The organism is Variovorax sp. UC122_21 (assembly GCF_044056785.1).
Classification (GTDB): Bacteria; Pseudomonadota; Gammaproteobacteria; order Burkholderiales; family Burkholderiaceae_C; genus Variovorax.
Genome location: NZ_CP172003.1, coordinates 1,863,449 through 2,087,377 on the forward strand (window position 1 = coordinate 1,863,449; position 223,929 = coordinate 2,087,377).

At 70.4% G+C, this 223,929-nt stretch carries 209 protein-coding genes and 11 pseudogenes (2 of these 220 only partly in view); 142 read left to right on the top strand and 78 right to left on the bottom strand.

Annotation, left to right across the window (positions count from 1 at the left end):
• From mdeB to ACHMXE_RS09605, 6 genes and pseudogenes are all read left to right on the top strand, one after another.
• Window positions 1–308: the end of an alpha-ketoglutarate dehydrogenase gene (gene mdeB / locus ACHMXE_RS09580; protein ID WP_395345831.1), read on the top strand. The gene continues 2,389 nt to the left of window position 1, outside the view; only the last 308 of its 2,697 coding nucleotides appear in the window; its start codon lies beyond the left edge, outside the window; it ends in the stop codon at window positions 306–308.
• Window positions 305–1,657: a dihydrolipoyllysine-residue acetyltransferase gene (gene aceF, locus ACHMXE_RS09585; protein ID WP_395345832.1), complete on the top strand. Its 1,353-nt coding sequence runs from the start codon at window positions 305–307 to the stop codon at window positions 1,655–1,657. The genes mdeB and aceF overlap by 4 nt, the downstream gene beginning before the upstream one ends.
• Entirely contained in the window at window positions 1,654–3,159 is a 1,506-nt protein-coding gene (gene lpdA / locus ACHMXE_RS09590; protein WP_395345833.1) for a dihydrolipoyl dehydrogenase, read from the top strand. Before aceF ends, lpdA begins: the two co-directional genes overlap by 4 nt.
• Before the next feature lie 156 nt (window positions 3,160–3,315).
• The gene (locus ACHMXE_RS09595; protein ID WP_203207716.1) at window positions 3,316–3,834 is read left to right on the top strand and encodes a (2Fe-2S)-binding protein; all 519 of its coding nucleotides are present in this window, start codon (window positions 3,316–3,318) and stop codon (window positions 3,832–3,834) included.
• A pseudogene (locus ACHMXE_RS09600) lies at window positions 3,831–4,313 on the top strand (FAD binding domain-containing protein); the annotation flags it as partial. The gene ACHMXE_RS09595 and the pseudogene ACHMXE_RS09600, both read left to right, overlap by 4 nt.
• A gap of 40 nt (window positions 4,314–4,353) precedes the next feature.
• A complete protein-coding gene (locus ACHMXE_RS09605; protein WP_395345834.1) occupies window positions 4,354–7,149 on the top strand; it encodes a molybdopterin cofactor-binding domain-containing protein in 2,796 nt (931 codons plus the stop codon).
• Between the two features lie 42 nt (window positions 7,150–7,191).
• Here the strand turns inward: ACHMXE_RS09605 and ACHMXE_RS09610 are convergent, their stop codons facing one another.
• Complete coding sequence (locus ACHMXE_RS09610) at window positions 7,192–7,722, bottom strand: cytochrome P460 family protein (protein WP_395345835.1); 531 nt, start codon at window positions 7,720–7,722, stop codon at window positions 7,192–7,194.
• 123 nt (window positions 7,723–7,845) lie between these two features.
• Window positions 7,846–8,031 carry a hypothetical protein gene (locus ACHMXE_RS09615; protein WP_395345836.1) on the bottom strand — a complete coding sequence of 62 codons (186 nt, stop codon included), beginning with the start codon at window positions 8,029–8,031 and terminating at the stop codon, window positions 7,846–7,848.
• Here ACHMXE_RS09615 and ACHMXE_RS09620 point away from each other — a divergent pair.
• Both ACHMXE_RS09620 and ACHMXE_RS09625 read left to right on the top strand, forming a co-directional pair.
• A pseudogene (locus ACHMXE_RS09620) lies at window positions 7,951–8,139 on the top strand (acyl-CoA dehydrogenase family protein); the annotation flags it as partial. The gene ACHMXE_RS09615 and the pseudogene ACHMXE_RS09620 sit on opposite strands and share 81 nt — an antisense overlap.
• Window positions 8,140–8,242: 103 nt before the next feature.
• A complete protein-coding gene (locus ACHMXE_RS09625; protein ID WP_395345837.1) occupies window positions 8,243–9,112 on the top strand; it encodes an acyl-CoA dehydrogenase family protein in 870 nt (289 codons plus the stop codon).
• Window positions 9,113–9,145: 33 nt separating this feature from the next.
• Here ACHMXE_RS09625 and ACHMXE_RS09630 read toward each other — a convergent pair whose 3' ends face one another.
• Window positions 9,146–10,141 carry an NADPH:quinone oxidoreductase family protein gene (locus tag ACHMXE_RS09630; protein WP_395345838.1) on the bottom strand — a complete coding sequence of 332 codons (996 nt, stop codon included), beginning with the start codon at window positions 10,139–10,141 and terminating at the stop codon, window positions 9,146–9,148.
• Between the two features lie 255 nt (window positions 10,142–10,396).
• On the opposite strand from ACHMXE_RS09630, the gene ACHMXE_RS09635 reads away from it, so the two are divergent.
• Window positions 10,397–11,416, top strand: a complete 1,020-nt coding sequence (locus ACHMXE_RS09635; protein ID WP_395345839.1) for a CaiB/BaiF CoA transferase family protein — start codon at window positions 10,397–10,399, stop codon at window positions 11,414–11,416.
• 1 nt (window position 11,417) lies between these two features.
• Here the strand turns inward: ACHMXE_RS09635 and ACHMXE_RS09640 are convergent, their stop codons facing one another.
• From ACHMXE_RS09640 to ACHMXE_RS09655, 4 genes are all read right to left on the bottom strand, one after another.
• Window positions 11,418–12,461 carry an AraC family transcriptional regulator gene (locus ACHMXE_RS09640; protein ID WP_203207709.1) on the bottom strand — a complete coding sequence of 348 codons (1,044 nt, stop codon included), beginning with the start codon at window positions 12,459–12,461 and terminating at the stop codon, window positions 11,418–11,420.
• Between the two features lie 71 nt (window positions 12,462–12,532).
• Complete coding sequence (locus tag ACHMXE_RS09645; protein ID WP_203207708.1) at window positions 12,533–13,513, bottom strand: tripartite tricarboxylate transporter substrate binding protein; 981 nt, start codon at window positions 13,511–13,513, stop codon at window positions 12,533–12,535.
• Between the two features lie 13 nt (window positions 13,514–13,526).
• Window positions 13,527–15,092, bottom strand: coding sequence for an AMP-binding protein (locus tag ACHMXE_RS09650; protein ID WP_395345840.1), 1,566 nt, complete (start codon window positions 15,090–15,092; stop codon window positions 13,527–13,529).
• A gap of 145 nt (window positions 15,093–15,237) precedes the next feature.
• The gene (locus ACHMXE_RS09655) at window positions 15,238–15,903 is read right to left on the bottom strand and encodes a TetR/AcrR family transcriptional regulator (RefSeq protein ID WP_203207707.1); all 666 of its coding nucleotides are present in this window, start codon (window positions 15,901–15,903) and stop codon (window positions 15,238–15,240) included.
• Between the two features lie 116 nt (window positions 15,904–16,019).
• Between ACHMXE_RS09655 and ACHMXE_RS09660 the strand changes: the two genes are divergently transcribed.
• The 12 genes from ACHMXE_RS09660 to ACHMXE_RS09715 all read left to right on the top strand — a co-directional run bounded on the left by ACHMXE_RS09660 (window position 16,020) and on the right by ACHMXE_RS09715 (window position 28,000).
• Window positions 16,020–16,598, top strand: a complete 579-nt coding sequence (locus ACHMXE_RS09660; RefSeq protein ID WP_203207706.1) for an SCO family protein — start codon at window positions 16,020–16,022, stop codon at window positions 16,596–16,598.
• Window positions 16,595–17,269: a TetR/AcrR family transcriptional regulator gene (locus ACHMXE_RS09665; protein WP_203207705.1), complete on the top strand. Its 675-nt coding sequence runs from the start codon at window positions 16,595–16,597 to the stop codon at window positions 17,267–17,269. The genes ACHMXE_RS09660 and ACHMXE_RS09665 overlap by 4 nt, the downstream gene beginning before the upstream one ends.
• Before the next feature lie 88 nt (window positions 17,270–17,357).
• Window positions 17,358–19,085, top strand: coding sequence for a thiamine pyrophosphate-binding protein (locus ACHMXE_RS09670; RefSeq protein WP_203207704.1), 1,728 nt, complete (start codon window positions 17,358–17,360; stop codon window positions 19,083–19,085).
• A 1-nt stretch (window position 19,086) separates the two neighbouring features.
• Complete coding sequence (locus ACHMXE_RS09675) at window positions 19,087–19,890, top strand: SDR family NAD(P)-dependent oxidoreductase (protein ID WP_203207703.1); 804 nt, start codon at window positions 19,087–19,089, stop codon at window positions 19,888–19,890.
• Between the two features lie 20 nt (window positions 19,891–19,910).
• Window positions 19,911–20,864 carry a zinc-binding dehydrogenase gene (locus tag ACHMXE_RS09680; RefSeq protein ID WP_395345841.1) on the top strand — a complete coding sequence of 318 codons (954 nt, stop codon included), beginning with the start codon at window positions 19,911–19,913 and terminating at the stop codon, window positions 20,862–20,864.
• A gap of 43 nt (window positions 20,865–20,907) precedes the next feature.
• Window positions 20,908–22,041, top strand: a complete 1,134-nt coding sequence (locus ACHMXE_RS09685) for an ABC transporter substrate-binding protein (protein ID WP_395345842.1) — start codon at window positions 20,908–20,910, stop codon at window positions 22,039–22,041.
• A 30-nt stretch (window positions 22,042–22,071) separates the two neighbouring features.
• On the top strand, window positions 22,072–22,947 hold the full coding sequence (locus ACHMXE_RS09690; protein ID WP_203207700.1) for a branched-chain amino acid ABC transporter permease: 876 nt from the start codon (window positions 22,072–22,074) through the stop codon (window positions 22,945–22,947).
• Window positions 22,944–23,882 (top strand): branched-chain amino acid ABC transporter permease, encoded by a 939-nt coding sequence (locus ACHMXE_RS09695; RefSeq protein WP_203207699.1) that lies wholly within the window; start codon window positions 22,944–22,946, stop codon window positions 23,880–23,882. The genes ACHMXE_RS09690 and ACHMXE_RS09695 overlap by 4 nt, the downstream gene beginning before the upstream one ends.
• Window positions 23,879–24,664, top strand: coding sequence for an ABC transporter ATP-binding protein (locus tag ACHMXE_RS09700; protein WP_203207698.1), 786 nt, complete (start codon window positions 23,879–23,881; stop codon window positions 24,662–24,664). Before ACHMXE_RS09695 ends, ACHMXE_RS09700 begins: the two co-directional genes overlap by 4 nt.
• A gap of 41 nt (window positions 24,665–24,705) precedes the next feature.
• A complete protein-coding gene (locus ACHMXE_RS09705) occupies window positions 24,706–25,410 on the top strand; it encodes an ABC transporter ATP-binding protein (RefSeq protein WP_395347337.1) in 705 nt (234 codons plus the stop codon).
• An 11-nt stretch (window positions 25,411–25,421) separates the two neighbouring features.
• Window positions 25,422–26,453 carry an alpha/beta hydrolase gene (locus ACHMXE_RS09710; RefSeq protein WP_395345843.1) on the top strand — a complete coding sequence of 344 codons (1,032 nt, stop codon included), beginning with the start codon at window positions 25,422–25,424 and terminating at the stop codon, window positions 26,451–26,453.
• A complete protein-coding gene (locus ACHMXE_RS09715) occupies window positions 26,450–28,000 on the top strand; it encodes a hypothetical protein (RefSeq protein ID WP_203207696.1) in 1,551 nt (516 codons plus the stop codon). The genes ACHMXE_RS09710 and ACHMXE_RS09715 overlap by 4 nt, the downstream gene beginning before the upstream one ends.
• Here ACHMXE_RS09715 and ACHMXE_RS09720 read toward each other — a convergent pair.
• From ACHMXE_RS09720 to ACHMXE_RS09730, 3 genes are read right to left on the bottom strand one after another with little or no spacing between them, the layout of a single operon-like run.
• Complete coding sequence (locus ACHMXE_RS09720; protein WP_203207695.1) at window positions 27,994–28,416, bottom strand: ester cyclase; 423 nt, start codon at window positions 28,414–28,416, stop codon at window positions 27,994–27,996. The two genes, ACHMXE_RS09715 and ACHMXE_RS09720, sit on opposite strands and share 7 nt — an antisense overlap.
• Window positions 28,413–29,279, bottom strand: a complete 867-nt coding sequence (locus ACHMXE_RS09725; protein ID WP_203207694.1) for a ChbG/HpnK family deacetylase — start codon at window positions 29,277–29,279, stop codon at window positions 28,413–28,415. Before ACHMXE_RS09725 ends, ACHMXE_RS09720 begins: the two co-directional genes overlap by 4 nt.
• Entirely contained in the window at window positions 29,276–30,274 is a 999-nt protein-coding gene (locus tag ACHMXE_RS09730) for a glycosyltransferase family 2 protein (RefSeq protein ID WP_203207693.1), read from the bottom strand. Before ACHMXE_RS09730 ends, ACHMXE_RS09725 begins: the two co-directional genes overlap by 4 nt.
• Window positions 30,275–30,491: 217 nt before the next feature.
• On the opposite strand from ACHMXE_RS09730, the gene ACHMXE_RS09735 reads away from it, so the two are divergent.
• The 12 genes and pseudogenes from ACHMXE_RS09735 (at window position 30,492) to ACHMXE_RS09790 (ending at window position 44,708) form a co-directional block, all read left to right on the top strand.
• Entirely contained in the window at window positions 30,492–32,117 is a 1,626-nt protein-coding gene (locus ACHMXE_RS09735; protein ID WP_281081693.1) for a glycosyltransferase family 39 protein, read from the top strand.
• A gap of 394 nt (window positions 32,118–32,511) precedes the next feature.
• Window positions 32,512–33,249, top strand: coding sequence for a sulfite exporter TauE/SafE family protein (locus ACHMXE_RS09740; RefSeq protein WP_395345844.1), 738 nt, complete (start codon window positions 32,512–32,514; stop codon window positions 33,247–33,249).
• 253 nt (window positions 33,250–33,502) lie between these two features.
• On the top strand, window positions 33,503–34,993 hold the full coding sequence (locus tag ACHMXE_RS09745) for an ATPase domain-containing protein (protein WP_395345845.1): 1,491 nt from the start codon (window positions 33,503–33,505) through the stop codon (window positions 34,991–34,993).
• A 10-nt stretch (window positions 34,994–35,003) separates the two neighbouring features.
• Complete coding sequence (locus ACHMXE_RS09750; protein ID WP_203207690.1) at window positions 35,004–36,719, top strand: response regulator; 1,716 nt, start codon at window positions 35,004–35,006, stop codon at window positions 36,717–36,719.
• Between the two features lie 57 nt (window positions 36,720–36,776).
• The gene (locus tag ACHMXE_RS09755) at window positions 36,777–37,805 is read left to right on the top strand and encodes an AraC family transcriptional regulator (RefSeq protein ID WP_203207689.1); all 1,029 of its coding nucleotides are present in this window, start codon (window positions 36,777–36,779) and stop codon (window positions 37,803–37,805) included.
• Window positions 37,806–37,866: 61 nt separating this feature from the next.
• Window positions 37,867–38,451, top strand: a complete 585-nt coding sequence (locus ACHMXE_RS09760) for a carboxymuconolactone decarboxylase family protein (protein ID WP_093345342.1) — start codon at window positions 37,867–37,869, stop codon at window positions 38,449–38,451.
• A pseudogene (locus ACHMXE_RS09765) lies at window positions 38,441–39,518 on the top strand (acyl-CoA dehydrogenase family protein). Before ACHMXE_RS09760 ends, ACHMXE_RS09765 begins: the two are co-directional and overlap by 11 nt.
• On the top strand, window positions 39,515–40,378 hold the full coding sequence (locus tag ACHMXE_RS09770; protein ID WP_281081691.1) for an ABC transporter ATP-binding protein: 864 nt from the start codon (window positions 39,515–39,517) through the stop codon (window positions 40,376–40,378). Before ACHMXE_RS09765 ends, ACHMXE_RS09770 begins: the two are co-directional and overlap by 4 nt.
• Window positions 40,375–41,637, top strand: a complete 1,263-nt coding sequence (locus tag ACHMXE_RS09775; RefSeq protein WP_203207687.1) for an ABC transporter substrate-binding protein — start codon at window positions 40,375–40,377, stop codon at window positions 41,635–41,637. The genes ACHMXE_RS09770 and ACHMXE_RS09775 overlap by 4 nt, the downstream gene beginning before the upstream one ends.
• A 1-nt stretch (window position 41,638) precedes the next feature.
• A complete protein-coding gene (locus tag ACHMXE_RS09780) occupies window positions 41,639–42,385 on the top strand; it encodes an ABC transporter permease (RefSeq protein WP_281081689.1) in 747 nt (248 codons plus the stop codon).
• A 190-nt stretch (window positions 42,386–42,575) separates the two neighbouring features.
• Window positions 42,576–43,076 carry a hypothetical protein gene (locus ACHMXE_RS09785; protein ID WP_395345846.1) on the top strand — a complete coding sequence of 167 codons (501 nt, stop codon included), beginning with the start codon at window positions 42,576–42,578 and terminating at the stop codon, window positions 43,074–43,076.
• Between the two features lie 189 nt (window positions 43,077–43,265).
• Window positions 43,266–44,708, top strand: coding sequence for a tripartite tricarboxylate transporter substrate-binding protein (locus tag ACHMXE_RS09790; protein WP_395345847.1), 1,443 nt, complete (start codon window positions 43,266–43,268; stop codon window positions 44,706–44,708).
• A gap of 44 nt (window positions 44,709–44,752) precedes the next feature.
• On the opposite strand, the gene ACHMXE_RS09795 is transcribed toward ACHMXE_RS09790, so the two are convergent.
• Window positions 44,753–45,952, bottom strand: coding sequence for an MFS transporter (locus ACHMXE_RS09795; RefSeq protein ID WP_203207684.1), 1,200 nt, complete (start codon window positions 45,950–45,952; stop codon window positions 44,753–44,755).
• A 76-nt stretch (window positions 45,953–46,028) separates the two neighbouring features.
• A complete protein-coding gene (locus ACHMXE_RS09800; protein ID WP_281081687.1) occupies window positions 46,029–46,652 on the bottom strand; it encodes a TetR/AcrR family transcriptional regulator in 624 nt (207 codons plus the stop codon).
• Window positions 46,653–46,954: 302 nt separating this feature from the next.
• On the opposite strand from ACHMXE_RS09800, the gene ACHMXE_RS09805 reads away from it, so the two are divergent.
• The 6 genes from ACHMXE_RS09805 to ACHMXE_RS09830 are packed head-to-tail and all read left to right on the top strand — an operon-like array spanning window position 46,955 to window position 53,217.
• The gene (locus ACHMXE_RS09805; RefSeq protein ID WP_203207683.1) at window positions 46,955–48,511 is read left to right on the top strand and encodes an AMP-binding protein; all 1,557 of its coding nucleotides are present in this window, start codon (window positions 46,955–46,957) and stop codon (window positions 48,509–48,511) included.
• 40 nt (window positions 48,512–48,551) lie between these two features.
• Window positions 48,552–49,547, top strand: a complete 996-nt coding sequence (locus ACHMXE_RS09810; protein ID WP_203207682.1) for a tripartite tricarboxylate transporter substrate binding protein — start codon at window positions 48,552–48,554, stop codon at window positions 49,545–49,547.
• Entirely contained in the window at window positions 49,544–50,770 is a 1,227-nt protein-coding gene (locus tag ACHMXE_RS09815; protein WP_203207681.1) for an FAD-dependent monooxygenase, read from the top strand. The genes ACHMXE_RS09810 and ACHMXE_RS09815 overlap by 4 nt, the downstream gene beginning before the upstream one ends.
• Entirely contained in the window at window positions 50,767–51,906 is a 1,140-nt protein-coding gene (locus tag ACHMXE_RS09820) for a CaiB/BaiF CoA-transferase family protein (protein WP_203207680.1), read from the top strand. The genes ACHMXE_RS09815 and ACHMXE_RS09820 overlap by 4 nt, the downstream gene beginning before the upstream one ends.
• A 34-nt stretch (window positions 51,907–51,940) precedes the next feature.
• Window positions 51,941–52,630, top strand: a complete 690-nt coding sequence (locus ACHMXE_RS09825; RefSeq protein ID WP_203207679.1) for a nitroreductase — start codon at window positions 51,941–51,943, stop codon at window positions 52,628–52,630.
• A gap of 14 nt (window positions 52,631–52,644) precedes the next feature.
• Window positions 52,645–53,217 (top strand): DUF2889 domain-containing protein, encoded by a 573-nt coding sequence (locus ACHMXE_RS09830; RefSeq protein WP_395345848.1) that lies wholly within the window; start codon window positions 52,645–52,647, stop codon window positions 53,215–53,217.
• Here ACHMXE_RS09830 and ACHMXE_RS09835 read toward each other — a convergent pair.
• From ACHMXE_RS09835 to ACHMXE_RS09860, 6 genes are read right to left on the bottom strand one after another with little or no spacing between them, the layout of a single operon-like run.
• Entirely contained in the window at window positions 53,214–55,610 is a 2,397-nt protein-coding gene (locus ACHMXE_RS09835; RefSeq protein ID WP_395345849.1) for a CoA transferase, read from the bottom strand. The two genes, ACHMXE_RS09830 and ACHMXE_RS09835, sit on opposite strands and share 4 nt — an antisense overlap.
• Window positions 55,607–56,023 (bottom strand): PaaI family thioesterase, encoded by a 417-nt coding sequence (locus tag ACHMXE_RS09840; RefSeq protein ID WP_203207675.1) that lies wholly within the window; start codon window positions 56,021–56,023, stop codon window positions 55,607–55,609. The genes ACHMXE_RS09835 and ACHMXE_RS09840 overlap by 4 nt, the downstream gene beginning before the upstream one ends.
• 9 nt (window positions 56,024–56,032) lie before the next feature.
• Window positions 56,033–58,156 carry a 3-hydroxyacyl-CoA dehydrogenase NAD-binding domain-containing protein gene (locus ACHMXE_RS09845; RefSeq protein ID WP_203207674.1) on the bottom strand — a complete coding sequence of 708 codons (2,124 nt, stop codon included), beginning with the start codon at window positions 58,154–58,156 and terminating at the stop codon, window positions 56,033–56,035.
• A 13-nt stretch (window positions 58,157–58,169) separates the two neighbouring features.
• A complete protein-coding gene (locus ACHMXE_RS09850) occupies window positions 58,170–59,378 on the bottom strand; it encodes an acetyl-CoA C-acetyltransferase (protein WP_203207673.1) in 1,209 nt (402 codons plus the stop codon).
• 13 nt (window positions 59,379–59,391) lie between these two features.
• A complete protein-coding gene (locus ACHMXE_RS09855) occupies window positions 59,392–62,088 on the bottom strand; it encodes an AMP-binding protein (RefSeq protein ID WP_395345850.1) in 2,697 nt (898 codons plus the stop codon).
• On the bottom strand, window positions 62,085–63,071 hold the full coding sequence (locus ACHMXE_RS09860; protein ID WP_203207670.1) for a tripartite tricarboxylate transporter substrate binding protein: 987 nt from the start codon (window positions 63,069–63,071) through the stop codon (window positions 62,085–62,087). The genes ACHMXE_RS09855 and ACHMXE_RS09860 overlap by 4 nt, the downstream gene beginning before the upstream one ends.
• A 209-nt stretch (window positions 63,072–63,280) precedes the next feature.
• Between ACHMXE_RS09860 and ACHMXE_RS09865 the strand changes: the two genes are divergently transcribed.
• Window positions 63,281–63,940: a TetR/AcrR family transcriptional regulator gene (locus ACHMXE_RS09865; RefSeq protein WP_203207669.1), complete on the top strand. Its 660-nt coding sequence runs from the start codon at window positions 63,281–63,283 to the stop codon at window positions 63,938–63,940.
• 30 nt (window positions 63,941–63,970) lie between these two features.
• Here the strand turns inward: ACHMXE_RS09865 and ACHMXE_RS09870 are convergent, their stop codons facing one another.
• Window positions 63,971–65,062: an NADH:flavin oxidoreductase/NADH oxidase gene (locus ACHMXE_RS09870; protein WP_203207668.1), complete on the bottom strand. Its 1,092-nt coding sequence runs from the start codon at window positions 65,060–65,062 to the stop codon at window positions 63,971–63,973.
• 100 nt (window positions 65,063–65,162) lie between these two features.
• Between ACHMXE_RS09870 and ACHMXE_RS09875 the strand changes: the two genes are divergently transcribed.
• Window positions 65,163–65,483: a helix-turn-helix transcriptional regulator gene (locus ACHMXE_RS09875; protein WP_203207667.1), complete on the top strand. Its 321-nt coding sequence runs from the start codon at window positions 65,163–65,165 to the stop codon at window positions 65,481–65,483.
• Window positions 65,484–65,493: 10 nt separating this feature from the next.
• Here the strand turns inward: ACHMXE_RS09875 and ACHMXE_RS09880 are convergent, their stop codons facing one another.
• The 12 genes and pseudogenes from ACHMXE_RS09880 to ACHMXE_RS09935 form a co-directional block, all read right to left on the bottom strand.
• Window positions 65,494–65,778, bottom strand: a complete 285-nt coding sequence (locus tag ACHMXE_RS09880; protein WP_395345851.1) for a putative quinol monooxygenase — start codon at window positions 65,776–65,778, stop codon at window positions 65,494–65,496.
• Window positions 65,779–65,829: 51 nt separating this feature from the next.
• Window positions 65,830–66,501: a DUF2894 domain-containing protein gene (locus ACHMXE_RS09885; protein ID WP_395345852.1), complete on the bottom strand. Its 672-nt coding sequence runs from the start codon at window positions 66,499–66,501 to the stop codon at window positions 65,830–65,832.
• Window positions 66,494–67,168 carry an OmpA family protein gene (locus ACHMXE_RS09890; RefSeq protein ID WP_395345853.1) on the bottom strand — a complete coding sequence of 225 codons (675 nt, stop codon included), beginning with the start codon at window positions 67,166–67,168 and terminating at the stop codon, window positions 66,494–66,496. Before ACHMXE_RS09890 ends, ACHMXE_RS09885 begins: the two co-directional genes overlap by 8 nt.
• On the bottom strand, window positions 67,168–69,825 hold the full coding sequence (locus tag ACHMXE_RS09895) for a DUF802 domain-containing protein (RefSeq protein WP_395345854.1): 2,658 nt from the start codon (window positions 69,823–69,825) through the stop codon (window positions 67,168–67,170). The genes ACHMXE_RS09890 and ACHMXE_RS09895 overlap by 1 nt, the downstream gene beginning before the upstream one ends.
• A 14-nt stretch (window positions 69,826–69,839) precedes the next feature.
• Window positions 69,840–70,587 (bottom strand): annotated as a pseudogene (locus tag ACHMXE_RS09900) (DUF3348 domain-containing protein).
• A gap of 167 nt (window positions 70,588–70,754) precedes the next feature.
• On the bottom strand, window positions 70,755–71,408 hold the full coding sequence (locus ACHMXE_RS09905) for an aspartate/glutamate racemase family protein (protein WP_395345855.1): 654 nt from the start codon (window positions 71,406–71,408) through the stop codon (window positions 70,755–70,757).
• Window positions 71,405–72,115, bottom strand: coding sequence for a GntR family transcriptional regulator (locus ACHMXE_RS09910; RefSeq protein WP_203207660.1), 711 nt, complete (start codon window positions 72,113–72,115; stop codon window positions 71,405–71,407). The genes ACHMXE_RS09905 and ACHMXE_RS09910 overlap by 4 nt, the downstream gene beginning before the upstream one ends.
• Window positions 72,112–73,038, bottom strand: coding sequence for a polysaccharide deacetylase family protein (locus tag ACHMXE_RS09915; protein WP_395345856.1), 927 nt, complete (start codon window positions 73,036–73,038; stop codon window positions 72,112–72,114). The genes ACHMXE_RS09910 and ACHMXE_RS09915 overlap by 4 nt, the downstream gene beginning before the upstream one ends.
• Window positions 73,039–73,040: 2 nt before the next feature.
• Window positions 73,041–74,699, bottom strand: a complete 1,659-nt coding sequence (locus ACHMXE_RS09920) for an ABC transporter permease subunit (protein ID WP_395345857.1) — start codon at window positions 74,697–74,699, stop codon at window positions 73,041–73,043.
• On the bottom strand, window positions 74,696–75,787 hold the full coding sequence (locus tag ACHMXE_RS09925; protein ID WP_209544433.1) for an ABC transporter ATP-binding protein: 1,092 nt from the start codon (window positions 75,785–75,787) through the stop codon (window positions 74,696–74,698). Before ACHMXE_RS09925 ends, ACHMXE_RS09920 begins: the two co-directional genes overlap by 4 nt.
• Window positions 75,784–76,839 carry an ABC transporter substrate-binding protein gene (locus ACHMXE_RS09930; protein ID WP_395345858.1) on the bottom strand — a complete coding sequence of 352 codons (1,056 nt, stop codon included), beginning with the start codon at window positions 76,837–76,839 and terminating at the stop codon, window positions 75,784–75,786. Before ACHMXE_RS09930 ends, ACHMXE_RS09925 begins: the two co-directional genes overlap by 4 nt.
• 170 nt (window positions 76,840–77,009) lie before the next feature.
• On the bottom strand, window positions 77,010–77,519 hold the full coding sequence (locus ACHMXE_RS09935) for a DinB family protein (RefSeq protein ID WP_209544431.1): 510 nt from the start codon (window positions 77,517–77,519) through the stop codon (window positions 77,010–77,012).
• Window positions 77,520–77,747: 228 nt separating this feature from the next.
• Between ACHMXE_RS09935 and ACHMXE_RS09940 the strand changes: the two genes are divergently transcribed.
• From ACHMXE_RS09940 to ACHMXE_RS10010, 15 genes are all read left to right on the top strand, one after another.
• Complete coding sequence (locus tag ACHMXE_RS09940; RefSeq protein WP_209544430.1) at window positions 77,748–78,788, top strand: VWA domain-containing protein; 1,041 nt, start codon at window positions 77,748–77,750, stop codon at window positions 78,786–78,788.
• A 94-nt stretch (window positions 78,789–78,882) separates the two neighbouring features.
• The gene (locus ACHMXE_RS09945; protein WP_209544429.1) at window positions 78,883–79,878 is read left to right on the top strand and encodes a LysR substrate-binding domain-containing protein; all 996 of its coding nucleotides are present in this window, start codon (window positions 78,883–78,885) and stop codon (window positions 79,876–79,878) included.
• A gap of 19 nt (window positions 79,879–79,897) precedes the next feature.
• Entirely contained in the window at window positions 79,898–80,596 is a 699-nt protein-coding gene (locus tag ACHMXE_RS09950; RefSeq protein WP_395345859.1) for a helix-turn-helix transcriptional regulator, read from the top strand.
• Between the two features lie 16 nt (window positions 80,597–80,612).
• Window positions 80,613–81,065 carry a PaaI family thioesterase gene (locus ACHMXE_RS09955; RefSeq protein ID WP_209544425.1) on the top strand — a complete coding sequence of 151 codons (453 nt, stop codon included), beginning with the start codon at window positions 80,613–80,615 and terminating at the stop codon, window positions 81,063–81,065.
• A 200-nt stretch (window positions 81,066–81,265) separates the two neighbouring features.
• Window positions 81,266–81,751: a hotdog domain-containing protein gene (locus ACHMXE_RS09960; protein ID WP_209544424.1), complete on the top strand. Its 486-nt coding sequence runs from the start codon at window positions 81,266–81,268 to the stop codon at window positions 81,749–81,751.
• Complete coding sequence (locus ACHMXE_RS09965) at window positions 81,748–83,070, top strand: AMP-binding protein (protein ID WP_209544422.1); 1,323 nt, start codon at window positions 81,748–81,750, stop codon at window positions 83,068–83,070. The genes ACHMXE_RS09960 and ACHMXE_RS09965 overlap by 4 nt, the downstream gene beginning before the upstream one ends.
• A 46-nt stretch (window positions 83,071–83,116) precedes the next feature.
• On the top strand, window positions 83,117–83,875 hold the full coding sequence (locus ACHMXE_RS09970) for an enoyl-CoA hydratase/isomerase family protein (protein WP_209544420.1): 759 nt from the start codon (window positions 83,117–83,119) through the stop codon (window positions 83,873–83,875).
• Window positions 83,876–83,889: 14 nt separating this feature from the next.
• Complete coding sequence (locus ACHMXE_RS09975; RefSeq protein WP_203207648.1) at window positions 83,890–84,576, top strand: HAD family hydrolase; 687 nt, start codon at window positions 83,890–83,892, stop codon at window positions 84,574–84,576.
• A 35-nt stretch (window positions 84,577–84,611) separates the two neighbouring features.
• Window positions 84,612–85,742: a branched-chain amino acid ABC transporter substrate-binding protein gene (locus tag ACHMXE_RS09980; protein WP_209544416.1), complete on the top strand. Its 1,131-nt coding sequence runs from the start codon at window positions 84,612–84,614 to the stop codon at window positions 85,740–85,742.
• 124 nt (window positions 85,743–85,866) lie between these two features.
• Entirely contained in the window at window positions 85,867–87,624 is a 1,758-nt protein-coding gene (locus ACHMXE_RS09985) for a sigma-54 interaction domain-containing protein (protein WP_395345860.1), read from the top strand.
• A 121-nt stretch (window positions 87,625–87,745) separates the two neighbouring features.
• On the top strand, window positions 87,746–88,600 hold the full coding sequence (locus ACHMXE_RS09990; protein WP_395345861.1) for a MaoC family dehydratase N-terminal domain-containing protein: 855 nt from the start codon (window positions 87,746–87,748) through the stop codon (window positions 88,598–88,600).
• Between the two features lie 22 nt (window positions 88,601–88,622).
• Window positions 88,623–89,786: an acyl-CoA dehydrogenase family protein gene (locus ACHMXE_RS09995; protein WP_203207644.1), complete on the top strand. Its 1,164-nt coding sequence runs from the start codon at window positions 88,623–88,625 to the stop codon at window positions 89,784–89,786.
• 5 nt (window positions 89,787–89,791) lie between these two features.
• Window positions 89,792–90,988, top strand: a complete 1,197-nt coding sequence (locus ACHMXE_RS10000) for a CaiB/BaiF CoA-transferase family protein (RefSeq protein WP_203207643.1) — start codon at window positions 89,792–89,794, stop codon at window positions 90,986–90,988.
• A gap of 13 nt (window positions 90,989–91,001) precedes the next feature.
• On the top strand, window positions 91,002–92,378 hold the full coding sequence (locus ACHMXE_RS10005; protein ID WP_395345862.1) for an MmgE/PrpD family protein: 1,377 nt from the start codon (window positions 91,002–91,004) through the stop codon (window positions 92,376–92,378).
• 46 nt (window positions 92,379–92,424) lie between these two features.
• Window positions 92,425–93,342: a LysR family transcriptional regulator gene (locus tag ACHMXE_RS10010; RefSeq protein ID WP_395345863.1), complete on the top strand. Its 918-nt coding sequence runs from the start codon at window positions 92,425–92,427 to the stop codon at window positions 93,340–93,342.
• Here ACHMXE_RS10010 and ACHMXE_RS10015 read toward each other — a convergent pair.
• Genes ACHMXE_RS10015 through ACHMXE_RS10025 form a run of 3 tightly spaced genes read right to left on the bottom strand, consistent with a single transcriptional unit; the run spans window position 93,339 to window position 95,874 of the window.
• Window positions 93,339–94,271 carry an electron transfer flavoprotein subunit alpha/FixB family protein gene (locus ACHMXE_RS10015; protein WP_395345864.1) on the bottom strand — a complete coding sequence of 311 codons (933 nt, stop codon included), beginning with the start codon at window positions 94,269–94,271 and terminating at the stop codon, window positions 93,339–93,341. The two genes, ACHMXE_RS10010 and ACHMXE_RS10015, sit on opposite strands and share 4 nt — an antisense overlap.
• 14 nt (window positions 94,272–94,285) lie before the next feature.
• Window positions 94,286–95,035, bottom strand: a complete 750-nt coding sequence (locus ACHMXE_RS10020; RefSeq protein ID WP_203207639.1) for an electron transfer flavoprotein subunit beta/FixA family protein — start codon at window positions 95,033–95,035, stop codon at window positions 94,286–94,288.
• Window positions 95,032–95,874: a CoA ester lyase gene (locus ACHMXE_RS10025; protein WP_203207638.1), complete on the bottom strand. Its 843-nt coding sequence runs from the start codon at window positions 95,872–95,874 to the stop codon at window positions 95,032–95,034. The genes ACHMXE_RS10020 and ACHMXE_RS10025 overlap by 4 nt, the downstream gene beginning before the upstream one ends.
• Window positions 95,875–96,059: 185 nt before the next feature.
• Between ACHMXE_RS10025 and ACHMXE_RS10030 the strand changes: the two genes are divergently transcribed.
• From ACHMXE_RS10030 to ACHMXE_RS10055, 6 genes are all read left to right on the top strand, one after another.
• Window positions 96,060–97,538, top strand: a complete 1,479-nt coding sequence (locus ACHMXE_RS10030) for an aldehyde dehydrogenase (RefSeq protein WP_395345865.1) — start codon at window positions 96,060–96,062, stop codon at window positions 97,536–97,538.
• 44 nt (window positions 97,539–97,582) lie between these two features.
• Window positions 97,583–98,101, top strand: coding sequence for a thiamine pyrophosphate-binding protein (locus tag ACHMXE_RS10035; protein WP_203207636.1), 519 nt, complete (start codon window positions 97,583–97,585; stop codon window positions 98,099–98,101).
• Window positions 98,102–98,109: 8 nt separating this feature from the next.
• The gene (locus ACHMXE_RS10040) at window positions 98,110–98,715 is read left to right on the top strand and encodes a thiamine pyrophosphate-dependent enzyme (protein WP_395345866.1); all 606 of its coding nucleotides are present in this window, start codon (window positions 98,110–98,112) and stop codon (window positions 98,713–98,715) included.
• Between the two features lie 22 nt (window positions 98,716–98,737).
• Window positions 98,738–99,430: a carbonate dehydratase gene (gene can, locus ACHMXE_RS10045; protein ID WP_203207634.1), complete on the top strand. Its 693-nt coding sequence runs from the start codon at window positions 98,738–98,740 to the stop codon at window positions 99,428–99,430.
• 89 nt (window positions 99,431–99,519) lie between these two features.
• Window positions 99,520–100,524 carry a tripartite tricarboxylate transporter substrate-binding protein gene (locus ACHMXE_RS10050; RefSeq protein ID WP_209544408.1) on the top strand — a complete coding sequence of 335 codons (1,005 nt, stop codon included), beginning with the start codon at window positions 99,520–99,522 and terminating at the stop codon, window positions 100,522–100,524.
• A gap of 19 nt (window positions 100,525–100,543) precedes the next feature.
• Complete coding sequence (locus ACHMXE_RS10055; protein WP_395345867.1) at window positions 100,544–101,956, top strand: FAD-binding oxidoreductase; 1,413 nt, start codon at window positions 100,544–100,546, stop codon at window positions 101,954–101,956.
• A 19-nt stretch (window positions 101,957–101,975) separates the two neighbouring features.
• Here the strand turns inward: ACHMXE_RS10055 and ACHMXE_RS10060 are convergent, their stop codons facing one another.
• The 5 genes and pseudogenes from ACHMXE_RS10060 to ACHMXE_RS10080 all read right to left on the bottom strand — a co-directional run.
• Window positions 101,976–102,608: an NAD(P)H-binding protein gene (locus ACHMXE_RS10060; protein ID WP_203207631.1), complete on the bottom strand. Its 633-nt coding sequence runs from the start codon at window positions 102,606–102,608 to the stop codon at window positions 101,976–101,978.
• A 45-nt stretch (window positions 102,609–102,653) separates the two neighbouring features.
• The gene (locus ACHMXE_RS10065) at window positions 102,654–105,674 is read right to left on the bottom strand and encodes an EAL domain-containing protein (RefSeq protein WP_395347338.1); all 3,021 of its coding nucleotides are present in this window, start codon (window positions 105,672–105,674) and stop codon (window positions 102,654–102,656) included.
• Complete coding sequence (locus ACHMXE_RS10070; RefSeq protein WP_395347339.1) at window positions 105,671–106,216, bottom strand: hypothetical protein; 546 nt, start codon at window positions 106,214–106,216, stop codon at window positions 105,671–105,673. The genes ACHMXE_RS10065 and ACHMXE_RS10070 overlap by 4 nt, the downstream gene beginning before the upstream one ends.
• A 676-nt stretch (window positions 106,217–106,892) precedes the next feature.
• Window positions 106,893–107,963 (bottom strand): annotated as a pseudogene (locus ACHMXE_RS10075) (diguanylate cyclase domain-containing protein); the annotation flags it as partial.
• A 166-nt stretch (window positions 107,964–108,129) separates the two neighbouring features.
• Window positions 108,130–108,633 (bottom strand): annotated as a pseudogene (locus tag ACHMXE_RS10080) (7TM-DISM domain-containing protein); the annotation flags it as partial.
• A 254-nt stretch (window positions 108,634–108,887) separates the two neighbouring features.
• Here ACHMXE_RS10080 and ACHMXE_RS10085 point away from each other — a divergent pair.
• Window positions 108,888–110,007: pseudogene (locus ACHMXE_RS10085) on the top strand (Fic family protein).
• 3 nt (window positions 110,008–110,010) lie between these two features.
• Here the strand turns inward: ACHMXE_RS10085 and ACHMXE_RS10090 are convergent.
• Window positions 110,011–110,955 carry a LysR family transcriptional regulator gene (locus tag ACHMXE_RS10090; protein WP_208508543.1) on the bottom strand — a complete coding sequence of 315 codons (945 nt, stop codon included), beginning with the start codon at window positions 110,953–110,955 and terminating at the stop codon, window positions 110,011–110,013.
• Between the two features lie 176 nt (window positions 110,956–111,131).
• Here ACHMXE_RS10090 and ACHMXE_RS10095 point away from each other — a divergent pair, with 176 nt between their 5' ends.
• From ACHMXE_RS10095 to ACHMXE_RS10115, 5 genes are all read left to right on the top strand, one after another.
• Window positions 111,132–112,091: an alpha/beta fold hydrolase gene (locus tag ACHMXE_RS10095; protein WP_395345868.1), complete on the top strand. Its 960-nt coding sequence runs from the start codon at window positions 111,132–111,134 to the stop codon at window positions 112,089–112,091.
• Window positions 112,092–112,554: 463 nt separating this feature from the next.
• Window positions 112,555–112,914: a VOC family protein gene (locus tag ACHMXE_RS10100; protein WP_395345869.1), complete on the top strand. Its 360-nt coding sequence runs from the start codon at window positions 112,555–112,557 to the stop codon at window positions 112,912–112,914.
• Window positions 112,915–112,919: 5 nt separating this feature from the next.
• Entirely contained in the window at window positions 112,920–114,551 is a 1,632-nt protein-coding gene (locus tag ACHMXE_RS10105; protein WP_209544395.1) for a bifunctional 3-(3-hydroxy-phenyl)propionate/3-hydroxycinnamic acid hydroxylase, read from the top strand.
• The gene (locus ACHMXE_RS10110; RefSeq protein WP_395345870.1) at window positions 114,548–115,399 is read left to right on the top strand and encodes a fumarylacetoacetate hydrolase family protein; all 852 of its coding nucleotides are present in this window, start codon (window positions 114,548–114,550) and stop codon (window positions 115,397–115,399) included. The genes ACHMXE_RS10105 and ACHMXE_RS10110 overlap by 4 nt, the downstream gene beginning before the upstream one ends.
• Entirely contained in the window at window positions 115,396–116,688 is a 1,293-nt protein-coding gene (locus ACHMXE_RS10115) for an FAD-dependent oxidoreductase (protein ID WP_209544391.1), read from the top strand. Before ACHMXE_RS10110 ends, ACHMXE_RS10115 begins: the two co-directional genes overlap by 4 nt.
• 27 nt (window positions 116,689–116,715) lie before the next feature.
• On the opposite strand, the gene ACHMXE_RS10120 is transcribed toward ACHMXE_RS10115, so the two are convergent.
• The 5 genes from ACHMXE_RS10120 to ACHMXE_RS10140 are packed head-to-tail and all read right to left on the bottom strand — an operon-like array spanning window position 116,716 to window position 121,430.
• Window positions 116,716–117,669, bottom strand: coding sequence for an ABC transporter substrate-binding protein (locus tag ACHMXE_RS10120; protein ID WP_395345871.1), 954 nt, complete (start codon window positions 117,667–117,669; stop codon window positions 116,716–116,718).
• 36 nt (window positions 117,670–117,705) lie between these two features.
• Window positions 117,706–118,500 (bottom strand): ABC transporter permease, encoded by a 795-nt coding sequence (locus ACHMXE_RS10125; protein ID WP_209544389.1) that lies wholly within the window; start codon window positions 118,498–118,500, stop codon window positions 117,706–117,708.
• A 7-nt stretch (window positions 118,501–118,507) separates the two neighbouring features.
• Window positions 118,508–119,278, bottom strand: a complete 771-nt coding sequence (locus ACHMXE_RS10130) for an ABC transporter permease (RefSeq protein ID WP_395345872.1) — start codon at window positions 119,276–119,278, stop codon at window positions 118,508–118,510.
• Entirely contained in the window at window positions 119,275–120,135 is an 861-nt protein-coding gene (locus ACHMXE_RS10135; protein WP_395345873.1) for an ABC transporter ATP-binding protein, read from the bottom strand. The genes ACHMXE_RS10130 and ACHMXE_RS10135 overlap by 4 nt, the downstream gene beginning before the upstream one ends.
• Window positions 120,132–121,430, bottom strand: a complete 1,299-nt coding sequence (locus ACHMXE_RS10140) for an amidase family protein (RefSeq protein ID WP_395347340.1) — start codon at window positions 121,428–121,430, stop codon at window positions 120,132–120,134. Before ACHMXE_RS10140 ends, ACHMXE_RS10135 begins: the two co-directional genes overlap by 4 nt.
• On the opposite strand from ACHMXE_RS10140, the gene ACHMXE_RS10145 reads away from it, so the two are divergent.
• Complete coding sequence (locus tag ACHMXE_RS10145; RefSeq protein ID WP_395345874.1) at window positions 121,416–121,559, top strand: hypothetical protein; 144 nt, start codon at window positions 121,416–121,418, stop codon at window positions 121,557–121,559. The two genes, ACHMXE_RS10140 and ACHMXE_RS10145, sit on opposite strands and share 15 nt — an antisense overlap.
• A gap of 114 nt (window positions 121,560–121,673) precedes the next feature.
• Here the strand turns inward: ACHMXE_RS10145 and ACHMXE_RS10150 are convergent, their stop codons facing one another.
• On the bottom strand, window positions 121,674–122,057 hold the full coding sequence (locus ACHMXE_RS10150; protein ID WP_208512796.1) for a DUF1330 domain-containing protein: 384 nt from the start codon (window positions 122,055–122,057) through the stop codon (window positions 121,674–121,676).
• 228 nt (window positions 122,058–122,285) lie between these two features.
• Here ACHMXE_RS10150 and ACHMXE_RS10155 point away from each other — a divergent pair, with 228 nt between their 5' ends.
• Window positions 122,286–123,101: a hypothetical protein gene (locus ACHMXE_RS10155; protein ID WP_395345875.1), complete on the top strand. Its 816-nt coding sequence runs from the start codon at window positions 122,286–122,288 to the stop codon at window positions 123,099–123,101.
• Window positions 123,102–123,127: 26 nt separating this feature from the next.
• Here the strand turns inward: ACHMXE_RS10155 and ACHMXE_RS10160 are convergent, their stop codons facing one another.
• From ACHMXE_RS10160 to ACHMXE_RS10190, 7 genes are read right to left on the bottom strand one after another with little or no spacing between them, the layout of a single operon-like run.
• Window positions 123,128–123,901, bottom strand: coding sequence for an SDR family NAD(P)-dependent oxidoreductase (locus tag ACHMXE_RS10160; protein WP_395345876.1), 774 nt, complete (start codon window positions 123,899–123,901; stop codon window positions 123,128–123,130).
• Complete coding sequence (locus ACHMXE_RS10165; protein WP_395345877.1) at window positions 123,898–124,692, bottom strand: SDR family oxidoreductase; 795 nt, start codon at window positions 124,690–124,692, stop codon at window positions 123,898–123,900. Before ACHMXE_RS10165 ends, ACHMXE_RS10160 begins: the two co-directional genes overlap by 4 nt.
• The gene (locus ACHMXE_RS10170) at window positions 124,689–126,080 is read right to left on the bottom strand and encodes a transaminase (protein WP_395345878.1); all 1,392 of its coding nucleotides are present in this window, start codon (window positions 126,078–126,080) and stop codon (window positions 124,689–124,691) included. The genes ACHMXE_RS10165 and ACHMXE_RS10170 overlap by 4 nt, the downstream gene beginning before the upstream one ends.
• Complete coding sequence (locus tag ACHMXE_RS10175) at window positions 126,077–126,751, bottom strand: HAD-IA family hydrolase (RefSeq protein WP_395345879.1); 675 nt, start codon at window positions 126,749–126,751, stop codon at window positions 126,077–126,079. Before ACHMXE_RS10175 ends, ACHMXE_RS10170 begins: the two co-directional genes overlap by 4 nt.
• Window positions 126,748–127,992, bottom strand: coding sequence for a Tm-1-like ATP-binding domain-containing protein (locus ACHMXE_RS10180; RefSeq protein ID WP_395345880.1), 1,245 nt, complete (start codon window positions 127,990–127,992; stop codon window positions 126,748–126,750). Before ACHMXE_RS10180 ends, ACHMXE_RS10175 begins: the two co-directional genes overlap by 4 nt.
• Window positions 127,989–129,359 carry an aminotransferase class III-fold pyridoxal phosphate-dependent enzyme gene (locus ACHMXE_RS10185; protein WP_395345881.1) on the bottom strand — a complete coding sequence of 457 codons (1,371 nt, stop codon included), beginning with the start codon at window positions 129,357–129,359 and terminating at the stop codon, window positions 127,989–127,991. Before ACHMXE_RS10185 ends, ACHMXE_RS10180 begins: the two co-directional genes overlap by 4 nt.
• Window positions 129,356–130,798 carry an NAD-dependent succinate-semialdehyde dehydrogenase gene (locus ACHMXE_RS10190; RefSeq protein ID WP_395345882.1) on the bottom strand — a complete coding sequence of 481 codons (1,443 nt, stop codon included), beginning with the start codon at window positions 130,796–130,798 and terminating at the stop codon, window positions 129,356–129,358. Before ACHMXE_RS10190 ends, ACHMXE_RS10185 begins: the two co-directional genes overlap by 4 nt.
• 125 nt (window positions 130,799–130,923) lie before the next feature.
• Between ACHMXE_RS10190 and ACHMXE_RS10195 the strand changes: the two genes are divergently transcribed.
• The 10 genes from ACHMXE_RS10195 to ACHMXE_RS10240 all read left to right on the top strand — a co-directional run bounded on the left by ACHMXE_RS10195 (window position 130,924) and on the right by ACHMXE_RS10240 (window position 141,016).
• Window positions 130,924–131,421 carry a MarR family winged helix-turn-helix transcriptional regulator gene (locus ACHMXE_RS10195; RefSeq protein ID WP_395345883.1) on the top strand — a complete coding sequence of 166 codons (498 nt, stop codon included), beginning with the start codon at window positions 130,924–130,926 and terminating at the stop codon, window positions 131,419–131,421.
• 121 nt (window positions 131,422–131,542) lie between these two features.
• The gene (locus ACHMXE_RS10200; protein WP_209544364.1) at window positions 131,543–132,526 is read left to right on the top strand and encodes a helix-turn-helix domain-containing protein; all 984 of its coding nucleotides are present in this window, start codon (window positions 131,543–131,545) and stop codon (window positions 132,524–132,526) included.
• 106 nt (window positions 132,527–132,632) lie between these two features.
• Window positions 132,633–134,090 (top strand): amidase, encoded by a 1,458-nt coding sequence (locus ACHMXE_RS10205; protein ID WP_209544362.1) that lies wholly within the window; start codon window positions 132,633–132,635, stop codon window positions 134,088–134,090.
• 40 nt (window positions 134,091–134,130) lie between these two features.
• Complete coding sequence (locus tag ACHMXE_RS10210; protein ID WP_209544360.1) at window positions 134,131–135,114, top strand: tripartite tricarboxylate transporter substrate binding protein; 984 nt, start codon at window positions 134,131–134,133, stop codon at window positions 135,112–135,114.
• A gap of 104 nt (window positions 135,115–135,218) precedes the next feature.
• Window positions 135,219–136,526, top strand: a complete 1,308-nt coding sequence (locus tag ACHMXE_RS10215) for an ABC transporter substrate-binding protein (RefSeq protein ID WP_209544359.1) — start codon at window positions 135,219–135,221, stop codon at window positions 136,524–136,526.
• 11 nt (window positions 136,527–136,537) lie between these two features.
• Window positions 136,538–137,299: an ABC transporter ATP-binding protein gene (locus tag ACHMXE_RS10220; RefSeq protein WP_395345884.1), complete on the top strand. Its 762-nt coding sequence runs from the start codon at window positions 136,538–136,540 to the stop codon at window positions 137,297–137,299.
• Window positions 137,286–137,984 (top strand): ABC transporter ATP-binding protein, encoded by a 699-nt coding sequence (locus ACHMXE_RS10225; RefSeq protein WP_209544357.1) that lies wholly within the window; start codon window positions 137,286–137,288, stop codon window positions 137,982–137,984. The genes ACHMXE_RS10220 and ACHMXE_RS10225 overlap by 14 nt, the downstream gene beginning before the upstream one ends.
• 10 nt (window positions 137,985–137,994) lie before the next feature.
• Window positions 137,995–138,861: a branched-chain amino acid ABC transporter permease gene (locus ACHMXE_RS10230; protein ID WP_395345885.1), complete on the top strand. Its 867-nt coding sequence runs from the start codon at window positions 137,995–137,997 to the stop codon at window positions 138,859–138,861.
• Window positions 138,862–138,867: 6 nt separating this feature from the next.
• Window positions 138,868–139,932, top strand: coding sequence for a branched-chain amino acid ABC transporter permease (locus ACHMXE_RS10235; RefSeq protein WP_395345886.1), 1,065 nt, complete (start codon window positions 138,868–138,870; stop codon window positions 139,930–139,932).
• Window positions 139,904–141,016 carry a class II histone deacetylase gene (locus ACHMXE_RS10240; protein WP_395345887.1) on the top strand — a complete coding sequence of 371 codons (1,113 nt, stop codon included), beginning with the start codon at window positions 139,904–139,906 and terminating at the stop codon, window positions 141,014–141,016. The genes ACHMXE_RS10235 and ACHMXE_RS10240 overlap by 29 nt, the downstream gene beginning before the upstream one ends.
• A 20-nt stretch (window positions 141,017–141,036) precedes the next feature.
• Here ACHMXE_RS10240 and ACHMXE_RS10245 read toward each other — a convergent pair whose 3' ends face one another.
• Genes ACHMXE_RS10245 through ACHMXE_RS10260 form a run of 4 tightly spaced genes read right to left on the bottom strand, consistent with a single transcriptional unit; the run spans window position 141,037 to window position 145,281 of the window.
• Window positions 141,037–142,017, bottom strand: coding sequence for a LysR family transcriptional regulator (locus ACHMXE_RS10245; protein ID WP_395345888.1), 981 nt, complete (start codon window positions 142,015–142,017; stop codon window positions 141,037–141,039).
• A gap of 16 nt (window positions 142,018–142,033) precedes the next feature.
• Window positions 142,034–142,531: a winged helix-turn-helix transcriptional regulator gene (locus ACHMXE_RS10250; protein WP_395345889.1), complete on the bottom strand. Its 498-nt coding sequence runs from the start codon at window positions 142,529–142,531 to the stop codon at window positions 142,034–142,036.
• A 48-nt stretch (window positions 142,532–142,579) separates the two neighbouring features.
• On the bottom strand, window positions 142,580–144,160 hold the full coding sequence (locus tag ACHMXE_RS10255) for a DHA2 family efflux MFS transporter permease subunit (RefSeq protein WP_395345890.1): 1,581 nt from the start codon (window positions 144,158–144,160) through the stop codon (window positions 142,580–142,582).
• A complete protein-coding gene (locus ACHMXE_RS10260) occupies window positions 144,157–145,281 on the bottom strand; it encodes an HlyD family secretion protein (RefSeq protein WP_395345891.1) in 1,125 nt (374 codons plus the stop codon). The genes ACHMXE_RS10255 and ACHMXE_RS10260 overlap by 4 nt, the downstream gene beginning before the upstream one ends.
• 141 nt (window positions 145,282–145,422) lie before the next feature.
• Between ACHMXE_RS10260 and ACHMXE_RS10265 the strand changes: the two are divergent.
• Both ACHMXE_RS10265 and ACHMXE_RS10270 read left to right on the top strand, forming a co-directional pair.
• Window positions 145,423–145,977: pseudogene (locus ACHMXE_RS10265) on the top strand (TolC family protein); the annotation flags it as partial.
• Between the two features lie 136 nt (window positions 145,978–146,113).
• Window positions 146,114–146,890, top strand: a complete 777-nt coding sequence (locus ACHMXE_RS10270) for a TolC family protein (protein ID WP_395345892.1) — start codon at window positions 146,114–146,116, stop codon at window positions 146,888–146,890.
• 19 nt (window positions 146,891–146,909) lie between these two features.
• Here the strand turns inward: ACHMXE_RS10270 and ACHMXE_RS10275 are convergent, their stop codons facing one another.
• Entirely contained in the window at window positions 146,910–147,875 is a 966-nt protein-coding gene (locus tag ACHMXE_RS10275) for a GlxA family transcriptional regulator (protein WP_395345893.1), read from the bottom strand.
• A 498-nt stretch (window positions 147,876–148,373) separates the two neighbouring features.
• Complete coding sequence (locus ACHMXE_RS10280) at window positions 148,374–149,378, bottom strand: zinc-dependent alcohol dehydrogenase family protein (protein ID WP_395345894.1); 1,005 nt, start codon at window positions 149,376–149,378, stop codon at window positions 148,374–148,376.
• Window positions 149,379–149,487: 109 nt separating this feature from the next.
• On the opposite strand from ACHMXE_RS10280, the gene ACHMXE_RS10285 reads away from it, so the two are divergent.
• Window positions 149,488–150,342: a LysR family transcriptional regulator gene (locus ACHMXE_RS10285; protein ID WP_395345895.1), complete on the top strand. Its 855-nt coding sequence runs from the start codon at window positions 149,488–149,490 to the stop codon at window positions 150,340–150,342.
• Here the strand turns inward: ACHMXE_RS10285 and ACHMXE_RS10290 are convergent.
• A complete protein-coding gene (locus ACHMXE_RS10290) occupies window positions 150,339–151,079 on the bottom strand; it encodes an SDR family NAD(P)-dependent oxidoreductase (protein WP_395345896.1) in 741 nt (246 codons plus the stop codon). The two genes, ACHMXE_RS10285 and ACHMXE_RS10290, sit on opposite strands and share 4 nt — an antisense overlap.
• Before the next feature lie 110 nt (window positions 151,080–151,189).
• On the opposite strand from ACHMXE_RS10290, the gene ACHMXE_RS10295 reads away from it, so the two are divergent.
• Window positions 151,190–152,092, top strand: a complete 903-nt coding sequence (locus tag ACHMXE_RS10295; RefSeq protein WP_203207588.1) for a LysR family transcriptional regulator — start codon at window positions 151,190–151,192, stop codon at window positions 152,090–152,092.
• 132 nt (window positions 152,093–152,224) lie between these two features.
• On the opposite strand, the gene ACHMXE_RS10300 is transcribed toward ACHMXE_RS10295, so the two are convergent.
• A complete protein-coding gene (locus ACHMXE_RS10300; RefSeq protein WP_395345897.1) occupies window positions 152,225–152,401 on the bottom strand; it encodes a hypothetical protein in 177 nt (58 codons plus the stop codon).
• A gap of 321 nt (window positions 152,402–152,722) precedes the next feature.
• Between ACHMXE_RS10300 and ACHMXE_RS10305 the strand changes: the two are divergent.
• The 9 genes and pseudogenes from ACHMXE_RS10305 to ACHMXE_RS10345 all read left to right on the top strand — a co-directional run bounded on the left by ACHMXE_RS10305 (window position 152,723) and on the right by ACHMXE_RS10345 (window position 161,468).
• Window positions 152,723–153,782 (top strand): annotated as a pseudogene (locus tag ACHMXE_RS10305) (porin).
• Between the two features lie 312 nt (window positions 153,783–154,094).
• Entirely contained in the window at window positions 154,095–155,237 is a 1,143-nt protein-coding gene (locus ACHMXE_RS10310) for an MFS transporter (protein WP_395347341.1), read from the top strand.
• Window positions 155,237–156,145, top strand: coding sequence for a dihydroorotate dehydrogenase electron transfer subunit (locus ACHMXE_RS10315; RefSeq protein WP_395345898.1), 909 nt, complete (start codon window positions 155,237–155,239; stop codon window positions 156,143–156,145). Before ACHMXE_RS10310 ends, ACHMXE_RS10315 begins: the two co-directional genes overlap by 1 nt.
• Window positions 156,138–157,088, top strand: a complete 951-nt coding sequence (locus ACHMXE_RS10320; RefSeq protein ID WP_203207584.1) for a dihydroorotate dehydrogenase — start codon at window positions 156,138–156,140, stop codon at window positions 157,086–157,088. The genes ACHMXE_RS10315 and ACHMXE_RS10320 overlap by 8 nt, the downstream gene beginning before the upstream one ends.
• A 16-nt stretch (window positions 157,089–157,104) precedes the next feature.
• Window positions 157,105–158,361: a hydantoinase/carbamoylase family amidase gene (locus ACHMXE_RS10325; RefSeq protein ID WP_395347343.1), complete on the top strand. Its 1,257-nt coding sequence runs from the start codon at window positions 157,105–157,107 to the stop codon at window positions 158,359–158,361.
• Window positions 158,362–158,369: 8 nt separating this feature from the next.
• Window positions 158,370–159,440, top strand: coding sequence for a dihydroorotase (gene pyrC, locus ACHMXE_RS10330; RefSeq protein ID WP_395345899.1), 1,071 nt, complete (start codon window positions 158,370–158,372; stop codon window positions 159,438–159,440).
• An 89-nt stretch (window positions 159,441–159,529) separates the two neighbouring features.
• Window positions 159,530–160,435, top strand: a complete 906-nt coding sequence (locus ACHMXE_RS10335; protein WP_395345900.1) for a helix-turn-helix domain-containing protein — start codon at window positions 159,530–159,532, stop codon at window positions 160,433–160,435.
• Between the two features lie 17 nt (window positions 160,436–160,452).
• Window positions 160,453–161,145: an orotate phosphoribosyltransferase gene (locus ACHMXE_RS10340; protein WP_395345901.1), complete on the top strand. Its 693-nt coding sequence runs from the start codon at window positions 160,453–160,455 to the stop codon at window positions 161,143–161,145.
• Window positions 161,142–161,468 (top strand): hypothetical protein, encoded by a 327-nt coding sequence (locus ACHMXE_RS10345; RefSeq protein WP_395345902.1) that lies wholly within the window; start codon window positions 161,142–161,144, stop codon window positions 161,466–161,468. Before ACHMXE_RS10340 ends, ACHMXE_RS10345 begins: the two co-directional genes overlap by 4 nt.
• Before the next feature lie 47 nt (window positions 161,469–161,515).
• Here ACHMXE_RS10345 and ACHMXE_RS10350 read toward each other — a convergent pair whose 3' ends face one another.
• Window positions 161,516–162,466: a PDR/VanB family oxidoreductase gene (locus tag ACHMXE_RS10350; RefSeq protein ID WP_395345903.1), complete on the bottom strand. Its 951-nt coding sequence runs from the start codon at window positions 162,464–162,466 to the stop codon at window positions 161,516–161,518.
• 37 nt (window positions 162,467–162,503) lie between these two features.
• A complete protein-coding gene (locus ACHMXE_RS10355; protein WP_395345904.1) occupies window positions 162,504–164,804 on the bottom strand; it encodes a molybdopterin-dependent oxidoreductase in 2,301 nt (766 codons plus the stop codon).
• A gap of 156 nt (window positions 164,805–164,960) precedes the next feature.
• Here ACHMXE_RS10355 and ACHMXE_RS10360 point away from each other — a divergent pair, with 156 nt between their 5' ends.
• The 9 genes and pseudogenes from ACHMXE_RS10360 to ACHMXE_RS10400 all read left to right on the top strand — a co-directional run bounded on the left by ACHMXE_RS10360 (window position 164,961) and on the right by ACHMXE_RS10400 (window position 174,263).
• Window positions 164,961–165,626 carry a GntR family transcriptional regulator gene (locus ACHMXE_RS10360; protein ID WP_395345905.1) on the top strand — a complete coding sequence of 222 codons (666 nt, stop codon included), beginning with the start codon at window positions 164,961–164,963 and terminating at the stop codon, window positions 165,624–165,626.
• Window positions 165,627–165,686: 60 nt separating this feature from the next.
• Window positions 165,687–166,049, top strand: a complete 363-nt coding sequence (locus tag ACHMXE_RS10365) for a DUF2946 family protein (RefSeq protein WP_281081672.1) — start codon at window positions 165,687–165,689, stop codon at window positions 166,047–166,049.
• 155 nt (window positions 166,050–166,204) lie between these two features.
• Window positions 166,205–168,391 carry a TonB-dependent receptor gene (locus tag ACHMXE_RS10370; RefSeq protein ID WP_395347344.1) on the top strand — a complete coding sequence of 729 codons (2,187 nt, stop codon included), beginning with the start codon at window positions 166,205–166,207 and terminating at the stop codon, window positions 168,389–168,391.
• Between the two features lie 13 nt (window positions 168,392–168,404).
• A pseudogene (locus tag ACHMXE_RS10375) lies at window positions 168,405–169,944 on the top strand (PepSY domain-containing protein).
• Window positions 169,941–170,555, top strand: a complete 615-nt coding sequence (locus tag ACHMXE_RS10380; RefSeq protein ID WP_395345906.1) for an SCO family protein — start codon at window positions 169,941–169,943, stop codon at window positions 170,553–170,555. Before ACHMXE_RS10375 ends, ACHMXE_RS10380 begins: the two are co-directional and overlap by 4 nt.
• Before the next feature lie 92 nt (window positions 170,556–170,647).
• Window positions 170,648–171,049: a RidA family protein gene (locus tag ACHMXE_RS10385; RefSeq protein WP_395345907.1), complete on the top strand. Its 402-nt coding sequence runs from the start codon at window positions 170,648–170,650 to the stop codon at window positions 171,047–171,049.
• A 4-nt stretch (window positions 171,050–171,053) separates the two neighbouring features.
• Window positions 171,054–172,073, top strand: a complete 1,020-nt coding sequence (locus ACHMXE_RS10390) for a pyridoxal-phosphate dependent enzyme (protein ID WP_395345908.1) — start codon at window positions 171,054–171,056, stop codon at window positions 172,071–172,073.
• A 109-nt stretch (window positions 172,074–172,182) separates the two neighbouring features.
• Window positions 172,183–173,166 (top strand): tripartite tricarboxylate transporter substrate-binding protein, encoded by a 984-nt coding sequence (locus tag ACHMXE_RS10395; protein WP_395345909.1) that lies wholly within the window; start codon window positions 172,183–172,185, stop codon window positions 173,164–173,166.
• Complete coding sequence (locus ACHMXE_RS10400; RefSeq protein WP_395345910.1) at window positions 173,166–174,263, top strand: DUF2817 domain-containing protein; 1,098 nt, start codon at window positions 173,166–173,168, stop codon at window positions 174,261–174,263. The genes ACHMXE_RS10395 and ACHMXE_RS10400 overlap by 1 nt, the downstream gene beginning before the upstream one ends.
• A 12-nt stretch (window positions 174,264–174,275) precedes the next feature.
• Here ACHMXE_RS10400 and ACHMXE_RS10405 read toward each other — a convergent pair whose 3' ends face one another.
• On the bottom strand, window positions 174,276–175,181 hold the full coding sequence (locus ACHMXE_RS10405; RefSeq protein WP_395345911.1) for a LysR family transcriptional regulator: 906 nt from the start codon (window positions 175,179–175,181) through the stop codon (window positions 174,276–174,278).
• 155 nt (window positions 175,182–175,336) lie between these two features.
• Here ACHMXE_RS10405 and ACHMXE_RS10410 point away from each other — a divergent pair, with 155 nt between their 5' ends.
• The 8 genes from ACHMXE_RS10410 to ACHMXE_RS10445 all read left to right on the top strand — a co-directional run bounded on the left by ACHMXE_RS10410 (window position 175,337) and on the right by ACHMXE_RS10445 (window position 180,466).
• Entirely contained in the window at window positions 175,337–176,125 is a 789-nt protein-coding gene (locus ACHMXE_RS10410) for an aldolase (protein ID WP_203207567.1), read from the top strand.
• Window positions 176,126–176,145: 20 nt separating this feature from the next.
• Window positions 176,146–177,051: an amino acid ABC transporter substrate-binding protein gene (locus tag ACHMXE_RS10415; RefSeq protein WP_395345912.1), complete on the top strand. Its 906-nt coding sequence runs from the start codon at window positions 176,146–176,148 to the stop codon at window positions 177,049–177,051.
• 14 nt (window positions 177,052–177,065) lie between these two features.
• Window positions 177,066–177,788, top strand: a complete 723-nt coding sequence (locus tag ACHMXE_RS10420; RefSeq protein ID WP_395345913.1) for an aspartate/glutamate racemase family protein — start codon at window positions 177,066–177,068, stop codon at window positions 177,786–177,788.
• Between the two features lie 368 nt (window positions 177,789–178,156).
• Window positions 178,157–178,555 (top strand): hypothetical protein, encoded by a 399-nt coding sequence (locus ACHMXE_RS10425; RefSeq protein WP_395345914.1) that lies wholly within the window; start codon window positions 178,157–178,159, stop codon window positions 178,553–178,555.
• Between the two features lie 46 nt (window positions 178,556–178,601).
• Window positions 178,602–178,910, top strand: a complete 309-nt coding sequence (locus ACHMXE_RS10430) for a hypothetical protein (protein ID WP_395345915.1) — start codon at window positions 178,602–178,604, stop codon at window positions 178,908–178,910.
• Between the two features lie 333 nt (window positions 178,911–179,243).
• Entirely contained in the window at window positions 179,244–179,549 is a 306-nt protein-coding gene (locus ACHMXE_RS10435; RefSeq protein ID WP_395345916.1) for a SecDF P1 head subdomain-containing protein, read from the top strand.
• A gap of 75 nt (window positions 179,550–179,624) precedes the next feature.
• Window positions 179,625–180,080 carry a hypothetical protein gene (locus ACHMXE_RS10440; RefSeq protein WP_395345917.1) on the top strand — a complete coding sequence of 152 codons (456 nt, stop codon included), beginning with the start codon at window positions 179,625–179,627 and terminating at the stop codon, window positions 180,078–180,080.
• A gap of 98 nt (window positions 180,081–180,178) precedes the next feature.
• The gene (locus tag ACHMXE_RS10445) at window positions 180,179–180,466 is read left to right on the top strand and encodes a hypothetical protein (protein WP_395345918.1); all 288 of its coding nucleotides are present in this window, start codon (window positions 180,179–180,181) and stop codon (window positions 180,464–180,466) included.
• Between the two features lie 75 nt (window positions 180,467–180,541).
• Here the strand turns inward: ACHMXE_RS10445 and ACHMXE_RS10450 are convergent, their stop codons facing one another.
• The 6 genes from ACHMXE_RS10450 to ACHMXE_RS10475 form a co-directional block, all read right to left on the bottom strand.
• Window positions 180,542–180,946: a hypothetical protein gene (locus ACHMXE_RS10450; RefSeq protein WP_395345919.1), complete on the bottom strand. Its 405-nt coding sequence runs from the start codon at window positions 180,944–180,946 to the stop codon at window positions 180,542–180,544.
• Between the two features lie 184 nt (window positions 180,947–181,130).
• Window positions 181,131–181,352 (bottom strand): hypothetical protein, encoded by a 222-nt coding sequence (locus tag ACHMXE_RS10455; protein WP_395345920.1) that lies wholly within the window; start codon window positions 181,350–181,352, stop codon window positions 181,131–181,133.
• A gap of 105 nt (window positions 181,353–181,457) precedes the next feature.
• Window positions 181,458–181,841: an XRE family transcriptional regulator gene (locus ACHMXE_RS10460; protein WP_395345921.1), complete on the bottom strand. Its 384-nt coding sequence runs from the start codon at window positions 181,839–181,841 to the stop codon at window positions 181,458–181,460.
• Between the two features lie 174 nt (window positions 181,842–182,015).
• Complete coding sequence (locus ACHMXE_RS10465) at window positions 182,016–183,473, bottom strand: catalase (RefSeq protein WP_395345922.1); 1,458 nt, start codon at window positions 183,471–183,473, stop codon at window positions 182,016–182,018.
• 163 nt (window positions 183,474–183,636) lie between these two features.
• The gene (locus ACHMXE_RS10470) at window positions 183,637–184,203 is read right to left on the bottom strand and encodes an NADPH-dependent FMN reductase (RefSeq protein ID WP_395345923.1); all 567 of its coding nucleotides are present in this window, start codon (window positions 184,201–184,203) and stop codon (window positions 183,637–183,639) included.
• 43 nt (window positions 184,204–184,246) lie between these two features.
• The gene (locus tag ACHMXE_RS10475) at window positions 184,247–185,224 is read right to left on the bottom strand and encodes a Bug family tripartite tricarboxylate transporter substrate binding protein (protein ID WP_395345924.1); all 978 of its coding nucleotides are present in this window, start codon (window positions 185,222–185,224) and stop codon (window positions 184,247–184,249) included.
• Window positions 185,225–185,414: 190 nt separating this feature from the next.
• Between ACHMXE_RS10475 and ACHMXE_RS10480 the strand changes: the two genes are divergently transcribed.
• On the top strand, window positions 185,415–186,398 hold the full coding sequence (locus tag ACHMXE_RS10480) for a helix-turn-helix domain-containing protein (protein WP_395345925.1): 984 nt from the start codon (window positions 185,415–185,417) through the stop codon (window positions 186,396–186,398).
• Between the two features lie 19 nt (window positions 186,399–186,417).
• Here the strand turns inward: ACHMXE_RS10480 and ACHMXE_RS10485 are convergent, their stop codons facing one another.
• Entirely contained in the window at window positions 186,418–187,440 is a 1,023-nt protein-coding gene (locus ACHMXE_RS10485) for a tyrosine-type recombinase/integrase (protein ID WP_395345926.1), read from the bottom strand.
• 297 nt (window positions 187,441–187,737) lie between these two features.
• Here ACHMXE_RS10485 and ACHMXE_RS10490 point away from each other — a divergent pair, with 297 nt between their 5' ends.
• From ACHMXE_RS10490 to ACHMXE_RS10510, 5 genes are all read left to right on the top strand, one after another.
• On the top strand, window positions 187,738–188,364 hold the full coding sequence (locus ACHMXE_RS10490; RefSeq protein WP_203207555.1) for a hypothetical protein: 627 nt from the start codon (window positions 187,738–187,740) through the stop codon (window positions 188,362–188,364).
• A gap of 187 nt (window positions 188,365–188,551) precedes the next feature.
• Window positions 188,552–188,884 (top strand): hypothetical protein, encoded by a 333-nt coding sequence (locus tag ACHMXE_RS10495; RefSeq protein ID WP_057590070.1) that lies wholly within the window; start codon window positions 188,552–188,554, stop codon window positions 188,882–188,884.
• Window positions 188,885–188,889: 5 nt separating this feature from the next.
• Window positions 188,890–189,135 carry a hypothetical protein gene (locus ACHMXE_RS10500; RefSeq protein WP_395345927.1) on the top strand — a complete coding sequence of 82 codons (246 nt, stop codon included), beginning with the start codon at window positions 188,890–188,892 and terminating at the stop codon, window positions 189,133–189,135.
• A gap of 89 nt (window positions 189,136–189,224) precedes the next feature.
• Complete coding sequence (locus ACHMXE_RS10505; RefSeq protein ID WP_395345928.1) at window positions 189,225–189,572, top strand: type II toxin-antitoxin system prevent-host-death family antitoxin; 348 nt, start codon at window positions 189,225–189,227, stop codon at window positions 189,570–189,572.
• Window positions 189,572–190,243: an AAA family ATPase gene (locus ACHMXE_RS10510; RefSeq protein ID WP_209544303.1), complete on the top strand. Its 672-nt coding sequence runs from the start codon at window positions 189,572–189,574 to the stop codon at window positions 190,241–190,243. Before ACHMXE_RS10505 ends, ACHMXE_RS10510 begins: the two co-directional genes overlap by 1 nt.
• 7 nt (window positions 190,244–190,250) lie before the next feature.
• On the opposite strand, the gene ACHMXE_RS10515 is transcribed toward ACHMXE_RS10510, so the two are convergent.
• Together ACHMXE_RS10515 and ACHMXE_RS10520 are read right to left on the bottom strand one after the other, a co-directional pair.
• Window positions 190,251–191,261 (bottom strand): transketolase family protein, encoded by a 1,011-nt coding sequence (locus tag ACHMXE_RS10515; RefSeq protein ID WP_395345929.1) that lies wholly within the window; start codon window positions 191,259–191,261, stop codon window positions 190,251–190,253.
• A 16-nt stretch (window positions 191,262–191,277) separates the two neighbouring features.
• Complete coding sequence (locus ACHMXE_RS10520) at window positions 191,278–192,153, bottom strand: transketolase (protein WP_395345930.1); 876 nt, start codon at window positions 192,151–192,153, stop codon at window positions 191,278–191,280.
• 233 nt (window positions 192,154–192,386) lie between these two features.
• Between ACHMXE_RS10520 and ACHMXE_RS10525 the strand changes: the two genes are divergently transcribed.
• The 8 genes from ACHMXE_RS10525 to ACHMXE_RS10560 are packed head-to-tail and all read left to right on the top strand — an operon-like array spanning window position 192,387 to window position 200,506.
• Complete coding sequence (locus ACHMXE_RS10525) at window positions 192,387–193,457, top strand: ABC transporter substrate-binding protein (protein ID WP_395345931.1); 1,071 nt, start codon at window positions 192,387–192,389, stop codon at window positions 193,455–193,457.
• Window positions 193,458–193,468: 11 nt separating this feature from the next.
• The gene (locus tag ACHMXE_RS10530) at window positions 193,469–194,761 is read left to right on the top strand and encodes an ABC transporter permease (RefSeq protein ID WP_395345932.1); all 1,293 of its coding nucleotides are present in this window, start codon (window positions 193,469–193,471) and stop codon (window positions 194,759–194,761) included.
• A 19-nt stretch (window positions 194,762–194,780) separates the two neighbouring features.
• The gene (locus ACHMXE_RS10535; protein WP_395345933.1) at window positions 194,781–195,611 is read left to right on the top strand and encodes an ABC transporter permease; all 831 of its coding nucleotides are present in this window, start codon (window positions 194,781–194,783) and stop codon (window positions 195,609–195,611) included.
• Window positions 195,608–196,543 carry an aminotransferase class IV gene (locus tag ACHMXE_RS10540; RefSeq protein ID WP_203207545.1) on the top strand — a complete coding sequence of 312 codons (936 nt, stop codon included), beginning with the start codon at window positions 195,608–195,610 and terminating at the stop codon, window positions 196,541–196,543. The genes ACHMXE_RS10535 and ACHMXE_RS10540 overlap by 4 nt, the downstream gene beginning before the upstream one ends.
• Complete coding sequence (locus ACHMXE_RS10545) at window positions 196,540–197,292, top strand: SDR family NAD(P)-dependent oxidoreductase (RefSeq protein WP_395345934.1); 753 nt, start codon at window positions 196,540–196,542, stop codon at window positions 197,290–197,292. The genes ACHMXE_RS10540 and ACHMXE_RS10545 overlap by 4 nt, the downstream gene beginning before the upstream one ends.
• Before the next feature lie 32 nt (window positions 197,293–197,324).
• Window positions 197,325–198,362: a histone deacetylase family protein gene (locus tag ACHMXE_RS10550; RefSeq protein WP_093345640.1), complete on the top strand. Its 1,038-nt coding sequence runs from the start codon at window positions 197,325–197,327 to the stop codon at window positions 198,360–198,362.
• A gap of 45 nt (window positions 198,363–198,407) precedes the next feature.
• Window positions 198,408–199,451, top strand: a complete 1,044-nt coding sequence (locus ACHMXE_RS10555) for an ABC transporter substrate-binding protein (protein ID WP_208508359.1) — start codon at window positions 198,408–198,410, stop codon at window positions 199,449–199,451.
• A gap of 11 nt (window positions 199,452–199,462) precedes the next feature.
• Window positions 199,463–200,506, top strand: a complete 1,044-nt coding sequence (locus ACHMXE_RS10560; protein WP_395345935.1) for a histone deacetylase family protein — start codon at window positions 199,463–199,465, stop codon at window positions 200,504–200,506.
• Window positions 200,507–200,519: 13 nt separating this feature from the next.
• Here the strand turns inward: ACHMXE_RS10560 and ACHMXE_RS10565 are convergent, their stop codons facing one another.
• The 5 genes from ACHMXE_RS10565 to ACHMXE_RS10585 form a co-directional block, all read right to left on the bottom strand.
• Window positions 200,520–201,215 (bottom strand): GntR family transcriptional regulator, encoded by a 696-nt coding sequence (locus tag ACHMXE_RS10565; RefSeq protein ID WP_203207542.1) that lies wholly within the window; start codon window positions 201,213–201,215, stop codon window positions 200,520–200,522.
• 9 nt (window positions 201,216–201,224) lie between these two features.
• A complete protein-coding gene (locus ACHMXE_RS10570) occupies window positions 201,225–202,313 on the bottom strand; it encodes an ABC transporter ATP-binding protein (protein ID WP_395345936.1) in 1,089 nt (362 codons plus the stop codon).
• Window positions 202,310–203,740, bottom strand: coding sequence for an aminotransferase (locus tag ACHMXE_RS10575; protein ID WP_395345937.1), 1,431 nt, complete (start codon window positions 203,738–203,740; stop codon window positions 202,310–202,312). The genes ACHMXE_RS10570 and ACHMXE_RS10575 overlap by 4 nt, the downstream gene beginning before the upstream one ends.
• 313 nt (window positions 203,741–204,053) lie before the next feature.
• On the bottom strand, window positions 204,054–204,410 hold the full coding sequence (locus ACHMXE_RS10580) for a hypothetical protein (protein WP_395345938.1): 357 nt from the start codon (window positions 204,408–204,410) through the stop codon (window positions 204,054–204,056).
• 601 nt (window positions 204,411–205,011) lie between these two features.
• Window positions 205,012–205,695 carry a GntR family transcriptional regulator gene (locus tag ACHMXE_RS10585; protein WP_395345939.1) on the bottom strand — a complete coding sequence of 228 codons (684 nt, stop codon included), beginning with the start codon at window positions 205,693–205,695 and terminating at the stop codon, window positions 205,012–205,014.
• Between the two features lie 92 nt (window positions 205,696–205,787).
• Between ACHMXE_RS10585 and ACHMXE_RS10590 the strand changes: the two genes are divergently transcribed.
• From ACHMXE_RS10590 to ACHMXE_RS10675, 18 genes and pseudogenes are all read left to right on the top strand, one after another.
• On the top strand, window positions 205,788–206,861 hold the full coding sequence (locus ACHMXE_RS10590) for a BMP family ABC transporter substrate-binding protein (RefSeq protein WP_209544284.1): 1,074 nt from the start codon (window positions 205,788–205,790) through the stop codon (window positions 206,859–206,861).
• Window positions 206,862–206,870: 9 nt separating this feature from the next.
• On the top strand, window positions 206,871–207,557 hold the full coding sequence (locus ACHMXE_RS10595) for a Rieske 2Fe-2S domain-containing protein (protein WP_395345940.1): 687 nt from the start codon (window positions 206,871–206,873) through the stop codon (window positions 207,555–207,557).
• Window positions 207,550–209,364 carry a 2Fe-2S iron-sulfur cluster-binding protein gene (locus tag ACHMXE_RS10600; RefSeq protein WP_395345941.1) on the top strand — a complete coding sequence of 605 codons (1,815 nt, stop codon included), beginning with the start codon at window positions 207,550–207,552 and terminating at the stop codon, window positions 209,362–209,364. Before ACHMXE_RS10595 ends, ACHMXE_RS10600 begins: the two co-directional genes overlap by 8 nt.
• A gap of 9 nt (window positions 209,365–209,373) precedes the next feature.
• Complete coding sequence (locus tag ACHMXE_RS10605) at window positions 209,374–210,018, top strand: glutathione S-transferase family protein (protein ID WP_395345942.1); 645 nt, start codon at window positions 209,374–209,376, stop codon at window positions 210,016–210,018.
• A 137-nt stretch (window positions 210,019–210,155) separates the two neighbouring features.
• On the top strand, window positions 210,156–211,283 hold the full coding sequence (locus ACHMXE_RS10610) for a Gfo/Idh/MocA family protein (protein WP_395345943.1): 1,128 nt from the start codon (window positions 210,156–210,158) through the stop codon (window positions 211,281–211,283).
• Between the two features lie 48 nt (window positions 211,284–211,331).
• Window positions 211,332–212,243 carry a sugar phosphate isomerase/epimerase gene (locus ACHMXE_RS10615; RefSeq protein WP_093345684.1) on the top strand — a complete coding sequence of 304 codons (912 nt, stop codon included), beginning with the start codon at window positions 211,332–211,334 and terminating at the stop codon, window positions 212,241–212,243.
• 158 nt (window positions 212,244–212,401) lie between these two features.
• Window positions 212,402–212,602 (top strand): annotated as a pseudogene (locus tag ACHMXE_RS10620) (DUF4432 family protein); the annotation flags it as partial.
• A 115-nt stretch (window positions 212,603–212,717) separates the two neighbouring features.
• A complete protein-coding gene (locus ACHMXE_RS10625) occupies window positions 212,718–213,413 on the top strand; it encodes a DUF4432 family protein (protein WP_395347345.1) in 696 nt (231 codons plus the stop codon).
• 72 nt (window positions 213,414–213,485) lie between these two features.
• On the top strand, window positions 213,486–214,547 hold the full coding sequence (locus ACHMXE_RS10630) for a LacI family DNA-binding transcriptional regulator (RefSeq protein ID WP_093345689.1): 1,062 nt from the start codon (window positions 213,486–213,488) through the stop codon (window positions 214,545–214,547).
• Between the two features lie 42 nt (window positions 214,548–214,589).
• The gene (locus ACHMXE_RS10635; protein ID WP_395345944.1) at window positions 214,590–215,351 is read left to right on the top strand and encodes an SDR family NAD(P)-dependent oxidoreductase; all 762 of its coding nucleotides are present in this window, start codon (window positions 214,590–214,592) and stop codon (window positions 215,349–215,351) included.
• 204 nt (window positions 215,352–215,555) lie between these two features.
• Window positions 215,556–216,812, top strand: a complete 1,257-nt coding sequence (locus ACHMXE_RS10640; protein ID WP_203207530.1) for a sugar ABC transporter substrate-binding protein — start codon at window positions 215,556–215,558, stop codon at window positions 216,810–216,812.
• A gap of 22 nt (window positions 216,813–216,834) precedes the next feature.
• Window positions 216,835–217,785: a carbohydrate ABC transporter permease gene (locus tag ACHMXE_RS10645; protein ID WP_093345691.1), complete on the top strand. Its 951-nt coding sequence runs from the start codon at window positions 216,835–216,837 to the stop codon at window positions 217,783–217,785.
• A complete protein-coding gene (locus ACHMXE_RS10650) occupies window positions 217,785–218,615 on the top strand; it encodes a carbohydrate ABC transporter permease (RefSeq protein ID WP_256222662.1) in 831 nt (276 codons plus the stop codon). Before ACHMXE_RS10645 ends, ACHMXE_RS10650 begins: the two co-directional genes overlap by 1 nt.
• Window positions 218,616–218,644: 29 nt before the next feature.
• The gene (locus ACHMXE_RS10655; protein ID WP_395345945.1) at window positions 218,645–219,826 is read left to right on the top strand and encodes an ABC transporter ATP-binding protein; all 1,182 of its coding nucleotides are present in this window, start codon (window positions 218,645–218,647) and stop codon (window positions 219,824–219,826) included.
• 32 nt (window positions 219,827–219,858) lie between these two features.
• Window positions 219,859–221,064 (top strand): CaiB/BaiF CoA transferase family protein, encoded by a 1,206-nt coding sequence (locus ACHMXE_RS10660; RefSeq protein ID WP_395345946.1) that lies wholly within the window; start codon window positions 219,859–219,861, stop codon window positions 221,062–221,064.
• Window positions 221,061–222,203: an extracellular solute-binding protein gene (locus tag ACHMXE_RS10665; protein ID WP_395345947.1), complete on the top strand. Its 1,143-nt coding sequence runs from the start codon at window positions 221,061–221,063 to the stop codon at window positions 222,201–222,203. Before ACHMXE_RS10660 ends, ACHMXE_RS10665 begins: the two co-directional genes overlap by 4 nt.
• Window positions 222,204–222,235: 32 nt before the next feature.
• On the top strand, window positions 222,236–223,003 hold the full coding sequence (locus tag ACHMXE_RS10670; protein ID WP_209544269.1) for an enoyl-CoA hydratase/isomerase family protein: 768 nt from the start codon (window positions 222,236–222,238) through the stop codon (window positions 223,001–223,003).
• Between the two features lies 1 nt (window position 223,004).
• A protein-coding gene (locus ACHMXE_RS10675; RefSeq protein ID WP_395345948.1) for a fumarylacetoacetate hydrolase family protein crosses the window boundary here: on the top strand, window positions 223,005–223,929 show its 5' portion. The gene runs 272 nt beyond the window's last position; the window shows 925 of its 1,197 coding nt (coding positions 1–925); it begins with the start codon at window positions 223,005–223,007; its stop codon lies beyond the right edge, outside the window.

The window sequence follows — 223,929 nt, forward strand, 5'->3', positions numbered from 1 at the left end:
AGCAGCGCGCCATCGCGGGCGAGGAAACGGGCGAGGACGCGGGCGAAGCCTTCGTCGCACGCCAGCTCGGCCAGGGCAAGGCGCCGATCGTCGCCGCCACCGACTACGTGCGCGCCGTGCCCGAGAGCATCCGCGCCTTCCTGCCCGCGGGCCGGCGCTACCTCACGCTGGGCACCGACGGCTTCGGGCGCAGCGACACGCGCGCCGCGCTGCGCGGCTTCTTCGGCGTCGACGCGCGGAGCATCGCCCACGCCGCCAGGGCTTCCTTGGCGGGAACAACCCTCCAACATCCGAAGGTGGACGCATGAGCGCAGGAACGATCGACATCCAGGTGCCCGACATCGGCGACTTCAAGGACGTCGCGGTGATAGAGGTGCTGGTCAAGCCCGGCGACGCCATCGAGGTCGAGCAGTCGCTGATCGCGGTCGAATCGGACAAGGCCTCGATGGAGATCCCGTCGTCGGCCGCCGGCACGCTCAAGGAACTCAAGGTCAAGGTCGGCGACGTCGTCAACATCGGCGATCTGATCGCGGTGATGGAAGGCGCCGCCCCCGCTGCAGGCGCCGCGCCCGCACCGGCGCCGGCTCCCGCGGCTGCGGCCGCCGCCGCGCCCGCCACGGCTTCGGCCTCCGCGCCCGCTCCGGCTGCGGCCGCTCCCGCGCCGGCCGCCGCCGCGCCGCACGATCCCACCAAGAGCCCGTCGGCCGGCCTGCCGCATGCCTCGCCCTCGGTGCGCAAGTTCGCGCGCGAGCTCGGCGTGCCGCTCGAGGAGGTCAAGGGTTCCGGTCCCAAGGGCCGGATCACGCAGGAAGACGTCCAGGGCTTCACCCAGGCCGTGATGAGTGGCCAGGCCACCACCAAGGCTTCCGCCGCGGCCAAGCCCGCGGGCGGTGGCGGTGCCGACGGCGCCGCGCTGGGTCTCTTGCCCTGGCCGAAGGTCGACTTCACGAAGTTCGGCACGGTCGAGCGCAAGGACTTGTCGCGCATCAAGAAGATCAGCGGCGCGAACTTGCACCGCAACTGGGTGATGATCCCGCACGTCACGAACAACGACGATGCCGACATCACCGAGCTCGAAGCTTTCCGCGTCGCCACCAACAAGGAGAACGAGAAGTCGGGCGTGAAGGTCACGATGCTGGCCTTCGTGATCAAGGCGGTGGTCTCGGCGCTCAAGAAGTTTCCCGAGTTCAACACCAGCCTCGACGGCCAGGGTGACCAGGCCGTGCTGGTCTACAAGCAGTACTTCCACATCGGCTTCGCGGCCGACACGCCCAACGGCCTCGTGGTGCCGGTGCTGCGCGATGCCGACAAGAAGGGCATCCTGCAGATCAGCCAGGAGATGGGCGAGCTCGCCAAGAAGGCGCGCGACGGCAAGCTCGGCGCGGCCGACATGCAGGGCGGCTGCTTCTCGATCAGCTCGCTCGGCGGCATCGGCGGCACGCACTTCACGCCGATCATCAACGCTCCCGAAGTGGCCATCCTCGGCCTCTCGAAGAGCGCGATGAAGCCGGTGTGGGACGGAAAGCAGTTCGTGCCGCGCCTGATCCTGCCCATGAGTCTGAGCTGGGATCACCGGGTGATCGACGGGGCGGCGGCAGGGCGCTTCAATGCGTACCTGTCGCAGCTGCTGGCCGACTACCGGAGGATCCTGCTGTGAGCGCACAACAGGGCAAGGCGCCCGGCTCCAGCCATGCCGGCAAGGTCGACGTCGAATGCGACGTCATCGTGCTCGGCGCCGGCCCCGGCGGCTACTCGGCCGCCTTCCGCGCCGCCGACCTCGGCCTGAAGGTCGTGCTGATCGAGCGCTACGCCACCCTCGGCGGCGTCTGTCTCAACGTCGGCTGCATCCCCTCGAAGGCGCTGCTGCACGTGGCCTCGGTGATGGACGAGGTCAGGCACTTCGCCGACCTCGGCGTGAGCTTCGCCGCGCCCACGGTCGACCGCGCCAAGCTGCTGGGCCACAAGAACAAGGTGGTGGGCAAGCTCACGAGCGGCCTCACCGCCATGGCCAAGATGCGCAAGGTCACGGTGCTGCGCGGCGTGGGCAACTTCGTCGACCCGCATCACATCGAGGTCGAGGAGACCTCGGGCACCGGCTGGGACACCACCGGCAGCACGCAGACCGTGAAGTTCCGCAGCGCCATCATCGCCGCCGGCTCACAGGCCGTGAGCCTGCCCTTCATGCCGAAGGACCCGCGCGTGGTCGACTCCACCGGCGCGCTCGAGCTCGGCACCGATCCCAAGCGCATGCTGATCCTGGGCGGCGGCATCATCGGCCTCGAGATGGGCACGGTGTATTCCTCGCTGGGCGCGCGCCTCGACGTGGTCGAGATGCTCGACGGCCTGATGCAGGGCGCCGACCGCGACCTGGTGAAGGTCTGGCAGAAGATGAACGCGCCGCGCTTCGACAACCTCATGCTCAAGACCAAGACGGTCGGCGCCGAGGCCACGAAGGAGGGCATCAAGGTCACCTTCGAGGGCGAGAACGCGCCCAAGGAACCGCAGGTCTACGACCTGGTGCTGCAGGCCGTGGGCCGCAGCCCCAACGGCAAGAAGATCGGCGCCGAGAAGGCCGGCGTGGCCGTTGGCGATCGCGGCTTCATCCCGGTCGACATCCAGATGCGCACCAACGTGCCGCACATCTTCGCGATCGGCGACATCGTCGGCCAGCCGATGCTGGCCCACAAGGCGGTGCACGAGGCGCACGTGGCGGCCGAGGTGATCGCGGGCGAGCTCAAGGGCGACAAGGAACTGGCGAGCGCGGCCTTCAATGCCCGCGTGATCCCGAGCGTGGCCTACACCGACCCCGAGGTGGCGTGGGTGGGCCTGACCGAGGACCAGGCGAAGGCCGAGGGCATCAAGGTCAAGAAGGGCCACTTCCCGTGGACCGCCTCGGGCCGCGCGATCGCCAACGGCCGCGACGAGGGCTTCACCAAGCTGCTGTTCGACGCCGAGACGCACCGCATCCTCGGCGGCGGCATCGTGGGCACCCATGCGGGCGACATGATCGGCGAGATCGCGCTGGCCATCGAGATGGGCGCCGACGAGATCGACATCGGCAAGACCATCCATCCGCACCCGACGCTGGGCGAGAGCATCGGCATGGCGGCGGAAGTGGCGCACGGGACCTGCACCGACCTGCCGCCGCAGAAGCGCTGAACGAGCGGGGCCTGTCAAGGACAGATCGACAGCCCACGTGTTGCCGGGCTCATGTCCGACGAGCTGGTACCTCCCGCTTCCATAGCTTGGCAGCCTCCCACTGCGGTTGTGCAAGGTTGTGCAAGTGAGCCGGAGTACCTCCAGCCAAGGACCACGATGACCGATTCCATGAACGAAGCCGCCTGCGCGCGGCGGGCGCCTTCGCGCCATCTGCTGTGCTTGCGGATCAACGGCACGCCGCATGCGCTCGAGGTCGAGGCCTGGGTCAGCCTGCTCGACCTGCTGCGCGACCGGCTCGGCCTGACCGGCACCAAGAAGGGCTGCGACCATGGTCAGTGCGGCGCCTGCACGGTGCTGGTCGACGGCCGCCGGATCAATGCCTGCCTGCGCCTGGCCGCGATGTGCGAGGACGCCGAGGTCACCACCATCGAAGGCCTGGCGCGGGGCGACGAACTGCATCCGCTGCAGCGCGCCTTCGTGGCGCACGATGCGCTGCAGTGCGGCTACTGCACGCCGGGCCAGATCTGTTCCGCGCTCGGGCTGCAGAACGAAGGCCAGGCCACCACGCTGGACGAAGTGCGCGAGCTGATGAGCGGCAACCTGTGCCGCTGCGGGGCCTATCCGCAGATCGCCGCCGCGGTGTCCGAGGTCGTGTTGCAGGCGCGCGAGCGATGAACCCGTTCACCCTCGTCGCATCCGCCAGCCTCGAGCAGGCGTTGAACGACTTCACGCCCGGCAGCCAGTGGATCGCCGGCGGCACCAACGTGCTCGACCTGATGAAGGAAGGCGTGGCGCGACCGGCCCGGCTGATCGACATCACCCGGCTCGGCCTCGACCGCATCGAAGCGAACGAGGGTGGTGGCTTGCACCTCGGTGCGCTGGCGCACAACGCCGACACGGCCTGGCATCCGCTGGTGCGCGAGGGCTACCCGCTGCTCGCGGCGGCGATCCTCGCGGGCGCCTCGCCGCAGTTGCGCAACATGGCGACCAACGGCGGCAACCTGCTGCAGCGCACGCGCTGCGTCTACTTCTACGACATCGGCGTGCCCTGCAACAAGCGCGCGCCCGGCAGCGGCTGCCCCGCCATCGGTGGCCTGAGCCGGCAGCATGCGGTGCTGGGCGCGAGCGATCACTGCATCGCGACCCACCCGTCGGACATGTGCGTGGCACTGGCGGCGCTCGGTGCGGTGGTGCATGTGCGCTCCGCGCGCGGGGGCGCGCGCGATCGCCTTCGCCGACTTCCACCGCCTGCCCGGCGACGAGCCGCAGCGCGACTCGACGCTCGGGGAGGGCGAACTGATCACGCACATCGAGCTGCCGCCCGCGCGCGAGTTCGCCGCGCACAGCGCCTACCTCAAGGTACGCGACCGGGCCTCCTATGCCTTTGCGCTGGTGTCGGTCGCGGCCGCGCTGGCATTCGACGAGGCCGGCGGCATTCGAGCCGCGCGCGTGGCCCTGGGCGGCGTGGCCCACAAGCCGTGGCGAAGCACCGAGGCCGAGGCCCTGCTGACGGGGCGCCAGCCATCGCACGAGAACTTCGCGCTGGTGGCCGACCAGCTGCTGCGCGGCGCCACATCGCAGGGGTCGGAACGACTTCAAGATTCCGATGGCGCATCGCGCGATCGTCCGCGCGCTCGCGACCGCCGCGGCCGGCACCGCGCTCGCCGCCCCGAACGACGGCCCGGGCCGTCCCGATCTCAAGGACATCGCATGACCCACGCCCGACCCGCCATGGCCGTCCCGGTGGCCGATCCCGGCACCGGCCCCGTTCGCATCGGCGATCCGGTCTCGCGCATCGACGGCCGGGCCAAGGTCACGGGCGCGGCGCGCTACGCGGCCGAGCATCCGGCCGAGGGACTGGCTTACGGCGTGGTGGTCAACAGCACCATCGCCAAGGGCCGGATCGCGCGCATGGACCTCGAGCGGGCGCTGGCCGTTCCCGGCGTGCTCGACGTGATCACGCACGAGCGGCGTCCCAGCTCGCGCTCGCTCGGCATCTTCTACAAGGACATGACGGCGCCGGGCGGTTCGCCGTTCAAGCCGCTGCACGATGCGCAGGTGCGCTACAGCGGCCAGCCGGTGGCGCTGGTGATCGCCGAGAGCTTCGAGGCCGCGCGGCATGCGGCGCGGCTGGTGGAGGTGTCGTACCTGCGCGAGCCGCACGAGACCGACCTGCTCGAGCACACGCACCGCGCGAAGACACCGAGCCGGCTGAAGGCCGGCTACTCGCCGCCGCCCAAGGAGAAGGGCAATGCGCAGGCGGCCTTCGATGCCGCGCCGGTGAAGATCAGTGCCGACTACTACAGCGGCGTCGAGCACCACAACCCGATGGAGATGTTCGCGACCACCGTGATCCGCGAGGAGGACGGCGGCTACCTGGTCTACGACAAGACGCAGAGCTCGCAGAACAGCCGCTGGTACGTGTCGCACGTGTTCGGCCTGCCGAAGAAGAAGGTCACGGTGCGCAATCCCTACGTCGGCGGCGCCTTCGGCGCGGGCCTGCGGCCGCAGTACCAGCTCGTGCTGGCGATGATGGGCGCGATCCATCTGAAGCGCTCGGTGCGCGTGGTGCTCACGCGTCAGCAGATGTTCAGCTTCGGCCACCGGCCCCAGACGGTGCAGCGCGTGCAGCTCGCGGCGGACGGCGACGGCCGCTTGCGCTCGATCGCGCACACCGCGATCGCCGAGACCTCGCGCTTCGAGGACTATGTCGAGGTGGTCGTGAACTGGTCGGGCCAGCTCTATGCCTGCGACAACATCAAGCTCGATTACAAGCTGGTCGCGCTCGACCAGTACAGCCCGCTCGACATGCGCGCGCCCGGCGCCGCGCATGGCGTGCATGCGCTCGAGGTGGCGATGGACGAACTGGCGAACGCGCTGCGCATGGACCCGCTCGCACTGCGCTTGCGCAACTATGCCGAGTGCAACCCGATCGACGACATGCCGTACTCCACGAAGGAGCTGCGCGCCTGCTACGAGCAGGGCGCGGCGCGCTTCGGCTGGTCGCGGCGCGCCCCCATGCCGCGCGCCACGCGCGAGGGCCACGAATGGGTCGGCTGGGGCATGGCGACCGGCACCTGGGACGCGCTGCAGATGTTCGCGCGCGCGAAGGCGGTGCTCGGTGCCGACGGCCATCTGCGCGTGAGCAGTGCCGCCACCGACATCGGCACCGGCACCTACACCGTCATGTCGATGATCGCCGCGGCGGCGATGGGCCTGCCGCTCGAGCAGGTGCGCTTCGAGCTCGGCGATTCGACGCTGCCGGTGGCGCCGATCGAAGGCGGCTCCTCGCACGTGTCGACCGTGGGCTCGGCGGTGCAGGGTGCGTGCGACAAGCTCAAGCGCCGCCTGTTCCGGCTGGCGCGCGGCATCGCGGGCTCGCCGTTCGCGAAGGCGAGGTTCTCCGAGGTGGAGTTCGCCGACGGCGCGATCAGGCTGCGCGACGCGGCGAACGTGTCGCTGCCTCTGACCGCGGTGGTTGCCGCCAACGGCGGGCGCGCGGTCGAGGAGAAATACCTGCTGCTGCCCAGCGTGCTCAAGCAGCGCAAATACGTGCGCGCCACGCATTCGGCCGTGTTCTGCGAGGTCAAGGTGGACGAGGAGCTCGGCACCGTGCGCGTGACCCGCGTGGTGAGCGCCATTGCGGCGGGCCGCATCATGAGCGCGAAGACCGCTCGCAGCCAGGTCACCGGCGCGGTGGTCTGGGGCATCAGCCAGGCGCTGCACGAGGAGACGCATTCGGACCACCGCCTGGGCCGCTTCATGAACCACAGCTTCGCCGAATACCACGTGGCGGTGAACGCGGACATCCACGACATCGACGTGATCTTCGTGCAGGAGGATGACCGGGTGGTGAGCGAGCTCGGTGCCAAGGGCGTGGGCGAGATCGGCATCGTGGGCGTGGCGGCCGCGGTGAGCAACGCGATCTTCCACGCCACCGGCAAGCGCATACGCAGCACGCCGATGACGCCTGAGAAGGTCATGCGCTAGGGCTGCAAGGCGATCACGGGCAGCGGGAGGGGTACAGGGGGCTCACGGCGCCAGCCGCGTGAACACATAGTCCCTGTCCTTCACCCGCGCCGCATGGCAGGCAAAGCAGGTCTGGTGCTGCGCGATGTCCACCGGCTTCCCGTCGACGAAGCGGCCGAAGCCCCAGCCGCCGGTGGCGGCGTACTTCGCTGAATCCTTGACCATCACCTGCACGGTGGTCGCCATGCCCGGCACCAGCGCGGGTTCGAAGTCCGGCGACTGCACGTGCTTCCACGCGAGCTTGGTCAGCACGGTGCCATCGGGGAAGGGGAGCGCTCCCTTCTTGTAAGCGTCGACGGCCGTCTTGTTGCCGAGCACCACGCGCAGTTCGTTGAGCGGCTCGGACTCCAGCGCAGGCGCGATCAGCTGCCATTCGCGATAGCCCTTGGGGATCGTCACGCCATAGATCGGCGACGCGGCGGAGGTGGACGTCGAAGCGGCGGGCTTGCCGTCCGCGGCGATCGAGACGGCGGCGAAGACGCAGGCACCGAGCGCGAGCGCCACGGCGGCGATTTCCATGCGGATGTTTTTCATCGAAAGCTTTCTTGAAGTGGGGGCGCCGCGATTCTTCGGTGTACCCAAGCGCGAAAGTGCGTCCTTCGTATGCCCGTGTATCCGCGTCGCGTACTCGACATACTGCGATTCGCCGCGGCGATGTCATGCAGTTTGAACGACGGTGCCATGGAAGCCACGCGCCCGCGCCGATCCAATCGATTGCGTTGACATGCCATCGGGCGCATGTCCGAACACAAGAGGCACACCATGGATTTCGAACTCGACCCCGCGCAACGCGATCTTCAACAGCGCGCGCGCAGCTTCATCAAGACGGTCGTCCTGCCGCATTACCGCGAATGGCCGGTCGCCAACTGCGACTACAGCCCGGAACTCAACGCCCACCTCAAGGGCAAGCTGGCCGAGTACGGCCTGGCCAAGCTGATCGTGCCCAAGGAATTCGGCGGCCAGGGCCTGGGGCCGATGGAGGACGTGATCGTGCTGGCCGAGTTCTCGAAGTCGCCGCGCCGCATGCCGGGCGGGCCGTTCGGCGCCCTGGCCGGTGCTCTACCAGGCGCCCGAGAAGATCCGCGAGAAGTACCTCTATCCGGTGCTCGAGGGCAAGACGGGCTGGTCGATGTGCTTCACCGAACCCGAGGCCGGATCCGATCTCGCGGGGATCCGCACGACTGCCGTGCGGAAGAGCGACCACTGGGTGCTCAACGGCACGAAGATGTGGCGCACCGGCCATCACTTCGCGTCGTACACGGCGGTCGCGGCGGTCACCGATCCGAGCAAGGGGCCCAAGGGCATCAGCGTGTTCCTGGTCGACAACGACACGCCGGGCTTCACGAAGTCGCGCGACATCCCGGTGATCGCGCGGCAATGGGGCACGGAGCAGGAAGTGCGGCTCGAGAACGTGATCGTGCCGGCCGAGAACCTGCTGGGCGCGGAGGGCGAGGGCTTCTCCATCGCGCAGCACCAGTTCAACCGCTTCCGCCTGCGCCTGGGCGGCACCGCGCTCGGGATGGCCGAGCGCAGCCAGGAGCTGGCGGTCGAATACGCGCGCGAGCGCAAGGTATTCGGCAAGGCGCTCGGCGACAACCAGGCGATCCAGTGGATGCTGACCGACAACCAGTACGACATCGAGTCGATCCGCCTCAACACCTACTACGCGGCCTGGATGGTGGCGCGCGGCGGCTACTCGGCCTCGCGGATGCAGGCGGCCATGGTGAAGGCCTACTGCGTGGATGCGGGGCTGCGCGTGATCGACCGCTCGATGCAGGTGCTGGGCGGGCGCGGCCTCGCGATCGAGGACTATCCCTTCTTCGACTTCCACAACCTGCTGCGCATGTGCAAGCAGATGGAAGGCTCGACCGAGATCATGAAGATCGTGATGGCGCGCGAGATCCTGTCGGGCGAGTTGAACTGAGGAAGAGAACGGCGGCCCGGGCGGCCGCCGCCTTCACGCGACCACGACGATCTTGCCGAGCGCGCCGCGTGCATCGAGCCGCGCGATGGCCGAGGGCGCATCGGCCAGGGCGAAGGTCTCGGTCACTTCCGGCTGCAGCAGGCCCTCGCGCCACATCGCGAGCAGCGAGTGCACGTTGCGGTCGTTGAGCTTCGGGTCTTCCTGCACGAAGCTGCGCCAGTCCACGCCGACGATGTGGCGGCTCTTGAGCAGCGCCAGGTTGAGCGGCACGCTCGGGATGCCGGCGGTGAAGCCCACCACCAGGTGACGGCCGCCGCGGCGCAGGCTGCGCAAGGCGGGTTCGGTGTAGCCGCCGCCGACCGGATCGAACACCACGTCGCAGCCGTCGCCGCCCACCGCCTCCTTGATGCGCCGCGCGAGCGCCTGCTGCGCCTCCCTGCCTTCGACCTGCTGGTCGTAGACCAGGCCGCCCGACGCGCCGCGCGCCATCGCGAAGGCCAGCTTGGAAGGCGAGGACACGGCGGCCACCACGCGCGCGCCCAGCGCATGCGCTACCTCGACCGCGGCCGAACCCACGCCGCCCGCGGCGCCGAGCACCAGCACCGTCTGTTGCGCGCGCAGCTGGGCGGCGTCGCACAGCGCGTGGTAGGCGGTGGCATAGGCGAACATGAAGGCGGCCGCCTGCGTGCGCGGCGTGTCGGCCGGCACGCGCACGCAGCGCTGTTCGGCCACCGCGATGCGATCGGCCATGGCGCCCCAGCCGCAGCGGCCGATGACGAGATCGCCCTCGCGCAGGCTCGACACGCCCGGGCCCGCCTGCTCCACGACGCCGCAGAACTCGCTGCCCGGAACGAAGGGCCGCTCGGGCCTGACCTGGTAGAGGTCGCGGATCAGCAACCCATCGGGATAGTTGACGCCCACCGCGGCGATCCTCACGAGCACCTCGCCGTCGGCGGGCACCGGATCGGGCAGCTCCTGCCACACCAGCGTCTCCGGTCCCCCGGGGCGATGACTCACCCATGCTTTCATGTTCGGCTCCTTTGGTTGGCGCCATGATGAAAGGCCGGCCCGGCCCACGCCATGACCGCCGCGCGCAACCCGCATGGCATGGCGTGCGCGGGTCATGGGGAACGAGCGCGACGGTCATCGCGACGCAGCAAGCCTGGCGGCACCATGCGGCGATGAACGACACGTCGAAGAACGCGCCCCCATCGCCCGCCGGCCCGCTGCGCGGCCTGCGGGTCGTCGAGTTCGCGGGCCTGGGGGCCGGTTTCCTTCACCGCGATGCTGCTCGCCGACATGGGCGCGCGGGTGGTGCGCATCGAGCGGCCCGGCGCGGTGCAGATGGAGCGCGGCGCGACGATGCGCGGGCGCGAACGTCTCGCGCTCGACCTGCGCTCGGCGGAAGGCCTCGCGACGGCGCGCGAACTGCTGCGCCATGCCGACGTGGCGATAGAAGGCTTCCGGCCCGGCGTGATGGAGCGGCTGGGGCTCGGCCCTGCCGAGCTGTTCGCGTTGCGGCCCGCGCTGGTGTTCGGCCGCATGACGGGCTGGGGGCAGGAGGGGCCGCGCAGCCAGCAGGCGGGCCATGACATCGACTACCTCGCGGTGGCGGGCGCGCTGCATCCCATCGGTCCGGCCGAGGGCCCGAGCGTGCCGCTCAACCTCGTCGGCGACTATGGCGGCGGCGCGCTCTACCTGGCCGTGGGCGTGCTCGCGGCGCTGCACGATGCGGCGCGCAGCGGGCGCGGCCAGGTGGTCGATGCCGCGATCTGCGATGGCACGGTGTCACTGCTGTCGCTGATCCATGGCCTGCGCGCCGCATCGCGCTGGCGCGACGAGCGGCAGGCCAACGTGCTCGATGGCGCGGCGCCTTACTACCGCAGCTACCGCTGCGCGGACGGCCTGCATCTGGCGGTGGGCGCGATCGAGCCGCAGTTCCATGCCGAGTTCCTCGCGCGCCTCGGCCTGGACGGCCAGGAGTTCGCGCAACACGATCGCGACCGCTGGCCCGCACAGGCGCGCGCGCTCGAGGCGCTGTTCGCGCGCGAGCCGCGCGCGCACTGGGAGGCGTTGTTCGAAGGCAGCGATGCCTGCGTGGCGCCCGTCAACGGTCTCGGTGCCAGCATGCGCGACCCGCACCTCGTTGCACGACAGGCCTTCGTCGAACTCGAAGGCGAACTGCAGCCCGCACCGGCGCCGCGCTTCAGTCATTCGCCTTCGCTGCCGCGTCCCACGACGGCGGTGGTGGCCGATGCGCACTGGCTGGCGGACTGGGCGCGCCGCGCGAACCCCGGACCCTGAATCAGGACGCCGGCGGGTTCGCCCGGTACTCGGTCGGCCCCGTGCCGGTCCAGCGCCGGAAGGCCCGGTGGAAGGTGCTGTACTCGGCGAACCCCAGCCGCAGCGCGATGGTCTCGAGCTTCACATGGCCCTGGCGCACCATGTCGAGCGCCGCGCGGCGGCGCACGTCGTCGCGCAGCTCCGAGAAGCCGCAGCCCTCGTCGGCCAGGTGCCGCCGCAAGGTCACCGGTGTCATGTGGAGGCGGGCCGCCACGTCATCCAGGCTCATCGGCGTGCCCACCTGCGCGCGCAGGATGGACTTCACGCGGTCGCTGACGCGGCTGTGGTCGTAGTAGCGCGTGATGAGCGTGCGCGGCGCTTCCGAGAGGAAGCGGCTCAGGCGCTCCTCGCCGCCGATGATCGGCAGCGAGGCCAGGTGGCTCTCGAGCCGCAGCGCGGTGAACGGCTGCTCGAAGCGGATCTCGCGCGTGTCGTAGGTGCGCAGCGTCTCGGCGCTGGTGGGCCGGCGCGGGTACGAGAACTCGACCGCGGTCAGCGGAATGCGGCGGTCGACCAGCCAGCACATGAACTGGTAGAGCAGGAAGACGGTCGCGCCATGCAGGCTCACGTGCCGCTCGGGCGAGAGCGTGCGCAGCGGCTTGAGCCAGACGATGGCCTCGCCGCCCTCGCGGCGGATCTTGATCGAGAAGTCGTCGACCACCAGTGCATAGAAGCGGCCGATGACGACCAGCGCCTCGCCGAGCGTGCGGCAATTGACGATCAGCCGGCACAGGGTGTGGAAGGTGCCCGGCGGGATCGGCCGCGAGGCGATGCCCCAGGCCTCGTCGCGCGCGCGCCGCGCCAGCAGGACCAGGAAGCGCGTGAAGGCCTGCTCGGTGACGCGCAGCCCGCGCGCGTCCAGTTGCAGCGGATCGATGCCCGAACGGCGCAGCACCGCCTGGGCCTGCGCCGGCGGCAGGTCCGCGCTGCGGAGGAACAGCTGCACGAACCAGCCGGCGATCGGCGGCGGCGTGGCGCTCGGCGAGGGGCCGGGGACGGCGGTCATGAAGCGGGCGGGTGCAGGGAAAGCGCGGGCATGCGCTGCGCATTGTCGCGCCGCCCGCACGAGCGACAGCGTCAATCGGCCGTGATGTTGAAGCGCCGGCTCAGCGCCTCCCAGTGGCGGTACTCGTTCTGCATCGCGGCCGTGATCTGCTCGGGCGTCTCGCTGCTGGGCTCCAGGCCGGCCAGCTGCAGCCGGCCGACCATGTCGGGCTCCTGCAGGATGGCGCGGATCGCGTTGCGCAGGCGCTCGGCCACCGGCGCCGGCGTGCCCGCGCGCAGGAACAGCCCCCACCAGCCGGTGTAGTCGAAGCCCGCGTAGCCGAGCTCGTGCAGTGTGGGCACCTGCGGCAGCGCGGTCAGCCGCTTGCTGTGCGCCACCGCGATCGAGCGCAGTCCCTTGTCGCCCTGGCGCTCGATCGCGGTGGCGGCCGAGACGAAGGCCATCGGCACCCGTCCGCCCAGCATGTCCTGCAGCAGCGGGCTGGTGCCGCGGAAGGCCACGTGCGGCATCTCGATGTTCCAGGCCGCGCGCAGCTGCTCGCCGTAGATGTGCGAGGTCGAGCCCGCGCCATAGGAGCCGAAGGAGAAGTTGCCCGGGTTGGCCTTGGCCGCGCGCGCGAGGTCGGCCAGGTTCTGGTAGGGGCTCGACGCGGGCACCACCAGCACCACCGCCTGCCGGCCCAGCAGCACCAGCGGCTCGATGTCCTTCGCGAAGTCGTAGGGCGGCTTGCCGCGCGACAGCGCGATGTTCTGGATCAGGCTGGTGATGTGGAACAGCACCGTCAGGCCGTCGGGCGGCTGGCGCAGCAGGTATTGCGTGCCGATGAGCCCGTTGGCGCCGGCCTTGTTGTCGACCAGCACGGTGCGCGCGAGCACCTCCTGCAGGCGCTGCGCGAGCGGGCGCACCACCGGGTCGGCCGCGCCGCCGGCGGCATAGGGCACGAGCAAGGTCAGCGGCCGGGTGTCCTGCTGCGCACTGGCCAGCTCGGGCAGGCCGGCCAGCGATGCCAGCAGGGCCATCGTCCAGTGCCTGCGTCCGATGTCGATCGTCATGGTCGGGTCTCCGTCACGGTTGGGAAGCGGGCGCGGCGAGCGCGCGGTAGCGGTCGCGCACGACGCGCTTGAGCAGCTTGCCGGTCTCGGTGCGCGGCAGGTCGGTCGCGAAGTCCACGCTGCGCGGGCACTTGATGGCCGAGAGATGGGCGCGGCAGTGGTCGATGAGCTGCTGCGCGGTCGAGGCACCGGCGAGCGCGGGATCCTTGAGCTGGACCACGGCCTTCACCTCCTCGCCGAACTCCGCATGCGGCACGCCGATGACGGCCACCTCGTGCACCAGCGGATGGTCCTGCAGCAGGTTCTCCGCCTCCTGCGGATAGATGTTCACGCCGCCCGAGATGATCATGTTGGCGCGCCGGTCCGTGAGGTAGAGGTAGCCCTCCGCATCCACGTGCCCGATGTCGCCGAAGGTGCCCCAGCCCTGCGGCGTGTGGGTCTCGGCGGTCTTCACCGGATCGTTGTGGTACGCGAAGCTCGGGCCGCCCTCGAAGCAGACCAGGCCGTCGACCATCGGCGCGCATTCACCGCCGTCGTCGCCGACGATGTGCAGCACGCCCTGCTTCGCGCGGCCCACCGAGCCCGGGTGCGCGAGCCATTCGGGTGCCGAGATCGCGGTGGCGCCGGCGCGCTCCGAGCCGGTGTAGTACTCCCAGACGATCGGGCCCCACCAGTCGATCATGCGGCGCTTGACCTCGAGAGGGCAGGGCGCCGCCGCATGCAGCGCCAGCCGGTGGCTCGAGAGATCGTGGGCCGCGCGTCGTTCGGCCGGCAGCGCGAGCAGGCGGATGAACATCGTCGGCACCCATTGCGAATGGGTGACGCGCCAGCGCGCGATCGCCGCGAGCGCGCCTTCGGCATCGAAGCGGCGCATCAGGACCACCGTGCCGCCGAAGGCCACGCAACGCACGCTGAAGCGCAGCGGCGCCGCGTGATAGAGCGGCGCGGGCGAGAGATAGACGCTCGCGGGATCGAAGGCGAAGAACGAGAGCCAGTCGCCCGCGAGCGCCTTGCGCAGCTGCTGGTCCTCGAGCTTGTGCTTGATGCCCTTGGGCCGGCCGGTGGTGCCCGAGGAGTAGGCGAAGTCCAGGCCCAGGGGCCGGTCCGGCAGCGGCGGTACCGGGCCGTCGGCCTCGACGAGCGCGCGGTAGCTCGCGGCGCCTTCGACCGGGTCTTCGGCGTCGATGCAGAGCACCTCCTCGAGCGGCGCCGGCCAGGCCGAGCGCTCGGCCCAGGGCCGCAGCGCCGTCTCGGTCAGCAGGATGCGCGCGCCCGAGTCCCGCAGGATGTAGTCGATCTCGCCGGGCGTGAGGTGCGTGCTGATCGGCACGTAGTAGAGGCCGGCGCGGCGTGCCGCGAAGGTGAGCTCGAAGTATTCGAGCCGGTTGCCCAGCAGGATCGCCACCACTTCGCCGGCCTCGAGGCGGGCCGCGAGGAAGCGCGCGAGCCGCGCCGAGCGTTCGTGCAGGCGCCGGTAGTCCAGCGTTTCGCCGGTCTCGGCCAGGATGGCCGCCGGTCGCGCGGGGGCCTCGGCGGCGAATCGCGCCAGGCCGTCAAGGACGGGTTCGTTCGATGGCAAGTCGGTCTCCGTGTGGCCCTCGCCACCTGCGGCGGCGCGGACCTTGTCTCTCGTTCAATGGTCCGAGGATACGAAGCCGGGTCGGCGCGCGGCATGACCGGGCCGATCAAACTGCATGACGCGCGGCGGCGCGTCAGGCGGCGTATCAGGCGGCAGGGCCGCTCTTGCCCCAGTCGTCCACCATGCTCGTGACCAGGTGCTTGACCATCAGGCGCGTGTCGGACCAGTCCATGGTCCGCGTCATGCATGGAAACACGATCGTGCCGTGCACCGCCGCGATCAGGATGTCGGTGGCCAGGCGCGCGTTCATGGGCGGGCGCGCCAGGGTGCGGAAGAACTCGTCCACCGTGTCGTAGTAGAGCTTGAGGCTGTCCTGCACCACGGGCGACCGGCCGAAGGGCACGCCGGCGCTGCCGACCGCCGGCGCCCGGTCCACGCTGGGCGCGGGAAAGATCACCAGGAATTCCTCCATGTGCTCGAGCCAGTAGTCGGCCGTGCCGATGAAGAGCTTGAGCACGCGCCGCTGCGGACTGCGCACGCGCGCGATCAGCTCGCGCAGCTGCTCGGTCGAGGCCTGCATGTCGTGCGCGCGGATGTGGAAGAACAGGTCCTGCTGGTCGTGGAAGTACTGATAGATGGAGCCCGGCGCATAGCCGGCGGCCGCGGCGATGCGCCGCAGCGAGACGGTCGACGGCTCCTCGTCGGCGAACAGCTTGCGACCCGCGGCGATGAAGGCCTCCCGGACCTTGGCCTTGTCCTCGGGAGTTCGCGCGCGGCTGAGGACTTCGGGTTTGGACGGGCGGAATGACATGGGGTGGCTTGGCTCTGGGGCTGGGGTTCTTCCGCGCGGGGCGGTGGAGCAAAAGTATAGGCCCGGGCACGGGAAAACCCGGTTCATAAATGAACATGTGCAATTAATATCCGCCCATGACGAACGAGACCTCCACGGCGCCGGTGCGCGCCTGCTGCTGCGGCGGCGCAACGGCTGCCGAACCCGTCCAGGCGCCGACGGCGCGCCCGGCGCCCATCGATGGCCGCTTCGAGCTGGTCGACCACCATGGCCGCGCCGTCACCGAGCGCAGCTTCGGCGATCGCCATCTGCTGGTCTTCTTCGGCTTCACGCATTGCGCCGTGGTCTGTCCGCGCGAGCTCGGCAAGCTGGGCGCCGCGCTCGAGCGCCTCGGGCCGCTGGCCGATCGCATCCAGCCGCTCTACGTCACGGTCGATCCGCGGCGCGACGACCCGAAGACCATGCAGGCCTATGTCGCGCGCCAGCCCGGCGGCTTCACCGGGCTCACCGGGACGCCCGCGCAGGTCGAGGCCGCCAAGAAGGCCTTCCGCGTGTTCGCGGAACCGGTGCCGGACGCCGGCGCACCGGGCGGCTACGTGGTGCCGCACACGGCCTTCGCCTACCTGATGGCGCCCGGCGGCCGCTACCAGGCCCACCTGCCCGACGCGCTCGACATCGACGCCGTGGTCGAACGCCTGCGCCGGCACATCGTGTGACCGGGCGCAAGGCGTACTCCGCGGTCGACAGGCAGCGGGTGCGCCAGGCCTTCATCGACGCGGGCCGCCGCATCCTGGTCGAGCAGGGCGCGGGTGCGATGTCGATGCGCCACATCGCGGCCCGGGCCGGCTACTCGCCGGGCGCGATCTACCAGTACTTTCCCGACCAGCGCGCGCTGCTGGTGGCGATCCGCGAGTTCGACATGAACGCGGCCACCGACGCCATGGAGGCCTGCGCGCGGGCCACGGCCGACCCGGCGCGACGCGTGCGCGCGGTGTTCCTCGCCGCGGCGCACTACTGGCTCGCGCACCCCGACCACTTCGACGTGCTGTTCGCCGGCTCGCGCGAGCGCGTGGCGCTGCACACGCCCGAGGGGCTGCCCTTCGGGCGCTCGGCCAGCGTCGTGCGTTCGCTCGCGCTCTACCGGCAGGTCGTCGACGGCTTTCTGGCCTCGCTGCCATGCCGGCCCGTCGACACCACGCTGGCCATGGACGCGCTGATCGCGGCCACGCACGGCGTGATCGCGTTCCCGCGTGTCACGCCGAGCATGCCCTGGTCGGCGACCGAAGCGATGGTCGAGGCCGTGGTGAACGCATTGATCGGGCAGTGGATTCGCGAGGCCCAAACGGCGGCCAAGGGAAAACACCGATCTTTAAATGAACGTGTTTAATTAAAGTCCGCCACCAACGAGACGCGGCTTTCGAAACGCACGCGTCTCCTTTCGGTAACGCGCTCGAAGCGCACTCTGGAGAGCATCCGTGGCGAAACTCAATGGCGGTCAGATCCTGATCGACGTCCTCCGGCGCTTTGGCGCCGACACCGCATTCACCCTTCATGGCGGCCACCTCGATTCGGCCTACCAGGCCGCGCGCGACGCCGGCCTGCGCGTGGTCGACACGCGCCACGAGCAGGCGGCGGGCTTTGCCGCCTCGGCCTATGCGCGCAGCACCGGCCGCCTCGGCGTGGCGCTGGTGACGGCCGGCGGCGGCATCACCAACGTGGTCTCGCCGGTGGCCAATGCGCTCGCCGACTGCGTGCCGATGCTGGTCATCGGCGGCGCGGCGCCGCTGCAGGACCTCGATGCGCTGCCGGTCAACGGCGGCGTCGACCAGATGGCGGTGATGCGCTCGGTCACCAAGTGGGCCGTGCAGGTGCCACACATCAACCGCCTGGCCGATCTGGTGGGCCAGGCGATCCGCAAGGCGACCACGGGCCGCCCCGGACCGGTCTACGTCGAGATCCCGATCGATGTGATGTTCGGCCTGATCGCGCCCGAGGAGGTTCGGCACCTCGACCCGGCCGGCGCGCCGACGCGCCCCGCGCCCACGGCCGACGCGGTGGCGCGCATCGTCGCGCTGCTGCGCGGCGCGCAGCGCCCGGTGATCCTCGCCGGTGGCGGCACGCTCTATGCGGGCTGCGCCGCCGAGCTGCGCGCCTTCGCCGAGCGCTCCGGTATTCCCGTGCTCACCAATGCCAAGTCGCGCGGCGTGCTGCCCACCGACCATGCGCTGTGGGGCCGCGGCTATGCCACGCTGGCACCGGCGCGCGGCCAGGGCCTGGTGCCCGACCTGCTGCTGGTGCTGGGCGCGCGCTTCGGCATCTATACCGGCGGCCGCCGCAAGTCCTTCCTGCCGGCCGAGGCGAAGATCGTCCAGGTCGACATCGAGCCCGGCGAGATGGGGCGCATCCGCGAACCCGACCTCTCGGTGACGGCCGACTGCGGCGAAACCCTGCGTGCGCTGCTGAGCGCCACCGAGTCCGAGCCGCTGCCCGACACCAGCGCATGGGCGCATCGCCTGTGCGCCGTCGGTGCCGCGTCGAAGCAGAACTTCGCGCAGGTGGCGGCGGCCGAGAGCGGCCCCGTGCATCCCTATCGCCTCGCGGTGGCGGTGGCGGCGGCACTGCCGCGCGATGCGGTGGTCTGCCTCGACGGCGGCGAATCGCATTCGTGGATCGACATGACGGCGCACAGCGACGCGCCCGGCCGCTGGCTCGGCCACGGCTACGTGGGCTGCATGGGCGAGGGCCTGCCGCTGGCGGTCGGCGCGCAGGTGGCCAACCCCGGGCGGCGCGTCGTGCTGTTCACCGGCGACGGCTCGATCGGCTTCAACTTCGCCGAGTTCGACACCCTGGTGCGGCACGGGCTGCCGGTAGTCGTGGTGGTCAACAACGACCAGATGTGGGGCATGTCGGCGCACGGGCAGGACCTGATGTACGGCGAGGGCCGGCGCATGGTCAGCGACCTGGGCCGCACGCGCTACGAGCAGGCCGCGGCCGGCTTCGGCTGCCACGCGGAGTTCGTCGAGGACGTGGCGCAGCTCGACGCGGCGCTCGCGCGCGCGCTGGCATCGAACCGGCCGGCCTGCGTCAACGTGATGACCGACCCCGCCGTGATGCACCCGATCACGCAGCGCTTCGTCGGCCGCATGGCCGAGCGCGATGCCGAGCGCAACTTCGTTCCCTATGCCGACGACCTGGAGGCCTGAGATGACCTTGCCAGGCAAGAGACTCGAGGGCCGCGTGGCCCTGGTCACCGGCGCGGGCTCCGGCATCGGGCGCGCCATCTGCGTGCGCCTGGCCGAGGAGGGCGCGCGCCTCGCCTGCCTCGACCGCGATGCCGCCGCCGCGCGTGCCACCGCCGATGCGATCGGCGGCGGCGCGCTGGCGATCGCCGCGGACGTGGCGAACGCCGCCGACATGCATCGCGCCGTCGAGGCCACGGCCGCCGCCTTCGAGCGGCTCGACATCGCCGTCAACGCGGCCGGCGTGGGTGCCAGCGCGCGCCTGGTCGACACCACGCTCGAGACCTGGCAGCGCGTGCTCGACGTGTGCCTCACGGGCGTCTTCGTCTCGCTGCAGGCGCAGGCGCGGCAGATGCTCGCGCAGGGCGGCCCGGCGGTGATCGTCAACATCGCCTCGACGAATGCGCGGCAGCCCGGCGAGGGGCTCGCGGCCTATTGCGCGGCCAAGGCCGGCATGGAGATGCTCGGGCGCGTCGCGGCGCTCGAGCTTGCGGCGCAGGGCATCCGCGTCGCGTCGGTGGGGCCGGGCCTCACCGACACGCCGATGGTGGCGCGCCTGCTTGCCGACCCGGTCGCGCGCGAGGCCTTCTTGGACAACATCCCGCTGCAGCGCCCGGCCCGGCCCGAGGACATCGCGGCGGCGGTCGCCTACCTCGCGAGCGACGACGCGGCCTACGTGACGGGCCAGACCCTCTACGTGGACGGCGGTGCCTCGATGCAGCGCTACCCGAGCCTCGCCGCGCGCAAGCCGTCGGCGCCGGCCGCCTGAGCCCGCCCCTGGAGAAACGCATGAAAGCACTGGTCTACGTGGGCGACGCGACGGTCCGCCAACTGGAGGTTCCCGCGCCGCGTCCCGGAAGCGGGGAAGTCATGGTCCGCGTGCTGCAGGCGGGCGTCTGCGGCACCGACATGTGCGTGGTGCGCGACGAGCGGCCCAAGGCCGAGGCGCCGATGACGCTCGGCCACGAGTTCGTCGGCCTGCGCGAGGACACCGGCGAGCGCGTCATCGTCAATCCGCTGCTGGCCTGCGGCTGCTGCCGCGCCTGCGGCGAAGGCCGCGCCCACCTGTGCGAGCGCCGCCAGGTGATCGGCGTGCACCGCGACGGCGGTTTCGCCGAGGCGGTCGCGGTGCCCGAGGGCAATCTCGTGCCGGCGGGCCACGCGACGATCACGCAGGCCGCGATGGCCGACCCGATCGCCACCGCGCTGCATGCCTACCGACTCGGCGCCGCCGCGATCGGCAGCGGGCCGGTCGCGATCCTCGGCGCGGGCTCGATCGGGCTGTCGCTGCTGTTCGTGCTCAAGCGCTTCGGCGTGAAGGACGTGACGGTGACCGACCTGTCGGCCGAGCGCCGCGCCTTCGCCGACGCGGGCGGTGCCGACCGCACGGCCGAGGCCATCGAGGGCAGCTTCGACGTGGTCTTCGATTCGGTGGGCGCGGTCGCCACGCGGCGCGACGCCGCGCTCAAGGTGCGCCCGGGCGGCGTGGCGGTGCTGGTCGGCCTGCACAGCGCCGACCTGGCGTTCCCGGCCGGGCCGCTGATCGGCGGCGAGCGCACCGTGAATGGATCGTTCGGCTACACGCCCTACGAGTTCCGCGAGGCCGTCGCGATGCTCCCCGACCTCGACACGCGCTGGGTGCATGCCGTGCCCTTCGCGCAGGCCGAGCAGATGTTCACGCGGCTGCTCGAAGGCAGCCTGCCACCCGGCCAGATCAAGCTGCAGATGCGCATGAGCGCCTGACCCACAACTAGACGGAGAAAACCATGAGAGCTTTTCATTCGCCATGCCCTTCTCGCCTTCGCGGGGCTCGCCGTCGGCGCCGCCGCGCAGGCCCAGGGCGAGCCGATCCCGCATCGGCGCCATCCTGTCGGTGACGGGCCCGGTAGGGTTCGTCGGCGACCCGCAGCAGAAGACGCTGGAGCTGCACGTCAAGCGGCTGAACGAGCAGGGCGGCGTGCTGGGCCGCAAGATCGCGCTCACGATCTACGACGACCAGTCCGACCCGAACAACGCCAATACCTTCGCCAAGCGCTTGGTCGACACCGACAAGGTCGACGTGCTGCTGGGCGGCACCGTCACGCCGACCGCGATGGCGATCGTGCCCTATGCCGAGCGCGCCGGCGTGCCCTTCGTCTCCACGGGCGGCGGGCTCGCGCTGGTCGATCCGGTGAAGAAGTGGGTCTTCAAGACGCCGCACTCCGACCGCATGGTGGCCGAGCGCATCCTGCAGGACATGCAGGAGCGCGGCATCAAGCGCATCGCGCTGCTGTCGGAGACCAGCGGCTTCGGCCAGTCGGGCCGCAAGGAGGTCACGGCGGCGGCGGCCCGCTTCGGCATCACGGTCGTGGGCGAGGAGAGCTACGGCCCGAAGGACACCGACATCACGCCGCAGTTCACCCGCCTGCGCAACCTGCAGGACCTGCAGGCGATGCTGGTCTTCTGCGGCGCGGGCACCAGCCCGGCCGTCGCGATCAAGAACTACGCGCAGATGGGCTTCAAGCTGCCGGTCTACATGCCGCATGCCGCGGTCAACCAGGAGTTCATCAAGCTCGGCGGCGCGCCCACCGAAGGCGTGCGCATGCCGACCACGGGCTTCGTGGTGCCCGACGCGCTGAAGGACGGCGATCCGCAGAAGGCGCCTTCGCTCGACTACTACCGCAGCTTCAAGGAGGCCTACAAGGTCGACGCCTCGCCCTTCGGCGGCAACGTGGCGGATGCGCTGGCCATCGCGGTCGACGGCATCAAGCGCGCCAACGGCACCGACAAGGCGAAGCTGCGCGACGCGATCGAATCGACCAGGGGGCTCGTGGGACTGAACGGCACCTTCACCATGACGCCGGCCAACCACAACGGCCTGACGACCGACTCGCTGCGCATCATCGAGGTGCGCAACGGCCGCTTCGAGCTCGTCAAGTGAGCACGCTACCGCGCCGGCATGGGGGCCACCATGTTCTCTGAACTGCTGCAGTTCCTCTTCTCCGGCCTGACGGTCGGCGCGATGTACGCGCTCGCGGCGCTCGGCTATGCGCTGATCTACAACGCGAGCCACATCGTGAACTTCGCGCAGGGCGAGTTCATCATGCTCGGCGCCATGACGGCGGCGGCCATGGTCGAGGCCGGCAGCGGCCTGCCGCTGGCGATCGCCGTGGCCATCGTCGCGTCGGTGCTCACCGGCGCCTGCATGGAGCGGCTCGCGGTGCGGCCCGCGCGCGGCGCGCCGCTGATCACGCTGCTGATCATCACGCTGGGCGTCGCGCTCGTGATCCGCGGCGTGGTGCAGGTCGTGCTCGGCAAGGGCAACCATGCGCTGCCCGCGTTCTCGGGCGATGCGCCGCTGCGCGTCGCGGGCGCCACGCTGGTGCCGCAGAGCCTGTGGGTGCTGGGCGTGACCTTGGCGGTGGTGGTGCTGCTGGCCTGGTACTTCGGCCGCACGCTCTCGGGCAAGGGCATGCTCGCGACCTCGCACAACCCGCTGGCCGCCGCGCTGGTGGGCATCGGCACCGACCGCGTGATGCTGGTGTCGTTCGCGATGTCGGGCGCGCTGGGCGCCATCGGCGGCGTCATCACCGCGCCGATCACCTTCACGAGCTACGACGCGGGTGTGGTGCTCGGCCTCAAGGGCTTCGCGGCCGCCGCGCTCGGCGGCATCGGCAGCGGGCCGGGCGCGATCGTCGGCGGCCTGGTGCTGGGCGTGATGGAGGCGCTGGCCGCAGGCTACGTCTCCGCCGCCTACAAGGATGCGGTGGCCTTCGTGCTGATCCTGCTGGTGTTGATGTTCTTGCCACGCGGCCTGTTCGGCGTGCGGGTGACGGAGCGCGTATGAGATTTCCCACCCGCCATGCCGGCCTTGCGCTGCTCGCGGCCTTGCTGCTGCTGTTCCCGGTGCTCGGGCCGAGCGGCTTCGCCTACGACATCGCGATCCGCATCGCCATCAACGCGGTGGTCGTGATCGGCCTCAACCTGCTGTTCGGCTACGCGGGGCAGATCAGCCTGGGGCACGCGGCCTTCTTCGGCTTCGGTGCCTACGCCTCGGCGATCCTGACCACGCATTTCGGCTGGCCGCCGCTGGCCGCGCTGGCCGCCGGCGCGGCGGCGACGGGCGTGCTGGCCTTCGTGGTCGCGCGGCCGATCCTGCGGCTGGCCGGTCATCACCTGGCGATGGCCACGCTGTCGCTCGGGTTGATCGCGACCATCGTCTTCAACAACGAGACCCGCTGGACCGGCGGCTCGGACGGCATGACGGTGCCGGCGCTGTCGGTGTTCGGGTGGTCGCTGTCGGGCGAGCCAGCCTGGTATGCGTTCACCGCGGCGCTGCTGCTGCTCGCGACCTGGGCCGCGTCGAACCTGGTCGACTCGCCGGCCGGCCGCGCGCTGCAGGCCATCCGCGGCTCGGAAGTCGCGGCGCGCACCGTGGGCATCGAGGCCGGCCGCTTCAAGACGCGCGTGTTCGTGCTGTCGGCCGTGATGGCCAGCGTAATGGGCAGCCTGATGGCGCATTACGTCGGCTTCCTCACGCCCGCGGCCGCGGGCCTCACGCGCTCGGTCGAGTTCGTGATGATGGTGGTGCTGGGCGGCACCGCCTCGGTCTTCGGATCGATCGTCGGCGCGGCCATCATCACCTTGCTGCCGCAGGTGCTGCATGCCTTCGAGTCCTTCGAGACCTTGCTGCTCGGGATCATCCTCACGGCCGCCATGATCTTCATGCGCGCGGGCATCGTGCCGACCCTGAAGGGCTTGTTCGCCAGGAGGCCTTCATGAGCGCGCTGGCCAAGCCGGTGGTCGATGCGCTGAAGGTCGAGGGGCTGTCGATCGCCTTCGGCGGCGTGAAGGCGATCCAGGACCTGAGCTTCGAGGTGCATGCGGGCACGGTGCACGCGATCATCGGTCCCAACGGCGCCGGCAAGACCACGCTGATCAACCTCGTGACCGGCATCTACCGGCCCACGGCCGGCCGCATCGCGCTGTTCGGCAGCGACGTCGACGGCACGCCGCCCGAGCAGCTCGCGCGCAGGGGGCTGAGCCGCACCTTCCAGAACCTGCAGGTGTGCATGAACATGAGCGCGGTCGACAACGTGATGATCGGCGCCCACCTGTCGCTCGGCACGGGCCTGCTGCGCGGCATGTTCCGCCCGCCCGCGCTGCGCCGCGCCGATGCGCAATGCCGCGAACGGGCGCTCGAGCTGATGGACTTCGTCGGCGTCGGCGCGCATGCCAAGGCGCAGGCGAGCCAGCTGTCCTATGGCGCGCTCAAGCGGCTGGAGATCGCGCGCGCATTGGCCGCCTCGCCGCGGCTGCTGCTCATGGACGAGCCGGCCGCCGGGCTCAATCACACGGAGACGGCACAGATCGAGGTGCTGATCCGCCGGATCGCCGAGAACGGCACCACGGTCGTGCTCGTCGAGCACGACATGAAGCTGGTGATGGGCGTGTCGGACCGCATCCTGGCGCTGCACTACGGCCGCCGCCTGGCGCTCGGCAGCACGGCGCAGGTGCGCAACGACCCCGAGGTGATCGCCGCCTACCTGGGGGCCGAGGCATGAACGCCGTACCCGCGATGCAGGAGGACCGCTCGATGAAGACGCTGCTCGAGGTGCGGGGCCTGACCAGCCACTACGGCCGCATCCAGGCGCTGCACGCCGTCGACCTCGCGGTGCGCGAAGGCGAGCTGGTGGCGCTGGTGGGTGCCAACGGCGCGGGCAAGACCACGCTGCTGCGCGCCATCTCGGGCGTGCAGCCGGTCTCGTCCGGCGCCATCGCCTTCGATGGCGAGCCGATCGTGCGCGCGCCCTGCGCCGTGCGCGTCAAGCGCGGCATCTGCCAGGTGCCCGAGGGCCGGCAGGTGTTCGGCCCGATGACGGTGGAGGACAACCTGCGGCTCGGCGCCTTCGTGCGCAACGATCCCGCGCAGGTCGAGAGCGACCTGGCGGCGATGTACGCGCTGTTCCCCATCCTCGGCGAGTTCCGGCGCCTGGCGGCCGGCACGCTGTCGGGCGGGCAGCAGCAGATGCTGGCGATGGCGCGCGCGCTGATGGGCCGGCCACGCCTACTGCTGCTCGACGAGCCCTCGATGGGGCTGGCGCCGCTGATCGTGAAGGAGATCTTCGGCGTCATCGGCCGGCTGCGCGACGAAGGCAAGACCATCCTGCTGGTGGAGCAGAACGCGCGCGCCGCGCTGGCCATCGCCGACCGCGGCTACGTGATCGAGACCGGCCGCATCACGCTCGAAGGCCCGGGCCGCGCGCTGCTCGCCGACCCCGCGGTGCAGGCCGCCTACCTCGGCATGTGAGGGAGATGAAGATGCGACACGAGATCACTGCGCACGAATGCGCGACCCCGCGGCACACCACCCGCTACCTGGCGGCCGGCCTGGCCGACGGGCCGCTGATCGTGTTCGTGCACGGCTGGCCCGAACTGGCCGTGAGCTGGCGCCACCAGATCGAGTGCTTCGCGGCGCTCGGTTTTCGCGTGGTGGCGCCCGACATGCGCGGCTACGGCGGCTCGACCGTGCATCCGGCATGCGAGGACTACGCGATGGAACAGATCGTGCAGGACATGGTCGAGCTGCTCGCGCACCTCGGGCGCGACCGGGCGATCTGGGTCGGCCACGACTGGGGCTCGCCGGTGGTCTGGAGCATGGCCAGCCATCATGCGGACAAGTGCCTGGGCGTCGCGAGCCTGTGCGTTCCCTATCTGCCGAGCGGCTTCACGCTCGACAGCCTGCTGCCGCTGGTCGACCGTGCCGTGTATCCGCAGGCCCTGTATCCGGCGGGCCAGTGGGACTACCAGTGCCACTACCAGGAAAGCTTCGAGGCGGCGCGGGCCGCGCTCGAGGCCGATCCGCGGCGCACCGTCAAGGCGCTGATGCGACGCGGCAATCCGGAGGGGCGCGGCAAGCCCTACCGCACCGCGACGATGCGGCGCGACGGCGGCTGGTTCGGCGGCGCGGGCATCGCGCCCGACCTGCCGCGCGACGCCGCCGTGCTCTCCGAGGAGGCGCTCGCCGAATATGCCGAGCGACTGGGCCGCAACGGCTTCTTCGGTCCCGACGCCTGGTACATGAACATGGCGCGCAACGCTGCCTTCGCGGCCACCGCGCCCGCCGCGGGGCGGCTCGCGATGCCGGTGCTGTTCCTGCATGCCGCCTTCGACTGGATCTGCGAGACCCGCGACTCGCGCCTGGCCGCGCCCATGCGCGCGATGTGCGGCGACCTCAGCGAGGCCGTGGTCGACAGCGGCCACTGGATGCAGCAGGAGCAGCCCGAACGCGTCAACGCCTGCCTGGCGGCCTGGATCGCCCGGCGCATCGAACCCGAGGAGAAGACCGCATGACCACCGCCGAAGCCCACGACACCCTCACCGACCGCCAGGCCGGGCACCTGCGCCACTTCGCCAACCTCGCGCGCCAGCCGCCCAACGACTGGTCGCTGATGCAGGGGCGCGGCGCGGGCCAGGACGACTTCGGCGGCTACCGCTTCCAGCTCTCGTACATGGCCTATGCGCTGGCGCTGGCGCATCGCCATCGCCTGCCGGCCGCGCCGGGCGCGTTCAAGCCGGTCTTCGAGCGCCTGGTCGAGAAGATGCTGCTGCCCGAGGTCTGGATGTACTGGGCGCGCGTCAGCCGCGGCGGCAGCGTGTTCAACCTGCACCTGTCGGACCGGCTCGAGGAGCAGTGGGATCCGGTCGCGCGCGACAACATCATGTACAGCGCCTACGTGCAGTCGATGGCGCTGCTCTACGACTACCTGTTCGACGATCACCGCTACGCCGCGCACGGCGCGCTCACCTTCAGCTACTGGTCCTTCTTCTGGGGCGGCAAGGAGCGGCGCTACGAGTACGACCAGAACAGCCTCAACGAGACCGTGTACTGGCAGATGGTCGAGAGCGGCTACCTGGGCGTGGCCTGCGAGCCCAACTGCGTGTTCCAGATCTGCAACCAGCCGGCCATCCTCGGCTTTCGTATGCACGACCTGGTCAATGGCCGCTCGGTGGCGGCCGAGGTCACCGAGGCCTACCAGAAGGCCTGGTCGCAGTTCGGCCGGCTGGGCGCCAACGGCCACTACAACATGATGATGGCGCAGGACACGCAGGTCGTGCGCGACAACGCCGGCCCCTCGCCCTGGGCCGACGCCTGGTGCGGCACGCTCATGAACATGTGGAACCGCGAGTTCGTGCACAGCCACTATCCCGCGCAGATCCGCGACTGGCTGGTCGAGGGCCGCGACGGCGCGCTGTCGGTGCGCTCGGCCGAGCGGCCGCTGATCATGGGCCAGGCGGTGGTCAACGACGATTCCGATTTCGGCTGGGCCGCGACCTGGGCCTCGGAGATGGGCGATGCCGCGACGCTGGCCGGCCTCGAGCGCCATGCCGAGCGCCACATGGCGCCCACCTGGCGCGATGGCGGCTTCTACTTTCCGCGCAACGACGCGCCGCAGGACGCCGAGGGCCATCGCACGCTGATGGAGCCGATGTGCGGCAACGTGCTGATGGGCTATGCGGCGCTCAACGTGCCCGACGGGCTCTGGAAGCTCTACAACGAACCCATCGCCGCCGAGGAGCGCCGCCATCCCGCGCTGGTGGAAGTGGGCGATGCCGTGGACGTGCTGCAGGCCCGTTTCGATCCGGCGTCGCGGCGGCTCCGGTTCGCGCTGCGCCGCTGCGCCGGCGCGCGCGGCGGCCTCGAGGTCGTCATCGGCCGGCTGGCCGAACAGGGGCGCTGGACGCTCGCGCTCGATGGCCGCGAGGTGGCCGCGGGCAGCGGCCGTGCCGTGAGCCGAAGCACCTTTCCGGCGCTGCGAACCAGCGAGTGCGGCCTGCTGCTCGAATGCGGCGGCCTGGCGGAAGCGGGGCGATTCGTGCTGAGCTTCGACGCTCAGTAGGGCTGCCGCGCGCCGCGCGACGCCACGAGCTGGTGTTCGATGGCCGCCTTGTCGATGACCGACCACACGCGCGCGATCCGTCCGTCGACGAACTCGTAGAAGACGTTCTCGGCGAACGACACCTTCAGGCCGTCGACGTCGAGGTCCAGGAAGCGTCCCTTCGGCGTGCAGTCGAAGCGCAGCCGGCTTGCGACGCGCGGCGCGTCCACGACCAGCAGCTCCAGCTCGAAGCGCAGGTCGGGAATGTCGTCGAAGTCCTTCTCGAGCATGCGGCGGTAGCCCGCGACGCCGAGGTGGACGCCGTTGTGGCTGACCTCCTCGTGCACATGGCGGCCCAGCGCGCCGAAGTCCCGCGCGTTGAGGCAGTCGAGGTAGGCGCGGTAGGCATGGTCGAGTGGGAGGCTTGCGGAGGTCATCGGGTCGCGGTGTCGTGGGTCGGGCAGCACATTGTGCGCAACCCATGCATCCCGCCCGACAGGGCCATGAGCTCGACCTGCCCGCCCCGGGGATCGCGCCACGGGAACTCCATGGCCGCCAGCACCGTGTACTCGGCGGCCCTGGCTTCGTGGTGCGGCGTGCCGGCGTCCTCGGCCAGCGAGGGATGGCACATCAGCACGTCGCCGCTGCGCGCGGCGGACAGCCAGGCGAGCAGGCGCTGCCGGTAGCCCGCCACCCCGCCCGCGAAGTTGTAGACCCCCAGCAGGCCCCGGCTCGTCGGGATCGAGCGCCGCGCGGCGTCGCGCACCAGCGCGCGGCCTCCCAGCGCATGGATGACCCGGGGCTTGAACGCGGCCGCGCCGGGCCGCGTGTTGCGCAGCCATGGCGGCGCGGCCGCGTAGCGGCGCGACAGCTCCTCGAGCAGCAGCTCGCGCACCATCGGCAGCTGGTGCACGTGCCGGTGGCCGTCGACGAAGGCGGGCGCGCGGCCCAGGCCGTCCTCGAAGCGCGCGAGCTGCCCGGCGATGGTCTGCCGCAGGCGTGCCCGCGGCATGGACCGCGCGTAGCAGCGCAGCACCAGCGCACCGAGGCCGGGCTCCTCGGCGCCCGCGGTTCGTGGCGGGGTCAGGTCCAGGTGCAGGCCCACGTCGACGCACGCGGCATCGACGCGCCGCAGCGCGGGCAGCCCCCGGGGCCAGGCCTCGCGCAGCACCAGGCAGCCGGTGGCCGAGAGATTGCGCCGCGCGATCAGGTCGAGCACCGCCGCGTTGATGCCCGCGCTCATGCCGAAGTCGTCGGCGCAGATGCAAAGCCGTTGCGTTGCGGCGACGTGCGAGGTCATGGCTCCTCGGTCTCCAGGCCGTGGCCGCGCTGCTCGCGCACCACGTAGACGGGCCGGCCCTTGACCTCCTCGAAGATGCGCGCGACGTACTCGCCGAGGATGCCGGTGGAGATCATCTGCACGCCGATGAAGAACATCAGGCTCACGACGATGGTCGACCAGCCCGACACCTCGTTGCCGAAGCACATGTAGTCGAGCACCACGTAGCTGCCGTAGCCGAAGGCCGGAACCGCGAGCAGCAGGCCGGCCACGCTGACCATGCGCAGCGGCCAGGTGGTGAAGGAGGTGAGGCCGTCGAGCGCCAGCTTGACGAGGCGCCGCGCGTTGAAGCGGCTGCGCCCCTCGGCGCGCGGCGCCGGCGTGTAGGGCAGCGCCACGGCGCGAAAGCCGACCCAGGCGTACAGGCCCTTCATGAAGCGGCTGCGCTCGGGCAGCTTCAGCAGCGCATCGACCACCTTGCGGTCCATGAGCCGGAAGTCGCCCGCGTTCTCGGGCACCGCGAAGCGGTCGGAGGCGTTGAGCAGCCGGTAGAACAGGCGCGTGCTCAGCGTCTTGAGCGGCCCCTCGTCGCGGCGGTCCTCGCGCACCGCATAGACCACCTCGGCGCCCGCGCGCCACTGGTCGATCATGGCGCGCACCAGCGCGGGCGTGTGCTGCATGTCGCCGTCGAGCAGCACCACCGCGTCGCCGCGCGCCGCGCCCAGGCCGGCGGTCAGGGCCGCTTCCTTGCCGAAGTTGCGCGACAGCGAGAGGCTGCGGATGCCCGGCCGCTCGCACCAGGCGCCGAGGACGAGCTCGGTGTCGTCGGTGCTGCCGTCGTTGACCACGATCACTTCCCAACGCAACTGGGTGGCGCGAAGCATGCGCTCGAGTTCGGGCAGCAGGGCGCCCAGGTTGCGTGCTTCGTTGAAGCAGGGAACGACGCACGAGATGCTCGGTATCGCAACCGCTCGTGGCCTCTGCAGCCTGGAGAACTCGGGGATGGGTGCGTTCATGATGGGGCTGGCGGCACGACGCGTACCGTGACAGGGAATGGGCCGGAGATTACGAGCTTGTGCATGGGAAAGCACTCGATTCCATGTGCGCGATGCACCCCATTCGGCCGGGTCAGTGCGGGGTCAGCATGGCCGGCTCCACGCGCATCGCGACGCGTCGAAACCATCGTTCGCGAAGTCAGGCGGCGGTGAGGTGCGGCCCCTATAAATCCCGCCCATGACTTCCGGATCGACGCCCGTGCCGGGCCGCTTTCTCCCCACTGCCGATGCCACCGCCACGGGCGGCGCGCCGATGGAGCGCTGGGTGCCCGCGCTGCTCGTGGCGCTGGTGCTGGCATGGGCCTGGCCGATGGTGGCGCTCGATGTCACGCCGCCCTGGGACAACGTGGAGGAGCTGTTCTGGAGCGGCAGCCTGCAGTGGGGCTACTACAAGCATCCGCCGCTGCCGAGCTGGCTGCTGAGCCTGCCGGTGGCGCTGCTCGGCCGGCAGCCGTGGCTGACCTACGTGGGGGGCGTGGGCTGCGGCGTCGGCGCGCTCTACCTGCTGTGGCGCTGGTCGCGCGAGATGATGACGCCGGCGCGCGCGGCCTTCGCGCTGCTGCTGGGCACGCTGGTCACCTACCACGTGCAGCGCGCGGTGGTCTACAACCACAACACGGTGCAGCTGCTGCCGCTCGCGGGCTACTGGTGGATGCTGTGGCGCGTGCTGCGGCCGGCCGGGAGCGGGCGCGCCGACTGGGTCTGGCTCGGGCTGTTCGCGGCCCTGTCGATGCTCACCAAGTACAGCGCCGCGGTGCAGTTCGCCGTGGGCCTGGGCTTCGTGGTCCGCCAGGGCCTGTGGCGCGATGCGCGCGTGCGGCGCGACCTGCTGCTGGCCAGCGCGCTGGCGCTGGTGCTGCTGGCGCCGCACCTGTGGTGGGTGCTGCAGCATGGCGACACCACGGTGCTCTATGCACGCCACTCGGTCCATTCGGTGCATGCAGCCGGCAGGCACCTGCTGCCGCGGCCGGTGTTCGTGCTGCTGGTCCAGCTCGCGCGGCTGTCGCCGATGCTGCTGTTCATCGGCTGGGCCTGGTTCGCGCAGCGGCGCGAAGCGGCCACGCAGCCGGCGCCGCTGCCCGCGGCATTCGACCGGCGCTTCCTGGCCTGGGCGACCCTCGGTCCCACCGTGCTGGTGCTGGTCGCTTCGGCCTTGCTGCATTCGCGGCTGATTCCGGCCTGGCTCACGACCTTCTTCCTGCCGCTGGGCGTATGGGCGGCTGCCTCGCTGCCGTGGCTCGACGTGGAGCGCTGGAGCCGGCGCCGCTGGCAGGCGGTGCTGGCGGTGGTGGGAGTGCTGCACATCGCCACCGCCTGGGCCTATGCGGGGGTCGACGGCGTCTGGAGCGCGCGGGCCGGCCGCGCGACACGCGCCAACCTGCCATCGCAGCGGATCGCGGCGGCGGTGGAGGCGACATGGCGCGATCGCATGGGCGAGCGTCCGCTGACGCTGCTGGTCGGCGACACCTGGTTCGCGGGCGCCGTCGCGCTGCGGATGGATCCCGGCGTGCGCCTGCTCATCGACGGCGACGAGCGAACCTCGCCCTGGCTGGCACCGGGCGTGCTGGCGCGCGAGGGTGGCATGGTGCTGATGCTCGACACGCGGCCGTTCCAGGCTGAGGGGCCATTGCTCGAGCCCTTGATGAAGACCGTGGATTGCGCCGGCAGCATGGAGCTGCCCTGGACCGGTGAGGGGCCCGAGCGCCGCGTGCTGCTTCGTTGGGGCATCGTGCTGGCGGAGAACGAACGGGGCGCGCCGGGCATCGCCTGCGGTCACGATCCGCGCGCGAGCGCGGCGCGCTGAGCCGACGGCTCGCTGCTGCTCGTGGAGCCGGGGTACTTCGACGCCGCATGACAGGGGAGCGGGACCGGGAGACCCGCCAGCGCTGGAGAGGCGGTGCGGCGTGCTGCGTGCGCCCAGGGGGCCCACCTATAATTCACCCCCGATGCCGGCCCCCGGCATCACTCTCGACTGCAGGCGCCTCGTCCCGCGACCGCGCCTTCCCCCCGCTTCCCCCGATGTCTGCGCCCGTGCCCCCGTTCGTTCCCGATCCCGCCGGATCGCTTCCCACGTCTCGTCTTTCGCCTCCGCGGCTTCGCAACGCCGTCGCCAGCGCGCAAGTGCTGCCCGACCCGCGCCGCTGAAGGCCGACGCGTGCAAGACCTCTTCTCCCGGCGCCGGCCCGGTGCTGGCCTTCATGGCCTGCGTCGCCCTCGCCACCTACGCCCAGAACCTCACCGGCTTCGCCTTCAGCCTGATCCTGCTCGGCCTGGTGTCGGTGTTCCACATCGCGAGCGTCGGCGACGCGGCCAACGCGGCCACGGTGCTGAGCCTGATCAATGCCTGGACCTACTTCCGCGCGCGGCCCGGGCCGGTGCCGTGGCAGCTGATGAAGCCGGCGCTCAATGGCAGCACGGTGGGCGTGATCGTCGGGCTGATGCTGCTGACCTGGCTCAGCGGCAGCGCGGTCGACTGGCTGCGCGCGCTGCTGGGGGTGTCGATCCTCGGCTGCGCGGTGCTGCTGGTGTTGCAGGCGAAGCCGCTGCCGGCGATCTCGGGGCGCAGGAGCTTCGCCATCGTCGGCTGCCTGTCGGGCGTGCTCGGCGGGCTGTTCTCGAGCTCGGGGCCGCCGATCGTGTTCCACATGTACCGGCAGCCGCTGGACCGCGAGCTGGTAAGGCGCGCGCTGCTGCTGATGTTCGCGTTCAACTCGCTGGTGCGGCTCGTGATCGTGGTGCCGACCGGGCACTTCTCGTGGCGTGCCGCGCTGCTCGCGGCCTGTGCGATGCCGGTGGTCTATGCGGCCACCCGGTTGCATCACCGGCTGCCCAACCGGCTGCAGCCGCGCACGCTCAAATGGCTGGTGGGCGGGCTGCTGGCCGCCGCGGGCTCGACGCTGTTCGCCGCGGCCTGGGCCGCGATCGCGCACGGCTGACGCCACCGGTCGCGGTGGCCTGGCACCGTCCTGCCTTGCCCGCACGAGGCAATGGCTTACACGCGAAGTGCTCGAAACGCCCCTGTCGCGGGGCATCCCGCGCGCGAGAATTCCAGTCAGAATTTGTTGTGGTTGATGAGTTGCACCGCCGCTGCCGATGAAGCAGTGACCCTCTTCCTGGACCACCACGTGGCATGCAGAGCGGCCTGGGTCATCCCGGGCGTGTATTCCTCCAAAAAAACGCTTTGCTGTCATGCCATCCTCACTCACCTCCACGGGCATCCCGGGCCTCGACGACATCCTCGGCGGCGGGTTGCCCGCCCAGCATCTCTACCTGGTCGAGGGCACGCCGGGCACCGGCAAGACCACCCTCGCGCTGCAGTTCCTGCAGGCCGGCCGCGCTGCCGGCGAGCGCGGGCTCTACGTCACCCTGTCCGAAACCTCCGAGGAACTGACCGAGGTCGCGGCCTCGCACGGCTGGTCGCTCGAGGGCATCGAGGTCTACGACCTGGTGAGCGACGAGGGGCTCAGCGAGGAGGCCGAGCAGACGGTGTTGCATCCCTCGGAGTTCGAGCTCGGGGAGACTACGCGCGACGTCATGCGCCTGGTCAACGAGCAGAAGCCGCAGCGCGTGGTCTTCGACAGCCTGTCGGAGATGCGGCTGCTGGCCCAGAGCGCGCTGCGCTACCGGCGCCAGATCCTCGCGCTGAAGCGCTTCTTCGCGCAGCGCGGCTGCACCGTGCTGATGCTCGACGACCGCTCGGGCGGCGATGGCGACCAGCACCTGCACAGCATCGCGCACGGCGTGCTGCACCTGGAGCAGAACGCCAACGACTATGGCGCCGACAAGCGGCGGCTGCGCGTGGTGAAGCTGCGCGGCGTGAAGTTCCGCAGCGGCGAGCACGACTTCAACCTCGACCGCGGCGGGCTGCAGGTGTTTCCGCGCCTGGTGGCCAGCGAGCGCGAGCAGCGGATCGACGAGCGCCTGGTCTCGACCGGCACCGCGGCGCTCGACACCCTGCTGGGCGGCGGCCTGACACCGGGCAGCAGCCTGCTGCTGGCCGGACCCGCGGGCGTGGGCAAGACCACCACTGCGATCAGTTGCGCCGTGGCCGCCGCGCGGCGCGGCTCGAAGGTGGCCTACTACCTGTTCGACGAGGGCCTGGGCACGCTGCGGCAGCGCTCGCGGGCGCTGGGGCTCGACGTCGAGCCCTACATGAGCTCGGGCCACATCACGATCCGCACGCTGGATCCGGCCGAGGTCTCGCCGGGCCAGTTCGCGCACTCGGTGCGCATGGCGGTGGAGCAGGACGGCGTGCAGATGGTGGTGATCGACAGCCTCAATGCCTACCTGCACGCCATGCCCGGCGGCAAGTACCTGATACTGCAGATGCACGAGCTGCTGGCCTACCTGAACCTGCGCGGGCTCACCACGCTGCTGATCCTGTCGCTGCATGGCACCGTGGGCGAGATGCGCGCCGACGTGGACCTGAGCTACCTGAGCGATGCGATGCTGAACTTCAGGTACTTCGAGGCACGCGGCAACCTGCTGAAGGCGATCTCGGTGATCAAGAGCCGCACCAACGCGCACGAGCAATCGATCCGCGAGTTCCGCCTGGGCCCGCACGGGGTCGAGGTCGGCAAGGCGCTGAGCGACTTCCAGGGCGTGTTGTCGGGCGCGGCCCGCTACACGGGCACGCAGCCACTGCTGGGCGATAGCGATATCGCCACGCCGTCCGCATGAAAGGGCCGGCGTGGAAAACCGCATCCTGATCCTCGCGCCGCGCGGCCGGGATGCGCAGGTGATCCGGGCCTTGCTCGAGGGCCAGGGCATCGATTGCCTGGTCTGCGCCGACGCGGCATCGCTGCTGGTGGAACTCGAGATCGCGGCCGCGGCGGCGATCGTGACCGAGGAGTCGCTGGCGGACGGCTTCGACAGCGCGCTGGGCGCCTGCCTGGCGAAGCAGCCGGCCTGGTCCGACCTGCCCTTCGTGGTGCTGGCGATGCGCCAGTCGGGTCGGCGTTCGGCCAGCGCGCAGGCCTCGCTGCAGCAACTCGGCAACTCGGTGCTGCTCGAGCGGCCGCTCAACCCCGAGACGCTCGCGAGCGCGGCGCGCTCTGCCCTGCGCGCGCGCCAGCGGCAGTACGCCACGCGCCGCCACCTGAACGACATCGAGTCGGCCAAGGCCACGGTCGAGCGGCTCAATGCCGAGCTCGAAGGGCGCATCGCCACCCGCACGGCCGAACTCGCGGGCGCCAACGACTGGCTGATGCGCGAGATCGCCGAGCGCGAACGGTTGCAGGCCAACGTGGTGCAGGGCCAAAAGCTCGAGGCCATCGGCCGGCTCACGGGCGGCATCGCGCACGACTTCAACAACCTGCTGCACGTGGTCAACCTCAACCTGGAGTTCATCAAGCGGCTGGCGCCCGAAGGCAAGCTGGCCGACTATGCGCGCCGCGCGAAGGAGTCGGTGGCGCGCGGCTCGCGACTGACCGGGCAGCTGCTGTCGTTTGCGCGGGCGCGCAGCCTGGTGCCGCGGCTGCATGGCGTGAATGCGCTGGTCACCAATCTGCGCGAGCTGATCGAGGTCTCGGTCGGCTCGAAGGTGCGGGTCGAGTTCGACCTCTGGGCGGATGAACTCTGGGTGATGCTCGATGGCGCGCAGCTCGAGATGGCGCTGCTGAACATGTCGGTCAATTCGCGCGACGCGATGCCCGAGGGCGGGCAACTGACCATCCGCACGGCATTGGCGAGCGCCGCCGACGGTTCGCCGCAGGTGCTGGTGAGCGTGCAGGACACCGGCAGCGGCATACCGAGCGCGGTGCTCTCCAAGGTGTTCGATCCCTTCTTCACCACCAAACCCAATGGCCATGGCACGGGCCTGGGGCTGAGCCAGGTCTACGGCTTCGCCAGCCAGTCGGGCGGCCAGGCCGAGATCCGCAGCACGCCGGGCGAGGGCGCGACCGTGACCCTGCGCTTCCCGCTGTCGCAGCCCGAGCAGGCGGATGACGCCGCATCGCCGCGCGAGCGCGAGGGTGCCGCGCCCGCCAGGCAGGACCCGCGCAGCGAGGTGCTGGTGGTGGAGGACGATGCCGAGGTCCGCCAGGGCATCGCCGAAGGCCTGCGCCTGCTGCAGTACACCGTGCGCGAGGCCAGCGATGGCCACAGCGGCCTGCAGGAGCTGAAGCGCCGCCGGCCCGACCTGCTGATGGTCGACTACCTGATGCCGGGCATGAACGGCGCCGAGCTCGCGGCGGCCGCGCGCCGGCTCTATCCGCAGATGCCGGTGCTGGTCGCGACCGGCTATGCCGACATGGCGGAGGTGCAGAAGGTGGTCGGTTCGCACTCGGTGCTGCGCAAGCCCTTCGATCTCGAGACGCTCAGCGGCGCGGTGAGTGCGGAGCTCGGCCGCGCGCGGACGACGGCGCGGGCCGCGGGCGAGCGCGAACGGGTCGTTTCCGGGTCATAAGCTCACAGCGATTCGTTCTTTGGCGCCGCGCGCGGCCTCGGCCACACTGGCGGGCCCATGCCTTCCCTCACCGTCATTCCCGACGCAGCCAGCCCGTCGGCCGATGCCGGGTTCGACGCCCAGGCCGACCGGGTGGCCGACTGGCTGCTCGGCAGCCTCGAATGGAACGCCACGCTGTTCCATGTGGGCCAGTACTGCGGCCGCTGGCGCGCCTCCACGGCGGGCCGTGCTCGCGCGAGCTTCCACCTGATCCTCGAGGGCCGCTGCTGGCTGCACCGGCCGGGGCTCGAATCGGTGGCGCTGTCGCCGCGCGACGGCGTGTTCCTGATGCGCGACGTGCCGCATTTCCTGTCGCCCTATGCCGACCCCGGCATCGACTGCGCGCCGCGCGCGATGCAGCCGCTGTCGGCCAGCCCCGCGCTGGGAGAAACCGCGCTGGCCTGCGGCTTCTTCTCGTTCGACGGGCCGCTGCGCGACCTGGTCGCGCAGTCCTTTCCCGACTGCCTGGTGCTGCGCGCCGACGACCTCGCGATGGCCTCGGCCGCCACCCTGTTCGACCTGATGCGCAGCGAGGCGCTGCGCGCCGGCACCGAACCCTCGGTGCTGATGGACCGGCTCGCCGGCCTGCTGTTCTTCTATGGCCTGCGCCACGTGGCGCGCAGCGACGCGAACGCGCGCGGCTTCTGGGGCCTGCTGCGCCGGCGCGGCTTCGCGCCCTTGCTGGCGGCGCTGCTGCAATCGCCCGAGCGGCCCTGGAGCGTGGCCGACATGGCGCAGCGCGTGCATCTCTCGCGCGCGGCCTTCTTCCGCCAGTTCGGCGAGGCCTGCGGCCAGTCGCCGCTGCAGTTCCTGCAACTGCTGCGCATGCAGATCGCGGCGCGCAAGCTGACGCAGGGCGAGTCGATCGCGCAGGCCGCCGAGGCCGTGGGCTACGACTCCTATGCCGCGTTCTCGCGCACCTTCAAGCGCGTGATCGGCGAACAGCCGGGCGCCTGGCAGCGCGCGCGGCGGCTCGACCGCAGCGAGGCCGCCGGCGTGACCGCCAGCGAGACGAACCGGCACAGATCCGAGACGCCCGGTCATTGATGCCCGCGGGCGGGCCGCGAAGAATCGGTGCCAGTTTCCGCACCCCACGAGCCGCACCGACATGACACGCCTGACCCTGCACACCGAGACCTCCGCGCCCGAAGCCAGCCGTGCGCTGGTGGCGCGCGCCGCCGCCAACAACGGCTTTCTGCCGAACCTGATCGGCATCCTCGCCAATTCGCCGCAGGCGCTCGAGACCTACCTCGGCGTGGCCCAGACCACCGCGCGCGGCGAACTCACGCTGGCCGAGCGCGAGGTGCTGCAGATCACGGCCGCGCGCATCCACGGCTGCGACTTCTGCGTGGCCGGCCATTCGGCCGCGGCGCTCAAGCAGGCCAAGCTGCCGGCCTCGGCCGTGGTGGCGCTGCAGCGCGGCGAGGCCACGGGAGAGGCGCGGCTCGATGCGGTGCGCGCCTTCACCGAGGCCGTGATCGCGAGCCGCGGCAAGGTCAGCGACGAGGCGCTCGCGGCCTTCCGCGGCGCGGGCTTCTCCGAGCGCCAGGTGCTCGAGGTGGTGCTGGGCGTGAGCCTGGCCACGCTGTGCAACTTCGCCAACAGCCTGGCCGGCAGCGCGGTCAATCCGCAACTGCAGCCCTACCTGCCCGAGAACCTGCGCGCCGACGCAGCGCCCGCCCATGCTGGCTGAGGCCGACCGGCACTGGCTCGACACCGCAGGCCGAGGCGCTCGACAGCGACAACGCGCAGGCGCACGCGGTGCTGCCGCGGCTCGCGGGCGCGCAGCTGTTCGGCCTGGGCGTGCCGCGCACGATCGGCGGGCAGGGCGGCGACACGCGCGATGCCATCGAGGCCATCGCCGCCGTGGCCGGCCATTCGCTGGCGGCGGCCTTCACCTTCTGGGGCCAGCGCGTCTTCATCGAATACCTGCTGCAGTCGCCCAACCAGGCGCTGCGCGAGCGCTGGCTGCCCGCGCTGCTCGACGGCTCCCTGGCCGGTGCCTCGGGGCTGTCGAACGCGATGAAGTTCCTCGGCGGCATCGAGGCGCTGCAGATCACGGCCACGCGGCAGGAGGGCACGCCCGGTTGGCGGCTCGACGGCAGCGTGCCGTGGTGTACCAACCTGCGGCCCCAGGGCTTCGTGGCCGCGGTGGTGGTGCAGCGTGCCGATGGCGGCGCGCCGCTCGTGGCCGCGCTGCAGAGTGGACAGGCGGGCGTGGAGCGCAGCGCCGACCTCGACCTGATCGCGCTGCGCGGCAGCAACACCGCGTCGCTGCGCATCGAAGGCGCGCGGCTCGCGGCCGACGAACTGATCCACGACGAGGCCAACCGCTTCCTGCCCACGGCGCGGCCCGAGTTCCTCGGCCTGCAGTGCGGGCTGTCGATCGGGCTGGCGCGCGCCGCACTCGCGACCGCGGCGCAGGTCGGCGGCGCCGGGCGCGCGGTGCTCGACGCATCGCTCGTCGAACAGCGGCAGGCGCTCGATGCCACGGTCGATGCGCTCTACGCGGGCATCGCCGATGGCCGCTTCCGCACCCAGCCCGAGGCGCTGTTCCGCGCCCGGCTCGCGCTGGCCGACATCGCGCTGGCCGCGGTGCAGCTCGAGCTGCAGGCCAGCGGTGGCCGCGGCTACCACCGCGACCAGCCGCTGAGCCTGGCACGGCACTGGCGCGAGGTGGCGTTCGTTCCGATCGTGACGCCGAGCGTGGTGCAACTGCGTGGCGAACTCGCGCGCCGCGCGGCGCAGTCCGCATCGTGAGCGTATTGGCTGCCGAGATCGGCCTCGACGAGGCCGCGAATGCGCCGCACCCGGTGCTCGAGGCGCGCGATCTCGCCTTCGGCTTCGATGCGGCAAGGCCGGTGTTCAGCGGCGTGTCGCTCGCGGTGGCGCCGCGCGAGATCGTCTGCCTGCTCGGCGGCAGCGGCTGCGGCAAGTCCACCTTGCTGAGGCAGCTCGCGCGGCTCGAGGTGCCCGGCGTCGGGCATGCCCAGGGCGAGATCCGTTTTCTGGGCGAGGCCTTGAGCTCGCCGCATCCGCGCGCGGCGCTGGTGTTCCAGCAGCCCGGTCTGCTGCCCTGGCTCAATGCGGCGCGCAACGTGGGCTTCGGCCTCGACTTCGCGCGCCAGCCGAAGCTCGAGCGCGAGCTGCGCACGCGCCGCGTGCAGGACGCACTCGCGGCCGTGGGGCTCGCGGGGCAGGGCGGGCTCTATCCGTCGCAGCTGTCGGGCGGCATGGCGCAGCGCGTGGCGCTGGCCCGCGCGCTCGCGCGCGAACCGGTGCTGCTGCTGGCCGACGAACCCTTCTCGGCGCTCGATGCCATCACCCGCACCGAGATGCAGGAACTGCTGGTCGACCTGGTGCACCGCTGGCGCACCGCCGCACTGCTGGTCACGCACGACATCGATGAAGCGATCCTCGTCGGCGACCGCATCCTGCTGATGGGCGAGCGGCCGGGCCGCATCGTGCGCGAATGGCGCGTCGACATGCCGCGCCCGCGCAGCGATGGCGCCGCCTTCACCGCGCTTCGCCTCGACATCCTCGCCGCGCTGCAGGCCACGCGCCGTCATTGCTCCATCGAATCGCCACCCGGCATGCCAGAAAGAAAGCCCGTCGAATGACCGACCCGAATCCCGCCCATGGCGCCGCGCTGCGCGCCACCCATGTCTGCGCCTCGTCCGCCTGCGACTGCGGCCTCACGCGGCGCGACATGCTGCGGCTGTCGGCGCTGGCCGGCGCGGCGGTGGCGGCGCCCTTTCTCTCGGCCGGCGATGCGATGGCGCAAGGCTTCAAGGGCGACGACCAGCCCGTGAAGATCGGCTATCTGCCGATCACCGATGCCACGCCGCTCCTGATTGCGCATGCGCGCGGGCTGTTCGACAAGGAAGGGTTGCGCGCCGAGGCGCCGCGCATGTTCCGTTCGTGGGCGCAGATCGTCGAGGCCTTCGTCGCGGGCCAGGTCAACGTGATCCACCTGCTCACGCCGGCCACGCTGTGGGTGCGCTACGGCTCGAAGTTCCCGGCCAAGATCGCGGCCTGGAACCACATCAACGGCTCGGCGCTCACCGTGCTGCCCGAGATCGGCAAGCTCTCCGACCTCGGCGGCAAGACCGTGGCGGTGCCGTTCTGGTATTCGATCCACAACGTGCTGCTGCAGGACATGCTGCGCGCCGAGGGCCTCAGCGCCGTCACCAAGGGCGCGGGTGCCGGCGGCGGCGTGGGTCCGAAGGAGGTCAACCTCGTGGTCCTGGCGCCGGCCGAGATGGTGTCGGCGCTGGCCGCGCGCTCGATCGCGGGCTTCATCGTGGCCGAGCCCTTCAACGCGGCGGCCGAGATCGCGGGCGTGGGCAAGGTGCTGCGCTTCTCGGGCGACGTGTGGAAGGACCATGCCTGCTGCGTCACCTTCCTGGCCGAGCGCGACATCGTCGAGAAGCCCGAATGGGCGCAGCGCGTGACCCACGCGATCGTCAAGGCGCAGCTGTGGACGCGCGACAACCGGCTCGACGCGGCGCGGCTGCTGTCGAACGCCGGCGAGCGGCGCTACACGCCGCATCCGCCGCAGACCCTGGCCAAGGTGCTGGCCGCCACCGACTACGCGAGCTACGAGGCCAGCGGCGTGGTGCGTCACAAGGGCTGGAGCCAGCGGCGCATCGATTTCCAGCCCTATCCCTTCGCTTCCTACACCGAGCAGCTGGTGCGCGCGGTGCAGGGCACCCGGGTCGAGGGCGAGAACGCCTTCCTGCGTGCGCTCGATCCGAAGTTCGTGGCGCGCGACCTGGTCGATGACCGCTTCGTGCGCAAGGCGATCGAGGCCGTGGGCGGGCCGCAGGTGTTCGGCGTGGCGCCGGACTACCAGCGGCGCGAGACCATCGCGGTCTGACGTGGGCCGCCGCCTCGGACTGCCGCTGGCCGGCCTCGCGCTCGCGCTCGTGCTGTGGTGGGCCGGCAGCGCCTGGCTCGCGCAGCGCACGCCGATCGCCGCGGCCTTCGCGCCCGGGCCGTCGGCGCTGGCGCTCGTGCGTCTCGTCGCCGGCCCCGACATCTGGCAGCACGCGCTGCTGAGCCTGCAGCGCGTGGCCATTGGCCTCGCACTGGCGATCGTGTTCGGCGTGCCGCTGGGCGTGCTCACCGGGCTGTGGCGCGGCTTCGCGCAGGCCAGCACGCCGGTGTTCCAGTTCCTGCGCATGATCTCGCCGCTGTCGTGGATGCCGATCGCCGTGATGGTGCTCGGCGTGGGCGACCTGCCGGTGTATTTCCTGCTGGCCTTCGCGGCCGTGTGGCCGATCCTGCTCAACACCGCGGCCGGCGTCGCGCAACTCGATCCGCACTGGCTCACGCTCGCGCGCAGCCTGTCGGCCACGCGCCGCGAGACCGTGCTGCGCGTGATCCTGCCGGGCATCACTGCGCACCTGCTCACGGGCGTGCGGCTGGCCATCGGCATCATCTGGATCGTGCTGGTGCCGGCCGAGATGCTGGGCGTGTCGGCCGGGCTCGGCTACTTCATCCTCGATACGCGCGACCGGCTCGCCTATTCGGAGCTGATGGCGGTGATCGTGCTGATCGGGGCGCTGGGGTATCTGCTCGATGGGTTGGCGCGGTGGTTGCATGCGCGGTGGACGCATGGGTGAGGGGACGCGTGCGGCGAGCAGGGGCAACCGAACAGGAAAACGAACCGGAAAATTCAGCCTTCTGAATGACGCAAGGACTTCATATAAAGCGTTGAATACATTGGTTTTTTAAGCAGAATCAACCGGCAAAAGAACCGGAAGCCATGAGCGAAAGACCGATCCCCCTGTCTGCCACGACCAGGCGAGCTTCATGAAGCGCCTGCCTCTCTTCGCAATCCTGCTGTGGCTTTGCATCGCCCTAGGCTCGGCCAACGCGGCGCCGCCGACCTACCAGGATCTGCAGGCTGACCCGGGCACTGTGCCGATGCAGCCGGCCTGGCAATTGCGGCCGGTGGATGCATCAGCGCCGCCCTGGGAAGACATCTTCACTTTCACCATCGGCATCGCGCCGGACCTGATCGAAAAGGCGCGTTGGCTGAGCCTGAATCCGGCAGGAACAGCGAGCGCGCGCCTGCGCTGGTCGACGCCCTCGACGGGCGAGTGCTTTTCCTGTCACCGACGGCGCGCAGCTTCTGCGATGGCCGCTGGCAGGTCGCGTGGCTGGAGCGCATCGGCATCATCGGCATCGACGGCGCACTCCAGCCGACGCTCAAGGCGTGGCTGGTCGAGCAAAAGCCCGGCGGCGGACAACGGACCACGGTGGGTATCGGGCGCATCGATGCGCGAGGGCAGTGGGCCGTGCCGCCAGTGAGTTGCGATGGCAAGGACACGACATCCATCGACTCTCCCGCCGCTCTTTCCTACCTGATGCCCGACGAATCCAGGCAGGCGGCTTCCGATCTGCAGGTGGACACGGTCTACGCACAGCCCGGCCTGCGCGATGCCGCGGGGCAGTGGCGCACGCCGCCGCCGCCGCGGGATATCACTACGGCCCGAATGGATGGACTACCAGCGGCAGATGGCGGCACCGGGCTCCACCGGCTCGGGCCTCATCGATGCGCGAGGGAGGATGGTGATCCCGTTCATCTTCGGTGGGCTGTCCGACGCGACAGCCCAGCGGCGCATCCGGCTGTGCACCGCCGTCGGACTCGATCGCCAGCGCAATGCCAGCACGCCGCGCGCGTGCCGCTGGCAACGGCTGCATGGCAGCGATGCCGGCGCCGCGCTGCGGCCGGCCAAGGACGCGGACACCGGCCGATGGGGATACCGGAACGCGCAGGGTCAATGGGCGATCGCGCCGCAGTTCCGGGAGGCGCGTCCGTTCCGCCATGGCTACGCCGTCGTCGTAGGCGCATTTCCCCAGGACTGGCGGCCGCCCGGTTGGCAGGACGAACGGCCGATCATTCGGCAATTCCATCGCATGGGCCGCCACTGGGTGGCCGAAGCCCTGGTGCGCAACGCGTCCACCGCTGGCGCATGGGAAATTCGCTACGGCCTGCTCGACGATGCGGGGCAATGGCTGGCCGCCGCGCCGCAGCCCACGCTGCACGTGGCCGTGCTGTTTCCGCCCGGTGGCCGCAGCAGCCACTATGCCGGGATGCTGGCGAGCCACCTGCCCAGGCTGTTGGGACGCAATGTGCAGGTCGATCACGTGCCCCAAGCCACCGAGGCCGACTACCGCCGGCTGATGACGGAAGGCGGCAACGAGAAGGTCCTGCTCGCGGCGCTGAGGTTGCCGCGCGGAGGCATCGAGGGCGTGCACCAGGGCCCGCCGATCGATGCGCTGATGCAGGCCCTTCGCCCCGTCACGCTGCTGGCGTCGCAGCCTCTGGTGCTGGCCATCGACAGCACGAGGGCCGACACGCTGGGCATTCACAGCACCGATGACCTGCTCGCCCACGCGCGGGCCCATCCCGGCAGCCTGCGCATCGGCACGGGCGAAGACGGCTGGACCGGCCATCTCGCCTTCGGCCAGTTCCGCGCGCTGAGCGGTGTCGACGTGCAACGCGTGGTCTTCAAGGGCATGTACCCCGACTCGGACGTCATCACGAAGGAGCATGCGGTGGACCTGCTGTTCGCGCCCGTGAACGGCGTGGCGGTCGCCGTACGGCGCGGCCAGTTGCGCGTGCTCGGCACCACCGCCGATCCGGCGCGCCCGCAAAGCTTCGAGGGCGTGCCGTGGCCGACGCTGGCCGCTAGCGCGCCCTTGAGCGGCTACGCGACGTACGACCACTTCAGCCTCTGGGCACCGGCGAACTCGGATGCCGCGTCCAATCGCACCGTGCAGGAAGCCGTGGCCCAGGTGCTCGCCAGGCCCGAGGTGCGCAGGCAGCTGCAGGACCTTCAGGTCGTCGGCGGAGGCGGTTCACCCGAGAGCTTGCTGGCGCTGGAGGACGAAGAGCGCGAACGCTGGCTGCGCGCGCTGTCCTCGTCGGCGCGTTGAGGGCGCTGCCGGGTCTTCAGGCGTGACGGCCTCGACCGTCGCGCTCACTCCGTCGCGAACCACGCCAGCGCCACCGCCGGCAACGCGAACCCGATCCACGACGCCAGCGGCCATCCGCCCTTCGCATAGGCCCAGGCACCGAGTGCCGACCCCGCCGCGCCGCCGAGGAAGAAGGTGGCCATGTAGAGCCCGTTGAGCCGCGAGCGCAGTTCGGCACCGAGGCCGAAGATCGCGCGCTGCCCCAGGGTCATGTTGGCCGCCACGCCGAAGTCCAGCACCACCGCCGCGACCACCAGCAGGCCCAGCGACAGCGGCGATCCGCCATGGCTGAAATGGGCCAGCAGGAAGCTGCCCGCCACCGCGAGCATGGCGCCGATGGTCGCGCCGCGGCTCCAGCCGCGGTCGGCGGCACGGCCGACCAGGGGAGCGGCCACGGCGCCCGCCACGCCCACCAGCGCAAAGAGGGCGATCTCCGCCTGCGACAGCCCGTATTCGCTGCTCGCGAGCAGCAGCGGCGTGACGGTCCAGAACAGGCTGAACGATGCGAACAGGAAGGCGTGATAGAGCGCGCGCCGCTGCAGGACCCGTGTCGTGCGCGCGAGCCGCACCATCGATGCGAGCAACTCGCCGTAGCGCATGCCGTGCGATGGCGTGCGCGGCGGCAGCGCCAGCGCGAGGACCAGGGCCAGCACCAGCATCAGGGCCGACGAAAGCACGAACACCACGTGCCACGACGACAGCTGCGCGACGAAGCTCGCCACCGGCCGCGCCAGCATGATGCCCAGCATCAGGCCGCTCATCACGCTGCCGACGGCGCGCCCGCGCCGGGCTTCGGGCACCAGGTGGGTGACGTAGGGCACCAGCACCTGGACCGCCACGGTGCCGAGCCCGATGCACAGCGCCGCCGCCAGGAAGGGCAGCGGATGGGTGGACAGGCCCGCGGCCAGCAGCGACAGCGCGTCGGCGCACAGCAGGACCAGCACCAGCAGCCGGTTCTCGACCAGGTCGCCGAGCGGCACGATGAACAGCAGGCCCAGGCCGTAGCCGATCTGCGTCAGCGTGACGATGAGGCCGGTGGCGGCGGGCGACAGCGCGAGCGAGGCGCCGATCAGCCCGGCCAGCGGCTGCGCGTAGTAGAGGTTGGCCGCAGCCAGGCCGCAGGCCGTGGCCACCAGCAGCACCAGCCAGGCGTGGGGTTGCGCAGCGGTGGCGTGCGGCGTTGCCGTGTTCGTGGAGATCGTCATGGGGAGCGTGGGAGCGTGGAACAAATGAAGGCGCCAAATAAGGAAATGTTCATATCCAAAACTGGCAAAAAAAGGATCAGTTGAAGATGTGCATCGCGGCCTCCGCGACCGCCTGCATCTCCTTCTTGCCGCGCCCGGTGGTGCCGACCACGCGCATCCCTTGCAGCACGCACAGCACGAGCCGCGCGGCGGTCCTGTCGTCGAGCGCGGTGGCGAGCGAGCCGTCGGCCTTGCCCTGGCGGATCAGTTCCTCGAGCAGGGCCTCGTTCCGGTCGAGTGAGCGCTTGATGCGTTGCGCGACCTCGTCGTCGAGCGTGGCCAGTTCGGTGGCCGTGCCGACCACCAGGCAGCCGCGCTCGCCCTCGACGCCGTGCGCGGAGCCCGCGAAGAAGCTCAGCACGTTGAACAGCCGCTCGCGGCCGGTGGCGCCGCGCTCGACCTCGGCCCGGATCAGCGGATCGCGCCTTTCCTTGTAGCGGTCGAGGGCCGCGAGAAAGATGCCGCGCTTGTCCTTGAAGGCCTTGTAGACGCTGCCCGAGGTCAGCGCCATCGCGGCCGTCAGGTCGGTGATCGAGGTGCCGTGGTAGCCGCGTTCGCGGAAGACCAGCACGGCCTTGTCGAGCGCCTCGTCCATATCGAACTCGCGCGGGCGGCCGCGGCCCCGCGTGGGGCTGGCCTGGATCGAAGGGGAGGGGGACATGGGTGGCGAGTATATGGGAAACGATCGATCCCTATTTGAGGCGTTGCTTCCTCGTGCCGCGTTCGGTTCATATCGGCCCTTTTATGTGAATCATCATTTACCAGATTTTTTCGCCCGGCTTTAGCTCTGAGATCGCCATGTCTCATGGGATGAAGCCTGGGTTTTCCCTAAGGTTTGAAATACTGAATCACGGTTTACTTTTAAAGTGAACGGTGATTTAATTTTTCTCAGGGGCTGGACCCAGTCGCCGCCTCGGTGGCCACCCAGCCGGTGTTTCCTCCTCACTCAGAACAGAGACAGGCATGACAGAGATCGCCCCCATCTTCTTCAACTGCGAAAGCGGTTCTCAGAGCCGGTCCGCCTTCGACCGCGCGGTCGCGCGGATCGCTTCCGGCCTGCAGACGCTCGGACTCGTCGAAGGCGACACCGTGGCGCTGCTGATGCGCAACGACGCGCCGATGGCGCAGGCGATGGCCGCGGCCGACCTGGCGGGCATCTATGCCGTGCCGCTCAACTGGCATGGCAAGAGCGAGGAGATTGGCTACGTGCTGCAGGACTGCGGTGCGCGCGTGCTCATCGCGCACGACGACCTGCTGGCGCTGGTCGATGCGGACCTGCTCGACAAGCTCCAGGTCATCGCGGTGCCGACGCCGAAGGAGATCGCGGTGCGCCATGGCGTCGAGCCTGCCGCGGCGGATGCGCTCGCGGCCGGCCATATCGGTTGGCAGTCCTGGCTCGATGCGCAGCAGGATGCGGCCCGGCCGACCACCAAGCCGCGCGGCGTGATCATGTACACCTCGGGCACGACCGGAAAGCCCAAGGGCGTGCAGCGCGAGCCCTATGCCGACCTGGCGGCGTTCCGCCAGAACCTCGGCACGCTGCACCATGCCTTCGGCACGCAGCCCGGCATGCATGCCGCGATCCTCGGGCCGCTCTATCACGGCGGTCCCACGGCCTACTGGCGCGCCTGCTACGCGGCCACCGCGAAGGAAGGCATGGTGGTGGTGCGCTCGAAGTTCGATCCGATCGAGCTGCTGCAGCTGATCCAGGACTACCACATCTCGCACCTGTTCATGGTGCCCACCATGTTCATCCGGCTGCTGAAGCTGCCGCCCGAGGTCCGCGCGCGCTACGACGTCAGCAGCGTGCGGCACATCATCCATACGGCGGCGCCCTGTCCCGTGGCCGTGAAGGCCGCCATGTGCGAGTGGATGGGCGACGTGATCTACGAGTTCTACGGCGCGTCCGAAACCGGGCCGGTGACGGTGGCCACGCCGCAGGACGCCAGGGAGCGCCCCGGCACCGTGGGCCATCCGCAGTCGACGGTGCGCATGCAGATCCTCGATGCCGACGGCCTCGTGCTGCCCGCGGGCGAGATCGGCGAGATCTGCTGCCGCAACGACACCTACCCGGACTTCACCTACCGCAACCGCCACGCGGACCGCGCCGCGCTCGACCGGCACGGCCTGGTCGCGACCGGCGACATGGGCTACCTCGACGAGGGCGGCTACCTTTTCGTCTGCGATCGCGTGAAGGACATGGTGATCTCGGGCGGCGTCAACATCTATCCGGCCGAGATCGAGGCCGCGCTGATCGACATCGCCGGCATCCAGGACTGCGCCGTGTTCGGCATTCCGCACGAGGAGTACGGCGAGGCCCTGGCGGCGCATGTGCAGCTGGCGCCGGGCGCGGCGCTCACGGCCGAGGAGATCAGCGCCACGCTGCTGGCGCGGCTCACCAAGTTCAAGGTGCCGTCGGTGATTCGCTTCGAGACCCAGATGCCGCGGCAGGACAACGGAAAGATCTACAAGCGCCGCCTCTCCGAGCCCTACTGGGCAGGCCATGGCCGCCGCATCTGAGCCACGCCGCCCGCTTCCCTTCGAACCACAGAGACAAGCCATGCCATCCATCACCACGCCGACGCGGCGCGCCCTGCTGCGGGCCGCGCTCCTGGCCCCGGCCGTTGCCACCCTGCCTTCGGCCTTCGCGGCCGAGCCCGCGGGCTTTCCGTCGAAACCGATCCGCGTGCTGGTCGGCTTTCCGCCCGGCGGCTCGACCGACGCGGTGTTTCGCGTCATGGCGCGCGCCGCCGAGGGCATCCTCGGCCAGCCCATCGTGGTGGACAACCGGCCCGGCGCCGGCGGCACCATCAGCATCCTGCAGACCAGGAACGCGCCGCCCGACGGCTACACGCTGGGGCTCGCGACCATGGCGGTGTACCGTGCGCCGGTGACGGAGGACGTGGGCTACGACCCCATCGCCGACCTGACCTACGTCGTGTGCCTGACCCATGTGCCGTTCGCGATCGTGGTGCGCGCCGATTCGCCGTTCAAGACCTGGGCCGACCTCGTCGCCTTCGGCAGGGCGAACCCGGAGCGCATGAACTACGGCGTGCCCGCGGGCCTCGGGAACAGCGGCCACCTGCTGATGGAGGAGATGACCGCGCAGGAGAAGGTGAAGTGGAATCCCATTCCCTACAAGGGCAGCGCCGACGTCTCGGTGGCGCTGCTGGCGGGCGACGTCCAGTTCGTGGTCGACGGCTCCGGCGGCTACGGTTCGCTGGTCGATTCGGGCAAGGCGCGGCTGCTGGCCGTGGCGAGCGACGAGCGTTCGCCGAAGTGGACGACGGTGCCGACCACGCGCGAGCTCGGCTACCGCGCGAGCATCGATTCGCCCTGGGGGCTGGTGGGTCCGAAGAACATGAGCCCGGCGGTGGTGCGCACGCTGCAGGAAGCCTTCCGGCGCAGCCTCGAGGCGCCCGACGTGAAGGCCGCGATGCTGCGCTACGGCCAGGGCCCGCGCTTCAAGGACACGGCCGAGTTCACGCGCTTCGCGGTGAAGGCCACGGTCGACGAGCGCGCCCTGCTCACCAAGTACGGGTTCGCCAAGCGATGAGCGCCGCATCCGGACCGGGCCGCGTCGCGATCGTGGGCGGCGGCATCGGCGGCCTGTGCGCCGCGGCGCTGCTGCGGCAGCGCGGCATCGAGGCCGTCGTGTTCGAGCAGGCGCCGGCCTTCCGCGAGGTCGGCGCGGGCCTGCAGGTCAGTCCCAACGGCGTCAAGGTGCTGCGCAGCCTGGGCCTGGGCGATGCGCTCGACGCCCTGGGCGTGCGGCCGCAGAACCTGGTGATCCGCGGCTGGAAGACCGGCATCGCGATCTCGCGCACCGGCATCCAGGGCGACTTCGACCGTGCCTACGGCGCGCCGTACTACCACGTGCACCGCGCGGACCTGCACCAGATGCTGCTCGGCGCCGTGGCGCCATCGGCGCTCCAGGTCGGCCGCCGGCTCACGTCGATGGACATGGACGATGGCGATGGCGATATCACGCTCGGCTTCGGCGAGGACCGCGCGCGCTTCGACGCCGTGATCGGCGCCGACGGCATCCACTCGGCGGTGCGGCGCTTCCTGCACGGCGACGAGTCGCCGCGCTTCACCGGCAACGTGGCCTTCCGCGCCACGGTCCCGGTCGACGACGCGCTGCGCCGCGAGGTGGCGCGCGACTCCACGATCTGGGTCGGCCCCGGCGGCCACGTGGTCCATTACTACGTGCGCGGCGGCAGCCTGCTCAACATCGTCGCGGTCCAGGAGACCACGCGCTGGGCCGACGAGTCGTGGACCCAGGAGGCGGAGCGCGGCGACCTGCTGCAGGCCTTCGCCGGATGGAACAAGGGGCTGCTGCGCATCCTCGAGCGCGCCGAGCAGTGCAACCGCTGGGCGCTCTACGACCGCGATCCGCTGCCGGCCTGGGGGCGCGGGCGCGCCACCCTGCTGGGCGATGCCGCGCATCCCATGCTGCCATTCCTCGCGCAGGGCGCCGTCATGGCGATGGAAGACGCCTTCCTGCTGGCCGAGAGCCTGGCCGCGGGATCCGATGCCGCGCAGGCACTGCGCACCTACGAGGGTGCGCGCATCCAGCGCACCGGCCGCATCCAGCTGGCCGCGCGCGCACGCGGCCACGCGATGCACGTGGGCAGCGCGCGCGAATCGCTGCGCCGCAATGCCACGCTGTTCTTCAACAGCCGGATGAAGCGCGACGAGCAGATCGAGCGCGGCCAGTCGCTGTACGGCTACGACGTGGCGAAGATGGCCTCGAAGGCGGCCGGGAGCCGGCCATGAGCGCGCGCGCGCTGGCGGGCATCCGCGTGGTCGAGTTCATGGCCAAGGGGCCGGTGCCGCTGTGCACGATGATGCTCGCGGACATGGGCGCCGAGGTGATCCAGGTCGCGCGCTTCGACGAGCCACGGCGCCACGATCCCGCGCTGCGCTTTACCGACCGCGGCAAGCGCGAGATGCGCGTCGATCTCAAGCAGCCCGAAGGGTTGGCGGCCGTGCGGCGGCTGATCGACAGGGCCGACGTGCTGGTCGAGGGCTTCAGGCCCGGCGTGATGGAACGGCTGGGCCTGGGGCCGGCGCCGTGCCAGGCCGCGAACGCGGCGCTGGTCTATGCGCGCATCACCGGCTGGGGCCAGGAAGGGCCGCTGGCCCGCTCGGCCGGACACGACATCAACTTTCTCGCGGCCACCGGCGCACTCGACAGCATCGGCACGGCCGAGGGCGGGCCCGCGATCCCGCTGAACCTGATCGCGGATTTCGCCGGTGGTTCGATGCATGCCGCCTTCGGCATCTGCGCGGCGCTGCTCGAGCGCCATCGCTCCGGCCAGGGCCAGGTGCTCGACATCGCCATGACCGACGGCGTGCTCTCGCTGATGACCTCGCTGTGGGCGATCCGCGCGCGCGGCGACTGGGCGGGCGGGCGCGGCGGCAATTTCCTCGATGGCGGCGCGCCGCATTACGCGGTCTACCGAACGGCGGAAGGCAGGCACCTCGCGGTCGGCGCCATGGAGGCGCCGTTTCGCGCCACGCTGATGGCGGTGCTGGGCCTGCCCGCGGACCGTGCCGCGCTGTGCGAGCAGCCCGCGGCCTGGGCCGGGCTGAAGGCCGAGATCGCGGCTGTGGTCGCGCGCAGGCCGCTCGCCGAATGGATGCAGCTGTTCGACGGCAAGGAGGCCTGTGTCACCGCGGTCGCGAGCCTCGACGAAGCGCAAGCCGACCCGGCGCTGGCGCAGCGCCGGGCCTTCGACCGCGAGGGCCCGCTGCCGCAGCCGGCGCCCGCGCCCCGCCTGTCGCGCACGCCTGCATCGAAGGGCGCGCCGGTCATGCAGGGCGAAGACGTCACGCGGCGCATCCTCGACGAACTCGGCTACGGGCCCGAGCAGATACGCGCGCTGCTCGACGCTCGGGCCGTCGCCTGACCGCACCACCACACATCACAAGGATCGATTCCACATGCAAGACACCCTCGAGTCGCCCGCCGCGGCGCAGACACTGGACCGGCTTCTCTCGGAACGCCACAGCTGCCGGGCCTTCCAGCCGCGCGCGGTGCCGCGTTCGCTGATCGAGCAGGTCTTCCGCAGCGCCCAGCGCGCGGCTTCCTGGTCCAACGTGCAGGCCTGGCAGGTCAGCGTGGTGTCGGGCGGCGCACGCGACGCGCTGAGCGCCGCGCTGCTGGCGGCCGGGCCGGACGACCGCTCGAGCGACCTCCCGCTGCCGCATGCCTACACCGGTGTCTACCAGGACCGGCGCCGCGAATGCGGCTTCCAGCTCTACGACGCGCTGGCGATCGCCAAGGGCGACAAGGAGGGGACGGCCCGGCAGATGAAGGAGAACTTCCGCTTCTTCGGCGCGCCCCATGCGGCCATCTTCAGCTCCGACCCCGGGCTCGGTACCTACGGCGCCATCGACGTCGGCGGCTATGTGCAGCTGGTGTTGCTGGCCATGCAGGCGCACGGCCTCGCGGCCATTGCGCAGGGCGCGCTGGCGGTCTACAGCCCGCTGGTGAAGAAGCAGCTCGGCATTCCCGAGGAGCGGCTCGTGGTCTGCGGCATGTCCTTCGGCTACGAGGACGAGGCCCATGCGGCCAACAGCTTCCGCACGACCCGCGCGCCGATCGAGCAGGTCGTCGACTGGCGCGACTGAGCGGGGAAGAAGCCATGCCTCTCCCGCAGGCCACGGACCGGGAGCCTTTGCATGAACGCAGCATCAGCTACCGCGGCTACCTGCGCGCCGACGGCCGCTGGGATATCAATGCGTGGCTGCGCGACGTCAAGGCCTACGACCGCGAGGTAGACGGGCGGCTGTTGAGCGCCGGCACGCCGGTCCACGACATGGGCCTTCGCGTGACGCTCGACGACGGCCTCGAGATCGTGGCGATCGAAGTCGCGATGGACAGCGCGCCCTTCGCTGAATGCCGGCGCGTGCAGGCGAAGATGCAGGCGCTGGTCGGCGCCAGGCTGGGCCGCGGCTGGCGCGATGCCATCCAGGCACGCATCGGCGGCATCGAGGGCTGCACGCATCTGCGCGAGCTGCTGTTCGGCGTCGCCACCGCGGCGATCCAGACCATTCCGCCGGTGCTGGCGCGGCGGCGGGCAGCAAGCGGCATCGAAGTGCCGGGCGATTCGAGGGCGCCCGCGCACCTGAACACCTGCCTGGGCTGGGATGCCACCGGCCCGGCCGTGCTGCGCTACTACCCGAAGCACGCGCGTACCGCGGGCCCGGGTTCCTAGCGATCCGAGCGGGCTTCCGCCGCGCCAGTCGGCGGATGACCTTCCACGCCCCAGTCGCGCAATGCTTGTTCGCCACCGCATCCCGGCGCCGGCGCCGCGTGCCCGGCCCGCCCCGGGGTGCGCGAGAACCTCGGCGCGGCGGCCGGCTGCATCCCCGTACCGGGGTCCGCGAAGGTCCCGCGCGCCTTCAGGTGCGGATGCTCGGCAGCCTGCGCCATCGACAAGACCGGCGCGAAGCAGCAGTCCGTGCCCTCGAGCAGCGCGCACCATGCATCGCGGCTGCGCTGCGCGAAGGTGCGGCCCAGCACGGAGCGAAGCGCGGGCCAGCATGCCCGGTCCATGTGATCAGGGAAATCGTCGGCGTCGAGGCCGATGAGGCCCATCAGCTCGACGAAGAATTTCCGCTCGAGCGCGCCGACGCAGACGTACTCGCCATCGAGGCAGCGATAGCTGTCGTACCAGGGCGCGCCGCCGTCGAGCGAGTTCGCCCCGCGCTCGTCGCGCCACAGGCCCTGGCGCCGCAACGCATAGGCGAGGGTCATGAGCGACGACGCGCCGTCGACGATCGCGGCATCGATCACCTGGCCCGCGCCCGACGACTGGCGCTCGTGCAGCGCCGACAGAATGCCCAGCGCCAGGTACAGCGAGCCGCCGCCGAAATCAGCGACCAGGTTGAGCGGCGGCACCGGTGCCTCGCCGCTTCGACCGATGGCATGCAGCGCGCCCGTGAGCGCGAGATAGTCGATGTCGTGCCCGGCCGATGCCGCGAGCGGCCCGTGCTGTCCCCAGCCGGTCATGCGGCCGTAGACGAGGCGCGGGTTGCGCCGCAGCGCCACCTCCGGCCCGAGGCCGAGCCGCTCCATCACGCCGGGCCTGAAGCCCTCGATGACGACGTCGGCCTTCTCGAGGATGGCCAGCACCCGCTCCCGCGAGCTCGGCGCCTTCAGGTCCACGACCAGCGACCGCTTGCCGCGGCCCAGGTCGTCGCAGGCCGTGTCCAGCGGCTCGCCAAGGCCGGCCGTGTGCGGGCGGTCCAGCCGAAGCACGTCGGCGCCGAGGTCGGCCAGCAGCATGCCGCAGAAGGGCACGGGGCCGATCGCGGGCATCTCCACCACCTTGAGGCCCCTCAAGGGCCCATGTGGCGCCGGCGTCATGCCCGTGCCGTCTCGCGGGCCTCGAGCGTTCGCGGCGCCTGCGTCACGTCGTGCTGGAAGATCCATTCGGCGCGGTGCGAGGTCTTGCCGGGTGCCGTGAGGTTCTGCCAGAAGAAGCCGAGGTCGCGCTTCAGCCGCGCCCACGGCGAGCGCAGGTGCGCGGTGCGGCCGCGTTCGCGCGCGCCGAGCTGGATGCGGCTGGTGCGCGGCTTGCGTTCCGCCTCGTAGGCCGCGAGCGCCTCGACCGGCGCGTGCGGAAAGCGCGTCAGCCAGTCGGCCAGCGCATAGCTGTCCTCGAGCGCCTGCGCGGCGCCCTGCGCGAGAAAAGGGCAGCATGGGATGCGCGGCATCGCCGATCAGCGTGACCCGGCCCACGCTCCATTGCGCGAGTGGATCGCGATCGAACAGGCCCCACTTGTACAGGCCCTCGGCGCGCTCGAAGAGCGCGAGCAGCCGCGGGTTCCAGCCCTCGAAGGCCCGCAGCAGTTCGTCCTTCGAACTGGGCGTGGTCCACGACTCGCCGGTCCAGGCCTCGGTCTCGCGGATCGCCACGAAGTTGACGAGCGCGCCGCCGCGCAGGTAGTAGGTCACGACATGGCCGTCGGGCCCCATCCAGTTCGACGAGGCGGGCAGCACCTGGCCCGGAGGCAGCAGCTCCGCGGGGATGATGCCGCGCCAGCAGATGTTGCCGGTGAAGCGCGGCGCCTCGTCGCCGAACAGCGAGCGCCGCACCGCCGAATGGATACCATCGGCGCCGACGACGACGTCCGCGAACGCCACATGGCCGTTCTCGAAGTCGACGCGTACCCGGTCGGACTCCTGGGTCACCGCCGACACCTTGTGCGCGATCCGGACCATGCCGGCCGGCAGTGCCGAACGCAGCAGCGCATGCAGGTCGGCGCGATGCACGTGCACGTAGGGCGCGCCGTAGCGGGCCTGGTGCGAGGGATGCAGCGGGGTCTTGTAGAGCATGCGGCCGGAGCGCCAGCTCCAGCCGATGAAGTGGCGCGGCAGGAAGCCTCGGGACACGACCTGCTCGTCGATCTCGAGCGCGCGCAGCACCTTGACTGCGTTCGCGCTCAGCTGCACGCCCGCGCCGACTTCCTGCAGCTGGCTGGCCTGCTCGTACACCTCGACCGCGAAGCCGCGTCGATGCAGCAGCGCGGCCAGTGCCAGGCCGCCGATGCCCGCGCCGGCGACCAAAATGCGCGGCAGCGCCGGGATTTGCGGGCCATTCATGCGCCGGTCGCGAAGGTGCCGACGGCCGTGGCCACCGGGCGATCGGGTTCGCTGTCGCTCGCGATGCTCACGCGCGCGAACGACAGGCTGCGTCCCTGCTTCACGACCTCGGCCGTGGCGCGCAGGCCGTCCTTCGCGGCGCGCAGGTAGGTGACGTGCAGGTCGACGGTCGCGACCGGGCGCTGTTCGCCCAGCGCGGCCCACAGCGCGCACACCATCGCGGTGTCGGCCAGCGCCGCGATCGCCTGGCCCGACACGGTCCCGCCTTCGCGGCAGGCGACCGGCGACAAGGGCATGGCGAGCACCGTCTGGCCATCGCCGATGTGGACGATCTCGGGGCGCAGCGACAACACCCAGGGCGGAAAGACCTCCGCGAGGATCGCGGGCGCGGATTGCAGGTCGAATGTGGCCATCGCGCGCTCCTAGCCCAGTGCGTGGAAGCGGCCGCCGTCGCGCGCCATGGCGCGCAGCGATGCCGGTGCCTCGAAGCGCGCGCCGTGCTGGCGCGCCAGCGCATCGCACTCGGCCACGAAGCGGTCGGCACCCGCCTGGTCGATGTGCGCGAGCACGCCGCCGCGGAAGGCCGGATAGCTCCAGCCCAGCACGGCAGCGGCATCGAGCGCGAGCGGATCGCTGGCGATGCCTTCGTCCATCGCATGCACCGTCTCCAGCGACTGGATGTGCAGCAGCCGGTTGACCACCTCCTGCGTCGAGGGCTGCGGCGAGCGCGGCGGGAACAGTTCGGCCAGCCCGCTCCACACGGTCTTGCCCTCGGGCGGATAGTCGTAGACGCCGCCCGCGGCCTTCCGGCCGAGGCGGCCGGCATCGAGCAGCTTCGCTATCGCCTGCTGCGCGCCCTGCGACTGCATCGCGGTGCCACGGGCCTCGCGCGCCAGGCTGCCGACGATGTCGGCCAGCAGGTCGTAGGAGGTCAGGTCGGCCATCGCGAGCGGCCCGATCGGCAGGCCCGCGATGAAGGCCGCGTTGTCGATCAGCGCCGGTGACACGCCCTCGTTGAGCAGGTGCAGCGCTTCGCGCGTGTAGGCACCCACCACGCGCGAGGTGTAGAAGCCGGGGCCGTCGTTGACCACCACCGGTGTCTTGCCGAGCAGCCTGAGGAAGTCCAGCGAGCGGGCGAGCGTGGCCTCGGAGGTGTCCGCGCCCATGATGACTTCCACCAGCGCCATGCGGTCCACCGGTGCGAAGAAGTGCAAGCCGATGAAGTTGCGCGGATGCGCCACCGTCTTCGCGAGGCCGGAGATCGACAGCGTCGAGGTGTTGGTGGCGAGCAGCACGTCGGGACCGGCCGCCGCGAGCACGCGCTCGAACACCTCGCGCTTGGCCTCTGCAACCTCGATCACGGCCTCGACCACGAGATCGCAGCCTTGCAGCAGTTCGAAGTCCGACCCGGCCTGCAGCCGGCCGAGGATGGCATCGCGCTCCTGCATGCTCATGAGCTTGCGTTCGACCGAGCCGTCGAGCGTCTTCGCGATCCGCTCGCGGCCGCGCGCGGCGGTGGCGTCGTCGCGATCGAGCAGCACGGTGGCGATCCCGGCACGGGCGCAGACCAGGGCGATGCCCGCGCCCATGGTGCCGGCGCCGATCACGCCCACGCGCTTCGGCTCGAAGCGCGGCACGTCGGGGCTGCGGCGCGTGAGCTTGCGCGCCGCGTTGGCCGCGATGAACTGGGTGCGGATGCGGTTCTTGGCGGAAGGCGAGGTCACGACCTGTGCGAAGTAGCGCTGCTCGATCGCGAGGCCCGCGTCGATGTCGCGCTGCAGCGCCTGGCCGAGCACGTGCAGCAGCACGCCGGGCGCGCGGTCCTCCGTCGGCGACTTGCGCCGCAGCTGCGGCCAGGCATTGAAGAAGAAGGCGCGGCCTTCCAGCGATTGCGGCTCGAAGCCCGGATAGCGGAAGCCCTTGCGGTCCCAGGGCTGCTGCGCCTGCGGATGGGCGAGCACCCAGGCGCGTGCCGTCTCGAGCAGGCGGTCGGCCGCCACCACCTCGTTCACCAGCCCGAGCGCCAGCGCCTCGGCGGCGCCGACCGGCTTGCCTTCCATCAGCAGCCGCGTCGCGGGCGCGATGCCGATCAGCCGCGGCAGGCGCTGCGTGCCGCCGGCGCCGGGGATCAGTCCCAGCGTGACCTCGGGCAGGCCGAATCGGAGCCGCGCGTCGTCCGCCGCCAGCCGGTGGTGGCAGGCCAGCGCGATCTCGAGCCCGCCGCCCAGTGCCGAGCCGTCGAGCACGGCCACGAAGGGCTTGCCCGCGCGCTCCATGCGGCGCAGCGTCGCGCCGATGGTGGCGACCTTGGCGATGGCGCCTTCGGCCGTCTGCGTGGCATAGAGGCCCAGCAGGTCGCCGCCCGCGACGAAGTCGCGCTTGGCCGAGCGCACCAGCACGCCACGCACAGCGTCGTCGGCGAGGGCCCGGTCGACCGCCGCCGAGAAGGCCGTGATCGAGGCGTGGGTCTTGAGGTTGACCGGTCCGTCCGGGTTGTTCCAGACGATGTGGGCGACGCCGTCGGCGTCTTGTTCGTAGTCGATCATTTGCAGCGCTCCCTCAGACCAGTTCCACAATCGTTGCGACGCCCATGCCCAGGCCGGTGCACATCGCGACCAGCCCGCGGCGCAGTCCGCGGCGCTCGAGTTCGTCGACCAGCGTCCCGATCAGCATCCCGCCGGTCGCGCCGACCGGATGGCCGAGCGCGATCGCGCCGCCGGCGACGTTCATGCGCTCGGGGTCGACCCCCAGGTCCAACATGTACTTGAGCACCACGGAGGCGAAGGCCTCGTTGACCTCGAACAGGTCGATGTCCTGGATGCGCAGGCCGGCGCGCGCGAGCGCCTTCTCGGTGGCCGGCGTGGGAGCGGTCAGCATGACGCAGGGGTCGGCGGCCGCGCTCGCGGTGGCGAGCACGCGCGCGCGCGGCTTGCGGCCCAGTTGGTCGCCGAGCCGGCGGCTGCCGAGCAGCACCGCGGACGCGCCGTCCGAGATGCCGGATGAATTGCCGGCGTGGTGCACGTGGTTCACTCTGTCGACCTGCGGGTAGCGGTAGCGCACGGTGGCGTCGAAACCCATCTTCTCGCCGGAGCTCAGGAACGAGGCCTTGAGCGCCGCGAGCGAATCGACCGTGGTCTCGGGCCGCACCAGCTCGTCGGTGGCCAGGCACAGCCGGCCGTTGCGGTCGTGCACGGGCACCAGCGAGCGGTCGAACCAGCCGGCGCGCTGCGCGGCAGCGGCGTTCTGGTGCGAGCGTGCCGCGAAGGCATCGACGTCGGTGCGCGAGAAGCCCTCGAGGGTGGCGATCAGGTCCGCCGCGACGCCCTGGGGCGTCTGCAGCACGCGGTCGTTGAAGTAGACGTCCGAGACCGAAGGGCCGCCGGTGCCGAAGAGCATCGGCACCAGCGAGTTCATTTCCACGCCGCCCGCGACCACGCAGTCGGCCTGGCCCGCCATGATCTTGGCGGTCGCGGCGTTGACCGCGTCCAGGCCCGAGCCGCAGAAGCGCGCCACCATGAAGCCGGGCACCGTGTCGCCGTAGCCGGCCTCGATCACGGCCGAGCGCGCGATGTTCGCGCCCTGGTCGCCGACGGCCTCGACGCAGCCCAGGATGACTTCATCGACCACCGCGGGGTCGAAGCCGTTGCGCTCGGGCAGGGCCCGCAGCACCGTGGCCGACAGTTCGAGCGGCGACAGCGTGTGCAGTGCGCCCTGTGCCTTGCCGCGGCCGCGCGGCGTGCGCACCGCGTCGTAGATCAATGCTTCCAATTTCCGTACCTCTCTAGTTGCTGCCCGATGCGCGGGGCCAGAGGCCGCGCGCAATGATTTCCTTCATGATTTCGGAGGTGCCGCCGGCGATGCGCTCCACGCGCGCATCCGCATAGGCGCGCGACACCTCGTACTCCGACATGTAGCCCCAGCCGCCGTGCTGCTGCAGGCAGGCGTCGACGCAGCGCCCGAGCATCTCGGTCACCCAGAGCTTTCCCGCCGCGGCCGTGGTCGCGTCCAGCGTGCCGGCCATGTGCTCGGCGATCAGCCGGTCGACCAGCGCGCGGCCCGCGAGCAGGTCGGCCTTCGCCGTGGCGAGCGCGAAGCGCGTGTTCTGCATCTGCGACAGCGGCGCGTCGAACACGCGGCGCTCGGCCACGTAGGCGCAGGTGTCGCGGAACACCGCCTCGGCCCGGGCCTGGCAGGTGATGCAGATGGTCAGCCGCTCGCGCGCCAGGCCGTGCATCAGGTAGCGCATGCCCTGGCCGGCCTCGCCGAGCAGGTCCGCGCCATCGAGTTGCACTTCGTCGAAGAAGAGTTCGGACGTGTCCTGCGCGTGATGGCCGAGCTTCTCGAGCTTGCGGCCGCGCTGCACGCCTGGCAGGCCGGCATCGACCAGGAAGATCGACAGCCGTTCGTCGTCGTCGGTCTTGGCCGCGACCACGAACAGGTCGGCGAGCTGCCCGTTGGAGATGAACACCTTCTGGCCCGAGAGGCGCCAGCCGCCGTCCGTGCGCCGGGCGCGGGTGCGGATGGCGCGCAGGTCGCTGCCCGCGGCGGGCTCGGTCATTGCGACCGCGGCGATGGCATCGCCCGCCACCAGCCGCGGCAGCCAGCGCTCGCGCTGCGCATCGCTGCCGAAATGGGCGAGGTAGGGCACGGCCATTTCCGAATGGATGCCGAAGCCCGGCCCCGCCGCATGCGCGAAGGCCATCTCCTCGAGCGCGACGACGGTGTAGAGATAGTCGGCGCCCGCGCCGCCCCATCGGCTGTCGACGGTGCAGCACAGCATGCCGAGCTGGCCGGCCTGCCGCCAGATGTCGCGCGGCACCTGGCCGGCGCGCTCCCAGTCGCGGTGGTGCGGCACGATGCGCTCGGCGACGAAGCGCCGCACCTGGGCGCGGAAGTCCTCGTGCTCGGGCTGGAACAGGTGGCGTGGGAACAGCAATTCAGTCATCGCGCGGCGCTCCTCTGGAGATACGCCTCGCGCAGCGCCTTCTTCTGCACCTTGCCGACCCCCCGACAGCGGCAGCGATTCGGCGAAGTCGTAGCTGCGCGGCACCTTGTAGCCGGCCAGCCGCGCGCGGCAGTGGGCGTCGAGCGACTCGCGGTCCAGCGCGAAGCCCGCTCGCGCCACGACGACCGCATGGACGCGTTCGCCCCAGTGGTCGTCGGGCAGGCCGATCACCGCGCATTCGCGCACGGCGGGGTGGCCGGCGATGGCGCTCTCGACCTCGGCGCAGTAGATGTTCTCGCCGCCGCTGATGATCATGTCCTTGATGCGGTCGACCACGAACAGGAAGCCCTCGTCGTCGAGGTAGCCGCCATCGCCCGAGCCCAGCCATCCGTCCTTCAGGGTCGCTTGCGTCTGCGCGGCATCGTTCCAGTAGCCGCGCATCACGGGCACGCCGCGGATCTGGATCTCGCCGACCTGACCCGCGCGCAGCGGCTGTCCGTGGCCGTCCACGATCCGGATCTCGAAGCCCTCGGTCGCGGTGCCGGCGGCGCCGAGCTTGCCGGCGAGCGGCCCCGCGAGCACGTGCCGTTCGGGCGGCAGCATGACGCAGGCGCCGCAGCTTTCGGTCATGCCGTAGAACTGGTGGATGCCGGCATTCGGAAACGCGTCGAGCACGCGCTGCAGCAGCGCGGCGGAGATCGGCGCCGCGCCGTACGAGATGCGGCGCACGCGCGCGAGCAGCGCGTCGTCGCGGCACGGCGCATCGAGCACCGCGGCGAGCATCGTCGGCACCAGCTGCAGGTGGGTGATGCCGTCGCGCGCGAGCCGCCGGTAGAAGTCCTCGGGCGTGAAGCGCGCCATGAAGCCGTGGCCGCCGCCGGCCAGGCTCACGGCCAGGCCGATGCCGAGGTCGGCGAGGTGGAACATCGGCGCGGCATGCAGGTACACCGTGTGCTCGTCGTGCGCGAGATCGCGCCGCATGTTGCCGGCCGCGGCGGCGAAGTTGCGGTGCGTGAGTTCCACGCCCTTGGGCAGGCCGGTGGTGCCGCCGGTGTACATGAGCGCGGCGAGCGCCGTGGGGTCGGCAGCGAAGGCGGGGATCGGCTCGCTGGCGGCAAGGTGGCCATGCAGCGCCTCGTCGAGCGTCAGCACCAACTTCGGCGCGTCCGCCGCGGCGGCGATGGCCTGGCCGAAGTCGCGGAAGTTGTCGTCCACGACCAGCATCGATGCCCGCGAATGCGCGAGGATGAAGCGCAGCTCGTCACTCGCGAGCCGCGTGTTGAGCGGCACCAGCACGCCGCCGGCCCACCACACGGCCAGCAGCAGCTCGAAATGGCGTGGCGAATTGAGCGCGAGCGTGGCCGCGTGGTCGCCGGGGTTCAGGCCCGCCGCGCGCAGGCCGCCGGCCATCGAGGCCACGCGCCGCAGCACCTCGCCCCAGCGCGAGGCCTCGCCCTCGCCGGCGAACGCGCGGCGATCGGGATGCGCCGTGGCGAGCGCCGCGAGCGCCTGGACGATCGGCGTCTCGTTCATTCGAGTCGGATCCCGGCCGCACGGATCATCCGGCCCGCGTTCTCTTCGTCGCGCCGCACCAGCGCCTGGAACTCGGCCACCGTCATCTGGCCCGGCTCCTGGCCGAAGTCGACGAGCTTGGCGACCAGCTCGGGGGCCTGCAGCGCCTTGCGCATGTCGGCGCCGAGCTTCTGGACGATGGCGTCGGGCACGCCGCGCGCGGCGAAGACGCCGATCCAGGCCGGCGTCTCGAAGCCCTTGATGCCCAGCTCGGCGAAGGAGGGGACGGCCGGCAGGAAGCGCGAGCGCCGCTCGCCGGTCACGGCCAGGGGCACCAGCTTGCCGCTCGCGATGTGCTGCTTGACCGTGCCGTAGTTCGAGACCGCCAGCGCGACCTCGCCCCCCAGCACTGCCTGCACGGCCGGCGCCGCGCCCTTGTAGGGGGAGTGGACGATCTCGGTGCCCGAGGCGCGGTTGAGCTCGTTGAGCACCAGGTGCGAGTTGGAGCCGATGCCGTAGGAACCGAAGGCGAAGCGCTGGGGCTCGCGCCGCGCGGCGGCGAACAGCTCGGGCAGGGTGCGCGCGCCGGCGGCGGGGTTGGCCACCAGCACCAGCTGCTCGACGGTGATCGCGCCCACCGGCACCAGGTCGGTGGCGGGATTGAACGGCACCTTGGCCATGAGGTAGGGCAGCTGCGTCGTCAGCGAGATGGTCGCGAGGAAGGTGCTGCCGTCGCGCGGCGCGTTGAGCACGGTCTCGGCCGCGATGATGGTGTTGGCGCCGGGCTTGTTGTCGATGACGGTGGCCGTGCCGCCCCAGCCCTTGCGCAGCTGCTCGCATAGCTGCCGCGTCGCGATGTCCGCGCCGCCGCCGGGGGCGAACGGCACCACCAGCCGCACCGGGCGCTGCGGCCAATCGGCCGCCTGCGCGAGCGCCGGCGCCTGGGACAGCGCGCCGAACCCGGCGCCAAGTGCGCCCTGCATGAGCGATCGTCTTGAAAGCATCGTTGTCTCCTTTTGTTGTTTTCGTGCCAAACATGAATTCATGTTCACACGAAGCGATTCGTCCTCTTTCGAGGGTGATTGCCTGCGATACCTGATTAAAACGCCCTCAAATATAAAAGTAAATCGTCATTTATCTATCGTAAACCCTAGGTTTGAGCCAACGAGAGAGGAGCCTCTATTGCATAATGGCAAGTAAAGGAAGATTCAGAATGGAAGCAGAGGTAGCAGTCCGCAAGCGTGCGACCACCAAGGGCGACGCGACCCGCGAGGCGGTCAAGCAGGCGGCCAAGCGCGCGATCGCGAGCGACGGGTTCTCGGGCGTGAAGATCGCGGACATCATGGCCAAGGCTGGCAAGTCGCCGGGCGCCTTCTACCTGTACTTCAAGACCAAGGAGCAGTTGCTGCTCGAGCTGGTCGAGGACTTCCGCCGCCGCCTCAAGGACGAGGTCAACAAGCCGCTCGAGGAGCGGGAGACGGCGTTCGACACGCTGTCCACGCGCCTGGGCGCGTTCTGGAAGATCTACCGCGACGACTGGCCGACGGCCACCGCGGCCTTCCAGATGGCGATGGTCGACAGCCAGTTCGAGCGCGCCTGGCGCAACGTGCGCCAGCAGGGCATCCGCGGTGTCTCCGCGCTGATCGAGCTGTCCAAGAAGCAGGGCTACGCGCGCGACCTCGACACCGAGCTCGCGGCCTCCGCGCTGTGCTCGATGCTCGAATACACCTGCTACAACTGGACCGCGAAGGGCGGCGACTTCCCCGATCGGTTCATCGACGACGCCACCGCCGTGAAGGTGCTTTCCTATCTCTTCGTCAACGCCGTGAGCGGCGGCCACGGGCTGCCGGGGTCGCAGCCCGGCGCCGCCTGAGCTCACCCCGGGGCTTCCGCGTCGCGACGATCACGACGACCGATAGCGCTCCAGCCAGTGCGCGTACGGCGCTGGCAGCGTCCAGGCCGCCTTGTCCACGCCGAGCTCGAGCGCGGCGCGGTAAGGCCAGTGCGGATTCGCGAGCAGCGGCCGGCCCAGCGTGACCAGGTCGACGGTGCCGCTGGCGACCAGTTCGTCCGCCTGCCGCGGTTCGCTGATGAACCAGCTCGTGGTGGCGGGCAGGCCCGTCTCGCGGCGCACGCGCTGCGCGATCGGCGCCATCAGGGCCGGGCCCCATGGGATCTTCGCGGTGGGCGTCGAGAAGCCGATGCTGACGTCGATGAAATCGAGGCCGGCCGCCTTGAGCCGGCGCACGAGTTCGATGCCTTCCTCGAGGTCGTCCTGGCCCGCGAACTCGGTCACGCCGAAGCGGGCCGCCAGCGGCAGGCGCTCGGGCCAGACCTCGCGCACGGCGGTGAGCGTCTCGATCAGGAAGCGCGCGCGGCCCTCGAAGTCGCCGCCGTAGGCATCGGTCCGCTCGTTGGACCAGGTCGAGAAGAAGCTCTGCGCCAGGTAGCCGTGCGCGAAATGCAGCTCGAGCCATTCGAAGCCCGCGTCGAGCGCGCGCCTGGCCGCGGCCACGAAGTCGGCTTTGACGCGCTGGATGTCGGCCAAGGTCATGGCCTGGGGCACCTTCGGCAGGCCGCCGCCGAACGCGATGGCCGAGGGGGCGATGGTCTGCCAGCCGCGCGCGTCGTCGGCGGCGATGTGGTCGTCGCCTTCCCAGGGCCGGTTGGCGCTCGCCTTGCGCCCCGCGTGGGCGATCTGGATGCCGGGCACGGCGCCCGCGGCCTTGACCGAGGCGACGATCTTGCGCCACGCATCGGCCTGCGCATCGGTCCAGATCCCGGCGCATCCGGGCGTGATGCGGCCTTCGGGCGAGACGGCCGTGGCTTCGGCGATGACCAGGGCCGCGCCGCCGCGCGCGAGGCCCGACAGATGGACGTGGTGCCAGTCGTTGACCACGCCGTCGACGGCCGAGTACTGGCACATCGGCGAGACGACCATGCGGTTTTTCAGCGTGACATCTTTCAAGGTGAAAGGCGAGAAGAGGCTTGGCATCGGATCCCTGGAGAAGGTGTGAAGAACAAGGATTAATCGTACCCTAGTTCGATAACTATCGAACAATAGGACAAAAGCCGATCCGTGCTATGGTCGCGCGATGCGCAGCCTCAACCATCCGGCCCTCGACGATGTCTCGCTGACCCAGGTCCTCTATGCCCTGAGCGATCCCGAGCGGCTGCGCGTGGTGCACGAGCTCGCCGGTTGCGGCGAGGCCAGCTGTGCCGCACTGGGCGGAGGCAGGGCGAAGTCGAGCATGTCGCATCACTTCCGGGTGCTGCGCGAGGCGGGCATCGTGCGCACCCGCACCGACGGCCCCGCGCATGTGAACGAACTGCGCCGCAAGGAAGTCGACAAGCGCTTTCCCGGCCTGCTGAAGGCCGTGCTCGCGGCCCAGGAAACGGCCGCGAAGCAGGGTTAGGCGCGCTGCCTCAGACCCGCTCGAAGCTCTCGACCTGCTTCGAGATTACCCAGTCCGTCGTCAGACTATTGAAGCGCTGGAAGTGCGCGCTCGCGAGATGCGCGTCGAAGGCCGCGCGGTCGTCGTAGACCTCGTAGAGGAAGACATGGCCCGCATCGTCGGACGACACACAGACGTCGAACTGGCGGCAGCCGGGCTCGTGCTCGACCGAGCGCGAGGCGTTGGCCTTGATCGCGCGGAGGAAGTCTGCCCGGTGGTCTGGGGCGATGTGGAAGTGGACGGTGACGATGTGCATGGAGGCCATATTCAATGTGTTTCCCCATGGCCCTGCGGCAAAAGGGGACGCTCAGCCCGACTTCCCGCGCCCCGACTTCTTCCCGCCCTCGGCGCGCGCCGCGGGCGCCGAAGCCTGACTGGCCTGCAACTGCTCCACCCACAGCAACGTATCGACGTAGGTCATGAAGCGGTTGAGGTACTCGGGCGAGAGATCGCGCATGAGGATCAGCGCGCGGTGCACGAGGTGGTGCGAATTCAGCGGGCCCGCGTTCTCGGGCATCTTCGCGAGCGACTGCGTGAGTCGGCGATCGGCGCTCAGGCGCGACCAGGTGCCGCGGAAGTAGCGCATGGTCTTGAGTTCGGCGGGCGCGGCTGCGGAGTTCGCCGCGCCGGCGCGAATCGGCACGGCACCGCTGGGCGCCGGGGCTTCTTCGGGCAGCGGCGACTGGCGCGCGATGTGCTCGACGAGTTCGGCGAGCGCACCGCGCGGCAACGGCTGCGCCACCGCGGCCACCGCCTCCGGCACCGCCTTCTCGAAGTCCTCGCCATACGCGCTCAGCAGTTGCCGCAGCCGCTCGTCGAGCAGCCGCCTGGCCTCGCCACCCTGCACCGCGGTGCGCTTCGCAAGCGTCTCGATGAAATGCAGCCGCACGGGATCGAAGCGCTCGGCCCCGCGCGCGCGCCAGGCCGCGACGACCGCGAGCGGGTCGTCGTGCGCGTCGGTGGGCGCGTCGCTACTCACGGGCCTTCGCTGCAGTGCCGGTGGTGCTCGCCGCATAGGACGGCCGCGGCGTGGGCGCCATCTCCACGCGCCGGTTCTTCGCGCGGCCATCGGCATCGGCATTCGATGCCACGGCCTGTTCGGCGCCGAAGGCGGCGGCGAACACGGAGGACGAGGGCACGCCTTCCTCGATCAGCGTGCGGGTCACGGTCAGCGCGCGCTGGGCCGAGAGCTCCCAGTTGTCGGCGAACAGGCGTGCGCCCTCGCGCATCTGGCGGTTGTCGGTGAAGCCGCTCACCATCAGGATCTCGTCGCGCGAACGCAGGTAGGTGGCCAGCGGCGCCGCGAGGCTGCGCAGCACCTGCCGGCCCTCGGGCTGCAGGTCGGCGGAATTGAAGGCGAACAGCACGCTGCCGCTGATGCCGATGCGCCCGTTGTTGAGCGTGACGCGGCCCGCGGCCAGCGGCCCGGCCAGCGCCTTCTCGAGCGCCTCGCGGCGCTGGGCCTCGGCCTGGCGCTGCTTGACCTCGGATTCGAGCCTGGTCGCGAGGTCGAGCTGCATGCCGATCGCGCAGACCAGGATCAGCACGAAGGCGCCGAGCAGGCCCGACATCAGGTCGCCGAAGACGGCCCAGACCGGCACGCTGGTGTCGAGGCCGGCGTCGTCGATGTCCGCGTCCTGGCGCATCACGCCTCGCTGGCCACGGCGGCGGGCTGCCGGCTGGCGATCTGCTGCAGGTCTTCGACGATCTGCTTCTGCGACATGATGCTGAGGTCGATGACCTCGCGCGCCTGCGCCACGTAGTAGGCCAACTGCTCGTCGCTGCGCGCCATCGACTTGCCGAGCGCGCCTTCCACGCGCTGCAGGTGCGCCACCAGCTTGTCGTTCGATTCGCCGAAGCGCTGCACGGCGAAGCCGAAGGTCTCGCCGAGGCTCGCGACCTCGACCGCGCTGCCCGTGACCTGCGCGGCCACCTCGGCCATCTTGCCGGTCTGCGTCTCCACCTGTTCGGCGAAGCGGCTGCCCGCGCGCTCCATGGCCTCGGCCGAGGCCGCCACCAGCGCGTCGACCGCGCTGCGCTGCTCGGTCGACGCATGGTTGACCGCGTCGAGCAGCGTGCCCAGCGTCTCGAGCAGGCGGTTGCGTTCCTCGAGCATCGCGTTGTCGCGCGCCATGCTGTCCGACAGCTTCTGGCGCAGCTCCGACACCACCTCGGCGGCGGCGCGCGGCGCTTCGGCGGCGGCCTGCAGCAACTGCGCGATCTCGGTGACGGTGCGCTTGGCATGCGTCTCGTTCTGCGACGACATCTCGCCGGCGGTCTTCGTCAGCGCATCGAGCAGCTGGCGCTGCTGGTCGGCGCTGTGCGCACCGGCCTGTTGCCATTCCTGGCGCAGCGCGCCGGCCATGGCTTCGAGCGAACCGGTCCAGGCGGCGAGGCGTTGCTCGTCGCGCGAGGCGAGATCGGCCTGCGTCTCGAGCAGCTTCTGCTGATGGTTCAGCGCATGGGCGCCGGCCTGCTGCCATTCACGCTGCAGCGAAGTGGCCATGGCTTCGAGCGAACCGGTCCAGGCGGCGAGACGCTGTTCGTCGCGCGACGAGAGGTCGGCCTGCGTCTCGAGCAGCTTCTGTTGATGGTTGAGCGCATGGGCACCGGCCTGTTGCCATTCCTGCCGCAGCGAGGCGGCCATGGCCTCGAGCGAGCCGGTGAAGGCCGCGAGGCGCTCCTCGTCGCGCGCGGCGAGGTCGGCTTGCGTTTCGAGCAGCTTCTGCTGATGGCCCAGCACATGGCTGCCGGCCTGTTGCCATTCCTGTTGCAGCGACGCGGCCATCGCCGCGAGCGAGCGGGTCCATGCCGACAGCCGTTCCTCGTCGCGCGACGAGAGATCGGCCTGGGTGTCGAGCAGCTTCTGTTGATGGATCAGCGCCTGTGCGCCGGCCTGCTGCCATTCCTTCTGCAGGGCCGCGCCCATCGAGGTCAGCGATTCGGTCCAGGCCGCGAGCCGTTGCTCGTCGCGCGCGGCCAGTGCAGCCTGCAGCTCGCCCTGCGCGTCGCCCACGGTGCGCAGCAGCGAGGCCGCATGCGCTTCGAAGGCCGTGGCGGCGGCCGACAGCGCCTGCTGCGCGTCGCCCGAGAGCTTGTCGCTGGTCTCCTGATGCCGCGCAAGCGCCTGTTGCCAGGTGTCGGACACCTTGCCGACCGTGGTCTCGAGTCGCGTCGACACGCCGTCGACCAGCGCACTCGAGCGCTGCTCGAAGCTCTGCGCGAAGCCTTCGAGCGAGCCGCGCAGGTCGCTCGACAGCGCCTCGCTGGTGCGCTGGTGCGCGGCGAGCGCGCCCTGCCAGGTGTCGGCGACGCGGCCGGTGCTGGCCTCGAAGCGCGACGACAGGCCTTCGAGCTGCTGCTGCACCGTCTGCGCGATGCTGCCGTGCAGCGAGGCGGTCTCGCGCGCGATGCCGGCCATGGTGGCCTCGACCACCGGCTGGATCGCGGCGCCGGCGACGCGGGCGCTCTCGATCAGGCTGTGCTTGAGCGACTGGTCGACCGAACTCGCAAGGCCCGCGTAGACCGCCTCGGCCTTGCCGTGGAACTCGGCCTGGTTGCCGATCAGGCGCTCGCTGAGCACCTGGGTCTGGCGCTCCATCGCGCCCATCATGGCCTGCAGCTGGCCGACCAGCTCGGGCATCAGGTCGGCCTGGCGCTGCAGCAGCTTGAAGGATTCGTCGCGCCGGTGCGCCTGCGAGTGCACGCGCAGGGTGCTCGCGATCTTCGCGTCGAGCGCCTGCGAGGCCTGCAGCCGTTCGCGCCGGCACAGCGCCGACACCAGGCCCAGCGCCGCCGAGGCGGCCACGCCGGCCACCGAGGTGCCGAAGGCGAGGCCGAGGCCGCGCACCGGGGCCGAGAGCGATTCGCGGATGGCTTCGAGGTCGGTCGCGCCCTGCAGCGCCGCGCCGGTGCCGTTGAGCGTGACCACCATGCCGAGGAAGGTGCCGAGCATGCCCAGCAGCACCAGCAGGCCCGCGAGGTAGGGCGCCAGCGCCGGCCCGGGCAGGCCCACGCGTTCGCCCTCGACGCGCAGGCGCACCGCGTTGCGCAGCGAGGGATGCAGCGAGGCGAGCCAGTCGCCGAGGCTGGCCGGGGGCTCGGACAGCGCGTTCGTCGCCTGCACCAGCGAACCCGTGGCCTGCTGGAAGCGGTGCAGCTCGAGCCCGCCCATCAGGTAGAACGCGGCCACGAGCCCGGTGACGGCCAGCGCCAGCGTGTTCGTGCCGATGTAGCCGGCGCCGACCCAGCCGACGACGGCCAGGCCCGCGACGAACACGGCGTGATGGAGAAATCGGGTCATGTATGTGTATCCAGTCAGCCCTTGTGACCGGTGCGCAGGGCTTCGAGCAGCCCGTCGACCGGTTGAAATCGAAAGTCCAGTTCGGCCTGCAGCACGTCCTGGATGTCCTTGCGGAAGACCGCGAGCCAGTCGGCATGGCCGCCGGCGGCGTTGTCTTCCGCGCCCGTTTCCTCGTCCTGGCGGGCCTTGCGCAGCCGCGCGAAGCGCTTCTCGAGCGCCGTCGGCACGCTCGCCAGCAGGCTGCGTTCGCGCGCGCCCAGCACCTGTTCCATCACCACGTCGACGGCGGCGAGCCGTGCCATGTCGTGCGAACCGGCCGCGAGCCGCGCGCGCAGCCGGCCGCGCAGCGGGCCGATGGCCGTCTCCATCGCCTGCTGCCGCGCGAGGTAGCGCTGGCGCATCGGCGCGAAGTCGGGCGGCGGCGTTTTCGGCGCCGGCCGTGGCCGCGGCCGGGCGTGCCTTGGCGGGCGCGAAGCTGCTGTCCTCGGCGATCGCCTGGGCCAGCGCGGCGCGCACGCGCGCGCATTCGCTTTCATCGGCACGCACCGAACCCCGCGGGGCCGGCGGCAGGCTGGCCGGCGTGCCGTTGAGGGCGGCCGACAGCGAGATCGCGTCGGTCCAGCCGAACCATTGGCTCAGCCGGTCCGCCGAAGCCTGTTCGGATTCGCGGATGTCGCCATCGGTCAGTCGGGAAAGCAACCGGACGAGCGCCGAGCCACTGAAATCTGTGCGGAAACCTGTGCGCTGTGGAGCGTGCGCCATGCCAGAGTCGGAAAAACCCGGCAGTCTACACCGCCGACCCTCGGGGGAATCCCGGGGCCGGGGCCGCTGGCAGTGGCGCGGATGGCGTTTCGCCAGGGGCGGCGCGGGCTGGGGAGCGGGGTGGGAATTTGTATCGAAATCCAACCCGCTCGCGCCGGGCCCGGCGCTCAGGCCGGGGGCTTGGGGAGCGCGCGAGCGAGCAGCGCCACGGCCGCCCCCACCGGCCAGTCCACCGCCAGGCCTTCGGCCCAGTCGAAGCGCAGCCCTTCGAAGGCCGCGCCGCCGGGCACCAGCCGCCGTGCGCCAGCCGCGCGCGCCTGGGCCGACAACTCGCGCACCTGGGCGTGGAAGCGCCCGGGATCGGCCCGCAGCGCCGCGCCGTCGCCATCGAGCGCGAACACGCCCGCCAGCAGGTGCGCCGCGCCGCCGGCCGCCACGCAGTCGGTGAGGATCGGCATCCAGGCCGCGCCCGCCGTGAGGATCGCGAAGCGCTCGCCGCGCTGCCGCGCGGCCAGGACGGCGGCCTCCGCCAGGCCGGTCACGGGCACGCCTGCGCGCTCGCGCAGCACCGCGAGCCCGGGGTCACCGAAGCAGGCCAGCAGGATGGCGTCGGCGCGCGGCGCCTCGGCCAGCAGCGCGGGCATGGCGGCCGTTGCCGCGTCGTAGCTCGGGCGGTCCTTGATCACCGGCGGGCCGGCGGAGGCGGTCCAGCCGATGGCCTTGATACCCGGCGGCAGCAGCGCGCGGGCGGCCGAGACGACAGCCTCGGTCATCGCCTCGCTGGTGTTCGGGTTGAGCACCAGCAGCGTGGCCTCGCTCATCGCCCTTCGTCCGTGGATTGCGCGGCGCGCTGTCCCGTCCACATGCGCAGCAGCACGCCGACCACGTCCTGCGAGGGCGCGGCCGCGCCGGGGCGCAGCCGGGTCTCGACCAGCGACAGGTGCGAGCGCATCGCGCGCGCGGCACCGCCGCCGTCGCCCTTGAGCAGCGAGGTGAAGATGTCGCGGTGCTCGTCGCAGGCGCATTGCGCCGAATGCGGCGCCTCGTACATCGCCACCAGCATCGAGGTCCGGCTCACCAGCTCCTGCATCTGCTGCAGGATGAAGGTGTTGCCCGTGGCTTCGGCCAGGATCATGTGGAAGTCGGCCGACAGCCGCACCGAGGTGGCGCGGTCGCCCTCGGCCAGCGCGGCCTGCTCGCGCTCCATGTGTTCGTCGAGGCGGCGCAGCGCCTCGGCGCCCGCGTTCTGCGCCAGGTGGGCGACGATGCCGCCCTCGAGGATGCGGCGCGCGTCGTAGATCGAGCGCGCCTGCTCGAGCGAGGGCGCGGCCACGAAGGCGCCGCGGTTCGGGATCATCTCGATCAGCCGGTTGGTGCCCAGCCGCAGCAATATCTTGCGGATGCGCTCGCGGCTCACGCCGAAGACCTCGGCCAGCGCGGTCTCGCGCAGCGGCGCGCCGGGCGCCAGCGCGCCGGCCAGCAGCGCGCGCGAGAGCGTGTCGTAGACCGCGTCCTCGCGTTCCTTCATGCGGTGCCGCCCTCGTCGGTGTGCGCCAGCCAGTGGCGGGCGATGCGCTCGCGGCTGGTCACCCAGGCGCCGCCCTTGTCGTGGAGGTGGCGCAGGATGCGCTCGAGCGCGCCGATGCGTCCGGGCCGGCCGATCATGCGCAGGTGCAGGCCCACCGACAGCATGCGCGGCGCGTGCCCGCCCTCGCGCCACAGCCAGTCGTAGGCGGCACAGACATAGTCGGCGAAGGCGTCGCCGGTATCGAAGCGCTGGGTGTTCTGGAACTGCATGTCGTTGGTGTCGAAAGCATAGGGCAGCACGAGGTGAGGCCGGCCGTCGACCGCCACGCGGTAGGGCGTGTCGTCGTTGTAGGCGTCGCTGTCGTAGAGGAAGCCGCGCTCCACCAGCAGGCGGCGCGTGTGCGGGCTCGGGTTGGAGCGCGTGTGCCAGCCCACGGGGCGGCGCCCGGTGGCGGCCTCGATCGCGGTGCAGCAGCGGTCGATGGCCAGCCGCTCCTCGTCGAGCGTGAGGTCGATGCCGCGCTCCCAGCGCCAGCCGTGCGCCGAGACCTCGTGGCCGGCCTGCGACGCATGCCGCGCCAGCCATGGCGAGCGCTCCACCGCGCGGCCGCACGCGCTGAGCGTGAAGTGCCCGCCGAGGCGCTCGAACAGGTCGGCGATGCGCCAGTAGGCCACGCGCGTGCCGTATTCGAAGTGGCTGTCGATGCAGCGGTCGGGCACCGGCTGGCCGTCGATCACCTCGTAGATGGCCTCGTTGCGGCTGTCGCCGTCGGTCATGGAGAACTCCGCGCCCTCCTCGAAGTTGACGACGAAGGAGACGGCCACGCGCGCCGCCTCGGGCCAGCGCACGGCGGGCAGGTCGCGGCCGTAGCCGATGAAGTCGCGCGTGGCGGGTGGAGTGGAAGCAGGGGATGAATCGGCCATGGTCAGAACTGGGCCAGCCGGCGCAGGCCGACCAGCCTTTCGGCGATGAAGAGCACCACGGCGGCCAGCAGGATCAGGCAGGCCGAGATGGCGGCGATGGTGGGGTCGGGCGACTCCTCCAGGTAGTGCAGGATCTCGATCGGCAGCGTCTTGCTGCGCGCGTCGGTCAGGAAGATCGAGATCGGGTAGTTGTCCATCGAGGCCAGGAAGGCGAACAGCCCCGAGGTCAGGAAGGCCGGCGCCAGCGCGGGCACCATCACCTGCAGCAGCGCGCGCGGGCGCGACAGCCCCAGGGTCTGCGCCGCCTCGAGCAGCCGGGTGTCGAACAGCGCCAGGCTCGCATGCACCGTGCGCGTGACGTAGGGCAGGGTGATCACCACGTGCCCGATCAGCAGGCTCCAGAACACGTTGGCCAGCCCGACCGCGCGGAAGGCCTGCAGCAGCGCCACGCCGATCACCAGCCCCGGCATCATCAGCGGCGAGACCAGGAAGGCCAGCAGCGCCTCGCGGCCGCGGAAGCGCCCCTGCTCGATCGCGATCGCGCACAGCGCGCCGAGCACCAGCGCCGCGAGCGTCGCGCCCGCGGCCACCGCGGCCGACAGCAGCACGGTGTCGGCCAGGCCGTCCTTGGCCAGCATCGCGCGGTACCAGCGCAGCGACCACTGGCCCTCGGGCAGGTTGAACACCGGCGAGGGGCTGAACGAGACCAGCACCACCACCACCAGCGGCGCTAGCATGAAGACCGCGGTCGCCGCCATCAGCAGCCCGCCCGCGATGCGGTTCCAGCGCGCGCTCATGCCGCCGCTCCCGGCGCCTCGCGCGCGCGCCTGCAGCCGGCGCGTGAGCAGCGTGCTGCCCACCACCACCGCGACCGCAATCGCCAGCAGGATCACCGCCAGCGTCGAGCCCGACTGCCGGTCGCGCATGAACAGGTAGGCGCGCGCCAGCAGCGCGGGCAGCGTCTGGTAGCGGTCGCCCACCAGCAGCGCGGGGATCACGTACATCGACACCGCCATCGAGAACACGAAGGCCGAGCCCGCCACCACGCCCGGCAGCGACAGCGGCCAGGTCACGCGCACGAAGGCATGCAGCGGCGCAGCGCCCAGCGTGGCGGCGGCCTCGGCCAGGCGCGAGTCGATCTGGCGCGCCACCGTGAACACCGGCAGCACCATGAAGGGCAGGAACACGTGCACCGCGGCGATCACCAGCCCGCGTTCGTTGAACAGCAGCCGCGCCGGCTCGTCGACCAGCCCCAGGCCCAGCAGCACCTGGTTGACCAGGCCGTTGCTGCGCAGCAGGATGGTCCAGGCGAAGCTCTTGACCACCACGCCCACCGACAGCGGCAGGATCAGCGCGAGGAACATCAGCCCCTGCACCGGCAGCGAGGCGCGCGCCATCGCGAAGCCCACCGGGTAGCCGATCAAGAGGCACAGCAGCGTGACGAGCAGCGCGATCTTCAGCGTGTTCCAGACCACGACGGCGCTGAAGGGGTCGGTCGCGAAGCGCGCGTAGCCCGCGAGCGAGAAGCCGCCCTGTTCGCCCTGGAAGCTGGTAGCCAGCAGCGCGGCCAGCGGCAGCACGAACAGCAGCACGAGGTAGCCCGCGCCCGGCACGGCGAGCCAGCCCGGCGATGCTTCGGCGCGGCGCATGGTGCCGCTCATGGCGCCGCCTCGGCCGCGAACAGCAGCGTGTCGGCCACCGGCCATTGCACCGACAGCGTCTCGCCGGGGCGCGGCGCCAGGTCGTCGTGGGCCGGAAATTCCGCGAGCAGCGTCGCGCCGCCGCCGGGCGCGCTGAAGTAGACCAGCCGGTTGGCGCCGCGGTAGACGGTCTGGCTCACCACCAGCGACAGCCGGTTCATGCCCGCGGCCGCGGGTTGCGGATCGCGCGAGGCGCGCAGCCGCTCGGGGCGCACGCCCACCAGCACCTCGTGGCGCAGGCCGCCCGCGCCGACGTCGTGCGCGCGCTCGGCGGGCACCTCGATCTCGCCGCAGGCGGTGCGCACGCGCGCGCCGTCGAGCGTGCCGCGCCATTGCGAAGAGAGGCCCACGAAGTTGAGCGCGAACTCGGTGCGCGGCTGGCCGTAGATGTGTTCGGGCGCGTCGAACTGCTCGATCGCGCCGCGGTTCATCACCGCGATGCGGTCGGACATCACCAGTGCCTCTTCCTGGTCGTGCGTGACGAAGATCGCCGTCATGCCCGCGTCGCGCAGGATTTGGCGCAGCTCGACCTGCATGGTCTCGCGCAGCTTGCGGTCGAGCGCCGACAGCGGCTCGTCGAGCAGGATCAGCCGCGGCCGCGTGGCGATCGCGCGCGCCACCGCCACGCGTTGCTGCTGGCCGCCCGACAGCGCCGAGATCGGCCGGTCCGCGAGCGCCGCGAGCCGCACCGATCGCAGCGCCGCGTCCACCGCCTGCGCGAGCTCGGCGCGCGGCGTGCCGCGGGCCTTCAGGCCGAAGGCGATGTTCTCGCTGACCGTGAGGTGCGGGAACAGCGCATAGCTCTGGAACACCACGCCGATGTTGCGCTGGTGCGCGGGCAGCGCGGTCACGTCGCTGCCGCCCACGCGCACCGTGCCGGCGTCGCACGCCGCGAGCCCGGCGACGATGCGCAGCAGCGTGGTCTTGCCGCAGCCCGAGGGGCCGAGCAGCGACACGAATTCGCCGGAACCCACCCGCAGGTCCAGCCCGTCCACGACCGTCTGCGCGCCGTAGCGCTTGACGATCCCGCTCAGTTCGAGAGTGCTCATGCGACGCGCCTCACAGCGCCATCTCGCGGTCCCAGCGCTCGACCCCAGGCCTTGCGGTTCTCGGCGATGTAGGCCCAGTCGGGAATGAACACCTCGCCCTTGGGCAGGCCGGCCGGCGCGGCCACGCCGGTGTTGGTGGGCATGGCGAGCGAGATCTCGGCGATCTGCTGCTGCCAGGCACCGAGCATCGCCTCGACGAAGGCATTGGCGAGGTCGGCCTGCGGGCCGCCCCTGACCTTGGCGATGCCGGTCGGCATGGCCATGCCGCCTTCCTTCGGCAGCACGAAGTCGATCGGCGCGCCCTTGGCCTTGCGATCGAAGGCGTTGAATCCGATCATGCCCGCGATGGCCGTGGCCTCGCCCTGCTCGAGCAGGTTCAGCGCCTGCGGCAACTGGGTGTAGACGGTCAGCAGGTTGGGCTTGAGCGCCTTGAGCTTGCGGAAGGCGGCCTCGGGCTGGTACTGCGCGTCCTTCATCGGCTTGCCGGTCTCGAGCGCGGCCGCCACCAGGAACATCGACAGGCCCTCGGTGTTCTGCAGCGAGGGGATCACGACCTTGCCCTTGTTGGCCGGCTCCCACAGCGCCGCGTACGACGGCATTTGCTTGAGCTTTCCGGTGTTGACCGCCACGCCGGTGGTCGACTGCATGTAGTTGGCCCACATGCCGTCCATGTGGACCGTGCCGGGCTTGAGCTTCGCGAGGCTGGGGATGTCCTTGGCGGTGAGCGGCTCCAGCACGCCTTCCTTGACGGCCGGGATCATCACCGGATCGTCCATCAGCACCACCGACATGTACTGGCGGCCCTTGTTGTTGACCATCTTCTCGAGGTTCACGAGCGAGCGCGTGCCCTCGAAGATCACCTTGCAGCCGGTCTGCTTCTCGAACACCGGGATCAGCGGATCGAGGAAGGCCTTGTGGCTGCCCGCGCCGCCGACCACGAGTTCGCGGCCCTTGCCCTGGGCGCGCACCCAGGCCGGCGCGGCCAGCGTGGAAGCGGCGAGGAGTCCCTGCCCGAAGGCGCGGCGCGAGAGGCCGGATGCTGAGCGATTCATCTGCATGTCCTTGGGGGCGGATGCCCCAAATGGGTGGATGGAAGGCCGCGGCAGCCGCCAGTCAGCCCAACAATTGTGCGCTCTTCAAAAGAAATTGTGCACAATTCATGCAGGAAGCCAAATCCGTGCCAACCCGCGGGTGCGGGGTGTCGCAGAAAAAAAGGAAGGCGCTAAGCGCGCAGCCGGCGCGCCGGTTCGGCCTCGTGCAGGTAGGCCGTGAAGGTGTCGCGCGGCGACGAACCCGTGTGGCGCGTGAGGATCTGCCCGACCTCGCCGCGGTGGTAGCCGCCATGCGCGATCACGTGGCCCAGCATCTCCTCGCGCGACATGCGGCCGGCCGAGCCGTCGGTGAAGTCGAAGGCGAGGGGGGCAGCCAGCTCGTCGTCGCCGATCGCCTGCACGTGCGCGAGGAACCAGCGGTCGTTGTCGCGCACCGCTTGCAGCAGGTGCCCGGGTGCCAGCCGCTCGGGCGAATGGGTGCCGCCGTAGCCGTGGGGCCGGCCCTCGAGATGGGCCCTGAAGATGCCGTCGACCGCATGGGCGTGGTCGAGGGTGGCCCAGGCGGCCTCGAGGTCGTCGTCGGGCAGCCGGCCCCGCGCGGCCAGCAGGCCGGCGAACAGGCCCTCGTCGGCCCAGGCCTTGTAGCGGAACATCGAGGTCAGCAGCGTGCGTGCGCTCATCGGGGGTCTCCTGGCGAGGCGCCGCGGCGCGGCGCGCTTCGGGGCAGGATGATCCCCGGCGCCCCTGGCGCGGTCCAATGAAATGCAGCCGCCCCACTGATAAGAGCCCCGCATCAATGCAGGGACTGGCCGGGCGGCCGATTGCGCGGGCGCGGCTTCATGGGCACGATGCTTGCGGATGCACCGGCGTACGGCCGATCCGCATCCTCCACCTCCAAGGCAGCGCCGATGTCCTTCCTGTGGCCCGGTTACCTCTGGTTCCTGCTGGCGCTCGCGCCGCTGCCGCTGGCCTATGCCTGGCTGCTGCGGCGTCGCGGCCGGCTGGCCCTGCGCTACGGCCGGCTGCAGACCGATGGCGCCGCGACGCTGCGGCGCGGCTGGCGCCGACACCTGCCGCCCGCGCTGTTCCTGCTGGCCTGCGCCGGCCTGCTGTTCGCCGCCGCGCGGCCGGTGGCGCGCGTGCCGCTGCCGTGGGCGCGCACCTCGATCATGCTGGCGATGGACGTCTCGCTGAGCATGCGCGTGAGCGACGTCAAGCCGACCCGGCTCGAGGCCGCGCAGGCGGCGGCCAAGTCCTTCCTGCGCGAGCTGCCGCGGCGCATCGAGGTCGGCCTCGTCACCTTCGCCGGCAGCAGCCAGGTCGCGCAGCGCGCCACGCTCGACCGCGACGCGCTCGCGGCCAGCATCGACGCCTTCCAGATGCAGATGGGCACCGCGGTCGGCGACGCGATCGTGCTGTGCCTGGCCGAGCTGTTCCCGCAGGACAACATCAGCCTCGGCGAGATGACCTTCGGCGGCAGCGCGCCGCGCGGGCGCAGCCTGGACGACAAGGCGAAGCCGCCGCCGCGCCAGATCACGCCGGTGGCGCCCGGCTCCTACGACGCCGCCGCGATCATCCTGCTGAGCGACGGCCGCCGCACCACCGGCATCGACACGCTCGAGGCCGCGAAGATGGCGGCCGACCGCGGCGTGCGCGTCTACGTGATCGGCATGGGCACCCTCGACGGCGACATCGCCGCGCCCGACGGCATGGCGATCTACATGAAGCTCGACGAGCCCACCTTGCGCGAGGTGGCGCGCATGACCGGCGGCGAGTACCACCATGCCGGCACCGCCGAGGCGCTGCACGGCGTCTACGAGAAGCTCGGCTCGCGCGTGCAGGTGCAGCCGCGCGAGAACGAGCTCTCGGGCCTGCTGGCGCTGCTGTCGGCGCTGCTCGCGATCGCGGGCGCGGGGCTGTCGGTGCTGTGGTTCGGGCGCATCGTCTGAGCCGCGGTTTGCCGCTCCCGCGCGGCGGCGCCACAATCTCGGCTGCACCCGCCGGCCCCCCGGCCGCGATGTCGCATCACCGGTCGACTCCTTCATGCAGCATTCCCCATCCCCCTTGCGAACGCGCCCCATCGGCGCCGGCCAGCTGCGTGCCTTCGAGGTCGTGGCGCGGCACCTGAACTTCCGCGCCGCGGCCGAGGAGATGTCGCTCACGCAGCCGGCCGTGAGCCGCCAGATCCAGGCGCTCGAGGAGGAGGTGGGCGTGCGCCTCTTCCTGCGCCACACGCGCGCGGTCGAGCTCACGAGTGCCGGCGCCCAACTGCTGCTCGCGGTGCAGCAGGCGCTGCCGCGCATCGACGCCACCATCCGGCAGATCCGCCAGAGCGCATCGCGCAAGAGCGTGGCGCTGACCACCTTCGCGTCGTTCGCCTCGATGTGGCTGATCCCGCGCCTCGAGGCCTTTCAGCGCGACCATCCCGACATCGACATCCGCATCGATGCCTCCGACGCGGTGATCGACCTCGAGGTCAGCGACATCGACCTCGCGCTGCGCTACGGCCGCGCCGAGCACATGCCCGAGGGCGCGGTGCGGCTGTTCGGCGAGCACCTCACGCCGGTGGCCAGCCCCTGGCTCATCAAGAGCAGCCCGCCGATCGAGAAGCCCGAGGACCTCGCGCGCTTCACGCTGATCGAGGTCGGCGACGCGCACCCGAGCTATGTCGAGTGGCTGGTCTGGCGCCGCTGGTTCGAATCGAACGGCCTGGCCCGCATCCAGCCGCGCCGCTGGCTCTACTTCAACTACGACTACCAGATGGCGCAGGCCGCGCTGACCGGCCAGGGCGTGGTGCTCGCGCGCAGCCCGTTGATCGCCGAGAGCCTGGCCAACGGCGACCTGGTCGAGGTGCTGCCGCGCCAGCGCATGGATTCGCCGATGGCCTACTGGCTTGTGAGCGGCCCGCGCAACGAAGGCCGACCCGAGCTCGAGGCCTTCGGCACCTGGCTGCAGCAGCAGGCGGTGCTCACGCGCGCGGCGATCGGCGATGCGGTCGACGACGAGGCGCCGGTGGCACGGCGCCAGAGCGCTGCGTGAGCGACGCGCGAGTGGGCGCGTGAGCGTCTACGTCGAGCTGTCTCCGCTCGCGGCGCACCGCGCGCTGCTCGACCACCTGTTCATCCTGGTCGACGACGGCACCCTGACCGCGCCGGGCCGGCACCGCTTCGCGACGCCGTTCTCCGAGATCCGCTACCTGCGGCGGCCGGACGACGATCCGCCGTGGCAGGCCTCGTGGTCGCGGCCCGTGGCCGACGCGCGACCGCGGCAACGCGCGCTCGCGGGCATGGTGGTCGGCTTTCGCGCGCATGCGCAGCCGTCGCCCGGCGCGCTGCCGGAGCTCGGGCCGATCGACATCGAAGGACCGCTCGACGCGGTGGTCCATGCGCTCGATGCCCTCGCAGCCGACCTGTGCCCGCGCCTCGGCGGGGCGCCGCCCGCGGCCGCGGTGTCGCAACGCACGCTGCGGCGCCGCTTCGACGCCAGTGTCGGCCTGGGCCCGAAGGCCTGGCAGGCGCTGCACCGCTTTCGCGGCGCGCTGCTCGATCTCGCGCGCTCGCCGGCCAGCCTCGCCGACACGGCGCAGGCGCGCGGCTATGCCGACCAGTCGCACATGTCGGCCGACTTCCAGCGCCGCGCCGGCACCTCGCCCGGTCGCTTCGCCGCGCGCTCGCGCGCCGAGGCCGGCGGCGATGTTGGCCGATTCTTCCAAGACCCGGCGCTGCGGCAGCGGGTACACACCCTGGTTTCCACGTGATGAACGGAGCGATTCCATGGTGCGAGAGACGATCGACCCCGCCGATGCGCAACGGGTGAGGGCCAGCTTCGAGCGGCAGAACGCGATGCGCGCGCTCGGCATCGAACTGGTCGAGGTGCGGCCCGGCGAGGTCGAACTCGCGATGCCGGCCTCCGAGCGACTGACCCAGCAGCACGGCTTCCTGCATGCGGGCATCGTCGCCACCGGGCTCGACAGCGCCTGCGGCTATGCGGCCTTCTCGCTGATGCCGCCCGAGGCGGCCGTGCTCACGGTCGAGTTCAAGATCAACCTGCTGGCCCCGGCCGCCGGCGAACGCTTCGTGTTCCGTGCCGGCGTGACCAAGGCGGGCCGCACGATCAGCGTGAGCGACGGCCGTGCCTATGCGCTGCGCGAGGGGAAGGAGTCGTTGATCGCGACCATGACGGCCACGCTGATGGCGGTGGTGGGACGCGAGGACATCCGGCACTGAGCGGGTCGCCGCGGCCGCCGGCGCGGCGGGTGGGTCGAATGCTGCCGCCCGTTCAGAAGCTGAACGTTCAGGAGTTGTTCGGTGGCCGCGCGCATACGGCCCGAGAGGCGCCAAAAGGCCCTGAAAAGCCCTGAAACCACCGCTTTCGGCGCGCAAAGCACGAGGTATTGCGTTGGCACGGCGCTTGCCATGTCGTGTGCATGACCTCCACCACAGCCACCCCCGAAACACCCGGCGCGCATGGCGCCGATCCCGACGGCCGGCCCGCGCTTCGCGAGGGCGCGACCGGCAGCGCCACGCTCGTCGTCGCACCGAAGCACCTGGCCAGCGCCTTCGCCGAAGAAAGCGGCGAAGCCTATCCGCGGGTGCTCGCCACGCCGGCCCTGGTCGGCCTGCTCGAGCGCGCCTGCGCGGCGATCCTCGTGCCCGCCCTGCGCGCGGGCGAGATGTCGGTCGGCCACCGGGTCCAGCTCGTGCATGGCGCGCCCACGGCGCCCGGCCAGGTGGTCCGCGCGACGGCGACCCTGCTGCGCCGCGAGAAACGCCTCTACGTGTTCGAGGTCGAGGCGCGCGACGACGCGGGCGTCGTGGCCACGGGCGAGCATTCGCGCGCGATCGTGCCGGCCGCCGCGGTCGAGGCCACGGCGCTGCGCCGCGCGAACGGCGCCGAGGAGGCCGCGCGATGAGCACCGCCGCGATGCTGCATCCCGAGGTCGAGACGCTCTCGCCCGCCACCCTGCGCTCGCTGCAGGAAGCACGCTGGACCGAGCAGTGGCGCTACGTGCGCACCCGCTCGGTGTTCTACCGGCGCAAGCTGTCGGGCTGGCTCGACCGCGCGCTCACCCTCGACGAGCTGCAGGAACTGCCGCTGACCGAGAAGGACGAGCTGCGCCTGAGCCAGGAGGCCGACTATCCGTTCGGCGACTACGTGGCCTGCGCCGAGGGGCGCGTGGTGCGGCTGCACCGCACCTCGGGCACCACGGGCCGGCCGCTGATCCTCGCCAATTCGCGCCGCGACGCCGAGATCGTGGCCGAGGTCGGCGGCCGCTCGATGTGGGCCTCGGGCCTGCGGCCCAGCGACCGCGTGGTGCATTGCCTCAACTACTGCATGTGGACCGGCGGCTTCACCGACCACACGACGCTCGAGGCGGCCGGCGCCACCGTGCTGCCCTTCGGCGTGGGCAACACGCGGCAGCTGATCGATGCCATCCTCGACCTGAAGATCACGGCGATCTCGTGCACGCCGTCCTACCCGGCGCTGCTCGAGAGCGTGCTGCGCCAGCACTATCCAGGGCTGCAGCCGGCCGACCTGGGGTTGAAGCTGGGCCTGTTCGGCGGCGAAGCGGGGCTCGACAACGCCGAGTTCCGCGCGCAGATGGAGGCGCGCTGGGGCTTCAAGGTGCGCAACGCGAACTTCGGCCTGTCGGAGGTGATGAGCATCCTCGGCGGCCAGACGGACTGGACCACCGACCTGCTGTTCCACGCCGGCGACGTGGTGTTCGCCGAGATCCTCGACCCCGCCACCCTGCAGCGGCTGCCGATCCGCGAGGGCACGGTCGGCGAACTGGTCTGCACCCACCTGCGCAAGGAGTGCCAGCCGCTGGTGCGCTACCGCACGCGCGACGTGGTGACGGTCACCGGCACCGAGCCCGGCCCCGACGGCCGCACCGCCTGGCGCTTCCGCGTCAGCGGGCGCACCGACGACATGTTCAACGTGCGCGGCATCAACGTGTTCCCGAGCGCGGTGCGCGCGGCGATCGAGTCGCTGCCCGCGTTGAGCTCGGGGCACTTCCGCATCGTGCTGCGCGGGCCCGGCCCCTACGACCGCGTCGAGCTGCGGGCCGAAGCGGCCGCGGGGCTCGCGGCGGCCGACTGGGACGCGGCCGCGCGCCGCCTGGAGATCGCGGTGCGCGAGCGCGCGGGCGCCACTGCGCTGGTGGAGATGGTGCCGTTCGAGTTCTACGAACGCACCGACGGCAAGACCCAGTGGGTCGAGAAGCACTGAAGACCGGCCCGAGATCAACGAACGAACGAGCAAAGGATTTTTCGCCATGGACTACGTCACCCTCGAAACCAGCGACGGCATCGCGCACGTGCGGCTGCAACGGCCCGAGCGCCTCAACGCCATCAGCGCCGTGGTGCTCGACGACCTGCACGAGGCGCTGCGCGAGGCGCAGTCCTCGGCCGAGGTGCGCGCGATCGTGTTCTCGGGCGCGGGCCGGGCCTTCTGCGCCGGCGACGACCTCAAGGAGTTCGGCGAGCAGACGCGCACGCCGGCCTCGATCCGCCATCACATCGAGCGCATCCAGACCATCACGCGCGACCTGATGTTCGGCGGCAAGCCGGTGATCGGCGCGATCCACGGCTTCGCGGTCGGCGGCGGCTTCGAATGGCTGCTGAACTGCGACCTGGTGGTGGCTTCCGAGGACCTGGTGTGCTTCTTCCCAGAGATGGACTGGGGCCAGTTCGTGACCGGCGGCGTGACCTGGCTGCTGCCGCAGGCCGTGGGCCACCAGCGCGCGATGGAGCTCTGGCTGCTGGGCGAGCGCCAGTCGGCCGCCGACCTGCTGCGCCTCGGGCTCGCGAACTGGGTGGTGCCGCCCGAGCGGGTGCTGGCGCGCGCCTTCGAGGTGGCGGCGGTGGTGGCCTCGAAGTCGCAGGGTTCGGTGTCGCGGCTCAAGCGCGTGGTGACGATGCAGGCGCAGTCGAACCTCGCGGTGGCGCTCGAGCTCGAGCAGGAGGCCACCGTGGCCGCCTTCGCCACGCCCGACGCCGCCGAGCGCGTGCTGAAGTTCGGGCGTCGCGCCTGAACCGGGAGACCGCGATGAACGTCCGCGCCATCACCTTCGACTACTTCGGAACCCTGGTCGACGTCGACCGCGGCGGCATGGCCGGCATCGAGGCCGTGCTGGCCGAAGCCGGCCTGCGCACCGAGCGGCCGCTGTTCGAGCTCTACCTCGACTGGGACATCCGCAACGTGCAGCGCTACCGCGGCGGGCGCTGGCGCCCCTACCGCCAGGTGGCGCGCGAGGCGCTGCGCGAGACGCTCGAGGCCATCGAGCCCGGCGTCACGGCGCGGCTCGACATCGACCTGCTCAACGAGCTGTACCTCGGCCACCTGGTCGAGTCGGCGCCGCCGCATCCCGAGGTCGAGGCCATCCTGCAACGGCTGGCCGAGCGCTTTCCGCTGATGCCCATCACCAACATGGACAGCGACCTGTGGCAGCGCAGCCAGCTCGTGCGCTTCTTCGACCAGGTCACCACGGCCGAGATGGCGCGGGCCTACAAGCCCTCGGAATCGATCTTCAGGCTCGCGCTCGACCGCCTCGCGGTGCCGGCGGAGTCGGTGCTGCATTGCTCGCTCGCGAGCTGGGCCGACATCGACGGCGCCAAGCCGCTGGGCATGCAGGTGGCCTGGATCAACCGCGGCGCCGAGCGGCTGAGCGTCTGGCAGCCACGGCCCGACCACGAGTTCCCCACCCTCGAGGGCGTGCTTGCCCTCCTGGACTAGTCCGATTTTTCCCATCCACTTCGAGGTACAGAACCATGCGCTGTCTTCTGCTTGTTGCTGCTTCCCTGGGCCTGTGGGCCTCCCTCCTGCCCGCCAGCGCGCAGGACCTGGTCGTCAAGATCGGCCATGCCGGCCCGCTCAGCGGTCCGCAGGCCAACGCGGGCCGCGACAACGAACGCGGCGTGAAGCTCGCCATCGCCGATCTCAACGCGCAGGACTTCCGCATCGGCGGCAAGCGCGCGCGCTTCGAGCTGGTCTCGGAGGACGACCAGGGCGATCCGCGCACCGGCACCCAGGTGGCGCAGAAGATGGTCGACAGCGGCGTGCGCGCGGTCATCGGGCACTACAACTCGGGCGTCTCGATTCCCGCTTCGCGCATCTACAGCCAGGAGGACATCCCGATGATCACCGGCGCGTCCTCGAACCCGCAGCTCACGCGCCAGGGCTTCGCGAGCACCTTCCGGCTCGCGGCCAACGACAACGTGATGGGCGCGGCCATGGCCGAGTTCGCCGCCGCGCGCGGCCTGCGCAAGGTGGCGGTGATCGACGACCGCACCGCCTACGGCACCGGCGTGGCCGACATCTTCGTGCAGACCGCCAAGGGCCTCGGCCTCGAGGTGGTGGGGCGCGAGTTCACCAACGACAAGGCCACCGACTTCACCGCCATCCTGACCAAGTTCAAGGGGCTCGCGCCCGAGGCGGTGTTCCTCGGCGGCTACTACGCGCAGGGCGCGGGCGTCGCGCGCCAGATGCGCCAGCTCGACATCAACGCGCTGCTGCTCGGCGGCGACGGCATCTGCACGGCCGAGGTGGTGCCGCTGGGCGGCAAGCTGCTCGAGGGCCGCTACTTCTGCGCGCAGAGCGGGCGCCCGCTCGACAGCCTGCCGGGCGGCCCGGCCTTCCGCGAGCGCTTCACCAAGACCTTCGACGCGCCGATCGACGCCTATGCGCCAGCCTTCTACGTGGCGACGCTGGTGGTCGCGCGCGCGATGCAGCAGGCCGGCAGCGACGAGCCAAAGAAGGTCACGGCCGCGCTGAAAACGCTGAAGATGGAGTCGATGCTCGGCCCGGTGCAGTTCGATGCCACCGGCGAGTGGCTCAAGGCGCCGGTCACGGCCTACCAGATCGCCGGCGGCAAGCTGGTGCCGGTCGAGCGCAAGCCGTGAGCGTGCGTGCCCCGGCGGATGGCACCAGCGTTCCGCCGCCCGCGCTTCCTTGGCAGAATCGGCGCGACCGGTCGGCCGCGGCGTCCTCGCCGCGCGCGCCGGGCTGACGAGGACAAGGAACGCGATGACGCCGATGCTCGACGAGGTCTGGGACGTGCTGGTCGAGCGGGCGGTCGCCCAGGGCCACGGCGCGCTGCTGTTCGGCGCGGGGCGCGTGCTGCGGCGCGCCTGGACCGCGTCCGGCATCGAGGCCGCGGTCCTGATGGCCGCGCTGCCGGCCGAGGGCGCGGCGCTGGCGCCGTACCTGCCGGTGGTGCAGCCCCAGGGCTTTGATCGCCTGCACCTGCGCGCCGCCGACTCGAAGACCGGCGAGGCGCTGTTCGTGGCGCTGCTCGCGCGCCCGGACAGCGCGGACCTTGGCGACGAACTGCGCCTGCTGGCCCACCTGTGGGCCGCCGCGCATTCGGCCGAGCTGGTGGCCGAGCAGCAGGGCGCGCTGCTGCAGGAGCAGTCCGCGATCGTCGAGCACATCACCGACGGCCTGCTGGTGGTCGACCGCGACCTGATGGTCAAGCACATGAATGCCGCGGCCGGCCGCATCCTGAGCCTGCATCCGCGCGAGAGCATCGGCAAGCCCTTCGGCTCGCTGCTCGATTTCGCGCCGATCATCCAGCCGCTGCTGGAAACCGGCGAGGGCTACATCGACCGCGAGCTGATCATCGACTCGCCGCAGCGGCACCTGCACCTGGTCGACACCGCGGTGCCGATCAAGAACGCGGCGGGCCAGGTGGTGTCGATCGTGAATTCGTTTCGCGAGATCCAGCGCGCCCGCCGCATGGCCGACCGCATCGCGGGCAACCATGCGCGCTACAGCTTCGACGACGTGGTGGGCACGGCGCCGCCGCTGGTGGCCGCCGTCGAGGCCGCGCGCAAGGCCGCGCGCGGTTTCGCCAACGTGCTGCTGATCGGCCAGAGCGGCGTCGGCAAGGAGGTCTTCGCCCAGGCCATCCACAACGCCAGCGCGCGCGCCGCGGGACCCTTCATCGCGATCAACTGCGCCGCGCTGCCGCGCGACCTGATCGAGAGCGAATTGTTCGGCTATGCGCCCGGCAGCTTCACCGGCGCCACGCGCGAAGGCCGGCCCGGCAAGTTCGAGGCGGCCAGCAGCGGCACCATCTTCCTCGACGAGATCTCCGAGCTGCCGATCGACGTGCAGGCCAAGCTGCTGCGCGTGCTGCAGGAGCGCGAGGTGGTGCGCGTGGGCGACACGCGCAGCATCCCGATCGACGTGCGCGTGATCTCGGCCAGCAACCGCGACCTGCAGGCCATGATCGAGCGGCGCGAGTTCCGCGAGGACCTCTACTACCGCTGCCACGTGATCGGCATCGAGCTGCCGTCGCTGCGCGAGCGGCCCGAGGACGTGCCCGTGCTGGTGCACCACTTCCTGCGCAAGTACGCGCAGCTGCTGCGCAAGAACGTGTTCCGTGTTTCTCCGGCCCTGATGCAGCGGCTGGTCGCGCATCCGTGGCCCGGCAACGTGCGCGAGCTCGAGAACACCGTCGAGCGGCTGGTGAACATGACCGATGCCGAGACCGCCTGCGTCGAGGACCTGCCTGCGTGGTTCTCCGGCGGCCAGAAGCCCGACGCCGTGCCGCCGCCGCCGGTGCGCCCGGCCTCCGAGGTGCGCACGCTCGAGGAGGTCGAGAAGGAGGCGATCGCGAATGCGCTGCGTGCCTGCGGCTTCAACGTGACCGAGACCGCGCGCCGGCTCGGCATCGCGAAACCCACGCTCTACGCCAAGATCCGTGGCTATGGGCTGCGGCTGCAGCGCGGCGGGCGCGGCGCCTTCGATGCCGAGGAGGCGGGGCCGGCCGCGCCCTGACCCCGACGGATGGGCGCGAAGACGCCCGGCAGCGAGCGGCGGCCGGCGCGTTGAATGCTCAACAAGGCGCTCTTTGCGAATCCCAAATTGCGTGTTTTCGGGGATCCGGCATGCTGCGGTCATGACTACCGAGACCTCCGTCGACCTTCGGGCCTGGATCGGCCGTACCGAGCGCGGGGGCGACGACGTGGGCGCCGCGCCCCTGTCGGCGCTGGCCGCCACGTTCAACCGGGACGACCTCGCCTTCAACCTGGGCAGCGACGTGCCCCCGCTGTGGCACTGGCTGCACTTCATCCCGCTGGCGCGCCAGGACCGGATCGGTGCCGACGGCCACCCGCTGCGCGGCGGCTTCCTGCCGCCGATCGCGCTGCCGCGCCGCATGTGGGCCGGCGGCGAGCTGCAGTTCCACCATCCGCTGCAGGTGGGCGACGAGATCACGCGCCAGTCGCGCATCCTCGATGTGGATGCCAAGGACGGCAAGAGCGGGCCGCTGGTCTTCGTCAAGGTCCGCCACGAGATCTCGAATGCCCGGGGCATCGCCATCACCGAGCAGCAGGACATCGTCTACCGCGACATGCCGGCCGCGGGCGCGCCCGCCCCGGCGGGAAAGCAGGCGGCCACGGACGAGGACTACCGCGAGACCGTCGTGCCCGACCCGGTGCTGCTGTTCCGCTATTCCGCGCTGACCTTCAACGGCCACCGCATCCACTACGACCGGCCCTATGCCACCGAGGTCGAGGGCTATCCGGGCCTGGTGGTCCATGGCCCGATGGTGGCCACGCTGCTGCTGGGGCTCGCGAGCCGCCAGCAGCCGCAGCGCCGCGTGCGCGGCTTCGCCTTCCGCGCCGTGCATCCCCTGTTCGACACCGCGGCCTTCGAGCTGTGCGGCAAGGCCGAGGCCGACGGTTCGCACAAACTGTGGGCACGCAACCACGAGGGCGCGCTGGCGATGGAAGCCCGCGCCAGTTTTTTCTAACCAGCAAGCAAGCAGCGATCCCATGACGAAGAACGCCGTCGACAAGTACCAAGACATCCGCGATGCCGTGCGCGCCCTCTGCGCCGAGTTTCCCGACGAATACCACCGCAAGATCGACGAGCAGCGCGCCTATCCCGAGGCCTTCGTCGATGCGCTGACCAAGGCCGGCTGGCTCGCGGCGCTGATCCCCGCCGAGTATGGCGGCTCGGGCCTGGGCCTGACCGAGGCCTCGGTGATCATGGAGGAGATCAACCGCTCGGGCGGCAACTCCGGCGCCTGCCACGGCCAGATGTACAACATGGGCACGCTGCTGCGCCACGGCTCGGAGCAGCAGAAGCAGCTCTACCTGCCCAAGATCGCCTCGGGCGAATGGCGCCTGCAGTCCATGGGCGTGACCGAGCCCACGACCGGCACCGACACCACCAAGATCAAGACCACGGCCGTGAAGAAGGGCGACCGCTACGTCATCAACGGCCAGAAGGTCTGGATCTCGCGCGTGCAGCACTCCGACTGGATGATCCTGCTGGCGCGCACCACGCCGCTGGCCGAGGTCAAGAAGAAGTCCGAGGGCATGTCGATCTTCCTGGTCGACCTGCGCGCGGCCGAGAAGAGCGGGATGACGGTGCGGCCGATCCCGAACATGGTGAATCACGAGACCAACGAGCTGTTCTTCGAGAACCTCGAGATCCCGGCCGAGAACCTGATCGGCGAGGAAGGCCAGGGCTTCAAGTACATCCTCGACGGGCTCAATGCCGAGCGCACGCTGATCGCGGCCGAATGCATCGGCGACGGCTACTGGTTCATCGACCGCGTGACCAAGTACGTCAACGAGCGCGTGGTGTTCGGCCGCCCGATCGGCCAGAACCAGGGCGTGCAGTTCCCGATCGCCGACGCCTATATCGAGGTCGAGGCCGCCAACCTCATGCGCTTCAAGGCCTGCGAGCTGTTCGACGCGCACCAGCCCTGCGGCGCGCAGGCCAACATGGCGAAGTACCTGGCGGCCAAGGCGAGCTGGGAAGCGGCCAACACCTGCCTGCAGTTCCATGGCGGCTTCGGCTTCGCGAACGAATACGACATCGAGCGCAAGTTCCGCGAGACGCGCCTCTACCAGGTCGCGCCGATCTCCACCAACCTGATCTACGCGTACGTGGCGGAGCACCTGCTCGGCCTGCCGCGTTCCTTCTGAGCGCCATGGCACGCAGCTCCAGCAGGCGCCCGCTCGAAGGCATCACCGTCGTCACGCTCGAGCACGCGGTCGCGGCGCCCTTCGCCACGCGCCAGCTCGCGGACATGGGCGCGCGGGTCATCAAGATCGAGCGCCCGGGCGCCGGCGATTTCGCGCGCGCCTACGACCGGCGCGTGCGGGGCGAGGCCTCCTATTTCGTCTGGATCAACCGGTCCAAGGAGAGCATCACCCTCGACGTCAAGCATCCCGAGGCGCGGCAGGTGCTGGCCAGGCTGCTGGGTCAGGCCGACGTGCTGGTGCAGAACCTGGCGCCCGGCGCCGCGGCGCGGCTCGGCCTGTCCGAGGAAGCGCTGCGCCCCACGCACCAGCGACTGATCGTCTGCGACATCTCGGGCTACGGCAGCGCGGGACCGTTCCGCGACAAGAAGGCCTACGACCTGCTGATCCAGGCCGAGGCGGGCCTGCTGTCGGTGACCGGCTCGCCCGAGGAGATGGCGCGCGCCGGCATCTCGGTGGCCGACATCGCCGCCGGCATGTATGCCTACAGCGCGGTGCTGGCCGCGCTGATCCAGCGCGGCATCACCGGCGAGGGCAGCCACATCGACGTGTCGATGCTCGAGTGCCTCGCCGAATGGATGGGCAACCCGCTCTACTACGGCTTCGAGGGCCAGGCGCAGGCCGTGCGCGCGGGCGCCAGCCATCCGAGCATCTATCCCTACGGTCCCTTCACCGCGGGCGACGGCAAGACCGTGCTGTTCGGCCTGCAGAACGAGCGCGAGTGGAAGGCCTTCTGCGAACAGGTGCTCGCGCACCCGGAGCTGGCCACCGACGAGCGCTTCGACGCCAACGCCAAGCGCAGCGCCCACCGGGTGGAACTCAAGCAGCGCATCGAGTCGCTGCTGCAGCCGCTGACGGCGGCCCAGTGCATCGAGCGCCTCGACGCCGCCCACATCGGCAATGCCAGCGTCAACGGCATCGCGGACGTGTGGGCCCATCCCCAGCTGCGCGCCCGCGAGCGCTGGCGCGAGGTGGGTTCGCCGGTCGGGCCGATCCCGGCGCTGAAGCCGCCGGCCGACAACGACCGCTTCGAGCCGCGCATGGACCCGGTTCCCGCGCTGGGCGAGCACACCGACGCCATCCTGCGAGAGCTGGGCTACGGCCGCGAAGACATCGCGCGCCTGCGCGACAGCCAGATCCTCTGAAAGACCATTCGACATGACCACCTCGAGCACCCCCGAGTCCATCCTGGCGCGCTTTGCCGCCGACCTGAAGGCCGAAGACATTCCGCCCGCGGTGCTGCGCCGCGCCGAGGACCTGCTCCTCGACTGGATCGGCTCGGCACTGGCCGGCAAGGGCGCGCGCCCGGTCGAGACCATCACCCGCTTCGCGTCCGCCATGGGCGCGGGCGATGGCCGCAGCGAGATCCTGATCCACCGCACGCGCTCCAGCCCCCTGATGGCCGCGATGGCGAATGCCGCGGCCTCGCACTTCGCCGAGCAGGACGACGTGCACAACGGCTCCGTGTTCCATCCGGCCGCCGTGGTGTTCCCGGTGGCGCTCGCGATCGCCCAGGCGCATGGCCTCAGCGGCGCGCAGCTGCTGACCGCGGCGGTCGCCGGCTACGAGGTCGGCATCCGCGTCGGCGAGTTCCTGGGCCGCTCGCACTACAAGATCTTCCACACCACCGGCACCGCGGGCGCCGTGGCCGCCGCGGTGACGGCCGGCCACCTGCTGGCGCTCACGCCCGACCAGATGTCGCATGCCATCGGTTCCGCGGGCACCCAGGCCTCGGGCCTGTGGGAGTTCCTGCGCGACGCCGCCGATTCGAAGCAGCTGCACACGGCGCACGCGGCCGGCGCCGGCCTCACGGCCGCCTACCTGGCCAAGGACGACTTCACGGGCGCGCGGCGCATTCTGACCGGCGCGCAGGGCATGGCCGCGGGCATGTCGAGCGACGCCGATCCGGCGCGGCTCACGGACGGCCTCGGCACACGCTGGGCGCTGGCCGAGACCTCGTTCAAGTTCCACGCCTCGTGCCGCCACACGCACCCCGCGGCCGATGCACTGCAGCAGATCCTGCAGCGCCACCAGCTCGCGGCCGGCGACGTGAAGGCGGTGACGGCGCAGGTGCACCAGGCGGCCATCGACGTCCTCGGCCCGGTCACCGATCCGCAGACCGTGCACCAGTCGAAGTTCTCGATGGGCACCGTGCTCGGCCTGGTGGCCGTGCATGGCCGCGCGGGCCTGGCGGAATTCGACGGACACTTCAAGGACGCCGCGGTCTCGGCCTTCCACGACAAGGTCAGCATGGTCCTCGATGCCGAGGTGGACCGGGCCTATCCAGCGCGATGGATCGGCAAGGTGCATGTTGATACCATCGACGGACGCCGCCTCGAGGGCCGTGTCGACGAGCCCAAGGGCGATCCCGGCAACACCCTCGAGCGCCATGAACTGGAAGAGAAGGCGACGCGCCTGGCCCTCTACCGCGACGGCGCCACGGCCGCCGAGATGCAGAGCGTCATCGGCTGGGCCTGGTCGCTGATGTCGGTGGCGCGCGTCGGCATCCTGCTGGAGCCGGTCGCTTCCCGATGAGCTCGCGGGCCGGGGCGGCGGGCGGGGGGCAACGTCGGAAAGCAAGATGATCCATTTCGATTTGGTAGACCTGCGGCTGTTCCTGGCCATCGCCGAGGCCAACAGCCTCACGCGCGGCGCCGAGGCCACGTTCATGTCGGTCTCGGCGGCGAGCATCCGCGTCAAGAACCTCGAGGAGAGCGTGGGCACCAAGCTGCTGTACCGCAGCAGCCAGGGCGTGACCCTCTCGCCGCCGGGCCAGGCGCTGGCCTATCACGCGCGCCTGGTGGTCGGCCAGCTCGAACACCTGCGCAACGACCTGCAGGAGTACGCCAGCGGCATCAAGGGCCATCTGCGCGTGTTCGCGAGCACGACGGCCATCACCGACTTCCTGCCGGCCGTGATGAGCCGCTACCTCATCACCCATCCCGACGTGAACGTCGACCTGCGCGAGCGCGGCAGCGGCGACATCGTGCGCGCGGTGTCCGACGGCCACACCGACATCGGCATCGTCTCGGGGCGCGTGCGCACCGAGGGGCTCGAGGTCGTGCCCTATCGCGAGGACCGGCTGGTGCTGGTGGTGCCCGATGGCCATGCGCTGGCGGCCCGCTCGCCGGTGCCCTTTGCCGAGACCCTCGAATACGAGCACGTGGTGCTCAACGAGGGCACGGCGATCCATTCGTTCCTGAACCAGATCGCCCGCGACATGAACCGCGTGCTCAAGCCGCGCATCCAGGTCGGCAACTTCGAGGCCTGCTGCAAGATGACCGAATCGAACGTCGGCATCAGCATCATGCCGGGCACCTCGGCCGAGCGTTACCGCCAGTACATGGCGGTCCAGGTCGTGCAGCTCGAGGACGACTGGGCGCTGCGCAACCTGCAGATCTGCTTTCGCAGCCTCGAAGCCTTGCCGGGCTTCGCGCGCGACCTGGTCGAGCTGCTGAAGGCCGACGCGCTGTCGGCCAGGCGCGCGTCGGACAGCTAGATTCCGTTCGCGAGTTCGGGCACGGCCGTGAACAGGTCGGCCACGAGGCCGTAGTCGGCCACCGAGAAGATCGGCGCTTCCTCGTCCTTGTTGATCGCCACGATCACCTTGGAGTCCTTCATGCCGGCCAGATGCTGGATCGCGCCCGAGATGCCCGCGGCGATGTACAGCTGCGGCGCGACGATCTTGCCGGTCTGGCCCACTTGCCAGTCGTTCGGTGCGTAGCCCGCGTCGACGGCGGCGCGGCTGGCACCGAGGCCCGCGCTGAGCTTGTCGGCCAGCGGGGCCATCACTTCGGTGAACTTCTCGGCGCTGCCCAGCGCGCGGCCACCCGAGACGATGATCTTGGCGGCCGTCAGTTCGGGGCGCTCGCTCTTCGTGACCTCGCGGCCCACGAAGCTGCTCTTGCCGCTGTCGGCCACGCCTTCGGCGGTTTCGATCGCTGCGCTGCCACCGGTGGCGGCTGCGGCGTCGAAGCCGGTGGTGCGAACGGTGATCACCTTGGTGGCATCGCTGCTCTGCACGGTGGCGATCGCGTTGCCCGCGTAGATCGGACGTTCGAAGGTGTCGGGGCTGTCGACCTTGGTGATGTCGCTGATCTGCGCGACGTCGAGCTTGGCCGCCACGCGCGGCGCGACGTTCTTGCCGTTGGCGGTCGAGGGGAACAGGATGTGGCTGTAGTTGCCGGCGATCGCAAGGACTTGCGCCGCGACGTTCTCGGCCAGGTTCTCGGCGAGGCTAGGGCTGTCGGCCGCGATGACCTTGGTGACGCCAGCGATCTGGGCCGCGGCCTTGGCGGCTTCGGCCGCGTTGGCGCCGGCCACGAGCACGTGGACGTCGCCACCGCAGGCGAACGCGGCGGTCACGGTGTTGAGGGTGGCCGGCTTGATGCTGGCGTGGTCGTGTTCGGCAATGACGAGTGCGGTCATGTTCGTTGTCTTCCTCAGATCACTTTGGCTTCGTTCTTCAGCTTGTCCACCAGGGTCGCCACGTCGGGCACCTTGATGCCGGCACCGCGCTTCGGCGGTTCCGAGACCTTGAGGGTCTTCAGGCGCGGCTTGACGTCCACGCCGAGGTCCTCGGGCTTGAAGGTGTCGAGCTGCTTCTTCTTGGCCTTCATGATGTTGGGCAGCGTCACGTAGCGCGGCTCGTTGAGGCGCAGGTCGGTCGTGATGACGGCCGGCAGCGTGAGCGAGACGGTCTCGAGGCCGCCGTCGACTTCGCGCGTGACGTTGGCCTTGTCACCGGCGACTTCGACCTTCGAGGCGAAGGTGGCTTGCGGCAGGTCGGCCAGCGCGGCCAGCATCTGGCCAGTCTGGTTGGCATCGTCGTCGATGGCCTGCTTTCCGAGGATGATGAGCGAGGGCTGTTCCTTGTCGACCAGCGCCTTGAGCAGCTTGGCCACGGCCAGCGGCTGCAGCTCTTCCGAGGTCTCGACCAGGATGCCGCGGTCGGCGCCGATGGCCATCGCGGTGCGCAGGGTTTCCTGCGACTTGGCGTCGCCGCACGAGACGGCGATGACCTCGGTCACCACGCCCTTCTCCTTCAGGCGCACGGCCTCTTCGACGGCGATCTCGTCGAAGGGGTTCATGCTCATCTTGACGTTGGCGATGTCCACGCCCGTGCCGTCGCTCTTGACGCGCACCTTCACGTTGTAGTCGACGACCCGCTTGACCGCGACGAAGGCCTTCATGCCTGCGCTCCCGCCGTGCCGGCCAGCTTCAATGCGCGTTCGCCGGCTTCCTGCACGATCGCCTGGGCACGCATCATCACGGGGCGGTCCACCATCTTGCCGTCCACCGCGACGGCGGCACCCGCCGACCGCGCGGCCGCCTCGAGCACGCGGCGCGCCCAGGCGAGTTCCTCGGCGGTGGCGCAGAAGGACGCGTTCACCGCGCCCACCTGCTTCGGATGGATGCACAGCTTGGCGCCGAAGCCGAGCCGCCGCGAGCGCAGCGTGTCGGCCGTGAGCGCGGCCTGGTCGTCGATCGAGGTGCTGACGCCGTCGATCGGCGCGCCCAGCCGGGCCAGGCGCGAGGCCATCACCAGTTGCGCGCGGTAGGGCAGTAGCTCGAGCTCGTCGCCCGAGATGCCCAGATCGAGCTGGAAGTCGATCGAGCCGAACACCAGCCGCTGCACGCCCTGCGCCCGCGCGATGGTGTGGACGTTGTGCAGGCCGGCGGCGGTCTCGATCATCGGAAACACCGCCGTGCCCGCGCCGATGCACGACACGCTGAACACCTCGTCGATGCGCTCCGTCTTCGGCAGCATGATCCCGGCCACGCCGGGCAGGCGGGCCAGCGCCAGGTCGTCCTTGAACCACGGCGTGTCGGCTGCGTTGATGCGGACGATCACGCGATGGTGGGCCGCCAGCCAGGCGGCCACGGAATGGCGCGCCTCGGTCTTGTTCTCGGGAGGCACCGCGTCCTCGAGGTCGATGACGACGGCATCGGCGCCGCAGGCCAGCGCCTTGTCGAAGCGGTCGGGACGGTTCGCGGGCACGAAGAGGAAGGAGCGTTGGGACAGTGTCATGGTTTCGCGAGTGAGTTCGCCATGAAGGATGCCCAGCGCGTACGCACCGCGCAATTTGCGGTTCCACAAGCCGCCATTTCGCGTGGCCAAACACCGGCCGGGTCGTCTTGAGCACTTCTGAAGTGCCTGTTTGCGAATCGCAAATGGCGCCGCGCGCATCGATGTAGGAAGCTTCGTCCACCGATATGAAACGCTACTCACACTGGATCGACGGACAGGAAGCCGCCCCCCTCGGCGGCACCTGGTTCGAAACACACAACCCCTACACCGGCGAGGCATGGGCCGAGATCGCCTCGGGCAGCGCGGCCGACGTGGACGCCGCCGTGCAGGCGGCGCACCGGGCCTTCACCGAGGGCCCGTGGTCGAAGTTCACGGCCACCGAGCGCGGTGCGCTGCTGCGCCGCGTCGGCGACCTGATCGCCCGCGATGCGCGCCGGCTGGCCGAGATCGAGGTGCGCGACAACGGCAAGCTGCTGGCCGAGATGCTGGGGCAGCTCCACTACATCCCCCAGTGGTTCTACTACTTCGGCGGGCTGGCGGACAAGGTCGAGGGGCGCGTGATGCCGCTCGACAAGCCGGGCTACTTCAACTTCACGCGCCGCGAGCCGCTCGGCGTGGTGGCCGCCATCACGCCCTGGAACTCGCCGCTGCTGCTGGCCACGTGGAAGATCGCCCCCGCGCTCGCCGCGGGCTGCACGGTGGTGATCAAGCCCTCGGAGTTCACGTCCGCGTCAAGCCTGGAGTTCGCCCGGCTGTTCGAGGAGGCGGGCTTTCCCGCCGGCGTGGTCAACGTGGTCACGGGCTTCGGCCGCGAGGTGGGCGCCACGCTCGTCGAGCATCCGCGGGTCGCGAAGATCACCTTCACCGGCGCCGACGCCACCGGTCGCGCCATCAACGAGGCGGCCGCGCGCCAGTTCAAGCACGTGAGCCTGGAGCTCGGCGGCAAGTCGCCCAACATCGTCTTCGCGGACGCGAACCTCGACGACGCCGTGAACGGCGCGGTCTCGGGCATCTTCGCCGCCACCGGCCAGACCTGCATCGCGGGCTCGCGCCTGCTGGTGCAGGACGCGGTGTACGACGAGGTGGTCGAGCGCCTGCTGGCGCTGGCGCGCACCGCGCGCATGGGCGACCCGATGTCGATGGACACCCAGGTCGGCCCGGTGACCACGCGGCCCCAGTACGACAAGGTGCTGAGCTACATCCAGATCGCGAAGGACGAGGGCGCCCGGCTGCTGCTCGGCGGCGGTCCCGCCACGGGCGAGGCCTGCGGCAGCGGATGGCTCGTGCAGCCGACGATCTTCGGCGACGTCGACAACGGCATGCGCATCGCGCAGGAGGAGGTCTTCGGCCCCGTGCTCTCGATCATCCGCTTCAAGGACGAGGACGATGCGGTGCGCATCGCCAACGACGTGCGCTTCGGGCTCGGCTCGGGCGTGTGGACGCGCGACATGGGCCGCGCGTTCCGGATGTCCGAGCGGCTGCAGGCCGGCATGGTGTGGATCAACACCTACCGCGCCGTGAGCTTCATGTCGCCGTTCGGCGGCTACAAGGATTCGGGCCTGGGCCGCGAGAACGGCATGGACGCGATCAACGAATACCTGCAGACCAAGAGCGTCTGGATCAACACCGGCGCGGCGACGGCCAACCCCTTCGTCATGCGCTGAGCATCGATCCCTTCTTTCCATCATTCACCACCCCACCCACTCCCATGTCCACCATCGATTGGCCCCAGCAAATCTTCGAAGGCTTCAAGAACCTCGGCGTCCGGCAGGTCGCCTACGTCCCCGACGCGGGCCACAGCCAGCTGATCCGCCTGTGCGAGGCGGACCCCGAGATCCACGCGGTATCGCTCACCACCGAGGAGGAGGGCGTCGCGATGCTGGGCGGTGCCTGGCTCGGCGGCGACCGCGGCGTGCTGCTGCTGCAGTCCAGCGGCGTCGGCAACTGCATCAACATGCTGTCGCTGCAGCACGAGACGCGCATGCCGCTGTTCATGGTCGTGACGATGCGCGGCGAGTGGGGCGAGTTCAACCCCTGGCAGGTCGCGATGGGCAAGTCGACGCAGGCGGTGCTCGAGGACTCGGGCGTGTACGTGTACCGCGCCGATACGCCCGAGGAGGTTCCGCCCACCGTGCTCGCCGGCGCGAAGTTCGCCTACCAGACCGGGCGCAGCGTCGCGGTGCTGATCGGACAGCGCGTCATCGGCACGAAGAATTTCAACAAGTGAGCATCGCCATGTCATCCACAGCCAAGAACCAAGCCGTCCTGAACCGCCGCGAAGTGGTGGCGCGCATCCTTCGCGACCGGGGCGAGGCGCTGGCCATCACCAGCCTGGGCAACCCGACCTTCGACGTGGCCGCCGCGGGCGACGGTCCGCAGAACTTCTACCTCTGGGGCGCGATGGGCGGCGCCGTGATGGTGGGCCTGGGCCTGGCCCGCGCGCAGCCGAAGAAGCGCGTCATCGTGTTCGTCGGCGACGGCGAGATGATGATGGGCCTGGGCTCGCTGGCGACCGCCGCGGTCGACCGCACCGAGAACCTCACGGTCGTCGTGATCGACAACGAGCATTACGCCGAGACCGGCATGCAGCCGGCCCACGCGGGCCGCGGCGTCAACATCACCGAGGTGGCCAAGGCCACGGGCTTCCCGCAGGCGCTGACGGTGCGCACGGCCGCGGAGCTCGAGGAGGCGGTCGACAGGATCCTCAACGGCCAGGGCCCGGTGCTCGCGACCATCAAGGTCACGACCGATCCCGCGCCGACGGCGCTGCCGCCGCGCGACGGCCCGTTCCTGCGCAGCCGCTTTCGCACCGCGCTGCTGGGCGCCGACCCGCACGTCTGAGGCCCGCGGCCCCGCGCAGACCATGGACGCGCTGAGCAAGCTGCTGGCGAAGAACCGCGACTGGGCGAGCGAGGTCGAGACGAGCGAACCCGGCTTCTTCTCGTCGCTGCTGCGCCAGCAGGCACCCAAGTACCTGTGGATCGGATGCGCCGACAGCCGCGTGCCCGCCAACGAGCTCGTGGGCCTGAAGCCCGGTGAGCTCTTCGTGCACCGCAACGTCGCGAACGTGGTGGCGCATTCGGACCTCAACTGCCTCGCGGTCGTGCAGTACGCGGTCGACCTGCTGAAGGTCGAGCACGTGATCGTGGTGGGCCACTCGGGCTGCGGCGGTGTGGGCGCGGCGCTCCGGGGCCTGCGCATCGGCATCGCCGACGCATGGATCCGCCATGTGGCCGACGTGCTCGAGAAGCATGCGGCCTGGTTCGACGAGGTGCCCGAGGAGCGGCGGCTGGACGCGCTGTGCGAGCTCAACGTGGTCGAGCAGACGCTCAACGTCTGCCGTACCGGCGTGGTCCAGGACGCCTGGCGCCGCGGCCAGCCGCTGAGGGTGCATGGCTGGGTCTACGGGCTGCACAACGGCTGGCTCAACGACCTGGAGATGACCGTGGGGCGCCCCGAGGACATCGAGCGCTTCCATGCGTGCGCGATCGCGTCGATCCGATCGCGCCACAAGGCGCCGGCCCGCGTGCCGGAAGCCGCCGTCGAGACGAACTGATTTTCCGCCGCCGCGAGAACGCCTGCCGCCGGACTGCCAGCGGCCGGGGCGCGGCTGCCCGCCACACAACGATCAACCGGAGACATCCCATGGGCCCCATCCAGCGCACACCGAACACGAAGGGCCGCGGCCTCGCCGCCGCGAGCCTCCTGGGCCTCGCGCTCGCCTTCACCTTCGGCCTGCCGGCACGCGCCGACACCGACTACCCCGACAAGCCCGTGCGCCTGATCGTTCCCTTCCCGCCGGGCGGCGGCGGCGACAAGCTGGCGCGCGTGCTGGCGCCGACGCTCGGAGAGCTGCTCAAGACCAGCGTCATCATCGACAACCGCGGCGGCGCCAACGGCAACATCGCGCTGCAGGCGGTGGCCAAGTCCAAGGCCGACGGCTACACGCTCGGCCTCACGCTCACCGATCACATCGCGCTGAGCCCGTCGCTCTACGACAAGCTGGCCTTCGACCCGGTGAAGGACTTCCAGCCGATCGGGCTGATCGCCTCCACGCCCTATGTGTTCACGGTCGACGCGGCCAGCGGCGCGGCCCATCTCGCGGCCGCCATCGCGAAGGCGAAGAAGGACCCGGGCTCGGTGAGCATCGGCTATCCGACCGTGAGCCCGCTGCTGGCGACCGAGCTGCTGCAGAAGCAGTCGGGCGCGAAGTTCAACCTGATTCCCTATCGCGGCATCGCCCAGGGCATGCCCGACATGCTCGGCGGCCGGCTCGACGCCTGGGTCGGGACCAGCGTCACGATGCGCGGCTTCATCGACGGCGGCAAGGTGCGCGGCATCGCCGTCACCTCGGCGCAGCGCTCGCCCGCGCTGCCGGGCGTGCCGACCATCGCCGAGAGCGGCTTCCCGGGCTTCGAGCTCGTGACCTGGTACGGCATCGTGGCACCGGCCGGAACGCCGGCGGCGATCGTCGCGGTGCTGAACGCCAGGCTCAACGAGACGCTGCGCACGCCCGACGTGAGGGCCAAGCTCGAGGCAGACGGTGCGCTGATCCTCGGCGGCGCGCCCGAGCAGCTCTCGCGCGCCCTGCGCGCGGACATGGACCGGCTGGGCCCGCTGATCAAGGCCGCCGGCATCAAGCCCGAGTGACGCGTTGGGTGCAGTCCGCATGAACCCGGTAGACCTCATCGCCCATCTGCGGTCCGTGCTCGGGCCGACCCAGGTGCTCGGTGCCGACCTGGCGGCCCACGAGGCCGACTGGCGCGGCATCTACCACGGGCGCGCGCTGGCCGTGGCGCGCCCGGACACGACCGCCGGCGTCGCGGCGACGCTCGCGGCCTGCGCCGCCGCGGGCGTGAGCGTCGTGACCCAGGGCGGCAATACGGGTCTGGTCGGCGGCGCGGTGCCCGACGACTCGGGCACGCAGCTGGTGCTGAGCACGGCGCGCCTGAACCGCGTGCGCGAGCTCGACCGGCACAACCAGACGCTCACCGTGGAAGCCGGTTGCATCCTGCAATCGGTGCAGGAGGCCGCGGCGGCCGCCGGTTTCCTGTTCCCCCTGAGCCTGGCCGCGGAAGGCAGCTGCACCATCGGCGGCAACCTCGCGAGCAATGCCGGCGGCACGCAGGTGCTGCGCTACGGCAATGCGCGCGACCTGTGCCTGGGCCTGGAAGTGGTCACGCCCGATGGCCGTGTCTGGGAAGGGCTGTCGGGCCTGCGCAAGGACAACACGGGCTACGACCTGCGCAACCTCTACATCGGCAGCGAAGGCACGCTGGGCGTCATCACCGCGGCCACCTTGAAGCTGTTCCCGCGTCCCGTCGCGCAATCGACGGCGTGGGTGGCGGTGCCGTCGGCGGCGGCGGCGCTCGAACTGCTCGCGCTGGCGCGCGAGGGGCTCGGCGCCTCGCTCTCGGGCTTCGAGCTCATGGGGAGCGAGGCGCTCGCGCTGGTCGCGCTGCACTTTCCGGCCTTCAAGGGGCCGTTCTCCGGCGACACGCCCTGGTGCGTGCTGATCGAGCAATCGGCCGAGGGCTCGTCAGCGCAGGCACGGGCGCTGTTCGACCAGTTGCTGGAGCAGGCAATGGAGCGCGAGGTCATCACCGATGCGGTGATCGCCGAGAGCATCGACCAGTCGAACCGGCTCTGGCATGCGCGCGAGTCGATCCCGCTGGCGCAGGCCAAGGAGGGGGCGAACCTCAAGCACGACATCGCCGTGCCGATCTCGCGCATTCCGGCGTTTCTCGAGTCCACCGACCGCGCGCTGCGCGACGCGCTGCCCGCGATCCGCCTGATCACGCTGGGCCATGTGGGCGATGGCAACCTGCACTACAACATCCAGGGCCCGCCGGGCGCGAGCACTTTCGATGAAGCGCAGGCGGCGCTGATCTCGCGCGTGGTCTACGACGGCGTCGCCGCCTACGGCGGATCGATCTCGGCCGAGCACGGCATCGGGCAGTCGAAGGTGCGGGAGCTGCGAAGGACCAAGTCGCCCGTTGCGCTGGCGCTGATGCGGGACATCAAGCGCGCGCTCGATCCCCGCAACCTCCTGAACCCCGGGCGGTTGCTCGAGCTCGACTGAACACGCGGCAGCTTGCCGCTCAATGCATGGCGTCGGAGGCGATGAAGTGGCAGCCGGGCTTCGCGGCGATGGCCGCGTCGAGCAGCGCCGCGGCAATGGCCGCTGCCGGATTGACGCGCCAGCGCGCCGGAAGCAGCGGCCCCAGGCGCCGCGCCCAGGTCAGCGCCATGCCCTCCGCGCGCCTTTCTTCATTGCGCTCGCCGCCGATCAGGCTCGGGCGGCAGATGGTCAGCGAGCGGAATCCGATGGCGCGGATGTCCCGTTCCACTTCGCCCTTGATGCGCGGGTAGAAGAAGAGGGAGCTGGCCGACGCGCCCATGGCCGTGACGATCGCGAAGGTGCCGACACCGGCGGCATGCGCGGCCTGGGCGAAGGCGAGCGGCAGCTCGTGGTCGACGTGGCGGAAGGCCTCCTTCGAACCGGCTTTGGCCTGCGTCGTGCCCAGCGCGCAGACGACGGCATCGGGCCGGTGCGCGATGCAGGCCGGCACCAGGTCCTCGAGCTTCGAGGCGACCGGGTTCACCAGCCTGGCGTGGGCCGCGAGCGGCGTTCGCGTCGGCGCGATCACCTCGGAGAAGGCGTCGTTCGAGAGCGCGAGCTGCAGTGCCCGGCCGCCCACCAATCCCGTCGCACCCAACAGCAGCAGTTTCATGTCGATCGCCTCGCGTGGTTCACCGCGGGCCATTGTGCGGCCCGATCAGGCCTGTGCGTCCAGGTCATGTTCGTACGCTTCCAGCGCCTTCGGCTTGCCGAACAGGTAGCCCTGGTAGAGGTGGCAGCCGTGGCGCTCGAGGAACTCGCGCTGCGCCTGCGTCTCCACGCCCTCGGCCACGATCTGCAGCTCGAGGTTGAGCGCCATGCCGATGATGGTCTGGATCACCAGCTCCACCTTCGGGTTGAGGCCGATGCCGTGCACGAAGTACTTGTCGACCTTGATCTGGTTGAGCGGCAACTGGATCATGTACGACAGCGACGAGAAGCCGGTGCCGAAGTCGTCCATCGAGAACTGGATGCCCATGCCGGCCAGGGTCTTCATCTTGGCGATGGTGTCGGCGACCTTGAACTGCAACAGGCTTTCGGTCAGCTCGAGCTTGAGCTGGCGCGGATCGGCGCCGGTGCGCTCGAGCACGCGGGCGACCTGCTTGACGAAGTCGTCGGTGCGGAACTGCCGCGCGCTCACGTTGACCGACAGCTGCAGGTGCGCGCGGCGCGGGTCCTCGCTCCAGGCCGCGAGCTGGCGGCAGGCGGTCTCGAGCACCCACAGGCCCAGCGGGATGATGAGCCCGGTGTCCTCGGCCGCGGCGATGAACTCGCCGGGTGCCAGCAGGCCGCGCGTGGGATGTTGCCAGCGCACCAGCACCTCGGCCGCGACCACGCGGTCCTCGCTCGTGACCTGGCTCTGGTAGTGCAGCACGAACTGCCGCTGCTCGACGGCCGCGTGCAGCTCGTTCTCCAGCGCCGCGCGCGCGGTGATGCTGGTCTGCATGCTGGTCTCGAAGAAGCGCAGCGCGTTGCCGCCGGCGGTCTTGGCGTAGTACATCGCGATGTCGGCCTGCTTGATGACCTCGTCGAGCGAGGCGTCGGCGGTGTCGAACAGCGACACGCCGATGCTGCAGGTGCTGTGGTGCTGCTGGCCGCCGAGCTGGTAGGGCCGGTTGAGCTGCTCGAGGATGGCCGCGCCCATGGCCTCGGTCTCCGAGGTCGCGATCAGCCGCCGCTCGTGCAGCTCGGCCAGCATCACGACGAACTCGTCGCCGCCCAGCCGCGCCACGGTGTCGCCGCGGCGCAGGCAGGCGGTCAGGCGCTTGGCCACCTGCTTGAGCATCACGTCGCCGGTGTCGTGGCCGTGCGCGTCGTTCACGGTCTTGAAGTTGTCGAGGTCGAGGAACAGCAGCGCGCTCCAGCGCGAGCGCCCCGGCGCGGCATCGACGGCCTGCTTGATGCGGTCCACCAGCAGGCGCCGGTTGGGCAAGCCGGTGAGCGTGTCGTAGAAGGCGAGCTGCTCGACCTCGTCGGCCGCCTGCTTGCTCTCGGTGATGTTGCGCAGGATCACGATGAAGCGCGGATCGGCCTGCGCGCCGCTGGCCTTGCGCGAGACCGAGATCTCGAACCAGGCCTTGCTGCGCGCGTAGCGGCGTTCGAACTGGCGCCCGCTCGAGCGCCCGGTCTGGTTGGCTTCCTTGAGCGCCGCCATGACCTCCGCGCTCGCCTGCGGCGGCAGCAGCTCCTGCAGCCGGCGGCCGGCCGGCTGGTCGACCTGGATGCCCGGCAGCGGCACGCGCGGCGCATGGTGGCCGTGGCAGATGCCGTCGAGGCCGACCTCGAGCAGCAGGTCGGGCAGCGCCTCGAGCGTGGCCTGCAGCTGCGCCTTGCTCTCGACGATCGCGGCCATGTGGCGCCGCTTCTCGGTGATGTCCTGGTAGACGCAGACGGTGCCGCCGTCGGGCGTGCGGCTGCGCGTGGCGTGCAGCACGCGGCCGTCCTCGAGCACCGCCTCCTGCTCGGAATGGTCCTGCGCGAGCTGCGGCATGTTGAGCGCCAGCCAGCCGGGCGGGCCGCCCTCGTGCACCACGTGGCGCGCGGTCTCGGTCATCAGCTCGCGAAACGGCAGCTGCGGCGCGAGCAGCGGCCGCACCCACGGGAACATCGCGACGAAGCTGTGGTTCCAGGCCAGCACGCGGTCCTCGGCATCGAGCAGCACGAAGCCGCCGATCATCGACTCGAGCGCCTGGTCGAGCGTGGCCTTGGAGCGCACCAGTTCCTGCCGCGACTGCCACTGGCGCCGCAGCTGCAGGTGGGTGAAGGCCGCGATCGCGAGGATCAGCGCGCCGATGACCACGCCGGTCCAGGCGATGCGGTCGCGCTCCTGGCGCCAGTCGCGCAGCGCCGCGTCGAGCGGGATGCTCGCGACGATCAGCAGGTTGCGGTGCAGCGTCGGGCGCGCCACCAGGATCGCGGGCACGCCGCTCAGGCGCGCGGCCATGCGCACCGGCTTGCCGTCGCTGGTCTGCTCGCTGAGCGCGGGCTCGAGCTGCCGGCCCAGCAGGTCGTCGCGCGCCGGCACGCTCACCAGCAGCGGGCCGGCATCGCGCTCGAGCGTGATCTCCAGGCCCGGGATCGCCGCGCCCTGCATCGTCACCATGGCCAGCAGCGGGATCTGCACCTCGGCCACCGCCAGCACACGGCTGCCGTCGGCCAGCGGCACGGCGCGCGCGAAGAACACCACCTTCTGCAGCGTGGCCGGGCTGGCGATCGGCGCGCTCACGGCCATGGTCGACAGCGGCTGCGCCAGCACCGAGCGCGCGAAGCCCTCGGGCAGCGCCATCGGCAGCCGCGCGCCGCGGCGGTCGGAGGAGGCGAGCGGCGTGCCGTCCGCGTCGACGAAGGCGACGAAGCGCACCAGCAGGTTCTGCCGCACCAGGTTGACGATCAGCCGCTGCACCTCGGGCCGCGCCGCCTCCTCGGCGAGGCGCTCGCGCGGCACGGCGCGCAGCTGCTCGCCGGCGCCGGCGAGCAGCATGTCGATGCTCAGCAGCGCGCGGTTGAGCGCGGCCTCGGAGCCGCCGACGAAGCGCATGGCCTGGGTCTCGGCGTTCTCGATCGCCTTGGCGCGCGCCTCCCAGATGATGCTGGCGGCCACGGTCCCCAGCGTGCCGAGGAACAGCAGCGCCACGCCGTACACCACGGCGGCGACGCGACGCGAGAAGCGCTGCGTCATCGCGAGAGCGGGGCGCGCAGGCCCACCACGGGACCGACGGTGTCGTTCCAGACCTGCGCGCAGACCGGGCCGCAGCGCTGCAGCCAGGCCGGCAGCACGCGGGTCGCGAGGATCTCGCGGCGCCGGACGTCGTCCTGCGGCGTGGGCGCGACCGCGGTCATGCGGCCGCGAACCGGCTTGCTGCAGGCGTCGGCGCCGGTGTTGCAGGCGATGCCCTCGGTGGTCTCGCGTTCGGACTCGGCCCACACCGCGGCCTCGAGCTTCGGCAGCTCCTGGCGCAGCACCGCCCGCAGGTCCGGCGGCAGCGCCTCGAGGCTCTCGCGGTTGGCAGCGAACACCGCCAGGCCCCAGCTCAGCGGCATGGTGTAGAGCGCGCTCGTGAGCGCGTGCAGGCCCAGCGTGTGGCCCGACATGGTGCCGGTGATCGCGCAGTCGGTGTTGCCCGAACGCAGGTTCGGCACGATCTCGGCGAACTCGGTGTAGACCGGCGTGGCGCCGAGCGCGCGGATGAAGTCGGCCTGCGTGGCGCTCGACACGCGCACGCGCCGCTGCGCGAGGTCGGCCAGCCGCGCGACCGGGGCGGTTGCAGAACACGGCTTGCGCCGGGTAGATGTAGATCGCCAGCAGCTCGGCGCCGTAGCGCTCGCGCAGCGTGGCCGCGAGATAGGGGCGAAAGGCCGCGACCACCCGGCGCAGGGTGGCGATGTCGGGGTTGAGCCCGGCCATGTCGGGTGTGCCGAGCTCGGGGAACTGCATCGCCATCTGGCTCATGAGCGCCGTGCCGAAGGGCACCACGCCGAGCTGGATCAGGTTGAGCATCTCCTGGCCCGGCACGCCCGCGCGGTCGAAGGGCACGATGCTGGCGCTGTAGCGCCCGCCGGTGAGCGCCGCGAGCTCGCGGGCCCAGAAGTTCTCCTCGTGGCGCGTGTACTGCGTGATGCCGCCGAGCCCGCCGACGATGCGCAGGCGCTGCACCGGGGCTTCCGCCGGGGACGGCGGTGGAGACGGGACCTGTGCCTGGCAGGCCAGCGATGCCAGCAGGGCGAGCGCGGCGAGCAGGCGCATCAGGCGAGGCCCGTTCCGCCGGCCAGCGGCCCGGCCTGGGTCGGCCGCGCCGGGGCCCGTGTGCGTGTCGGCGTAGAAGGCGAAGCCCGGCCCCTGGCGCTGCTGCTTGACGCGGTACATCGCCTGGTCGGCGCAGCGCAGCAGCTGGGCCAGCGTGCGGCCGTCCTCGGGGTTGCAGGCGATGCCCAGGCTCATGCCGACCGAGACCTCGGCGCCATCGGCCTCGATGGGCTGCAGGCCGGCGTCGACGATGCGGCGTGCCATCTGCGCGAGCGCCTCGCGCGAGGGCCGGCCCGGCACCAGGATCGCGAACTCGTCGCCGCCCAGGCGCGCCACCGTGTCGCTCGCGCGCAGCTGCGAGCGCAGCCGCGCCACCGTCTGCACCAGCACTGCGTCGCCGACCGCGTGGCCGTGGCCGTCGTTGACCTCCTTGAAGCCGTCGAGGTCGAGCAGCATCAGCGCGAAGGGCTGGCCGTTGCGCAGCCATTCCTCGCCGCGGCTCTCCAGGCCGGCGCGGCTCGCGGCGCCGGTCAGCGCGTCGGTGCCCAGCGCCTCCACCAGCTGCTGGGTGCGCGCCGTCAGCGCCTGCTCGGAACGCAGCACCAGCCGCAGGCGCGAGGCCATCGCCACCGCGAACACCACCAGCTCGGCCACCAGCGCCGCCTGCGAGACGTTCATCTGGCCGGGCGCCCATTCGATCCAGCCCCAGCTCGCGAACACGATCGCGCCGATGCCCGCCAGCAGCAGTCCGACCCCGATGCAATAGAGCACGGCCGGCCAGTAGCGCCGGCGGATCGCGAACATCGCGCCGATCACCATCACCGCCGTCGAGGCCACCACCGACATCTGCACCAGCCGGAAGGTGATCAGCGGATGGGCGCCCCAGTGCGCGTAGGGAATGGCCAGCAGCAGCGCGACCGAGAAGGCCTGCACCAGCCGGTCGAGCAGCGGCGCGAAGTGCGACAGCCGCAGCAGCCGCCGGCCGAACTGCAGCTTGCACAGCGCCCACAGCGCCGGCCCGGCCGTGTAGGCGAAGCCGGCGCCGGCCGGCCAGTGGGCGAACGGATAGCGCAGCGCATGGCCGTTGATGCTCGCGAGCGCCAGCAGGCCGCAGAGGCAGGCCAGCATGTAGTAGGCGTAGAGCGCCTCGCCGAACACCACGAACAGCACCAGGCCGTAGACCGTGAGCCCGAGCAGCAGGCCGTAGCTCACGCCGTCGAACATGCGCTTGTCCTGCGTCGACTGCAGGTAGTCCGCCGGGTCCCAGAGCGTCACGTCGTAGATGCGCGCGAAGGTCGACTCGACGCGGAAGTACACCGTGTAGACGCCCCGGCCCCGGCAGCTCGAAGCGCCAGGCCATCTGCTCGGAGGCGGCCGGCCGCGTGGCCCAGGGGTGGCGCATGCCGGTGACCACCGGCTCGGCCAGCGCGTGGCCGGTGGTGTCGAAGGGGCCGTAGAAGCGGATGTCGCGCGTCGACACCGTGGGCACCAGCATCAGCCATTCGCGCGCCGCATCGGCCGGGTCCTGCAGCTGCATCTGCAGCTTGAACCACAGCACGCGGTCGGATTCCTGGCCGCGCAGCGGCTGGTCGGGCAGGGTGAAGCGCGCTTCCTGGGCCGGGGTGCGGACCTCGTCGATGCTCAGGGCGCGGGTCGTGTCCTCGAAGAACTGGAGCTGCAGCACCGCGGGCAGGCCGGCGGCCTGGCGCGCGAGCGAGAGCACCGGCGCTCGGGTGTCGGGCGGCGGCGCGCCCAGGGCCGGCGTCAGCGCGGCGAACAGCAGCCACAGCGCCAGCAGCCAGTGCCGGGGCGCGCGGTGCGCGGCGCGTGGGCGTGCCGGTCCGTCCTCATCCTCGAAGGCGCGAGACCGGACGAACGCGGATTCCAGGGACATGGGGCGAACGGAGACGCGCCGCTGCCAGGCGGCATGAATGAAGAAGTTTGCAATTGTGTCCTACGGACTTCGGTGGGTGGGCCGGGGCGTGGCCTGGTTGCCACGGGTGGCCGACGAACGGTTCGGGAGTCTTCCAGAGGCAGGCGGTTTCGAGCCCATTCCCGGGCTCCGGCGCGGAGATTGCGCGGCCAATTCGCCGCACATTCTGCGGTGAATAAGTTGCCACCGCGGCGAATCCGGCGTCTAATCTCCGCATGGATAGCGGAGAAAACCTCTACATCTGGCAGGCCGGCGACTGGCCGCGATGGCGCTACGACCTGTCGGCCCTGGTCCAGCCCCTGGCCGATGTCAGCCGCTCGCAGGGCACCTTGCTGGGCCGACTGGCCGACGTGGGGCTCGCGCTGCGCGACCAGGCCAGCCTGGCGGCGCTGACCGACGACGTGGTCAAGACCAGCGAGATCGAGGGCGAGCTGCTCGACGTGGCCTCGGTCCGGTCGTCCATCGCGCGTCGGCTCGGGCTGGACATCGGCGCGCTGGCGCCCGTGGACCGGCATGTGGAAGGCGTGGTCGAGATGGTGCTCGACGCGAGCGCGCGCAGCGGCGAGCCCTTGACCGCCGAGCGCCTGTTCGGCTGGCACGCGGCGCTGTTCCCGACCGGCTACTCGGGCCTGTCGAAGATCGCCGTGGGCCGCTGGCGCGACGACGCGGCCGGTCCGATGCAGGTCGTCTCGGGCCCCGGTGAACCGGCGCAAGGTCCACTTCGAGGCGCCGCCGGCGGACACGCTGCCCGCGCAGGTGGACGCTTTCCTGGCCTGGGCCAACCGCGAGACGGACGAACCCGCCCTCCTCAAGGCGGGCCTGGCGCACCTGTGGTTCGTCACCCTGCATCCTTTCGACGATGGCAATGGCCGCATCGCGCGCGCCGTCGGCGACCTGTTCCTCGCCCGCGCCGATGGCGCGGGGCAGCGCTTCTACAGCCTGTCGGCGCAGATCCAGCGCGAGCGCAAGGCCTACTACGACATCCTCGAGCGCACGCAGAAGGATTCGCTCGACGTCACCGCATGGCTGGCCTGGTTCCTCGGCACGCTGGGCCGGGCCACCGCCAGCGCGCAGCTCACGCTCGACGGCGTGCTGGCCAAGGCGCGCTTCTGGCAGCGCTGGGCCGGCACGCCGATGAACGAGCGCCAGGCGAAGCTGCTCAACCGCCTGCTCGACGGCTTCGAAGGCAAGCTCACCAGCAGCAAGTGGGCCGCCATCGCGAAGTGTTCGCCGGATACGGCGCTGCGCGACATCACGCAGTTGCTGGCGCTGGGGGTGCTGAAGAAGTCGGCGGGGGGTGGGCGCAGTACCGGTTACGAGCTGATGGACGCCTGAGCCTCAACGCGCACCCGCGGCCCGTTTCCCGCTCGCCGTGGCCGGCAGCCGCTCGTCGCGCGCGAACATCTGCGCCACCAGCTGCCGCAGCCACACGTTGCCCGGATCCGCATGCTGGCGCTCGTGCCAGTGCAGCCGCACCGAGTAGGGCGGGAACGCGATCGGCGATTCGAGCACGCGCAGCTTCTCGCTTTCCGCGAAGGCCTCGCCGAGGCTGCGCGGCACCACCACCAGCAACTCGGTCTCGGCGACGATGCGCGACACGCCGAGGAAGCTCGGCACGCGCAGCCCGATGCCGGGCTTGATCTTCAGCGCCGCGAGGGTGCGCTCGACGATCGACGGACCGGTGCCCGACATCGTGACGAGGATGTGGCTCTCGGCGAGGAAGGCGCGCTTGTCGATGCGCTGGCGGATGCGCGGATGGCGCTCCGACACCAGGCAGACGAAGCCCTCGTCGAGCAGCGTGCGCTGGAAGAAGCCGGCCTCGAGCTGCGGCATGTAGCCGATCGCGAGCTCGAGCCGGCCTTCCTCCATCAGCCGCGGACTGTCGCTCGAGATCGTCTCGGCCTCGATGCGCACCGCGGGCGCGATCTGCTTGAGCCGGTTCACCAGCAGCGGCAGCATCACCACCTGGCGGATGTCGGTCATGCCGACGCGGAAGACGCGCGCCGAGGCCTGCGGGTCGAAAGCGATGCGCTCGCTCTGGGTCTGCTCGAGCAGCTCGAGCACCTTGCGGATCGAGGGCAGGATCTCGCTCGCGCGGGCGGTGGGCTGCATGCCCGAGGGCGTGCGCGTGAACAGCTTGTCGTCGAAATGCGCGCGCAGCTTGTTCAGCGCGATGCTGGCCGTCGCCTGCGCGATGCCGAGATGCTCCGCGGCGCGCGAGACGCTGCGGGTCTCGTAGACCCGGTCGAACACCGAGAGCCATTCGAGGTCGAGCTTGGACATGGGCGTGTGCGATCGGTCGGAGGACGGAAGGGGCTGGGCGCGGCGCTCGGGCATGCGGCGATGGTTGCCCGCCGCGCGTCCCGCGCCTATTGCAAAACGCAATTCTCAGGAATCGGGCCGGTGGTTTGACGCAGGGGCGGGGCAAATCAACACTTGCCCGAACCCTTCGACACACCATGCCCGACATCTTCAAACGACACCTGTTCAAGGCCGCCGCCGCTTCGGTGGCCATGGCCGGCGGCCCGGTCGCCGGCACGACTCGCCACGAAAGAACCGCCATCGTCCTCGTGCACGGCGGCTGGCACGGCGCCTGGTGCTACGAGCGCCTGCTGCCGCTGCTCACGGCCGGCGGCGCCGTGGCCGTGGCGCGCGACCTGCCGGGCCACGGGCTCGGCGCGCGCTTTCCCGCCAGCTACGGCCGGCCCGGCCAGGAGGCCGCTTTCCTCGCCGAGCGCTCGCCGCTCGCGGGCGTCGGCCTGGGCGACTACGCCGACAGCGTGATCGCCACCATCGACGCCCTGCGCGCCGCTGGCCATCGACGCGTGGTGCTCGCGGGCCACAGCATGGGCGGCATCGTGCTCCATGCGGTGGGCGAGCGCGCGAGCGAGAAGATCGCGGCGCTGGTCTACATCGCCGGCAACATGCCCGGGCCCGGCGTGCCGATCGGCGCGTACTTCGGTCTGCCCGAAGCGGCCTCCGCGCGCGTGAACCCCGTGCTGCTCGGCGACCCGGCCACCACGGGCGCGTTCCGCATCGACCCGCTCGCCACCGGTGGCGCCTACCGGGCCGCCTTGCGCGACGCCTTCTACAACGACGCCACCGATGCCGACGCGGCGGCGACGCTGCACCTGCTGTCGCCCGACATGCCGTTCGCACCCATGACCACGCCGATCGCTCTGAGCGCGCGCCGCTGGGGCGCGATCGAGCGCCACTACCTGCTCTGCCTGCGCGACAACGCGGTGCCGCCGTCGCTCGCGCGCCGCTTCATCGCCGATGCCGACGCGTTCGTGCCCGCCCACCGCACGCGCGTGCACGAACTCGACAGCGGGCATTCGCCCTTCCTCACGGCACCGCGGGCGCTGGCGGACCTGCTGCTCGGCATCGCCGCGTCGGCCGCGAGGGAGCACCGCGAATGACGCTCGGTGCCGTGCTCGACGCGATCGAACTGACCACGCCCCAGCCCGCGCTGGCGGCCGATTTCTACGCGCGCGCCCTGCGCTGCCGAGACGCAGCCCGCGGGCGGGAACGGGCTGCGCTGCGTGGCGCCGCAGCGCGTGCTGGCGCTGCGCGAGGGCGCGCCCAACCAGCTCGCGCAAAGCCGCTTCCGCTTCGCCGACGAGGCCGCGCTGCGCGCCTATGCCGGGCGCTTCACGGGCCGCGCCTTCGCGCGCTTCGAGGAGACGGGCGCGCCGGGACCACGGCTCCTGCTCGACGATCCCGAGGGCCGGCGGCTGTGCTTCATCGCCGGACCGGCACCGGCCTCGTCGCCCGGCGATCGCGCCGAGGCGCGGCTGCAGCACTACGCGGTGCGCACCCCCGACCCCCGAGCGCCTTGCGCGCTTCTATGCCGACGAACTGGGCTTCGTCGTCTCCGATTTCGTGCGCGATGCCGAAGGCGTGCTGCGCGCCGCCTTCCTGCGCACCGACCACGAGCACCATGCGCTCGCGATCTTCCATGCGCCGCAAGTGCGCTTCGACCATTTCTCCTGCGAGACCAGCGACTGGGAGCGGCTGCGCGACTGGGCCGACCACATGGCGGGCGAGCGCATCGCGCTGGTCTGGGGCGTGGGTCGGCACGGGCCGGGCAACGACACCTTCTTCATGGTGGCCGATCCCGACGGCAATCTGGCCGAGATCTCCTGCGACCTCGAGTCCTGCCCCGAGGACCGCGAGCCCGGCCTCTGGCCGCACCACCCGAGCACGCTGAACCGCTGGGGCATGGCGATCATGCGGAGCTGAGCGGCGTGCGGACTTCCAACGACTCCCCAACCCTGCGCGCCGACGTGCTGATCGTCGGCGCCGGCCCCGTGGGCCTGATGCTCGCGAACCTGCTGGCCGGCCATGGCGTGCGCACGCTCGTGATCGAGCGCAACCAGGCCACCGTGCGCGAGCCGCGCGCCGTGACGCTCGACGACGAGAGCCTGCGCACGCTGCAGTCGGCCGGCCTTGCCGACGCGGTGGTGCGCGACCTGGTGCTCGGCTATGGCGTGCAGTACTTTTCCTGGCGCGGCAAGCCCTTCGCGAGCATCCAGCCGACGCGCCAGGAGTACGGTTACCCGAAGCGCAATGCCTTCAACCAGCCGCGGCTGGAGCGCACGCTGTGCGAGGGCCTCGCGCGCTTCGCGGACGATGCGCGCGTGCTGTTCGGCCACGCGCTCGAGTCCTTCGATGACGAGGGCGACGGCGGCGGCGTGCGCTGCCGGGTGCGCGGCCCCGCGGGCGAGCTGCGCGTCGAGGCGCGCTGGCTGGTCGGCTGCGACGGCGCGCGCAGCCGCGTGCGCGAGCTCTGCGGCATCCGGCTGCAGGGCGACACCCATGCCGAGCGCTGGCTCATCGTCGACCTGGCCGAGCGCACCAGCAGCCTGCGCCATACCCAGACCTTCTGCGATCCGCTGCGCCCCGCGATCCGGCTGCCCGGACCGCACGGCACGCTGCGCTACGAATTCATGCTGCATCCGGGCGAGGACGATGCCTTCGCGCTCGACGAAGCGCGTTTTCGCGGCTGGATGGCCGCGCGCCATCCCGAAGACCGCGCGCTGCCGCTGGTGCGCAAGGCGGTCTATACCTTCCATGCGCGCGTGGCCGAACGCTGGCGCCACGGCCGTGTGCTGCTGGCCGGCGATGCCGCGCACCTCACGCCGCCGTTCGCGGGCCAGGGCCTCAACAGCGGGCTGCGCGATGCCGCCAACCTCGCATGGAAGCTCGCGGCCGTCACGCGCTGGGGCCTGCCCGAGGAACTGGTCGACAGCTACGAGACCGAGCGCCGCCCGCATGCGCAGGCGCTGATTCGCATGGCACTGCGCATCGGCGCCTTCATGCAGCCCAAGAGCCGCGCGGGTGCGGCCGCGATGCAGACGCTGCTGCGTGTCGCCTGCCTGATGCCGCCGCTGCGCGACTACGTGCTGCAGCTGCGCTTCAAGCCCAGGCCGCGGTTGCGCGACGGCTGGTTCGAACTGCACCAGCCGCTCGACCGGCCGGCCTGCCGTCCCGAACTGCTGCCGCAGCCGATGGTCGATCTGCCCGACCGCTCGCTGTGCCGGCTCGACGACCTGCTCGGCACCGGCTTCGCGGTGATCGGCTGGGATTCGCCGGCCTTCCGCGCCCGCGCCCGCTCGCTGGCACCGCCCGGCGTGCCGTTGCGCGTGGTCGCGCTGCGCCGCGCGCGCGAGGATTTCCTGTCGTTCGCGGCGAACCCCGAACTGGCGCAGGCGCGCGACGGCAGCGGCGCGCTCGATGGCTTCCTCGACGCGCTGCAGGCCGAGGCCCTGGTGCTGCGGCCCGACCGCTACTGGTCGCGCGTGGTGCCCATCGGCGAACTCGGCGCGGCATCGGCACGGGCACCCCTTTTCCTGAACTCCATCGAAAGCACTCCATGAAATTCTTCAGCTACAGCATCGAAGGCAGTGCCTCCTACGGCCTCGAGGTTTCCGGCGGCCTGCTCGACCTCGGTCGCCGCTTCGCGCCCGAATGGCCCACGCTCAAGGCCTTGATCGCGGCCGATGCGCTCGCGCGGGCCGCCGCCCTGCGTGCGGAGGCGCCCGACCTGCGCTTCGACCAGGTCGCGCTGCTGCCGGTGCTGCCCGATCCGGGCACCATCGTCTGCATCGGCCTCAACTACGAGGAACACCGCGCCGAGACCGCGCGTCCGGTCGCGCCGCATCCGACGGTGTTCCTGCGCATCGCCGAATCGCTGCAGGCGCACGGCGCGCCGCTCGTCATTCCGCGCGAGTCGTCGCAGTTCGACTACGAGGGCGAGCTCGCGCTGGTGATCGGCAAGGCCGGCCGCCGCATCGCCGAGCACGAGGCCTGGGCACACGTCGCCGGCGTGAGCTGCTTCAACGACGCGAGCGTGCGCGACTGGCAGAACCACACGCATCAATTCGGGCCCGGCAAGAACTTCCCGCATACCGGCGCCTTCGGCCCGGCGCTGGTGACGCTCGACGAACTGCCGGTCGACCGCGTCGTTTCCGTCGAGACGCGCGTGAACGGCCGCGCGCTGCAGCAGTCGTCCACCGACCGCATGATCTTCCCGGTGCCCCGGCTGCTGGCTTACGTGTCGACCTTCATGACGCTGCAGCCCGGCGACGTGGTCGTCACGGGCACGCCGGGCGGCGTGGGTGCGAAGCGCCAACCGCCGCTGTGGCTGGCCGAAGGCGACGAGGTGGAAGTCGAGATCGGCCATGTCGGCGTGCTGCGCAACCGCTGCGCGAAGGAGGCCGCATGAAGGAGCCGCGGCGCATCGAATCGGTGCCGGGCCGGCCGGCGCGGCGCGTGCTCGAGGCCGACCTCTGCGTGGTCGGCGCCGGCGCCGCCGGTGTCTCCGCGGCGGTGGAGGCGGGCCGGCTCGGCTTGCGCGTGGTGCTGGTGGACAGCCTCGCGCAGATCGGCGGACAGTCGGTCAACGGCTTGATCGGCACGCTCTGCGGTTTCTTCTCGATGGGCGATGCACCCTACCAGCTGAGCTACGGCTTCGCGGCCGACGTGCTGGCGGACCTGCAGGCGGCCGGCGCGCTCGCATGGCGCCCCGGCCGGCGCAGCTTCGTGGGGCTGTACGACGAGCACGAGCTCGCCGGCAGCTATGCCAGGCACCTGCGCGCCGCGGGCGTGGAGGTGGTGCTCGGCGCGGTGCTGGCCGAGGCGCAGCGCGAAGGCGATCGGCTGCGGCGCATCGATGCCTGGACCCGCCATGGGCCGCTGTCGGTGACGGCGCGCTGCTTCGTCGATGCCAGCGGCGATGCCGCGCTCGGCGCGCTGGCCGGCGCCACCTTGCAGCAGGCCGAGCTGCCCGTGTATGGCACCCGCATGTTCTCGATCGCCGGGCTGGGCCGGCCCGTGCCCACGCGCGCCGCCGTGATCGAGCGCCTCGAGCAGGCCGCGCCGCGCTACGGGCTCGCGCGGCGCGACGGCTTCGTCTTCGAGTTTCCGGGCCGCGACCTGTGCCTGGTCAACCTCACGCATTTCCAGACCCCGCTCGATGCCGTGGCGATGTCGCGCGTGGCGCTCGAGGCGCGCAGCGAGATCGACCGCGTCATGGCCTTCCTGCGCGGCGAGTTCCCGCAGGCCTTCGGCGGCGCGCGCATCCAGTCGGTGGGCCAGCCTGGCGTGCGGCAGACGCGCGGCATCGCGGCGCTGCGCACGCTGTCGACCGCGCAGGTGCGCAGCGGCGAACGGTTGCCCGACGCCATCGGCCGCTGCGCCTGGCCGATCGAGTTCCATGGCCGCGAGGAGGGCGTGCACTGGGAGACCTTCGGCGACGAGCACATCACCTGGATTCCGCTGGGCGCCATGGTCGCGCGCGATCTGCGCAACCTGGTCGCGGCCGGCCGCTGCGTCGATGCCGAGCCCTTCGCGCTCGGCGCGATCCGCGTGATCGGGCCCTGCATGGCGATGGGCGCCGCGGCCGCGGCGGCCGCCTTCCTCGGCGGCGACGACCTGCACGCGCTCGACGTGGCGAAGGTGCAGGCCCTGGTGGCGGACAACCTCGAGCGCCGCGACCCCGGCCCCGCGGCCTGAAGCGGCACCGGGCCGCCCGGCTTCCATTCAATTGCCCGCCGCCGGCACGTTCACGAAGCGCTCCACGTCGGGCAGCTTCGCGAGCATGCCGTTGTCGCGCATCAGCTCGGCCGTCTTGCGGATCTGCGCCACCTCGATCTGCGTGGGCATCGGCGGCAGGTTGATCTGCTGCAGCACCGGCATCGGCAGCTTCGTGAAGTCCGACACCACCTGCAGCGCCTCGGGCGAACGCAGGTTGGCGTTGTACCAGTCGATGCCGCGGCGCAGCGCGCGCGTGAACTTGCGCAGGTTCTCGGGATGCTGCGCGGCGTACTTGCCGGTGGTCAGGTACTGGCCCGCGTCGGCGCCGGGCTGCACCTCGTTGAAGGGCGAGCCCACCACGGCCAGTTCGGCATGGCGCGCCGCGGCGCTCTTGAAGGGCTCGACCATGAAGGCCGCGTCGACGTTGCGCCGGCGCACCGCGTCCTCCATCTGCGGGAACGGCACCTCGCGGAAATTCACCTTCGCGGGATCGCCGCCGCGCGCCTTGACCCAGGCACGCGCATAGAGCCACACGATGCTGTTGCGGTTGTTGACGCCGATCGACTTGCCCTCGAGGTCGGCGCCGCTCCTGAACGTTTCGCCCTTGCGGCCCACCATCTCGGTGGTGGGGGCCTGCGGCTGCATCTTGGCGCCCGGTGCGATCGCCTGCACGTCCAGTCCCTGGTGGAAGGCCAGCAGGCCCGACACCGTGTTGCTCTGCGCGATGTCGTAGGCCCCGCCCACCAGGCCGGGAATGCCGACGGCGCCGCCGGCCGAGGTGCTGGTGTCGACCTCCAGCCCTTCCTGCGCGAAGTAGCCCTGCCGGATCGCGACGATCACGGGAACGCAGTCGATGATGGTCTGCACGTTGACGCGGACCTTGGCGAGTTCGGCGGCCTGCGAGGCGCCGCCGCAGAGCGACGCGCAGGCGAAAGCCAATGCGGTGAAAGCATTCTTCATGGGGAGCTCCGGAGTGAGGGAAAGAGGAAGCGCGTTTCAGGCGCGGCCGTGCCAGGGCAGCGCGGTCTTCTCGAGGCGCAGGATCGCGCGGTTGAGCGCATAGCCCGCGAGCGACAGGCACAGCACGGCCGCGTACATGGGCGCGGGCTGCATCGCGTACTGGGCCTGCACGATGAAGTAGCCGATGCCGCTGGCGCCGGCGACCATCTCCGCGATGATCGCCACCACCAGCGCGATGCCCAGGCTGGTGCGCAGCCCCGCGAAGATCGCGGGCAGCGCGCCGGGCAGCACCAGCTTGCGCAGCGTGGCGGCGCGCGACAGGCGCAGGGTGCGCGCCGTCTGCCGCAGCACCGGACTGCCGTCGCGCACCCCGGCCACGGTGTTGATCAGCACCGGAAAGAAGCTGCTGAAGGCGACGATGAAGATCTTGAGCGCATCGCCCACGCCGAGGAACAGGATCAGCGGCGGCACGATCGCGGAGATCGGGATCGGCCGCAGGGTTTCGACCAGCGGGCTGAAGATGCGCATCAGCAGCGGCGACAGGCCCAGCAGCAGGCCCAGCGCGATGCCCGCCGCGCTGCCTGCTGCATAGCCGACCAGCATGTAGCCCAGGGTATTGCCCAGCAGCGCGGGCAACTCGCCGGACCACAGGCCGTCGCGCAGCGCGGCCAGCACCGCGGTGAATGGCGGCCAGTTGAGGCTGTCGACCCAGCCGAGGCGGGCCGAGGCTTCCCACAGCGCCAGCAGCGCGATCACCAGCGCGATGCCGGAGGCGGCGCGCGCGAGGCGCGGCAGAACGCGCAGGGAGGAAGAGATGTGCGACGCGGTCATGGCGGCCTCAGGACAGGTGGGCGCGCCATGGCAGCGCGCGGCGTTCGGCCCATTCGAAGGCGCCGTTGAGCAGCAGGCCCAGCAGCGCCAGCACCACCAGCCAGGCGTACATCTTCTGGATCTGGAACGCGCGCTGCATGTCGAGGATCAGGAAGCCGACGCCGTTCTCGCCGGCCAGCATCTCGGCCACCACCACCAGTGTCAGCGCGAGGCCGAGGCTCACGCGCATGCCGGTGGCCACCATCGGCAGCGCGGCCGGCAGCACCACCCGCAGCACCGTCGCCCGGCGCGACAGCCGCAGCGTGCGCGCGGTATCCAGCAGCACCGGGTCGACCCCGCGCACGCCCTGCACGGTGTTGATGAGCACCGGAAAGAACGCGGCCAGCACCACGATGAACAGCATGGTCTGCAGGCCGATGCCGAGGAACAGGAACAGCGGCGGGATCAGCGCAGGCTTCGGAATCGGCCGCACCAGTTCCACCAGCGGCTCCATCAGCGCATGCACGGTCTCGCTGCGGCCCATCGCGACACCGAGCGCGATGCCGCAGGCACAGGCGATGAGGTAGCCGGTGGCCATCAGCGCCAGCGTGCGCGCGATCGGCTGCGCCAGCGCGTCGTCGCGCACCACGTCCACGAGCGTCGCCAGCACCACCGACGGCGCCGGCAGCAGCACCGGGTTCAGCGTGCCGCCGCGGCCCAGCAGTTCCCAGGCCGCGAGCACGCCCACGACGGCGAGCGTGCCGGGCAGCCAGCGTTCGACGAGGCGTGCGCGGCTCATGGCCGCGGCTCCCGTCCGAGCAGCCGTTCCATCAGCGTGTGCCGCAGTTCGAGGAAGCGCGGCAGCTCGCGCGTCTCGATGGCGTCGCGCGGATGCGGAATGCGGGTCTCGACGATCTCCTCGACCACCGTCGGCCGCTTCGAGAGGATCGCGATGCGGTCGGCCAGGAACACGGCCTCGTCGACGTCGTGCGTGACCAGCACCACCGTCAGCCCGCGTTGGCGCCGCAGCTCGAGCACCAGCGCCTGCAGTTCGACCCGGGTCAGCGCATCGACCGCGCTGAAGGGCTCGTCGAGCAGCAGCACGCGGGGCTCGGCGGCGAGCGCGCGCGCGATCGCCACGCGCTGCTGCATGCCGCCCGAGAGCTGCCATGGATAGTGCTTCTCGAAGCCCGCGAGACCGACCAGGCCCAGGTACTCGGACGCGCGCGCATGGACCTGCTGGCGGGTGAGGCGGCGGTCGGCCTCGAAGGCCAGCGCCACGTTGCCCGCGACGCTGCGCCAGGGCAGCAGCGACTTGGTGTACTGCTGGAACAGGTAGACCATGCCCTCGGGCGGCTCGGTCACCGGCCGGCCGCGAAACAGCACCTCGCCCGCGCTCGGCGCCAGCAGGCCCGCGACGATCTGCAGCAGCGTCGACTTGCCGCAGCCCGAGGGGCCGAGGATCGCGAGGAACTCGCCCGCGCGCACCTCGAGCTCGATGTCGCGCAGCGCGGTCAGCGCGGCGTCGCCGCTGCCGAAGCGCCGCGCCACGTGGGCGAGCCGGATGCCGTCGGCTCTTGGTGAATCGGGCGTGGAATGCGTGGGCGGCGGCGCGGTGCCGGTGGTCCGCACCGCGCTCAGCTGGAAGTTCTTCATGGCAGGGCCTGTGGTTCGAGGGTGTGCACGGCGCTGCCCGGCTTGGCACCGGGCGCGTCCTGTTCTGGGGGGTGTTGCAGCGCCTGCTGCAGTGCCTGGGCCAGCGCGAGCAGGCGCGCGTCGCTGCCGTGCGGCGCATCGAAGGCGATGCCCACCGGCAGGCCGTCGCGTGTGAAGCCCGCGGGCAGCACCACGCTGGGCAGGGCCGCGATGCTCGCGGGCGAGACGTTCTGGCCGAAGGCTTCGCGTGCCGTCATCAGACCGCCCGCGGCCAGCGGTACGGCGGGTGCCGGCGAACGTCGCGCTTCGGGCGCGCTGGCCAGCGGTGCCGCCACGCGCGCCACCGGATGCACGAGCGCAAGCACCGCGTGCTGCGCGAAGTAGCGCTGCAGCGCGCCGCCGAGCGCCATGCGCCGCCGCAGCGCGGCCCGGTAGCCGTCGCGCGCGGCCGAGCTGTTCACGGTTTGCTGCGCGGCATGCAGCGCCTCGTGCAGGTCGGCACCGGCCTCGGCCATCAGCCGGTGCATCGAGACGCCGCCGGTGCGTGCCGCCAGCCAGTCGGGCAGGGCGCGCGCCGACTCGTGACCGATCAGCGTGGGCGCGATGCCGTCGGCGAGCGCGTGCAGGTCCGGCACATCGGCCTCGACCCAGCACACGCCGTGCGCGGCGAGCCGGCGCCGCGCGCGCTCGAACGCGCGCTCGACCTCGGGCTCGAGCCGCGACAGGTAGTAGCGCGGCGAGAGCGCGAGGCGCACGCCCGCGAGGCTGCGCGGCGGCGCCTGCGGCGGCTGGCCCGACATCACGGCGTCGAGCAGCGCCAGGTCGGCCGCGCTGCGCGCGATCGGACCCACCGTGTCGAGCGTGTGCGACAGCGGCACCACGCCCTCGGTGGGATAGCGCCCGACCGAAGGACGGAAGCCCGCCACCCCGCACAGCGCCGCGGGAATGCGGATCGAGCCGTTGGTGTCGCTGCCGATGGCCGCGGGCACCATGAATGCGGCGACCGCCGCGGCGCTGCCGCCGCTGCTGCCGCCGGCGATGCGCTGCGGCGCGTGCGGATTGCCGACCCGGCCGAAGTGCGGGTTGTCGCTGGTCCAGCCCATCGCGAGCTCGTGCATGGTGTTCTTGCCGAGCAGCAGCGCGCCTTCGGCATAGAGCCGTTCCGCCACGCCCGCGTCGCGCGCACCGGTCGTGGCGCGCGCGCCCGCCAGTGCCGCGGTGCCGGCCGTGGTGGGCAGCCGCTCGCTCGCGATGTTGTCCTTGAGCGCCAGCGGAATGCCGTGCAGCTGGCCCAGCGGCTGGCCGGCGGCGCGCGCGCCAGGTCCGCCTCGCGCGCCGCCGCGAGCACGGCCTGGTCGTCGATGGCGCTGAAGGCGTTGAGCCCGGCGCCCGCATGGCAGCGCGCCAGCAGCGCCGCCGCGTAGTCCTCGGCGCGCAGCGCGCCGTCGCGCAGCAGCGAGGCCGCCTGCACCAGCGTGAGCTCGTGCGGCGCCCCGGGTGGAGCGTCGGATGCTTTCATCGCGCCGTCCCTCGGTGCCTCAGGCACCCCAGATCACCGCGCCGTTGGCGTCGACCCCGATCTCGCGCGGACCGCCCGAGGTGGCGCCGCCGGTGGTGGCGCTTTGCGCCACGCCCTGGATCGCGATCGCGCGGGCGGGCTTGCCGGCGGTGCCGGCCAGGCGCTTGCGCTTGAGGGTCTGGTTCGGTTCCGAGTGGTAGTAGCGCTCCACCGCGTCGAGGTCGGGGAACTCGATCACGATCAGCCGCTTGGGATGCCAGTCGCCCTCGATCGGGCGGTAGTCGTTGCCGCGCACGAGAAAACGGCCGCCGGCGGCCACCACGTGCTCGGTGACCTCGCGTTCGTACTCGGCCAGGCTGGGGCCGTCCTCGACGTCGAGTTCGATCACGAAATAGGCGGTCATGCGGGGGTCCTTGAATCTGTATGCGGCGCTGCCGCGGGGGTGTGATTCAAGTGTCAGCGTCGTGAAAAGCAGCGTCAAACCGCCGCGGCGATACGGCGAATAGGGAAACGCAATAGGCGGAACGCGTGCGGTGCGGCATCCGCGCGACACGCCATGCAACAGGCAACCCAAGCCCGCGCGCTGCGGCTATCCTCCGCCGCGCGAAAGAACAACACTGGAGGAGATGAAATGACGATGACCGGTATTCGGAGGTGGGGACTCGCGAGCGTGGTGGTGCTGAGCGGCTGGCTGGCCGGTTGCGCATCGATCACCCATGGCACGGAACAGACCGTGAAGCTGGAAACCCGCACGGAGGCGGGCGAGGTCGTGACCCAGGCGGACTGCCAGATGTCCAACGACAAGGGCACGGCCAGCGCGCCTTCGGGCGTCGAGACCAAGGTCCGCCGCTCGGGCGGCAATCTGATGGTGCGTTGCACGCACCCGAACCATCCGGCCGCCGTGGGGCAGGCCATCTCGCGTGCCAACGTGGGCATGGTGGGCAACATCATGATCGGCGGGCTGATCGGCGTGGCGGTGGACGCGGGCACCGGCGGCGGCTTCAGCTATCCGAGCTGGATGCAGCTGGTGTTCGGCCAGGAACGGCTGTTCGACCGCATCGAGAACCGCGGCGACGGTCCGACCCCCGGCACCTTCGTGCGGGCGGCGCAGGACCCGCCGACCGGGCAGCCCGTTGCCGCGGCACCGCCATTGCAGGCGGCGCCGCTCGCGGCGGCAGCGCCGGCGACGAGTCCGCCGCGCGTCGCGGCGGCACCCGTGCGAACGGCGCCGATCCAGTCCGCGCCGCCTCCTGCGGTGATGGAACCTGCTTCACCACTCAATATCGCGCGCGCGGAAGATTTCGCGCGGCAGCGCAGCTGCCATGCGGCGCCGCAGGCCAGCTTCGTGGGGCGCGGCACCAACGACGAGACCTTCACCGTTGCCTGCGACAACGGCTATGCCTTGCTCGTCAGGTGCGTTGCCGGCGGCTGTCAGGAAATCCGCTAGCGCGGGCCGGCGAGCGCGTTCCGGCTCTACGCCGAGCGCGCCGACGCGGGCACTCGCGCCCCTCCGTCGGCCACCAGCGCCGCACCCGTCACGAACGACGCCTCGTCGCTCGCGAGGAACAGGCACGCGGCCGCCATCTCCTCGGCCGAGGCCATGCGCCCGAGCGCGATGCGCGCCACGGTCCGTGCATGCGCGGCCTCCTCGGAGATGCCGTGCCCGGCCGCGAGGTCGCGCATCTCCTGCCGGCTCATCGGCGTGTCGACCCAGCCGGGGCACAGCGCGTTGACGCGCACGCCGCGCGGCCCGTAGGCCTGCGCGGCCGAGCGCGTGAGCGCGACCACGCCGGCCTTGCTGGCGGCGTAGCTCGCCATGCCGGCGCCGGCATTGAAGGCCGCTACCGATGCGATGTTGACGATCGCGCCGCCGCCCTGCGCGACCATGACCGGCAGCACCGCGCGCTGGCAGCGCATGGTGCCGCCGAGGTTGACCTCGTGCAGCCGCCGCCAGTCCTCGTCGTCGATGTCGGCCGCGTCGTCGTTGCGCACGATGCCGGCGCAGTTCACGAGCACGTCGATGCGGCCGAAGGCCGAGATCACCGCGGCCACGGCCGCGCGCACGGCGGCGTCGTCGGTCACGTCGCAGTCGAGCGCGGGGCCGTCGCCCACCGGTTGCGGCCGCGGCCAGCCGGCGACGGCGACGCGCGCGCCCTCGCTCGCGAAGCGCGCGGCCACCGCGGCGCCGATGCCGCTCGCGGCGCCGACGACGAGGCAGGCCTTGCCTTGCAACCGTCCGCTGCTCATGCCTGCTCCGCGAAGAAGGGACTCTCGGGCAGGGTCGAGCCGCCGTCGACCACGAGGGTCTGCCCGGTGATGTAACGCGCGGCGGGGCTCGCCAGGAAGCGCATCGCCAGGGCGATGTCCTCGGGCCGGCCCAGCTCGCCGATCGGGATGTGGCGCGCGATGCGCGCGGCCTTCGCGGGATCGGACAGCAGCGAGCCGCCCTGCTTGGCGATGTAGCCGGGCTCGACGCCGTTGACGGTGATGCCCTCGCGTGCGTACTCGAGCGCGGCGCTGCGGATGAAGCCGTTGACGCCGGCCTTGCTGGCCGCGTAGTGGGCGCTGCCGGGCATGGCGACGCGCGGTCCGGTCACGGAGGAGGTGACGAGCAGCCGGCCGCCGCCGCGCGCGCGCAGATGCGGCACCGCCGCCTGCGCGAGCCAGAAGCAGGCCTTGAGGTTCACGGCCAGCGTCCGTTCGAGCTGTTCATCGCTCATGGCATCGATCGCAGCCCAGGGATTGACGGCGGCGTTGTGGACCACCATGTCGAGCGCGCCGAAGACGCGCACCGCCTCGGCCACCGCGCGCTCGGCCTCGTCGCGCCGGCCGATGTCGCAGGCCAGCGCCTGCACGTCGAAGCCGCGCGCGCGCAGCTCGGCTGCCACGGCCTCGCCGGCGCTGCCGGTGCGGTTGGCGATCAGCACCGAGGCACCGGCCTCGGCGAAGGCCCGCGCGATCGCGGCGCCGATGCCGCGCCCGCCGCCGGTGACCAGCGCGACCTTGCCCTGCAGCCCGAAGGGATCGCCGGCACTCATGTGCTGCACTCCCGCGCGAAATCGGCAAAGGCCGCATCGTGTTCGTCGACCTCGCGTTCGGTGGTGCCGGGGCAGCACAGCATCATGTTGTGGAAGGGCGTGATCAGCACGCCGCGGTTCATCATGTAGAGGTGCAGCAGCGCCTCGAGCTCGCCGTCGCGCGTGCGCCGCACGTCGGCGGCGTTGCGCGGCGCGTCGGGGCTAAACAGGGTCTCGACGCGCGCGCCGACCTGGGTCGCGTGCCAGGACAGGCCGGCCCTGGCGATGCTCGCGTTCACGCCATCGGCCAGCCGTTCGGCGAGCGCGAGCATGCGATCGAAGGCCTCGGGCGTCAGCACCTGCGACAGCACCGCGCGCATCACGGCCACGGTGAGCGCATTGCCGGCCAGCGTGCCGCCGAAGCCGGCATGCGCCGACTGGCGCTTGGTGGGATGCAGCTTGGGCAGCACCTGCCACACGCGCTCGGCGGTCTCGGCGCTGAGGCCGAAGGCCGCGGCGGGAATGCCGCCGGCGATGGCCTTGCCGATCACGAACATGTCGGGCGCGAGGCCGTGCGCGCGCGTGTAGCCGCCGGGGCCGCTCGAGATGGTGTGGGTCTCGTCGATGACCAGCAGGGTGCCGGTCTCGCGCGTGAGGCGGCGCAGCGCATCGTGGAAGCCGGGCGCGGGCGCGATCATTCCGTAGTTGGTCATGGCCGGCTCGGCCAGCACGCAGGCCACGTCGCCGGCGCGCAGCGCGCGTTCGAGCGCGGGCAGGTCGTTGAACTCGACCACGGCCGACAGGCGGTCGTGCGGGAAGCCGTTGGGATGGATGTCGTTGCGCATCGCGACCGCGCCATCGCGCAGCTCGACGTGCGCCTCTTCCACCGAGCCGTGGTAGCAACCCGAGAACACCAGCACGCGCGGCCGGCCCGTGACCATGCGCGCGAGCCGGATGCAGGCGCGGTTGGCGTCCGAGGCCGAGGTCGTGAGGTTCCAGTAGGGCAGGCCGAAGCGGCGCGCGAGTTCCTCGCCGACCCAGGCCGCGTCGTCGGTGGGCAGCATCAGCGAGCTGCCGATGCGCGCCTGCCGCGCCAGCGCCTCGACCACCGCGGGGTGGCCATGGCCGCACATGCCGCCGGTGTCGCCGAGGCAGAAGTCGGCATAGCCGTGGCCGTCGACGTCGACGAAGCGCGCGCCGTAGGGCAGCCTGGCGTCCTGCACGTAGAGCGGCCAGCCGCCGATCCAGCGGCGCATCCAGTGCGAGGGCGCGCCGTAGAGCCAGGCCTGCTGGCCTTGCGCGAAGAGTTCGCCGGATCGCGCATGGGTGCGCGCGTAGCGCTCCTGCTCGGCGCGCATCAGGGCCTGCACGCGTTCGCGCGGCACGGTGGGTTCGAAGGTCGGGGTCATGGTCGTTGCGAAGAGGAAGAGGGAATGCCCAGCAGCGCGAGAGCCCGCGCGTAGCTCGCGGCGGGCTGCATCACGTCGAAGTGCACGCAGCGCAGGCCCGCGCGCTCGGCGCCGGCGATGTTGCGCAGCTGGTCGTCGACGAACACGCAGGCCTCGGCCGGCAGGCCGAGTTCGTCGAGGCACTGCCGGTAGGCGCGCGCATCGGGCTTGAGGATGCCGGTGTGGGTGGCGTCGACCACCACGTCGAAGGCGGCCATGAAGGGCAGGCGGCGGCGGAAGTCGGCGCCGTAGAACAGGTCGAGTTCGTTCGAGAGGATCGCGAGCCTGCAGCCCGCGCGGCGCGCGGCCTCGATGGCGGCGAGCGCCTCGGGCCGGATCGCGGCCTCGGGATCGGCGCCGCGCGCGCGTTGCACGAAGGTCTCCATCGCGTCCCAGCGCTCGCCCACCAGCGCGCCGACCTCGCGGGTGCGCGCCATCCAGTAGTCGCGCTCCGAGAGCTTGTCGGCCTGCATGTCGCGCCACAGCGGATCGCTCGCGAGGTCGAAGGGGCCGCGCCAGGTCAGCGTGCCGCGCGGCAGCGCGAGCGCTTCCTCGGTCAGTGCGTGGGTCTCGAACAGCGTGCGGCTGATGACGCCGCCGAAGTCGAGCACCAGGGCTTGCGTTGTGCTCATGCCGGCCTCCCCGCGGGCACGGTGCCGTCGGCGACCCAGGCATCGAACACCTGGAGGGCGGCCTCGCAGAAGGCGGCGTCGTTGATGTGCGCGTCGAGTTCGATCAGGCGCGTGGCGCCGACGCTGTCGCGCAGCGCGCCGGTGAAGGCGGCCAGGCCCTCGGGATCGTGCAGCGGCTCGCCGGGCCGGTCCCAGCCTTCGATGCCGTGCAGCGGCAGCAGCACACAGGTGGCGCCTTCCGCGCGGGCCAGCCGACTCGCGATCTCGGTCGCCACGCCGCGCCGGAATTCGGGCGCGCTGAGCGCCGAGGCCAGCAGCCGGTTGTGCGTATGGGCCGGCCGGCCTTCGAGGCCCTCGGGCACGGGCTGCCAGGCCGGGAAGTCGAGCATGTCGATGGCGCCCGGCGCCACGATCTGCGGCGTGCCCGCGCGGCCGGCGCCGAGCAGCCGGTCGGGCCCCGCGGTCACGCAGGAGCCGCCGAGCTGGTTCGCCAGTTCCTGCAGGCTGAAGTCCATGACGGCGCAGAAGCGGCCCTCGGCGGCCAGCGCCTCGAAGGCACGACCGCCCATGCCGGTGGTGTGGAACACCGCGACCTCGTAGCCGCGCGCCTCGAGCGCGGGCTTGAGCGTCTTCATGTAGGTCAGCGCGCTCGAGCCCAGCGAGGTCATGCCGACCAGCGGCCGCTCGAAGGCCGGCGCGCGCGCCTGGCGGCAGGCGCCGAGCACCGCGCCCGCGGCCTGGCTCAGGGCCGAGCGGCACAGGCTGTTGAGGCCGTAGAGGCCGCCGGCCCACAGCACCATGATCAGGTCGGGCGGTATGCGCTCGGGCGGCAGCAGATGCGAATAGGCGATGGTCGAGACCACCACCTTCGGCACGCCCAGCGGCAGCGCCTGCGCCACCTCGAGCGCGAGGTCGGTGCCCATGGTGCCGCCGAGCGCGAGCAGGCCGTCGATGCGGCCCTCGGCATGCCAGCGCGCGGCCAGCTTCGCGGCGCCGCGCGCCATCAGGGTCATGGCGCTGTTCTCGTCGCCGCTGGCTGCCACCTCGGCCACGCTGCGGCCGGCGGCCGCGGCCACTTCGGCATTGGTGATCTCGGGCACGAAGGGCGCGCCGTCGAGCACGCCCACGTCCATCACCGCCACGCGGCCGCCGCCGGCCTCGATGCACTCGCGCATGAACAGCAGCTCGGCGCTCTTGGTGTCGGCGGTGCCGATCAACAGGACGGTCGGCACCTTGCTCACAGCGTGGCTTCCACGTCGGCGAAGGCGCCCTCGAGCGCATCGACCATGTAGTCCACTTCCTCGCGCGTGATCACCAGCGGCGGCGACAGGATCAGGTTCGGGCCCGAGATGCGCACCATCAGCCCGCGCCGGTAGGCCGCCTGCGCCACCTTCGCGGCGATCGGGTTGCCGCGCGGCAAGGTGGCGCGCGTGGCCTTGTCGGCCACCATCTCGATGCCCAGCATCAGGCCCATGCCACGCACGTCGCCGACGAAGCTGAACCTGTCGACGAAGGGCCGCACGCGCGCCTGGAGATGCGCGCCCACGCGCGCCGCGTTGCCGGGCACGTCGAGCGCCTCGATCTGGTCGAGCGTGGCGAGCGCCGCCGCCGCCGCCACCGGATGCGCGCTGTAGGTGTAGCCATGGCCCACCGCGGCCTGGCCCGTGGTGTCGTCGAGGAAGACCTCGGCCACCTTGGTGCCGATGGCGGTGGCGCCCAGCGGCACGTAGCCCGAGGAGATGCCCTTGGCCAGGCACCAGAGGTCGGCCCTGACGTTCCACAGCCGCGTGCCGAACAGCACGCCGCCGCGGCCGAAGCCGGTGACGACCTCGTCGGCGATCAGCAGCACGCCGTATTTGTCGCAGATCTCGCGCACGCGCGGCCAGTAGTTGGGCGGCGGCACGATCACGCCGCCGGCGCCCTGGATCGGCTCGGCGATGAAGGCGGCCACGGTGTCGGGTCCCTGGAACTGGATCTCGCGCTCGAGCAGGGTGGCGCAGATCTCGCCGAGCTCCTCGGGATCCTGCGTGTAGGGATTGCGGTAGAGCCACGGCGTGTCGACATGGAAGCAGCCGGGCAGCAGGGGCTCGTAGGCGCGGCGGAAGTTGAGGTTGCCGTTCACGCTCATGCCGCCGAAGTGCACGCCGTGGTAGCCCTGGCGCAGCGCGATGAACTTGTGGCGGTCGGCCTGGCCCCGCAGCTTCCAGTACTGGCGCGCGAGCTTGAGCGCGCCTTCCACCGCGTCGGAGCCGCCGTTGCTGAAGAACACCGCGGCCACGCCGTCGGGCGCCATCGTCTGCACGATGCGCTTCGACAGCTCGATCGCGCGCGGATGCGTGGTGCCGCGGAACACGTTGTAGAACGGCAGCTCGTCGAGTTGCGCCACGATCGCGTCGCGCACCGCCTTGTTGCTGTGGCCGAGGTTCGCGGCCCACAGGCCGCCGACGCCGTCGAGCATCTTGTGGCCGTCCACGTCCCAGATCCAGCAGCCCTGGCCGCGCGCGACGATGTCGGGCTGGCTCTTCTGCATGGCCTGCGGATGGGCCATGGGGTGCCAGAGGTAGCGGGCGTTGTCTTGCTTGAGTGCGTCGATGTCTGTCGTCTTCATGCGGGGACTCCCACGGTGATGGTCTTGAGTTCGGTGTAATGCAGCAGGCCTTCGGCGCCCATCTCCTGGCCGATGCCGCTCTGCTTCCAGCCGCCGAAGGGCATCTCGGGCTGCGAGACGCCGAAGTGGTTGATGCCGACCATGCCGGCCTCGAGCGCCTCGCCCAGGCGGTGCGCGGTCTGCAGGTCGCGCGTGAAGGCATAGGCGCCGAGGCCGTAGGGCAGGGCGTTGGCGGCGGCGATCGCTTCGTCGAGCGTGTCGTACGGTTGCAGCACCGCGATCGGGCCGAAGGGCTCCTGGCGCATCACGCGGCTGTCGTCGGGCGCGTCGGCGATCACCGTGGGCTCGAAGAAGTAGCCAGGCCGCGCGATGCGCCGGCCGCCGCACAGCAGCCGCGCGCCGCGGTCGACGGCGTCGTCGACGAAGCGCTGCATGTCCTCGATGCGCCGCGCGTGCGCGAGCGGGCCCATCTGCGTCGCGGGATCGGTGCCGGCACCGGTGCGCAGCGCGCGCGCGGCCTGCACGAAGGACTCGGCCCATTCATCGAAGCGCGCGCGCGGCAGGTAGAAGCGGATCGGCGAGGCGCAGACCTGGCCCGCGTTGCGGAACTTGGCGGCGATCGAGTTCTTGAGCGCGAACGCGAAGTCGGCGTCCTCGCAGACGATCACCGGCGCATGACCACCGAGTTCGCCCGTGAAGCGCTTGACGTGGCGCGCCGCCTGTTCGCCAAGCAGTTGGCCCACCGCGACCGAGCCGGTGAACGAGACCTTGGCGATCGCGGGATGGTCGATGAGGAACGAGGACACCTCGGCCGGATCGCCGCACACCATGTTGAGCGCATCGGGCGGCACGCCCGCGTCGAGGAAGGCGCGCACCAGCAACATGCAGGTGCCCGGCGTCTCCTCGGCCGGCTTGATGACCACGCTGCAGCCCGCGGCCAGCGCGCTCGCGAGCTTGCGCGTCGGCAGGTTGGCCGGGAAGTTCCACGGCGTGAAGGCCGCCACGGGCCCCACGGGCTGGCGCGTGACCGCCTGCGAGAGGATGCCCTCGACGCGCGGCGGCACCAGCCGGCCGTACAGGCGCTTGGCCTCCTCGGCCTGGAAGTCGACGATGTCGGCCGACAGCGTGACCTCGCGCAGTGCCTCGGCCAGCGGCTTTCCCTGTTCGAGCGTGAGCACCTGCGCGATGGTCTTCGCCCGCTCGCGGATCGTCTGCGCTGCGGTGCGCAGGATGTTGCAGCGCTCGAGCGCGCTCTTCGCGCGCCAGAGCGCGAAGCCGCGGCGCGCGGACTCGGCGGCCTGCGCGAGTTCGTCGCGGCTGGCGAGCGGCAATTGCGCGAGGATGGTTTCGGTGGCGGGATCGACGACGGCGCGCTGGCCGCCTGCGGTCCGCATGCGCCATCGGCCGGCGATGTGCAGGGCGAGTTCGGGATAGTCCATGCCGCGACGATAGGGATCGCACCCCATGCCGCGTTATCGAAAACTGGCAAACCTCGTGCGTGCATCGTGTGATGCATGAACGCGTTCCTATACTGTCCGCGCACTTCATCTCTTCGCTCGCACCCGTGCCCCGTTCACGCAACTCCTCGCCGCCGCGCTCGATCGCCGATGCCTTCGACCTCGAGACCTTCCTGCCGTTCCAGCTCTCGGTGGTCGCCAATCGCGTGAGCCAGTCGGTGGGCCAGGCGATCGCCGGCCGCTTCGCGCTGCAGATCCCCGAGTGGCGCATCGTGGTGGTGCTCGGCAAGTACGGCGCGCTGTCGGCGCTCGAGATCGCGCGCAAGACCAGCATGGACAAGGCACGCGTGAGCCGCGCGCAGCATCGGCTGGTCGACCTCGGCCTGGCCAACATGCACCCTTCCGCCGAGGACCGGCGCAAGGTCATCGTCTCGCTGGAAGAAGAAGGACTCGCGCTCTACCGCGACATGGTGCCGCTCGCGCACGACACCGCGCAGCGGCTGTTCGCGCATCTCTCGGCCGACGAGCGGCGCGTGCTGCAGACCCTCGTGCAGAAGCTGTTCGACAGCACCACGGGCTTCGAGCCCAGCGGCGAGCTCGAGTAGCGGCGCGCCGGCTTGGGGTTTGTCCCAGCACTTTCAGATCGTTGTCAACGAAACAATCTGGTCCGGAGATTGCTTCGGCGCGTGCGTGTCCCACGCCCTGCCGACGCTTCGCCGGACCGCCATGAACTGCCAGACCGCCTCCACCCCCCGCCTTCCCGTCGAGCGCTGGACCTTCACCACGCACGACATCGACGCCTATGCCAGCAGCCAGAGCGGCTGGCACCTGGAGTGCGACATGCTCTCGGGCGGCAGCTTCGCGGGCTTTCTCGACCATGTGCAGCTGCCGGGCCTGCGGCTGGTGCGCGAGACCACCAACCGCGCGCTGCGCCAGCACGGCGAGATGAATCCCGAGTGCTGCGGCTTCGCGCTGACCTGCCGGCAGGAGGGCGAGGCGCGCTTCTCGGGCCAGCGGCTCGACACCGAATCGGTGATGGTCGGGCGCTGCGACGAGCTCGACCTGTGCAGCCCGCCGGGCTTCGAGCTGATGGGTATCGTGGTCGACAACGCGCTGCTGCGCGCGCTGGCCGAGCGCCTCGACGAGCGCGGCCCGCCCGCGTGGCTGGCGCAGCGCGTGGTGCTGCATTTCGACGACGCGACCATGCGCGCGCTGCGCGGCACGCTGCTCGGCGCCTTCGCCGCGCTCGATGCGATGCCCGCGCTGCTCGCCGACCCGACCGCCACCGCGCAGCTGCGCGACGACGTGCTGCTGGCCTGGCTCGAGGCGCTGCCCGAGGACGTGGACCTGCGCGAGCTGCGCTCCACCGAGGCGCAGCGCCGCGTGGTGCGCCGCGCGTGCGAGCTGATGATGGCGCGGCCCGACGAGCCGCTGTCGATGCTCGAGGTCTGCGGCCGCATCGGCGCGAGCCAGCGCAAGCTCAACTACTGCTTCCAGGAAACGCTGGGCCTGAGCCCGGCGCGCTACCTCCGGGCGCTGCGCCTCAACGGCGTGCGGCGCGAACTCAAGCGCCTCGGGGCCGGCTCGGTGCAGGACATCGCGGCCCACTGGGGCTTCTGGCACCTGAGCCAGTTCGCGACCGACTACCGGCGCCAGTTCGGCGAGTTGCCCTCGCAGACGCTGCGTGGCGCCGCGCTGACGCACCACTGAAGGGCCGATCGGCCGACCCCAGGGGAAACCCCGGGGGCCGCGGCAGGCCAGGTTTGCCAATTCTTGATACCCGCTTCGCCGGGCGATCGCTATCGTCGATCGCCATATGTCGTCCTTTCCGTCCACCTTGCCGAGCGCCCGCGCGCTCGCCGCGGCGCTGAAGCGCCGCGAGTTCTCGTGCCGCGAACTGATGCAGGCCTGCCTGGCGCGCATCGACAGCCTCAACCCGAAGGTCAACGCGCTGGTGTCGCTGCAGCCGCCCGAACGGATGCTGCGCGAGGCCGATGCCTGCGACGCGCGGCTGGCGCGCGGCGAGCCGGTGGGCCGGCTGCACGGCTTTCCGATGGCGCCCAAGGATTTCGTCGCCACCGCCGGCATCCCCACCACCATGGGCAGCCCGCTGTTCGCGAACCAGCTCACGCCGCACGACGCGATCATGGTCGAGCGGCTGCGCCGCGCCGGCGCGATCTTCGTCGGGCGCAGCAACACGCCCGAGTTCGGCCTGGGCTCGCACACCTACAACACGGTGTTCGGCACCACGCGCAACGCCTGGAACCTCGAGCGCGCGGCCGGCGGCAGCAGCGGCGGCGCCGCGGTGGCGCTGGCGCTGCAGATGCTGCCCGTGGCCGACGGCAGCGACATGATGGGTTCGCTGCGCAACCCGGCGGCCTGGAACCATGTCTACGGCCTGCGGCCCTCGCTGGGCCGCGTGCCGACCGGGCCCGGCCCCGAGCTGTTCTTCCAGCAACTGGGTTGCGAAGGGCCGATGGGCCGCACGCCCGAGGACGTGGCCTGGCTGCTGTCGGTGCAGGCCGGCCACGATCCGCGCTCGCCGCTGAGCCTGGCCGGCGACGGCGAGGCCTTCGCGCAGCCGCTCGATGCCGAGCTGCGCGGCACGCGCGTGGCCTGGCTCGGCGACCTCGGCGGCCACCTGGCGATGGACCCGGGCGTGATGGCGCTGTGCGAGGGCGCGCTGCGTCACTTCGACACCCTGGGCTGCACGGTCGAGGCGGCCGTGCCCGATTTCGACTTCGACGCGCTGTGGACCGCCTGGCTGCGCCTGCGCGGCTTCATCGTGGCCGGCGCGCTGCAGGGCCTGCATGCCGATCCGGCGCTGCGCGCGAAGCTCAAGCCCGAGGCCCGCTGGGAGATCGAGCAGGGCCAGCGCCTGGCCGTGCCCGCGCTGCACGAGGCCGCCGTCACGCGCACCCGCTGGCATGCCACGCTGCTGAAGCTGTTCGAGTGCTTCGACGTGCTGGTGCTGCCGGCCGCGCAGGCCTTCCCGCTGCCGGTCGAGCTGCACTGGCCGCGCGAGGTCGGCGGCCGTGCGATGGACACCTACCACCGCTGGATGGAAGTGACCATCGGCCCCTCGCTCGCGGGCCTGCCCGCGATGGCGGTGCCGGCCGGCTTCTCGCCCGACGGCGCGACGCGCGGCCTGCCGATGGGCCTGCAGCTGATCGGCCGGCCCGGCGCCGACCTCGAGGTGTTGCGGCTCGCGCACGGCTGGCACCAGGCCGTGCCCTTCGCCGATGCGCGTTCGCCGCTGCTGGCCGCGGCCTGAATTCCGAGAACAGACAACAACCACCCGAGGAGTAAAGCGCATGCGCAGACGTTCGATGATCGGTGCCGGCCTGGCGGCCGGCCTGTCCACCATGGCCGGTTCCGTCCTGGCCCAGGGGCTGGCCGGCAAGACCCTGAACCTGATCGTTCCCTACCCGGCCGGCGGCGGCTCCGACATCAACGCGCGGCTGGCCGCGCCCGAGCTGTCGCGGCTGCTGGGCCAGCCGGCCGTGGTCGACAACGTGCCCGGCGCCAGCGGATCGCTGGGCGTGATGAAGGCCGCCAACGGCGCGGCCGACGGCTCGGTGCTGCTGATGGGCTCGCCGATGGAGCTGATGCTCACGCCGCTCACGCTCGCCAGCGCGCGCTACAAGGCCGAGGACTTCCGCCCCATCGGCATGATGGCCGTGACCTCGATGGTGCTGCTGGCGCGCAAGGACCTGGGCCCGGGCAGCGTCGACGAGCTGATCGCGCAGCTGCGCAAGCCCGACGCGAAGGAGCTGAGCTACGGCAGCATCGGCCCGGGCTCGCTCTACCACCTGCTGGGCGAGCGCTTCACGCAGCAGACCGGCACCAAGATGCTGCACGTGCCCTACAAGGGCTTCGCGCCGATCATCAACGACCTGCTGGGCGGCCAGATCGACCTGGTGTTCGCGCCGCTGGCCGGCAACGTGCCCGACCTGCTGGACGCCGGCAAGGTCAAGGCGCTGGGCATCGCGGCCGCCGCGCCGCACGAGCGCTTCGGCGCCATTCCGCTGATCCGCGCCAGCAAGGGGCTCGACGACTTCGTCTACAGCCTCTGGGCCGGCGCGCAGGTGTCGCAGCGCGTGCCCGAGGAAACCCAGCAGCGGCTGCACGTGGCCTTCAACGAGATGATGCGCAAGCCCGAGCTGCGCCGCGCCATCGAGCTCGGCGGCAGCAAGGTGGCGCCCGAGCAGACGCTGGCCGAGCTGCGCCGCGGCTACCAGGCCGACGTGGAGCGCTACCGCGCGATCGCGAAGTCGGTCAACCTGCGCCCCGAATGAGGGCAGCGGCCACGACCCGCGATTTGCCAGTTTTCGATAACGGCGAGCCGGCGCGCGGAGGGAGGATGCGGCCCTGTCCATCCTCCATCGCCAAGGAGCATTCCATGCCCGCCGCTTTCCCTTTCGCAGCCTCCGGCGCGCTGACGCGCCGCCAACTCGTCATCGGCGGCGGCGCGGCCGCGCTGGCCGGCGTGCCGGCGCTGTCGCACGCGCAGTCGAAGACGATCAAGATCGGCTACCTCACGACCTTGTCGGGCGTGCGCGCCAATTTCGGCGAGGCCGACCCCTGGAGCCTGGAGCGCGTGCGCGCCGCGCTGAAGGACGGCCTGACCATCGCGGGCACCAGCTACAAGGTCGAGATCGTGGTGCGCGACACCCAGTCCGACGCCAACCGCGGCGCCACGATGGCCAGCGAACTGCTGCTGCGCGAGAAGGTCGACCTGCTGCTGGTGCAGGACAGCGATGCCGCGCTCGCGGCCGGCCAGCTCTGCGACGTCAACGGCGTGCCCATGGTCTCGACCATGGGCCCGTGGCAGGCCATCACCTTCGGCCGGGGCTCCACGCCGCAGAAGGGCTTTCCGTTCTCGTTCCATTTCTTCTGGGGCGCCGACGACGTGCTGAAGAACTTCTTCGGCATGTGGGAGCCGCTGAAGGTGGAGCGCTCGCTGGGCACGCTCTACATCGACAACGGACCGGGCCATGCCTTCGCCGATCCAACCAACGGCATCCCGGGCGGCGCGAAGCAGCGCGGCTACAAGGAGACCAACGGCGGCTTCTTCAAGATCGCGACCGACGACTTCAGCAACCAGGTCTCGAGCTTCAAGGCGGCGCGCGCGAACATCGTCTCGGGCTTCGCCTATGCCAACCACTTCGCGACCTTCTGGAAGCAGGCGCAGCAGTCGGGCTACCGGCCCGAGGTGGTGACGATGGCGGCGGCCTTCCTGTTCCCGAGCGCGGTCGAGTCGCTGGGCGTGGCCGGCAACGGCATGTCGACCGAGGTCTGGTGGACGCCCAACTTCCCGTTCAAGTCCTCGCTGACCGGCCAGAGCGCCAAGGCGCTCGCGGCCGACTGGGAGAGCTCCACCGGCAAGCAGTGGACCCAGCCCATCGGCTACGGCCATGCGCTGTTCGAGGTCGGCATCGCGGCGCTCAAGAACGCGACCAACCCCAAGGACAAGAAGGCGGTGCGCGATGCGCTGGCCAACCTGCAGCTCGACTCGGTGGTCGGGCGCATCGACTTCAAGGGCAGCCCGATCAAGAGCGTGGCCGTCACGCCGATGGTGGCGGGCCAGTGGCGCAAGACCGCCGCGGGCGCGAAGTTCCCGTACGAGCTGGTCATCACGCACAACAGCACCGCGAAGCAGATCCCGGTGGAAGACGAACTCAAGCTGCTGTCGCAGCTCAAGGCCTGAGCGCGCGACGCATGACCGATTGCCTCGTCATCGACGGCCTGTGCAAGCGCTACGGCGAGATCGTGGTGGCCGACGGCGTCTCGCTCGCGCTCGCGCGCGGCCAGTGCCTCGGCGTGGTCGGCCCCAACGGGGCCGGCAAGAGCTCGCTGTTCAACCTGATCACCGGCGTGGCCTTGCCCGATGCCGGCAGCATCCGGCTCGAGGGCCGCGAGCTGGTCGGCCTGCGCGCCGATGCGCGCGCGCGGCTGGGCGTGGCGCGCGCCTTCCAGATTCCGCAGCCCTTCGCGCACCTGAGCGCCTACGAGAACGCGCTGGCCGCCGCCAGCTTCGCGGCGCGGCTGCCGCGCGCGCAGGCCGCGCAGCTGGCCTGGGAGGTGCTCGAGCGCACCGGCCTGGCCGATCGCGCCGAGGTGCCCGCGGGCCGGCTGCCGCTGCTCGACCGCAAGCGGCTCGAACTGGCCAAGGGCCTCGCGGCCCGGCCGCACCTGCTGCTGCTCGACGAGATCGCCGGCGGCCTGACCGAGGCCGAGGTGCAGGTGCTGGTCGCGCTGGTGCTCGAGCTCAAGCGCGACGTGGCGATGATCTGGATCGAGCACATCGCGCAGGCGCTGGTGGCGGTGGCCGAGCGCATCATGGTGCTGAACTTCGGCCGCAAGCTGCTCGAGGACGCGCCGGCCGCCGCGATGGCCAGCCGCGAGGTGCGCGAGATCTACATGGGTGTCGGAGAAGACGCAGAGGAAGAAGCAGAGGAGGGCGCCCATGCCGCTGCTTGAAGTGCGCGCGCTCTGCAGCCACTACGGCGACCTGCAGGCGCTGTTCGACCTGTCGCTCGACGTGGACGAGGGCGAGGCCACGGCGCTGATCGGCGCCAACGGGGCCGGCAAGTCCACGCTGATCCGCGCCATCGCGGGCCTGGGCCGGCGCAGCCGCGGCACGGTGCGCTTCGACGGCCAGGCCATCGAGGCCGAGCCGGCCGAGCGCATCGCGCGCCGCGGCATCGCGCTGGTGCCCGAGGGCCGCATGCTGTTCGCCTCGCTCACGGTCGAGGAGAACCTGCGCATGGGCGCGCTGTGCGGCCGGGCCGGCCACTGGAACCTGGCCACCGTGTATGCGCTGTTCCCGATCCTGCGCGAGTTCCGGCACCGGCCGGCCACGCGGCTGTCGGGTGGCCAGCAGCAGATGGTGAGCATCGGCCGCGCGCTGATGGCCAACCCGCGGCTGATGCTGTGCGACGAGATCTCGCTGGGCCTGGCGCCGGTGGTGATCGCGCAGATCTACCGCGCCTTCGGCGACATCCAGGCGCAGGGCACGGCCCTGCTGGTCGTGGAGCAGGACGTGACGCGCGCCTGCCGCATCGCGCAGCGCGTGTACTGCCTGCTCAAGGGCCGCGTCACGCTGGCAGGCCGCGCGTCGGACTTCAGTGCCGCGCAGATCGCCAACGCCTATTTCGGGCACTGAGAGAAGCACCATGGCCTGGATCGAAACCCTCATCAACGGCGTGCTGCTCGGCGGCCTCTATGCGCTCTTCGGCCTCGGGCTGGCGCTGGTCTTCGGCGTGATGCGCATGGTCAACCTCGCGCACGGCGAGTTCGTCGTGCTCGCGGCCTACTTCGCGGTGTTCCTGGCCGCGCAGTTCCCGCAGGTGTCGCCGCTGCTGCTGCTGGTGCCGGTGGCGCTGGCCGCCTTCGGCACCGGCTACCTGCTGCAGCGGCTGCTGCTCAACCGCGCGGTGGCGACCGACGATCCGCTCACGCCGGTGCTGGTGACCTTCGGCATCGCGGTGGTGCTGCGCAACCTGATGGTCGAGCTGTTCGGCGCCGATCCGCGCGCGCTCGACGGCGGCGCGCTGGCCACGGCCGGTTTCGAGATCGGCGGCCTGCGCATCGGCTGGTACCCGGTGCTAGTGCTGGGGCTCGCGGTGCTGGCCTTCGGCGCGCTGCAGTGGCTGCTGCGGCACTCGCGCTTCGGCCTGATCGTGCGCGCCACCTCCGACCACCGCGAGATCGTGCGCACCATGGGCGTGCGGCCGCGCCATGTCTACGGCGTGGTCATGGGGCTGTCGCTGGCCTTCGCCTCGGTGGCGGGGCTGCTGCTGGCGCTGCGCAGCTCGTTCACGCCGTTCTCGGGCGTGGAGCGGCTGCTCGGTGCCTTCGAGGTCGTGATCATCGGCGGCATGGGCTCGTTCTGGGGCGCGCTGGCCGGCGGCATCGCGCTGGGCGTGGCGCAGCTCGTGGGGCAGCGGCTCGATTCCAACGCGGGCGCGCTCTATGCGCACCTGCTGTTCTTCATCGTCCTGATGGTGCGCCCGAACGGCATCGCGGGCCACAAAGCCTGAGACCGCATGCGCGACCAACCTATCGTCCCCTGGCTCGGCTTCGTTGCCGCGACCCTCGCCATCGTCTTCGCGCCCACGGTGGCCGATGCCGGCCTGCTGCGCTTGCTGAGCGAAGTGCTCGTCGTGCTGGCCATGGCCCAGATGTGGAACCTGCTGGCCGGTTACACCGGCCTGGTGTCGATGGGCCACCAGGCCTTCGTCGGCATCGGCGCCTACCTGGTGTTCGTGGTCTCCGACCGGCTCGGCCTCTCGCCCTATTGGATGGTGCCGCTGGCCGGCGTCGGCGCTGCGCTGCTGGCGGCCGCGGTGGCGCCGCTGATGTTCAGGCTGCGCGACGCCTACTTCTCGATCGGCATGTGGGTGCTGGCCGAGATCGTGCGGCTGCTGGTCGCCAAGTTCCCGCTGTTCGGCGGCGAATCGGGCGTGCCGCTGCAGGCGGTGCGGCTGGTCGATGCCGAGACCTTCCAGCGCAACGCGTTCTGGATCTCGGGCGCGATCGGCCTCGCGGCCGTGGCCGGCGTCTACCTGCTGATGCGCTCGCCGTTCGGCCTCGGGCTGATGGCGGTGCGCGACAACGAGCTGGCCGCCACCAGCATCGGCGTGAACGTCTGGCGCAACCGCTTCATCGCCTTCGTGCTCTCGGGCCTGGGCTTCGGGCTGGCCGGCGGCGCGCATTTCATGGGCACGATGTTCGTCTCGCCCGACTCGGCCTTCGACATCAACTGGGTCGTGACCGCGATGTTCATCGTCATCATCGGCGGCATCGGCACCATCGAGGGCCCGCTGATCGGCACCTTGATCTACTTCGGGCTGCGCGAGCTGTTCAACACCTGGTTCGCGATGTCGGGCGGCTGGTACCTGATCGCGATGGGCAGCATCGCGGTGGCCGTGATGCTGCTGGCGCCGCGCGGCCTCTGGGGCCTGGCTCGCGAGCGCTGGGGCTGGCGCGGCCTGAGCGTGCAGCGCCATCCGCCGCACCGGGCGGCATCGATTCCCCCTTCTTCTTCTCCTTCCATTTCCCCCACCACCGAGGACGCAACGCATGAAGAACACCGCCTTCTTTCACGATGAACGCACTTTCTGGCACGTGCCGGGCGGGCTGCACGCCCTGTTCCTGCCGGTCGGCGGCTGGGTCCAGCCCATGGCCGGCAGCGGCATGGCCGAGTCGCCCGATTCCAAGCGCCGCATCAAGTCGCTGATGGACGTGTCGGGCCTGAGCGCGCAGCTCGACCTGCTGAGCGCGCCGATGGCCACCGAGGAGGACCTGCGGCGCGTGCATCCCGCGAGCTACCTCGAGCAGTTCAAGGCCGCCAGCGATGCCGGCGGCGGCGACCTCGGCGAGGTCGCGCCCTTCGGTCCCGGCAGCTACGAGATCGCCAAGCTCTCGACCGGCCTGGCCATCGCCGCCATGGACAGCGTGCTGCAGGGCCGCCACCGCAACGCCTTCGCGCTCACGCGGCCGCCGGGCCACCACTGCCTGCGCGAGCACAGCATGGGCTTCTGCCTGTTCAACAACATCGCGGTGGCGATCGAGACCATGAAGGCGCGACATGGCCTGAAGCGCGTGGCCGTGATCGACTGGGACGTGCACCACGGCAACGGCACGCAGGCGATCTTCTACGACCGCCCCGACGTGCTGACCGTCTCGCTGCACCAGGAGAACTGCTTCCCGCCCGGCTACAGCGGCGCCGAGGACCGCGGCGAGGGCGAGGGCCTGGGCTTCAACGTCAACGTGCCGCTGCAGCCCGGCGGCGGCCACGTGAGCTACATGTATGCCTTCGAGCGCATCGTGGCGCCGGTGGTCGAGCGCTTCCGCCCCGAGCTGATCGTGGTGGCCAGCGGCCTCGATGCCAATGCGGTCGACCCGCTCGCGCGCATGCAGCTGCATCCGGAGTCGTTCCGCCAGATGATGAAGCAGGTCAACGCGCTCGCGGCGCGGCACAGCGAAGGCCGCGTGGTGGTGGTGCACGAGGGCGGCTATGCCGAGGCCTGCGTGCCCTTCTGCGGTCTGGCGGTGGTCGAGGAACTCTCGGGCCATCGCACCGAGGTGCAGGATCCGTTCACCGATTTCTTCGGGCTGCAGCAGCCCTCGGCGCGCTTCGATGCGTTCCAGCGCGGGCTGATCGACGAGATGGCGGCGCTGCACGGGCTCTGAGCGCCGCGCCGGGCCCGGGCTCAGGCGGGCTGCGCGTGCCCGAGTGCCTGGAACGGATGCCAGTGCGAACCGGCACGCTGGCGGCTCGCCGGCGCGGGCTTCGGCGGCACCGCGCCCGGCGTCTGCATGCGCGCCTCCAGCAGGTCGAGCAGCGCGCGCAGGGCCGCGCTGTTGTGGCGGCGCTGCGTGTAGGCCGCGAACAGCCAGAGGTCGCTGGGCATGAAGTCCTTCAGCACCGGTACGAGCCGGCCGTCGTCGATGTGCGGCTGCGCGAGCAGCGCGGGCACGCAGACGGCGCCGACGCCCGCGAGCGCCGCGGCGATCAGGGCGGCGGCGTCGTTGGCGTCCATGCGCGCATTCACCGGCACGCTGTGGGGCTTGCCGTCGATCTCGAAGGGCGGGTGCGCGGGGCCGCCGCCGGCCGAGTAGGCGAGCACCTCGTGGCGGCGCATGTCGTCGGGCACCCGCGGCATGCCGCGCCGGGCCCAGTAGCCTGGTGTGGCGCACAGCACCAGCGCCATGGGGCGCAGCTTGCGCACGATCAGGTTCTCGTCGCCGATGCGCCCCACGCGCAGGGCGACGTCCACGCCTTCCTCGACCAGGTCGATCATGCGGTTGCTCAGGTGCAGGTCGATGTGGACGTCGGGATGCAGGGTGATGAATTCGCCGAGCAGGCCGGGGAAGTCGGTCTGCACGAGGCCGTGCGGCGCCGCCACGCGCAGGCGCCCGCTCGGGCGCGCGCCGTGGGCCTGCAGTTCGTTCTGCGTGTTCTCGACCATCTCCATCAGCGGCATGCTGCGCTCGCGCAGCAGCCGGCCCGCGTCGGTCAGCGTGACCGAGCGCGTCGAGCGGTTGAACAGCCGCACGCTGAAGCTGGCCTCCAGCTGCGCGACGTGCTTGCTGGCGCTGGCCTTCGAGATGCCCAGCATGTCGGCGGCGCGCGAGAAGCTGCCGCGCTTGGCGACCTCGAGGAAGGTGCGCAGGTGCTCGAGACCGTCCATCGAATCGCTGCTCCGTTCAGGACGCCTTGGCGGCACCGGCCGTGCGCGCGGCCGGGCGCCGCTGCACCAGCATGTGCATGGTCTCGGTGATGGGCTCGCCGCTCGCGCGGTCGACCAGCACGGGGTCGATCTGCCGGCCCGTCTCCTTCTCCTGCAGCACCACGCTCTTGCCCTCGGTGGCGAAGTGCCGGTTGCCCCAGGTCACGAGCGAGAGCAGCACCGGCCGGAAGTCGCGCCCCAGCGGCGTGAGGCAGTACTCGTAGCGCGGCGGGCGCTCGCTGTACTGGCGCTTCTCGAGCAGGCCGTCCTCGACCAGCGAGTTGAGCCGGCGCGTCAGCATGTTGGGCGCGATCTGCAGGCTGTTGACGAAGTCGTCGAAGCGGGTGATGCCGTAGAAGGCGTCGCGCAGGATCAGGATGCTCCACCGCTCGCCCACGCGCTCGAGGCTGCGCACGATGGGGCAGTACTTCATCCGCTGTTCGGGACTGATGGGCGTGGGGGGCTTCGGGTTCATGGCGGCTCTTTTTTGGGGAAAGGTCGGTGGCGCGGAGGTCGGCGGGACTCAGTGCGCGTCGGCGGACGGTGCCTTCGGCGGCCCGACCTTGCGCATGAGCGGCACCATCGCGGTGGCGATGATGAAGCAGACCATGATGCCAAAGAAAACGTCGGAAAAGGTCAGCGTCAGCGCCTCGCGGAAGGTCAGGCTCCACAGCTGGCGCAGCGCGGCCGAGGCGCCCACCAGCTGGTCGGTGGCGCCCTGCAGCCGGCTGCCCACGCCGTCGAGCAGCGCGGTGGTGGCCTCGTTGCTGCGCGTGAGGTGCTCGGCCAGCCGGTAGAAGTGCAGGTTGGTGCGGTCGTTGAGCAGCGTGGCGCAGGCCGCGATGCCGAGCGCGCCGCCGAGGTTGCGCATCAGGTTGAACAGCCCCGAGGCGAGCTTGAGCCGGTTCATCGCGAGGCCGCCGAGCGTCAGCGTGACCGCGGGCGGCACCGCGAACTGCTGGCCGATGCCGCGCAGCGCCTGCGGCAGCAGCAGTTCGGCCGGGCCCCAGTCGTGCGTGATCGGCGTGAACTGCCACATCGACAGCGCGAAACAGGCCAGCCCGAACATCATCAGCCAGCGCAGGTCGACGCGGTTGGCGAAGAAGGCATAGACGGGAATGGCCAGGATCTGGAACACGCCGGTCGAGAACACGGCCAGGCCGATCTGCAGCGCGCTGAAGCCGCGCACGCGGCCGAGGAACAGCGGCGTCAGGTAGATGGTGGCGAAGATACCGATGCCGGTGATGAACGAGAACAGGCAGCCGAGCGCGAAGTTGCGGTCCTTCAGCGCGCGCAGGTCGACCACCGGATGCGCATAGGTCATCGAGCGCCAGACGAACAGCACGCCGGCCGTGCCCGAGACCCAGGCGGCGCCCGCGATGGCGGGGTCGCCGAACCAGTCGAGGCGCGGTCCCTCCTCGAGCGTGTACTCGAGGCAGCCGAGGAACAGCGCCATCAGCACCATGCCCAGGTAGTCCGCGTTGCGCAGCAGCGACCAGTCGTGGCGGTCGATCTTCACCAGCAGCGGCACGGCGATGGTGACGAAGATGCCGGGCACGAGGTTGACGAAGAACAGCCAGTGCCACGAATAGCTGTCGGTGATCCAGCCGCCGACCGAGGGCCCGAGCGTGGGCGCCAGCGAGGCGATGGCGCCGATGATGGCGGCCGCGAAGACGCGTTGCTTGCCCTGGAAGAAGGCGAAGGCGGTGGTGAAGACCAGCGGGATCATCGAGCCGCCGAGGAAGCCCTGCAGCGCGCGGAAGGCGATCATGCTCTGGATGTTCCAGGCGATGCCGCACAGCAGGCTGGTGAGCGTGAAGCCCGCGGCCGAGACGGCGAACAGCCAGCGCGTGGACAGCACGCGCGACAGCCAGCCCGACATCGGGATCACGATGATCTCGGCGATCAGGTAGCTGGTCTGGACCCAGACCGTCTCGTCGGTGCCGGCCGACAGGCCGCCGCCGATCTCGCGCAGCGATGCCGAGACGATCTGGATGTCGATCAGCGCGATGAACATGCCCACGCACATCGCCGCGAAGGCGAGGGCCTTGGCGGAGGTGGTCATGCCGGCGGGGTCGACGATCCCCGAGGCGGGCTGGCTCATGGTTCGCCCGCCGCGCCCGTGCGTGCGTTCGCGAGCTGCACGTCGCGCGCATCGACCTCGGCCGTGACCGACAGGCCGGGGCGCAGCAGGCCGAGCACGCCGTCGGCGTCGTCGAGCACGATGCGCACCGGCACGCGCTGCACGATCTTGGTGAAGTTGCCGGTCGCGTTCTCGGGCGGCAGCACGCTGAACTGCGCGCCGGTGGCCGGCGAGAGGCTCGCCACGTGGCCGTGGAAGCGGCGCCCGGGCACGGCGTCGGCCTCGACGATGGCGGGCATGCCGGGCCGGAAGCGCGCCAGCTGGCTTTCCTTGAAGTTGGCGTCGATCCACAGGCCGCGCGCCGGCACGATCGACATCATGTGCGCGCCCGCTGCCGCGAAGGCGCCGTTGCGCGCATTGCGGTTGCCGACCGTGCCGTCGATGGGCGCGCGCAGCTCGGTGTAGCCGAGGTTGAGCCGCGCGATGTCGCGCTCGGCCGTGGCCTGCGCGAGCGCGGCCTGCGCCTGCTGGCGGCGGGTGGCGATCACGTCGAGCTCGCGCTCGGCGGCCAGCCTGCTCGCCTGCGCCTTCTGGCCGTTGGCCACGGCCTGCTTGTAGTCGGCGTCGGCCTTCTGCGCGCTCTGTACCGACACGGCCGCGGTGGCCGAGAGGTTCTGCAGCCGCTGGGCATCGTCGCGCGCGCGCAGCGTTTCGGCCGCGGCGGCGCTCACGCTCGCTTCGGCCTGCGCGATCACGGCCTGCTGCAGGCTGCGCGTGGCGAGCAGGTTGGCCAGCACGGCCTCCTGGCTCGCGACCGTGGCCTCGGCCTTGTCGAGGGCGGCGCGGTAGTCGCGGTCGTCGAGCTTCACGAGCAGGTCGCCCGCATGCACCGCCTGGTTGTCGGTGGCCGCGGCGCTGACGATGTAGCCCGGCACCTTGGGGCTGACGACGGTGATGTCGCCGCCCACGTAGGCGTCGTCGGTGCGTTCGACGAAGCGCCCGCCGTGCCACCAGTGCCAGCCATAGACGGCCGCGGCCAGCACCACGGCGATGGCCGCGCAGCTCGCGACGAGGCTGCGCCCGTGCGGGCGCCGGTGCCGCGGAATTCCTGCCGGGGCCTTTTCAACGGAGGAGTCCGTCATGTGTTGTTTTCCTTGGTCGGATGGGAATCGGGTGGCTTGCATCCATGTGGATTGCAATATGCAAGTTACTATACAGTTGCGACTTGCATCGTGCAAGTAACTGACCGATCGACCTTCGAATCCCGCCGCCAAGGAACCTCCATGAACCTCCGCCAGACCCCGTTGCCGATACCGCCCCGCCGCCTGCGTTGGCAAGGCTTTCGCCGGTTGCGCGTCGGCATCGCCATCGCCTCGCTCGGTGTCGCCGCGTGTGCCGTCGGCCCGGACTACACGAAGCCCGAATCCGCGCTGCCCGAGCGCTTCCAGCACGCTGCGGTGCCGTCGCCCGCGCCCGAGGTGCAGCTGGAAGCCTGGTGGAGGGGCTTCGGCGATCCGGTGCTCGAGCGCATCGTCGAGCGCGCGCTCGCGCAGAACCTCGACCTCGCCGCATCGTTCGCGCGCGTCGCGCAGGCACGTGCCGCGGCGCAGCGCGCGGTGGCCTCGGAACGCCCGTCCATCGCCGCCGATGCGCAGGCGGCGAGGCAGCGCCAGTCGCTCGAAAGCCCGCTCGGCGGGCTGGCCAGCGCGCATCCCGGCTACCAGCGCGATGCCTCGCTCTACGACGGCGGCATCGGCGCCAGCTGGGAACTCGACCTCGCCGGCGGCCTGCGCCGCGGCGCCGAAGCCTCCGCGGCCGAAGCGCAGGCGGCCGAGGCCGAGCACGCGGGCGTGCGCATCTCGATCGCCGCGGAGGCCGCCGACGCCTACTTCCGCGTCGCGCGCCGCGCAGGCGCGCCTCGCGGTCGCGCAGTCGCAGCTCGATACCGACCGCGAACTGCTGAGCCTGGTGCGCATGCGCCTGAGCCAGGGCATGTCGACCGCGCGCGAGCGCGCCCAGGCCGAGGCGCGGGTGGCGCAGGTCGAGGGCACCTTGCCCGCGCTGCAGGCCGAGCGCGACACGCAGCTCAACCGCCTCGACGTGCTGATGGCCGCCACGCCCGGCACCCATGCGGCCGAACTCGCGACGCCCGCCGCGCGCGTGGTGCTGCCCGCGCTGGCGACGGCGCTCACGCCGGCCGAGCTGCTGCGCCGGCGCCCCGACGTGATCGCCGCCGAACGGCGCCTCGCCGCCTCCAGCGCCCGCATCGGCGTGGCGACGGCCGAGTACTACCCGAGCGTCTCGCTGTCGGCGCTGCTGGGCTTCGAGAGCCTGCGCACGGCGACGCCGTCGTCGGCCAACTTCCAGCCACTGGCCGCGGTCGGCCTGCATTGGCGGCTGTTCGATTTCGGCCGTGTCGACGCGGAGGTGGCGAAGGCCGAGGGCGCGAAGGCCGAAGCGCTGGCGCGCTACCGGCAATCGCTGCTGCGCGCCACCGAGGACGTCGAGAACGCGCTGATCCGGCAAGGGCAGCTCGATGCCGAGCGCCTCGCGCTGCTGCAGGAGGTCGATGCCGATGTGCGTGCACGCGGTGCCACGCAGCAGGCCTACGCGGGCGGCGCGGTGAGCCTGCTGGAGTTGCTCGAGCAGGACCGGCAACTGCTCGCCGCTCGCGACCGGCTGGTGCGCGTGCAGTCCGACAGCGGCCGCGCCGCGGTCGCCACCTTCCGCGCGCTGGGCGGCGGCTGGTAGCGCCCCTGGCTCGTCGACCTCAGAGCAGGTCGGCGCGCAGCTCTCGCACGCCCCGGCCCAGGCGTTCGCGCAGCAGCGCGCCGAGCGTGGAGCCGTCGGCATAACCGACCTCGGCCGCGATGGCCTCGAGGTCGAGATCGCTGCCGTGCACCAGCGAGCGGGCGCGCTCGATCCGCAGGTCCTGGATGTAGGCCAGCGGCGACTTGCCGAGCACGGCCTGGCAGCGCCGCTGCAGCGTGCGCGGACTGGTCGCGAGCGCGCGCGCCGCCGTGTCGAGCGAGAAGCCCTGCTTGAGGTTGTCGCGCGCCCAGCGCTCGAAGCGCAGGATCGCGGGGTCGGCCTGCGCGAGATGGTGGGGCACGATGTACGGCGCCTGCGAGGAGCGCAGGTCCGCGAGCAGGTAGCGCGAGACCATGGCAGCGAGGTCGGGGCTGGCCTGCTGGATCAGCCACAGCGCGAGATCGAGGTGGCCCATCGCCGCGCCGGCCGTCACCACCCGGCCCGAGGGCACCAGCATGCGCGATTCATCGAGCGAAACCTTGGGATAGCGCTGGCGGAACAGCGGGCCGAGCCACCAGGTCGTGGTCGCCTGGCCGCCGTCGAGCAGGCCGGCATCGGCGAGCAGGAAGGTGCCGATGCACGAGGCCGCGATCCGCGCCCCCTGCGCATGCCAGGTGCGCAGCTGCGCCTTGGCCTGGCGCACGTCGGGCCGCGCGAGCGCGGGCACCAGCGATTCGGGTGTCGAGGTGTTCAGCGCCGGCACCATCACCCAGTCGGGCCGCAGGCCCGGCGGTGGCGGCTGCACGGGAAGCGCGAAGCCCTGGCCCGAGCGCACGCGCCGGCGCATGCCCACGATCGTCACCTCGAAGGACGGCGATCCGCCCATCTCGCGGGCCGCGAACTTGTTGGCGAGGCCGAGGGCGTCGAGCATCACGGTGAGGCCGGTGTCGAACACGCCGTCGAGGGCGAGCAGGAAGATGTGCATGGCGGAAATGGCGGGAAAGACGTCGCTTGCGACTATAGGGACTCGGCGTCGGAACGAGCCTGGAAACCCTTCGGCCAGGTTGGCGGAAATGACCGTGAAGTTGTCGTTCGCGCCTGTTCGTATTTTTCGCGCCGGCACCTAACCTCGGTCTTCCTCAACAACGCAACGCAATTGCATCAGGAGTCCCCCATGAAAGTTCTCGCCATCGGAACCATCGTCAAGCCGCTCTCGCCCGAGCAACGCCAGCAGGTCATGTCGAAGGAGGTGCCCGACACCCTGCAGCTCTATCTCGACGGCAGGATCGAGCAGCACTGGTTCCGCAGCGACAAGCCCGGCGTCGTGTTCCTCATGAGCGCCGAGTCCGTCGAGCAGGCCAAGGCCGCGGTCGATGCGCTGCCGCTCGTGACGGGCGGCTTCGCGCAGTATGGTTCATGCCGGTCGGCCCGCTCGCGCCGCTGGGCCTGCTGCTGCAGGGCCGCTGAGTCGCCCCGGATCCTTCTAACCGCCGATCTCGACCACGATCTTTCCCTTCGCGCGTCCCGCTTCGACTTCCTCATGGGCCTGCATGGCCGCATCGAAGTCGAAGCGGCGCGCATCCATCAGCGGCAGCAGCCGGCCGGCCTCGACCAGCTTCGCGGCTTCGCGCAGGATGTGGCCGTGGTTGGCGCGCCCCTTGCCGCTGAGCATCGGAAGCAGTGTGAACACACCCGAGTAGGTGGCCGCGCGGAAGGACAGCGGCGCCAGCTTGTGGGTGCCCCAGCCGAGGCAACTGACGACATGGCCGCCGTACTGGCGCGCCGCGCCGAAGGAGGCGTCGAGCGTGGCGCCGCCCAAGGTGTCGTAGACCACGTCGAAGCCTTCGCCGCTGGTGTGGGCCGCCACGTACTGCTCGACCGTCGTGCTCGTGTAGTCGATCGGCGTGGCATCGAAGCCTCGGATGGTCTCGGCCTGGGCGGGCAGGCCGGTGGCATACACCTGCGCGCCGAGCGCGACGGCGATCTGCACCGCGACGTGACCGACGCCGCCGGCGCCGCCATGCACCAGCACCTTCTGTCCCGCCTGGGTGCGCGCGCGGTCGACCAGGCCTTCCCACGCCGTGATCACGACCAGCGGCAGGGCCGCGGCTTCGCGCATCGAGAGATTGGCGGGCTTGGGCGCGAGCAGGTCGGCATCGACCGCGGCGAACTCGGCCAGCGAGCCCTGCAGCCCGCCGACGCCGCCGGTGAGGCCATACACCTCGTCGCCGGCGCGGAAGGCCGTGACGCCGGGGCCGACCTGCTCGACCACGCCGGCGAGGTCCATGCCGAGGATCGCGGGCAGCGGATGGCGCGCATGGGCCGCGGCGCCGGCACGGATCTTCGAATCGAGCGGATTGACGCCGCTCGCATGGATGCGCACCAGCACCTCGCCTTCGCGCGGCACGGGCCGGGGCACCCGGACGGCCTCGAAGCGGCCGCCGGCTTCGCGCACCATCAGTGCGCGCATCGAATCGTCTTGCGACATGGAGAACTCCTTGTATGGCTTGAAGAGGCGTCCATTGTTCGATCTTCAAAACTGAACGTAAACTCACAGAAATGCATTACATCCATTCACTTTTGATGGGTTGAAGACCATGGACTGGAGCGACGTGAGGATCTTCCTGGCGGTGGCCAGGGCCGGTTCGCTGGGCGGCGCCGCGCGCCTCACCGGCCAGTCGCAACCGACCATGGGGCGCCGGCTGCGCGTGCTCGAGCGCGAGGTCGGGCAGGCGCTGTTCCAGCGCGGCAAGGACGGCTTCGTGCTGACCGACGAAGGGGCCTCGGTGCTCGCGCATTCGGAGCGGATGGAAGAGGAGGCGCTGGCCTTCGAGCGCCGGCTGGCCGGCCAGGCGCAGCAGCTCGAGGGCCTGCTGCGCGTGTCGTCGTCGGACTGGTTCGGCGTGCACATCCTCACGCCCGTGTTCGCGGAGTTCGTGCAGCAGCACCCGCGGGTGAACATCGAGCTGATCACCGATGCACGCCTCTTCAGCCTGGCGCGCCGCGAGGCGGACCTGGTGTTCCGCATCCAGCCCTTCGACGAAGCGGACGTGGTGCAGCGCAAGGCCGTGCACGTCGCCTACCGCGTCTATCGCGCGAAGGGCACGGCGCATCCCGTGCGAAGCGATGGCCAGGGCGTGCCGCTGATCACGCTCGACAGCGCGTTCCAGGACTTCCCCGACGCGGCCTGGCTGCGCAAGAAGCTGCCGAAGGCGCGCGTGGCCTTCGGCAGCAACAGCCGCGAGGCGCAGGCCCGGATGTGCGCCGCGGGCGTGGGCCTGGCCGTGCTGCCCGCGCCGCTGGGCGATGCCTGCGCGGCGCTCGAGGTCGTCGATCTCGGCGGAATGCCGCCGGGGCGCGATGTCTGGGTCGGGTTCCACCGCGACCTGCGCCGGCTCGGGCGGTTGCGGGCCCTGGTCGACGTGACGGTGGAACGTCTGTCCGCAAGCTAGAAAACCATCCCGCCCGCGACGTCGATGGTGCAGCTCGTGACCCAGCCCGCATCCTCGGAGACGGCGAAGGACACCGCCCCGGCGATGTCCCGGGGCTGGCCGGCGCGACCCAGCGGCGTCTTCGGCACGAAGTGGGCCGAATAGGCCTCGGCACCGGCCGCGTTGCCCTCGGTGAGGACGAAGCCGGGCGCGATGCCCACCACGCGGATGTGGCGCGGACCGAGTTCCATGCCGAGGCTGCGGGTCAGCACGTCGACGGCGCCCTTGGTCGCGCAATAGACGTGTGCCTGCGGCGAGGGGCTGGTGGCCACGCCCGAGCTGATGTTGACCACCGTGCCGCCGCTGGGCAGCACGCGCGCGGCGGCCTGAGTCATCAGCAGCAGGCCGCGCACGTTCAGGTCGAAGTGCTCGGCGATGCTCTCGGGCGTGATCGTGTCGAGCGAATCCAGCCGGTAGGTACCGGCGTTGTTCACGAGGATGTCGAGCCTGCCGAAGCGCGCCAGCGTGGCATCGACCAGCGACTGGATCTGCGCCGGCCGGGAGATGTCGGCCTGCACCGCCACGGCCTGGCCGCCGGCGGCGGCGATCCGGTCGACCACTGCCGCCGCCTCCTTCTCGCTGCGTGCGTAGTTGACGACGACGCTGGCGCCGTCGCGCGCGAGGCGCTCGGCGATGCCCGCGCCGATGCCCTTCGAGGAGCCGGTGACGATGGCGACCTTGCCTGCGAGATGGGTCATGGTGAATCCTTTGAATGGTGAAGTGCTGGATCCAACGATAGGCCGACGATTGATGAATTGAAATATGGATCGGGTCGATGCGGTTTGAAGCCGAGCTTCATAATCAAGCGATGGCTCCAGACCTCATCCCCTTCATCGCGGTCTTCGCGCGCGTGGCGCATCACGGCAGCTTCACGCGCGCTGCGGCAGAGCTCGGCGTGTCGCCCTCGGCGCTGTCGCAGACGCTGCGCTCGCTTGAGAAACGGCTCGGCGTGCGGTTGCTCGACCGCTCCACACGGCGCGTCAGCGTCACGGAGATCGGACAGAGCTTCCTGCAGGATGCGGCGCCCGCGCTGGCGGCGCTGTCGGCCGCCGTCGAACGCGTCAACGAGGTGCGCGAGAAGCCGGCCGGCCTGCTGCGCATCAACCTCTCGCGCGTTGCGTTCGAACTGCTGCTGCTGCCGCACCTGGCCGCGTTCGCGCAGGCCTATCCGGACATCAGGCTCGAGCTGCATTGCGACAACGCGCTGGTCGACCTCATCGGCAGCGGCTTCGACGCGGGCATCCGCCTCGGCGAGAACCTCGCGCAGGAGGTCGTCGCCGTGCCGCTCGGCGGCCCGCATCGCATCGCGACCATCGCGGCGCCGAACTACCTGAAGGGACGCGCGGCGCCGCGCACGCCCGAGGAGCTGAGCCAGCACCGCTGCATCAACATCCGGCTGAGCAATGGCGTCTACCGCTGGGAGTATTCGAACAAGGGCCGCGACTTCGAGGTGGAGGTCGATGCCGCCATCCTCACCAACGACGGCGACGTGCTGCTGAGCGCCGCGCGCGCGGGTGCCGGCATCGCCTGCGTGTTCGAGGCCCAGGTGCACGACGACCTCGCGAGCGGCCGGCTCGTGCCCTTGCTCAAGCCCTGGTGGCCCAGCTTCCCGGGCTTCCACCTCTATCACGCCAGCCGCATGCACGTGCCGCGCAAGCTGCGCGCCTTCATCGACTTCATGCAGCAGCGCACGGCTCCGAGGCGGCGCTGAGGCGCCCGGGCCGGCGTGCGCCGATCAGCGCGGCGCCGATCCCTCCCAGGACCGCCAGGCAGGCAGCCATCAGCTTCGGTCCGAGCTCGTTCGTTGTCATCGTGGATTTCCAATCGTGGGTGGCGCGGCGCTTCATGCCCGCTGGAGTTCTTCCGCGGCGAACGGCAGCCGGCGGATGCGCTTGCCGGTGGCCGCGAACACGGCGTTGAGGACCGAGGGCGCGGTCAGCACGGTGCCGACCTCGCCGGCGCGGCGCGTCAGGCCGGGGGTGGATGCGGTGTCGGCCATGGGCATGCGGTCGTGCTTCATGTCAGGCCGACTTGATCGGGATCAGCGTGGCGGCGCGCTGCACCGCGGCTGTTCGCACCCGCGTCGAGCGCACGCGAATAGCGCGAAAGCGCTCGGCCCCGACCGCTCGAAAACCCTTGGCATCGATCTTGCGGAACCGCGCCAGAATCCGGTCTCGTTTTTGATCCTGGTTTCTTTAATGGTGATTTTTATCGGATGTGCCGAGTTTTCGAGGCGATACGCCTCAGGCCGGTGCACCCGTGCCAGAGCCACCTGTCCGTCGTTCGGGCGTGCCGCGAAGGGGCGCTCGGCGTTCCTCGAGCCTTGAGAAGTGAGCCACCCATGAAGAGTCTTGTAGTTGCCGCCGTCGCGCTGTCGACGGCTTGTTGCGCCTGTGCGCAGAGCAGTGTGTCGGTGCAGGGATTGATCGACGAGTACGCGGGATCGATGCGCTATGCGGGCGACCTTGGCCGCACCAAGGTCCTTGGAAGCGGTGGCATGACCACCTCGTTCTTCGGCTTCGCCGGTACCGAGGACCTGGGCGGCGGGCTCAGGGCCTACTTCGCGCTCAACTCCTTCTTTCGCGCCGATACCGGCAAATCGGGCCGCTTCGACGGCGACCCCTATTTCGCGCGCGATGCCAACGTCGGCATCGCCGGTGCCTACGGCAGCCTTCAGCTCGGGGCGCGCCGCGGCGCCGAACTTCATCCCGACCGTGTTGGTCAACCCCTTCGGCAACTCCTTCGCGTTCTCGCCGCTGGTGCTGCATGCCAACGTCAACACCGCGCGCTGGCTGTACCGCACCTCGCCCTCCGACACCGGCTGGAGCAACCAGCTCATCTACAGCACGCCGAGCTTCGGCGGCCTGCGCGTGAACCTGCACTACCAGTTCGGCGAGCAGTCCAGCGACACCGGCTACAAGGGGAAGAACAACACCGGCATCAGCGCGACCTACGTCAGCGGGCCGCTCACGGTGGCGGGCTTCTACGAGCGCGACCAGATCTCCAACCCGGTCAACCCGGGCGTCATCACGGCCACGGTCGACGGCGCGGTGGTACCCACCACGCGCAAGGACTGGATGCTGGGCGGGGCCTACGACTTCGGCCTGCTCAAGGCCTATGCAAGCTACGGCCGGTCGAAGGCCGAAGCGACCGGCTATCGCGGCACCACGAGTTCCCTCGGCGCCAGCGTGCCGGTCGGGTCGACCGCGGGGCAGGTGCTGGCGGCCGTCGCGAGGACGAAGATCGCCGGGTCCTACGACGGCACCCGCACGACGGTGAGCCTGGCCTACGATCACTACCTCTCGAAGCGGACCGACGTCTATGCCTTCCTCATGCGCGATCGCGCGACCGCCATGGCGGGTGGCAACAGCCTCGGCGTCGGCATCCGCCACCGCTTCTAGCGGCCGCGCGAGCCGATGCCAGGCTCGATCCCCCGGTTTCCCTCGTTCCTTTTCATCCATCCACAGAGACAACCCCGGTGAACTTTTTCTTGATTGATATCTTTTTCGATACTAGTATCGCAAATGAGCGAAGCGGACTCCATGTCGAGACCGTTTCCATGGCCCATCCATCCGACGACGCCGGGCTTTCCGCGTCGAACCAGGAGTCCTGACGTGTCATCCACCCCAGATTCGACCGCCTCCGCGCCACGCGACGACGCCGTCTCGGGCTACGCCTGGAAGGCGCTGGCTGGCTCCGCCATCGGCTATGCGATGGACGGCTTCGACCTGCTGATCCTGGGCTTCATGCTCACGGCCATCTCGGCCGACCTGCACCTCACGCCGGGCCAGGCCGGCTCGCTGGTGAGCTGGACGCTGGTCGGCGCCGTCGTCGGCGGCATCGTCTTCGGCTCGCTCAGCGATCACTTCGGGCGCATCCGCGTGATGACCTGGACCATCGTCCTGTTCGCGGTCTTCACCGGGCTCTGTGCCTTCGCGCAGGGCTACTGGGACTTGCTGGTCTACCGGACCATCGCGGGCATCGGCCTGGGCGGCGAGTTCGGCATCGGCATGGCGCTGGCGGCCGAAGCCTGGCCCGCCAGGCACCGGGCCCGCGTGTCTTCCTATGTGGCACTGGGCTGGCAACTGGGCGTGCTGGGCGCCGCCTTGCTCACGCCGCTGTTGATGCCGCACATCGGCTGGCGCGGCATGTTCCTGGTTGGCGTCGTTCCCGCGCTCGTAGCCTGGGTGATCCGCAACAAGCTGCACGAGCCCGAGGTGTTCGTGCGCAAGCCCAAGGTCCGGGGCTCGCGCCTGAGGTCCTTCAAGCTGCTGGTCAAGGATGCGCAGACGACCCGCACCAGCCTGGGCATCGTCGTGCTGTGCGCGGTGCAGAACTTCGGCTACTACGGGATCATGATCTGGATGCCGAGCTTCCTGGCCAACAAGCTCGGGTTCAACCTCACGAAGTCGGCCATGTGGACCTCGGTGACCATCCTCGGGATGATGCTGGGCATCTTCGTCTTCGGCCAGCTGGCCGACCGCATCGGGCGCAAGCCGAGCTTCCTGCTGTTCCAGGCCGGCGCCGTGGCGATGGTGCTGGCGTACTCCCAGCTGTCCGATCCGGTTTCGCTGCTGTGGGTCGGCGCCGTGCTCGGCATGTTCGTCAACGGCATGCTCGGCGGCTACGGCGCGCTGATCTCCGAGGCCTATCCCACGGAAGCGCGCGCCACGGCGCAGAACGTGCTGTTCAACCTCGGCCGCGGCATCGGCGGATTCGGCCCGGTGGTGGTCGGCGCGCTGGTCGCCGCCTATTCGTTCCAGATCGCGATCGCGCTGCTCGCCGCGATCTACCTGGTCGACATGGTCGCCACCTACTTCCTCATTCCCGAACTCAAGGGCAAGGAGCTCGAGTGATGCTCGCCACCATCGACCACCAGTCGCCCGCGTTCCGGCCCGTGCATCCGCCCGTGCCGCAGGGAGAGGGCGCCTGCTTCCAGCGCAACGCGCAATCCGTGGCCTCGTACCGCTGCGAGGTCGCCGAGCACCGCTGGGTCAACGACCGCTACAAGTACCTGAAGCTCAGCGCGCCGGCCGACCTGGCGGGCGCGACCAGGCCCGGGCAGTTCTACCAGCTCAAATGCCCGACGACGAACGACCTCCAGCCCTTCCTGCTGCGCCCGATGAGCGTCTACGGCGTGGGGCCGGAGGCGGGCACGATCGAGTTCCTCTACAACGTCACGGGCACCGGAACCCACGCGCTGGCCTCGCTGCCCGTCGGCGGCGCGATGGACATCGTCGGCCCGCTGGGCAACACCTTCACGCTGCCGCCCGGCGACGAACGCCTCATGGTCGTGGCGCGCGGCGTCGGTCTGGCGACGATGGCGCCGCTGCTGCAGCAGGCGGCCAGGATGGGCATCGCGATCACGGCGGTGATGTCGGCGCGCGCCCCCAAGGACCTGATGCGCGACGAGTTCCTGCGCGGCGCCGAAGCCGACGTGCATTGCGTCTACGACTCGGACGGCAGCTCCTCGGTGGAGGCCATGGACACGCTGGTGCGCCGCCTGCTCGGCGAACGGCACCACGACGCCGTCTACACCTGCGGCTCGCACCGCGTGCTGATGCTGCTGCAGCGCATCCTCGCCGACCATCCGGGCACCCGGGGCGAGGTGGCGATGGAACAGCGCATGGCCTGCGGCATGGGCGTGTGCCTGTCCTGCGTCAGGCTGTTCGACCGCGAGGGCGACAAGCAATTCCTGCGCGTCTGCCGCGAAGGTCCCGTGTTTCCCATCGGCGACGTGGTCGGGGAGGTGGAGTTTGGCTGATCTCAACGTCAGGGTCGGCGACGTCGGCCTGCGCAATCCGGTCATGCCGGCCTCGGGCTGCTTCGCCATCGAGTACGCGGAGGCGCTCGACTTCAACCGGCTGGGCGCGCTGGTGATCAAGAGCGTCTCGCCCAAGAGCCGTGCCGGCAACCCGACGCCGCGCGTGGCTGAAACCCGCGGCGGCATGCTCAATGCGATCGGCATTCCGAGCAAGGGCCTGGACTACTACCGCGAGACGGTGCTGCCGCCCTACACGCGCTTCGACACGCCGGTCGTGGTCTCGATCTCTGCGGACACCGTCGACGAGTTCGCCGACGCGGTGGCCGAGATGTCGCTGCCCGAAGTGGCGGTGATCGAGGCCAACATCTCCTGTCCCAACCTCGAGGCCGACGGCATGGCCTTCGCGATGACGCCCGAGACCACCTACAAGGTCGTGAGCGCGATCCGCCGCCGCACGCACCATCCCGTGTGGGCCAAGCTCACGCCCAATGCCTCGCACGTGGCGACGGTGGCGAGGGCCGCGGAAGAGGCCGGCGCCGATGCGCTCGTGATGGGCAACACGGTGCTGGCCATGTCGATCGACGTGCGCACCCGCAAGCCCATGCTCGGCAACGTGATGGGCGGCCTGTCGGGGCCGGCCATCAAGCCGATCGCGCTGCGCATGGTGCACCAGTGCTACCGCAGCGTGCGCATCCCGGTCATCGGCTGTGGCGGCATCGCGAGCGCGCACGACGCGGTCGAGTTCATGCTGGCCGGCGCGAGCGCGGTCCAGGTCGGCACGGCCTCCTTCATCGACCCGGGCGCGATGCAGAAGATCATCGACGGCCTGATCGCGTACTGCGACGAGATGGGCGTGAAGAACATCCGCGACCTGACCGGCCAGGTCAAGCTCGACCGCCAGCTCTCGGACCGCTGGCTGCGCTTCGCGCAGCAGTCGGGCTAGGGGAGGGGCAAGGATGATGAGCCTGCCGGGACTTCGCCCCATGGCCGAGAAGCTGTTTTCCGACGTGCGCGAGCTGACCTTCGACGGGGTCGGCGTCACGCGGCAGAGCTACGGCCGCGGCGAATCGGACACCGCCGACTACCTGCGTGCCTTCGCCGCGAGCGAAGGGCTCGAGGTCCGGGCCGACCGGGCCGCGAACCTCGTGTTCGGCCTGCCGCAGACCGCAGCGGCGAGCGCGGTCACCTGGTGCGGATCGCACATCGACTCGGTGCCGCAGGGCGGCAACTTCGACGGCTATGCGGGCGTGGTCGCGGGCCTTCTGTGCCTGGTCGCGCAGAAGGCCGGCGGCACGCCCTACGCACGCCCGCTCGAGGTGGTCGCGTTTCGCGGCGAGGAGAGCGCCTGGTTCGGCAAGGCCTACATGGGCTCTGGCGCGCTCTTCGGCAAGGTCAGCGAGAGCGACCTCGCGCTCAAGCAGCGCACCACCGGCGAATCGATGGAGGCCTGCATGCGCCGCTGCGGTGCCGACGTGGAGGCGATCCGCGCGCAGCAGACGCTGCTCGACAAGGCGCGCATCAAGGCCTACCTCGAGCTGCACATCGAGCAGGGGCCGGTGATGGTCGCGCGCCAGCTCCCGCTGGCCGTGGTCTCGGGCATCCGCGGCAACGTGCGGCACAACCGTGTGGTCTGCCACGGCGACGCGCAGCATTCGGGCGTGGTGCCGCGCTGGCTGCGCCACGACGCCATGTTCGCGGTCGCCGACCTGATCATGCGCATCGACGAGCACTGGCGCGTGCTGCTGGAGCGCGGCACCGACCTGGTCGTGACCACGGGCATCGTCAGCACCGACCCGGCCGAGCATTCGATCTCGCGCATTCCGGGGCAGGTGAGCTTCAGCCTGGAGGCGCGCAGCAAGAGCACGGACACCCTCGAAGCCTTCTACCAGCTGATGCGCGCCGAATGCGGCTCGATCGAGCGCGAGCGCGGCGTGCGCTTCGAATTCGACCGGCGCCTGCTCAGCGATCCCGCGACCATGGACGAGAAGCTCTGCTGCGTGCTGTCCGAGGCCTGCGCGGCGCAGGAGGCGGCCTTCGAGCTCATTCCGAGCGGCGCGGGGCACGACGCCTCGCTGTTCGCCAATGCCGGCATCCCGAGCGGCATGTTGTTCGTGCGGAACCAGAACGGTTCGCACAATCCGCACGAAGCGATGGACATCGAGGATTTCATGCTCGGCGTCGGCGCGATGGATGCGGCCTTCGCCCGATTGAAGTGAGCCTGCCCATGACCACCCGCATCACCCTGCGCCGCCCCGACGACTGGCACCTGCACCTGCGCGACGGCGCCATGCTGCGGACGGTGCTGCCCTACAGCGCCGCGCAGTTCGGCCGCGCCATCGTCATGCCGAACCTCAAGACCCCCGTGACGACCACCGCGCTCGCGCGGGCCTACCGCGAGCGGATCGTGGCGGCCCTGCCGCCGGGCGCCGACTTCGTGCCGCTGATGACGGTCTACCTCTGCGACGGCACCTCCTCCGACGACCTGTGCCGGGGCTTCGAGGACGGCGTGCTGACCGCGGCGAAGCTGTATCCGGCCGGCGCGACCACGCATTCCGAGCATGGCGTCACGTCGATCGCGAAGGTGGCGCCCGTGCTCGAGACGATGCAGGCCATCGGCATGCCGCTGCTGCTGCACGGCGAGAGCACCGATCCGGCCGTCGACGTCTTCGACCGCGAGGCGGTGTTCATCGAATCGACGCTGCGCCCGCTGCTGCGCGACTTTCCCGCGCTCAAGGTGGTGCTGGAGCACATCACGACCGAGGAGGCCGCGGACTTTGTCAGGGCCGATGCGAGCGGGCGCCTCGCGGCGACGATCACGCCCCAGCACCTGATGTTCAACCGCAACGCGATCTTCACGGGCGGCATCCGGCCGCACTTCTACTGTTTGCCGGTGCTCAAGCGCGAGCGCCATCGGCTGGCGCTGCGCGGGGTGGCGACCTCGGGCGACGCGCGTTTCTTCCTCGGGACCGATTCCGCGCCGCACCTTCGCACGCTGAAGGAGGCGGGTTGCGGCTGTGCCGGTATCTTCAATGCGCCGGTCGCGCTGCAGAGTTATTGCACGGTGTTCGAGGAGGAGGGCGCGCTCGACAAGCTAGAGGCCTTCGCGAGCCTCAACGGTCCGCGCTTCTACGGCCTCGCGCCCAACGAGGCGAGCGTGACGCTCGAGCGCTCGCCCTGGGAGGTGCCGCAGGACGTGGCGCTCGCGGCCGGCGGGGCGCTAAATCCCTTCCTCGGCGGCAGCCGCCTGCCGTGGGCCCTGCGGGACGCGCCCGTGCGCGAGCCGGTCGCGGCGTGAGTTCCCGCACCGCCTCGCGCCTCGCCGGTGACCGCGGATGTCGAAACTCGCCTATAGTTTCTTTTTCGATCCATAAAGTGGAAAACGAGATGGAAGCTGCGAATTCGACCTTCAAGTCATCGATCGACTACGTGGCGCTGGGCAACCGCCTGCGTGCCTACCGGGTGGGCGCCTCGCTGCTGGCCGAGGACGTGGCCGAGCGGCTGGGCATCTCGCGCGCGGTCGTGTACCGGCTCGAGAAGGGCGAGATCGTCAAGATCGAGACGCTCGAGCGCCTGGCCCATCTGCTCGATACCACGCTGGCGTCGCTGCTCGGCGTGGAGGTGGAGTACTACTCGACCGCGCTAGGCCTGTTCGAGCGCATGCGCCAGCTCGAGGAGTCGTCCGACCGCATCCTCGCGCACTTCGAGCCGATCTCGCTGCTGCTGACCTCGGAGGACTACCTGCCGACCCTGCGCCAGATGCTGATCGAGGCCTCGCCCAAGGGCGCGGGCAAGGGACCGACCTCGGCCGACATCGACAAGATGCTGCAGATCATGCAGGAGCGCCGCGCTTTCTTCCAGCGCCGGCGGCCGCATATCGTGAGCCTGATCGGGCTGCGCGAACTCGAGCGCTTCGTCGATACCGGCCTGGTCGGCCGCATCGACCTGCCCGAGAGCGTGCGCATCGAGCGCCGGCTGGCGGCGCGCCGCGAGGTCGAGCGGATCGCCGACCTGATGGAGAGCGAGCCGATCGACGTGCAGATCGGACTGATCGACGACGCCATGCCGACCGCGACCTTCCAGGTGTTCTCCGGCCGCGCCGGCAGCGTGCTGGCCGTGAGCCCGTTCCGGCTCGGCGAGCTGCCGAACGTGCGCAACGGCATCGCGACCGTGACCGCCTCGCCCGAGGCGGTGCGCATGTACGAAGCCATGATCGGCAGGCTCTGGAAGGCTGCCTACAAGGGCAAGGCGGGTGCGATGCACCTGCGCAAATTGCTCGACCGAATTCACTAGCCAAAGGCTCTACCGCCATGACCACTGCCCCAGACCCGATCCGCCTCGAGGTCGCCGCCCGGCTGCTCGATGCCGGCTGCGTGACCTTGCGCACCGACGAGCCCTTCCGGCTCCCCTCGGGATGGGCGACGCCGGTCTACATGGATTGCCGGCGGCTCGTTTCCTTTCCCGAGACGCGCCGCGCGCTGGTGGGCCATGCCATCGAGCTGCTGAGAGCCGATGGCTGCCTGGCCGGCGTGGGCTCGATCGCGGGCGGCGAGTCGAGCGGCATCGCGCTGGCGGCCTGGATCGCGGATGCGCTGGACCTGCCGATGCAGTACGTCCGCAAGCGCGCGGTCGGCGCCCGCCAGGTCGAGGGCGTGGTGCGCGCCGGCGAGCGCGCGCTGCTGGTTGACGACATGATGGCGGCCGGCGCATCGAAGGCCAATTTCGCGCGCGCGCTGCGCGCCGCGGGTGCCGAGGTCGGCGATGTGCTGGTGCTGTTCGACTACGGCATGTTCGGCGCCGATCGCACGTTGGCCGCGCTGGGGCTCGAGGTCCATGCGCTGGCGAACTGGCACGACATCCGCGCGGTCGCGGCGCAGCGAGGCAGTTTCGGCCGCGAGGTGATCGCCGAGTTCGACGATTTCCTGCGCGATCCGGCCGCCTGGTCCGCGGCGCATGGCGGCAAGGGTTTCATCACTGACCACATCGAAGGCAACACACCATGAACTTCCAGGACATCAGCACCCGCTTCGAGAACGACCTGTCGGGCTCCGACGCCTTCAAGCTGCTGTACCGCGGCGCCTTCGACCTCATGAAGTCGGACCTCGACAACGCGGGCCTCTACTTCGTCATCGGGGTGGCGGCGCAGGCCTTCGTCCAGAAGTACGAGGACCAGGGCATCACGGTGGAGTTCGCCGACAACGCCAAGGCCACGATGGTGGCGTTGAACACCCGGATCCTGGCCGCGTTGGCCGCCGAGCCGTCGCAGCGCTTGCGCATCCTCGGCGAGGTCGCGACCGAGTACGAGTGGAACGTCACGGCGTTCTGAACGCGCTGCGTCGGTCATGGCGCGTGCGCGCGCCATGACCCATTCGCTCAGAGATCGAGGACGAGCCGCGCGGAACAGCTGCGCGACACGCACGGCAGCATCAGCGTGCCCGATGCCTTCTCGGGCTCGGTGAGGAAGGAATCGCGATGCTCGGGTTGGCCCTCGAGCACCGTGGTCACGCAGGTGCCGCAATGGCCTTCCTCGCACGAGGTCTCGATGTGCACGCCGTGGGCGCGCAGCACCTCGACGATGCTCTGGCCCGCTTCCACCTGCGCCGAGATGCCCGAGGCGGCGGCGCAGACCTCGAACGCGGCCTGCGGCGCCGATGCAGCGGGAGGCGTCGAGCCCGCGCCGAAATACTCGAAGCGGACCTGGTCGGCCGGCCAGTTCGCCGCGGCCTGCCGCACGAGCTCCATGAAGGGGCGCGGTCCGCACAGGTAGAGGTACTTGCCCGGCGCCGGATCGCCGACGATCGATGCCAGCAGCTCGGGCAGCGCGTCGGGGCCGTGGCCCTGGTGGTACTGGACGGCAGGGGCCAGGGCCGCGCCCTCGAGCTGCCGGCGGAAGGCAACGTGTTCCGCCGACTGCGCGAAGTAGTGCAGCTCGAGCGCTCTTCCGGCAGCGCCCAGGTGCGAGGCCATGCACAGCAGCGGCGTGATGCCGATGCCGCCCGCGACGAGGATGAAGCGCTCGCCGTCCGGCGCGAGCGGGAAGTGATTTCTCGGCGCGCCGATGGTGAGGACGTCGCCTTCGTTCACGGACTCGTGCATGAACCGGGAGCCGCCGCGCGAGCGCGGATCGCGCTTCACGCCGATGACATAGCGCCCCTCGCCATGGGGCGCGCACAGCGAGTATTGCCGCGTCTCACCCCCGCCGACGTCGACATCGATGTGGGCACCGGGCTCGTAGGGCGGAAGCGGCTCGGCGCCGATGGCGACCAGCTCGAAGGAACAGATGTCGGTGGCCTCGGGCACCTTGCGTTGGACTTTGACTTGCATGGGTATCGACGGAGTGGGTGGTGAGTGAATGGGGTGTTCAGGCGGTGGGCCCGGCTTCGGCCACGACCTCGCAGATGTAGGAGCGGTGCGGCGCCGAGCCGCTGATCGGGTCGAGATCGCCGTCGTCGACCAGCAGGTTGAAGTTCGAGCCCTGCTCGGAGAGCGGTGCGTGCGCGGGCAGGCCCAGCTGCTCGTTGCCCTGCCACCAGCCGTACTGCGCGCAGACCACGCGCGGATCGAGGCTGGCATCGAGCGTCGCCTTGAAGCGCACCGAGCCGCTCGGCGAGCGCACGCGCACCCACATGCCGGGCTTGATGCCGCGCGCGGCTGCCGTGGCGGGGTTCATGGCCACGAGCGGATCGGGTGCCTTGCTGCGCAGCGACGCCACCTGTCGGTGCTGGCTGTGGCAGTACTGGGGCAGCTTGGCCGAGGTCAGCACGAGCGGGAAGTCCGGGCTACCTTCGCGAAGCCGCAGCTTCGGCAAGGGCGGCACATACACGGGCAGCGGCGACTGGCCATGCCGGTGCAGCAGCGCCGAATAGATCTCGACCTTGCCGGTGTCGGTCGCGAAGCGGAACCCCGCGCCGTGGTGCTTCTGGTAGCGCGTCTTCAGCGGGTAGCGGATGCCTTCGGGATGCTGCCGCAGTGCCTCCAGGCTGATGCCCAGCGGCTCGAGCATGTAGCGCATGCCCTCATCGATGTCGCCGCCCCAGAACCGGTCGGCCAGCCCGAGCCGCTTCGCGAGCTTGAAGACGACCCATGCGTCGGAGCGGCTCTCGCCCACCGGCGCCACCATCCGCGGGCGCAGCTGCACCAGTTCCTCGGCGCCCTGGTTCACCTCGAAGCCGATGCGCAGCGCCTCGCGCTCCCAGGGCGTGCCGATCGGCAGCACCACGTCGGCGTAGTGCGCGGTCGGGGTCAGCGTCACATCGGCATGCACGAAGAAGTCGAGCCGGCGCAGCGCCTCGGCACCGCGCAGCGGATTGGCATGTGCGAGCAGCAGGTTGGCGCCGAAGCCGATCACGCCACGGATCGCATAGGGCTTCTGCTCGAGGATGGCGCGGTACAGCGTGTCGCTGCCGATGCAGCCCTGCGCGGCCGGGCCGAGCGGAAGTTCGTCGATGCCCACGCATTTCGCGAGCTGCGCCGCAGACAGCAGTTCCTTGCCCGATGCCTTGCGCGCCGGCGGGTGCGCGAAGTCCACGTTGCCGCCGGCCGCGTCGAAGCTGCCCGTGAGCGCGTAGAGCAGCGCGATCGCGCGGTCGGTCTGCGTCGCGTTGGTGTGCTGGCCGACGCCCGACCACGCGTAGTAGCTGACGGGGCGGTGCGCGAACAGCAGCCGTGCGGTGTCGCGCACCTGCTGCGCGGGGACCCAGCACAGTTCCTCCGCGCGTTCGGGCGACATGGCCTTGCACAGCTTGGCATAGAGCGCGAAGGCGGGCCGGCATCGAACGGGGCCGGTGGTCGTCTGCAGCGTGATGGCGCCGAAGAGCGCGAGGGTGTCGGTCTGCGATGCGTAGCTGGCCGTGCCGGGGTCGTAGGGCACGATGGATTCGCTCGCCTCGTCGAAGGCCACGAGCCGCTCCGAGGCGAGGCCCGTGAGGTCGGCTTCGCGCAGGAACGCGCCCGTGTCCTCGCGCACCAGCAGCGGCCCGTTCGAGTGCCGGCGGATGAAGTCGATGTCGTATTCGCCGTTGCGGATCATCTCGCCAGCGATGGCCAGCGCCAGCGCGCCGTCCGAGCCCGGCCGCACGCGCAGCCATTGGTGGGCGCGCATCGCGAAGCCGGCCTTGCGCGGATCGACCACGACGATCTTCGCGCCGCGCGCGAAGGCTTCCGTCACGCCTGTCGCATGGTCGAGCCAGGTGGCCGACGGGTTGTGGCCCCACAGCACGATGCACTGCGTGTTCGAGAAGTCCGGCGCGCCGATGCCGCGCCCGAAGGTGAAGCCGTGCGCGACGTCCTTGTGCCAGTTGCAGATCTCGGTGCCGCGGCACAGGTTCGGACTGCCAAAGGCATTGACCAGCCGTTCGATCCAGACGATGCCGTCGGACAGCGGCGAGCCGCTCGGCGAAGTGATGGCGAAGGACACCGACTCGGGACCGCTCTCGTCGCGGATGCGCCCGATGCGTTGCGCGACGAGGTCCAGGGCCTCGTTCCACGAGGCCTGGCGCCAAAGCGGATCGGCGGCCTCCTTCGGCGCCGTGCGTATCAGCGGATGCAAAAGCCGCTGCGGATTGGCGACCAGCTCGGGCGCCGCGCGGCCCTTCACGCAGAGGGCCTTGCCGGTCGGGTGGTCGGGGTTGGCTTCCTGGGCGATCAGTACGCCGTTCTCCACCACGCTGATCGAACCGCAGCGCGAGCGGCAGAGGGCGCAGAAGCCAGGGATTTTTTCGGCCATAGTTCCAGTGCCCAGGCGGAGGTGGAAGTCCGGCCTGGCGCATGATTATATATAAAGTAAAGAAAGTATATATACTTTGAGAAAAGGCGCAACATGAAGGAAAGCAGCTCGCAAGTGGCCGCGGGGTCGGTCTACGAGACGCTCCGCTCCGAAATAGCGACGGCCGTGCTCGAACCCGGCGCGCCGCTGAAGCAGGACCACATCGCCGCGCGCTTCGGTGTCAGCCATGTGCCGGTGCGCGAGGCGCTCTCGCGGCTCGTCGCCGCGGGGCTGGCCACGGCCCGGCTCAACAAGGGCACCTCGGTGGCCTTCCTGAGCGCGCGCGAGGCGGTCGAGCTGATCGAGCTGCGCTGGCTGCTCGAAGGGCGGCTGATCGAGCTGGCGGTGCCCCATCTCTCGCGTGCCGACATCGCGCGCGCCACCGGGTTGCTGGAAGAGCTCGGCAAGGCCAGGCAAGTCGAGGAGGTGTTCCGCCTCAACCACGAGTTCCACGCGAGCCTCTATGCCAAGGCCGACCGGCCGCTGCTGTTGCAGTCGGTCGAGTCCGCGCGGCTCAACCTCGGGCGCTATCTCTACCTGCCGTGGAAGTCGAAGACCAACGTCGATCGCTCCGAGGCCGAGCACAAGAAGCTGCTGCGCCTGTGCCTGGCCGGCGATGCGCAGGGCGCGAAGGCGATGGTGACGGAGCACGTCATCCATACCGGCCAGCTGATCGTGGAGATCATCGAGCAGCAGAAGGTGAATGTCGGCCTCGACTAGCCCCAGGCGAAGCACGGGCTGTTGCTTCGCGATCCATGATTCGTCGCGATAATGGCGCCCGTGCACGTCCTTCGAAAACTCTCGACCCTGCATCGCCTCGTGCTGGCGTGGTTCGTGCTGTCCCTGTCCGTCGCGGTCGCCTCGCCGATCGTGAAGCCTCAGCAGATCGACATCGTGTGCTCGGCCTCGGGCCACGTCACGATGGTCGTGCAGACCGAGGATGGCGCGGTGCCGATGGGCAGCATGGGCATGGACTGCCCGTTGTGCGTGATCGGCGGCCTGCCGCCAGCGATCGCGCAGGTCGAGGTGCCGATGCCGGCACCGCTGTCCTACGCCCTGCGTTCGATCCCCGCCGCGCGCATCGCCGCGGCCACCGCCGCGCCGCTGCCGGCGCGCGGGCCTCCTTCCTTCCTCTTCGCCTGAACCGCTGAATCCGTCGCACGACGGACCCTGGCGTCGCCTCGTTGGCGCGCCGGTCCGCGCGCGGCGCCCATCGTTCGTCGACGGCATGCGCGGCCACGCGCCGCTGCGCCGTCAGCGCAGCCATGCGCTGCGAGAAGAGAGATCCCGTGCCTTTCATTGCCATTTCCCACGGCCGTGGTGCCGAGCGCCTGCGCGCGCGTGCGCTGTCCTGCTTCGCGCTCGGCGCCTTCGCCGCGCCGTTCGCGCAGGCCCAGGTCCAGACCACGCTGCAAGCGATCGAGGTCGACCCGCCACCCGCGCCCGCGCCGAACGGGCGCCTCAACCTCGACACGCCTTCCGACACCGGCAGCCGCCTCGGCCTGACGCCGCGCGAGACGCCGGCCTCGGTCAGCGTGGTCGACCGCGCCACCATCGAGGCACGCGGCGCGCAGGACACGCAGGAGATCCTGCGCGCGGTGCCCGGCATCACGGCGCACAACGCGCCCGGCAACATCGGCGTGAGCTACCGCGGCTTCGGCGCCGGCTCGCTGAGTCAGATGTTCAACGGCATCAACGTGCAGTACTCGATCGCCGCGCGGCCGGTCGACAGCTGGATCTACGACCGCGTCGAGGTCATCGGCGGGCCCTCGAGCTTCCTGTTCGGCGCGGGCGCGGTCGGCGGCTCGATCAACTACATCAGCAAGATCGCCGAGCGCAGCGACCTCACCGAGGCCCGGCTGCGCCTGGGCACGCAGCAGCTCAAGGAAGCCTCGATCGGGCTCAACCGCCGCATCGCGGGCGATGGCGGCGCGGGCAGCCACTACGCGCGCATCGACCTCAACCGCAAGGATGCCGACGGCTGGACCGACGGCACGCGCACGCGCGCCACGCAGCTCGCGGCCTCGCTGCTGTCGGACTTCGGCGGCGGTGTCACGCACACGCTGGCCTATGAGTACCAGGACGAGTGGGTGGACCGCCCGTACTGGGGCACGCCGCTGCTCAATCCCGTGGTTGGCAGCCTGCGCGTGGACCCGGCCACGCGCTTCAAGAACTACAACAGCGCCGACGGCATCTATGCGCAGCGCGTGCAGTGGCTGCGTTCCATCGCGGACTGGCGCGTGTCCGATGCGCTGCAGCTGAAGAACACCTTCTATGCCTACGACGCGCTGCGCGACTACCGCAACGTCGAGAGCTACCGCTTCAATGCGAGCAACACGGCCGTGATCCGCTCGGGGGCCCTGCTGCAGCGCCATGACCAGCAGGTGGTGGGCGACCGCATCGAGGGCCTCTACAAGGGGCAGCTCGCGGGCCTGCGCAGCGACTGGTCCTTCGGGCTGGACTTCAGCGTCAACAAGCAGACGCGCTTTCCGAACAGCCTGCCGGCCACCGTGAGCACGGTGAACCCCTACCTCTTCGCCACCGAGCCCTTCTTCGCGGTGCCGGGCATGCGGCCGGGCTTCAACCCCGACCGCGACAACAAGGTGACGACCACCGCGCTGTCGATCGAGAACCGCACGGCGCTCGCGCCCTCGCTGCACCTCGTGAGCGCGCTGCGCCACGATCGCATCGAGCTCGCGCTGACCAACCGTCGCGCCATCAGCGCCAGCGCGCCGGCCAGCTACCGGCGCAACTACAACCCGACCACGGGACGCGTCGGCCTGGTGTGGGACTTCGCGCCCGGCGCCAACCTCTATGCGCAGTACGCGACCGCAGCCGATCCGCCCTCGGGCGTGCTGTCGACAGCCTCTTTCGCCGACGTGATGAACAACAGCGAACTCACGACCGGCCGACAGGCCGAGGTCGGCGCCAAGCTCGATTTCTGGCAGGGCAAGGGCACCGCGACCGTGGCGGCCTACCGCCTCTCGCGCAAGAACATCGCCACGCAGGACCCGAACAACAGCGCGCTGACCGTGCTCGTGGGCGAGCAGTCGTCGAAGGGCGTGGAGATCGCGGTGGGCCTGCAGCCCACGCCGCAGTGGTCGCTGCAGGGCAACCTGAGCTACGTCGACGCGAAGTACGACAACTTCGTGCAGAACGGCGTGTCGCTCGCGGGCCGCACGCCGACCAACACGCCGGCCGTGGTGGCCAACCTCTGGGTGTCGTACGCGATCACGCCCGCGCTGCAGGCCAGCGTGGGGCTGCGCCATGTGGGCAAGACCTACGCCGACGCGGCCAACAGCGCGCGCTGGCCGTCGTACACACTGGTCGACCTGGGCCTGTCGTGGAAGATCAACCGCTCGCTCACGCTGGTGGGCCGCGTGCGCAATGCCACCGACCGCATCTACGCGGCCAACCTCGGCAGCAGCTTCGCCTACCTGGGCGCGCCGCGCACTGGCGATCTCAGCCTGCACGTCGCGTTCTGAGGAGGGCTGGTCCATGGCCCATTTCAAGCGCTGGCTGTTCCTGCTGCACCGCTGGCTCGGCATCGTGGTGTGCGCCTTCTTCGCGATGTGGTTCGTCTCGGGCGTGGTGATGATGTACGTGGGCTATCCCAAGCTCACCGAGTCGGAGCGGCTGCTGCATCTGCCGCCGCTCGCGGCCGATGCCGCGCTGCTCGGGCCACGCGAGGCGCTCGATGCGGCGGGCATCGCGGGGCCGCTCAAGGAGCTGCGCCTGGCTGTGGCCAGCGGCGGCCGCGCCGTGTACCTCGTGCAGCCCGCGGGCGGCAAGAGCAGCGTGGTGATCGACGCGGCCACCGGCACGCCGTTGCGCCATGTCGACCGCGAACTCGCGATGGCCAGCGCCGCGGCCTTCGCGGGGCCGGGCGTGGGCCTGGTGTACGAGGGCACGCTCGACGAGGACGCCTTCACCCATTCGCGCGCGCTCGACGCGCACCGGCCGCTGTATCAGGTGGCGCTGGCCGATGCGGCGCACACGCGGCTCTATGTCTCGGGCCGCACCGGCGAGGTGGTGCGCGACGCGCCGCGCACCGAGCGGCTGTGGAACTACGCGGGCGCGTGGATTCACTGGCTGTATCCCTTGCGCGGCGGCGCGCTCGATCCGTACTGGGCCGACATCGTCAACTGGCTCTCGATCCTGGGCATCGCGGTCACGCTCATGGGCACGGCCGTCGGCATCCTGCGCTGGCGTTTCGCGAGCCGCTACCGCAGCGGCTCGCGCTCGCCGTACCGCGGTTTCATGATGCGCTGGCATCACATCACCGGCCTGCTGTTCGCGGCCGTCACGCTGACCTGGATCTTCAGCGGGCTGATGTCGATGAATCCCTGGCGCGTGTTCGACAGCGGCGCGCCCGCATTGCGCACCGAGGCGATGAATGGCGGGCCGCTCGCGCCGCCGGCCGGCGCCGCCTCGCCCCAGGCGCTGATCGCGGCCGCGGGCGGCACGGTGCGCGAGCTGCGCTGGACCCGCGCCGCGGGACGCGATCTCGTGCTCGTACGCGGCACCGCGCTGCGCCCCACGGTGCTCGATGCCGCGAGCGCCGCGCCGACGGCGCTGGACGCCGACATGTTGAAAGCCGCGGTCGCGAAGCTCTGCGCGCGCGCCGGTCGCGCGCATCGAGGTGCTGACCGCCTACGACAGCCACTACTACACGCGCGAGCCGCACACCATGACCGGTGGCGGCGACAAGCCGCTGCCCATCTGGCGCGTGGTGTTCGCGGACGAGGCCGGCACCTGGGCGCATGTCGATCCGCGCACCGGTGCGCTGCTGAACCGCAGCGACAGCCATCGCCGTGCCAGCCGCTGGCTGTTCGCGATGCTGCACAGCTGGGACTGGCGCCCGCTGCTCGAACGCCGCCCGTTGTGGGACCTCGCGATGGTTCTGCTGAGCCTCGGCGGCGCGGCGCTGAGCCTCACGGGCGTGGTGATCGGCTGGCGCCGGCTGGGCCGCAAGCTGACACCGAAGCCGGCGGCCCGGCGCATTCCCCCATTCACTCCCTCGAAGGAACATCCATGACCCGCGTACTCCCGACGACCCGCCGCCGCCTGCTGCTGGGCACCGCCACGCTGCCCCTGTGGGCCGCGCTGGCCGCCTGCGGCGAATCCGAGCCGAAGCCGAGCTTCACCGGCACCGACATCACGGGCGCCAACTACGGCCGCGACTTCGCGCTCACCGATCCCGACGGCAAGCGCCGCACGCTGGCCGACTTCAAGGGCAAGGTGGTGATGATCTTCTTCGGTTTCACCCAGTGTCCCGACATCTGCCCGACCGCGCTGACGCGCGCGGCGGAGGTCAAGCAGCAGCTGGGCGCGGCCGGCGACGACCTGCAGGTGATCTTCGTCACCGTCGATCCGGAGCGCGACACGCCCGAGGTGATGCGTGCCTACACGGCGGCCTTCGACCCGAGCTTCCTCGGTCTGCGCGGCGATCTCGCGCAGACCGAGGCGACCGCGAAGGAGTTCAAGGTGTTCTACGAGAAGGTGCCCACGCGCACTTCGTACACCATGGACCATTCGGCCTTCACCTACCTGATCGACCGCAAGGGCCGCATGCGCGTGGTGATGCGCTATGCGCAGAGCGCGAGCGAATTCACCGCGGACGTGCGCGCGCTGCTGGCGGCGGGCTGAGGGAAAGTCCCCCATGCGCGGCGTCGCTCGCGCATAAGTTTTCGCCCGTCGCGCAAAGGACGCGCCGCGCGGCCGTCTATAGACTGCGCCGCATGCAGACCGCCCCGACGCCCGCCGTGGCCCCACCGTTCTTCTCCCCCTCGCGCCGCGAGGGCGAGTTCGTCTTCGTCAGCGGCCAGATGGCCTTCGACGCCCAGTGGCGCATCGAAGGCGACACGGTCGGCGAGCAGACGCGGCGCTGCCTCGGGCGCATCGGCGAGATCCTCGCGGCCGAGGGCCTGGGGCTGGCCGATGTCGCGAAGACCACCGTGTGGCTCTCGCGCTTGGAGGACTTCGCCGAATTCAACCGCAGCTATGCCGAATGCTTCGACCCCGCCGCGGGCCCCGCGCCCGCGCGCTCGACGGTGCGTGCCGACCTGATGGTGCCGGGCGCGCTGGTCGAGATCGAAGCCATCGCGCGCACACGCAGCGCAAGCCGCGCACCTGGAGCCTGACGCCATGAGCACCGCATCCCCAGCCGCTTCCGAACTGCCCGACCTCGACCTCGAGGCCATCCGCGAGACCGCGCGGGCCAATGCGCAGGCGCTGCTGCGCACGCCGGTCGCGCCGCTGCACGGACCCACGGTCGAGCGCCTGCTCGGCCGCGCCGACGTGCACATGAAGCTCGAGCTGTTCCAGCGCACCGGCACCTTCAAGGCACGCGGCGCGCTCAACGTGGCGCGCCGACTGTCCCCCGAGCAGAAGGCGCGCGGCATCACCGCGATGAGCGCCGGCAACCACGCGGTGGCCGCGGCCTTCGCGGCGCGCGAGGCCGGCGTCTCCGCGAAGATCGTGGTGCAGGCCTCGGCCAATCCGGCGCGCGTGGCGATGGCGCGCGCCTACGGCGCCGAACTGCTGATCGCGCCCGACGGCGCCACCGGCTTCGCGATGGCCGAGGCGCTGGTGCGCGACGAGGGCCGCACCTTCATCCATCCCTTCGAGGGCGAGGGCACCTCGCTCGGCACTGCCACCGTGGGGCTCGAGTTCGCCGAGCAGGTGCCGGGCCTCGACACGGTGCTGGTGGCCGTGGGCGGCGGCGGCCTGGGCAGCGGCGTGGCCACGGCCATCCGCAAGCTGATGCCCGGCTGCCGCGTGATCGGCATCGAGCCCGAGGGCGCCGACGTGATGCGGCGCAGCTTCGAGTCCGGCTCGCCGCAGCGCATGGAGAAGCTCTCGACCATCGCCGACAGCCTGGCGCCGCCGATGACCACGCCGATGGCCTACGGGCTCTGCCGGCGCCACATGGAGCGCATCGTGACCGTGAGCGACGACGAGATCTGCCGCGCGATGGCCGTGATGTTCCGCGATGCCAAGCTGGCGGTGGAGCCGGCCGGCGCCACGGCGCTCGCCGCGCTGCTCGGGCCGCTGCGCGAGGAACTGCGCGGGCAGCGCACCGGGCTGATCGTCTGCGGCGCGAACCTCGATGCCGAGACCTACGCGCGCCAGCTCGCGCGCGGCGAGCAGTTGCTCGAGGCCTGAGCGCCGGCTTTTCCTCTTCGTTGCGTTCGTTGTTCCGTGGCCGGTGGGTGCGCGTCGCGCCCGCCAGCCGCTCGTTGCCGTCCGTCCCTTGTCTTTCGGAGATGTCCCGATGAAGCGTCGCGCCTTCCTGCCCCTGCTGCCCGTCGGCGTCATCGCCGCGGCCTTGCCGCCGCTGGCCGCGGCGCAGCCGTCCGCCACGGCCGGCCGCACCATCCGCCTGGTGGTCGGCTATCCCGCGGGCGGCACGGCCGACGCGGTGGCGCGCCTCTATGCCGAGGAGCTGCAGAAGCGCCTGGGCGCCACCGTGGTGGTGGACAACCGCCCCGGCGCGGGCGGCCAGATCGCGGCCGAGCAGTTCCGTGCACTGCCGCCCGACGGCAGTGCGCTGCTGCTGGGCAACAGCCACATGTTCTCGACGCTGCCGCTGACCTCGCGCTCGGTGAAGTACGACCCGGTGAAGGACTTCGCGCCGGTGGCCCGGCTCGCGACCTTCGAGGTGGCGCTCGCGGTCAGCGCGGCGCAGCCCGCGAAGACGCTGCAGGAGTACCTCGCGCTGGCGCGCGCGAAGCAGGAGGCGCGCAGCTTCGGCGTGCCCGCCGCGGGCAGCTCGCCGCACTTCGTGGGCTACGTGGTCGGCAAGAAGGAAGGCATCGAGCTGCTGCCCGTGCCCTACAAGGGCGGCGCGCCGCTGCTGGCCGACCTGATGGGTAACCAGATTCCGGCGGCCGTCGATGCGCTCGGCGGGTTCCTGGGCGCGCACCGCGCCGGCAAGATCCGCATGCTGGCCGTGACCGGCCCGCGCCGCGCGGCCAGCGTGCCCGAAGTGCCGACCTTCGGCGAGCTCGGCTTCACCGCGCTCGGCAGCTCGAGCTGGGTCGGGCTGTTCGCGCCGCCCGGCACCTCGCAGGCACTGGTCGATCGCGTGAGCGCGGCCGTGGCCGAGATCGCGGCGCTGCCGTCCACCACCGCGGGCCTGGCCAACGTGGGCTTCGATCCCGCGGCCGGAAATCCGCAGCAGCTGCGCGAGGCGGTGCGCAGCGAACTCGCGCTGTGGCAGCCGATCATCCGGGAATCCGGCTTCCAGATCGATTGATGAGCGCAGCGCCGATGATCCCGACCGACACGCTGTTCAGCGCCGACTATGCGACGGCGCGCCGCAAGTTCCTCGCCGCCTGCGCGCTGCGCGGCCTCGCGCCCGAGGTGCATGGCCATCCGCTCGCGGGCGCGCAGGGCGAGGCGCTCGCCACCGACGTGGTGCGCATCGGCCCGGCCGACGCGCAGCGCGTGCTGGTGCTGACCTCGGGCGTGCATGGCGTGGAGCTGTTCGCGGGCTCGGGCTGCCAGATCGACTGGCTGCTGACGCAATCGGCCGATGACCTGCCGCCCGATACCGCCGTGGTGCTGGTGCATGCGATCAATCCCTGGGGCGCCTCCTGGCTGCGGCGCTACACCGAGGACAACGTCGACCTGTGCCGCAACTTCATCGACCATGCGCAGGCGCCGCCCTCGCACAAGTACGCGCCGCTGCATGCCGCGATCGCGCTCGATCCCGGCGATGCCTCGGCCGTGGCCGCGGGCGATGCGCTGCTCGCGGACTTCGCGCGCAGCCATGGCAGCGAGGCGCTCTACAACGCGCTGATGGCCGGGCAGTACAGCTTCGCGCAGGGCATGGGCTTCGGCGGCCAGGCGCCCACGTGGTCGCGCCTGACCATCGAGGCCGTGCTGCGCCGCCATGGCGCGTCGGCGCGCGAGGTCTGCCTGGTCGACTACCACACGGGCCTCGGCCCCTACGGCTACGGCTCGCTGGTCGCGCTGCAGCAGGGCGAGGCGCTGGCGCGCATGCGCGAGGTGTTCGGCGAATGGGTGGTGGCGGTGCACGAGAGCGGCGCGCCCGAGGACTTCGCGCCGGTCACGGGCCACAGCACGCCGGCCTACGAACGCGCGCTGCCGCAGGCGCGCGTGACGGCGGCCGTGCTGGAGTTCGGCACCGCGCGGCCGCAGCGCATGCTCGAGCTGCTGGTGCGCGACCAGCGCGAATGGGCGACGGGCATCGGCCGCACGCAGCTGTCGGACACGCGGCGCGAGCTGCTGCGCTTCTTCTATCCGGGCGAGCCCGCGTGGCAGCGCAGCCTGGTCGACCAGTCGCGGCAGGTGATCGCGAACGCGCTGCGCTGGTTGGGCGAGGCCTGAAGCCGCGCGAGCCTACGCGTCGTCGTCGACCTGCGCCAGCGAAGTGCGGAAGGCCTGCAGCAGGTCGTCGAAGTCGGCGCGCCTGCGGCCTTCCGCGACCGACAGCGCCGACACCGTCACCGGGATGCGCGGCGAGACGCTGCGCACCGACAGCGATTCGCCGCGCGCGAAGCCCGCGGTGAAGGAGTCGATCACACAGGGCCCAAAGCCGTCGAGCGTGAGCAGCAGCGCCGATTGGTAGGTCTGCGCCGAGAGCCGCGTGCCCGCGAACACCGCGCTCTCCGACAGCAGGCCCAGCAGGGCCTTCCCGACGAGGTCGTCCTTGTCGATGCCGATGAAGTCGCGCGCCGCGATCTCGGCGATCGGCATGTCCGCGGTGTCGGCGCGCTTCCTTGCACCGGCTTCGCGGCGCTCGACCCACACCAGGTGGCCCGTGCCCACCACCTCGGAATCGATCGGTGGCGCGTCGATCTCGCCATAGGCAATGCCCAGGTCGCATTCGCGCAGCGCCACCGAGCGCGCGATCTCGTCGGAATGGAGGATCTTGATCGAGGCCGCGCTGCGCGGATGGCGGGCCTTGAACGACGCGAGCGCGCGCGACAGGCAGGTGGTGGACAGCGAGGGCACGATCGCGATGCGGAACTGCGCCAGGTGGTCGGGCCGCAGCGACTGCGCGAGGCGCCGCAGTTCGTCGACCTGCTCGAAGATCTTCTGCGCGCGCAGATGCAGCTGCCGTGCCTCGGGCGTCGGCTTCATGCCGCCCTTGTCGCGCACGAACAGCGCATAGCCGAGCTGCTGCTCCGCATGCTTGAGCGTCTGCGTCACCGCGGGCTGCGTGACGTTGAGGATGCGCGCCGCGGCACTCACGCTGCCCGACAGCATGATCGCGTTGAAGACCTCGATGTGCTTGAGTTTCATAGGGGGGCCATTAGAAGACCTTATCGCGTTGCGTCAAATTCTGATTTGACGCTCCCGGGCCCCGGATCGGAGACTTCGATGCATGGAAGACAGACGGGGCGCGCCGATCATGGCGCACGCCGGAAGTCGACGGCAACAACCGGCATCGGGAACCTATGGCGCATTCATTGGCGGTGGACCACACCGCACGACACGAGATCGATCCTGGCCTGTTCGACACGCCCGAGGTGCGGCAGGCCTGCATCGACCTCGCCGCCTGCTTTCGCATGGCTGCGAGGCTCGGCATGGAAGAGGGCATCTGCAACCACTTCTCGGCGGTGGTGCCGGGCTTCGACCACTGCTTCATCGTCAATCCCTTCGGACTGGCCTTCGACGAGATCCGCGCTTCCGACCTGATCATCTGCGACTTCGACGGCCGTGTGCTCAAGGGCGACCGGCCGCCCGAGATCACCGCGTATTTCATCCACGCGCGGGTGCATAGAAGCTTGCCGCGCGCCCGTGTCGCGTTCCACACGCACATGCCGTATGCGACCAGCCTCGCGCTGGTCGAAGGTCAGCCGCTGCAATGGGCCGGCCAGACCGCGCTGAAGTTCTACGGGCGCACGGCGGTCGACGACTTCAATGGCCTCGCGCTCGATGCGAGGGAAGGCGACCGCATCGCGGCGGCGATCGGCGACGCCGACGTGGTGTTCATGCGCAACCACGGCGTGATGGTGGTCGGCAAGACCATCGCCGAGGCCTGGAACGACCTGTATTACCTCGAGCGGGCCTGTGAGGTGCAGGTGCTGGCCGAGTCCACGGGCCGCAAGCTCAGCCCCGTGCCGAAGGAACTGGCCGCGGCCACCTATGCGCAGATGCGCAGCGGCGGCAACGAGAGCGCGGTCCAGCACCTGGCGAGCATCAAGCGGCGCCTGCTCAAGACCGATCCCGATTACCTGCTCTGAACGTCACACCCGTACCTCACATGAAATCCCGTCTTCCGCATCTCGCTATCGCCGCCCTCGTATTCGCCTGCCTGGGCGCGAACGCCGCCGAACTGACCGGCCGCCTCAAGGCCATCAAGGAGCGCAACACCATCACCGTGGCCTACCGCGAGTCCTCGATCCCGTTCTCCTACCTCGGCGGCAACGGCCAGCCCATCGGCTATGCGCAGGACATCTGCCAGAGGATCGTCGAGGACATCAAGACCGCCATCGGCAGCCCGGACCTCGTGGTGAAGCGCCAGGCCGTGACCTCGCAGAACCGCATCCCGCTGATGCAGAACGGCACCATCGACCTCGAGTGCGGCACCACCGTCAACAACCCCGAGCGTCAGGCGCTGGTGAGCTTCAGCACCACCTACTTCGTGGTCGGCACCAAGTTCGTTTCGCGCAAGGCCGACAAGCTCGCCACGCTGCAGGACCTCAAGGGCAAGACCGTCGTGGCGACCACGGGATCGAACACCGTGATGCGCCTGCGCGGCATCGACCGCAAGGAGAGCCTGAATCTCAACCTGATCCAGGCGAAGGATTTCTCGGACAGCATGCTGACCTTTACCTCGGGCCGCGCCGATGCCTTCTTCGAGGACGACATCAACCTGGTCGGGCAGATCTCGTTCTCGCTCAACCCGGCCGATTTCAGCCTGAGCACCGACACCCTGAGCCGCGACCCCTATGCGGTCATGCTGCCGCGCGGCGAACCCGAGTTCAAGGCCGTGGCCGACAAGGCCATCGCGCGGCTGTTCGCCAGCGGCGAGATCAAGGCGCTCTACGACAAGTGGTTCCAGTCGCCGATTCCGCCGCGCGGCGTGAACCTGCATTTCCCCATGAGCGATGCGCTGGCCAAGGTGATCGCGAAGCCGACGGATTCGCCGAATCCGGCGGACTATTGAGCAAGGGGATTCGCATGCCCGGCACCCGCAAGGTCGGCATCCTGGGCGGCATGGGACCTGCGGCCGGCGCGGACTTCCTGCGGCTCTTCGTCGGCGCCTGCGAGGCCCGGCTGCGCGCCAGCGGCAGTCCCGTGTCCGACCAGGCCTTTCCCGAGCATTGGCTTGCGCAACTTCCGGTGCCTGACCGCACGCTGGCGCTGCTCGAGGACGGCCCCTCGCCCTTCGAAGGGATGGTGAGCGGCATCGAGGGACTGCAAAGCCACGGCGTGGCGACCATCGCGATCGCATGCAACACCGCGCATGCGTGGCACGCGAAGCTGCAGCGCTCGCATCCCGACGTGGAGCTGCTGCACATCGTCGAGGAGACCGCGAAGTACCTCGCGGCCCAGCGCATCGACGCGGTGTGCCTGCTCGCGACCCAGGGCACGTACAGCCTGGGCTTCTACCAGGCGGCGTTGGCGGAGCGTGGCATCGGCTGCCATCTGCCGACGGAGCCGGAGAGAGAGCAGGTCATGCGCGGTATCCGCGATGGCGTCAAGGCCGGGGACCTCGGACTCGCGACGCGGCTGTTTGCCGAGGTGGCGCGGCGGATGGTCGAGCAGCATGGGTGCGAGAACCTGCTGCTGGCCTGCACTGAGATACCGCTGGCGCTGCATGGTGTGCCGGGGCATGCGGGGGGCGCGGTTGGTGGATCCGGCGGATGTGTTGGCGAGGGCGTTGGCCAATCGGGCGTATGAGATGGGTTGATGCCGAGCGCAGGCCCAGTGAGCCGCTGGCTTTGGATATTCGGGGCCCAAAGACCTTGGCGCGTTGGCGCAGTTGGGGAATGCCGTTCGGTATCTGCGTTGGCAGCCAGGATGCATACGGATGTGATCCCGCGCGTGCCATCGGAGTTTGAACAACGCGCTAGCCGAATCGTGCGGATGCCGATGTCGCGCTTCTCCGCAGAGGTTGGACGATGCGCCGCGAGCAGCTGCTTTGAAGCGGCTACCGAAATTCGGTCCTGCGCGAATGGGTAGTATCGGCCAGAAGCCGACCTTCGCGTCCGCCCCCTGAATTCAATCGAGATGCCATCCACGTGCGGCGCCCAACAGACTACGAGGCGATGAAGAAACTGCTCATTCAACGTGCAACGACAGGTGAGGGGCAATTCATTCGCCAAATAGGCTTCCCTCGGTTTGGTCATGTAGTGCTTTCCGTAGAGCCCTCATCCCGCAGTGGCCTCTCGTTCCAGTGGGAAGTTTCGCCGGAACAGATACCTGAGATGTTCAGGGATGCCGTCCGCAGGGGTGTGAGCCGCATGTTCGAGCCAGGCGCAAAGTTTGATCAATACGAACCTGATGGCATCTTGATTCGCGTGGTTGGCGGCTCATCGCACGATACCGACTCCAACGAAGGGAGCTTCGAGATTGCTGCGATGAAAGCCTTTGTGATGGCTCTGGCTCTGGCTCTGGCTCTGCCGTCTGACGAGGCCACCGGGTTGCCGGGCAGTTCGAGAGGCTGAGGCGCGTGGCACAGTTCGGCCATAAGTAGACCTCGACGAGAGCCTCATGATTCAAGTCAAGTACCCCGAGATGCGCAAGGAACTCGAAGAGCATGTTCGGGCGCTCGCCGACCCTGCGTACCAGAGACGGGTGTGGGTTGAAGGGAAGGCCGAAGGCTCAGTGCGGCACGATGAATTCGACTACGCGGTGCACTTCCTCTATGACGACACGAAGCTCGCGAGCGATGCACCATCGACAGTTGGCTGGATTCTGAAGGATGCTTCGGAGGCCGAACACATCGCGGCTCTTGTGCGGTCCATCGATGTCGTGTTTGCCAAGTATGGAACTAAGCATCTCGGATGCGGAGTACATTGACCTTCCTGAATGGCGGGCCGTGGTTCTTGCGGCGAAAGCCGTGGAGGCTTTCATGGTGGAGCGCTAGCTTCGCCGGCAGAATGCGGTCAGAAGCGGACAGTCGCAAACTTCATGATTTCATCTACGAGAACGGCGAGAACAATTGGGCTGCTGTGCTTGAGCCTTCTCGTCACTTACGGGGCGAGCGCTGAGTCAACGTGCGGCATTGTGCGAGTTCCAGGGGGTTCGCCGCACAGAGTCGGCCCACCGCAGGCGACGGTTGAATTGGTGCCAGCCAGTAGTTCCGGCCGCCCAGACTACCGGCGAGTTCGCCCTAACCAAGAGGTGAGCGGAATGCAGGAGTTCTGGCTTGCCCAAGACGGCCTCGCGAGTGCTGCGGATGTCGAGTCCGCCGAGGCTGTACTGGACTGCGACGAGCCGGCAGTGCTTCTCACCTTCGACAGGGATGCGACCACTAGGCTTGCAATCTGGTCGAACGCGAATAGGGGCGCCCTCTTGGCGGTGCTCGTCGATGGCGAACCCATCATGGTTGCGAGTGTCAAGGACACCCTCGGGGGGAAGATGGCTCTGCGACTTTCAAGTGGCAAACTGAACGAGGCCGAGAAGATGGCGAGCCGGCTCATGGGTGCAAAGCGCTAAGTGGCCGCCCTCGGCCAGAACCGGTCACTCATGCTGTCCAGCAAAATCCACCAAACGTAGAAGCCCATCAGAAAAATGACCTTGCTCCATCGTGTATCGATCTCGATTGCTGCGCTGCTGATCTGCACCTCCGCCATCAGTCAAGAAGCGCGGATTGCCAAAGCCGAAGCGATAGTCGATGCGTTCCAGGCGATGGATGCCCGGCAGATCGTTAAGTTTGTGGCCGAAGACCTTATACGTCAAAGCGGGGACTATCAGTTCCGTGTGCAGTACGAAGAATTCCTTTCGGACGTTGCTAAATCTCCAGAGTACCGAGCGGCTAAGGCTTCGGCGTATGCACGGGTCTTCACCGAAGACGAGTTGGATGGCATATTGGCCCTTGCCAACAATCCGGTGTTCAAGATGTACCAAGAGAGAAGTGGGGAGCTACAGAAGGAATCGCGCTTGGCATTGGCGAGCGTTCTCGGACCAAAGGCGATGGAGTTCTCAAGGAAGATCGAAGTCCTCAAGGCCGCGGGCTCGAGGCGCTAAGGTTTGATGTGAATTGAGCCGTTTGCCTCTGGCTGAAGACGGCCAATAGCGGAAGTTCAGGGCGGCCGCTCCACAGCAGTGTCTAGTTCAGGGGGAACATGAACAAAGTCGACGACTATCGATCTCTCCTGGAGTGGTATCAGAAGGGTCTCTACACATGGGCCGAGGTTGGCGGGCAGACCTTCCGGCTTCTCTACTCGAGCGATGACCGCAGAGCATTCTGGGACGCGCTTGAACCGGATCATCGTGACCGGTTGACTGAGGTTCTGATGGCATTCGATGGATCCGCAGAGCCATTCGCAATCAAGGCAGACCCGATTCAAGTCTGGCGCGAGATGACGGATCTCAAGGCATGGCTCCTAGCTCAGTGCCGGTTAAGCACCTAGCGGCCAAGAGCAGTCATCGATGGATAAAGGTCCACCAGCTGTCATCGCCCGACGACTGAGCGACGCGCAGAAGCCTCAACTCTCCATGCCGGGTGGCCAGTCCTCGTAGAAGCTGCTGCCTTCGGGGATCGGTCGCCCATCCATGATGTGTGCAGCCCATGCGAGTACATGCGCCATGTTCTCGGCCCCACTTGGTGACAGTCCACATGACTCGGCAACTTCCCCCAGTCGCGCACGGCAGATATCGAGGTGGCGCCGGACCCCTTCAGGCCCACCGAGGTAGGAGTGAAATTCGTTCAGATCGACGCCTAACCCGGAGATTCCATAGGTGCCAGCCACGCCGGCTGCATCTTCGTAGATTGCCATGACATCGTGGCCTTCAAGAGTCGCGATAGTCGTCAGCACTTCACAGAAAGCATCTTTCATCCCATTGCTGACCCAGAGGTCCATTTTGTTGTTGATCGAGATGGGGGCGCCCATGGGGTTTGCCTTTGAAACACGCCTTGGTGTTTGGGTTGTCAGGCCTCAGCGATGCTGGGTGTTCGCGGCTATCGCCACCAAAGTCGAACTCAATGGCAGCTTTGGAGAAGATGCTACATCCGCTTCGGGCCCGAAGCCGAAGTTTGGCTCCGCCGAAAGCAGACATCCAAGGCGCATGGCGCGTTCACCAAAGTCGATTGGGCGCCCCGGGCAAACTCGCCAGAGGAAACGGAAACCTGGGTTCCATGCCGCATTTTTTCATCGTTGCCACCAATGCGCGGTACCGCTCGAGCAACGCTCCCCGGGCGCCCCAATCTTCGTTCTGATCTTCAAAATCGGGTTCGAGGAAGCTTGCCTCGGCGTTACCAACCGTCCATGATAAGTATTTCCAGTCATAGCGAAACACGACTTCAAACGAAGGTTGAAAGTAGCTCCTGGCCGAACGCGAACACTGAAGAGAATCGATTGACGAGGATCTCCTGTTCGAATGCTCGAGGCAGTGCTCGGTCGTTCAAGCGTGAAAAGGCTCTCGTCCCAGCACCCGCGCCAGATCGTCCAGCAATGCCCGCTCCCGCGCATCGAGCGTCGATGCATCGACATGGCGCCAGTTGCGTTCATAGGTGGCCCAGGCTTCCTCGGGCGTGAGTTCTGTGTCGGGCGCCAATTGCCAGCCAAGACGTCGCAACTGCGGATAGTCGGCGACTCGTATGCCACGAGGAACGGACAGCGGAGCCGTGGCCTGCGTCGATGCGATCACATCGACGTCGAGCCCCAGCGCCGCGATGGCATTCATGTAGGCACCCATCGTGACCGAGGGCTCGCCGCGTTCGATGCGGGCCAGCGTCATGCGAGAGATGCCCGCGGCCTCTGCCGCGGTGGTGGTGCTGACCTTCAACGCCTTGCGGCGCTCATGGATGCACCGGCCGAACGCGGTGAGTCGATGGTCGGACGTGGGAGCGATGGGAGGAGCTGCGGCGGGCATATGTGCATCTCATCGTAGACAAAATTCGAAATTTGTCTGAAACGAGATACGGGTTCGGGCCCATAGCCCGACCCGCACCAGCCAATATCAGAGCCCCAACGCCTTCGCCACCCCCGCCCCATACGCCGGATCGGCCTTGCTGCAGTTGTCGATGTGCCGCCGCTTGATGAACTCCGGCGCATCGCCCATCGCGCGTGCCGTGTTGTCGAACAGCACCTGCTGTTGCTCGGGCTTCATCAGGCGGAACAGGTCGCCGGGCTGCTGGTAGTAGTCGGCGTCGTCCTCGCGGAAATTCCAGAAGTCGGCGTCGCCGCGCAGCTTGAGCGGCGGCTCGCGGTAGTCGGGCTGTTCCTGCCACTGGCCGAAGCTGTTGGGCTCGTAGTGCAGGGTGCCGCCGTAGTTGCCGTCCACGCGCATGGTGCCGTCGCGGTGGTTGCTGTGCACCGGGCAGCGCGCGGCGTTCACGGGGATCTGGTGGTGGTTGACGCCCAGGCGGTAGCGCTGCGCGTCGGAATACGCGAACAGGCGCGCCTGCAGCATCTTGTCGGGCGACACGCTGATGCCGGGCACGAGGTTGTTGGGCGCGAAGGCGCTCTGCTCGACGTCGGCGAAGAAGTTCTCGGGGTTGCGGTTGAGCTCCATCACGCCGACTTCGATCAGTGGATAGTCCTTCTTGGGCCAGACCTTGGTGAGGTCGAAGGGGTGGTAGGGCACCGTCTCTGCATCGGCCTCGGGCATGACCTGCACGTAGAGGGTCCACTTGGGGAAGTCGCCGCGGCCGATCGAATCGAACAGGTCGCGCTGGTGGCTCTCGCGGTCGCCGCCGACGAGCGCGGAGGCCTCGGCGTCGGTGAGGTTCTGGATGCCCTGCTGCGTCTTGAAGTGGAACTTGACCCAGAAGCGCTCGTTGGCCGCGTTGACGAAGCTGTAGGTGTGCGAGCCGAAGCCGTGCATGTGGCGGTAGCTCGAGGGGATGCCGCGGTCGCTCATCACGATGGTGACCTGGTGCAGTGCCTCGGGCAGCGAGGTCCAGAAGTCCCAGTTGTTGGTGGCGCTGCGCATGTTGGTCTTGGGATCGCGCTTCACCGCCTTGTTGAGGTCGGGGAACTTGCGCGGGTCGCGCAGGAAGAACACGGGCGTGTTGTTGCCCACCAGGTCCCAGTTGCCTTCCTCGGTATAGAACTTCAGCGCGAAGCCGCGGATGTCGCGCTCGGCATCGGCCGCGCCGCGTTCGCCGGCCACGGTGGTGAAGCGCGCGAACATCTCGGTCTTCTTGCCGACGGCGCTGAACAGCTTGGCACGCGTGTACTTCGTGATGTCGTGCGTGACGGTGAAGGTGCCGAAGGCGCCCGAGCCCTTGGCGTGCATGCGGCGCTCGGGAATGATCTCGCGGTTGAGGTTGGCGAGCTTCTCGATCAGCCAGACGTCCTGCATCAGCAGCGGGCCGCGCGGGCCGGCCGTGAGGCTGTTCTGGTTGTCGACCACGGGCGCGCCGAAGGCGGTGGTCAGGGGAGTCTTGTTCTGGGGATCGGATGGGTTGCTCATGGGGCGTCCTCTCGTCGTGGGTTGAAAGCGGGTCCACTCTACGAGCATCCGATGACCTTTCCAAACGACCTCCGTGGGGTGACGGGGGATACGATGGAATGATGCGGCGCGGCGCGGAATCGAGTAGGCAATCGGCCTGCCCCCGCGCGCGGCGCCGCGCGCGCTAGCCTCGCATCCGCTCGACCGCGTCGATCCAGCGCACGAAGGCCGCCATCTGGTCGGTCACGAACCTGCGCGTGGTCTCGTCGGTGCAGCGGCCGGTTTCGGCGTCGAACTTGGTGGGCGCGTGGCCGATGAAGACCTCGGGCTTGACCAGCGGCATGGCGTTGAGGAACAGCATGACCTTGCGCAGGTCGTACTGCACGCGCGCGCCGCCCAGCGGGCCGGGCGCGGCGCTGACGATCGCCACCGGCTTGGCGTTGAAGGGCTGGTCCTCGCCGCGGCTGAGCCAGTCGATGAGGTTCTTGAGCCCGCCGGGAATGCTGAAGTTGTACTCGGGCGTGGCGATCAGCACGCCGTCGGCGGCGCGGATGCGCTCGCGCAGCGCGGCGACCGATGGCGGCAGTCCGCGCGCGTAGTCGTCGGCATCGAACACGGGCACCTCGCGCCATTCGAGCAAGGTGAGGGAGGCGCCCTCGGGCAGCACCTCGCGCGCGAGCTGGACCACGTGGCGATTCACGGAGGCGGCGCGCAGGCTGCCGCACAGGGCGACGATGTCGCGGGTTGTCATTCGAAATCCTTGGAGAGTTGGAACAGGGAAGCAGTGAGCGGGCTCACTCGAGCGAGATGTTGTTGTCCTTGACGACCTTGACCCAGCGCTTCGACTCGGTGCCGACCAGCTGGGTGAAGTCCGCCGGAGAACCGCCGACCGGAATCAGCCCGAAATCGCCGAGGTAGCGCCGGTACTCGTCGGACTCGGCGATGCGGCGCGACAGGCTGGCGAGCAGGTCGACGATGGGCTGGGGCGTGCCCTTGACCGCGAACACGCCATGCCACGAGTCGCCCTCGAAGCCCGGGAAGGCCTCGGCCACGGTCGGCACCTGCGGCAGCGACTCGAGCCGGTGCGTGCTCGACACGGCCAGCGGCCTCACCTTGCCGGCCTTGATGTAGGGCAGCACGTCGGCGATCGGCGAGAACGCGGTGCTGACGCGGCCGCCGAGCACGTCGGTCAGGCCGCCGTCGCGGTAGGGCACGTGGTTGAGCGCGAGGCCGGCGCTGTTGGCGAAGTAGGCCATCGACATGTGCGGCACGGTGCCCACGCCGTACGAGGCATAGCTGACCTCGCCGGGCCGCGCCTTCGCGTCCTTGATGAGGTCGGCAAGCGTCTTGTACGGCGACTGCACCGGCACCGAGACCACGAGCGGAATCGACAGCATGCGCGTCACCGGCACCAGGTCCTGCGGCTGGTAGGGCAGCTTCTTGTAGACGAAGGGGTTGATGGTGAGCGTGCCGCTCGCGGTGTAGAGCAGGGTGTAGCCGTCGGCGGGCGCGGTGGTGACGGCCTGCGTGCCGACGATGGTGGAGGCGCCGGCGCGGTTGTCGATCACCACGGGTTGCTGCAGCTGCTTGGAGATGCGGTCGCCCCAGTAGCGCGCCATCACGTCGGGCGCGGTGCCGGCGGGGAACGGCACTACTACGCGGATCGGCTTGCTCGGGTACTTGTCCTGGGCTTGAGCGCTGGCGGCGACGGTGAGGCCAAGGGCCAGCGTCCAGGCGGCGCGTTGGAAGAAGGGACGGATCGCGGTCGGCATGAGGGTCTCCGGTGCGCCGGACTTGGGTGCCGGCTGGTTGAAGCGCGGGGTGCGCGCGGTGCCAGTGAATCTAGGTGTTCCACTGCGCGCAATGAAGCGCCTCCGGCGGAAAGCTTTGTTCCGCCTGCAGGAAAACTCGGGCGCGGGAGTATCCTCGGCGCCTCTTCGAACCCGCCCACGGACCCAAGCGATGGACACGCCGTTCAGTCTGCCTTCCGCCTATCGCCTCGCGTCGACCCGCCGCTGGGGCCGCACCCAGGGACTGACGGTGACGCCGACCGGCGCGGCGCGCGGCCGGCGCGAGTTCCTGTGCTTTCGGCCCGGCTTCTATCTGTCGCTGGGCCATGTCACGCACCTGGAAGAAAGCCGCGAGGTCTACCGCAGCGGCGACTTCATCAAGCTGCATTTCCGCCTCGAGGGCGAGAGCCGGGTCGGCCAGCCCGGCAGCGCGGGCGCGCAGACGGTGAGCGCGATGAGCGTGAGCACGCTGTTGCAGCCGCCCGGGGCGGCCAAGGAGGAGTTCTTCGCGAGCGAGGTGCGCGAGCGTTCGGTCACGCTGTGCTGCTCGCGCGATTTCCTGTCGGAGGAACTGGGCCTGCTCGAGCTGCCGCTCGACGGGCCTTTCGGCGCCTTCATGCAGGCGCGGCCCGATCGCTTCGAGTTGCTGCGGTTTCCCTTGAGCACGGCGCAGCACGAGATCGCCGATGCGCTGCTCGACGATGGATCGGGCGACCGCTTCAGAGGCCTCTATGCCGAGGCCAAGGCCTTCGAGCTGTTGCATGGCTTTCTGACGCGCGGCTTCGGCGATGCGCCCGTCGATGGCGCCACGGCCGCGGCGCGCGAGCGGCTGGCGCCGCTCAAGGAGCACATCGACACGCATTTGGGCGAGGTCTTCGACATGCGGGGCCTCGCGCGCCGTTTCGGGCTCAGCGAGAGCCGCCTCGCGCGCGGCTTCCGGCAGGCCTACGGGAGTTCGCTGTTCGAGTACGTGGCCAAGGCGCGGCTGACACGCGCGAGGGTGCTGTTGGAACAGGGGCGCCAGAGCGTGACCGAGATCGCGCTCGACGTGGGCTACGGGCATGCCGCGAATTTCAGCACCGCGTTCAAGCGCCACTTCGGGCTGAGCCCGCAGGCGGCGCGGCAGGCCGCGCGCTCGGGCCACGGCGGGCACTGACCGACGCCGCGCGCTCGGCTCAGACCACGTCGGCCGGGGCGATCAGCACCCGCGTGTACTTGTTCATCGCCTCGACCTCGAGGCCGAGCCAGCGCGCGACCTGTTCCACCGACGTGCCGCGGCGAAGCTGGCGTAGCGCGAAGGTATGGCGCAGCCGGAACGAACCGCCTTCGGCGCTGTCGAGCCCGGCCTGCGCGAGCAGCTCGCGGGCGCAGCGGTACTGCGATTCCTTGCCCCAGGGCTTGCCCGTGCGCGTCGAGGGAAAGAGCTGCTCGCCCGGGATGCCCAGTTGGGCGCGGACCTGCAGCCAGTGCTTGAGCAGCTCGGCGGCCCAGGGCGCGATCGGCGTTTCGCGCGGCGGCAGGTTGCCGTTGCCGGGCACGGCGATCTTCCAGGGACGGTCGGCCACGCGGCCGCCCGCGATGGTCGGTGCGTCGAGGGCCAGCGCGCGCACGTCGCCCGGTGCGAGGCCGGCGCCGAGCTGCAATCCCACGGCCGCATGGTTGCGCAGCTGCTGCCAGGTCAGCGGCTGGCCGCGGCCTTCCGACGAGGCGCCCGGGCGCGGGCGGGCGCGCGAGAGAAACAGGATCAGGTGCTTGGCCTCGGACGCCGACAGGAACTCGGGCGGTGGATCGGCACTGGCCGCTTCGGCATAGCGGATCTCGGGATGGGCCAGCAGCCAGTCGGCCGCGGCCGTGCTGGGCGGCAGGTCGTGCATGGCGCAGCGATGGCGCAGCACGTGGTCGATCAGGCGCACCAGCCGCAGCGCATGGCGCGGCGAGAGCGACAGGTCGCTGCTCTTGATGCCATAGCGCGCGGCCTTGAACGCGTCGAGGTCGGCGGGTGAGAGGGACTCCAGCGTCACCCGCGGCGACTGGCCCAGGCACCACGAGGTGAAGCCGTTCCACATGTCGCGGTAGACCGCCATCGACGAGGCCTCGCGCAGGGTGCCGGCGGCGCTGCGCGCCGCGAGCCATTCCTCGAAAGCCGATTCATGCGGGGTGCCGACGGGGTCGGTATCGAAGAGGGAAGGCGTGACCATGGAAATACGCTAACGGCCTAGGTTTGGGGTGGAGGAACGGTGCTGGCGTTGATTGGCAATCAGCCGATCGCGATGCAAGTACGGCCGTTAGTTTATTTATAGAGGTGGAATCGTGCAGCAACAAGACATCCGGCGCGAGCGCTTTCGCGACCTGTATTTCCGATGTGTCGCGATCCGGCTTTTCGACCCACTGTTTTCGGTTGGCAATTTATCGGGCAGCCGTTTTCAAGAATCGCCATGGGCTGCCGAGGCCCCCGCTGACAGGCCAGGGGCCCGGCACACGGCAATTTCCCGTGCATGCTGAGCCTGAACGCCCTGTCACCCATGCTGGCCGCTTCGCGCCCCATCGATCTGCGCGAGGAGGGTTGGATCTACGAGCAGCGATTGAGCGGTTGCCGCCTGCTGGCGCAGACGCGTACGCCCACGCGGTCGGGCAAGGTGCAATTGCAGACGCGCGATGGATCGGACGCGACGGGTTGGTTTCCCGAGGTGGTGGAGAGTCTGGCCCAGTTGAAGGAAGGTCCCTTCATCCTCGATGGGGTGGCCTGCGTGCTCGACGACAAGGGCCGCTGCGACGGCGAAGGACTCAGCGAGCGTGCGAGGCGGCGCGGGTGGTATCGCGGTGCCCGGCCCGTGTTCTATTTCGTCTTCGATCTGTTGATGGCGCAGGGCGCGGACCTCACCGGCGAACCGCTGTCGCAGCGCAAGCAAGGGCTCTCGCGACTGCTCGGGACGCCCCTGCTCAACGTGATCCCGGTCCACCACTACGAGCGTTCGGAAGCCATGGCCCTGCTGCGCCAGGGACGGAACCAGGAGGACTTCGCGGGCCTGATGGCCAAGTGGGGAACGAGCGTCTATCGCCCCGGCGTTCGTTCGGCCGATTGGGTGGCGCTCAATGCGCGGGAATCGCACGCGGGCCTCTAGCCCGATGTTCGCGCGGAACCAGTCCGGGCGTTCGCGAGTCGCATCGGGCGATCGGCGGGCCACCGGCTTGCGTGTGTCGGCATCTTTTCCGACAGGCGCGTCGAGGGCCGCTGACTACGCTCGTCGGCAGTTCCCGGGTGATACCGGGTGTTCCGATTCCAGCCAGCCTGTTTCTATGTCACGCGACATGTCCTCGATGCCTCTGCCTCCGTCCCTCCATCCGTTCTTTCTCCGGAAGCAGCCGAAGGCGCCCGCATCGAGCGGCACCGGGCGAGATGCGCTGTCGCATTCGGAGCGCCATCAGGACTGGGAATTCCACTACAGCCTCGCGCCGGTGCCCGCGCGCGCCACCTTCTCGGGCACCGCGCAGATCCATCGCCAGGGCGAGCGCCATTGCGAACTGCCGATCTTCGAGCCGCAGTGCAACACGCTGGCATCGATCGACCTGTTGCGCGAGCAGTGCCTGGCATGGATCGAGAGCCGCTCGGCGGCCGCGGGTCCGCCGCCTCCCGCCAACTGAAGCGCATGGACTGGATCTCCTTGCTGCAGTGGCCCGCCTTCGTTGCCTCGGTGGGCGCCGCCTGGCTGGTGGCATCGAATGCGAAGGGCCGCCGCAACACGGGGTTCTGGGTCTTCCTCGCGAGCAATGTGCTGTGGGGCGTCTGGGGCGTCTATTCGAGCGCCTGGGCGCTGATCGCGCTCCAGGTCTGCCTGGCCATCATGAACCTGCGCGGTCTCGGCAAGACCAAGGAAGCGTCCTCGCAGAACTGATCGACGCCGGCTTGGCGCGGAAAACAGCCTTATCGGTCAAAAATAGCCAACAGGGCTAAAATGGCCAGATTCCTCTCTCGGAGAAGTCCATGGCTGCCCTCTGGCCCCCGCTCGATCAACTGCCGCGTCAGAACGCCTCGCAGGTCAAGAACCGCTGGGGCGAGGTCGTGCGCCAGGTCCGCCAGTCGGGCAGCGTGGCGATCACGAACCACGCCAATGTCGAGATGGTGCTGCTCGACGCGGCCACCTACGAACAGCTGACCACCGATCTGCAGGCGCTGCGCTCGCGCGAAGCCCACGTGCTCGAGGAGCTCGGCGCGCGCTTCGATGCGCGGCTGGCGGTGCTGCAGCACGAGGACAGCGCGGACAGGCTCGACGGCCTGTTCGAAGCGCGCGGCAAGCAGCGCCGGCGTCCGCGGGCCGGCGAAAGCTTCTGATGGGCGCCGCCGCGGCACGGCGGCCGTTCATCTTCGTGCTGGCCGGTGTCAATGGCGCCGGCAAGAGCTCGGTGGGCGGCGCGATGCTGGCCGAGCACGGCCTCGACTGGTACAACCCCGACCGTTTCGCGCGCGAGCTGGTGGCCGCGCTCGGCATCGACATCGCCGATGCCAACGGTCGCGCCTGGGAGCATGGCCGCGCGCGGCTCGAGGCCGCGATCGAGAGCGGCCGCAATTTCGCCTTCGAGACCACGCTCGGCGCCCGCACCATCCCCGACCTGCTGGCGCGCGCCGCGCGCAGTCACGACGTCTCGATGATCTTCTGCGGCCTGGCCTCGCCCGAGCTGCATCTGCGCCGCGTGCGCGCCCGCGTGCTGCGCGGCGGCCACGACATCCCCGAGGCGAAGATCCGCGAGCGCTGGACCGCCTCGCGCGCCAACCTGATCCGGCTGCTGCCGCATCTCGCGCGGCTGCAGGTGTTCGACAACAGCGCCGAGGCCGCGCCGGGCGAGGAGATCGACGATCCCGTGCTGGTGCTCGAAGTCATCGCTGGCCGGGTCACGCATCCGGCGCCCGAGGATGCCGCGGCGCTGGCCGCCACGCCCGCGTGGGCGCGGGCCATCGTGCAGGCGGCGATCGAGCAGGCGCGATCGCCGGACGGCGCCGCCTGATTCCAGCTCAGGCGGGGAGCGCGCCGGGCCGGACCGTCTCGCCCGCGATCGCGCGCCGCGCGACGTGGGCCACGCCCTCGGCATCCAGCATGTAGTGGCGGTACAGGTGCGTGGGCGGGGCGATCAGGCTGTACTCGTCGTGGATGCCGTGCCGCACGAGGCGCACCGAAGCGCCGACATCCGACAGCACCTCCGCCACCGCGGCGCCGAGGCCGCCGAGCACGTTGTGCTCCTCCACCGTCATCAGCAGCTTCGATCGGCCGGCGGCCTCGAGCACCGCCGCGCGGTCCAGCGGTTTCACCGTGGCCATGTCGAGCACGCCGACCGACAGCCCTTCGGCGCGCAGCGCCTTGGCCGCCTCGAGCGCGGAGAAGACCGGCATGCCGCAGGCAACGATCGTGAGGTCGGTGCCCTGGCCGTGCGCGATCGCCTTGCCGATGCGGAAATCGATGCCGCCCGCGTAGATCTCCGGATCGCGGCCGCGCCCGATCCGGAAATAGATCGGCTCGGGCCAGTCGACCGAGGCCTTGATCGCGGCCTTCAGCTGGTGGCCGTCCGCGGGCGAGATGATCGTGAGCCCGGCGATCGAGCGCATCGTGCCGATGTCCTCGGTCGCATGGTGCGAGGTGCCGTAGAAGCCGAGCGAGATGCCCGTGTGGTGGCCGATCAGCCGCACCGGCAGCGCGCTGTAGGCCACGTCCATGCGGATCTGCTCGCAGCACAGCAGGCCGAGAAAGGAAGCGAAGGTCGCCACGAACGGCATCTGGCCCGTGGTCGCGAGGCCGGCCGCGGCCGACACCATGTTCTGTTCGGAGATGCCGAACTGGATGTAGCGCTCGGGAAAGGCGGCCGCGAACTTGTTGAGGCCGTTCGAATACTGCAGGTCGGCCGAGCCGGCCACGACCGGATGGCCGGCCTCGGCAAGTTCGATCAGGGCGTCCGAGAGCATGCTCAATCCGGGTGTGGTGGCGTTGAGCGAGCGGTACTGCCAGCTTTCGGGGGAGAGGGGTTGGGACATCGGATGGGCCTCGTGGTCAGATTTCGGTTTGCATGATTTCTTCGATCGCGCGCGCGGCGTCCTCGGGCGACAGGTAGCCCAGGTGCCAGCCGGGCTCGGTCTCCATGTACGACACGCCCTTGCCCTTCACCGTGTGGGCGATCACGCAGGCGGGCCGCTCGCGCCGCGCGTCCTGCTTGAGGCGGCGCAGCAGCTGCGTGAGGGCCGAGAGGTCGTGGCCGTCGACCTCGTGCGTCTCCCAGCCGAAGGCGCGCCATTTGTCGGCCAGGCCCTCGATGCCGATCACGTCGTCGACGCGGCCGTCGAGCTGGAAGCCGTTGCGGTCGACGATGGCGATGAGCTTCGAGAGCCGGTAGTGGGCCGCGAACATCGCCGCCTCCCAGACCTGGCCCTCCTGCATCTCGCCATCGCCGAGCATCACGAAGGTGTCGAAGCCGCGCTTCGCGATGCGCCCGCCGAAGGCCATGCCGGCACCGGCCGACAGCGCATGGCCGATCGAGCCCGAGCTGAAGTCGATGCCCGGCACCTTGCGCATGTCGGGGTGGTCGCCCAGCGGATTGCCCAGGCGGGTGTAGCCGTCGAGCGTGGCGCGGTCGATGTAGCCGTATTCCGCGAGGATCGGGAACAGGCCCACGGCCGCATGGCCCTTGCCCATGAGGAAGCGGTCGCGATCGGGCCAGCGCGGCTCGTTGGCGCGGATGTCCATCACGTCGTAGTAGAGCGAGGCGAACAGCTCGGCGGCGGAGAACACCGAGCTGTAGTGGCCGACCTTGGCGATCTCGATCAGCCGGATCGTTTCGAGGCGGATGAAGCGGGCCTTCTCGCGCAGGCGGTGGAGCTCGTCAGCGGACAAGGCGGACGGGGCGGGCGGTGATTCGGACGGGAATGGCATATCGATTGCGTGGCTAGGGGGTGAAAGAAGCCCGCGCGCATGGGCATGCGCCGCGGGCGGGCTGAGGGGTTCGGGAGCGTGGTGCCGGGCCTGCGTCCTCCATCGGGTTTTCCATCAACGGGTCGAGCGAAAAAAGACTTGTCTCGCTCGGAATCAACATATAGGATATATCCTACATCACCGATCGGGGCCTGCAAAGTCCGATTTCCCACCCACTGTCCAGAAGGTTGTCCATGACGGTTGCATCCGCGCGTTCCCGCTGTCGCGCAGGCATTTCCAAACTCGCCGCGCTGCTCGCGCTGGCCGCCGCCGCCACCTCGTCGATGGCGGCCGATCTCACGGTCGTCGGCTTCGGCGGCGCCTTGCAGGAAGCATTTCGCAGCGCCTACTTCGAGCCGTTCAGGAAGCAGGGCGGCATCGCGCTGGTGGAGGACAGCTACCCCGGCGGCTACGCACGGCAGAAGGCCATGGTCGAGACCGGCAACGTGACCTGGGACCTGGTGCAGATGGACGAGAACGAGATGGCCTCGGCCTGCGAGCAGGGCCTGCTCGAACCCATCGACCGCAAGCAGTTCGCGAAGGCGCAGGACATCAACCCCGCCGCCTTCGCCAGGTGCGGCGTGGGCGCCTTCGTCTGGTCGAAGGTGCTGGCCTACGACGGCCGCAAGTTCGGCGACAACGGGCCGCGCACCTGGGCCGAGTTCTGGGACACCCGGCGCTGGCCCGGCAAGCGCGGCCTGCGCAAGCAGCCGCGCATGACGCTGGAGATCGCGCTGCTGGCGGACGGCGTGCCCGCCGCCGATGTCTACAAGGTGCTCGCCACCAGGGCCGGGCAGGACCGTGCCTTCGCCAAGCTCGACCAGCTGCGGCCTTCCATCGTCTGGTGGGAGTCGGGCGCGCAGCCGCTCGAATGGCTCGAGAGCGGCACGCTGGCCGCCACCGCCGCCTACAGCGGACGCATCGCCTCGGCCAACCAGCAGGGCAAGCAGTTCCGATTCAGCTGGGACGGCCAGCTCTACAGCATGGACTACTGGACCATCGTCAAGGGCAGCCCGCACCGCCAGCAGGCCTACGCGCTGCTCGACTCGATGTTCGACGCGCAGCGCCAGGTCGCCTTCGCGCAGGCCATTCCCTACGGCGTGACCAACACCCGCGCCGCCGCCGCGATGCCCGAGGCGCTGCGCCCGCTGCTGCCGACCTCGCCGCAGAACCTGCGCAACGCGCTGCTGCTCGACACCGCCTTCTGGGTCGACCATGAGGAAGAGCTGCTGCAGCGCTTCACGCGCTGGGTGTCGCAACGTTGAGGCCCGCGACGATGTCCACCGGTTCCTCCGCCGTCTCGCTCGCCGTTCCGGCCGTTCCCGCTGCGCCGGCCGGTTCCGGCGCGGCCCTGAAGCGCTCGACCCACCGCGCGGGCCGGCGCCAGCGGCTGGTGTCGCTGCTGCTGGTCGCGCCGCTGCTGATCTACGGCGCCGTCTTCTTCCTGCTGCCGCTGGCGATGATGATCCACCGCGCCGTCGACAACCCCGAGGTGCGCGAGGCGCTGCCGCGCACCGCGCAGGTCCTTGCCGACTGGCAGTCCGCGGCCGGCTCGCTGCCCGGCGATCCCGCCTTCGCCGCGCTGGCGGCCGACATGGCGCAGGCCCAGGGCACGCGCGCCATCGGAGAACTCGGCCGGCGCATGAACTACGAGATCAGCGGCTACCGCACGCTGGTGATGAAGACCGCGCGCCGCGCCGGCACCGACGCTCCCGCCGCAACCGATGCCAGGGCCTGGCTGCTCGAGGTCGATCCGCGCTGGGGCGAGCCGGCCTACTGGAGCGCGCTGCGCCGCGCCGCCACGCCCTACACCGGGCGCTACCTGCTGGCCGCGCTCGACATGGCGGAGAACGACGAGGGCCGCATCGTGCGCGCCGAGCCCGACCAGCGCATCTACCTCGACATCCTCTGGCGCACGCTCTCGATCGCGGGCGCGGTCACGCTGGCCTGCCTGCTGCTCGGCTATCCGCTCGCGGCGCTGCTGGTGAAGGCGCCCAAGCCGATCGCCTTCGCGATCATGCTGGCGGTGCTGCTGCCCTTCTGGACCTCGCTGCTCGCGCGCACCACGGCCTGGATCGTGGTGCTGCAGGAGAACGGGCTGGTCAATGCGCTGCTGCAGGCCATCGGTGCCGTGAACCAGCCGCTCGCGCTGATCTTCAATGCCACCGGCCTCTACATCGTGATGGTGCACATCCTGCTGCCCTTCGCCGTGCTGCCGATCTACAACAGCCTCAAGAGTATTCCGCCGCACCTGATGCGCGCCTCGTCCTCGCTCGGCGCGCATCCGGTGCGCGGCTTCCTGCACGTCTACCTGCCGCTGAGCCTGCCGGGCGTGGCGGCCGGCGGTCTGCTGACCTTCATCGTGGCCGCGGGCTACTACATCACGCCCTCGCTGGTCGGCAGCGCGCGCGAGCAGATGCTCGGCTACTTCGTCGCCTTCTACGCCAACAACACCGTCAACTGGGGCATGGCCTCGGCGCTCGGCCTGATGCTGCTGGCCTGCGTGATGGCGGTGTACCTGGTGGCGGCTTCCACGCTCGGCGTGAAGCAGCTCGCGGGCATCAAGTGAAAGACGGGAACCCCTTCGCATGACCCACCGCCAATTCGCCCGCGCCGCCGGCGTCGTGCACTACCTGTACGGCGCGCTGATGGTGTGCTTCCTGCTGCTGCCGCTGCTCGCGATGACACCGATCTCGCTGAGCGCCGGCTCCTTCCTGTCCTACCCGCTGCCCGGCTTCTCGACCCAGTGGTACCAGCGCGTGTTCTCGCCCGGCCCCTGGCTCGATTCGCTGCGCAACAGCCTCGTGGTCGGCGTGTGCTCGACCCTGATCGCCACCGTGCTCGGCACGCTCGCGGCCTTCGCCTTCGCGCGGCGCAACCTGCCGGCGCGGCGCACGCTGCTGGGCTTCCTGATGGCGCCGATGATCGTGCCGCCCGTGATCACCGGCCTGGGCATGTACTTCCTGTTCTCGCGCATCGGGCTCACGGCCTCGCTGCCGGGACTGGTGATCGCGCACGCGGTGCTGTCGACGCCCTTCGTCGTCATCACGGTCACGGCCACGCTGCAGCAGTTCGACATCGGCCTGCTGCGCGCCGCCTACAGCCTGGGCGCCTCGCCCGTGCGCGCCTTCTTCACGGTGGTGGTGCCGATCGTCATGTCGGGCATCGTCTCGGGCGCGCTGTTCGCGTTCATCACCTCGTTCGACGAGGTCGTGGTCGCCATCTTCATCGGCGGTCCCGGCCAGCGCACGCTGCCGCGCCAGATGTTCGACGGCATCCGCGACACCATCGACCCCTCGATCATCGCCATGTCGACCTTCCTGATGGTCGTCGCGGCGGTGGCGCTCACGCTGTCGGCCTGGCTGAGCCAGCGCGCGGCTCCCGTTCAACGCCCCAAGGACTCCGGAAGCTCCACATGAACCCAGACTTCTCCGCCGGCGTCGCCCACGTCGACGGCCAGTACGTCGCGCTGCGCGACGCCCGCATCCCCCTCGTCGACCGCGGCTTCGTGCGCTCCGACGCCACCTACGACGTGGCCCACGTCTGGCAGGGCCGCTTCTTCCGGCTCGACGACCACATCGACCGCTTCCTGTGGTCGATGGGCGAGCTGCGCATGAGCCTGCCGCTCTCGAAGAAGGAGATGCGCCACATCCTCGAGCAATGCGTGGCGCTCAGCGGCCTGCGCGACGCCTACGTGCAGATGACCTGCACGCGCGGCGTGCCGCCGCCGGGCTCGCGCGATCCGCGCGAATGCCAGAACCGCTTCTATGCCTTCTCGCAGCCCTTCGTCTGGATCGGCACGCCGGCGCAACAACGCACGGGGCTCGCGATGGTGATCAGCCAGGTGCAGCGCATCGCGAGCGCGGCGATCGACACGCGCGTGAAGAACTTCCACTGGCTCGACCTGACCATGGGCATCTTCGAGGCCTACGACCGCGGCGCGCTGGTCGCGGCGCTGCCCGATGCGCAAGGCAACGTGACCGAGGGCGCGGGCTTCAACATCTTCGGCGCCAAGGACGGCGCGCTGTTCACGCCACGGCGCAACGTGTTCGAAGGCATGACGCGGCGCACCGTGATCGAGCTCGCGCGCCAGCTCGGCATCGGCTGCGAGCTGGCCGACATCCCCGTGCAGCGGCTGCGCGAGGCCGACGAGATCTTCATCACCAGCACCGCCGGCGGCGTGATGCCGGTAACCCGGCTCGACGGCGCCAGCGTGGGCAGCGGCGAGGTCGGTCCGCTGACGCAGCAGCTGCAGCGCATGTACTGGCAGCGCGCGGCGGACGACCCGCGCAACACCCCCGTGCCCTACGAGAACGTGGCCGCCGCGCGCGGCGGCAAGGAGCTCGCATGATCGTCGTCACCGGAGGCACCCACGGCATCGGCGCGGCCATCGTCGCGCAACTTGCCGGCACTGGCGAACAGGTGCTGTTCACCGGTCGCGACACCGCGGCCGGCGAGGCGCTGGCGCAGCACACCGGCGCCCACTTCGCGGCCGCCGACGCGTCCGATCCCGCGGCCGTGGCCGAGGTCGTCGCGCGCGCCGAGGCGCTGGGCGGCGGCGTCATCGACGGGCTGGTCAACAACGCGGGCGCCGGTTCGCGCAGCGCCTTCCTCGAGCTGGGCGTCGACGACTGGGACCGGCTGATGGCGGTCAACCTGCGCTCGGTGTTCCTGTTCAGCCAGAAGGCGCTGCCGGCGCTGCAGAAGTCGCAGCGCGGCGCCGTCGTCAACGTGGCCTCGATCGCCGGCAAGGTCGGCGAGGAGGGGCTCGCGGCCTACTGCGCCTCGAAGGGCGGCGTGATCGCGCTCACGCAGGCGCTGGCGCTGGAGTTCGGCGAGCGCGTGCGCTTCAACGCGGTGTGCCCCGGCCAGATCGCCACGCGGATGATGGCGCGCGTGATCGCCGACGCCGACCGCCTGGCCGCGCTCACGCGACGCATTCCCGCCGGCCGGCTCGGCGAGGCCGGCGAGGTGGCCGACACGGTCTGCTGGCTGCTCTCGGCGCAGGCCAGCTTCATCAACGGCGCGGTGCTCACGGTCGACGGCGGCGAAACCGCCGGCTACCGCACGCCGCCGCTGCCCGGCGCACCGCGCGCCTGAACGCCCCGTTTCCCTTCGATCGCGAGACACCCATGCTTCCCGTCCTCTACACCCCCATCCACCGCGAGCACGAGCCCTCGTTCTTCTTCGTCACCGGCCGCTTCACGCCCGCGCAGGAGCGCATCGACCGCGCGGAGCAGCTGCGCGACGCGGCCGTGCAGGCCGGCTGCGAACTCGTGGCCGCCGCCGAGCATGGCCTGGGCCCGGTCGCCGACGTGCACACGCCCGACTACCTGTGCTTTCTGCAGGACGGCCACCGCCGCTGGTCCGAGATCCCGGGCGCGGCGCCCGAGATCGTGCCCAACGTGTTCGCGGTGCCGGGCCTGCAGCACGGCTACCCCGAGCGCGTGGTCGGCCAGGCCGGCTACCACATGCAGGACCTGGCCTCGCCGATCGGCCCGGGCACGGCCGCCGCGGCCTTCGCCTCGGCCAACCTCGCGGCCGATGCCGCGCAGCGCGTGCTGCAGGGCGCCAAGGCGGCCTACGCGATCTGCCGGCCGCCCGGCCACCACGCCTACCGCGAGCGCGGCGGCGGCGTCTGCTACCTCAACAATGCCGCGATCGCCGCGCAGCTGCTGCGCCGCCATGGCCGCCGCGTGGCCGTGATCGACATCGACGTGCACCACGGCAACGGCACCCAGGGCATCTTCTACGAGCGCTCCGACGTCTATTTCGTCTCGCTGCACCGCGACCCGACCAACTATCACCCGTACTTCTGCGGCTATGCGCAGGAGCGCGGCGCCGGCGCGGGCCTGGGCTACAACCTGAACCTGCCGCTGCCGGCCGAGACCGGCGACGACGCCTACCTGGTGGCGCTCGAGCACGCCTGCCGCCGCCTCGCGGCCTACAGCCCCGACGCGCTGGTGATCTCGCTGGGCCTCGATGCGCACGAGCACGACCCGTTCAAGGGCCTCAAGGTGACGACCGAGGGCTTCCGCCGCATCGGCGAGCGCCTGGGCCGGCTCGGCATGCCGAGCGTGATGGTGCAGGAGGGCGGCTACGACTGCGACCACATCGGCGCCAACCTCGTGCACTTCCTCGACGGCTTCACGGGCGGCCTGCGCGCCTGAACCCGTTTCTTTCTTTCTTCCCCGTTCCTTTCTCCCGGAGTTCCCATGAACCTTTCGCTTTCCCTGCGCGGCCTCGTCCTGGCCGGCCTCGCCTTCGCCGCCCCGTGGACCTTTGCGCGCGACCTGACTGTCGTGAGCGTCGGCGGCGCATTGCAGGAATCCTTCCGCAAGGCCTACTGGCAACCCTATGCCGCCGCGAAGTCCGAGAAGCTGGTGGAGGACAGCAACGTGGTCGGCCTCACCAAGGTCAAGGCCATGGTCGAGTCGGGCAACGTGATCTGGGACCTGGTGCAGATGGACGAGGAGGACGTGGTGGTCGGCTGCGACTCGGGCCTGCTCGAGAAGATCGACTGGGCCAGCGCGGCGCCCGCCACGCGCGACCTGCCCAGGGAGCTGATGAATCCCTGCGGCGTGCCGGCCATGCTGTGGGCCAAGGTGCTCAGCTACGACAGCAAGCGCCTGCCCGACGGCCCGAAATCGTGGGCCGACTTCTGGGACACCAAGCGCTGGCCCGGCAAGCGCGCGCTGCGCAAGCAGGCCAAGCAGACGCTCGAGATCGCGCTGATGGCCGACGGCGTGCCGGCCGCCGAGGTCTACAAGCTGCTGGCGACCAAGGCCGGCCAGGACCGCGCCTTCGCCAAGCTCGACCAGATCAAGAAGGACGTGCAATGGTGGGAGGCCGGCGCCCAGCCGATCGAATGGCTGGCCTCGGGCGCGGTGGTGATGGCCTCGGCCTACAACGGCCGCATCGACGCCGCGAACAAGGAAGGCCGCTCGCTGGCCATGGTGTGGAAGAACCAGGTCTACGGGCCTACCGATTGGGTGGTGGTGAAGGGCAGCCCGAACAAGGCCAAGGCGCTCGCGCTGATCGACTACATGAGCGCGCCGGCGCAGCAGAAGCTGTTCGCCGAGACCATTCCCTACGGCCCGGCCAATCCCAAGGCGCAGGCCCTGCTCTCGAAGGCCGTGCTCGACAAGCTGCCCAACGCGCCGCAGAACATCGACCAGCCGCTGCTGCAGAACACCGCCTTCTGGGCCGACCATCTCGACGAGCTGCAGCAGCGCTTCGCGAAGTGGGTGTCGAACTGAGCGGCATGGCGATGGCGGCTGACGCCAGCGGGTTGCAGATCCTGCACACGCCGCTGCATGCGCTGCACCGCCCCGGGCTGCTGGGCGCGCGCGGCGGATGGCGCACGTCGCGCGATGTGCCCGAGCGTGTCGACTCCATGCGCGCCGCGCTCGGCGCAGCGGGCTTCGCGGTGGAGGACGGCACGGTCTCGCACGGCCTGGCGCCGCTGGCGCGCGTGCACGATGCGCGCTACCTCGACTTTCTCGCCACCGCGCATGCCGAGTGGTCGACGCTGTCGGGTGCCTCGGCCGAGGTGCATGCCAACGTGTTCGCGATGCGGCGCCACGGCGGCGGCTATCCGCGCTCGGTCGAGGGTCGCGCGGCCTTCCACTTCCACGACCAGCTGGCCCCGATCGGGCCCACGACCTGGGAGGCCGCGCGCGCCGCCGCGGACCTGGCCGTCGAGGCCGCCGAGCGCGTGCTGCGCGGCGCGCGCTGTGCCTACGCGCTGTGCCGGCCGCCCGGCCACCATGCCTATGCCGACATGGCCGGCGGCGGCACCTACCTCAACAATGCCGCGATCGCCGCCGAGCATCTGCGCCAGCGCTTCGCGCGTGTCGCGGTGCTCGACCTCGACGTGCACCACGGCAACGGCACGCAGGACATCTTCTGGCGCCGCGCCGACGTGCTCTTCGTCTCGCTGCATCGCGATCCTGTCGACTACCACCCGTTCTTCGCGGGCCATGCCGATGAGCGCGGCGAAGGGGAGGGCGAGGGCTTCACCTTGAACCTGCCGCTGCCCGCGGGCACGGGCGACGCGGACTACCTGCTGCAGCTCTCGAGAGCGCTCGAGCGCATCGAGCGCTTCGCGCCCGAGGCGCTGGTGGTGTCGCTGGGCCTGGACGCCCATGTGGCGGACCCGGCCGCGGGACTGCGGCTCACCGAAACGGGCTTCGCCGGCATGGGCCGGCAGGTGGCATCGCTGGGCCTGCCCACGGTGCTGGTGCAGGAAGGCGGCTACAACCCCGCCGTGGTCGGAGCGTCGCTGGTGGCGTTCCTCGACGCCTGGCGCTGAGCGCGCGGACCGATCAGGCCTCGGCGGCCTCGAGGCTCTGCTCGTATTCCTTGAGGAAGCGCTCGATGCTCGGTCCGGCCGACATCAGGTCGGCCCGGATGGCCGTCACGGCGGCGGCCGGGTCGCGGCGCGCGAGCGCGTCGAGCAGCGCATCGTGCTGGCCGTAGCCCTGGTCGTACGAACCGTCGGACTTCTCGTAGAAGGCGCGCAGGATCGGGCCCATCGAGGCCCACATGTTCTCGATCATCGACAAGAGCCGCGGCAGGCCGCAGTGCTCGTAGACGCCGAAATGGAACTCGCGGTTGTAGCGCAGCTGGTTCTCGGGATGGTGCGCCGCCTCGGCCTGCGCGAATTTCTTGTTGATCCGCACCAGCTCCGCCACGTCCTTGTCGCCGACCTTGAGCGCGGCCTGCTCGACCGCCGCGCTCTCGAGCGCCACGCGCACCGTGCGGATCTCGATGTAGCGCTCCAGGCTCAGCGGCGGCACGATGATCTGCTTGGCCGTCTCCATCTCGAGCGCATGCTCGCTGACCAGCCGCAGCAGCGCCTCGCGCACCGGCGTGTCGCTGGTGCCGAACATCTGCGCCGCCTCGCTGATGCGGATCCGGTCGCTGGGCATGAAGCGCCCGGCGATCAGCGATTCGCGCATCTCCGAGTACACGCGCGCGGCGAGGTTGGTCTTGTCGATGGGTTTGATCTTGGGTTTCACGGGTTCTTTTCAGGCGGGTCGCGCGAAAACGAGCATATCGCGGGATTGCCATCCCAGAGCGACGTCCGCGCCCACCACGGTATCGCTGGGCAGCGTGCCGTGGCCGAGCTTGGCCACGATCTGGTCGCCGTTGCGCAGCCGCGCGATCAGCCGCGTGTGGTCGCCCAGGTAGACCAGGTCGACCACCTCGGCGCTGACCTGCACGCCCTGGCCGTCGGCCAGCCGCACGCACTCGGGCCGCACCAGCGCGCAGCCCGCGCCCGCCGGATGCGCTGCCTGCCCCTGGCCGGCCTCGGGCAGCGGAATCCGCAGGCCGTCGCGCAGCTGCAGCACGCCCGCGGCCTCGATCGTGCCGTCGAGCCGGTTGTTCTCGCCGATGAAGGTGGCGATGTAGTCGGTGGCGGGCGCGTCGTAGATGGTGCGCGGCGGCGCCAGCTGCTCGATGCGGCCGTCGTGGAAGACCGCGACCCGGTCGGACATCGTCAGGGCCTCGCCCTGGTCGTGCGTGACGTAGACCACCGTCACGCCCAGCTCGCGGTGGATCTGCTTGATCTCGTACTGCATGTGCTCGCGCAGGTTCTTGTCGAGCGCGCCGAGGGGCTCGTCCATCAGCACCAGCTCGGGGTCGAACACCAGCGCGCGCGCCAGCGCCACGCGCTGCTGCTGGCCGCCCGAGAGCTGGCCCGGCTTGCGCTCGGCCATGCCCGCGAGCCGCACCAGCTGCATCGCGCGGTCGACCTTGTCGCGCAGCGCCTGCCCCGAGATGCCGCGCATCTTGAGCGGATAGGCCAGGTTCTGCGCCACGCTCATGTGGGGAAACAGGGCGTAGTTCTGGAACACCATGCCGATGCCGCGCTTGTGCGGCGGCACGTCCTGGATCGGCCGGCCGTCCATGAGGATGCGCCCGCGCGTCGGGTTCTCGAAACCGGCCAGCATCATCAGCGTGGTGGTCTTGCCCGAGCCCGAGGCGCCCAGCAGGGTGAGGAATTCGCCGCGACGGATCTCCAGGTTCAGGTCGGGGATGACGAGATGCTCGCCGTCGTAGCTCTTCTGGACGCCGATCAGCTCGATCAGCGGTCGTTCGGCCGTGGTGTTCACGCTGCTTCCTTTCGCGCTGCGGCGGTTGCCTTCCAGGGATCGCGCGCGGCCACCTCGTCGAGCGCGGCGCCGAGGGTGCGCGCCATCCATTCGACCTGGGCCTCGTCGAGCACGTAGGGCGGGCTCAGCGCGATCACGTCGCCCATGTTGCGCACGATCAGCCCGCGCTCGCGCGTGGCCTGCTCGACCTGGGCACCCACGCCCAGCGCGGGATCGAAGGCCTCGCGCGTGTCGCGGTCGCGCACCAGCTCGATGCCCGCGATGAAGCCCCTGCCGCGGATCTCGCCGACCAGCGGATGCGCGGCCAGCGGCGCCAGGCTCGCGTGCAGCCGCTCGCCGAGGCGCCGGGCATGGGCCGGCAGGTCCATCTGCTCGTAGATCGACAGCGCCTCGAGCGCCACGGCCGCGCCCAGCGGATGGCCGGAGTAGGTGAAGCCGTGGCCGAAGCCGCCGGTGCGGCCGCTCTCGGCCTCGATGACCTCGTACACCCGCGGCGCCACCACCACGCAGGAGATCGGCGCGTAGCCGGCCGACAGCCCCTTGGCGCAGGCCATCATGTCGGGCTCGAAGCCGAAGGACTGCGCGCCGAACCATTCGCCGGTGCGGCCGAAGCCGCAGATGATCTCGTCGGACAGCATCAGGATGCCGTGGCGCCGCAGCACCGCCTGCACGCGCGGGAAGTAGCCCTCGGGCGGCACCAGCACGCCGCCGGCGCCGATGATCGGCTCGGCGATGAAGGCCGCGATGGTGCCGGCGCCCTCGCGCTCGATGGTGTGCTCGAGGTCGGCCACCAGCCGGTCGACGAAGGCCGCGTCGCTCTCGCCGGGCAGGGCGTGGCGGTAGGCGGAAGGGCATTCGAGCCGGACGATGCCGGGGATCGGCAGGCCGAAGGCGGCATGCATGTTCGGCAGGCCCGAGAGGCTCGCGCCCATCACCGTCGAACCATGGAAGCCGCGCTGGCGCGCGAGGATCTTGCGGCGCGCCGGCTCGCCGCGCGCGATGTGGAAGTTCCAGGCCAGCTTCACCATGCTGTCGTTGGCCTCCGACCCCGAGGTGGCGAAGAACACGCGCGCATCGCGCATCGGCGCCAGCGCCGCCACCTTGGCCGCGAGCAGCGAGGCGACGTCGGTCGAGCGGTGGTTGAAGGTGTGGTAGTAGGGCAGCCGGCGCATCTGGCGCAGCGCGGCGTCCACCAGCCGCGACTCGGAGAAACCCAGCGAGGCGCACCACAGGCCGGCCATGCCCTCGAGGTAGCGCTGGCCGTGCTCGTCGAACACGTAGGCGCCTTCGCCGCGCACCATCACGAGCGGGCCGCGGCTGCGGTGGGTCTGGAGGTTGGTCTGGGAATGCAGGTGGTGTGCCGTGTCGGCCTTGCCGACGGCGCTGTGGCGCGCCGTGTCCGGGGAGAGGGTTTCGATGTCGGTCATGGTCTGGGTTTGGATGCAGGATATATCCTATATGACGAATCGAAACGGTGCAAGCCGGTGGCTGGCGGCGCGAAAACGCTGGTCGATGAGATGTTGCGGGCACGCGAAGGCCATGCGCGGCGCGCCCGGGGCCGAAGGCGACCGGGCGGAGGGAATACCAAAGGATGAAGGGGCTTGGCGCTCGCGCCCTCAGCGGTGGAGGGCGTTCGTCAGGGAAAAGATGGCGCCAGCAAGCTGCCGGACAAAGCTGTGCACCGCACAAACTTTAAGCAGACTGTTGTTTCCCCTTTGAAAACAACAGCTTAGATCGCTTTTACAACGCAGTACCTGAGTTATCCACAAAGTTGCCCACGGAAAATGGGGAGCACTTGGACATCATCAGCTCGCGCGCGGAGAAGGCGCGGCGCAGGTGCGGCCGCGGCAGCGCGAAGGCCGGGCGGTCGCGTTCCTCGATCCAGTGGGAGCCCACGCCATAGACCGCGTTCTGCACCTCGCACACGATGCGGGCCTCGCGCCGCGCCGCGGCCGTGGCCGGCACCCACATCCCGCCGTCGTGATGCTCGTCGTCCTCGTGGTGGCGCACATCCCAGCGCCAATGGACGCGGATCTGGGCGGTCTCCACACCCGGAAAGATCTCGGCGATGAAATTGTTAAAAATCATTAACCGCATGCTAGGCAGGCCCGGCGGAGGCACAAGAGCCGCCAGGGAAACCTGCCTTCAAGGCTGTGCAGTTTTCCTCACTTTTTGACACATTTTTGTTCCGTGTCACGTTTCGTTTGTTCCCGAGGGAACGTAACGCCCGTAACGCCGGCGGTCGAAACATGGGGTGGCACTGGACATGCCTCGAGGTTCGCCAAGCAGGGCCGCCGGCGCGGAAGAATGAAGCGCCCGAAAAAAACACCCGCCGAAGCGGGTGCATCCCTTGCGGGCCCAGAGGGAGGTTTTTTCTTGCTCTTCTTGGCACCCTGGTGCGTGACAGCGACGCCATGTTGGACGCCCGGCCGTAAGAGCCGCGTCAGCCTTTGGGAGGCAGCGCGTGTAGGCCATTGCAAGAATCGTGAAGAATTGCTCAGAATTCTTCACATGGGATGCCGAAAACCCCGCCCTCCCATAGAAATGTCGGTGTCGTCTGACGTGAGACGACTGTTTCAGGCTTGAACATCCTTGTGTCCGGCCGTTCCTCCCTCGGCTGGGCGCCTAGTGTGTGACAGCAACTTAGGCTTCGCGCCCGGCCTCGTGCCGGGCGCTTTTCTTTGTCCCGCCGGCCGGTTCAGCGCCGGCGCAGGGCCCGGCTCAGGTGCGGGTCCGCTTCCTCGTCGTCGGGCGCATCGGCACCCAGGCTGACTTCCACGGTGTGGAGGTGGCTGCGCAGCAGGGCCAGCGCCTCCTCGGTCGATCCGCTCTCGATCAGGGCGATGAGTTGCGCATGCTCGTCCTGCAGGCACTCGGTGTGCTTGTCGTACTCGTGCTGGTAGAGCAGCAGGATCAACGCGATCCGCCCGACCAGTTGGTCCAGCGTCTGCGCGAGCAGGTCGTTGCCCGCGAGCCGCGCGATCAGCACGTGGAATCCCGCGCCGAGCCGGCGCACTTCCTCCAGATCGTTGCCCACGCGCGCCGCGCGTTCCTGCTTGACGTGCGCGCGCAGCGCCGCCAAATCCTTCTTGGTGTGGGCCTGCGACAGCTTCTCCAGCGAGTGGCGCTCGATCGCCCAGCGCAGATCGAAGGTGTCGCGCGCTTCCTTCGGCGTGGGCTTGGCCACCGAGGCGATCTTGCCGGGCGTGAGGTCCACCAGCCCTTCGCGAGCCAGGCTCTGCAGCGCCTGGCGCACGACCGTGCGGCTCACGCCGTAGAGCTTGCCCAGGCTCACTTCGCGCAGCTGCGTGCCCGGCAGCAGGCGGTGGGCGGCGACCGCTTCGCGGATGCTGTCGCTGATCTCTTCGTTCTTGGTAGACATGGTCCAGGATTGTAATTAGACTGAATCGGTATACCGATATAGAGTACCGAACCGGAATCCGACACCATCCCCACCCTCGAGGACCACACCCCATGACCCCCTTTCGACTGGCTACCGCGGCCCTCGCCGCCTTTTTCTGCGGCGCGCCCGCGTTCGCGGCCGAGCCGCTGCAGATCGGCTTCGTCTACCAAAGCCCCGTGTCCGACGTCGGCTGGGTGGCCGTGCACGAAACCGCGCGCAAGCAGCTCGAGAAGGAATTCGGCAACCGCATCAAGACCCAGGTGGTGCAGGACGTGAAGGCCGGCCCCGACGGCGCGCGCGTGATCCGCGAGCTGGTCGGCAACGGGGCCGGGCTGATGGTGCTCGGCAGCTTCGGCTACATGAACGACGGCCTGAAGGCGGCCGCCGAGAACCCCAAGGTCAACTTCGTCCACGCCAGCGGCTTCAGGCAGGCCGCCAACTTCGGCACCTACAACGCGCGCTGGTACGAGGCCGCCTATGTGGCCGGCCTGGTGGCGGGCAAGGTCACGAAGTCGAACAAGCTCGGCTACGTCGGCGCATTGCCGATCCCCGACGTGGTCTCGACCATCAATGCCTTCGCGCTCGGCGCGCAGAAGAGCAATCCCGCCGCCAAGGTGTCGGTGGTCTGGGTCAACGAGTGGTTCAACCCCGGCAGCGAGCGCGACGCCGCCAACACCTTGATGCAGCAGGGCGCCGACGTCATCGGCTCCGGCTTCCAGGACAACCCGGCGGTGCTGCAGGCGGCCGAGGCCAAGGGCGTCTGGTCGATCGGCATGTTCTCCGACCATCGCAAGTCGGCGCCGCAGAAGCTGCTGACCTCGCTCACGCACGACTGGACGCCCTACCTGCGCCAGGCCGTGCAGGACACGCTCGACGGCAGGTTCAAGGGCACGGCCTATGCCGCGACCCTGGCCAACGGCGGGGTGAGCCTCGCGGACTGGAACCCCGGCGTGCCGGCCGATGTGGTCCAGATGGCGAAGCAGGCGCGCGCCGACATCGTGGCCGGCAAGCTCAAGGTCTTCGCCGGCCCGCTCAAGGACAACACGGGCAAGCAGCGCGCGGCCCCGGGTGCCGCGCTGCCCGAGGCGGACATCGCCGGCATGAACTGGTTCGCCGAGGGCATCCAGGGCGCGATCCCGCGCTGAGGCCCGGCCATGAACCAGACCGCAGACACCGCGGCGGCAAGCTACGCCGACTGGTTTCCCGTGGAGTTCTCGCGCAACCTGCTGCCGGGACAGGTGCTGCAGTCCACGCTGCTCGGCCATGAACTCGCCCTCTGGCGCTCGGCCTCGGGCGCGATGGAAGCGTGGGAGAACCGCTGCCCGCACCGCGGCGTGCGGCTCAGCCTCGGCTTCGTCGTCGGGGAAACGCTGGTCTGCCGCTACCACGGCTGGCGCTACGGCCGCGACGGCCACTGCGTGTCGGTGCCCTCGTCGCCGAAGCACGCCAGCCCGCCGGCCGCCTGCGCGCGCACCTACCCGAGCCGCGAGAGCGACGGCATCGTCTGGGCCAGCCTCGCGCGCATGCCGGCCGGCTATCCGCCGCGCCTTGGCGAGGGCCTCGTGCCGTCGCGCAGCTTCACGGTCGACCTCGATGCCGACACCTTCGCGCTGCAGGCCGAACGCGCGGGCTGGTTGCAAGGGCAGAGCACTTGCGTCTGGCAAGAAGGTGCGTTGGCCCTGCTGATCCAGCCGCTGTTGCCCGGCACCTCGATCGTCCACCTGCTCGTCGCGCGGGGTGCATCGAGCCTCGACAAGCAACGGGCCATCGAAAGCACCAAGACCCATATCGCCCAATGGACGGCCGCGACCCGCACCCCGAGGGAGACCGAACATGCCTGAGACCATCGATCCCGCGATCGCGGCCGACTGGCTCGCCATCGGCGACAGCCTGGGCCTCGCGCCCGGCACGAGCCGGCGAGCGCGACTGCTGGGCCACGACCTGCATGTGCGCCGCCAGCCCGACGGCGCGCTCGAGGCCTGGTTCGAGGCCGAACCCGCGAGGCCTTGCCACGCCGCCGACCACTGCGGCTTCATCCTGCTGTGCCTCGGCGACGTGCCCAAGCCGCTGTTCGAACTGGCGGCCTTCGCGAACCCCGCGCGCCGCTTCCTCTACATGGGCGGCTTCGGCATCCACAGCGGCCCGCTGCGGGTGGTGGAGAACTTCCTCGACATGGCGCACTTCCCCTTCGTCCATGCCCACATCCTCGGATCGGAAGAAGCGACCGAAGTGCGCGGCTACGAGGTCGAGCTCGACGCCCGCCAGGAGCTCTGGGCGCGCGACTGCAAGTTCATCCAGCCGCTGGCATCGGCGGACGCGAAGGGCGGGGCGGACGTCGACTACGTCTACCGTGTCGTCAACCCGTTCTCGCCGATGCTCTACAAGCACCCGGCGGGCCGTTCGGCCGAGCTCGCCGACATCATCTTCCTGTTCATCCAGCCCACCGACGAAGAGCGCTGCATCGCGCATTTCGCGATCAGCCTGTTCGATGCCCAAAGCTCGAGCGGCGAGATCATGGCCTTCCAGCAGCACATCCTCGGGCAGGACAAGCCGATCCTCGAGAACCACGTCCCCAAGAAGCTGCCGCTCGATCCGCGCATCGAGGTGCCTTCGCGTGCCGATGCGGCCTCGAGCACCTTTCGCCGCTGGCTGCGCGACATCCATCTGCGCTGGGGCATCGAGGCGCAAAGCACCGAGCCTCGGCCGCGGCTCACGGTGGATGTCTCGGCCAGGCGAACCGTGGCGCAGGACATCGTCGAGTTCAAGCTGCGCTCGCCACGCCGCGGCCCGCTGCCGAGCGCCACCGCGGGCTCGCATCTCGATGTGCACCTGCCGAACGGCCAGATCCGCCAGTACTCGGTCTGCGGCCAGGACGACGAGGGCTACACCATCGCCGTCAAGCGCGAGGCCGATTCGCGCGGCGGCTCCGTCGCGCTGCACGATGCGGTGCAGGCCGGCATGCAGCTCGAGATCGGACTGCCCAAGAACAACTTCCGGCTCGACCCGCGCATCGACCGCGCGGTGCTGATCGCGGGCGGCATCGGCATCACGCCGATCCTCGCGATGGCGCGCGATCTCGTGGCAAGGGGAAGGCGGCCAGCCCTCCACTACTTCTGCCGCTCGGCCGAGCATGCGGCCTATCGCGCCGAACTCGAGGTACTGCTGGGCGCGAACCTGCATCTGCACCTGGGCCTGTCGCCGCAACAGACCGAAGACCGGATACGGCAGGCACTGCAAGCCGGTGGCGATGCGCATGCCTTCGCCTGCGGTCCCGCGCCGCTGATGCAGTGCATCGAGCGCGTCGCGGCGGAACTCGAATGGCCCGCCGAACGCGTGCACTTCGAATACTTCCGCCGCGCTACGCCCGTTCAGGCCACCGGCCCCGCCTTCACGGTCGAACTCGCGCGCAGCGGCCGCCGCGTGCAGGTCGCGAGCGACACCACCATCGTCGAGGCGCTGCGCGCCATCGACATCCACCTCGACACCAGCTGCGAGCAGGGCGTCTGCGGCACCTGCCTGTGCACCGTCATCGACGGCCAGCCCGACCACCGCGACCAGTACCTGAGCGCGGGCGAGAAGGCGTCCGACCTGCAGATGCTGCCCTGCGTCTCGCGTTCGCGCTCCGCGACGCTGGTGCTCGATCTCTGAGGGCTGGCGATGATCAAGCTCTACAACGAACAGCTGTCCGGCAACTGCTACAAGCTGCGGCTCTTCATGGCGCTGCTCGGCATCGCCTGCGAGCGCGTGCCGGTCAACTTCCATCCCGGACGCGAACACAAGCAGGCCGAATTCCTCGCGCTCAATCCCTTCGGCCAGTTGCCCGTGATCGACGACGACGGCTTCGTGCTGCGTGACGCGCAGGCCATCCTCGTCTACCTCGCGAGCCGCCACGACAGCACGGGCACCTGGTTCCCCGCCGATCCGAAGCGCCGCGCCCAGGTCATGCTGTGGCTCACCGTGGCCGAGGACATCACGCGCAGTGCCTCGGCCGCGCGCCTGCACGATGCCTTCGGCTACGACCTCGATGCGCCGGCCTGCCGCGCGGCCGCGCACAGGCTGTTCGCGCACATCGAGGACCACCTGGGCGACCGCGAAGCCGCGGGCGAGGGCTGGCTGGTCGGCGCCACGCCCACGCTCGCCGACATCGCCTGCTTCCCCTACATCGCGCTCGCGCCCGAGGGCGGCATCGCGTTGACGCGCTATCCCGCGCTCAGGCGCTGGATCGCACGCGTCAAATCGATCCCGGGCTTCGTCGGCATGCCGGGCATCTTTGCGCTCGGCATCGACGCCGAAGCCACCTGATGCGTCGCCGCAGGCCTCGCTGAGGAACCTCGAAAAAACCTCATCCCGGTCGATTGGTCCGGGTCGCCGCGTCCCTTAACCTCGGTCGCGAGGCAGCAAAGCACTGCCTCGATTCGACCCAGGACAGGAGACAAGCCATGACCCCAACGAGCGCGACCGCCGCGCCGGCCGCCGATGCGCGCGGCTTCGAGCCCGACGCGCCGATCCGCTGCCGCGACTTCCGCATCGGTGCCATCGGCGCCGGCTTCATCATGGCGGACGTGCAGCTCGCGGCCTACCGCGAGGCCGGCTTCCCCGTGGTGGCGATCGCCTCGCGCACCCGTTCCAAGGCGGCCGATGTGGCCGAGCGCTGGAACATCCCCACGGTGCACGACACGCCCGAGGCGCTGATCCGCGACCCGCAGGTGCAGATCGTCGACATCGCCTTCCCGCCCGACCGCCAGCCCGAGCTGATCCGCCTCGCGCTCGCGCAGCCGCATGTGAAGGCGGTGCTCGCGCAGAAGCCGCTGGCGCTCGACCTCGAGACGGCGCGCGCGCTGGCCGAGGAAGCGCGCGCGGCCGGCAAGCCGCTGTCGGTGAACCAGAACATGCGCTTCGACCAGTCGATGCGCGTGCTCAAGCAACTGCTCGACCGCGGCGAGCTCGGCACGCCGGTGCTCGCCACCATCGAAATGCGCGCCATCCCGCACTGGCAGGAGTTCCTGCGCGGCTACGGCCGCCTCACGCTGGCCAACATGAGCGTGCATCACCTCGACGTACTGCGCTTCCTGTTCGGCGAGCCCGAGGACATCTACACCGCCGCGCGGCCCGATCCGCGCACCGGCTTCGAACACAGCGACGGCATCGTCTGCTCGACCCTGCGCTTTCGCAGCGGCGTGATGGCGCTCAGCATGGAGGACGTCTGGACCGGCCCGCATGGCGAGGGCTTCGATGCCGGCATCTTCATCAAGTGGCGCGTCGAGGGCACCGAGGGCGTGGCCGAAGGCACGATCGGCTGGCCCGACTATCCCGAAGGCAGTCCGAGCACGCTGCGCTACAGCTCGCGCCACGGCACGGGCGGCGAGTGGATCGCACCGAGCTGGTCCACGCGCTGGTTCCCGCAGGCCTTCGCGGGCGTGATGGAACAGCTGCAATGGGCACTCGCCCAGGGTGAGGCGCCGCTGCTGGACGTCGCCGACAACGTGAAGACCATGGCGCTGGTCGAAGCCGGCTACCGCTCGCTCGAAGAGCGGCGCGCGGTGCCGCTGGCCGAGTTCGGCGTCTGAGCCGCGCGCTTTCCCCGCATCCCACCCACAAACCATCGGAGACAACCCATGATCCAAGTCGGCATCTTCAGCGGCTACTTCCCCTACGCGCTCGAGGAGTCCGCGCGCCGCATCAAGGCGCAGGGCTTCAACACCGTGCAGCTCGACCTCGCGTTCAAGGACATCGACTTCTCCACGCCCGAGGCCATCACGCGCGAGAAGTGCCACCGCGTGCGCGACACCTTCCGCCGCCACGACCTGCCGATCAGCTGCATGTCGGCGTACACGAACATCGTTCACCCCGACGCCGGCGAGCGCAAGCGCCGCAACGACTACCTCAAGGCCACCTTGCGCCATGCGCGCGACTGCGGCACGCCCTACGTCATCAGCGAGACCGGCACCGTTAATCCCGACAGCGACTGGTCCTCGCATCCCGACAACAAGAGCGAGCGCGCCTACGCCGACTGCGTGAAGGTGGTGCGCGAGCTCGCGCAGGAGGCGCACGACCACGGCGCGGTGTTCCTGGTCGAGACCTACGTCAACAACATCATCGGTTCGGTCGAGGAGACGCTGCGCCTGTTCGCCGACGTCAACCATCCGGGCCTGGGCCTGCTGATGGACCCGACCAACTACTTCGAGACCCACAACATCGACCGCATGGACCAGGTGCTCAACCAGATGTTCGACGCGCTCGGCGACAAGGTCCGCATCGCGCATGCCAAGGACGTGAAGCGCGCCGCGGGCGACGACAAGAGCGAGAAGTTCGCCGACATCGACGCCTCCGAAGCGCACCAGTTCCGCGGCGTGGGCGAGATCGAACTGCCGGCGCCGGGCCTGGGCGCGCTGAACTACGACCTCTACCTCAAGCGGCTCGCGCAGCACCATCCCAACATCCCGATCATCATCGAGCACCTCGACGAATCGGACGTACCGCGCGCCAAGCGCTTCCTCGACGACAAGCTGCTGGAGGCCGGCGCGTGATCCAGCTCCACGGCCGCCACTGGACCCGGCGCGAGTTGCGCGAACACGCGGGCACGCTCGCGCAGTTCGCGGGCGTGCGACTGGTGACGCTGGGCGACGGCGTGGAACGCGGCATCCGCTGCCTCGAGTTCCGCACCGGCACCGGCTTCGCGTTCCAGGTGCTGGTCGACCGCGCGATGGACGTGGGCGCCTGCGAATACCGAGGCGCGGCCATCGGCTGGCAATCGCCCACGGGCTTCCGGCATCCGGGGCTGCACGAGAACGCCGACGAGGGCGGCCTCGGCTGGCTGCGCTCCTTCTCGGGCCTGCTCGTGACCTGCGGCCTCGACCACACGCTGTTCATGGACAGCGACCCGGCCGGCCACTACCACTACACGCCGCGCAAGACCGTCGACAGCGGCCTGCACGGCCGCATCGCGAACATTCCCCGCGCGGCTCACCGGCTACGGCGAGCGCTGGGAGGGCGACGACTGCATCCTCTGGTGCGAGGGCGTGGTGCAGCAGTCGGCCGTGTTCGGCGAGGACCTGCACCTGGTGCGGCGCATCGAGGCGCGCGTGGGCGATCACGGCTTCACGCTGCACGACCGCGTGGTCAACCACGGCTTCTACCGCACGCCGCACATGTTCTGCTACCACATCAACGCCGGCCATCCGGTGCTCGACGAGGGCAGCCGCTACATCGCGCCGATCCGCCACACGCCCTGGGCCGCGCATGCTGATGCATTGCGCAAGCAATCGGTGGGCTACCGCACGCAGCCCGGACCGCAGGCGGACTTCCACGAGCAGGTCTACGAGCACGCGATGGCGGCCGATGCGCAAGGGCGCATCCCGGTCGCGCTGGTCAACGAGGGCTTCGACGGCGGCCGTGGCATCGGCCTCGCGGTCGAGGTCAACCGCGACGAGTTCCCGTGCCAGTTCCAGTGGCAGAACTACCAGCGCGGCCAGTACGCGATGGGCATCGAGCCGAGCACCAACCACGTGCTGGGCAAGCCCTTCGCGCGCGAGCGCGGCGAGCTGATCTGGCTCGAGCACGGCGACGAGCGCCGCTACACCACGCGCTTCTCGGTGCTCGACGGGCGCGGCGAGATCGCGGCCTTCGAGGAGCGCGTGCGCGCCATCTGCGCGCAGCCCGCCGACGAGTACCCGGCCATCACCGGCCGCTGGGACTGAGGCGAGAAGAAGATGGGCGAGCCGGTGCGGACATCGCGGCAGGGCGTCTCGTTGCGCGGAATACTCGGCGACATGAAGACGAAGACATCGACGCCCTCCGCCGAGGCCCCCGGCCGCTCGCGCCTGGCCGACGTCGCGCGCGTGGCCGGCGTTTCGAAGGCCACGGCCGACCGCGCGCTGCATGCGCGCAAGGGCGTGCGCTCGGCCACGGTGCAGCGCGTGGTGCGCGCGGCTGCCCAGCTGGGCTATCTGCCCGACGAGAGCCTGCACCAGGTGCTGCGTCCCCGGCCGATGGAGCTGATCTTCCTGCTGCCGGCCGGCACCAACCAGTTCATCCGCATGCTCGGCGACTACGTCGGCATCGTCGAGAAGCAGCTCGAGCCCTTCAACGTGCGCTGCCGCCGCGTCGAGATCGAGGGCTTCGATGCCGAGGTGCTCGCCGCGCGGCTGCTGCGCCATGGCCGGCAATGCGACGGCATCGCCTTCGTGCCGCTCGAGCATCCGGCGGTGCGCGAGGCCGTCGCCACGCTGGCCGACCAGGGCGTGCACCTGCTCACGCTGCTGTCGGACCTGCCGGGCTCGCGGCGCGCCGCCTATGTGGGCATCGACAACCATGCGGCCGGCCGCACCGCGGGCTATCTCATGGGCCGCATGCTCGACCGCAAGTCGGGCAAGGTCGGCCTGATCGCGGGCAGCCTCAGCTACCGCGGCCACGAGGAGCGCGAGGTCGGCTTCCTGCAGGTGCTGGCCGAGCAGTTCCCCGGGCTGCGCGTGGTGGGCCTGCGCGAAGGCCACGACGACGTGGCGCAGAACTACCGCCAGGCGCGCACCCTGCTGCGCCAGCATGCCGACCTGGTGGCGCTCTACAACATCGGCGGCGCCTCCGAAGGCATCGGCCGCGCGCTCAAGGAGGCGGGCCTCGACCGCAAGGTGGTCTTCATCGGCCACGAGATCACGCCCGACACCCGCGCCATGCTGATCGACGGCACGCTCGACGCGGCCATCAACCAGAACCCGCAGACCGAGGTGATGAACTGCGTGCGCATCTTCGCCAACCTGCGCGCGGGCCGCGATGCGCTCGCGGGCGTGGAGCCGGTGCGCGCCGGCATCGCGGTGCGCGAGAACCTGCCCTGATCCCTCCTTTCCTCACACGACTTCAAAAGACACGACACGACCATGGACATGACAGGCAAGAAGGTGCTGGTGACCGGCGCCGCCGGCGGACTCGGCACCAGCATCTGCTGGGCTTTCGCGCGCGCGGGCGCGCAGGTGCTGGCGCTGGACATCGATCCGGCCAAGGGCGAGCGGCTGGTCGCAGCCGGGGAGGGCGAGGGCGCCGAGGTGCGTGCGCGGCTGCGCTTCGTGCCCGGCGACCTCGCCGACCTCGGCGCGCTCGCGGCGCAGCTGGCCGCGCTGTTCGAGGCCCAGGGCGGCATCGACGTGCTGATCAACAACGCCGCGATTTATCCCTCGCGCAGCATCGAGGAGTTCAGCATCGAGGAGCATCGCCGCGTGCAGGGCGTGAACGTCGACGCGGCGCTGGTCTGCGTGCAGGCCGCGCTGCCGCACATGAAGCGCCAGCGCTTCGGCCGCATCGTCAACGTCGTCAGCATCACCATGTACGGCGGCTGGCCGCTGCTGCTGCCCTACGTCACCTCCAAGGGGGCGCTGCTGGGCATGACGCGCGCGATGGCGCGCGAGCTCGGGCCGCACGGCATCACGGTCAACGCGGTGTCGCCGGGCGCCTTTCCGACCGATGCCGAGAAGATCCATCCCGACCCCGAGGGCTACGAGCGCTTCGTGCTCGAGCACCAGTCGGTCAAGCGCCGCGGTGCGCCCGAGGACATCGCGAACGCGATGCTGTTCTTCGCGGCCGAGGGCAGCGGTTTCGTCACCGGCCAGACGCTCAACGTCGACGGCGGCTGGGTGATGCAGTAGCCGCCGAAGCCCCCGCCTTTCCACTCGACATCTCGACCACCAGCTAGGGAAATCCCGTGATCGCAGCCACGGGCTGCAACGCTAAAGTCGTATTTGTTAGCGCTAACAGTTAGCGCTAATAATCTCGCCAACAGCAGTGCGACGGCTTCGGCCGGACGCCTCGAATCCCACGGCAGGGCCTGCCGTCATCGGAGACAGACACACATGAAGCAACGCCTTTTCACCGGCCGCCGCGCGGCCCTCGCCGCGATCGCCATCGTTCCGGCCCTGCAGCTGTTCGCCGCGGGCAGCGCCCAGGCGCAGGCCGCCGGCAAGCAGGTCGTGACCTTCGCCGCATCGAGCTTCGCCGAGCCCGGCCGCGGCGAGAAGATGCGCGCCTGGATCGGCAAGTTCAACCAGAGCCAGGACAAGGTCGAGATCCAGCCGGTCACGATCCCGTTCTCGTCCTTTGCGAGCACCGTCTTCACGCAGATGGGCGGCAATGCCGGCCCCGACCTCGTGCGCTTCGACCTGCCCGAGTTCTATGCCGCGGTCGATGCCAAGCGCCTCGTGCCCATCGACGACGTGATCGCCGACGGCGCCTTCCCGCTCACGGGGCCCGACAAGTACATGAAGATCGGCGGCAAGCGCTACGGCGTGGTGTTCGAGGTCAGCAACTACGCGATGGTCTACAACAAGGCGCTGCTCAAGGGCACGCCGCCTGCGAACTTCGACGAGTTCCTGGCCGCCGCCAAGGCCGCGACCGCCGCCGGCAACTACGGCTACGCCTACCGCGCCACCATGGCCGAGCGCGGCGGCTTCTGGTATGACCTCTGCAACTACGTCTACGGCTTCGGCGGCCGCTGGTCCGACGAGCAGGGCAACCCGACCATCAACAGCGCCAAGGTGATCGAGGGCGTGGCGGCCTACAAGAAGGTCTACGACGCCGGCGCGATCCCCAAGGGGGCCGACGCCGCCACCTACCGGCGCATGTTCGCCGAGGGCAAGATCGCGATGCAGGTCGACAACGGCGGCGTGGCCGCCAACCTCGCGACCCAGGCCAAGGGCTTCGAGTTCGGTGCCGCGCCCTCGCCGTTCCCCACCAAGGCGCAGGGCATGATCCTGGCGCCGATCAGCATCAACGCCAACAGCAAGAACAAGGCCGCGGCCGGTGCCTTCCTGCAATGGATGCTGACGCCCGAGGCGCAGCGCGAGCTGCAGCTGATCCACGGCGCCTCGAGCGTCGCGATCGCCGTGCCGCGCTCGGCCGAGGAGGTCGCCAAGTGGCCCTGGATCTCGGTCTACGACCAGCAGACCGCCAACAGCGTGCCCGCGCTGCCGCAGGGCCTCGAGGTCAAGGCGCCCGAGATCCAGCAGATCGTGATCGAGCAGGTCATCAAGGTGCTGCAAGGTGGCGTCGATCCCGCCAAGGCGATGAACGACGCGCAGCAGACCGTGCTGAGCCGCGTGCTCAAGCGCTGAACCCGCGCCACATCCCGTGACGATGAACGCCACGCTGTCCTCCGCCGCCGCGGTGGCCCGCCGCGAGGGTGCGCGCCGCCGCGCGCGCCTCGACGGCCACCCGCTCGCGCCCTATGCGCTGGTGCTGCCGGCCACGCTCTACCTGCTCGTGTTCCAGGGCTATCCGCTGTTGCGCGAACTGGTGCTGAGCTTCACCTCGACCTCGCTGCTCGCGGCTTCGCAGGGCGAATGGGTCGGGCTGCAGAACTACGCCGACCTCTGGAACGATCCCGACTTCCACCGCGTGATCTTCACCACGCTGCTCTACACCGTGGCCTGCGTGGCCTCGGCGATCGGGCTGGGCCTGGCCTCGGCGCTGCTGCTCGACGCGCCGTTCCGCGGCCGCGGCATCGCGCGCGCCGCCGTCACCATCCCGTGGGCCGCGCCGCCGGTCGCGGTGGCGCTGATCTTCATCTGGATCTACAACGCCCAGTACGGCGTGTTCGGCCACACGCTGCGTTTCTTCGGCATCGCCGCGGGCAGCGAGAACTGGCTCGACAGCATGCAGCACGCCATGCCCGCGGTGCTGATCACGACCATCTGGCAGATCTTCCCGTTCGCCTCGGTGGTGCTGCTGGCGGCGCTGCAGGGCGTGCCTTCCGAGTTGCGCGAGGCGGCCGTGATGGACGGCGCCGACCGGCTCAGCGTGTTCAAGGCCGTGGTGTGGCCCACCATCCGGCCCTCGGTCGCGCTGCTGGCGCTGTTCTCCACCATCTGGTCGCTGCGCCGCTTCGACCTGATCTGGCTGCTCACGCAGGGCGGGCCGGTGGGCGCCACCAACACGCTGGTGATCGACCTCTACCGGCGCGCCTTCGTCAACCACCACCTGGGCCAGGCCGCGGCCGTCGGCATGGTGGGCGTGGCGATCGCGCTGGCCGTGACGCTGGTGTACTTCCGCTACACCGCGCGCGCCGAACGCGAAGGAGAGCGCTGATGCACGCCGCCATGAGCCGACAGGCGCTGCGCATGCTCGCGGTGCTGGTGCTGCTGGGCGCCGCGGCCTTCCCCATCTACTGGATGCTGGTGACCTCGCTCACGCCCACCGAGGCGCTGTTCGCCGACCGGCCGCAGCTGCTGCCGTCGCTGGGGCAGCTGCCGGTGTATGCGAGCGTGTTCGCCATCAAGCCGGTGGCGAGCTGGCTCTTCAACAGCGCCTGCGTCGCGATCGGTACCACGGTGCTGAGCATCGCGCTGGCGGTGTTCCCGGCCTATGCGCTGTCGCGCTTCCGCTTCGGCGGCAAGGGCGCGATCGGCTTCGGGCTGTTCGCCACCCAGATGCTGCCCGAGGCGATGCTGGTGGTGCCGCTGTACGCGATCTTCGCGCAGATGCAGCTGCTCAACACCCTGAGCGGCCTGATCCTCGCGAACACCGCGTTCACCGTGCCGGTGATCACCTGGATCCTCAAGGGCGCCATCGACGGCGTGCCGATCGAGGTCGAGGAGGCCGCGCGGGTGGACGGCTGCTCGCGCATCGGCATCGTGCTGGGCGTGGTGGTGCCGCTGATCGCGCCCACGCTGGCCGCGGCCGCGGTGATCTCCTTCTTCCATGGCTGGAACGAGTACGTGTTCGCGCAGACGCTGATCACCGAGGAGCGTCTGCACACGGCCTCCGTCGGCCTGGCCGGCTTCATCGGCGAGCTCAGCACGCCGCTCGATGCCGTGATGGCGGTGGGCGTGATGTACACGCTGCCGGCCGTCATCTTCTACCTGATCGTGCAGCGCCACGTCGTCTCCGGCATGACCGCCGGCAGCGTCAAGGGCTGACCCCGAACCATCGAACCGAACACACAGCCATGGCTTCCATCAAGCTCCAGGACATCACCAAGAACTTCGCCGACAAGCATGTCGTCAAGGGCGTGTCGATCGACGTGCCCGACGGCGAATTCCTCGTGCTGCTCGGCCCCTCCGGTTGCGGCAAGTCGACCCTGCTGCGCATGCTCGCCGGGCTCGAGAGCATCAGCGGCGGCGAGATCCACATCAACGAGCGCCGCGTCGACGAGCTGCCGCCGACCGAACGCGACATCGCCTTCGTGTTCCAGTCCTATGCGCTCTATCCGCACATGACGGTGCGGCGCAACATCGCCTTTCCGTTGATCATGCGGCAGCACCGCTGGTGGTTCCACATCCCGCTGCTCGGCGGCATGGCCAAGCGGCGCATCGAGCGCTCGCCGGCCGTCTCGCAGCTGGTGGAGCGCACCGCGCGCACGCTGGCGCTGACCGACTGGCTCGACAAGTACCCACGCACGCTCTCGGGCGGCCAGCGCCAGCGCGTGGCGCTCGGCCGCGCGATGGTGCGCGAGCCGCAGGTGTTCCTGATGGACGAGCCGCTGTCGAACCTCGACGCCAAGCTGCGCACCACCATGCGCGCCGAGATCTCGAAGCTGCACCAGCGCGTGGGCGGCACCTTCGTCTACGTCACGCACGACCAGGTCGAGGCGATGACCATGGGCACGCGCATCGCGCTGCTCAAGGACGGCGTGGTGCAGCAGTTCGGCAGCCCGCGCGAGATCTACGAGGCGCCGGCCAACCTCTACGTGGCGCGCTTCATCGGCACGCCGCCGATGAACCTGCTGCAGGCCACGGTGAACGCCGACGGCAGTGCGCTCGCGCTCGGCGCCGAGGCCACGATGCCGCTGCCCGCGCACCTGCGCGGCCTGGCCGCGCCCGGCGCCGCCGTGGTGCTCGGCCTGCGACCGAACGCGCTGACGGTGGCGCGCGGCGGCCAGGGCCTGGCCGGGCGCATCGCGCTGGTCGAGCATGTCGGCGCCGAGTCGCTGGTGGCGGTCGCGCTCACCGACGCCCGCACGCTGCACGACGAGGAAGGCGCCGCGAACGCCGACCTGATGGTCACGGTGCCGGGCTACACCGACCTCGCCAACGGCGACCCGGTCGCGGTCGGTTTCGATGCCACGCAGGCCGTGCTGTTCGACGCCGCCACCGGCCGCAACCTCGCCGCCGCGCCGCGCACGCACTGAATTCTTCCCACCCCTCATCGCCAACACACTCCATGAACAAATCCTCCGCCATCCTCGAGGGCTTCCGCGTCCTCGACTGCTCCATCGCCATGGCCGGCCCCTTCGCGGCCCAGCGCCTGGGCGACCTGGGCGCCGACGTCATCAAGGTCGAGCCGGTCGCCGGCGAATGGCAGCGCCACGTCTCGGCCGGCGGCGCGCGCGGCAACCGCATCAACGTCTCCTTCCTCTCGCTCAACCGCAACAAGCGCAGCCTCGCGGTCGACCTCAAGAGCGACGAGGGCCGCGACGCGCTCTACGAGCTGGTGCGCGGCTCCGACGTGTTCCTGCAGAACTACCGCCCCGGCGTGGCCGAGCGCCTGGGCGTGGACTACGCCACGCTCTCGAAGATCAACCCGCGGCTGGTCTATGTCTCGATGTCGGGCTACGGGGAAGACGGCCCCTACAAGCTCTGGCCCGGGCAGGACCTGCTGCTGCAGGCGATGAGCGGCGCCATGCTCTCCACCGGCCGCGCCGGCGAGCCGCCGTCGCCCGCGGGCCAGTACCTGGTCGACGCCATCACGGCCTCGACCGCCTTCGAGGCCGTGATCGCCGCGCTGCTGCACCGCGAGCGCACCGGCGAGGGCCAGTTGGTGCAGGTCAACATGCTCGATGCCATCGTCGCGCTGCAGATGCAGGAGCTGTCGGTGTTCAGCGTGGCCGGCAAGCCGCAGGAGCGCACGGCCGAGCCCCATGCCCACGTCTACATCCGCGCGCCCTACGGCGTGTTCGCCACGCAGGACGGCTTCCTCGCGCTGGCCTTCCCGAAGATGGCGGCGCTCGCGCAGGCCATCGACGCGCCGGTGCTGGCCGACTTCGACGACGAGCGCGACACCTTCGCGCGGCGCGACGAGATCTTCTCGATCACGCGCGAGAAGCTGCGCCACCGCAGCACCGCCGAGTGGCTCGCGGTGTTCCGCGCGGCCGACATCTGGGCCGGCCCGGTGTACGGCTATGCCGACGTCATGAACGATCCGCAGATCGTCCACAACGGCACCTTCGTCGAGTACGAGCATCCGACCGAGGGCAAGGTGAAGACGCCGGGCTTCCCGATCAAGTTCACGCGCACACCCTCGAGCGTGCGCCGCGGCGCGCCGCTGGCGGGCCAGCACACGCGCGAGATCCTCGGCGAGCTGGGCTGGAGCACCGAGCGCATCGACGGCCTGCTCGCGGCCAAGGTGATCGGGGAAGAGACGCTGTGAGCGGCGCGCCGATCAAGGGCCTGACCTGGGACCATCCGCGCGGCTACGTCGCGCTCGAGCGCGCGGCCGAGCGCGCGCGCGCCGAGGGCCTCGACCTGCACTGGGAGCGCCAGCCGCTCGAGGGCTTCGAGTCGCATCCGATCGAGGACCTGGCCGAGCGCTACGACCTGATCGTGCTCGACCATCCGCACATCGGCGACGCGGTGGCCGGCGACTGCCTGCAGCCGCTCGAGTCGCTGTTCACGGCCGACGAGCTCGCGCGCTGGCGCGCGCAGAGCATCGGCCGTTCGTTCGACAGCTACCGCTATGCCGGCGCGCACTGGGCGCTGCCGCTCGATGCCGCCACGCAGGTGGCGGTGGCGCGCACCGACCGGCTCGAGGGCGCGCTGCCGAGCAGCTGGACCGAGGTGCTCGCGCTCGCCGCGCGCCAGCCGGTGTGCCTGTCGCTGGCCGGCCCGCATGCGGCGCTCTCGCTGTTCAGCATGGCGGCCGCGCACGGCGACGCGCCCACGGGCAGCGAGCCCGGCCGGCTGTTCAGGGGCCAAGGTGCCACCACGGCCTGGGAACTGCTGTCGGAGCTGCATGCGCTGGCATTCCGCGGCTGGGCCGGGCTCAACCCGATCGGCATCCTCGATGCGATGTCGCGCGATGCGCAGGCCGTGTACTGCCCGCTGGTCTACGGCTACGTCAACTACGCGGTGGCCGGGGCCGGCACGCGGCCGCTGCACTTCGCCGACGTGCCCGCGGGCTCGCACGGCCTCGGCTCGACGCTCGGCGGCACCGGCCTCGCGGTGAGCCGGCGCGCGACGGTCAGCGATGCGCTGCGCGCCCACCTCGTCGCGCTGATGAGCCCGGCGATGCAGGAGGACTTCATTCCCTTCGCCGACGGCCAGCCGAGCGCGCGCAGCGCGTGGAGCCATGCGCGCGTCAACGTCGCCTGGAACGGCTTCTTCGCGCAGACCGAGGCCACGCTCGAGGCCGCGATCGTGCGGCCGCGCCATCCGGGCTACATCCCGTTCCAGACCGCGGCCTCGGCGCTGGTGCGCGAGATGCTCGCCGACCGGCTCGCGGCCCCGGCCGCGCTCGAGCGGCTGCAGTCGCTCTACCAGGCCCACCGGCCCGCGGGCAGCGAAGTCTGAGTCCGTCTTCCCTCTTTGAGTCCACCTCCGCCATGAACCACATCCTCTTCGAGGTCCGCGACCAGGTCGCGACCCTGATCCTCAACCGTCCCGAGAAGCTCAACGCCGTCACGCCCGAGATGGCCGATGCGCTGGTCGCCCACGTGAAGGACTGCAACGCGCGCGCCGACGTGCGCGCCGTCGTCATCACGGGCGCCGGCGAGAAGGCCTTCTGCGCCGGCAGCGACATCGCCGAGCTCGACGGCTACGACACGCCCTGGACCTTCCGTAACCGGCCCGACTACTGCGACGCGATCCGCGCGCTGCGCAAGCCCGTGGTCTGCGCCATCAACGGCTATGCGCTCGGCGGCGGCCTCGAGACCGCCATGTCGTGCGATATCCGCATCGCGGCCGAGCATGCACGCTTCGGCGCGCCCGAGGTCAAGCTCGGCTGGATCGGCGGCGGCGGCATGTCGTACATGCTCGCGCACAGCATCGGCGCCTCGAACACCGCGCTGATGCTGATGGGCGGCGACCCCGTCAGCGCGCAGCAGGCGCTGCAGTGGGGCCTGGTGAGCGAACTGGTGCCGGCCGCCGAGCTGCTGGCGCGCGCGCAGGCCATTGCCGCCACCATCGCGAGCCGCCCGCCGATCGCGGTCGAGACCGCCAAGGCCAACCTGCGCGCCGCCTATGCGATGCCGCTGGAGACCGCGATCCAGTACGAACGCGACCTGCAGACCGTGTGCTTCGCCACCGAGGACGCGAAGGAAGGCCGCGCGGCCTTCAAGGCACGCCGTCCGGCCGTGTTCGAGGGGCGCTGAGATGCAGGCGATCCCCGACATGGTCGATGCCGCGGCCACGCTGCCCATCGATGCGGAGAAAGCGCTGCTCGTGGGCCGCGCCTGGCTTCCGGGCGGGACCGGCGAGCTGGGCGGCCCGACGCTGGTGACGGTGCGCGCAGGCCAGCTGATCGACATCGGCACGCTCGCGCCCACGGTCTCGGCGCTGCTCGAGCGCGAGGACGCGGCCGCCGCCGTGCGCGATGCCGAGGGCGTGCCCCTCGGCACGCTGGCCGAATGGCTCGCGAGCACCGCCGCGCACGGCCCCGACCCCGCGCAGCGCCATCTGCTCGCGCCCAACGACCTGCAGGTGGTGAAGGCGGCCGGCGTGACCTTCGCGGCCAGCATGGTCGAGCGCGTGATCGAGGAGCAGGCGCGCGGCGACGCGAGCCGCGCCGAGGCGGTGCGCCGCCAGGTGGTGGCCGTGGTCGGCGACGACCTCTCGGGCATCGTGCCGGGCTCGCCCGAGGCGATGCAGCTCAAGCAGGTGCTGCTCGCGCAGGGCCTGTGGTCGCAGTACCTCGAGGTCGGCATCGGGCCCGACGCCGAGGTCTTCACCAAGGCCGCGCCGCTGGCCTCGGTGGGCACCGGCGTGCAGGTGGGCCTGCATCCGGGCTCGACCTGGAACAACCCCGAGCCCGAGGTCGTGCTGGCCGTCGACAGCCGCGGCCGGACCGTCGGTGCCGCGCTCGGCAACGACGTCAACCTGCGCGACTTCGAAGGCCGCAGCGCGCTGCTGCTGGGCAAGGCCAAGGACAACAACGCCTCGTGCGCCATCGGCCCGTTCATCCGCCTGTTCGACGCCCACTACGGCATCGACGACCTGCGCGCCACCGTGGTCGAGCTGCGCGTGGAGGGCGAGGACGGCTTCGTGCTCGAGGGCTCGAGCTCGATGGCGCAGATCAGCC

Coding starts and splice junctions, on each gene's coding strand:
- ACHMXE_RS09855 (WP_395345850.1), bottom strand. CDS start 62,088: ATGAACGAGACGCCGATCGTCCAGGCGCTCGCGGCGCTCGCCACGGCG.
- ACHMXE_RS10135 (WP_395345873.1), bottom strand. CDS start 120,135: ATGAAGAACTTCCAGCTGAGCGCGGTGCGGACCACCGGCACCGCGCCG.
- ACHMXE_RS09905 (WP_395345855.1), bottom strand. CDS start 71,408: ATGAGCGAGGCCACGCTGCTGGTGCTCAACCCGAACACCAGCGAGGCG.
- ACHMXE_RS10230 (WP_395345885.1), top strand. CDS start 137,995: ATGGCCTGGATCGAAACCCTCATCAACGGCGTGCTGCTCGGCGGCCTC.
- ACHMXE_RS10035 (WP_203207636.1), top strand. CDS start 97,583: ATGTCCACCATCGATTGGCCCCAGCAAATCTTCGAAGGCTTCAAGAAC.
- ACHMXE_RS09675 (WP_203207703.1), top strand. CDS start 19,087: ATGACCTTGCCAGGCAAGAGACTCGAGGGCCGCGTGGCCCTGGTCACC.
- ACHMXE_RS09815 (WP_203207681.1), top strand. CDS start 49,544: ATGAGCGCCGCATCCGGACCGGGCCGCGTCGCGATCGTGGGCGGCGGC.
- ACHMXE_RS10480 (WP_395345925.1), top strand. CDS start 185,415: ATGGACACGCCGTTCAGTCTGCCTTCCGCCTATCGCCTCGCGTCGACC.
- ACHMXE_RS10430 (WP_395345915.1), top strand. CDS start 178,602: ATGATTCAAGTCAAGTACCCCGAGATGCGCAAGGAACTCGAAGAGCAT.
- ACHMXE_RS10205 (WP_209544362.1), top strand. CDS start 132,633: ATGTCGTCCTTTCCGTCCACCTTGCCGAGCGCCCGCGCGCTCGCCGCG.
- ACHMXE_RS10580 (WP_395345938.1), bottom strand. CDS start 204,410: ATGCGGTTAATGATTTTTAACAATTTCATCGCCGAGATCTTTCCGGGT.
- ACHMXE_RS10515 (WP_395345929.1), bottom strand. CDS start 191,261: ATGTCCCAACCCCTCTCCCCCGAAAGCTGGCAGTACCGCTCGCTCAAC.
- ACHMXE_RS09725 (WP_203207694.1), bottom strand. CDS start 29,279: ATGACCTCGCACGTCGCCGCAACGCAACGGCTTTGCATCTGCGCCGAC.
- ACHMXE_RS10410 (WP_203207567.1), top strand. CDS start 175,337: ATGGCGCATTCATTGGCGGTGGACCACACCGCACGACACGAGATCGAT.
- ACHMXE_RS09880 (WP_395345851.1), bottom strand. CDS start 65,778: ATGCACATCGTCACCGTCCACTTCCACATCGCCCCAGACCACCGGGCA.
- ACHMXE_RS09805 (WP_203207683.1), top strand. CDS start 46,955: ATGACAGAGATCGCCCCCATCTTCTTCAACTGCGAAAGCGGTTCTCAG.
- ACHMXE_RS09965 (WP_209544422.1), top strand. CDS start 81,748: ATGAGCACCGCCGCGATGCTGCATCCCGAGGTCGAGACGCTCTCGCCC.
- ACHMXE_RS09985 (WP_395345860.1), top strand. CDS start 85,867: ATGACGCCGATGCTCGACGAGGTCTGGGACGTGCTGGTCGAGCGGGCG.
- can (WP_203207634.1), top strand. CDS start 98,738: ATGGACGCGCTGAGCAAGCTGCTGGCGAAGAACCGCGACTGGGCGAGC.
- ACHMXE_RS09745 (WP_395345845.1), top strand. CDS start 33,503: ATGCCATCCTCACTCACCTCCACGGGCATCCCGGGCCTCGACGACATC.
- ACHMXE_RS10275 (WP_395345893.1), bottom strand. CDS start 147,875: ATGCACATCTTCCTGCTCGCCCTCGACGGCGTGTTCGACACCGGCCTC.
- ACHMXE_RS10340 (WP_395345901.1), top strand. CDS start 160,453: ATGACCACTGCCCCAGACCCGATCCGCCTCGAGGTCGCCGCCCGGCTG.
- ACHMXE_RS09935 (WP_209544431.1), bottom strand. CDS start 77,519: ATGAGCGCACGCACGCTGCTGACCTCGATGTTCCGCTACAAGGCCTGG.
- ACHMXE_RS09975 (WP_203207648.1), top strand. CDS start 83,890: ATGAACGTCCGCGCCATCACCTTCGACTACTTCGGAACCCTGGTCGAC.
- ACHMXE_RS10285 (WP_395345895.1), top strand. CDS start 149,488: ATGGACTGGAGCGACGTGAGGATCTTCCTGGCGGTGGCCAGGGCCGGT.
- ACHMXE_RS10600 (WP_395345941.1), top strand. CDS start 207,550: ATGCCTGAGACCATCGATCCCGCGATCGCGGCCGACTGGCTCGCCATC.
- ACHMXE_RS09630 (WP_395345838.1), bottom strand. CDS start 10,141: ATGAAAGCATGGGTGAGTCATCGCCCCGGGGGACCGGAGACGCTGGTG.
- ACHMXE_RS10170 (WP_395345878.1), bottom strand. CDS start 126,080: ATGACCCCGACCTTCGAACCCACCGTGCCGCGCGAACGCGTGCAGGCC.
- ACHMXE_RS10160 (WP_395345876.1), bottom strand. CDS start 123,901: ATGAGCAGCGGACGGTTGCAAGGCAAGGCCTGCCTCGTCGTCGGCGCC.
- ACHMXE_RS10110 (WP_395345870.1), top strand. CDS start 114,548: ATGAAATTCTTCAGCTACAGCATCGAAGGCAGTGCCTCCTACGGCCTC.
- ACHMXE_RS09960 (WP_209544424.1), top strand. CDS start 81,266: ATGACCTCCACCACAGCCACCCCCGAAACACCCGGCGCGCATGGCGCC.
- ACHMXE_RS10050 (WP_209544408.1), top strand. CDS start 99,520: ATGGGCCCCATCCAGCGCACACCGAACACGAAGGGCCGCGGCCTCGCC.
- ACHMXE_RS09755 (WP_203207689.1), top strand. CDS start 36,777: ATGCCTTCCCTCACCGTCATTCCCGACGCAGCCAGCCCGTCGGCCGAT.
- ACHMXE_RS10540 (WP_203207545.1), top strand. CDS start 195,608: ATGAACCCAGACTTCTCCGCCGGCGTCGCCCACGTCGACGGCCAGTAC.
- ACHMXE_RS10245 (WP_395345888.1), bottom strand. CDS start 142,017: ATGGACGGTCTCGAGCACCTGCGCACCTTCCTCGAGGTCGCCAAGCGC.
- ACHMXE_RS09605 (WP_395345834.1), top strand. CDS start 4,354: ATGTGCGCTCCGCGCGCGGGGGCGCGCGCGATCGCCTTCGCCGACTTC.
- ACHMXE_RS09660 (WP_203207706.1), top strand. CDS start 16,020: ATGACGAACGAGACCTCCACGGCGCCGGTGCGCGCCTGCTGCTGCGGC.
- ACHMXE_RS10630 (WP_093345689.1), top strand. CDS start 213,486: ATGAAGACGAAGACATCGACGCCCTCCGCCGAGGCCCCCGGCCGCTCG.
- ACHMXE_RS09760 (WP_093345342.1), top strand. CDS start 37,867: ATGACACGCCTGACCCTGCACACCGAGACCTCCGCGCCCGAAGCCAGC.
- ACHMXE_RS09775 (WP_203207687.1), top strand. CDS start 40,375: ATGACCGACCCGAATCCCGCCCATGGCGCCGCGCTGCGCGCCACCCAT.
- ACHMXE_RS09640 (WP_203207709.1), bottom strand. CDS start 12,461: ATGACCGCCGTCCCCGGCCCCTCGCCGAGCGCCACGCCGCCGCCGATC.
- ACHMXE_RS10585 (WP_395345939.1), bottom strand. CDS start 205,695: ATGTCTACCAAGAACGAAGAGATCAGCGACAGCATCCGCGAAGCGGTC.
- ACHMXE_RS10065 (WP_395347338.1), bottom strand. CDS start 105,674: ATGACGCAGCGCTTCTCGCGTCGCGTCGCCGCCGTGGTGTACGGCGTG.
- ACHMXE_RS10175 (WP_395345879.1), bottom strand. CDS start 126,751: ATGAGCACAACGCAAGCCCTGGTGCTCGACTTCGGCGGCGTCATCAGC.
- ACHMXE_RS10550 (WP_093345640.1), top strand. CDS start 197,325: ATGCTTCCCGTCCTCTACACCCCCATCCACCGCGAGCACGAGCCCTCG.
- pyrC (WP_395345899.1), top strand. CDS start 158,370: ATGACCACCCGCATCACCCTGCGCCGCCCCGACGACTGGCACCTGCAC.
- ACHMXE_RS09915 (WP_395345856.1), bottom strand. CDS start 73,038: ATGGCCGATTCATCCCCTGCTTCCACTCCACCCGCCACGCGCGACTTC.
- ACHMXE_RS09790 (WP_395345847.1), top strand. CDS start 43,266: ATGGACTACCAGCGGCAGATGGCGGCACCGGGCTCCACCGGCTCGGGC.
- ACHMXE_RS09865 (WP_203207669.1), top strand. CDS start 63,281: ATGGAAGCAGAGGTAGCAGTCCGCAAGCGTGCGACCACCAAGGGCGAC.
- ACHMXE_RS10660 (WP_395345946.1), top strand. CDS start 219,859: ATGAACAAATCCTCCGCCATCCTCGAGGGCTTCCGCGTCCTCGACTGC.
- ACHMXE_RS09810 (WP_203207682.1), top strand. CDS start 48,552: ATGCCATCCATCACCACGCCGACGCGGCGCGCCCTGCTGCGGGCCGCG.
- ACHMXE_RS10120 (WP_395345871.1), bottom strand. CDS start 117,669: ATGAAGAATGCTTTCACCGCATTGGCTTTCGCCTGCGCGTCGCTCTGC.
- ACHMXE_RS09945 (WP_209544429.1), top strand. CDS start 78,883: ATGCAGCATTCCCCATCCCCCTTGCGAACGCGCCCCATCGGCGCCGGC.
- ACHMXE_RS10250 (WP_395345889.1), bottom strand. CDS start 142,531: ATGAACCCGAAGCCCCCCACGCCCATCAGTCCCGAACAGCGGATGAAG.
- ACHMXE_RS09890 (WP_395345853.1), bottom strand. CDS start 67,168: ATGCGCCAGGACGCGGACATCGACGACGCCGGCCTCGACACCAGCGTG.
- ACHMXE_RS10350 (WP_395345903.1), bottom strand. CDS start 162,466: ATGCAAGTCAAAGTCCAACGCAAGGTGCCCGAGGCCACCGACATCTGT.
- ACHMXE_RS09875 (WP_203207667.1), top strand. CDS start 65,163: ATGCGCAGCCTCAACCATCCGGCCCTCGACGATGTCTCGCTGACCCAG.
- ACHMXE_RS09785 (WP_395345846.1), top strand. CDS start 42,576: ATGAAGCGCCTGCCTCTCTTCGCAATCCTGCTGTGGCTTTGCATCGCC.
- ACHMXE_RS09700 (WP_203207698.1), top strand. CDS start 23,879: ATGAGCGCGCTGGCCAAGCCGGTGGTCGATGCGCTGAAGGTCGAGGGG.
- ACHMXE_RS10115 (WP_209544391.1), top strand. CDS start 115,396: ATGAAGGAGCCGCGGCGCATCGAATCGGTGCCGGGCCGGCCGGCGCGG.
- ACHMXE_RS09840 (WP_203207675.1), bottom strand. CDS start 56,023: ATGGCCACATTCGACCTGCAATCCGCGCCCGCGATCCTCGCGGAGGTC.
- ACHMXE_RS10385 (WP_395345907.1), top strand. CDS start 170,648: ATGCAGACCGCCCCGACGCCCGCCGTGGCCCCACCGTTCTTCTCCCCC.
- ACHMXE_RS10295 (WP_203207588.1), top strand. CDS start 151,190: ATGGCTCCAGACCTCATCCCCTTCATCGCGGTCTTCGCGCGCGTGGCG.
- ACHMXE_RS10640 (WP_203207530.1), top strand. CDS start 215,556: ATGAAGCAACGCCTTTTCACCGGCCGCCGCGCGGCCCTCGCCGCGATC.
- ACHMXE_RS10470 (WP_395345923.1), bottom strand. CDS start 184,203: ATGACAACCCGCGACATCGTCGCCCTGTGCGGCAGCCTGCGCGCCGCC.
- ACHMXE_RS10610 (WP_395345943.1), top strand. CDS start 210,156: ATGACCCCAACGAGCGCGACCGCCGCGCCGGCCGCCGATGCGCGCGGC.
- ACHMXE_RS10215 (WP_209544359.1), top strand. CDS start 135,219: ATGCCCGCCGCTTTCCCTTTCGCAGCCTCCGGCGCGCTGACGCGCCGC.
- ACHMXE_RS10415 (WP_395345912.1), top strand. CDS start 176,146: ATGAAATCCCGTCTTCCGCATCTCGCTATCGCCGCCCTCGTATTCGCC.
- ACHMXE_RS10380 (WP_395345906.1), top strand. CDS start 169,941: ATGACCCGCGTACTCCCGACGACCCGCCGCCGCCTGCTGCTGGGCACC.
- ACHMXE_RS09995 (WP_203207644.1), top strand. CDS start 88,623: ATGACGAAGAACGCCGTCGACAAGTACCAAGACATCCGCGATGCCGTG.
- ACHMXE_RS10240 (WP_395345887.1), top strand. CDS start 139,904: ATGAAGAACACCGCCTTCTTTCACGATGAACGCACTTTCTGGCACGTG.
- ACHMXE_RS10025 (WP_203207638.1), bottom strand. CDS start 95,874: ATGACACTGTCCCAACGCTCCTTCCTCTTCGTGCCCGCGAACCGTCCC.
- ACHMXE_RS10505 (WP_395345928.1), top strand. CDS start 189,225: ATGGCTGCCCTCTGGCCCCCGCTCGATCAACTGCCGCGTCAGAACGCC.
- ACHMXE_RS10005 (WP_395345862.1), top strand. CDS start 91,002: ATGACCACCTCGAGCACCCCCGAGTCCATCCTGGCGCGCTTTGCCGCC.
- ACHMXE_RS10055 (WP_395345867.1), top strand. CDS start 100,544: ATGAACCCGGTAGACCTCATCGCCCATCTGCGGTCCGTGCTCGGGCCG.
- ACHMXE_RS10015 (WP_395345864.1), bottom strand. CDS start 94,271: ATGACCGCACTCGTCATTGCCGAACACGACCACGCCAGCATCAAGCCG.
- ACHMXE_RS10220 (WP_395345884.1), top strand. CDS start 136,538: ATGACCGATTGCCTCGTCATCGACGGCCTGTGCAAGCGCTACGGCGAG.
- ACHMXE_RS10260 (WP_395345891.1), bottom strand. CDS start 145,281: ATGACGGACTCCTCCGTTGAAAAGGCCCCGGCAGGAATTCCGCGGCAC.
- ACHMXE_RS09910 (WP_203207660.1), bottom strand. CDS start 72,115: ATGAAGGAACGCGAGGACGCGGTCTACGACACGCTCTCGCGCGCGCTG.
- ACHMXE_RS10445 (WP_395345918.1), top strand. CDS start 180,179: ATGAACAAAGTCGACGACTATCGATCTCTCCTGGAGTGGTATCAGAAG.
- ACHMXE_RS10315 (WP_395345898.1), top strand. CDS start 155,237: ATGCTCGCCACCATCGACCACCAGTCGCCCGCGTTCCGGCCCGTGCAT.
- ACHMXE_RS10615 (WP_093345684.1), top strand. CDS start 211,332: ATGATCCAAGTCGGCATCTTCAGCGGCTACTTCCCCTACGCGCTCGAG.
- ACHMXE_RS10255 (WP_395345890.1), bottom strand. CDS start 144,160: ATGAGCCAGCCCGCCTCGGGGATCGTCGACCCCGCCGGCATGACCACC.
- ACHMXE_RS09635 (WP_395345839.1), top strand. CDS start 10,397: ATGCTGCTCGCCGACATGGGCGCGCGGGTGGTGCGCATCGAGCGGCCC.
- ACHMXE_RS10095 (WP_395345868.1), top strand. CDS start 111,132: ATGCCCGACATCTTCAAACGACACCTGTTCAAGGCCGCCGCCGCTTCG.
- ACHMXE_RS10465 (WP_395345922.1), bottom strand. CDS start 183,473: ATGAGCAACCCATCCGATCCCCAGAACAAGACTCCCCTGACCACCGCC.
- ACHMXE_RS09715 (WP_203207696.1), top strand. CDS start 26,450: ATGACCACCGCCGAAGCCCACGACACCCTCACCGACCGCCAGGCCGGG.
- ACHMXE_RS09990 (WP_395345861.1), top strand. CDS start 87,746: ATGACTACCGAGACCTCCGTCGACCTTCGGGCCTGGATCGGCCGTACC.
- ACHMXE_RS09610 (WP_395345835.1), bottom strand. CDS start 7,722: ATGAAAAACATCCGCATGGAAATCGCCGCCGTGGCGCTCGCGCTCGGT.
- ACHMXE_RS10335 (WP_395345900.1), top strand. CDS start 159,530: ATGGAAGCTGCGAATTCGACCTTCAAGTCATCGATCGACTACGTGGCG.
- ACHMXE_RS09895 (WP_395345854.1), bottom strand. CDS start 69,825: ATGACCCGATTTCTCCATCACGCCGTGTTCGTCGCGGGCCTGGCCGTC.
- ACHMXE_RS09595 (WP_203207716.1), top strand. CDS start 3,316: ATGACCGATTCCATGAACGAAGCCGCCTGCGCGCGGCGGGCGCCTTCG.
- ACHMXE_RS10425 (WP_395345914.1), top strand. CDS start 178,157: ATGAAGAAACTGCTCATTCAACGTGCAACGACAGGTGAGGGGCAATTC.
- ACHMXE_RS10000 (WP_203207643.1), top strand. CDS start 89,792: ATGGCACGCAGCTCCAGCAGGCGCCCGCTCGAAGGCATCACCGTCGTC.
- ACHMXE_RS09955 (WP_209544425.1), top strand. CDS start 80,613: ATGGTGCGAGAGACGATCGACCCCGCCGATGCGCAACGGGTGAGGGCC.
- ACHMXE_RS09690 (WP_203207700.1), top strand. CDS start 22,072: ATGTTCTCTGAACTGCTGCAGTTCCTCTTCTCCGGCCTGACGGTCGGC.
- aceF (WP_395345832.1), top strand. CDS start 305: ATGAGCGCAGGAACGATCGACATCCAGGTGCCCGACATCGGCGACTTC.
- ACHMXE_RS10090 (WP_208508543.1), bottom strand. CDS start 110,955: ATGTCCAAGCTCGACCTCGAATGGCTCTCGGTGTTCGACCGGGTCTAC.
- ACHMXE_RS09925 (WP_209544433.1), bottom strand. CDS start 75,787: ATGAGCACTCTCGAACTGAGCGGGATCGTCAAGCGCTACGGCGCGCAG.
- ACHMXE_RS10490 (WP_203207555.1), top strand. CDS start 187,738: ATGCTGAGCCTGAACGCCCTGTCACCCATGCTGGCCGCTTCGCGCCCC.
- ACHMXE_RS09695 (WP_203207699.1), top strand. CDS start 22,944: ATGAGATTTCCCACCCGCCATGCCGGCCTTGCGCTGCTCGCGGCCTTG.
- ACHMXE_RS09980 (WP_209544416.1), top strand. CDS start 84,612: ATGCGCTGTCTTCTGCTTGTTGCTGCTTCCCTGGGCCTGTGGGCCTCC.
- ACHMXE_RS09735 (WP_281081693.1), top strand. CDS start 30,492: ATGACTTCCGGATCGACGCCCGTGCCGGGCCGCTTTCTCCCCACTGCC.
- ACHMXE_RS09835 (WP_395345849.1), bottom strand. CDS start 55,610: ATGAATGGCCCGCAAATCCCGGCGCTGCCGCGCATTTTGGTCGCCGGC.
- ACHMXE_RS10450 (WP_395345919.1), bottom strand. CDS start 180,946: ATGGGCGCCCCCATCTCGATCAACAACAAAATGGACCTCTGGGTCAGC.
- ACHMXE_RS09645 (WP_203207708.1), bottom strand. CDS start 13,513: ATGACGATCGACATCGGACGCAGGCACTGGACGATGGCCCTGCTGGCA.
- ACHMXE_RS10270 (WP_395345892.1), top strand. CDS start 146,114: ATGCGCCTGAGCCAGGGCATGTCGACCGCGCGCGAGCGCGCCCAGGCC.
- ACHMXE_RS10125 (WP_209544389.1), bottom strand. CDS start 118,500: ATGACCGCGTCGCACATCTCTTCCTCCCTGCGCGTTCTGCCGCGCCTC.
- ACHMXE_RS09685 (WP_395345842.1), top strand. CDS start 20,908: ATGCCCTTCTCGCCTTCGCGGGGCTCGCCGTCGGCGCCGCCGCGCAGG.
- ACHMXE_RS10040 (WP_395345866.1), top strand. CDS start 98,110: ATGTCATCCACAGCCAAGAACCAAGCCGTCCTGAACCGCCGCGAAGTG.
- ACHMXE_RS09655 (WP_203207707.1), bottom strand. CDS start 15,903: ATGTCATTCCGCCCGTCCAAACCCGAAGTCCTCAGCCGCGCGCGAACT.
- ACHMXE_RS09930 (WP_395345858.1), bottom strand. CDS start 76,839: ATGAATCGCTCAGCATCCGGCCTCTCGCGCCGCGCCTTCGGGCAGGGA.
- ACHMXE_RS09615 (WP_395345836.1), bottom strand. CDS start 8,031: ATGCGGCAGGACGACCGTCTTGATGAAGCTGCGCGCGCGCTGTTGAAG.
- ACHMXE_RS09720 (WP_203207695.1), bottom strand. CDS start 28,416: ATGACCTCCGCAAGCCTCCCACTCGACCATGCCTACCGCGCCTACCTC.
- ACHMXE_RS10575 (WP_395345937.1), bottom strand. CDS start 203,740: ATGACCGACATCGAAACCCTCTCCCCGGACACGGCGCGCCACAGCGCC.
- ACHMXE_RS09710 (WP_395345843.1), top strand. CDS start 25,422: ATGCGACACGAGATCACTGCGCACGAATGCGCGACCCCGCGGCACACC.
- ACHMXE_RS10590 (WP_209544284.1), top strand. CDS start 205,788: ATGACCCCCTTTCGACTGGCTACCGCGGCCCTCGCCGCCTTTTTCTGC.
- ACHMXE_RS10235 (WP_395345886.1), top strand. CDS start 138,868: ATGCGCGACCAACCTATCGTCCCCTGGCTCGGCTTCGTTGCCGCGACC.
- ACHMXE_RS09870 (WP_203207668.1), bottom strand. CDS start 65,062: ATGCCAAGCCTCTTCTCGCCTTTCACCTTGAAAGATGTCACGCTGAAA.
- ACHMXE_RS09920 (WP_395345857.1), bottom strand. CDS start 74,699: ATGAGCGGCACCATGCGCCGCGCCGAAGCATCGCCGGGCTGGCTCGCC.
- ACHMXE_RS10210 (WP_209544360.1), top strand. CDS start 134,131: ATGCGCAGACGTTCGATGATCGGTGCCGGCCTGGCGGCCGGCCTGTCC.
- ACHMXE_RS10290 (WP_395345896.1), bottom strand. CDS start 151,079: ATGACCCATCTCGCAGGCAAGGTCGCCATCGTCACCGGCTCCTCGAAG.
- ACHMXE_RS10440 (WP_395345917.1), top strand. CDS start 179,625: ATGACCTTGCTCCATCGTGTATCGATCTCGATTGCTGCGCTGCTGATC.
- ACHMXE_RS09680 (WP_395345841.1), top strand. CDS start 19,911: ATGAAAGCACTGGTCTACGTGGGCGACGCGACGGTCCGCCAACTGGAG.
- ACHMXE_RS10150 (WP_208512796.1), bottom strand. CDS start 122,057: ATGACCGCCTATTTCGTGATCGAACTCGACGTCGAGGACGGCCCCAGC.
- ACHMXE_RS10435 (WP_395345916.1), top strand. CDS start 179,244: ATGCAGGAGTTCTGGCTTGCCCAAGACGGCCTCGCGAGTGCTGCGGAT.
- ACHMXE_RS09820 (WP_203207680.1), top strand. CDS start 50,767: ATGAGCGCGCGCGCGCTGGCGGGCATCCGCGTGGTCGAGTTCATGGCC.
- ACHMXE_RS10510 (WP_209544303.1), top strand. CDS start 189,572: ATGGGCGCCGCCGCGGCACGGCGGCCGTTCATCTTCGTGCTGGCCGGT.
- ACHMXE_RS10300 (WP_395345897.1), bottom strand. CDS start 152,401: ATGAAGCACGACCGCATGCCCATGGCCGACACCGCATCCACCCCCGGC.
- ACHMXE_RS10545 (WP_395345934.1), top strand. CDS start 196,540: ATGATCGTCGTCACCGGAGGCACCCACGGCATCGGCGCGGCCATCGTC.
- ACHMXE_RS10670 (WP_209544269.1), top strand. CDS start 222,236: ATGAACCACATCCTCTTCGAGGTCCGCGACCAGGTCGCGACCCTGATC.
- ACHMXE_RS10130 (WP_395345872.1), bottom strand. CDS start 119,278: ATGAGCCGCGCACGCCTCGTCGAACGCTGGCTGCCCGGCACGCTCGCC.
- ACHMXE_RS10325 (WP_395347343.1), top strand. CDS start 157,105: ATGAGCCTGCCGGGACTTCGCCCCATGGCCGAGAAGCTGTTTTCCGAC.
- ACHMXE_RS10010 (WP_395345863.1), top strand. CDS start 92,425: ATGATCCATTTCGATTTGGTAGACCTGCGGCTGTTCCTGGCCATCGCC.
- ACHMXE_RS09845 (WP_203207674.1), bottom strand. CDS start 58,156: ATGATCGACTACGAACAAGACGCCGACGGCGTCGCCCACATCGTCTGG.
- ACHMXE_RS10185 (WP_395345881.1), bottom strand. CDS start 129,359: ATGAAGACGACAGACATCGACGCACTCAAGCAAGACAACGCCCGCTAC.
- ACHMXE_RS09970 (WP_209544420.1), top strand. CDS start 83,117: ATGGACTACGTCACCCTCGAAACCAGCGACGGCATCGCGCACGTGCGG.
- ACHMXE_RS10200 (WP_209544364.1), top strand. CDS start 131,543: ATGAACTGCCAGACCGCCTCCACCCCCCGCCTTCCCGTCGAGCGCTGG.
- ACHMXE_RS10155 (WP_395345875.1), top strand. CDS start 122,286: ATGACGATGACCGGTATTCGGAGGTGGGGACTCGCGAGCGTGGTGGTG.
- ACHMXE_RS10225 (WP_209544357.1), top strand. CDS start 137,286: ATGCCGCTGCTTGAAGTGCGCGCGCTCTGCAGCCACTACGGCGACCTG.
- ACHMXE_RS10655 (WP_395345945.1), top strand. CDS start 218,645: ATGGCTTCCATCAAGCTCCAGGACATCACCAAGAACTTCGCCGACAAG.
- ACHMXE_RS10605 (WP_395345942.1), top strand. CDS start 209,374: ATGATCAAGCTCTACAACGAACAGCTGTCCGGCAACTGCTACAAGCTG.
- ACHMXE_RS10030 (WP_395345865.1), top strand. CDS start 96,060: ATGAAACGCTACTCACACTGGATCGACGGACAGGAAGCCGCCCCCCTC.
- ACHMXE_RS10060 (WP_203207631.1), bottom strand. CDS start 102,608: ATGAAACTGCTGCTGTTGGGTGCGACGGGATTGGTGGGCGGCCGGGCA.
- ACHMXE_RS10525 (WP_395345931.1), top strand. CDS start 192,387: ATGACGGTTGCATCCGCGCGTTCCCGCTGTCGCGCAGGCATTTCCAAA.
- ACHMXE_RS10280 (WP_395345894.1), bottom strand. CDS start 149,378: ATGTCGCAAGACGATTCGATGCGCGCACTGATGGTGCGCGAAGCCGGC.
- ACHMXE_RS09825 (WP_203207679.1), top strand. CDS start 51,941: ATGCAAGACACCCTCGAGTCGCCCGCCGCGGCGCAGACACTGGACCGG.
- ACHMXE_RS09940 (WP_209544430.1), top strand. CDS start 77,748: ATGTCCTTCCTGTGGCCCGGTTACCTCTGGTTCCTGCTGGCGCTCGCG.
- ACHMXE_RS09860 (WP_203207670.1), bottom strand. CDS start 63,071: ATGCTTTCAAGACGATCGCTCATGCAGGGCGCACTTGGCGCCGGGTTC.
- ACHMXE_RS10395 (WP_395345909.1), top strand. CDS start 172,183: ATGAAGCGTCGCGCCTTCCTGCCCCTGCTGCCCGTCGGCGTCATCGCC.
- ACHMXE_RS10650 (WP_256222662.1), top strand. CDS start 217,785: ATGCACGCCGCCATGAGCCGACAGGCGCTGCGCATGCTCGCGGTGCTG.
- ACHMXE_RS10485 (WP_395345926.1), bottom strand. CDS start 187,440: ATGGTCACGCCTTCCCTCTTCGATACCGACCCCGTCGGCACCCCGCAT.
- ACHMXE_RS10595 (WP_395345940.1), top strand. CDS start 206,871: ATGAACCAGACCGCAGACACCGCGGCGGCAAGCTACGCCGACTGGTTT.
- ACHMXE_RS09800 (WP_281081687.1), bottom strand. CDS start 46,652: ATGTCCCCCTCCCCTTCGATCCAGGCCAGCCCCACGCGGGGCCGCGGC.
- ACHMXE_RS10345 (WP_395345902.1), top strand. CDS start 161,142: ATGAACTTCCAGGACATCAGCACCCGCTTCGAGAACGACCTGTCGGGC.
- ACHMXE_RS10165 (WP_395345877.1), bottom strand. CDS start 124,692: ATGAGTGCCGGCGATCCCTTCGGGCTGCAGGGCAAGGTCGCGCTGGTC.
- ACHMXE_RS10535 (WP_395345933.1), top strand. CDS start 194,781: ATGACCCACCGCCAATTCGCCCGCGCCGCCGGCGTCGTGCACTACCTG.
- ACHMXE_RS10400 (WP_395345910.1), top strand. CDS start 173,166: ATGAGCGCAGCGCCGATGATCCCGACCGACACGCTGTTCAGCGCCGAC.
- ACHMXE_RS10530 (WP_395345932.1), top strand. CDS start 193,469: ATGTCCACCGGTTCCTCCGCCGTCTCGCTCGCCGTTCCGGCCGTTCCC.
- ACHMXE_RS10520 (WP_395345930.1), bottom strand. CDS start 192,153: ATGCCATTCCCGTCCGAATCACCGCCCGCCCCGTCCGCCTTGTCCGCT.
- ACHMXE_RS10390 (WP_395345908.1), top strand. CDS start 171,054: ATGAGCACCGCATCCCCAGCCGCTTCCGAACTGCCCGACCTCGACCTC.
- ACHMXE_RS10495 (WP_057590070.1), top strand. CDS start 188,552: ATGTCCTCGATGCCTCTGCCTCCGTCCCTCCATCCGTTCTTTCTCCGG.
- ACHMXE_RS10645 (WP_093345691.1), top strand. CDS start 216,835: ATGAACGCCACGCTGTCCTCCGCCGCCGCGGTGGCCCGCCGCGAGGGT.
- ACHMXE_RS10500 (WP_395345927.1), top strand. CDS start 188,890: ATGGACTGGATCTCCTTGCTGCAGTGGCCCGCCTTCGTTGCCTCGGTG.
- ACHMXE_RS10020 (WP_203207639.1), bottom strand. CDS start 95,035: ATGAAGGCCTTCGTCGCGGTCAAGCGGGTCGTCGACTACAACGTGAAG.
- ACHMXE_RS10310 (WP_395347341.1), top strand. CDS start 154,095: ATGGACGGCTTCGACCTGCTGATCCTGGGCTTCATGCTCACGGCCATC.
- ACHMXE_RS10555 (WP_208508359.1), top strand. CDS start 198,408: ATGAACCTTTCGCTTTCCCTGCGCGGCCTCGTCCTGGCCGGCCTCGCC.
- ACHMXE_RS10560 (WP_395345935.1), top strand. CDS start 199,463: ATGGCGGCTGACGCCAGCGGGTTGCAGATCCTGCACACGCCGCTGCAT.
- ACHMXE_RS10420 (WP_395345913.1), top strand. CDS start 177,066: ATGCCCGGCACCCGCAAGGTCGGCATCCTGGGCGGCATGGGACCTGCG.
- ACHMXE_RS09795 (WP_203207684.1), bottom strand. CDS start 45,952: ATGACGATCTCCACGAACACGGCAACGCCGCACGCCACCGCTGCGCAA.
- ACHMXE_RS09830 (WP_395345848.1), top strand. CDS start 52,645: ATGCCTCTCCCGCAGGCCACGGACCGGGAGCCTTTGCATGAACGCAGC.
- ACHMXE_RS09730 (WP_203207693.1), bottom strand. CDS start 30,274: ATGAACGCACCCATCCCCGAGTTCTCCAGGCTGCAGAGGCCACGAGCG.
- ACHMXE_RS10405 (WP_395345911.1), bottom strand. CDS start 175,181: ATGAAACTCAAGCACATCGAGGTCTTCAACGCGATCATGCTGTCGGGC.
- ACHMXE_RS09740 (WP_395345844.1), top strand. CDS start 32,512: ATGGCCTGCGTCGCCCTCGCCACCTACGCCCAGAACCTCACCGGCTTC.
- ACHMXE_RS10475 (WP_395345924.1), bottom strand. CDS start 185,224: ATGCCGACCGCGATCCGTCCCTTCTTCCAACGCGCCGCCTGGACGCTG.
- ACHMXE_RS10190 (WP_395345882.1), bottom strand. CDS start 130,798: ATGGACTATCCCGAACTCGCCCTGCACATCGCCGGCCGATGGCGCATG.
- ACHMXE_RS10360 (WP_395345905.1), top strand. CDS start 164,961: ATGAAGGAAAGCAGCTCGCAAGTGGCCGCGGGGTCGGTCTACGAGACG.
- ACHMXE_RS10635 (WP_395345944.1), top strand. CDS start 214,590: ATGGACATGACAGGCAAGAAGGTGCTGGTGACCGGCGCCGCCGGCGGA.